Annotated in this window: 207 protein-coding genes and 3 pseudogenes (2 of these 210 cut by a window edge); 102 read left to right on the top strand and 108 right to left on the bottom strand. The window is 67.6% G+C overall.

Going from position 1 to position 224,750, the window contains the following annotated elements; all coding sequences use genetic code 11:
* Both ACPTTF_RS18435 and ACPTTF_RS18430 read right to left on the bottom strand, forming a co-directional pair.
* On the bottom strand, positions 1-996 hold the 5' portion of the coding sequence (locus tag ACPTTF_RS18435; protein ID WP_423367670.1) for a succinylglutamate desuccinylase/aspartoacylase family protein. 120 nt of this gene lie to the left of the window's left edge; the window shows 996 of its 1,116 coding nt (coding positions 1-996); it begins with the start codon at positions 994-996; its stop codon lies off the left edge, out of view.
* Between the two features lie 59 nt (positions 997-1,055).
* A complete protein-coding gene (locus ACPTTF_RS18430; protein WP_423367669.1) occupies positions 1,056-1,829 on the bottom strand; it encodes a transporter substrate-binding domain-containing protein in 774 nt (257 codons plus the stop codon).
* Between the two features lie 137 nt (positions 1,830-1,966).
* On the opposite strand from ACPTTF_RS18430, the gene ACPTTF_RS18425 reads away from it, so the two are divergent.
* Positions 1,967-2,887 (top strand): LysR family transcriptional regulator, encoded by a 921-nt coding sequence (locus ACPTTF_RS18425; RefSeq protein WP_166956392.1) that lies wholly within the window; start codon positions 1,967-1,969, stop codon positions 2,885-2,887.
* 53 nt (positions 2,888-2,940) lie between these two features.
* Here ACPTTF_RS18425 and ACPTTF_RS18420 read toward each other — a convergent pair whose 3' ends face one another.
* Positions 2,941-4,272, bottom strand: a complete 1,332-nt coding sequence (locus ACPTTF_RS18420; RefSeq protein WP_166956389.1) for an MFS transporter — start codon at positions 4,270-4,272, stop codon at positions 2,941-2,943.
* 58 nt (positions 4,273-4,330) lie between these two features.
* Positions 4,331-5,521: a M20 aminoacylase family protein gene (locus tag ACPTTF_RS18415; protein ID WP_423367667.1), complete on the bottom strand. Its 1,191-nt coding sequence runs from the start codon at positions 5,519-5,521 to the stop codon at positions 4,331-4,333.
* Positions 5,522-5,740: 219 nt separating this feature from the next.
* Here ACPTTF_RS18415 and ACPTTF_RS18410 point away from each other — a divergent pair, with 219 nt between their 5' ends.
* From ACPTTF_RS18410 to ACPTTF_RS18400, 3 genes are all read left to right on the top strand, one after another.
* Positions 5,741-6,379 (top strand): TetR/AcrR family transcriptional regulator, encoded by a 639-nt coding sequence (locus ACPTTF_RS18410; RefSeq protein WP_423367666.1) that lies wholly within the window; start codon positions 5,741-5,743, stop codon positions 6,377-6,379.
* A gap of 45 nt (positions 6,380-6,424) precedes the next feature.
* Positions 6,425-7,408: an MDR family oxidoreductase gene (locus ACPTTF_RS18405; RefSeq protein ID WP_423367664.1), complete on the top strand. Its 984-nt coding sequence runs from the start codon at positions 6,425-6,427 to the stop codon at positions 7,406-7,408.
* An 85-nt stretch (positions 7,409-7,493) separates the two neighbouring features.
* Positions 7,494-8,072, top strand: a complete 579-nt coding sequence (locus ACPTTF_RS18400; protein ID WP_166956377.1) for a peroxidase-related enzyme — start codon at positions 7,494-7,496, stop codon at positions 8,070-8,072.
* A gap of 116 nt (positions 8,073-8,188) precedes the next feature.
* On the opposite strand, the gene gcvA is transcribed toward ACPTTF_RS18400, so the two are convergent.
* Positions 8,189-9,097: a transcriptional regulator GcvA gene (gene gcvA / locus ACPTTF_RS18395; protein ID WP_423367663.1), complete on the bottom strand. Its 909-nt coding sequence runs from the start codon at positions 9,095-9,097 to the stop codon at positions 8,189-8,191.
* Between the two features lie 253 nt (positions 9,098-9,350).
* Between gcvA and ACPTTF_RS18390 the strand changes: the two genes are divergently transcribed.
* Together ACPTTF_RS18390 and zwf are read left to right on the top strand one after the other, a co-directional pair.
* Entirely contained in the window at positions 9,351-10,127 is a 777-nt protein-coding gene (locus ACPTTF_RS18390) for a hypothetical protein (protein WP_423367662.1), read from the top strand.
* 259 nt (positions 10,128-10,386) lie between these two features.
* Positions 10,387-11,862 carry a glucose-6-phosphate dehydrogenase gene (zwf, locus tag ACPTTF_RS18385; protein WP_166956368.1) on the top strand — a complete coding sequence of 492 codons (1,476 nt, stop codon included), beginning with the start codon at positions 10,387-10,389 and terminating at the stop codon, positions 11,860-11,862.
* A 66-nt stretch (positions 11,863-11,928) separates the two neighbouring features.
* On the opposite strand, the gene ACPTTF_RS18380 is transcribed toward zwf, so the two are convergent.
* A complete protein-coding gene (locus tag ACPTTF_RS18380) occupies positions 11,929-12,870 on the bottom strand; it encodes a LysR substrate-binding domain-containing protein (RefSeq protein ID WP_423367660.1) in 942 nt (313 codons plus the stop codon).
* A 101-nt stretch (positions 12,871-12,971) separates the two neighbouring features.
* Between ACPTTF_RS18380 and ACPTTF_RS18375 the strand changes: the two genes are divergently transcribed.
* From ACPTTF_RS18375 to ACPTTF_RS18310, 14 genes and pseudogenes are all read left to right on the top strand, one after another.
* Positions 12,972-14,174 carry an MFS transporter gene (locus tag ACPTTF_RS18375; protein WP_423367659.1) on the top strand — a complete coding sequence of 401 codons (1,203 nt, stop codon included), beginning with the start codon at positions 12,972-12,974 and terminating at the stop codon, positions 14,172-14,174.
* Between the two features lie 28 nt (positions 14,175-14,202).
* On the top strand, positions 14,203-14,526 hold the full coding sequence (locus ACPTTF_RS18370; protein ID WP_423367658.1) for a MoaF-related domain-containing protein: 324 nt from the start codon (positions 14,203-14,205) through the stop codon (positions 14,524-14,526).
* Positions 14,527-14,538: 12 nt separating this feature from the next.
* Positions 14,539-15,519: an LLM class oxidoreductase gene (locus ACPTTF_RS18365; RefSeq protein WP_423367657.1), complete on the top strand. Its 981-nt coding sequence runs from the start codon at positions 14,539-14,541 to the stop codon at positions 15,517-15,519.
* A gap of 149 nt (positions 15,520-15,668) precedes the next feature.
* Positions 15,669-16,475, top strand: coding sequence for a 2,5-didehydrogluconate reductase DkgB (gene dkgB, locus ACPTTF_RS18360; protein WP_423367655.1), 807 nt, complete (start codon positions 15,669-15,671; stop codon positions 16,473-16,475).
* 64 nt (positions 16,476-16,539) lie between these two features.
* Positions 16,540-17,655 (top strand): alkene reductase, encoded by a 1,116-nt coding sequence (locus ACPTTF_RS18355; RefSeq protein WP_423367654.1) that lies wholly within the window; start codon positions 16,540-16,542, stop codon positions 17,653-17,655.
* 20 nt (positions 17,656-17,675) lie between these two features.
* Positions 17,676-18,680 carry an aldo/keto reductase gene (locus ACPTTF_RS18350; RefSeq protein ID WP_423367653.1) on the top strand — a complete coding sequence of 335 codons (1,005 nt, stop codon included), beginning with the start codon at positions 17,676-17,678 and terminating at the stop codon, positions 18,678-18,680.
* 163 nt (positions 18,681-18,843) lie between these two features.
* Positions 18,844-19,362, top strand: a complete 519-nt coding sequence (locus tag ACPTTF_RS18345; protein ID WP_423367652.1) for a DUF3455 domain-containing protein — start codon at positions 18,844-18,846, stop codon at positions 19,360-19,362.
* A 134-nt stretch (positions 19,363-19,496) separates the two neighbouring features.
* Positions 19,497-19,778 (top strand): annotated as a pseudogene (locus ACPTTF_RS18340) (TetR/AcrR family transcriptional regulator); the annotation flags it as partial.
* 544 nt (positions 19,779-20,322) lie between these two features.
* Positions 20,323-21,711 (top strand): NCS2 family permease, encoded by a 1,389-nt coding sequence (locus tag ACPTTF_RS18335; RefSeq protein ID WP_166956342.1) that lies wholly within the window; start codon positions 20,323-20,325, stop codon positions 21,709-21,711.
* Between the two features lie 213 nt (positions 21,712-21,924).
* On the top strand, positions 21,925-22,527 hold the full coding sequence (locus ACPTTF_RS18330) for a hypothetical protein (RefSeq protein ID WP_423369839.1): 603 nt from the start codon (positions 21,925-21,927) through the stop codon (positions 22,525-22,527).
* Position 22,528: 1 nt separating this feature from the next.
* A pseudogene (locus ACPTTF_RS18325) lies at positions 22,529-22,762 on the top strand (helix-turn-helix domain-containing protein); the annotation flags it as partial.
* 168 nt (positions 22,763-22,930) lie between these two features.
* Positions 22,931-23,851 (top strand): LysR substrate-binding domain-containing protein, encoded by a 921-nt coding sequence (locus ACPTTF_RS18320; RefSeq protein WP_423369838.1) that lies wholly within the window; start codon positions 22,931-22,933, stop codon positions 23,849-23,851.
* A gap of 226 nt (positions 23,852-24,077) precedes the next feature.
* Positions 24,078-24,860 carry a lysine/arginine/ornithine ABC transporter substrate-binding protein gene (locus tag ACPTTF_RS18315; protein ID WP_166956334.1) on the top strand — a complete coding sequence of 261 codons (783 nt, stop codon included), beginning with the start codon at positions 24,078-24,080 and terminating at the stop codon, positions 24,858-24,860.
* A gap of 224 nt (positions 24,861-25,084) precedes the next feature.
* A complete protein-coding gene (locus ACPTTF_RS18310; RefSeq protein WP_423367651.1) occupies positions 25,085-26,200 on the top strand; it encodes a succinylglutamate desuccinylase/aspartoacylase family protein in 1,116 nt (371 codons plus the stop codon).
* Positions 26,201-26,350: 150 nt separating this feature from the next.
* Here ACPTTF_RS18310 and ACPTTF_RS18305 read toward each other — a convergent pair whose 3' ends face one another.
* The gene (locus ACPTTF_RS18305) at positions 26,351-27,157 is read right to left on the bottom strand and encodes a MetQ/NlpA family ABC transporter substrate-binding protein (RefSeq protein WP_166956328.1); all 807 of its coding nucleotides are present in this window, start codon (positions 27,155-27,157) and stop codon (positions 26,351-26,353) included.
* Between the two features lie 309 nt (positions 27,158-27,466).
* Here ACPTTF_RS18305 and ACPTTF_RS18300 point away from each other — a divergent pair, with 309 nt between their 5' ends.
* The 10 genes from ACPTTF_RS18300 to ACPTTF_RS18255 all read left to right on the top strand — a co-directional run bounded on the left by ACPTTF_RS18300 (position 27,467) and on the right by ACPTTF_RS18255 (position 37,057).
* Positions 27,467-28,633: a porin gene (locus ACPTTF_RS18300; RefSeq protein ID WP_423367649.1), complete on the top strand. Its 1,167-nt coding sequence runs from the start codon at positions 27,467-27,469 to the stop codon at positions 28,631-28,633.
* 206 nt (positions 28,634-28,839) lie between these two features.
* Positions 28,840-29,100, top strand: coding sequence for a DUF2866 domain-containing protein (locus ACPTTF_RS18295; protein ID WP_011353838.1), 261 nt, complete (start codon positions 28,840-28,842; stop codon positions 29,098-29,100).
* Positions 29,101-29,224: 124 nt separating this feature from the next.
* On the top strand, positions 29,225-29,608 hold the full coding sequence (locus ACPTTF_RS18290; protein WP_423367647.1) for a DUF6232 family protein: 384 nt from the start codon (positions 29,225-29,227) through the stop codon (positions 29,606-29,608).
* A 187-nt stretch (positions 29,609-29,795) separates the two neighbouring features.
* Positions 29,796-30,023: a hypothetical protein gene (locus tag ACPTTF_RS18285; protein ID WP_059523273.1), complete on the top strand. Its 228-nt coding sequence runs from the start codon at positions 29,796-29,798 to the stop codon at positions 30,021-30,023.
* Positions 30,024-30,291: 268 nt separating this feature from the next.
* Positions 30,292-32,559, top strand: a complete 2,268-nt coding sequence (locus tag ACPTTF_RS18280; RefSeq protein ID WP_166956319.1) for a TonB-dependent hemoglobin/transferrin/lactoferrin family receptor — start codon at positions 30,292-30,294, stop codon at positions 32,557-32,559.
* A gap of 49 nt (positions 32,560-32,608) precedes the next feature.
* A complete protein-coding gene (locus ACPTTF_RS18275; protein ID WP_423367646.1) occupies positions 32,609-33,700 on the top strand; it encodes a hemin-degrading factor in 1,092 nt (363 codons plus the stop codon).
* Positions 33,697-34,614: a heme/hemin ABC transporter substrate-binding protein gene (locus tag ACPTTF_RS18270; RefSeq protein ID WP_423367645.1), complete on the top strand. Its 918-nt coding sequence runs from the start codon at positions 33,697-33,699 to the stop codon at positions 34,612-34,614. Before ACPTTF_RS18275 ends, ACPTTF_RS18270 begins: the two co-directional genes overlap by 4 nt.
* A 15-nt stretch (positions 34,615-34,629) precedes the next feature.
* The gene (locus ACPTTF_RS18265) at positions 34,630-35,718 is read left to right on the top strand and encodes a FecCD family ABC transporter permease (protein WP_423367643.1); all 1,089 of its coding nucleotides are present in this window, start codon (positions 34,630-34,632) and stop codon (positions 35,716-35,718) included.
* Positions 35,719-35,737: 19 nt separating this feature from the next.
* Complete coding sequence (locus ACPTTF_RS18260; RefSeq protein ID WP_423367642.1) at positions 35,738-36,559, top strand: heme ABC transporter ATP-binding protein; 822 nt, start codon at positions 35,738-35,740, stop codon at positions 36,557-36,559.
* A gap of 111 nt (positions 36,560-36,670) precedes the next feature.
* The gene (locus tag ACPTTF_RS18255) at positions 36,671-37,057 is read left to right on the top strand and encodes a VOC family protein (RefSeq protein WP_423367641.1); all 387 of its coding nucleotides are present in this window, start codon (positions 36,671-36,673) and stop codon (positions 37,055-37,057) included.
* An 87-nt stretch (positions 37,058-37,144) separates the two neighbouring features.
* Here ACPTTF_RS18255 and ACPTTF_RS18250 read toward each other — a convergent pair whose 3' ends face one another.
* Positions 37,145-37,756 (bottom strand): trimeric intracellular cation channel family protein, encoded by a 612-nt coding sequence (locus tag ACPTTF_RS18250; RefSeq protein ID WP_423367640.1) that lies wholly within the window; start codon positions 37,754-37,756, stop codon positions 37,145-37,147.
* Positions 37,757-37,764: 8 nt separating this feature from the next.
* Positions 37,765-39,885, bottom strand: a complete 2,121-nt coding sequence (locus ACPTTF_RS18245; RefSeq protein ID WP_423367639.1) for a penicillin-binding protein 1A — start codon at positions 39,883-39,885, stop codon at positions 37,765-37,767.
* Between the two features lie 237 nt (positions 39,886-40,122).
* Here ACPTTF_RS18245 and ACPTTF_RS18240 point away from each other — a divergent pair, with 237 nt between their 5' ends.
* On the top strand, positions 40,123-40,917 hold the full coding sequence (locus ACPTTF_RS18240; protein ID WP_423367638.1) for an aminoglycoside phosphotransferase family protein: 795 nt from the start codon (positions 40,123-40,125) through the stop codon (positions 40,915-40,917).
* 526 nt (positions 40,918-41,443) lie between these two features.
* Here the strand turns inward: ACPTTF_RS18240 and ACPTTF_RS18235 are convergent.
* Positions 41,444-42,877 (bottom strand): aldehyde dehydrogenase family protein, encoded by a 1,434-nt coding sequence (locus ACPTTF_RS18235; RefSeq protein WP_423367637.1) that lies wholly within the window; start codon positions 42,875-42,877, stop codon positions 41,444-41,446.
* 118 nt (positions 42,878-42,995) lie between these two features.
* On the opposite strand from ACPTTF_RS18235, the gene ACPTTF_RS18230 reads away from it, so the two are divergent.
* On the top strand, positions 42,996-43,922 hold the full coding sequence (locus tag ACPTTF_RS18230) for a LysR family transcriptional regulator (protein WP_423367636.1): 927 nt from the start codon (positions 42,996-42,998) through the stop codon (positions 43,920-43,922).
* A 156-nt stretch (positions 43,923-44,078) separates the two neighbouring features.
* Here ACPTTF_RS18230 and ACPTTF_RS18225 read toward each other — a convergent pair whose 3' ends face one another.
* The 5 genes from ACPTTF_RS18225 to ACPTTF_RS18205 all read right to left on the bottom strand — a co-directional run bounded on the left by ACPTTF_RS18225 (position 44,079) and on the right by ACPTTF_RS18205 (position 48,261).
* Positions 44,079-44,915: a bifunctional allantoicase/(S)-ureidoglycine aminohydrolase gene (locus ACPTTF_RS18225; protein WP_126226180.1), complete on the bottom strand. Its 837-nt coding sequence runs from the start codon at positions 44,913-44,915 to the stop codon at positions 44,079-44,081.
* Positions 44,916-45,784: 869 nt separating this feature from the next.
* Positions 45,785-46,222: a hypothetical protein gene (locus tag ACPTTF_RS18220; RefSeq protein WP_423367635.1), complete on the bottom strand. Its 438-nt coding sequence runs from the start codon at positions 46,220-46,222 to the stop codon at positions 45,785-45,787.
* A gap of 378 nt (positions 46,223-46,600) precedes the next feature.
* Positions 46,601-47,260 (bottom strand): methyltransferase family protein, encoded by a 660-nt coding sequence (locus ACPTTF_RS18215; RefSeq protein ID WP_166956286.1) that lies wholly within the window; start codon positions 47,258-47,260, stop codon positions 46,601-46,603.
* A gap of 156 nt (positions 47,261-47,416) precedes the next feature.
* The gene (locus tag ACPTTF_RS18210) at positions 47,417-47,581 is read right to left on the bottom strand and encodes a hypothetical protein (RefSeq protein WP_166956283.1); all 165 of its coding nucleotides are present in this window, start codon (positions 47,579-47,581) and stop codon (positions 47,417-47,419) included.
* A 260-nt stretch (positions 47,582-47,841) separates the two neighbouring features.
* The gene (locus tag ACPTTF_RS18205) at positions 47,842-48,261 is read right to left on the bottom strand and encodes an HIT family protein (protein WP_089484860.1); all 420 of its coding nucleotides are present in this window, start codon (positions 48,259-48,261) and stop codon (positions 47,842-47,844) included.
* A 296-nt stretch (positions 48,262-48,557) separates the two neighbouring features.
* On the opposite strand from ACPTTF_RS18205, the gene ACPTTF_RS18200 reads away from it, so the two are divergent.
* Together ACPTTF_RS18200 and ACPTTF_RS18195 are read left to right on the top strand one after the other, a co-directional pair.
* Complete coding sequence (locus ACPTTF_RS18200; protein ID WP_423367634.1) at positions 48,558-49,733, top strand: hypothetical protein; 1,176 nt, start codon at positions 48,558-48,560, stop codon at positions 49,731-49,733.
* 192 nt (positions 49,734-49,925) lie between these two features.
* On the top strand, positions 49,926-51,323 hold the full coding sequence (locus ACPTTF_RS18195; RefSeq protein WP_423367633.1) for a serine hydrolase domain-containing protein: 1,398 nt from the start codon (positions 49,926-49,928) through the stop codon (positions 51,321-51,323).
* 81 nt (positions 51,324-51,404) lie between these two features.
* On the opposite strand, the gene ACPTTF_RS18190 is transcribed toward ACPTTF_RS18195, so the two are convergent.
* Positions 51,405-52,028 carry a glutathione S-transferase family protein gene (locus tag ACPTTF_RS18190; RefSeq protein WP_423367632.1) on the bottom strand — a complete coding sequence of 208 codons (624 nt, stop codon included), beginning with the start codon at positions 52,026-52,028 and terminating at the stop codon, positions 51,405-51,407.
* Positions 52,029-52,049: 21 nt separating this feature from the next.
* On the opposite strand from ACPTTF_RS18190, the gene ACPTTF_RS18185 reads away from it, so the two are divergent.
* The gene (locus ACPTTF_RS18185) at positions 52,050-52,331 is read left to right on the top strand and encodes a zinc ribbon domain-containing protein (RefSeq protein WP_423367631.1); all 282 of its coding nucleotides are present in this window, start codon (positions 52,050-52,052) and stop codon (positions 52,329-52,331) included.
* A 58-nt stretch (positions 52,332-52,389) separates the two neighbouring features.
* Here the strand turns inward: ACPTTF_RS18185 and ACPTTF_RS18180 are convergent, their stop codons facing one another.
* The 5 genes from ACPTTF_RS18180 to ACPTTF_RS18160 all read right to left on the bottom strand — a co-directional run bounded on the left by ACPTTF_RS18180 (position 52,390) and on the right by ACPTTF_RS18160 (position 57,258).
* Entirely contained in the window at positions 52,390-53,889 is a 1,500-nt protein-coding gene (locus ACPTTF_RS18180; RefSeq protein WP_423367630.1) for a TIGR01777 family oxidoreductase, read from the bottom strand.
* On the bottom strand, positions 53,886-54,752 hold the full coding sequence (locus ACPTTF_RS18175) for a thiol-disulfide oxidoreductase DCC family protein (protein WP_423367629.1): 867 nt from the start codon (positions 54,750-54,752) through the stop codon (positions 53,886-53,888). The genes ACPTTF_RS18180 and ACPTTF_RS18175 overlap by 4 nt, the downstream gene beginning before the upstream one ends.
* Before the next feature lie 97 nt (positions 54,753-54,849).
* The gene (locus ACPTTF_RS18170) at positions 54,850-55,320 is read right to left on the bottom strand and encodes a DUF2269 family protein (protein WP_166956268.1); all 471 of its coding nucleotides are present in this window, start codon (positions 55,318-55,320) and stop codon (positions 54,850-54,852) included.
* On the bottom strand, positions 55,317-56,636 hold the full coding sequence (locus ACPTTF_RS18165; protein WP_423367628.1) for an SDR family oxidoreductase: 1,320 nt from the start codon (positions 56,634-56,636) through the stop codon (positions 55,317-55,319). The genes ACPTTF_RS18170 and ACPTTF_RS18165 overlap by 4 nt, the downstream gene beginning before the upstream one ends.
* An 88-nt stretch (positions 56,637-56,724) precedes the next feature.
* Complete coding sequence (locus tag ACPTTF_RS18160; protein ID WP_011353812.1) at positions 56,725-57,258, bottom strand: GbsR/MarR family transcriptional regulator; 534 nt, start codon at positions 57,256-57,258, stop codon at positions 56,725-56,727.
* A gap of 160 nt (positions 57,259-57,418) precedes the next feature.
* Here ACPTTF_RS18160 and fabV point away from each other — a divergent pair, with 160 nt between their 5' ends.
* A complete protein-coding gene (gene fabV, locus ACPTTF_RS18155) occupies positions 57,419-58,621 on the top strand; it encodes an enoyl-ACP reductase FabV (RefSeq protein ID WP_423367627.1) in 1,203 nt (400 codons plus the stop codon).
* A gap of 64 nt (positions 58,622-58,685) precedes the next feature.
* Here the strand turns inward: fabV and ACPTTF_RS18150 are convergent, their stop codons facing one another.
* On the bottom strand, positions 58,686-59,390 hold the full coding sequence (locus tag ACPTTF_RS18150) for an SDR family oxidoreductase (RefSeq protein ID WP_423367626.1): 705 nt from the start codon (positions 59,388-59,390) through the stop codon (positions 58,686-58,688).
* Positions 59,391-59,744: 354 nt separating this feature from the next.
* On the opposite strand from ACPTTF_RS18150, the gene ACPTTF_RS18145 reads away from it, so the two are divergent.
* Complete coding sequence (locus tag ACPTTF_RS18145) at positions 59,745-60,329, top strand: TetR/AcrR family transcriptional regulator (protein WP_423367625.1); 585 nt, start codon at positions 59,745-59,747, stop codon at positions 60,327-60,329.
* Positions 60,330-60,413: 84 nt separating this feature from the next.
* On the opposite strand, the gene ACPTTF_RS18140 is transcribed toward ACPTTF_RS18145, so the two are convergent.
* Complete coding sequence (locus ACPTTF_RS18140) at positions 60,414-60,992, bottom strand: hypothetical protein (RefSeq protein ID WP_423367624.1); 579 nt, start codon at positions 60,990-60,992, stop codon at positions 60,414-60,416.
* Positions 60,993-61,274: 282 nt separating this feature from the next.
* On the opposite strand from ACPTTF_RS18140, the gene ACPTTF_RS18135 reads away from it, so the two are divergent.
* Positions 61,275-62,192, top strand: a complete 918-nt coding sequence (locus ACPTTF_RS18135) for a DMT family transporter (RefSeq protein ID WP_423367623.1) — start codon at positions 61,275-61,277, stop codon at positions 62,190-62,192.
* Between the two features lie 15 nt (positions 62,193-62,207).
* Here ACPTTF_RS18135 and ACPTTF_RS18130 read toward each other — a convergent pair whose 3' ends face one another.
* Both ACPTTF_RS18130 and ACPTTF_RS18125 read right to left on the bottom strand, forming a co-directional pair.
* The gene (locus tag ACPTTF_RS18130) at positions 62,208-62,993 is read right to left on the bottom strand and encodes a YhfC family intramembrane metalloprotease (RefSeq protein ID WP_423367622.1); all 786 of its coding nucleotides are present in this window, start codon (positions 62,991-62,993) and stop codon (positions 62,208-62,210) included.
* 11 nt (positions 62,994-63,004) lie between these two features.
* On the bottom strand, positions 63,005-63,535 hold the full coding sequence (locus ACPTTF_RS18125) for a GNAT family N-acetyltransferase (RefSeq protein WP_166956244.1): 531 nt from the start codon (positions 63,533-63,535) through the stop codon (positions 63,005-63,007).
* Between the two features lie 203 nt (positions 63,536-63,738).
* On the opposite strand from ACPTTF_RS18125, the gene ACPTTF_RS18120 reads away from it, so the two are divergent.
* From ACPTTF_RS18120 to ACPTTF_RS18105, 4 genes are all read left to right on the top strand, one after another.
* Entirely contained in the window at positions 63,739-64,104 is a 366-nt protein-coding gene (locus tag ACPTTF_RS18120; RefSeq protein WP_166956241.1) for an ArsR/SmtB family transcription factor, read from the top strand.
* Positions 64,076-64,561, top strand: a complete 486-nt coding sequence (locus ACPTTF_RS18115; RefSeq protein WP_423367621.1) for an SRPBCC family protein — start codon at positions 64,076-64,078, stop codon at positions 64,559-64,561. The genes ACPTTF_RS18120 and ACPTTF_RS18115 overlap by 29 nt, the downstream gene beginning before the upstream one ends.
* Before the next feature lie 119 nt (positions 64,562-64,680).
* Positions 64,681-65,157, top strand: a complete 477-nt coding sequence (locus tag ACPTTF_RS18110; RefSeq protein ID WP_166956235.1) for an SRPBCC family protein — start codon at positions 64,681-64,683, stop codon at positions 65,155-65,157.
* Between the two features lie 109 nt (positions 65,158-65,266).
* Positions 65,267-65,905, top strand: coding sequence for a 2-hydroxychromene-2-carboxylate isomerase (locus ACPTTF_RS18105; protein ID WP_423367620.1), 639 nt, complete (start codon positions 65,267-65,269; stop codon positions 65,903-65,905).
* Positions 65,906-65,975: 70 nt separating this feature from the next.
* On the opposite strand, the pseudogene ACPTTF_RS18100 reads toward ACPTTF_RS18105, so the two are convergent.
* Positions 65,976-66,140, bottom strand: a pseudogene (locus tag ACPTTF_RS18100) (LysR family transcriptional regulator); the annotation flags it as partial.
* Between the two features lie 438 nt (positions 66,141-66,578).
* Here ACPTTF_RS18100 and ACPTTF_RS18095 point away from each other — a divergent pair.
* Positions 66,579-67,271 (top strand): phosphatase PAP2 family protein, encoded by a 693-nt coding sequence (locus tag ACPTTF_RS18095; protein ID WP_166956227.1) that lies wholly within the window; start codon positions 66,579-66,581, stop codon positions 67,269-67,271.
* 100 nt (positions 67,272-67,371) lie between these two features.
* On the opposite strand, the gene ACPTTF_RS18090 is transcribed toward ACPTTF_RS18095, so the two are convergent.
* The 3 genes from ACPTTF_RS18090 to ACPTTF_RS18080 form a co-directional block, all read right to left on the bottom strand.
* The gene (locus ACPTTF_RS18090) at positions 67,372-68,031 is read right to left on the bottom strand and encodes a glutathione S-transferase family protein (protein ID WP_423367619.1); all 660 of its coding nucleotides are present in this window, start codon (positions 68,029-68,031) and stop codon (positions 67,372-67,374) included.
* 125 nt (positions 68,032-68,156) lie between these two features.
* Complete coding sequence (locus ACPTTF_RS18085; RefSeq protein WP_423367618.1) at positions 68,157-69,227, bottom strand: MBL fold metallo-hydrolase; 1,071 nt, start codon at positions 69,225-69,227, stop codon at positions 68,157-68,159.
* Between the two features lie 121 nt (positions 69,228-69,348).
* On the bottom strand, positions 69,349-70,002 hold the full coding sequence (locus ACPTTF_RS18080; RefSeq protein ID WP_166956216.1) for a peroxiredoxin: 654 nt from the start codon (positions 70,000-70,002) through the stop codon (positions 69,349-69,351).
* Positions 70,003-70,294: 292 nt separating this feature from the next.
* Here ACPTTF_RS18080 and ACPTTF_RS18075 point away from each other — a divergent pair, with 292 nt between their 5' ends.
* Both ACPTTF_RS18075 and ACPTTF_RS18070 read left to right on the top strand, forming a co-directional pair.
* Positions 70,295-71,200 (top strand): HTH-type transcriptional regulator ArgP, encoded by a 906-nt coding sequence (locus ACPTTF_RS18075; RefSeq protein ID WP_059487548.1) that lies wholly within the window; start codon positions 70,295-70,297, stop codon positions 71,198-71,200.
* 271 nt (positions 71,201-71,471) lie between these two features.
* Positions 71,472-71,684: a DUF1059 domain-containing protein gene (locus tag ACPTTF_RS18070; protein WP_166956213.1), complete on the top strand. Its 213-nt coding sequence runs from the start codon at positions 71,472-71,474 to the stop codon at positions 71,682-71,684.
* 115 nt (positions 71,685-71,799) lie between these two features.
* Here ACPTTF_RS18070 and ltaE read toward each other — a convergent pair whose 3' ends face one another.
* The 3 genes from ltaE to ACPTTF_RS18055 form a co-directional block, all read right to left on the bottom strand.
* Positions 71,800-72,813 (bottom strand): low-specificity L-threonine aldolase, encoded by a 1,014-nt coding sequence (ltaE, locus tag ACPTTF_RS18065; protein WP_423367617.1) that lies wholly within the window; start codon positions 72,811-72,813, stop codon positions 71,800-71,802.
* A gap of 156 nt (positions 72,814-72,969) precedes the next feature.
* Positions 72,970-73,530 carry a YMGG-like glycine zipper-containing protein gene (locus ACPTTF_RS18060; RefSeq protein ID WP_226216897.1) on the bottom strand — a complete coding sequence of 187 codons (561 nt, stop codon included), beginning with the start codon at positions 73,528-73,530 and terminating at the stop codon, positions 72,970-72,972.
* A gap of 13 nt (positions 73,531-73,543) precedes the next feature.
* Positions 73,544-73,870: a hypothetical protein gene (locus ACPTTF_RS18055; protein WP_021163569.1), complete on the bottom strand. Its 327-nt coding sequence runs from the start codon at positions 73,868-73,870 to the stop codon at positions 73,544-73,546.
* Between the two features lie 512 nt (positions 73,871-74,382).
* Here ACPTTF_RS18055 and ACPTTF_RS18050 point away from each other — a divergent pair.
* Genes ACPTTF_RS18050 through ACPTTF_RS18040 form a run of 3 tightly spaced genes read left to right on the top strand, consistent with a single transcriptional unit; the run spans position 74,383 to position 76,983 of the window.
* Complete coding sequence (locus ACPTTF_RS18050; RefSeq protein WP_166956201.1) at positions 74,383-75,795, top strand: cytochrome ubiquinol oxidase subunit I; 1,413 nt, start codon at positions 74,383-74,385, stop codon at positions 75,793-75,795.
* Between the two features lie 29 nt (positions 75,796-75,824).
* Positions 75,825-76,832 (top strand): cytochrome d ubiquinol oxidase subunit II, encoded by a 1,008-nt coding sequence (gene cydB, locus ACPTTF_RS18045; protein WP_166956198.1) that lies wholly within the window; start codon positions 75,825-75,827, stop codon positions 76,830-76,832.
* Entirely contained in the window at positions 76,804-76,983 is a 180-nt protein-coding gene (locus tag ACPTTF_RS18040; protein ID WP_166956194.1) for a hypothetical protein, read from the top strand. Before cydB ends, ACPTTF_RS18040 begins: the two co-directional genes overlap by 29 nt.
* Before the next feature lie 152 nt (positions 76,984-77,135).
* Here the strand turns inward: ACPTTF_RS18040 and ACPTTF_RS18035 are convergent, their stop codons facing one another.
* A complete protein-coding gene (locus tag ACPTTF_RS18035; protein WP_423367616.1) occupies positions 77,136-77,831 on the bottom strand; it encodes a hypothetical protein in 696 nt (231 codons plus the stop codon).
* A 100-nt stretch (positions 77,832-77,931) separates the two neighbouring features.
* Between ACPTTF_RS18035 and ACPTTF_RS18030 the strand changes: the two genes are divergently transcribed.
* Positions 77,932-78,837 (top strand): LysR substrate-binding domain-containing protein, encoded by a 906-nt coding sequence (locus tag ACPTTF_RS18030; protein ID WP_243771618.1) that lies wholly within the window; start codon positions 77,932-77,934, stop codon positions 78,835-78,837.
* 167 nt (positions 78,838-79,004) lie between these two features.
* Here the strand turns inward: ACPTTF_RS18030 and ACPTTF_RS18025 are convergent, their stop codons facing one another.
* The gene (locus tag ACPTTF_RS18025; protein WP_059684201.1) at positions 79,005-79,199 is read right to left on the bottom strand and encodes a YqaE/Pmp3 family membrane protein; all 195 of its coding nucleotides are present in this window, start codon (positions 79,197-79,199) and stop codon (positions 79,005-79,007) included.
* Positions 79,200-79,353: 154 nt separating this feature from the next.
* Here ACPTTF_RS18025 and ACPTTF_RS18020 point away from each other — a divergent pair, with 154 nt between their 5' ends.
* Positions 79,354-80,490 (top strand): hypothetical protein, encoded by a 1,137-nt coding sequence (locus tag ACPTTF_RS18020; RefSeq protein ID WP_423367615.1) that lies wholly within the window; start codon positions 79,354-79,356, stop codon positions 80,488-80,490.
* Between the two features lie 90 nt (positions 80,491-80,580).
* On the opposite strand, the gene ACPTTF_RS18015 is transcribed toward ACPTTF_RS18020, so the two are convergent.
* Positions 80,581-82,254 (bottom strand): alkaline phosphatase family protein, encoded by a 1,674-nt coding sequence (locus ACPTTF_RS18015; RefSeq protein ID WP_423367614.1) that lies wholly within the window; start codon positions 82,252-82,254, stop codon positions 80,581-80,583.
* A 316-nt stretch (positions 82,255-82,570) separates the two neighbouring features.
* On the opposite strand from ACPTTF_RS18015, the gene ACPTTF_RS18010 reads away from it, so the two are divergent.
* On the top strand, positions 82,571-82,795 hold the full coding sequence (locus ACPTTF_RS18010) for a hypothetical protein (protein WP_166956178.1): 225 nt from the start codon (positions 82,571-82,573) through the stop codon (positions 82,793-82,795).
* A gap of 59 nt (positions 82,796-82,854) precedes the next feature.
* Here ACPTTF_RS18010 and ACPTTF_RS18005 read toward each other — a convergent pair whose 3' ends face one another.
* Together ACPTTF_RS18005 and ACPTTF_RS18000 are read right to left on the bottom strand one after the other, a co-directional pair.
* Positions 82,855-86,661, bottom strand: a complete 3,807-nt coding sequence (locus tag ACPTTF_RS18005) for a DUF748 domain-containing protein (protein ID WP_423367613.1) — start codon at positions 86,659-86,661, stop codon at positions 82,855-82,857.
* 148 nt (positions 86,662-86,809) lie between these two features.
* The gene (locus ACPTTF_RS18000; protein ID WP_423367612.1) at positions 86,810-88,246 is read right to left on the bottom strand and encodes a DUF1254 domain-containing protein; all 1,437 of its coding nucleotides are present in this window, start codon (positions 88,244-88,246) and stop codon (positions 86,810-86,812) included.
* A gap of 320 nt (positions 88,247-88,566) precedes the next feature.
* Between ACPTTF_RS18000 and ACPTTF_RS17995 the strand changes: the two genes are divergently transcribed.
* The 3 genes from ACPTTF_RS17995 (at position 88,567) to ACPTTF_RS17985 (ending at position 92,424) form a co-directional block, all read left to right on the top strand.
* Positions 88,567-88,833 (top strand): toxin HicA, encoded by a 267-nt coding sequence (locus ACPTTF_RS17995; RefSeq protein ID WP_423367611.1) that lies wholly within the window; start codon positions 88,567-88,569, stop codon positions 88,831-88,833.
* Positions 88,830-89,153, top strand: coding sequence for a type II toxin-antitoxin system HicB family antitoxin (locus tag ACPTTF_RS17990; protein ID WP_059699854.1), 324 nt, complete (start codon positions 88,830-88,832; stop codon positions 89,151-89,153). The genes ACPTTF_RS17995 and ACPTTF_RS17990 overlap by 4 nt, the downstream gene beginning before the upstream one ends.
* A 184-nt stretch (positions 89,154-89,337) precedes the next feature.
* On the top strand, positions 89,338-92,424 hold the full coding sequence (locus tag ACPTTF_RS17985; RefSeq protein WP_423367610.1) for a heavy metal translocating P-type ATPase: 3,087 nt from the start codon (positions 89,338-89,340) through the stop codon (positions 92,422-92,424).
* Positions 92,425-92,664: 240 nt separating this feature from the next.
* On the opposite strand, the gene ACPTTF_RS17980 is transcribed toward ACPTTF_RS17985, so the two are convergent.
* The 4 genes from ACPTTF_RS17980 to ACPTTF_RS17965 form a co-directional block, all read right to left on the bottom strand.
* Positions 92,665-93,144 carry a GNAT family N-acetyltransferase gene (locus tag ACPTTF_RS17980; RefSeq protein WP_166956160.1) on the bottom strand — a complete coding sequence of 160 codons (480 nt, stop codon included), beginning with the start codon at positions 93,142-93,144 and terminating at the stop codon, positions 92,665-92,667.
* A gap of 125 nt (positions 93,145-93,269) precedes the next feature.
* A complete protein-coding gene (locus ACPTTF_RS17975) occupies positions 93,270-93,425 on the bottom strand; it encodes a hypothetical protein (protein ID WP_006481665.1) in 156 nt (51 codons plus the stop codon).
* 175 nt (positions 93,426-93,600) lie between these two features.
* Positions 93,601-95,544 carry a hypothetical protein gene (locus tag ACPTTF_RS17970; RefSeq protein ID WP_423367609.1) on the bottom strand — a complete coding sequence of 648 codons (1,944 nt, stop codon included), beginning with the start codon at positions 95,542-95,544 and terminating at the stop codon, positions 93,601-93,603.
* 92 nt (positions 95,545-95,636) lie between these two features.
* Complete coding sequence (locus tag ACPTTF_RS17965; RefSeq protein WP_423367608.1) at positions 95,637-96,335, bottom strand: MgtC/SapB family protein; 699 nt, start codon at positions 96,333-96,335, stop codon at positions 95,637-95,639.
* A 114-nt stretch (positions 96,336-96,449) separates the two neighbouring features.
* Here ACPTTF_RS17965 and ACPTTF_RS17960 point away from each other — a divergent pair, with 114 nt between their 5' ends.
* Positions 96,450-97,559 (top strand): AGE family epimerase/isomerase, encoded by a 1,110-nt coding sequence (locus ACPTTF_RS17960; RefSeq protein WP_423367607.1) that lies wholly within the window; start codon positions 96,450-96,452, stop codon positions 97,557-97,559.
* Here ACPTTF_RS17960 and ACPTTF_RS17955 read toward each other — a convergent pair.
* Positions 97,532-99,151, bottom strand: coding sequence for a methyl-accepting chemotaxis protein (locus ACPTTF_RS17955; protein ID WP_423367606.1), 1,620 nt, complete (start codon positions 99,149-99,151; stop codon positions 97,532-97,534). The genes ACPTTF_RS17960 and ACPTTF_RS17955 overlap by 28 nt on opposite strands.
* A gap of 271 nt (positions 99,152-99,422) precedes the next feature.
* Here ACPTTF_RS17955 and ACPTTF_RS17950 point away from each other — a divergent pair, with 271 nt between their 5' ends.
* Positions 99,423-99,866 carry a PaaI family thioesterase gene (locus tag ACPTTF_RS17950; protein ID WP_034181638.1) on the top strand — a complete coding sequence of 148 codons (444 nt, stop codon included), beginning with the start codon at positions 99,423-99,425 and terminating at the stop codon, positions 99,864-99,866.
* A gap of 46 nt (positions 99,867-99,912) precedes the next feature.
* Here ACPTTF_RS17950 and ACPTTF_RS17945 read toward each other — a convergent pair whose 3' ends face one another.
* The gene (locus tag ACPTTF_RS17945) at positions 99,913-100,965 is read right to left on the bottom strand and encodes a CaiB/BaiF CoA transferase family protein (RefSeq protein WP_423367605.1); all 1,053 of its coding nucleotides are present in this window, start codon (positions 100,963-100,965) and stop codon (positions 99,913-99,915) included.
* An 86-nt stretch (positions 100,966-101,051) separates the two neighbouring features.
* Positions 101,052-101,819 (bottom strand): IclR family transcriptional regulator, encoded by a 768-nt coding sequence (locus ACPTTF_RS17940; RefSeq protein ID WP_423367604.1) that lies wholly within the window; start codon positions 101,817-101,819, stop codon positions 101,052-101,054.
* Positions 101,820-101,953: 134 nt separating this feature from the next.
* Between ACPTTF_RS17940 and ACPTTF_RS17935 the strand changes: the two genes are divergently transcribed.
* From ACPTTF_RS17935 to ACPTTF_RS17905, 7 genes are all read left to right on the top strand, one after another.
* The gene (locus ACPTTF_RS17935) at positions 101,954-102,736 is read left to right on the top strand and encodes a crotonase/enoyl-CoA hydratase family protein (protein ID WP_423367603.1); all 783 of its coding nucleotides are present in this window, start codon (positions 101,954-101,956) and stop codon (positions 102,734-102,736) included.
* Positions 102,737-102,816: 80 nt separating this feature from the next.
* Complete coding sequence (locus ACPTTF_RS17930) at positions 102,817-104,037, top strand: CaiB/BaiF CoA transferase family protein (protein ID WP_423367602.1); 1,221 nt, start codon at positions 102,817-102,819, stop codon at positions 104,035-104,037.
* The gene (locus ACPTTF_RS17925; protein WP_423367601.1) at positions 104,034-104,834 is read left to right on the top strand and encodes an enoyl-CoA hydratase/isomerase family protein; all 801 of its coding nucleotides are present in this window, start codon (positions 104,034-104,036) and stop codon (positions 104,832-104,834) included. Before ACPTTF_RS17930 ends, ACPTTF_RS17925 begins: the two co-directional genes overlap by 4 nt.
* Positions 104,835-104,920: 86 nt before the next feature.
* Positions 104,921-105,973, top strand: a complete 1,053-nt coding sequence (locus ACPTTF_RS17920; RefSeq protein WP_423367600.1) for a porin — start codon at positions 104,921-104,923, stop codon at positions 105,971-105,973.
* A 10-nt stretch (positions 105,974-105,983) separates the two neighbouring features.
* Positions 105,984-107,306, top strand: a complete 1,323-nt coding sequence (locus ACPTTF_RS17915; protein ID WP_423367599.1) for an MFS transporter — start codon at positions 105,984-105,986, stop codon at positions 107,304-107,306.
* Positions 107,307-107,344: 38 nt separating this feature from the next.
* Positions 107,345-108,499, top strand: a complete 1,155-nt coding sequence (locus ACPTTF_RS17910; RefSeq protein ID WP_423367598.1) for an acyl-CoA dehydrogenase family protein — start codon at positions 107,345-107,347, stop codon at positions 108,497-108,499.
* 38 nt (positions 108,500-108,537) lie between these two features.
* A complete protein-coding gene (locus ACPTTF_RS17905) occupies positions 108,538-109,476 on the top strand; it encodes an alpha/beta hydrolase (RefSeq protein WP_423367597.1) in 939 nt (312 codons plus the stop codon).
* 58 nt (positions 109,477-109,534) lie between these two features.
* Here the strand turns inward: ACPTTF_RS17905 and prpF are convergent, their stop codons facing one another.
* From prpF to prpB, 4 genes are all read right to left on the bottom strand, one after another.
* Positions 109,535-110,728 (bottom strand): 2-methylaconitate cis-trans isomerase PrpF, encoded by a 1,194-nt coding sequence (gene prpF / locus ACPTTF_RS17900; RefSeq protein WP_423367596.1) that lies wholly within the window; start codon positions 110,726-110,728, stop codon positions 109,535-109,537.
* A 24-nt stretch (positions 110,729-110,752) separates the two neighbouring features.
* Positions 110,753-113,350, bottom strand: a complete 2,598-nt coding sequence (acnD, locus tag ACPTTF_RS17895) for a Fe/S-dependent 2-methylisocitrate dehydratase AcnD (protein ID WP_423367595.1) — start codon at positions 113,348-113,350, stop codon at positions 110,753-110,755.
* Positions 113,351-113,431: 81 nt separating this feature from the next.
* Positions 113,432-114,604, bottom strand: coding sequence for a bifunctional 2-methylcitrate synthase/citrate synthase (gene prpC / locus ACPTTF_RS17890; protein ID WP_423367594.1), 1,173 nt, complete (start codon positions 114,602-114,604; stop codon positions 113,432-113,434).
* Between the two features lie 115 nt (positions 114,605-114,719).
* Positions 114,720-115,613 (bottom strand): methylisocitrate lyase, encoded by an 894-nt coding sequence (gene prpB, locus ACPTTF_RS17885; protein ID WP_166956116.1) that lies wholly within the window; start codon positions 115,611-115,613, stop codon positions 114,720-114,722.
* Between the two features lie 170 nt (positions 115,614-115,783).
* Between prpB and prpR the strand changes: the two genes are divergently transcribed.
* The gene (gene prpR, locus ACPTTF_RS17880; RefSeq protein WP_423367593.1) at positions 115,784-117,766 is read left to right on the top strand and encodes a propionate catabolism operon regulatory protein PrpR; all 1,983 of its coding nucleotides are present in this window, start codon (positions 115,784-115,786) and stop codon (positions 117,764-117,766) included.
* A gap of 47 nt (positions 117,767-117,813) precedes the next feature.
* On the opposite strand, the gene ACPTTF_RS17875 is transcribed toward prpR, so the two are convergent.
* Positions 117,814-118,455: a CGNR zinc finger domain-containing protein gene (locus ACPTTF_RS17875; protein WP_423367592.1), complete on the bottom strand. Its 642-nt coding sequence runs from the start codon at positions 118,453-118,455 to the stop codon at positions 117,814-117,816.
* A 251-nt stretch (positions 118,456-118,706) separates the two neighbouring features.
* On the opposite strand from ACPTTF_RS17875, the gene ACPTTF_RS17870 reads away from it, so the two are divergent.
* A complete protein-coding gene (locus tag ACPTTF_RS17870) occupies positions 118,707-119,090 on the top strand; it encodes a VOC family protein (protein WP_166956113.1) in 384 nt (127 codons plus the stop codon).
* Between the two features lie 193 nt (positions 119,091-119,283).
* Here ACPTTF_RS17870 and ACPTTF_RS17865 read toward each other — a convergent pair whose 3' ends face one another.
* Positions 119,284-120,132 carry an ureidoglycolate lyase gene (locus ACPTTF_RS17865; protein WP_166956111.1) on the bottom strand — a complete coding sequence of 283 codons (849 nt, stop codon included), beginning with the start codon at positions 120,130-120,132 and terminating at the stop codon, positions 119,284-119,286.
* 664 nt (positions 120,133-120,796) lie between these two features.
* Between ACPTTF_RS17865 and ACPTTF_RS17860 the strand changes: the two genes are divergently transcribed.
* Both ACPTTF_RS17860 and ACPTTF_RS17855 read left to right on the top strand, forming a co-directional pair.
* Entirely contained in the window at positions 120,797-121,618 is an 822-nt protein-coding gene (locus ACPTTF_RS17860; RefSeq protein ID WP_166956109.1) for an IclR family transcriptional regulator, read from the top strand.
* Positions 121,619-121,803: 185 nt separating this feature from the next.
* Positions 121,804-122,355, top strand: a complete 552-nt coding sequence (locus ACPTTF_RS17855) for a hypothetical protein (protein WP_089475847.1) — start codon at positions 121,804-121,806, stop codon at positions 122,353-122,355.
* 654 nt (positions 122,356-123,009) lie between these two features.
* On the opposite strand, the gene ACPTTF_RS17850 is transcribed toward ACPTTF_RS17855, so the two are convergent.
* From ACPTTF_RS17850 to ACPTTF_RS17830, 5 genes are all read right to left on the bottom strand, one after another.
* Entirely contained in the window at positions 123,010-125,367 is a 2,358-nt protein-coding gene (locus ACPTTF_RS17850; protein WP_423367591.1) for a GNAT family N-acetyltransferase, read from the bottom strand.
* A gap of 605 nt (positions 125,368-125,972) precedes the next feature.
* Positions 125,973-126,272 (bottom strand): H-NS family nucleoid-associated regulatory protein, encoded by a 300-nt coding sequence (locus ACPTTF_RS17845; protein ID WP_166956105.1) that lies wholly within the window; start codon positions 126,270-126,272, stop codon positions 125,973-125,975.
* Positions 126,273-126,375: 103 nt separating this feature from the next.
* Positions 126,376-126,648: a hypothetical protein gene (locus tag ACPTTF_RS17840; protein WP_166956103.1), complete on the bottom strand. Its 273-nt coding sequence runs from the start codon at positions 126,646-126,648 to the stop codon at positions 126,376-126,378.
* A gap of 61 nt (positions 126,649-126,709) precedes the next feature.
* The gene (locus tag ACPTTF_RS17835) at positions 126,710-127,237 is read right to left on the bottom strand and encodes a BON domain-containing protein (RefSeq protein ID WP_166956102.1); all 528 of its coding nucleotides are present in this window, start codon (positions 127,235-127,237) and stop codon (positions 126,710-126,712) included.
* Between the two features lie 54 nt (positions 127,238-127,291).
* Entirely contained in the window at positions 127,292-128,770 is a 1,479-nt protein-coding gene (locus ACPTTF_RS17830) for a sigma-54 interaction domain-containing protein (protein WP_423367590.1), read from the bottom strand.
* A gap of 316 nt (positions 128,771-129,086) precedes the next feature.
* Here ACPTTF_RS17830 and ACPTTF_RS17825 point away from each other — a divergent pair, with 316 nt between their 5' ends.
* A complete protein-coding gene (locus ACPTTF_RS17825) occupies positions 129,087-130,490 on the top strand; it encodes a GntP family permease (RefSeq protein ID WP_423367589.1) in 1,404 nt (467 codons plus the stop codon).
* Positions 130,491-130,739: 249 nt separating this feature from the next.
* A complete protein-coding gene (locus ACPTTF_RS17820; protein ID WP_423367588.1) occupies positions 130,740-131,003 on the top strand; it encodes a DUF4148 domain-containing protein in 264 nt (87 codons plus the stop codon).
* A 77-nt stretch (positions 131,004-131,080) separates the two neighbouring features.
* On the opposite strand, the gene ACPTTF_RS17815 is transcribed toward ACPTTF_RS17820, so the two are convergent.
* Together ACPTTF_RS17815 and ACPTTF_RS17810 are read right to left on the bottom strand one after the other, a co-directional pair.
* On the bottom strand, positions 131,081-131,446 hold the full coding sequence (locus ACPTTF_RS17815) for a 5-carboxymethyl-2-hydroxymuconate Delta-isomerase (protein ID WP_423367587.1): 366 nt from the start codon (positions 131,444-131,446) through the stop codon (positions 131,081-131,083).
* Between the two features lie 73 nt (positions 131,447-131,519).
* Positions 131,520-133,115: a thioredoxin family protein gene (locus ACPTTF_RS17810; RefSeq protein ID WP_423367586.1), complete on the bottom strand. Its 1,596-nt coding sequence runs from the start codon at positions 133,113-133,115 to the stop codon at positions 131,520-131,522.
* A gap of 94 nt (positions 133,116-133,209) precedes the next feature.
* Here ACPTTF_RS17810 and ACPTTF_RS17805 point away from each other — a divergent pair, with 94 nt between their 5' ends.
* A complete protein-coding gene (locus tag ACPTTF_RS17805) occupies positions 133,210-133,413 on the top strand; it encodes a hypothetical protein (protein ID WP_166956086.1) in 204 nt (67 codons plus the stop codon).
* Here ACPTTF_RS17805 and ACPTTF_RS17800 read toward each other — a convergent pair.
* A complete protein-coding gene (locus ACPTTF_RS17800; protein WP_423367585.1) occupies positions 133,397-133,897 on the bottom strand; it encodes a GNAT family N-acetyltransferase in 501 nt (166 codons plus the stop codon). The two genes, ACPTTF_RS17805 and ACPTTF_RS17800, sit on opposite strands and share 17 nt — an antisense overlap.
* Positions 133,898-134,453: 556 nt before the next feature.
* On the opposite strand from ACPTTF_RS17800, the gene ACPTTF_RS17795 reads away from it, so the two are divergent.
* The 3 genes from ACPTTF_RS17795 (at position 134,454) to ACPTTF_RS17785 (ending at position 138,479) form a co-directional block, all read left to right on the top strand.
* Positions 134,454-136,793, top strand: a complete 2,340-nt coding sequence (locus ACPTTF_RS17795) for a phosphocholine-specific phospholipase C (RefSeq protein WP_423367584.1) — start codon at positions 134,454-134,456, stop codon at positions 136,791-136,793.
* Positions 136,794-137,062: 269 nt separating this feature from the next.
* Positions 137,063-137,332: a hypothetical protein gene (locus ACPTTF_RS17790; protein WP_011353737.1), complete on the top strand. Its 270-nt coding sequence runs from the start codon at positions 137,063-137,065 to the stop codon at positions 137,330-137,332.
* Positions 137,333-137,486: 154 nt separating this feature from the next.
* Positions 137,487-138,479: a DedA family protein/thiosulfate sulfurtransferase GlpE gene (locus ACPTTF_RS17785; RefSeq protein ID WP_423367583.1), complete on the top strand. Its 993-nt coding sequence runs from the start codon at positions 137,487-137,489 to the stop codon at positions 138,477-138,479.
* Between the two features lie 54 nt (positions 138,480-138,533).
* Here ACPTTF_RS17785 and ACPTTF_RS17780 read toward each other — a convergent pair whose 3' ends face one another.
* The 7 genes from ACPTTF_RS17780 to ACPTTF_RS17750 form a co-directional block, all read right to left on the bottom strand.
* Positions 138,534-139,994 (bottom strand): OprD family porin, encoded by a 1,461-nt coding sequence (locus ACPTTF_RS17780; protein ID WP_423367582.1) that lies wholly within the window; start codon positions 139,992-139,994, stop codon positions 138,534-138,536.
* 160 nt (positions 139,995-140,154) lie between these two features.
* The gene (locus ACPTTF_RS17775) at positions 140,155-141,174 is read right to left on the bottom strand and encodes an ABC transporter ATP-binding protein (protein WP_423367581.1); all 1,020 of its coding nucleotides are present in this window, start codon (positions 141,172-141,174) and stop codon (positions 140,155-140,157) included.
* On the bottom strand, positions 141,171-142,163 hold the full coding sequence (locus tag ACPTTF_RS17770; RefSeq protein ID WP_423367580.1) for an ABC transporter ATP-binding protein: 993 nt from the start codon (positions 142,161-142,163) through the stop codon (positions 141,171-141,173). The genes ACPTTF_RS17775 and ACPTTF_RS17770 overlap by 4 nt, the downstream gene beginning before the upstream one ends.
* A 105-nt stretch (positions 142,164-142,268) precedes the next feature.
* The gene (locus ACPTTF_RS17765; RefSeq protein WP_423367579.1) at positions 142,269-143,171 is read right to left on the bottom strand and encodes an ABC transporter permease; all 903 of its coding nucleotides are present in this window, start codon (positions 143,169-143,171) and stop codon (positions 142,269-142,271) included.
* 13 nt (positions 143,172-143,184) lie between these two features.
* Positions 143,185-144,123: an ABC transporter permease subunit gene (locus tag ACPTTF_RS17760; protein WP_027790317.1), complete on the bottom strand. Its 939-nt coding sequence runs from the start codon at positions 144,121-144,123 to the stop codon at positions 143,185-143,187.
* 11 nt (positions 144,124-144,134) lie between these two features.
* Positions 144,135-145,745, bottom strand: a complete 1,611-nt coding sequence (locus ACPTTF_RS17755) for a peptide ABC transporter substrate-binding protein (RefSeq protein ID WP_423367578.1) — start codon at positions 145,743-145,745, stop codon at positions 144,135-144,137.
* Between the two features lie 179 nt (positions 145,746-145,924).
* The gene (locus tag ACPTTF_RS17750) at positions 145,925-146,506 is read right to left on the bottom strand and encodes a cupin domain-containing protein (protein WP_166956782.1); all 582 of its coding nucleotides are present in this window, start codon (positions 146,504-146,506) and stop codon (positions 145,925-145,927) included.
* A gap of 500 nt (positions 146,507-147,006) precedes the next feature.
* Between ACPTTF_RS17750 and ACPTTF_RS17745 the strand changes: the two genes are divergently transcribed.
* Positions 147,007-148,527 carry a peptide MFS transporter gene (locus ACPTTF_RS17745; RefSeq protein WP_166956060.1) on the top strand — a complete coding sequence of 507 codons (1,521 nt, stop codon included), beginning with the start codon at positions 147,007-147,009 and terminating at the stop codon, positions 148,525-148,527.
* A 116-nt stretch (positions 148,528-148,643) separates the two neighbouring features.
* A complete protein-coding gene (locus tag ACPTTF_RS17740) occupies positions 148,644-148,850 on the top strand; it encodes a hypothetical protein (protein WP_423367577.1) in 207 nt (68 codons plus the stop codon).
* 35 nt (positions 148,851-148,885) lie between these two features.
* Here ACPTTF_RS17740 and ACPTTF_RS17735 read toward each other — a convergent pair whose 3' ends face one another.
* The 3 genes from ACPTTF_RS17735 to ACPTTF_RS17725 all read right to left on the bottom strand — a co-directional run bounded on the left by ACPTTF_RS17735 (position 148,886) and on the right by ACPTTF_RS17725 (position 151,614).
* Positions 148,886-150,007, bottom strand: coding sequence for an OpgC domain-containing protein (locus tag ACPTTF_RS17735; RefSeq protein ID WP_423367576.1), 1,122 nt, complete (start codon positions 150,005-150,007; stop codon positions 148,886-148,888).
* Positions 150,008-150,402: 395 nt separating this feature from the next.
* A complete protein-coding gene (gene rarD / locus ACPTTF_RS17730) occupies positions 150,403-151,302 on the bottom strand; it encodes an EamA family transporter RarD (protein ID WP_423367575.1) in 900 nt (299 codons plus the stop codon).
* A gap of 15 nt (positions 151,303-151,317) precedes the next feature.
* Positions 151,318-151,614, bottom strand: a complete 297-nt coding sequence (locus ACPTTF_RS17725) for an acylphosphatase (protein ID WP_166956050.1) — start codon at positions 151,612-151,614, stop codon at positions 151,318-151,320.
* Positions 151,615-151,790: 176 nt separating this feature from the next.
* Between ACPTTF_RS17725 and hpnA the strand changes: the two genes are divergently transcribed.
* Entirely contained in the window at positions 151,791-152,798 is a 1,008-nt protein-coding gene (hpnA, locus tag ACPTTF_RS17720) for a hopanoid-associated sugar epimerase (RefSeq protein ID WP_423367574.1), read from the top strand.
* A 108-nt stretch (positions 152,799-152,906) separates the two neighbouring features.
* Positions 152,907-154,373, top strand: a complete 1,467-nt coding sequence (locus tag ACPTTF_RS17715) for a phage tail protein (protein ID WP_423367573.1) — start codon at positions 152,907-152,909, stop codon at positions 154,371-154,373.
* 109 nt (positions 154,374-154,482) lie between these two features.
* Here the strand turns inward: ACPTTF_RS17715 and ACPTTF_RS17710 are convergent, their stop codons facing one another.
* Complete coding sequence (locus ACPTTF_RS17710; protein ID WP_423367572.1) at positions 154,483-155,670, bottom strand: glycosyltransferase; 1,188 nt, start codon at positions 155,668-155,670, stop codon at positions 154,483-154,485.
* 402 nt (positions 155,671-156,072) lie between these two features.
* Between ACPTTF_RS17710 and ispH the strand changes: the two genes are divergently transcribed.
* Positions 156,073-157,014 (top strand): 4-hydroxy-3-methylbut-2-enyl diphosphate reductase, encoded by a 942-nt coding sequence (gene ispH, locus ACPTTF_RS17705; protein ID WP_166956044.1) that lies wholly within the window; start codon positions 156,073-156,075, stop codon positions 157,012-157,014.
* A gap of 12 nt (positions 157,015-157,026) precedes the next feature.
* Positions 157,027-158,187, top strand: a complete 1,161-nt coding sequence (gene hpnH, locus ACPTTF_RS17700; protein ID WP_166956042.1) for an adenosyl-hopene transferase HpnH — start codon at positions 157,027-157,029, stop codon at positions 158,185-158,187.
* A 224-nt stretch (positions 158,188-158,411) separates the two neighbouring features.
* Here the strand turns inward: hpnH and ACPTTF_RS17695 are convergent, their stop codons facing one another.
* Positions 158,412-158,900: a hypothetical protein gene (locus ACPTTF_RS17695; protein WP_423367571.1), complete on the bottom strand. Its 489-nt coding sequence runs from the start codon at positions 158,898-158,900 to the stop codon at positions 158,412-158,414.
* Between the two features lie 223 nt (positions 158,901-159,123).
* The gene (locus ACPTTF_RS17690) at positions 159,124-159,501 is read right to left on the bottom strand and encodes a hypothetical protein (protein ID WP_423367570.1); all 378 of its coding nucleotides are present in this window, start codon (positions 159,499-159,501) and stop codon (positions 159,124-159,126) included.
* Between the two features lie 501 nt (positions 159,502-160,002).
* On the opposite strand from ACPTTF_RS17690, the gene ACPTTF_RS17685 reads away from it, so the two are divergent.
* The 3 genes from ACPTTF_RS17685 (at position 160,003) to ACPTTF_RS17675 (ending at position 162,313) form a co-directional block, all read left to right on the top strand.
* Positions 160,003-160,356, top strand: a complete 354-nt coding sequence (locus ACPTTF_RS17685) for a DOPA 4,5-dioxygenase family protein (RefSeq protein WP_423367569.1) — start codon at positions 160,003-160,005, stop codon at positions 160,354-160,356.
* 116 nt (positions 160,357-160,472) lie between these two features.
* Complete coding sequence (locus tag ACPTTF_RS17680; RefSeq protein WP_423367568.1) at positions 160,473-160,904, top strand: nuclear transport factor 2 family protein; 432 nt, start codon at positions 160,473-160,475, stop codon at positions 160,902-160,904.
* Positions 160,901-162,313, top strand: coding sequence for an MFS transporter (locus tag ACPTTF_RS17675; RefSeq protein ID WP_423367567.1), 1,413 nt, complete (start codon positions 160,901-160,903; stop codon positions 162,311-162,313). The genes ACPTTF_RS17680 and ACPTTF_RS17675 overlap by 4 nt, the downstream gene beginning before the upstream one ends.
* Positions 162,314-162,490: 177 nt before the next feature.
* Here the strand turns inward: ACPTTF_RS17675 and trhA are convergent, their stop codons facing one another.
* Both trhA and ACPTTF_RS17665 read right to left on the bottom strand, forming a co-directional pair.
* Positions 162,491-163,111: a PAQR family membrane homeostasis protein TrhA gene (trhA, locus tag ACPTTF_RS17670; RefSeq protein ID WP_166956022.1), complete on the bottom strand. Its 621-nt coding sequence runs from the start codon at positions 163,109-163,111 to the stop codon at positions 162,491-162,493.
* Positions 163,112-163,301: 190 nt separating this feature from the next.
* Complete coding sequence (locus tag ACPTTF_RS17665; RefSeq protein ID WP_166956019.1) at positions 163,302-163,688, bottom strand: ArsR/SmtB family transcription factor; 387 nt, start codon at positions 163,686-163,688, stop codon at positions 163,302-163,304.
* A 78-nt stretch (positions 163,689-163,766) separates the two neighbouring features.
* Between ACPTTF_RS17665 and ACPTTF_RS17660 the strand changes: the two genes are divergently transcribed.
* On the top strand, positions 163,767-164,981 hold the full coding sequence (locus ACPTTF_RS17660; protein ID WP_423367566.1) for an MFS transporter: 1,215 nt from the start codon (positions 163,767-163,769) through the stop codon (positions 164,979-164,981).
* A gap of 19 nt (positions 164,982-165,000) precedes the next feature.
* Positions 165,001-165,129: a hypothetical protein gene (locus ACPTTF_RS17655; protein WP_423367565.1), complete on the top strand. Its 129-nt coding sequence runs from the start codon at positions 165,001-165,003 to the stop codon at positions 165,127-165,129.
* Between the two features lie 117 nt (positions 165,130-165,246).
* Here the strand turns inward: ACPTTF_RS17655 and ACPTTF_RS17650 are convergent, their stop codons facing one another.
* Positions 165,247-165,453 (bottom strand): YbdD/YjiX family protein, encoded by a 207-nt coding sequence (locus ACPTTF_RS17650; RefSeq protein WP_166956013.1) that lies wholly within the window; start codon positions 165,451-165,453, stop codon positions 165,247-165,249.
* Positions 165,454-165,465: 12 nt separating this feature from the next.
* Complete coding sequence (locus ACPTTF_RS17645) at positions 165,466-167,544, bottom strand: carbon starvation CstA family protein (RefSeq protein ID WP_423367564.1); 2,079 nt, start codon at positions 167,542-167,544, stop codon at positions 165,466-165,468.
* A 272-nt stretch (positions 167,545-167,816) separates the two neighbouring features.
* Between ACPTTF_RS17645 and dapF the strand changes: the two genes are divergently transcribed.
* Positions 167,817-168,647, top strand: coding sequence for a diaminopimelate epimerase (gene dapF / locus ACPTTF_RS17640; RefSeq protein ID WP_423367563.1), 831 nt, complete (start codon positions 167,817-167,819; stop codon positions 168,645-168,647).
* A 219-nt stretch (positions 168,648-168,866) separates the two neighbouring features.
* Here dapF and ACPTTF_RS17635 read toward each other — a convergent pair whose 3' ends face one another.
* The 4 genes from ACPTTF_RS17635 to ACPTTF_RS17620 form a co-directional block, all read right to left on the bottom strand.
* Entirely contained in the window at positions 168,867-169,295 is a 429-nt protein-coding gene (locus tag ACPTTF_RS17635) for a PRC-barrel domain-containing protein (RefSeq protein ID WP_423367562.1), read from the bottom strand.
* A 188-nt stretch (positions 169,296-169,483) separates the two neighbouring features.
* Positions 169,484-170,440 (bottom strand): hypothetical protein, encoded by a 957-nt coding sequence (locus tag ACPTTF_RS17630; RefSeq protein WP_423367561.1) that lies wholly within the window; start codon positions 170,438-170,440, stop codon positions 169,484-169,486.
* A 16-nt stretch (positions 170,441-170,456) separates the two neighbouring features.
* Positions 170,457-171,587 (bottom strand): 3-deoxy-7-phosphoheptulonate synthase, encoded by a 1,131-nt coding sequence (locus ACPTTF_RS17625; RefSeq protein ID WP_423367560.1) that lies wholly within the window; start codon positions 171,585-171,587, stop codon positions 170,457-170,459.
* 245 nt (positions 171,588-171,832) lie between these two features.
* Positions 171,833-173,149, bottom strand: a complete 1,317-nt coding sequence (locus ACPTTF_RS17620) for a lipase family protein (RefSeq protein ID WP_423367559.1) — start codon at positions 173,147-173,149, stop codon at positions 171,833-171,835.
* A 386-nt stretch (positions 173,150-173,535) separates the two neighbouring features.
* Between ACPTTF_RS17620 and ACPTTF_RS17615 the strand changes: the two genes are divergently transcribed.
* Genes ACPTTF_RS17615 through ACPTTF_RS17605 form a run of 3 tightly spaced genes read left to right on the top strand, consistent with a single transcriptional unit; the run spans position 173,536 to position 175,806 of the window.
* Positions 173,536-174,090 (top strand): hypothetical protein, encoded by a 555-nt coding sequence (locus ACPTTF_RS17615; RefSeq protein ID WP_423367558.1) that lies wholly within the window; start codon positions 173,536-173,538, stop codon positions 174,088-174,090.
* A 28-nt stretch (positions 174,091-174,118) separates the two neighbouring features.
* Positions 174,119-174,541 carry a hypothetical protein gene (locus tag ACPTTF_RS17610; RefSeq protein WP_166955951.1) on the top strand — a complete coding sequence of 141 codons (423 nt, stop codon included), beginning with the start codon at positions 174,119-174,121 and terminating at the stop codon, positions 174,539-174,541.
* Positions 174,541-175,806, top strand: coding sequence for a hypothetical protein (locus ACPTTF_RS17605; protein WP_423369837.1), 1,266 nt, complete (start codon positions 174,541-174,543; stop codon positions 175,804-175,806). The genes ACPTTF_RS17610 and ACPTTF_RS17605 overlap by 1 nt, the downstream gene beginning before the upstream one ends.
* Before the next feature lie 90 nt (positions 175,807-175,896).
* On the opposite strand, the gene ACPTTF_RS17600 is transcribed toward ACPTTF_RS17605, so the two are convergent.
* The gene (locus ACPTTF_RS17600; protein ID WP_423367557.1) at positions 175,897-176,604 is read right to left on the bottom strand and encodes a YceH family protein; all 708 of its coding nucleotides are present in this window, start codon (positions 176,602-176,604) and stop codon (positions 175,897-175,899) included.
* Between the two features lie 402 nt (positions 176,605-177,006).
* Here ACPTTF_RS17600 and ACPTTF_RS17595 point away from each other — a divergent pair, with 402 nt between their 5' ends.
* Complete coding sequence (locus ACPTTF_RS17595) at positions 177,007-177,771, top strand: SDR family oxidoreductase (protein ID WP_423367556.1); 765 nt, start codon at positions 177,007-177,009, stop codon at positions 177,769-177,771.
* Between the two features lie 13 nt (positions 177,772-177,784).
* Here the strand turns inward: ACPTTF_RS17595 and ACPTTF_RS17590 are convergent, their stop codons facing one another.
* Genes ACPTTF_RS17590 through ACPTTF_RS17580 form a run of 3 tightly spaced genes read right to left on the bottom strand, consistent with a single transcriptional unit; the run spans position 177,785 to position 180,218 of the window.
* Positions 177,785-178,492, bottom strand: a complete 708-nt coding sequence (locus ACPTTF_RS17590; RefSeq protein ID WP_423367555.1) for an MOSC domain-containing protein — start codon at positions 178,490-178,492, stop codon at positions 177,785-177,787.
* Entirely contained in the window at positions 178,489-179,385 is an 897-nt protein-coding gene (locus tag ACPTTF_RS17585; RefSeq protein ID WP_423367554.1) for a dihydrodipicolinate synthase family protein, read from the bottom strand. The genes ACPTTF_RS17590 and ACPTTF_RS17585 overlap by 4 nt, the downstream gene beginning before the upstream one ends.
* 50 nt (positions 179,386-179,435) lie before the next feature.
* Positions 179,436-180,218: an aldolase gene (locus ACPTTF_RS17580; protein ID WP_166955938.1), complete on the bottom strand. Its 783-nt coding sequence runs from the start codon at positions 180,216-180,218 to the stop codon at positions 179,436-179,438.
* Between the two features lie 134 nt (positions 180,219-180,352).
* On the opposite strand from ACPTTF_RS17580, the gene ACPTTF_RS17575 reads away from it, so the two are divergent.
* Together ACPTTF_RS17575 and hutC are read left to right on the top strand one after the other, a co-directional pair.
* On the top strand, positions 180,353-180,895 hold the full coding sequence (locus tag ACPTTF_RS17575) for a helix-turn-helix domain-containing protein (RefSeq protein WP_166955936.1): 543 nt from the start codon (positions 180,353-180,355) through the stop codon (positions 180,893-180,895).
* A 30-nt stretch (positions 180,896-180,925) separates the two neighbouring features.
* The gene (hutC, locus tag ACPTTF_RS17570; RefSeq protein WP_166955934.1) at positions 180,926-181,663 is read left to right on the top strand and encodes a histidine utilization repressor; all 738 of its coding nucleotides are present in this window, start codon (positions 180,926-180,928) and stop codon (positions 181,661-181,663) included.
* Between the two features lie 96 nt (positions 181,664-181,759).
* On the opposite strand, the gene ACPTTF_RS17565 is transcribed toward hutC, so the two are convergent.
* Both ACPTTF_RS17565 and ACPTTF_RS17560 read right to left on the bottom strand, forming a co-directional pair.
* Positions 181,760-182,608 (bottom strand): phytanoyl-CoA dioxygenase family protein, encoded by an 849-nt coding sequence (locus ACPTTF_RS17565; protein WP_423367553.1) that lies wholly within the window; start codon positions 182,606-182,608, stop codon positions 181,760-181,762.
* A gap of 39 nt (positions 182,609-182,647) precedes the next feature.
* Positions 182,648-183,451 (bottom strand): ABC transporter substrate-binding protein, encoded by an 804-nt coding sequence (locus ACPTTF_RS17560; RefSeq protein ID WP_166955929.1) that lies wholly within the window; start codon positions 183,449-183,451, stop codon positions 182,648-182,650.
* Between the two features lie 492 nt (positions 183,452-183,943).
* On the opposite strand from ACPTTF_RS17560, the gene ACPTTF_RS17555 reads away from it, so the two are divergent.
* Positions 183,944-184,423 carry a helix-turn-helix transcriptional regulator gene (locus ACPTTF_RS17555; protein WP_423367552.1) on the top strand — a complete coding sequence of 160 codons (480 nt, stop codon included), beginning with the start codon at positions 183,944-183,946 and terminating at the stop codon, positions 184,421-184,423.
* Positions 184,424-184,451: 28 nt separating this feature from the next.
* Here ACPTTF_RS17555 and ACPTTF_RS17550 read toward each other — a convergent pair whose 3' ends face one another.
* Positions 184,452-185,126: an ankyrin repeat domain-containing protein gene (locus tag ACPTTF_RS17550; protein ID WP_423367551.1), complete on the bottom strand. Its 675-nt coding sequence runs from the start codon at positions 185,124-185,126 to the stop codon at positions 184,452-184,454.
* A gap of 219 nt (positions 185,127-185,345) precedes the next feature.
* Between ACPTTF_RS17550 and ACPTTF_RS17545 the strand changes: the two genes are divergently transcribed.
* Positions 185,346-186,206: a LysR family transcriptional regulator gene (locus tag ACPTTF_RS17545; RefSeq protein WP_166955921.1), complete on the top strand. Its 861-nt coding sequence runs from the start codon at positions 185,346-185,348 to the stop codon at positions 186,204-186,206.
* A 152-nt stretch (positions 186,207-186,358) separates the two neighbouring features.
* On the opposite strand, the gene ACPTTF_RS17540 is transcribed toward ACPTTF_RS17545, so the two are convergent.
* The 3 genes from ACPTTF_RS17540 to ACPTTF_RS17530 form a co-directional block, all read right to left on the bottom strand.
* Positions 186,359-186,832, bottom strand: a complete 474-nt coding sequence (locus tag ACPTTF_RS17540; protein ID WP_060342270.1) for a nuclear transport factor 2 family protein — start codon at positions 186,830-186,832, stop codon at positions 186,359-186,361.
* A 67-nt stretch (positions 186,833-186,899) separates the two neighbouring features.
* The gene (locus tag ACPTTF_RS17535) at positions 186,900-188,084 is read right to left on the bottom strand and encodes an amidohydrolase family protein (RefSeq protein ID WP_423367550.1); all 1,185 of its coding nucleotides are present in this window, start codon (positions 188,082-188,084) and stop codon (positions 186,900-186,902) included.
* A gap of 84 nt (positions 188,085-188,168) precedes the next feature.
* The gene (locus tag ACPTTF_RS17530) at positions 188,169-189,368 is read right to left on the bottom strand and encodes an amidohydrolase family protein (protein WP_423367549.1); all 1,200 of its coding nucleotides are present in this window, start codon (positions 189,366-189,368) and stop codon (positions 188,169-188,171) included.
* A gap of 539 nt (positions 189,369-189,907) precedes the next feature.
* Here ACPTTF_RS17530 and ACPTTF_RS17525 point away from each other — a divergent pair.
* Positions 189,908-190,540 carry a glycine zipper 2TM domain-containing protein gene (locus ACPTTF_RS17525; protein ID WP_166955915.1) on the top strand — a complete coding sequence of 211 codons (633 nt, stop codon included), beginning with the start codon at positions 189,908-189,910 and terminating at the stop codon, positions 190,538-190,540.
* 219 nt (positions 190,541-190,759) lie between these two features.
* On the opposite strand, the gene ACPTTF_RS17520 is transcribed toward ACPTTF_RS17525, so the two are convergent.
* The 3 genes from ACPTTF_RS17520 to ACPTTF_RS17510 all read right to left on the bottom strand — a co-directional run bounded on the left by ACPTTF_RS17520 (position 190,760) and on the right by ACPTTF_RS17510 (position 193,897).
* Positions 190,760-192,151 (bottom strand): amino acid permease, encoded by a 1,392-nt coding sequence (locus ACPTTF_RS17520; protein WP_423367548.1) that lies wholly within the window; start codon positions 192,149-192,151, stop codon positions 190,760-190,762.
* Positions 192,152-192,257: 106 nt separating this feature from the next.
* On the bottom strand, positions 192,258-193,508 hold the full coding sequence (locus ACPTTF_RS17515) for an NAD(P)/FAD-dependent oxidoreductase (RefSeq protein WP_423367547.1): 1,251 nt from the start codon (positions 193,506-193,508) through the stop codon (positions 192,258-192,260).
* Positions 193,509-193,543: 35 nt separating this feature from the next.
* A complete protein-coding gene (locus ACPTTF_RS17510; protein WP_042974203.1) occupies positions 193,544-193,897 on the bottom strand; it encodes a RidA family protein in 354 nt (117 codons plus the stop codon).
* 346 nt (positions 193,898-194,243) lie between these two features.
* Here ACPTTF_RS17510 and ACPTTF_RS17505 point away from each other — a divergent pair, with 346 nt between their 5' ends.
* Together ACPTTF_RS17505 and ACPTTF_RS17500 are read left to right on the top strand one after the other, a co-directional pair.
* Positions 194,244-194,879: a helix-turn-helix domain-containing protein gene (locus ACPTTF_RS17505; RefSeq protein WP_423367546.1), complete on the top strand. Its 636-nt coding sequence runs from the start codon at positions 194,244-194,246 to the stop codon at positions 194,877-194,879.
* Positions 194,880-195,018: 139 nt separating this feature from the next.
* Positions 195,019-195,528, top strand: a complete 510-nt coding sequence (locus ACPTTF_RS17500) for a GNAT family N-acetyltransferase (protein ID WP_423367545.1) — start codon at positions 195,019-195,021, stop codon at positions 195,526-195,528.
* 251 nt (positions 195,529-195,779) lie between these two features.
* On the opposite strand, the gene ACPTTF_RS17495 is transcribed toward ACPTTF_RS17500, so the two are convergent.
* Complete coding sequence (locus ACPTTF_RS17495; RefSeq protein WP_423367544.1) at positions 195,780-196,349, bottom strand: hypothetical protein; 570 nt, start codon at positions 196,347-196,349, stop codon at positions 195,780-195,782.
* A gap of 451 nt (positions 196,350-196,800) precedes the next feature.
* Between ACPTTF_RS17495 and ACPTTF_RS17490 the strand changes: the two genes are divergently transcribed.
* Both ACPTTF_RS17490 and ACPTTF_RS17485 read left to right on the top strand, forming a co-directional pair.
* Positions 196,801-198,159, top strand: coding sequence for an aspartate aminotransferase family protein (locus ACPTTF_RS17490; protein WP_423367543.1), 1,359 nt, complete (start codon positions 196,801-196,803; stop codon positions 198,157-198,159).
* A 644-nt stretch (positions 198,160-198,803) separates the two neighbouring features.
* Positions 198,804-200,630: an amidohydrolase gene (locus ACPTTF_RS17485; protein WP_423367542.1), complete on the top strand. Its 1,827-nt coding sequence runs from the start codon at positions 198,804-198,806 to the stop codon at positions 200,628-200,630.
* 73 nt (positions 200,631-200,703) lie between these two features.
* Here the strand turns inward: ACPTTF_RS17485 and ACPTTF_RS17480 are convergent, their stop codons facing one another.
* Both ACPTTF_RS17480 and ACPTTF_RS17475 read right to left on the bottom strand, forming a co-directional pair.
* Positions 200,704-201,891, bottom strand: coding sequence for a M20 aminoacylase family protein (locus ACPTTF_RS17480; protein WP_423367541.1), 1,188 nt, complete (start codon positions 201,889-201,891; stop codon positions 200,704-200,706).
* A gap of 79 nt (positions 201,892-201,970) precedes the next feature.
* The gene (locus ACPTTF_RS17475) at positions 201,971-203,203 is read right to left on the bottom strand and encodes a diaminopropionate ammonia-lyase (protein WP_423367540.1); all 1,233 of its coding nucleotides are present in this window, start codon (positions 203,201-203,203) and stop codon (positions 201,971-201,973) included.
* Between the two features lie 178 nt (positions 203,204-203,381).
* Between ACPTTF_RS17475 and ACPTTF_RS17470 the strand changes: the two genes are divergently transcribed.
* Positions 203,382-203,858: an Lrp/AsnC family transcriptional regulator gene (locus ACPTTF_RS17470; protein ID WP_423367539.1), complete on the top strand. Its 477-nt coding sequence runs from the start codon at positions 203,382-203,384 to the stop codon at positions 203,856-203,858.
* Positions 203,859-203,929: 71 nt separating this feature from the next.
* Here the strand turns inward: ACPTTF_RS17470 and ACPTTF_RS17465 are convergent, their stop codons facing one another.
* The 7 genes from ACPTTF_RS17465 to ACPTTF_RS17435 form a co-directional block, all read right to left on the bottom strand.
* On the bottom strand, positions 203,930-205,654 hold the full coding sequence (locus ACPTTF_RS17465; RefSeq protein ID WP_423367538.1) for a tannase/feruloyl esterase family alpha/beta hydrolase: 1,725 nt from the start codon (positions 205,652-205,654) through the stop codon (positions 203,930-203,932).
* Between the two features lie 28 nt (positions 205,655-205,682).
* On the bottom strand, positions 205,683-206,831 hold the full coding sequence (locus tag ACPTTF_RS17460; RefSeq protein WP_166955889.1) for a porin: 1,149 nt from the start codon (positions 206,829-206,831) through the stop codon (positions 205,683-205,685).
* A 67-nt stretch (positions 206,832-206,898) separates the two neighbouring features.
* Positions 206,899-208,104: a 3-(3-hydroxy-phenyl)propionate transporter MhpT gene (gene mhpT, locus ACPTTF_RS17455; RefSeq protein WP_423367537.1), complete on the bottom strand. Its 1,206-nt coding sequence runs from the start codon at positions 208,102-208,104 to the stop codon at positions 206,899-206,901.
* Positions 208,105-208,451: 347 nt separating this feature from the next.
* Positions 208,452-210,365 carry a feruloyl-CoA synthase gene (locus ACPTTF_RS17450; RefSeq protein WP_423367536.1) on the bottom strand — a complete coding sequence of 638 codons (1,914 nt, stop codon included), beginning with the start codon at positions 210,363-210,365 and terminating at the stop codon, positions 208,452-208,454.
* Complete coding sequence (locus tag ACPTTF_RS17445; RefSeq protein ID WP_423367535.1) at positions 210,362-211,810, bottom strand: aldehyde dehydrogenase; 1,449 nt, start codon at positions 211,808-211,810, stop codon at positions 210,362-210,364. The genes ACPTTF_RS17450 and ACPTTF_RS17445 overlap by 4 nt, the downstream gene beginning before the upstream one ends.
* A 58-nt stretch (positions 211,811-211,868) precedes the next feature.
* Positions 211,869-212,699, bottom strand: a complete 831-nt coding sequence (locus ACPTTF_RS17440) for a p-hydroxycinnamoyl CoA hydratase/lyase (RefSeq protein WP_423367534.1) — start codon at positions 212,697-212,699, stop codon at positions 211,869-211,871.
* A 232-nt stretch (positions 212,700-212,931) separates the two neighbouring features.
* Entirely contained in the window at positions 212,932-213,435 is a 504-nt protein-coding gene (locus ACPTTF_RS17435) for a MarR family winged helix-turn-helix transcriptional regulator (RefSeq protein ID WP_423367533.1), read from the bottom strand.
* Positions 213,436-213,668: 233 nt separating this feature from the next.
* On the opposite strand from ACPTTF_RS17435, the gene ACPTTF_RS17430 reads away from it, so the two are divergent.
* Genes ACPTTF_RS17430 through ACPTTF_RS17420 form a run of 3 tightly spaced genes read left to right on the top strand, consistent with a single transcriptional unit; the run spans position 213,669 to position 218,634 of the window.
* Positions 213,669-213,938: a PAAR domain-containing protein gene (locus ACPTTF_RS17430; protein ID WP_423367532.1), complete on the top strand. Its 270-nt coding sequence runs from the start codon at positions 213,669-213,671 to the stop codon at positions 213,936-213,938.
* A complete protein-coding gene (locus ACPTTF_RS17425) occupies positions 213,939-217,793 on the top strand; it encodes a type VI secretion system Vgr family protein (RefSeq protein WP_423367531.1) in 3,855 nt (1,284 codons plus the stop codon).
* 1 nt (position 217,794) lies between these two features.
* Entirely contained in the window at positions 217,795-218,634 is an 840-nt protein-coding gene (locus ACPTTF_RS17420; protein ID WP_423367530.1) for a hypothetical protein, read from the top strand.
* Between the two features lie 72 nt (positions 218,635-218,706).
* On the opposite strand, the gene ACPTTF_RS17415 is transcribed toward ACPTTF_RS17420, so the two are convergent.
* From ACPTTF_RS17415 to ACPTTF_RS17390, 6 genes are all read right to left on the bottom strand, one after another.
* Complete coding sequence (locus tag ACPTTF_RS17415) at positions 218,707-219,606, bottom strand: SMP-30/gluconolactonase/LRE family protein (protein WP_423367529.1); 900 nt, start codon at positions 219,604-219,606, stop codon at positions 218,707-218,709.
* A gap of 51 nt (positions 219,607-219,657) precedes the next feature.
* Positions 219,658-220,677, bottom strand: coding sequence for an L-arabinose ABC transporter permease AraH (gene araH / locus ACPTTF_RS17410; RefSeq protein ID WP_423367528.1), 1,020 nt, complete (start codon positions 220,675-220,677; stop codon positions 219,658-219,660).
* Positions 220,678-220,709: 32 nt separating this feature from the next.
* Entirely contained in the window at positions 220,710-222,266 is a 1,557-nt protein-coding gene (gene araG, locus ACPTTF_RS17405) for an L-arabinose ABC transporter ATP-binding protein AraG (RefSeq protein ID WP_423367527.1), read from the bottom strand.
* A gap of 20 nt (positions 222,267-222,286) precedes the next feature.
* Positions 222,287-223,300 carry an arabinose ABC transporter substrate-binding protein gene (locus ACPTTF_RS17400; RefSeq protein WP_423367526.1) on the bottom strand — a complete coding sequence of 338 codons (1,014 nt, stop codon included), beginning with the start codon at positions 223,298-223,300 and terminating at the stop codon, positions 222,287-222,289.
* Between the two features lie 72 nt (positions 223,301-223,372).
* Positions 223,373-224,302 carry a Gfo/Idh/MocA family protein gene (locus ACPTTF_RS17395; RefSeq protein ID WP_423367525.1) on the bottom strand — a complete coding sequence of 310 codons (930 nt, stop codon included), beginning with the start codon at positions 224,300-224,302 and terminating at the stop codon, positions 223,373-223,375.
* Positions 224,303-224,338: 36 nt separating this feature from the next.
* Positions 224,339-224,750, bottom strand: partial view of a dihydrodipicolinate synthase family protein gene (locus ACPTTF_RS17390; RefSeq protein ID WP_423367524.1) — the 3' end only. It continues 518 nt past the right edge of the window; the window shows 412 of its 930 coding nt (coding positions 519-930); its start codon lies beyond the right edge, outside the window; its stop codon occupies positions 224,339-224,341.

The following is a 224,750-nucleotide window of genomic DNA, read 5'->3' as shown; positions in this document are numbered from 1 at the left end:
CGTGATCGTCGTGATCGCATCCGTCAGCGGATCGACGATGTCGAACAGCGGATCGCCGGCACGGATCGTCGCTCCGATTGCCGCGCGATGCACGAGGATCCCGCTCACCGGCGCGTAGAACTGCTCGCTGCCCGCGAGCGGCGTGGCCGGCGCGGCGAGCGGCGGCAGCGGCGTGCGTTCGCCGTGCACCGCACCGCGCCAGACGAGATAGTCGACGAGCGCGCCGGCATCGCGTTCAGCGTATTCATATGTCACGTCGCGCTGGCCACGGCACTCGACCGTCACGGCCACCGTGCCGGCCGCCATCGGCGTGCCTGCCGGCAAGTGCTGCCGCAACTGCGACCACAGCAGGTGATGCGCATCGTCGAACGCATGTCCGCCCGAATCCTCGGCGAGCAGCGACACCTCCGCACCGAGATAACGCGCAAGCGGCTCGACGTCCGGCCATGCGGTATCGCTCGTGTACACGTGCATCACTGCTTCGAGCGAGCAATGCAGGTCGATCACGACGTCCGCGTCGTGCGACACCTTCAGCAGTGCCAGCTGCAGCGCTTCGAATTCGGTGCGCGGCGCGATGTCGTCGAGCGCCGCGCCGACACATTCGCGCACGATCGCGCGATTGCGTTCGCCGTCGTCGCCGAGCCGGTCGCGCGCACGCGCGGCGATATCCGCGAGCGGCAGGAAGCCGCGATTGAAGTTGCGACCGCTCGCGAGGTCGAAACGGCCGATAAACTGCCCGAGCAGATGATGATTGAGGCCGACCGGGTTCGCGACCGGCACGAGCACGATCTCGGCCGCGAGCCGGCCTTCGGCATCGAGCTGCGCGAGACGCTGCTTCAGCACGAACGCCGCGAGCATCGCGGGCGTCTCATCCGCGTGCAGCGCGGCCTGCAGGTAGATCTTGCGGCCGGTGCCGGTCGGCCCGAAATGAAAGCTCGTCAGCGTGCGCTGCGTGCCGATCGACGGCGACAGGAGTGGCGTGGTGCGAATCTGCATCGATGGTCTCGAACGGATGAAAACGGGGCCGCGGGCGAAACGGCAAGGAGGCTTGGCGCTCAGTCGCCGTACGGGTTGAAGTCGAAATACTGCTTCGCGATCCGGTCGTACGTGCCGTCCTTCAGCATCGACGCGATCGCGCCGTCAATCGATGCCTTGAGCGCTGTATCGGACTGCCGCATGCCGATGCCGACGCCGCGATCGCCCATGTCGAGCGGCGCGCCGACGAACGCGAAACCCTTGCCCTTCGGCGTGCGCAGGAAGCCGTAGTCGGCTTCCACGGTGCCGAGCAGCGCCGCGTCGAGGCGGCCGTTGACGAGATCGGCGAACACGTCGTCCTGGCTCTTGTACGGCACCACGCTCACGCCGGCCGGCGCCCAGTGCGCGAGCGCCCACGATTCGAACTGCGTGCCCGACTGCACGCCGACGCGCTTGCCGGCCAGCGACGCGGTCGTGCTGCCGAGGCCGCTCTCCGGCCGCGCAACGAGCCGCGACTTGAATCGGAACAGCTTCGACGAGAACAGGATCTGCTTCTCACGCTTCTCGGTGATCGCCATCGACGACAGGATCGCGTCGATCTTGCGCGCCTGCAGCGCGGGAATCATCCCGGAGAATTCGAGCTCGACCCACTGGCAGCGCAACTGCGCGCGGCGGCAGATCTCGTTGCCAAGATCGACGTCGAAGCCCTTCAGGCTGCCGTCGGGCGCCTTCGAATCCATCGGCGGATAAGTCGGATCGATGCCGAGGCGCACGGGGCGCGCATCGAACGCAAACGCGGACGTGGCAGCCAGGCCAAGGCACAGGGAAACGAGCGGGACGAGGAAACGTTTCATGGTCGACGGAGGGCAGGAAGAAAAGCAAACGGCATCAGCCGGACTGCCTGCGATCGTAGGCGGCACGGGCCGCCGCTGGAACCATCGACTGCCTTATCATGATCGGTATTTCCGATCACCGGCCTCGTCGCGCGCCCATGGCGTTCACGCTCTCCCAGCTCCGCATCTTCCAGGCCGTCGTCGAGCACGGCAGCCTGCGCGCCGCCGCACGCGCGCTCGATCTCGCGCAGAGCGGCGTCACGCAGCAGTTGCAGAGCCTCGAGGCGACGCTCGGCGCGACGCTGTTCACGCGCACCAATCGCGGGATCGTGCCGACGGCCGTCGGCCAGCGGCTGCTCGCGCGCTCCGGTTCGATCCTCGGCGAATGCGAGCAGGTCGAGCGGGAGATCCGGCAGTTGAGCGGTGCATACGAAGGCACCGTCACGCTCGGCCTCGTGGCCGAACCGCTGATCGACGCGTTCGCGCCCGTGCTGAGCGCGTTCCGCGCGCGCTTCGACAAGGTCGACGTGCACCTGCGCACCGGCACGTCGCGAATGATGATCGGCTGGCTGCGCGAAAGCGCGGTCGATTTCGCGATCGCACTCGTCGCGAAGCAGACCGACACGACCGATCTCGCAGTCACGCCGTTGCGGGCTTCCGCGCCGGTGGTCGTGTGCCGCAACGGGCATCCGGCGATGCACGCGCAATCGCTCGCCGAACTGGCCGGCTACGCGTGGGTGTCGACGCGCTCGCCGAACCTCAGCGCCGACCCGGTCGTGAACCGGCTGCTCGCGTACTTCGACGCGCACGGCCAGCCGCCGCCGAAGATTCTCGCGACCGTCGAAGGCATGTTCGAGACGCTGCAGATCGTCACGCAGACCGATTCGCTGGCGCTCGAAACCGAAGCCATCACGCGGCACGGGCCGTTCGCCGGCGCGCTCGCGAAGGTGCCCGTGCGCGAGCAGGCCGAATCGCAGGATATCTGCCTGCTGCAGCGCGCGGCCGTGCCGCTGACGCCGGCCGCGCAGGAACTCGCGACGATGCTCGCGTCGTACCTGCGGATGGTGCGCGGGCGGTAAGCGCGTATTGCCGCCTGCTGCCTGCTGCCCGCCGCGCCGCGCCGCGCCGCGCGTCAGTCGATCGAATCCCGCGCCGTCTCGCGCAGCATCGCGACCGCGATCAGCGACAGCACCACGCACGCGGCCACGTAGCCGGCCGGCGCGAGCTTGCTGCCGGTCGTCTTCACGAGCCAGGTCGCGATCAGCTGCGCGGTGCCGCCGAAGATCGTCACCGCGAGCGCATACGCGATCGAGATGCCGGTCGCCCGTACGTGGCGCGGCAGCGACTCGCACATCAGCGCCATTTCCGACGCCGAGCCGAGCGAATAGAACAGCAGCATCAGCGCGGTCAGCGGCAGGATCACCGACAGCGTCGGGTGGTGGTTCATCAGCCAGAACGCCGGGAACAGCAGCAGGACCAGCACGCCGCGACCGACGAAGATCGGCAGGCGCCGGCTGCCGAGCCGGTCCGACAGCCAGCCGAACAGCGGGCACGTGAGCAGCATCACGCAGCCCGATGCGACGCCGACGAACATCGACAGCTTCATCGGCAGGCCAAGCGTGTGGATCGCGTAGGTCGGCATGTAGAACGTCAGGATGTAGGTCGACACCGTGCCGCCCATCACCGTGAGCATCAGCAGCAGCACCGTGCGCGTGTGCTTCGAGAACAGCTCGTGCAGCACGCCGCGCTCGATGCCGTGATGGCTGTCGCCGGGCGCATCGTCGGCGAGCCGGCGGCGCAGATACATGCCGACCGGTGCGATCAGCACGCCGACGAGGAACGGCAGCCGCCAGCCCCAGCTTTCCAGCGCGTCCTTCGTCATCGTGTTCGACAGCAGCGCCGCGAAGCCCGAGCCCATCAGCGCGGCGCCGCCCTGCGTCGCAAGCTGCCAGCTTGCACGGAACGCACGACGCGACGTGCCGCCCTGTTCGAGCAGCGTCGACGTCGCCGCGCCGAATTCACCGCCCTGCGAGAAGCCCTGCAGCAGCCGCGCGAACACGACCAGCAGCGGTGCGGCCACGCCGACCTGCGCATACGTCGGCGCGATCGCGATCAGGCCCGTGCCGAGCGCCATCAGCATGATCGTCAGGTTCAGCGCGGCCTTGCGTCCCTTGCGGTCCGCGTAGACGCCGAGCACGACGCTGCCGAGCGGCCGCGTGAAGAAGCCGGCGGCGAACGTCGCGACCGACAGCAGCAGCGACGTGGTCGGGTCGCTCGACGGGAAGAACAGCTTGCCGATCAGCACCGCGAAGAAGCCGTACACGGTGAAATCGAAGAATTCCAGCCAGTTGCCGATCACGGCCGCGGCGATCGCACCGCGCCGCGTGACGGCCGGTGCGCCTGGCGTGCCGACTTCGGCCGCCCCCGTCGATGCGGGGTGCAGCGCGAGATGGTCTTTCTGCATCGTTGTCGTCTCCTCTCAATGCGGCCGGAAGCGCCGGCCGCCCGCCCCGCTGCCGGCATCACCGCCCGAGATAACGCTCCACGAGACGCGTCCAGTACGCCGCGCCGATCGGCAGGTTGCGATCGTTGAAGTCGTATTTCGGGTTGTGCACCATGCAGCCATCCTCGCCTTCGCCGTTGCCGAGCCGCACGAACGAGCCCGGCCGCTGCTGCAGCATGAACGCGAAATCCTCGCTGCCCATCAGCAGGTCGGTCTGCTCGACCACGTGCGCGTCGCCGACGAGCTCGCGCGCCACCTGCGCGGCAAAATCCGTTTCGGCGTCCGAATTGACGACGACCGGATAGCCTTCGATGTACTCGACGTTCGCGCTCGCGCCGTAGCTCGCGGCCTGCGTCTCGGCCAGCTCGGTGATGCGGCGCTTGAGCAGCGCGCGCACGTCGGGGCTGAACGAGCGCACGCTGAGTTCGAGGCGCGCGCCGTTCGGGATCACGTTGTTCGCGGTGCCCGCGTGCATCGAGCCGACCGTAACGACCGCCGGCTGTGCGGGGTCGACGTTGCGCGCGACGATCGTCTGCAACGCCATCACGATGCTCGCCGCGACGACCACCGGGTCGACCGTCAGGTGCGGCCGTGCCGCGTGGCCGCCGACGCCCTCGATCGTGATGATCGCCTTGTCGCCGGCCGACATGAACGGGCCGCGCCGCGTGAGGAACACGCCGGGCGCTGCGCCAGGATGGTTGTGCATGCCGAACACGGCGTCACACGGGAAGCGTTCGAACAGGCCGTCATCGATCATCTTCTTCGCGCCGCTGTCGACGCCATGCTCTTCCGCCGGCTGGAAATACAGGTGCACGGTGCCGGAGAAATTGCGTGTCTTCGCGAGCTGCTGCGCGGCGCCGAGCAGCATCGTCGTGTGGCCGTCGTGGCCGCATGCGTGCATCTTGCCGTGCGTGCCGCTCGCGTAGGGCAGCCCGGTCGCCTCGATGATCGGCAACGCGTCCATGTCGGCGCGAATGCCGATGCTGCGCGTGCCGTCGCCCACGCGCAGCGTGCCGACCACACCCGTCTTGCCGACCCCGCGCGTCACCTGCCAACCCCACTGTTCGAGCTTGTCGGCGACGAGTGCGGCCGTGTCGTGCTCTTCGTAAGCAAGTTCGGGATGGTGGTGGATGTGGTGACGGATCTCGCGCAACCCGCCGGCGGCGGGCATCAGATCCTCGATTTCGGTGAATCGGGTATCGGTGGTCATCAAGGGGCTCCTGCTGTTTGTCTGCGCACGCAACGCGTGCGTGCGGGAAAGCGAGCCACTATATCGAGCCGATATCGGTTCAATAAGATGCGGAATTTTTCACCGCGATAAGATTTTTTAATCAGGGTTAATACGAGCGCCGCTCGTTGTCTCGACCTCATCGGACGTGATCGACACGCGACCGGTTGATTTTTGAGACGAACGGTCTATTATTCGCGCATGGACGTTCGAACTGATCCGCCTCGCCGTCGCGGCAGGCCACCGAAGCAGCATGAAGACCTCGTCGCCACGCGGGACATGCTGTTGCGCACCGGGCTGGAAGTGCTCACCGAGAAGGGCTTTTCGGCCACCGGGCTGGACGAGATCCTCGGGCGCGCCGGTGTGCCCAAGGGCTCCTTCTATCACTACTTCGACAGCAAGGAAGCGTTCGGCCTCGAACTGATCGACCGCTATGCGGACTTCTTCGCGCGCAAGCTGGACCGTCATTTCAGCGACCCGACGCACTCGCCGCTGCAGCGCGTGCGCGCATTCGTCGACGATGCCCGGGACGGCATGGCCCGCTACGACTACAGCCGCGGCTGCCTGATCGGCAACCTCGGGCAGGAAATGGGCGCGCTGCCGGAAAGTTTCCGCGCACGCCTGCGCACCACGTTCGAGGACTGGCAACGCCGCCTCGCCGATTGCCTGGTCGCCGCGCAGCAAGCCGGTGAACTGGCCGGTTCGGCCGAGCCTGCCGAACTCGCCGCATGCTTCTGGATCGGCTGGGAAGGCGCCGTGCTGCGCGCGAAGCTGGAGCGCAGCGACCAGCCGTTGGCCCTGTTCGCGCAGTTCTTCTTCAATGGACTGCCTCGCCGCTGAATTTTTTTGCCATTAACTAGACGATCGGTCTAGAAAGGAGGACACATGTTTCAAGGCATCGTGATCGACAGGCAGGAAACCGGCCAGCAAGCCCGGCTCCAGACGCTGGACGACGCGCAGTTGCCCGCGGGCAACGTGACGGTACGCGTGGGCTATTCGACGCTGAACTACAAGGACGGGCTGGCGATCACCGGCAAGAGCCCGGTGGTCCGCAAGTTCCCGATGGTGCCCGGCATCGATCTGGTCGGGGAAGTCGAAGACAGCACGCACCCGGACTACCGCCCCGGCGACCAGGTCGTACTCAACGGCTGGGGCGTCGGCGAAACGCACTGGGGCGGCCTGGCGCAGAAAGCCCGTGTCGATGGCGACTGGCTGGTGCCGCTGCCGTCCGCCTTTTCGCCGCAACAGGCGATGGCCATCGGCACGGCGGGCTACACCGCGATGCTGTGCGTGATGGCGCTGGAGCGGCATGGCGTGCGCCCGGACGACGGCGAGATCGTGGTGACCGGCGCGGCCGGCGGGGTAGGCAGCGTCGCCACGGCCCTCCTCGCGCGGCTGGGATACCGCGTCGTCGCCGTCACCGGCCGCCCCGCCGATGCCGACTACCTGCGGCAGCTCGGCGCGGCGGAGATCCTGGAACGGTCGCAATTCAGCGAGCCCGGCAGGCCGCTGGGCAAGGAACGATGGGCCGGCGCGGTCGACGTGGCGGGCAGCCACGTCCTCGCCAACGTGTGCGCGACCACGCGCTACCGCGGCGTCGTGACGGCCTGCGGCCTGGCTGCCGGCATGGATTTCCCCGCGACCGTCATGCCGTTCATCCTGCGCGGCGTCACGCTCGTCGGCATCGACAGCGTCATGTGCCCGCGCGCCGACCGCCTGGAGGCGTGGCGCCGGCTCGCGTCCGACCTCGACGTCGAGAAGCTGGGCGCGATCAGCCACGAGGTCGGTCTGGGCGACGTCATCCCGCTTGCCGGGGCATTGATCGACGGCAAGGTTCGCGGCCGTATCGTCGTCGACGTCAACGCGTAACGCCGCTGACGACCACCGGCGTTTCTTTGTTCGAACGGCGGCTCGCGCAACGAGAGCGGCCGTGCCACTTTATCCAGGAGACCTCATGACCGCCGCAAACACCGCCCCCGTCAGCCGCTTTCCCGTGCCCGCGCTCGAAGACTTGCCCGAGGACATTCGCGAACGCATCGCGGCCGTCCAGGAAAAGTCGGGCTTCATCCCGAACGTATTCCTGACCCTCGCGCATCGCCCGGACGAGTTTCGCGCGTTCATGGCTTACCACGACGCGCTGATGGACAAGCCGGGCAACCTGAGCAAGGCCGAACGGGAAATGATCGTCGTGGCCACCAGCAGCGTGAACCAGTGCCAGTACTGCGTGATCGCGCACGGTGCGATCCTGCGCATTCGCGCGAAGGATCCGCTGATTGCCGACCAGGTCGCCACCAACTACCGCAAGGCCGACATCACCGACCGGCAGAAGGCAATGCTCGACTTCGCGATGAAGGTGTCACAGGCCGCGCACCTGGTGGGCGAAGCGGATTTCGACACGCTCAAGTCGCAGGGATTCGTCGAAGAGGACATCTGGGACATCATGGCGATCTCGGCATTCTTCGGGATGTCCAACCGCATCGCGAACGTGACGAACATGCGGCCGAACGCGGAGTTCTACGCGCTGGGGCGCTGAGCGCTGAGCGGGCAGTCGGGCGGTCACGCGGGCGGGACGCGGCGGCCGCTTGATCGTTGGCGGATGCGAGCGCAGGTGCACGCCGCGCTCGCCTGAGCCGCCGAGGCCACCGTCGTTCAGTTCGTCCCGCTCAGAAACACGCGAATCTCGTCCGCGAGCCAGTCGCGCAACGCGCACACCTTCGGATCGTCCTTGCTGCCGATCCGGTAAATCAGATCGTGCCCGCGCTCGGCGCGCAGCGCGTGCTGCGGAAACGGTGCGACGAGACGCCCGGCCGCGATATCGTCCGCGACGATCACGCTGCGCCCCAGCGCAACGCCTTCGCCGCGCATCGCCGCTTCGATCGCGAGACTCCCGTGGCTGTATGCCGGCCCGCGATCGCTGCGCGCGCCGCGGATGCCGGCCAGCGCGAACCACTGCTCCCAGTTGGCCAGCATCCGGTCCTCGTGCAGCAACGTGCAGCCAACGATGCGCTCGACGGACGCAAGCCCGCCCATCTTCGCTCGATACGCAGGACTGCAGACGGGTGTCACCGTCTCCTCGAGAATCCGCTCGGCGAGCACGCGCGGATAACGCCCGCTGCCGTAGCGAATCGCCACGTCGGCCTCGCCTTCGTTCAGGTCGACATGCGTGTCAGTCACGTCGAGATGGATGTCGAGTTCCGGATGAAGCGCCTTGAACCGATGCAATCGCGGCGCGAGCCACTTGTTCGCGAACGACACGCTGGCGTTGATCTTCAGCCGCGTGACGCTGTCGTGCGCACGCAGCCGTTCGGCCGCCTTCGTCAGGTCGCCCAGCGTACGGCTCACGTCGAGCAGGAAGGCCGCGCCGGCCTCGGTCAATACGATGCGTCGCGTCAGGCGCTGGAACAGCGTGACGCCGAGATGGGCTTCGAGGTTCTTGATGTGCCGGCTGACGGCGCCGTGCGTGACGTGCAGCTCCTCGGCCGCCAGCGTCATGCTCAACAGCCGGCCGGTCGCCTCGAAAGCGCGCAGCGTTTGCAAAGGAGGAAGCCGGTCGAACACGATGACGTTACGCGTGAGTTGTACTCACGCATTGTATGTCGATAAATGGTTTGTCAGGGCCCGCGGCGGCTCGCAATATCGACGGCAAGCGCTGAGGTCGACGGCCGTGCCGGCCGATGTCCCGATTGCGTCCGTGCGCCGCCTTTCCGTCATGCATCACGACCGGAATCGCGGCTGCGCTTCATGCCTGAAGCCGCGACACCCGGCGCGCGCTTCGTCCGGGGCACGTGTATGCCGGGTCGTGCCGCTCATCATGGATCATCTTCTTTTCAAGCTCGTCGCCACCCCGCTGCTGCTGGCCGCCGCCACGTTCGCCGCGCGCCGCTGGGGTGAGGCGATCGGCGGGCTGCTGGTGGGGTTGCCGCTCACGTCGGGGCCGGTTTCGGTGTTTCTCGCACTCGAGCACGGCCCCGCCTTCGCCGCGCATGCGACGGCGGGTTCGCTCGTCGCGACCGCCGGGCAGGCAGCCTTCTGTATCGCGTATTGCAGGCTGGCGAAACGCGGCTGGCCCATCGCACTGGCCGGTGCGGCCGCCGCGTTTTCCGTCGTCGCGCTGCTGCTGAAGGCCAGCGCGTTGCCGGAAACCGGCCTGTTCCTGATCGCGATCCTCGCGGTCGCGCTCGTGCTGAGCGTCGTGCCCGCCGCCCCGGTCAGGGCCGCGCGGCTCGATTCGCCGCGCTGGGACCTGCCGCTGCGCATGGCGTTGATCGCGGGCCTCGTGGTGGGCGTGACGATGATCGCGCCGTATGTCGGGCCGGAAACGAGCGGCGTACTGGCTTCGTTCCCGTTCATGGTGATCATCCTCGCGGTGTTCGCGCATCGCATGAGCGGGCCGGCGGCCGCGCAGCAACTGATGCGCGGGATGGCGACCGGGCTGCTCGGCTTCGCCGCGTTCTTTCATGTGTTGAGCCTGACGCTCACGCGGCTTGACCTGGTGCCGGCCTACGGGTTCGCGATCGCCTGTACGCTCGCGATCCAGGCCGTGTCGCTGTACCGGATGCGCGTGCCGGTCGTCGTGCCGATCGAGTAAGGCCACGCGACCGGCCGGCGGCGCCACACCCGGACGGCGAGCCGGCCGCCGGATGGCCGTCCGGGCCGCTCACCCGCTCCTGCGGCGGCCCGGCCCCTTCAACGCCTGCAGCCCGCCTGCAACCCCTCCGCCAGCTTCGCGACAGGAAACGGACACACACGCGATCCATCAAATGCGTGCACTATTAGGGTTTTGCCGTACCGGCGCCCGGCGCCTTCGACGTTCGTTCCACGCTCACCGTTTCAGACGCGAACCTCCCATGACGAATCAGCCTACCCCGACCGCGGCCGACCGGCCCGTCGACATGATCATCTTCGGCGGCGGCGGCGACCTGGCCGCCCGCAAGCTGTTGCCCGCGCTGTACATGGCGCACCTGCACTGCAACCTTCCGCCCGAGACGCGCATCATCGCGGTCGGCCGCCGCGACTGGGGCATCGACGGCTATCGCAAGTTCATGGACGAGCAGTCGCGCCCGTTCATCGACGAAAAGGCATTCGATCCCGCCGCCTGGAGCCGTTTCCTCGATCTCTTCAAGTACGTGCTGATCGACGTGAACGCGCCGGACGACTACCTGCGGCTCGCGGAAGCGGCGCGCGGCGATGCGATCCGCGTGTTCTACCTGTCGACGTCGCCGGAGCTGTTCACCACCATCTGCGACAACCTGTCGGCCGCGCATCTCGTCGACCGGCACTCGCGCGTCGTCCTCGAAAAGCCGCTCGGCCACGATCTCGCGTCCGCGAAGGCGATCAACGATGCGGTCGGCAAGCACTTCGAGGAATCGCAGATCTATCGAATCGACCACTATCTCGGCAAGGAAACCGTGCAGAACCTGATGGTGCTGCGCTTCGGCAACCCGATCTTCGGGCCGCTGTGGCAGGCGCCGAGCATCCGCAGCGTGCAGATCACGGTGGCGGAATCGGTGGGCGTCGGTAGCCGCGCGGGCTTCTACGACCATACCGGCGCGCTGCGCGACATGGTGCAGAACCACCTGTTGCAACTGCTGTGCATCGTCGCGATGGAACCGCCCGTGTCGCTCGACCCGGACGCGGTGCGCGACGAGAAGCTGAAGGTGCTGCGCTCGCTGCGGCCGATGGCGGTCGCCGACGTCGCGCGCGACACGGTGCGCGGCCAGTACACGGCCGGTGCGGTCGACGGCCAGCCGGTGAAGGGCTATCTCGAGGAAGACAACGTGCCGGCGGACAGCCGCGCGGAAACCTTCGTCGCGCTGCGTGCACACATCAACAACTGGCGCTGGGCGAACGTGCCGTTCTTCCTGCGCACCGGCAAGCGGCTGCAGCGCCGCCAGTCGGAAATCGTGATCGAGTTCGCGGACATGCCGTTCTCGATCATCCCGACCGGCCCACGCCACTACAGCAACCGTCTCGTGATCCAGCTCCAGCCGGAAGAGTCGATCCAGCTGCAGATGCTGGCGAAGGAACCGGGCAGCGGGATGAACATGGTGCCCGTAAGCCTGAACCTCGACCTGCAGCAGGCGATTCCGGAGCGGCGCGCGGAAGCGTACGAGCGCCTGCTGATCGACGTGATCCGCGGCCGCCTCACGCACTTCATGCGCCGCGACGAGCTCGAAGCCGCATGGTCGTGGGTCGAGCCGATCCTCGACGGCTGGAAGCAGCTCGGCGACCGGCCGCGCCTGTACACAGCCGGCACGTTCGGGCCCGCGGCTTCGTCGGCGCTGCTCGCGCGCGACGGGATGTCCTGGTCCGAAGAAGCGTAACCGCCGCACGACGGCGTGCCGCCCGCGCGGCACGCCGGCTCACCCCGCTTCCCCGCGAACCCGCTGCTACTGCGGTTCCATCCACGCGGCCTTGCGCCGCGTCGGCGCATCGCCGCCGCTGCTGCCGCCCAGTACCTCGATCATGTAGTCGACGAACGACGCAATCCGCGACGAGATCGCGGTGTTCCGGTAGTACACCGCATGGATCGGCTGCTGGACCTCGAGCGTCTGGCGCGCGAGCACCTGCACGAGCCGGCCCGCGTCGCGATCCTGCGCGGTCATGAAATCCGACAGACAGACGACACCCGCGCCTTCCAGCGCGAGCTGCCGCAGCGTCTCGCCGCTCGACGAGCAGATGTCCGGCTCGATGCGGCACGCTTCGCCGTCCGCGCCGAGGATCGGCCACACGTTCAGCGATTCGGGCTGCGTGAAGCCGAGCAGCGTGTGTTTGTCGAGATCCTCGACCTTGCGCGGCTGGCCGTGCGCGTCGAGATACGCGGGGCTCGCGAAGATGCGCAGCCGGCTGTTGCCGATGCGCCGGCTGTGCAGCGTCGAATCCTTCAGCCGCCCGATCCGGATCGCGACGTCGGTGCGCCGCTCCAGCAGGTCGATGATGCCCTCGTTGCTGTTCAGCTCCAGCTCGACTTTCGGGAAGCGTTCGCGATAGCCGCGCACGAGCGGCACGATCACATGCAGCATGAACGGCGTCGCCGCGTCGACGCGCAGCCGCCCCGACGGCATTTCGCGCCGCGCGAGCATCTGCTCTTCCGCGGTCTCGACCGATTCGATGATCGCGCGCGCGTCCTGCAGGAACGCGCGCCCTTCCTCGGTCAGTTCGAGCCGGCGCGTGGTCCGGCGCAGCAGCGTGGTCTTCAGCTTCTCCTCGAGCCGCGCGAGCGTGCGGCTCGTGGCCGACACGGTGAGGTCGAGCTGCTGGGCCGCGGCGGTGATCGAACCGGTGTCGACCACGGCGGCAAAGGCCTGGAGTTCGTCGAGCGTGATCTTCATTGTTGATTTGAAATCAAAACAATTTGGTTTATAGACCAGTTTTTCCGCAAAAGTAAAGTCGGCACACTGCGATCCATCCTTACTGGAACCAGGATCCCCTCATGCCACTCGCCCTGCTTGCGCTGACTATCAGCGCCTTTGCCATCGGCACGACCGAATTCGTGATCGTCGGGCTGATCCCGACGATCGGCGCCGATCTCGGCGTCAGCCTGCCGTCGGCCGGCCTGCTCGTCAGCCTCTATGCGCTGAGCGTCGCCATCGGCGCGCCGCTGCTCACCGCGCTCACCGGCCGCGTGCCGCGCAAGACGCTGCTCGCCGGGCTGATGGCGCTCTTCACCGTCGGCAACCTCGTCGCGTGGCAGGCGCCGGGCTACGAATCGCTGATCGTCGCGCGCGTCCTCACCGGCCTCGCGCACGGCGTGTTCTTCTCGGTCGGCTCGATCATCGCGACCACACTCGTGCCGAAGGACAAGGCCGCCAGCGCGATCGCGACGATGTTCAGCGGGATGACCGTCGCATTCGTCGCCGGGATTCCGCTCGGCACCTTCATCGGCCAGCACTTCGGCTGGCGTGCGACGTTCCTGATCGTCGCGCTGTTCGGCCTCGTCGCGTTCCTCGGCGCCGTGGCATTCGTGCCGCGCGGGCTGCCGCGGACGCCGCCGGCGCCGCTCGCCCGCCAGCTGCGCGTGCTCACCCAGCCGCGCCTGCTGCTCGTCTTCGCGATGACGGCCGTCGGCTACGGCGGCTCGCTGATCGCGTTCACGTACATGGCGCCGCTGCTCGAACAGATCGCCGGCTTCACGCCGTCGCAGGTCAGCCTCGTGCTCGTCGGCTACGGCGTGTCGGTTGCGTTCGGCAACGTGTGGGGCGGCAAGCTCGCGGACGCCGTCGGCCCCGTGAAGGCGCTCAAGCGGATCTTCCTGCTGCTCGCAATCGTGCTGCTCGCGCTGACCTTCACGATCCACGTGAAATGGCTCGCGGTGCTGACGATGCTCGCGTGGGGCGCGGTTGCGTTCGGCAACGTGCCGGGGCTGCAGGTGTACGTCGTCAAGCAGGCGCGCCACGTCGCGCCGGACGCCGCCGACGTCGCATCGGGCTTCAACATCGCCGCCTTCAACCTCGGCGTGGCCGGCGGCTCGTCGCTCGGCGGCCTGATCGTCGCGCACGTCGGCCTCGGCCACACGCCGTGGATCGCCGCCGTCGTCACGCTCGGCGCATTCGCGCTCACCGCACTGAGCGGCCGTCTCGACCGCCGCCACGGGCTGCCGGAACGCACGGCCGAACCCGTCGAACTCGCCCATTGAACGGCACTTGTTGCAGGAGCCATTCAGCATGAACGCATCGACCCAACGTCCGCCGTTCGCCGGCAAGACTTTCGAAGTCCGTTACGACGGCCTCACCGCGCTCAACGCGTACGACGAGGACGGCCTCCACATGCGCTACGAGATCACCGAAGGCCCGTACGCGGGCGCGAAGGGCGAAGTCGAATACACGTGGCAGCGCGTCGCCGGCGACACCTACGCGATCTCGTGGCAGGAAGCCGACCGCGCGACGGTCGTGCACATCGACGATTTCGCCGCCGGCACGTCGCGCTCGTTCTTCACCGCGTCGTCGCTCGATTTCTACCGCCTCGAAGGCAGCCTGCGCGCGGTCTGAACGGAGCCCGACATGTCCACTTCACTCGACAAGCTCGCCGACGGCGGCTTCAGCGTCGGCATCGAACTGCCGCTCGACAACGACTGGTCGCCGGCCGGCGACGCGAAGCGCCAGCAGCAGGGCCGCCGCCCCGGCGTGCCCGACCTGGAGATCCACGCGGCGCTCGCGCAGCTGGCCGACACGCTCGGCTTCCGCGCGCTCTGGGTGCGCGACGTGCCGGTGTACGACCCGTCGTTCGGCGACGCCGCACAGGTGTTCGAAACGTTCTCGTATCTCGGCTACCTCGCCGGCATCACGAACGACATCCTGCTCGGCACGGCGGCCGTCGTGCTGCCGCTGCGCGAGCCACTGCTGACGCTGAAATCGGCTGCGACGATCCAGGAACTGAGCGGCGGCCGCCTGATGCTCGGGGTCGCGAGCGGCGACCGGCCGGTCGAATATCCGCTGTTCGGCCGCGACTTCGCGTCGCGCGGCGCGAATTTCCGCGACCAGGTCGCGCTGCTGCGCGACGGCGCGCGCGGCCACCTGCCGCCGGGCCTCGAAGTGCTGCCCGCCGCGCGTTCGCCAGTACCGCTGCTCGTCGCGGGTCTCGCGCAGCAGACGCCCGCGTGGATCGGCGAACACATGGATGGCTGCCTCGCGTACCCGGGCACGCCGGCCGACCACGCGCAGCGCGCCGCGAACTGGCGCGCGGTGGCCGGCGACAAGCCGTACGTGAGCTTCATCCACCTCGACCTCGCGGAAGACCCACACGAGCCGCTGCAGCGGCACCGCTTCGGCGCCCGCGCGGGCCGCCTCGCGCTGACGGAAGAACTCGCGGCGATGCGCGACGCGGGCGTACGGCACATCGGCCTGCATTTCCGCCGCAACCGCCGCCCGCTCGACGAGACGATGGCCGAGATCGCGTCGGACGTGCTGCCGGCATTCCATGCGAATGCAAATGCCGACGCTGCTGCCGCTGCCGACACGAACGCACGGACGGGCACCGCCTGACGCCGGCACGCCGGCAGCCGCCCCGACTCACGATCAATATTTGACTTTAAATCAAATATTTTTGACCTCTAAAGGCGTTTATCTCATCAGTCTCAAGCGCCAGAATGACCTCCATACCGCAACCGTTCCCCCCCTTTCAGGAGCACATGATGAGCAACATTCCCGCATTCGGCCTCGGTACGTTCCGCCTGCAAGGCCAGGTTGTCATCGATTCGGTCCGCAACGGCCTCGACGTCGGCTACCGCGCGATCGACACCGCGCAGATCTACGGCAATGAAGCCGAAGTCGGCGAAGCGATCGCCGCGTCGGGCGTGCGCCGCGAGGACCTGTTCCTGACGACGAAGGTCTGGGTCGACAACTACGCACCGGAAAAGCTGGTCGCCAGCCTCGAGGAAAGCCTGCGCAAGCTGCGCACCGACACCGTCGACCTGACGCTGATCCACTGGCCCGCCCCGGGCAACGGCGTGTCCATCCAGGCGTTCATGACCGCGCTGGCCGAAGCGAAGGCGAAGGGCCTCACGCGCCAGATCGGCATCTCGAACTTCAACATCGAACTGACGAAGGAAGCCATCGCGGCCGTCGGCAAGGAAGCGATCGCGACGAACCAGATCGAACTGAGCCCGTACCTGCAGAACCGCACGCTCGTCGAATTCCTGAACGCCGAAGGCATCCACGTGACGTCGTACATGACGCTCGCGTACGGCAAGGTGCTCGGCGACCCGGTGATCGGCGCGATCGCCCAGCGTCACGACGCGACGCCGGCACAAGTCGCACTGGCCTGGGCGCTGCAGCTCGGCTACTCGGTGATCCCGTCGTCGACGAAGCGCGAGAACCTCGCGAGCAACCTGCTCGCGCAGACGCTGCGCCTGACCGACGAGGACATGGCGCAGATCGCCGCGCTCGAGCGCAACGGCCGCGAAGTCGACCCGGCCGGCCTCGCGCCGAAGTGGGACTAAGCGCGCCGCACCTTCAATCGACCCGCACGCGGCCAGCCGGCCGCGGCACCGACAGGACACCACCATGACCCAGGACCCGCTTTTCCAACCGCTGCAATTCGGCGCGCTGACGCTGCCGAACCGCATCGTGATGCCGCCGATGACGCGTTCGCGCGCCAGCCAGCCCGGCGACGAAGCCAACGAACTGATGGCCGCGTATTACGCCCAGCGCGCAAGCGCGGGCCTGATCGTCAGCGAAGGCACCTACGTCGCGCCGCTCGGCAAGGGCTACGCGTGGACGCCCGGCATTCACACGCCGTCGCAGGTCGCCGGCTGGCGCAAGGTGACGGACGCCGTGCATGCCGCGCACGGCCGCATCTTCGCGCAGCTGTGGCACGTCGGCCGGTTGAGCCACACGAGCCTGCTCGGCGGTGCGCAACCCGTATCGTCGTCGCCGATCCAGGCGAAGGGCGTGAACGTGTTCGTCGCCGGTGAAGACGGCAGCACGCCGGGCTTCGTGCAGGCGTCCGAGCCGCGCGCACTGTCGATCGACGAGATCGGCGAAATCGTCGGCCAGTACCGCGCCGCCGCACGTCACGCGATCGAAGCCGGCTTCGACGGCGTCGAGCTGCACGGCGCGAACGGCTATCTCGTGAACCAGTTCATCGATTCAAACGCGAACACACGCACCGACGCATACGGCGGCTCGCTGGAAAACCGGCTGCGCTTCCTGCGCGAAGTGACGCAGGCGCTGATCGACGGCACCGGCGACGCATCGCGTGTCGGCATCCGCCTCGCGCCGCTGACCACGCTGAACGGCTGCGTCGACGACGATCCGGAAACGACCTACCTCGCGGCTGCGAAGCTGCTCGGCGAACTCGGCGTCGGTTACCTGCACATCGCGGAAGCCGACTGGGACGACGCGCCGCTGATGCCGGTCGCATTCAAGCAGCAGCTGCGTGCCGCGTACCCGGGCGTGCTGATCTACGCCGGCGCGTACACCGCCGAGCGTGCGCGCGAAGCGATCGCGGCCGGCTGGGCCGACCTCGTCGCATTCGGCCGCCCGTTCGTCGCGAACCCCGACCTGCCCGAGCGCCTGCGCACCGGCGCCGCGCTCGCGCCGCACGACCGCAACACGCTGTTCGGCGGCGGCGCACCGGGCCTGACCGACTATCCGACGCTCGCGCAAGCCGCGGCGTGAACGACCCACAGGATTTCAACATGAGAATCACGCTCCCTTCCCGCCTGGGTTTCGGCACTGCGCCGCTGGGCAACATGTATCGCGACATCCCGAACGAGGAAGCGCTGGCCACGGTCGACGCGGCCTGGGAAAGCGGTATCCGCTACTTCGACGCGGCACCGCTGTACGGCGCCGGCCTCGCCGAACTGCGCCTCGGCGAAGCACTCGCCGGCCGGCCGCGCGACGCGTATTCGCTCGGCACCAAGGTCGGCCGGCTGGTCCTCGACGAACACGAGGACGCGTCACAACGCGATCTCGGCGAAAAGGGCGGCTTGTTCCGCCATGGCCTGCCGAACAAGATCGTCTACGACTACACCGAGGACGGCACGCTGCGCTCGATCGACGCGAGCCTGAAGCGGCTGCGCACCGACCGGCTCGACACCGTGTGGATCCACGATCCGGCGATCGACTTTCACGGCGAACGCTGGCTCGACGTGTTCGACGTCGCGATGTCGGGCGCGGCGAAGGCGCTCACGCGCCTGCGCGACGAGAAGGTCATCAAGGGCTGGGGGCTCGGCGTGAACCGGATCGAACCGTGCGAGCTCGCGCTCGAACGCTCGGATCCCGACGGCTTCCTGCTGGCCGGCCGCTACACGCTGCTCGACCATGCGGGCGCGCTCGAACGGCTGATGCCGGAAAGCGCCGCACGCGGTCTCGGCATCATCGTCGGTGGTCCTTACAACTCCGGCGTGCTCGCCGGCGGCACCCACTTCGAGTATCAGCCGGCGACGCAGGAGATGCTCGATCGCGTCGCGCGCATCCGCCGGATCAGCGAACGGTTCGGTGTCGACGTCCGCGCGGTGGCGCTGCAGTTCTCGCTCGCGCACCCGGCCGTGGCAGCCGTGATCCCCGGCGCGAGCCGGCCCGATCGCATCGACGAGAACCTGCGGCTTGCCGCGGCGCCGATTCCGTCCGCACTGTGGGACACGCTGAAGGCCGAGCGCCTGATCGCCGAACACGCGCCGACGCCGGCCGGCGCTGCCTGAGCCGCTTGCGCGCGGCCGCTGCAACGCGCGGCCGCGCGCATCCGCTCCATCGCAATCGCGGCGACTATCGCCGCGATTGGCATTTCCGGGTTGCAGCCTGCGCAATCGGCGTCTAGTGTTGACGGGATCGACTCCACCCGACGACCTGAAAGGACGCCCCTCCATGCCAAGCCGCTCCCCGACACGCGACATGCTGCTGGCCCTTGCGGCCGGTCTTTCCTTTGCTGCGCTCACCGCGCCCGCGCATGCCGACGAGGCTGCCGGCCTCGCGCCGCCCGAGCCGGCCACGCCGGTGCTGTCGACCACCGCGAGCGGCATGCAGGTCTATGCGTGCGAATACGATGCCGGGCACCAGCTCGCGTGGACGTTCAAGTACCCCGAAGCGCTGCTGTTCGATGCAGGAGGCACACTCGTCATCCGGCACGGCGCAGGGCCGTCGTGGGAAGCACTCGACGGCAGCCGCATCACCGGCAAGAAGCTCGCGGAAGCCCCGAGCGAGCGCCCGGGCAGCATTCCCCAGCTGCTGCTCGCCGCGACGCCGGCCGCAACGGGCACGCTCGCCGGCGTGCGCTTCGTGCAGCGGCTCGACACGGCAGGCGGCACGCCGCCGGCCGCGACGTGCACGACCGAGCATGCGATCGGACGCTTTCCTTACTTCGCGCGCTATGTGTTCCTGAAGTGAAATGAAGTGCCCGGCGCCGCCAGCACCGGGCATCATCCCGGTTTCTTTCGCCAAGGCATCATTTATTCAGCCTTCCTATCTCTCATGCGTGGAAGCGTGAAATCGTCGCCCCCCTCGTTGCGCCTGCTCAGCGTATCCGCATCGCACTCGACGACGCCGCGCCCCTCTATCGCGACGCGCCCGAGGCCCGGGAAGTGAAGGCCGACGGCAACCGGATCTTCGGCGCGCTCATGCGCGAAGCGCTGCCCGACGTGTCCGACACCACGCATGCGCCGGCCTGCGAACTGGTCATGACGACGCTCACGACGGGCGGCAAGGCGTTCTCCGAAACCGAACGCACGCTGGCAGAAATCGACGCCTATTCGACCGCGACGGCCGACATGATCTGCGCGTACCTCGCGCATCTCGCGCGCGACGCGACGAGGGCCAGAACGTGCGCGAGCGCAAGCGGCGCGCGGCACCGGTATCATCCGGGTGCCGCTTGCGCACGGCCGCGCATCGCGTCACACGCCGCCGCTTTCGTCCGCATGCGCGTGCATCGCCTCAATGAAAGATATTCGTAAGACTTCATGCCTCACCCGCTCCCGCCCTGCCCGCCGACCCCGCATTCAAATAGTCGCCTTAACGGATTCGAACTAGGCGTATACACGCGTGTCGTCGCGACGGAGCCCGGTTGCACGCCGATATAAGCGCTGCGACATGCGCTGCATGCTCTTCCCCCGATGGGACGTGATGGGCGCCTCGCCTAACCTTCGCTACGGCAAAGCACACGTGACGGGGTCGACCACACCACGCGTCGTCCGACGCGACACCCTCGCGATCGTTTCGATTCTCACGTAACGACACGAATCACGCGTCATTCGTCCCCACGACGTTGCCGACAAATCCCAACTAGATACGAGACACCCTGACGACGGTTCGCTACGGGCCGTTTCAGCATGCTGATAAAGGAGCAAGCTCATGAGTGATACCCCGGTGCAGCCGACGGTCGACGTCGGCTCGGCAGAAACTGACTTTGGCACCAAGGGAGTCATCGACCGGTACTTCGGCATTTCGTCGCGCGGCAGCACGCAACGCACCGAAATCGTTGCCGGTGTCACCACCTTCCTCGCGATGGTCTATTCCGTGTTCGTCGTGCCCGGCATGTTCGGCAAGGCCGGCTTCGACACGAGCGCCGTGTTCGTCGCGGTCTGCCTCACCACCGCGTTCGGCTCGCTGCTGATGGGCCTGTGGGCGAAGCTGCCGATCGCGATCGGCTGCGCGATCTCGCTGACCGCGTTCACCGCGTTCGGCCTCGTCCTCGGCAAGGGCCTGCATCCGACGGTCGCGCTCGGCGCCGTGTTCCTGATGGGCCTCGTGTTCACGGGCATCTCGGTCACCGGCGTGCGTTCGTGGATCCTGCGCAACCTGCCCGCGGGCGTCGCGCACGGCACGGGCATCGGCATCGGCCTGTTCCTGCTGCTGATCGCGTCGAACGACGTCGGCCTCGTGATCAAGAACCCGGGCGCCGGCCTGCCGGTCTCGCTCGGCCAGATCACCTCGCTCCCGGTCATCATGTCGGTCGTCGGCCTCGCCGCGATCTTCGGCCTCGAGAAGCGTCGCGTGCCGGGCGGCATCCTGCTCGTCGTGATCGCGATCTCGATCTTCGGGCTGATCTTCGATCCGGCCGTGAAGTACCACGGCATCTTCGCGCTGCCGTCGCTGAGCGCACCGGGCCACGCCTCGCTGATCGGCGCGATGGACATCAAGGGCGCCCTGTCGATGGCCGTGCTGCCGAGCGTGCTGGCGCTGGTGATGACCGCCGTGTTCGACGCGACCGGCACGATCCGCGCGGTTGCCGGGCAAGCCGGCCAGCTCGACGAGAACGGCCGCATCATCAACGGCGGCCGTGCGCTGACCGCCGATTCGCTCAGCTCGATCTTCTCCGGCTTCCTCGGCGGCGCGCCGGCAGCGGCCTACATCGAGTCGAGCGTCGGCGTGGCCGCCGGCGCGAAGACGGGCCTCGCGGCCGCCGTCGTCGGCCTGCTGTTCCTCGTCGTGATGTTCTTCTCGCCGCTCGCTGGCCTCGTGCCGTCGTACGCCACCGCACCGGCGCTGATGTACGTCGGCCTGCTGATGCTCGGCAGCGTGAGCAAGCTGCACATGGACGACATGGTCGACGCGATGTCGGGCCTCGTGTGCGCGGTGTTCATCGTGCTGACCGCGAACATCGTGACGGGCATCATGCTCGGCTTCTCGACGCTCGTGATCGGCCGCATCGCCAGCGGCGAATTCCGCAAGCTCAACGTCGGCACCGTGCTGATCGCAGCCGTGCTCGTCACGTTCTATCTCGGCGGCTGGGCGATCTGACCGCGACACATGCGCGACGTCGCCGGCAGAAGGACGGCGCGCATCGGGACGACATCGTCTCCTCCACCATCATCGCTGATGGTCTCCAGGCCTGGAAACGCAAGTTTCCAGGCTTTTTTTGTCGATGCGCCACGGCGCGGCGTGCAGCAGGCACGAGACGCGACACGAATCCACGCCCGGTGCTACGATCGCACTTTGCCTTCAGGAGCCCCCATGAACGCGCTCGGCATCGTCTCCGAATCCAGCACCCGGACTTCGGCGTGCAAGCCGCCGTTCATTCCGTCGTTCGGCTTCCACGAAGTGCACGAATCGAAGCCGATCGACGCCGCTCCGGCACGCATCATCGACGCGGTCACCGCGCTCGACATGCGCACGGATCCGGTCGTCGATACGCTCCTCAACGTCCGCGAATTCCCGGCCGCCCTGGCCGCGTCGCTGCGTGCCGGCACCACGGACACCGCGCGAGGCGAACGCGAACGCTTCGGCCTCCATGCGTTCACGCCGCTGCATCGCGACGAGATGTCGCTGTCGCTCGGCCTCGTCGGCCGCTTCTGGCGCCCGGACCTCGGCGTGCGAACGATCGCCGACGCGGCGGCCTTCGTGCGGCACGACGACCCGCGCGACGCGAAACTGGTGCTCCGCTTCGAAGTCGTCGGGCTCGCGTCGGGTGCGCACATGCTGCGCACCGAAACCTTCGTGCATTGCCCGACCGCCCGCACACGGCTGCTGTTCATGCCGTACTGGCTCACGATCCGGATGGCGAGCGGCTGGATCCGGCGCCGCACGCTGGCGGCCGTCGAGATGGCGCTGGCATAGGGCCCGCCAGGCGGCGACGAAGGTGCGTACCCTGACGCAGCGCGTCCAGGAGCAGACGGCACATCGCCGCGGCAACGGCTGCAGACCACACACGCCAGCCATGCGCAGCAGTCGCTGGAGGTCACGGCGCCGTCGATCGAGCATGTCGCGGCGGAGGCCGGGTTCGGTCACCGCGTTTCGCGAATGGTTCGCGCACCTCGTCGGCACCTCGCCGCAGCGGTATCGTCAGGCGTTCGCGCGCGATCCGGCGCATGATGGCCGCTGCGTCTCCACGCACCGCGCCTCGGCTCGCGATGCTTCGCCCCGACGGCGCAAAACCATGCGCACGCAACCATCAGGATCGCTACCGAATGCCGCCACACCCCGTCGCCCGCCACCATATCGCGCCAACCTGACCCGATCGATGACCCGCATCCGCAACCCCCTGAACATCGCGCAGCTGCAGGCGTTCGTCTCCGCCGCGCATCACAAGAGCCTGCGCGCCGCCGCGCGCGAACTCGGCGTCACGCAGCCCGCGATCACGCATACGATCCGCGAGCTCGAAACGGCGCTCAACGCGGAGCTGCTCGCGCGCAGCGTGCGCGGCGTCGAGCTGACCGCGTGCGGTCAGGCGCTGCTGCCGCGCGCCGAGCAACTGCTCGGCGATATCCGCCGCACGGTCGAGGCCGTCGAACAGGTGAAGGGCGAGATGTCGGGGCGCGTCGCGGTCGGCACGATGCCGTCGATCGCGCTGACCGCGCTGCCGCATGCGGTCACGGCCTTCCGCCAGTCGATGCCGAACGTGAGCCTGCATCTCGAGGAAGTGACGGTGCCCGACGCACTCGCGCAGTTGCGCAACGGCACGCTCGACATCGCTGCGATGCACCATGTGCCCGCGCTCGATCGCGATTTCACGCAGTCGCCGCTGCTGTCGACCGAATTCACCGTCGTGATGCGCGAAGGCCACCCGCTCGCGCACGCACGCCGGTTAGAGGAATTGCTCGATGCCGAGTGGATCGTCACCGTCGGCGCCGAGCAGTTTCCGCACAGCGTGATGGTCGGGATGTTCGAGGCGCGCGGGCTGCCGCTGCCGAAGCGCCTGCTGCGCTCGCCGATGTCGTTCGCGGTGACGCTCGGGCTCGTCGCACGCTCGGACGTGATCGGCTGCTTCACGCGCCCGCTCGCCGCGATGGTCGCGCCGCTCGGCATCCGCACGGCCGAACTCGACGAAAGCATGCCGCGCTTCGACCTGTCGATCATCGCGCGGCGCGACCTGCTGCCCACGCCCGCTGTCTCGCAATTCGTCACGTGCCTGCAGCGTGCGGTCAACGAAACGCTCGGCTGAATCGTTCCTGTGTCTGAAACGGCGGCGCATGCAGCGCGCCGCCGCCGGGCCCGGTATCGGGGCTTGTCCTAGGCGCCCTGCCGGTATTTTGTCTTGATAATCTTGCGCACGTCGCGCGCCCGCATCGGGTGGGCGAAACGGACAGCCCGACGCGAAGCCGCGGCGGGCCGAAGGCTTACGGCGCGGCACAACCGCGCACCCATCGAACAAAACGAGGAGTCACCGAGTGAAAAAGATTCTTGCGGCTGTGACCGTAGCCCTGCTCGCCGTATCGGCCGGCAGCGCGTATGCGAAGGACTGGACGACCGTGCGGTTCGGCGTCGACGCAAGCTACCCGCCTTTCGAATCGAAAGGCGCTGACGGCAAGGTGGTCGGGTTCGACGTCGACCTCGGCAACGAAATCTGCCGCCGCATGAACGCGAAGTGCGTGTGGATCGAAAACGACTTCGACGGGATGATTCCGGCACTGAAGGCCCGCAAGTTCGACGGCGTGCTGTCGTCGATGTCGATGACGCCGGCGCGTCAGGAACAGATCGCCTTCTCGGCGAAGCTGTTCAACACGCCGACGCGCCTCGTCACGAAGAAGGGTGCCGGCCTGATGCCGACGGCCGAATCGCTGAAGGGCAAGTCGGTCGGCGTCGAGCAGGGCACGATCCAGGAAACCTATGCGAAGACGTACTGGGCCGCGAAGGGCGTGAACGTCGTGCCTTACCAGAACCAGGACCAGGTCTACGCCGACCTGATCTCCGGCCGTCTGGACGGCGCGCTGCAGGACGCGGTGCAAGCTGAAATCGGCTTCCTGAAGACCCCGCGCGGCGCAAGCTTCGATTTCGCCGGCAAGGATATCGACGATCCGAAGACGCTCGGCGAAGGCGCCGGCATCGGCCTGCGCAAGGAAGACACCGACCTGAAGACGAAGATCGACGGCGCGATCGCCGGCATGCGCAAGGACGGCACGTACGCGAAGATCGCGAAGAAGTACTTCGATTTCGACGTCTACGGCAAGTAATCCGCCAGGCAAGCGCACGCTTCGCTTCGGCACGAACGGGCTCCGCAAGGAGCCCGTTTTTTTTCGTGCGCCGCGGCCGCAGCGTTATTTTTTCCGCACCAAGCTGATGATTCTCAACGAGAATCGCGGTGCTCTGGCGCCGGTTTGATGGCGGCGAGGAAGGCAACGTACAATCGATCTTCCACGCACACCGGATCATTCGCGGCTGCGCCGCACTCCCCATCATGCAAACGCAGACCCATCCGCTGATTTCCCCCGCCGTCGGTACCGAACGCCAGATCACGAGCTTTCACTACGGCCCGCGCGGCGGCAAGAAGGTCTACATCCAGTCGTCGCTGCACGCGGACGAACTGCCCGGCATGCTGGTCGCCACGCTGCTGCGCCGCAAGATTGCCGCGCTCGAAACGGCCGGCAAGCTGCGCGGCGAAGTCGTCATCGTGCCTGTACCGAACCCGATCGGCCTGTCGCAGCACGTGTTCGGCGATCACCTCGGCCGCTTCGAGCTCGGCTCGATGCAGAATTTCAACCGCAATTTCTACGATCTCGCGGCGCTCGTGCTGCCGCGCGTCGAACACCGCCTCACGCACGACGCGCAGCACAACCTCGTCGCCGTGCGCGCCGCGATGCGCGAAGCGCTCGACGAGCAGAAGCCGCGCACCGAGCTCGACTCGCAGCGCCTCGCGCTGCAGAAGCTGTCGTTCGACGCCGATATCGTGCTCGACCTGCACTGCGACAGCGATGCGGTGATGCACCTCTACACGAATCCCGATCTGTGGCCCGAGGTCGAGCCGCTGTCGCGCTATCTCGACGCGCAGGCGTCGCTGCTCGCGCTGAATTCGGTCGGCAACCCGTTCGACGAGATCCACAGCTTCTGCTGGTCGGACCTGCGCAACCGTTTCGGCGACCGCTTCCCGATCCCGAACGGCGCGATTTCCGTCACGGTCGAACTGCGCAGCGAGCGCGACGTGTCGTACGAGCTCGCCGAAAAGGACGCGCAGGCGATCGTCGAATACCTGACCGAGCGCGGTGTCGTCGAAGGCACGCCGGCGCCGCTGCCGCCGCTCGCGCATCCGGCCACGCCGCTCGCGGGCACCGATCCGCTCGTCGCGCCCGTGTCGGGCGTGATCGTGTTCCGCACGCCGGTCGGCGCGATGATCGAGGCCGGCCAGGCCGTGGCCGACATCGTCGATCCGCTGACCGATCGCGTCGTCACGCTGAAGAGCAGCGTGTCGGGTGTGCTGTACGCGCGCCAGATCGTGCGCTTCGCGACGGCCGGCATGGAAGTCGCGCGCATCGCAGGCGCGACCGCGATCCGCACGGGTTCACTGCTGTCGGCCTGAGCGGCCGGCCTGCGCGCCGGGTCACGGCGCGTAGTGTGCACACCCTGCGCACACCCCGCGCTCACCAACGAAATCGCCCGCTTGCGCGGGCGATTTGCTTTCCGGAATGCCCGGCCATCCCTCCGGCCGGGCGGCGGCACACGTGGGCGTTCAGAACGCCGGCACGATCGCGCCACCGAACTTCTGGTCGATGAACTTGCGCACGTCGTCCGATTCATAGGCCGCGACGAGCTTCTTCACCCACGGCTTGTCCTTGTCCTGCGCGCGCACGGCGATCAGGTTTGCGTACGGCCCGCGCAGGTCCTCGATCGCGATCGCATCCTTCACCGGCGTGAGCCCGGCCTTCACCGCGTAGTCGGTGTTGATCGACGCGGCATCGACATCGGGCAGCGCGCGCGGCAGTTGCGCGGCGTCGAGTTCGACGATCTTGATCTTCTTCGGGTTCTCGGCGACGTCGAGCGGCGTCGCGTTCACGCCGTTGGTGCCGACGCCCGCCTTCAGCTTGATCACGCCGTATTTCTGCAGCAGCAGCAGCGCGCGGTTGCCGTTCGACGGATCGTTCTGGATCCCGACCTTCGCGCCCACCGGCAAATCCTTCAGCGACTTGAGCTTCTTCGAATAAAAGCCCATCGGCGACGTGTACGTGAGCCCGACGTTGACGATCTTGTAGCCGCGCTGCTTGATCTGGCTGTCGAGGAACGGCTGGTGCTGGAAGCCGTTCGCGTCCAGGTCGCCGGAATCGAGCGCCGCGTTCGGCTGCACGTAGTCGTTGAACTCGATGACCTTGATCGCGAGGCCTTCGCGCGCGGCGACCTTCGTCACCTCGGTCCAGATCTGCGCGTCGGGGCCGCTCATCGTGCCGATCTTCAGCGTTTGCGGGTCGGCGTGCGCGCCAGGCGCCGCGAATGCCAGTGCGGCTGCGAGCGCGCCGAGGCCGGTCAGGAATGAACGTCGCATGGTGTCCTCTTGTCCCGTGTCGTTTGTTGGAGCACGGATCGTGGCATGGGGCCGGAACGCCACCAACCAAGCTTATTTCATGTGCATATTCCTGATCCGGATCGATTCTCAGCCGAATTCGGTATAACCCCGGATAGCGCAACCGGGCAGAATTCAGTGTCGCATCGGCGCCACACATTCTTCATATGACAGTCGCTGTCATATTCATTACGTGGCCCCTCGATAAAGTTGCCGCCGGTACGTGAAAGCGCCCACAGAGAGCGCCGAAACCGCAACTGGACACGCCATTTATTTCGCTCGGAGAATCCTTTGAACAAGAAACTGTTGACCATCGCCGTCCTGGCAGCAACGGCCGGCACGGCGCACGCACAAAGCAGCGTGACCCTGTACGGCATCATCGATGCCGGTATCAGCTACGTGAACCACAGCAAGACCGCCAACGGCGGCACGGGCAAGCTGTTCAAGTATGACGACGGCGTTGCCCAGGGCAGCCGTTGGGGCCTGCGCGGCACCGAAGACCTCGGTGGCGGCCTGAAGGCGATCTTCGTGCTCGAAAGCGGCTTCAGCAGCGGCACCGGCGCACTGGGTCAGGGCGGCGCAATCTTCGGTCGTCAGGCTTACGTCGGCCTGAGCCAGTCGCAATACGGCACGGTCACGTTCGGCCGCCAGTACTCGTTCTCGACCGACATCCTCGGCTCGAACTACTCGACGGGTGGCAACACGGTCGCAGGTAACTACGCGTACCACGTGAACGACATCGACCAGCTCACGTCGAGCCGCATCAACAACGCCGTGAAGTTCCAGAGCGCGAACTACTCGGGCTTCACGTTCGGCGCGTTGTACGGCTTCTCGAACTCGACGGACTTCGCCGGCGCACCGGGTTCGGGCACCGCGAACACGGGCGGCTCGTCGCGCGCATACAGCTTCGGCCTGAACTACGCGAACGGCCCGGTCTCGGTCGGCGCTGCGTACACGGACATCCGCTACCCGAGCCAGTCGCTGACGCCGGCGGGCGGTTCCAACTACTCGACCAACATCGCGAACCTGAGCACGGGCAACGTCCGCGACCTGCGCACCTACGGCGTGGGCGGCCGCTACGTCTGGGGCCCGGCAACGGCATGGCTGCTGTGGACGCGTACGCAGTTCTCGACCGTGTCGGGCGCGGGCGGCACGTTCTACAACGCGTATGAAGCAGGCGCGAAGTACGCGTTCACGCCGGCTCTGTCGGGTGGCCTCGGCTACACGTACACGAACGCGACGCAGAGCGGCAATTCGTGGCACTGGAACCAGGTCAACGGTATCGCCGACTACGCACTCAGCAAGCGTACGGACGTGTACGGCCTGGTCGTGTACCAGCAGGCATCGGGCAAGGGCGTGCAAGCGCAGATCGGCTCGAGCACCAGCTACTTCAACACGTCGGGCACGGGTTCGAAGAACCAGATCGCCGCACGTATCGGTATCCGTCACAAGTTCTAAAGCATCCGCTTAACTCGCGGATCACGACGGCAAGAAGCGCCCCGCTCCACGCGGGGCGCTTTTTTATGTGCTTTTAAGTTTCGCTTAATTCTGGGCTGAGAGGATGCTCTCACCCCCCCTGTTGGCCGCCTGAGCATCGGCGGCTTTTTTTTTACATGCCGACGGCGCCGCCATCGATTGCCCACAAGACAGGATCGGAGGCCATGATGATCGAAGATACCGTTTTCAGCCATCTGCACGCGATTCTGACGTGCCAACACTCGATGCCGGTCCAGAGCTGCCGCGTATCGGTCGAAATGCAGCGCCCGTGGGGCCGCCCGTACCGGCTCGTCGAATGGACGATGCATCTCGACGCGCCCGCGCGGCGCCAGATCGTGCCGGCTGAATCGACCGACGAAGAGATCGCCGAGGTCGTCGCCTCGCACGTGCCGGGCCGGCTTTACGGCGACGGCCGGCTGCAGTTCTGAACGCCTTCCTGTTCCACCCGCTGCCCGTCTTTCGGCCGCGCCGCACGCATCGTGCGGCAGTCGGTCTCGTTTGATGCAGCACCGAAACCTGCTACGCTGCGCGTTTTCGTCCACGCAACACACGATGGAAAACGCATTCAACGAACGCGGCGTGATGATCACGCGCAACGGCCTGTCGGCCGCCGGTCAGGTATTCGCGCTGCGTGACATCCGCCAGGTCGATGTCGTCAAGATTCCGAAGAACCGCCTCGTACCGTCGCTGATCTCGCTGATCGGCGCGGCCATCGCCGTCGCAGGCGGCATCGCCGCATCGAGCGCCGCGCTCGTCGTCGGCGTGATGCTCGCCGTCGTCGGCTATCTCGCGTGGGCCACGCAGGACGTCACGTATCGCCTGATGGTCGAGATGCCCGACGGCAAGCGCGAAGCGCTGTCGAGCGTCGACGTCGAATTCGTCGAACGCGTCGCGCAGGTCGTGCGCGATGCGCAGGCCGCAACGACGGCCGGCTGATTCCGTTCGCATCCCTGCACGCTTCCATGCGCGGTGCCCGGCCGCGCATGGCGCGTTTCGCGTCGCGCAACGGCACGCTCGATTGCGCCGTCGAATCAGGTTCCACCACCACCTCGCCTGCGCTGCGTACGCCGACCGCCTAGTATGGAAAGAGCGGCTCGCCGCCGCATCGTCCGAGGAGGCCAGCATGAACGTCCAGACGCTGTCCGGCACGCTTCGCGCGCAGGAACTGCTGATCGTTTCGATGATCCGCGCGCTTCCCCCTGACGCACGCCGTGCGCTCGTCGATCTCTACACCGAACAGATCGCGTTCGCCGAACAGGCCGGCCTCGAAGGCCACGGCGATCGCGCGACGCACGACGCGTTCATCGCGCATGCGCGCAACCTGCTGATCCGTATCGAAGCACTCGCGTAGGGCCTGTTCACGCGAATAACGGGCTTGCGCCAGGGCTCGCGTTTCTCCCTTGTTTCCCGCCGCGGCTCGCCCGAGCCGCGCAGGTGAGCGCTCACCCACGCGAGCCGCTTTCCGTTCTTGTATTGATAATAATTCTCATTTACACTGGCAAAATTATCAGTTGCCTTTCAATTCGCCGCTCGCCGCATTCCGCGCGCGGGCGGGCCAGCCAGGTGAACGCGTCACCCAGCCAGCCTTCGGGCTTGTTTTCGTCAATGGGAGACCACCTGTGCATTGCTATACGCTGGCGCGGCGGCCGATCTGTGCCGCGCTGTTCGGCGCGTTCGGCCTGTCCGCCGCCCCGGCTCACGCCGATTCGTCGCCGCAAGGCGCCACCCTGCCTTCCACCCTCCTCGTCGCCGCGTCCACGCGCGGCGATGCGGCGCTGCTCGACCCCGTTACCGTCACGGCCAACCGCACCGCTACGGCCGCGAGCCGCACGGCTGCGTCCGTCTCGGTGATCACCGACGAGGATCTGGAGGAACAGCAGGCCACCAACATCAAGGACGCACTGCGCTACGAGCCGGGCATCACGGTGCGCCGCACCGCGTACCGGCCCGGCAGCGCCGCCCTCGGCGGCGGCCGCGACGGCGATTCGAGCATCAACATCCGTGGCCTCGAAGGCAATCGCGTGCTGCTGATGGAAGACGGCATCCGCCTGCCCAACGCGTTTTCATTCGGCCCGCTGGAAGCGGGGCGCGGCGACTACGCCGATCTCGACACGCTCAAGCGCATCGAGATCCTGCGCGGGCCGGCCTCGGCGCTGTACGGCAGCGACGGCCTGACCGGTGCGGTGAATTTCATCACGAAGGATCCGCGCGACCTGCTGTCGATCTACAACAAGCCCTACTACTTCTCGTTCCGGCCGAGCTACGACTCGGCCGACCGCAGCATCGGCGCGACCGTGTCGGCCGCGGGCGGCAACGATCGCATCCAGGGGATGATCATCGCCGACGGCCGGCGCGGCCACGAGGTCGACACGCGCGGCAGCAACAACTCGGCGAGCACGCTACGCACCACGTCGAACCCGCAGGACGTCTATTCGGAATCGCTGCTCGGCAAGCTCGTGCTGACGCCGACCACGCGCGACACGATCAAGTTCACCGCCGAAACGGTGCAACGCCGCGTGAGCACCGACGTGCTGTCGGCGATCAGCCCGCCGACCACGCTCGGCCTCACGACCTACGACCGGCTCGAGCGCAACCGCTTCAGCGTCGACTACGATTTCCGCGACGATGCGTTCCGCTGGTTCCAGACCGCACACGTGCAGTTCTACTACCAGGACGCGAAGCAGGACCAGTACGCGTTCGAGACACGCGGCAAGCAGCCTTCGCGCTCGCGCGACAACCAGTACAAGGAACGCACGTTCGGCGGCTCCGCGTTCGCCGAAAGCGGCTTCGCGACCGGCCCGTTCGCGCACAAGCTGCTGTATGGCGTCGACGGCAGCGTGTCGCGCGTGACAAACCTGCGCGACGGCACGGTGCCGGGCGTCGGCGAGGCGTTCCCGAACAAGGCGTTCCCCGACACCGACTACACGCTGTTCGGCGCGTTCGTGCAGGATCAGATCGGCTACGGCCGCCTGCTCGTCACGCCGGGCCTGCGCTTCGACACGTACCGGCTGAGCCCGACCGAAAACGATCCGCTGTTCACCGGCAAGGCCGTGTCGACGAGCGCGAACGAACTGTCGCCGCGCGTCGCCGTGCTCTACGAGATCACGCCCGCAGTGATTCCGTACGTGCAGTACGCGCACGGTTTCCGCGCACCGACGCCCGACCAGGTAAACAGCAGCTTCTCGAACCCGGTGTATGGCTACACGTCGATCGGCAACCCGAACCTGAAGCCCGAGACGAGCGACACGTTCGAAGCCGGCCTGCGCGGCAAGGCCGGCACCGGCTACGGCGTCGTGCGCTACAGCGCGGCCGCGTTCACGGGCCGCTACCGCAACTTCATCTCGCGCACGACGATCGCCGGCAGCGGCCGGCCGGCCGACCCGTTCGTGTTCCAGTACGTGAACTTCGCCGACGCGCGCATTCACGGCCTCGAAGGCCGCGCCGAATGGGTGATGCCGAACGGCATCACGCTGAAGACGGCGATGGCGTTCACGAAGGGCTCGACTCAGAACGACGGCGCGGCCAGCCAGCCGCTCAACACCGTCAACCCGTTCTCCGCCGTGTTCGGCGTGCGCTACGAGCCGACCGACCGCTGGTTCGTGCAGACCGACCTGCTGTTCCAGGCGGCGAAACGCGACAAGGACATCGACAAGTCCGACTGTTCGAACAAGGCGTGCTTCTCGCCGCCGTCGTCGTTCGTCGTCGACCTGCGCGGCGGCTACCGCTTCAACAAGCACGTGAGCGCGACGATCGGCATCCGCAACCTGTTCGACCGCAAGTACTGGAACTGGTCGGACGTGCGCGGCATCGCAGCCGATTCGCAGGTGCTCGATGCCTATACGTCGTCCGGACGCACGGTCGCCGTCAGCATGAAAGTGGATTTCTGATGCGCGCCGCGCGCGCTGCCACCCCAACCGTTACTTGAAGGAGTCCGACATGATGCAATCCGCCCTTCCCGGTCAACCGGCCACGCCGGCCCGCGCGGCCGCCGCGCTGCGCGACGCGTTCATCAAGCTCAAGACCGAGCGCCAGCTGCGCAACCGCGACGTCGCACAGGCGCTCGGCGTCAGCGAAGGCGAGGCGCTCGCCGCGTTCGTCGGCGAGCACGTCGTGCGGCTCGACGCACGCTTTCCGGCGATGTTCGAGGAAATGCCGCGCCTCGGCCGCGTGATGGCGCTCACGCGCAACGACACGGCCGTCCACGAAAAGGACGGCGAATATGCGCAGATGAGCCATGACGGGCCCGTCGGCCTCGCGCTCGGCGACATCGACCTGCGCATCTTCTACCGCCATTGGGTGTCGGCGTTCGCGGTGCGCGACGAGACCGCGCACGGCCCGCTGAAGAGCCTGCAGTTCTTCGATGCGCAAGGCCATGCGATCCACAAGGTCTACCTGCGCGCGCACAGCAACCACGCCGCGTACGACGCATTCGTCGAACGCTGGCGCGCGCCGTCGCAGGAGGCGGGCCTCGCGGTCGCGCCCGCCGCGCCGAAGACACCCGAGCGTGCCGACACCGAGATCGACGTCGCGGGCTTCCGCGCCGCGTGGGGCGCGATGACCGACACGCATCAGTTCTTCGGCATCACGCAGCGTTTCGGCGTGAGCCGCATGCAGGCGCTGCGCCTCGCCGATCCGCAATACGCGTATCCGGTCGAGACCGCGCATGCGCTGCGCCACGTGCTCGAACGGGCCGCGCAAAGCGGCCAGCCGATCATGGTGTTCGTCGGCAATGCGGGGATGATCCAGATTCATACGGGCCCCGTCGCGAACGTGCGCGAGGTCGGCGCATGGATCAACGTGCTCGACCCGGGTTTCAACCTGCACGTGCGCGAGGATCTGATCGCCGCCGCGTGGGTCGTGAAGAAGCCGACGAGCGACGGCATCGTCACGTCGCTCGAGCTGTTCGACCGGCAGGGCGACCATGTCGCGCTGCTGTTCGGCGAGCGCAAGCCCGGAAAGGTCGAACGCGACGACTGGCGCGCGCTCGTCGCGACGCTGCCGCCTGCGGCACGTGGAGACGCGCGGTGAGCGCGCGACCGTTCGATCCGCGCCGCCGCGCCGTACTGGCGAGCGCGGCGGCCGGCGCGCTCGCCGGCGCGCTGCCCGGCAGCGTACTCGCCCAGGTTGCACCGGCCGCGCCGAAACGCGTGGTCGTGATCGGCGGCGCACTCGCGGAAACCGCGTTCGCGCTCGGCGGCGCGGAGACGCGCAGCTACCGGCTGGTCGGCGCCGACACGACCTGCACGTATCCCGATGCCGCGAAGCGTTTGCCGAAAGTCGGCTACCAGCGCGCACTGTCGGCCGAGGGGCTGCTGTCGCTGCGGCCCGATCTCGTGCTCGCATCGGCGGAAGCCGGCCCGCCCACGGCGATCGCGCAGGTGAAAAGCGCCGGCGTCGCGGTGACGACGTTCGACGAACGCCACGACGTCGAATCGGTGCGCGCGAAGATCACCGGCGTCGCGCAGGCGCTCGACGTGCGCGACGCCGGCGCCGCGCTACTGCAACGCTTCGACCGTGACTGGCAGGCCGCGCGCGACGTGGTCGCTACCCGCTCGCCCGGCGGCGCACAACCGCCGCGCGTGCTGTTCGTGCTGAACCATACTGGCAACCAGGCGCTCGTCGCCGGCCAGCGCACGGCCGCCGACGCGATGATCCGCTACGCGGGCGCGCGCAACGCGATGCAGGGCTTCGATCACTACAAGCCGCTGACGACCGAGGCGCTCGCCGCCGCCGCGCCCGATGTCGTGCTGATCTCCGACGAAGGGCTCGCGGCCGTCGGCGGACGCGCAGCGCTGCTCGCCACGCCCGGCTTCGGCGCGACGCCGGCCGGCCGCGCGCAACGCGTCGTGTCGCTCGATGCGCTGTTCCTGCTCGGCTTCGGCCCGCGCCTGCCGCTCGCCGTCACGACCCTGCACCGACGGCTGTCGGATGCGCTCGCCTGATTCCGGATCGACCCGATGCCCGCTCATGCTTCGCCTTTTCCCGCGTCGTCGCACGCATCGCGCGCAGGCGCGGCGCGCATCGGCACGTCACGCCGCTTTGCGCCGTGCGCGCTGGCCGCACTCGCCGGCCTCGTATGCGCGATGTCCGTCGCCGCGCTGTGCGTCGGCGCGTATCGCATTCCGCTCGCGGAAGCCTGGGCCGCGCTGACCGGCGATGCGGCCGCGCAGCAGGCGCGCGCGGTGCTGTTCGACATCCGCGCGCCGCGCGTTGCGCTGGCGCTGCTGGTCGGTGGCGGCTTCGGTGCGACCGGTGCCGCGATGCAGGCGCTGTTCCGCAATCCGCTCGCCGATCCGGGGCTCGTCGGCGTATCGAGCGGCGCGGCGCTCGGCGCGACGACGATGATCGTGCTCGGCCCCGCCCTCTTTGCTTCGCACGTGAGCGCAGCCGCACTGCCCGTCGCCGCATTCGCGGGCGCGCTCGCGGTCGCGGCGCTCGTCTACCGGCTCGCCGCGTCGCGCGGCCGGCTGGCGCTGCCGCTGCTGCTGCTCGCCGGCATCGCGATCAACGCGCTGGTCGGCGCGGCGATCGGGCTGCTCACGTTCGTCGCCGACGATGCGCAACTGCGCTCGCTGACCTTCTGGAGCCTCGGCAGCCTCGGCGGCGCGCAATGGTCCGCGCTGGCGGCCGTCGCGCCATGCGTCGCGATCGGCTGCGTGCTGCTCGCACGCGAACGCGACGCGCTGAATGCGCTGCAGCTCGGCGAAACCGAAGCGCTGCACCTCGGCGTGCCGGTGCAGCGGCTGAAGCGGCGCGTGCTCGTCGCGGTCGCGCTCGCGGTCGGCGCGCTCGTGTCGTGCGCCGGCATCATCGGCTTCATCGGGCTCGTCGCGCCGCATTGCGTGCGCCTCGCGTGCGGCCCCGACCAGCGCGTCGTGCTGCCCGGCGCCGCGTTGCTCGGCGCGTTGCTGACGCTCGCCGCCGATCTCGCCGCGCGCACGGTCGCGGCACCGGCCGAAATTCCGCTCGGCGTGCTGACCGCGCTGCTCGGCGCGCCGTTCTTTCTCGCGCTGCTGTGGAAAAGCCGCGGCGCGCTCGGCGGGTAACCCTTTCTTCACGACGACCATGCTGACCGCTCATCACCTCGACGTCGCGCGCCGACACAACGCCATCCTCCGCGACCTGTCGCTGTCGATCGAACCCGGCCGCGTGACCGCGCTGCTCGGCCGCAATGGCGCGGGCAAGAGCACGCTGCTGAAGACCTTCGCGGGCGAGCTGACCGGCAGCGTCGCGCCGACCGGCGTGCGCGTGACCGGCGACATCACGCTGAACGGCGAGCCGCTCGCGCGCATCGACGCGCCGCGCCTTGCGTGCCTGCGCGCGGTGCTGCCGCAGGCTGCGCAGCCGGCCTTTCCGTTCAGCGTCGACGAAATCGTGCTGCTCGGCCGCTATCCGCATGCGCGGCGCAGCGGTGCGACGTCGCACCGCGATCGCGACATCGCGTGGCGTGCACTCGAACGCGCGGGCGCCGATGCACTCGTCGGCCGTGACGTCACGACGCTGTCGGGCGGCGAACTTGCGCGCGTGCAGTTCGCGCGCGTACTCGCGCAGCTATGGCCCGACGACGACGCCACGGAAAGCGGCCCGCGCTACCTGCTGCTCGACGAGCCGACCGCCGCGCTCGATCTCGCGCACCAGCACCGCTTGCTCGATACCGTGCGCTCGGTCGCGCGCGAATGGCAGCTCGGCGTGCTCGCGATCGTCCACGATCCGAACCTCGCCGCGCGCCACGCCGATTCGATCGCGATGCTCGCCGACGGCACGATCGTCGCGCACGGCGCGCCGCGCGACGTGATGACGCCCGCGCATATCGCGCAGTGCTACGGGTTTTCGGTGAAGATGGTGGAAACCGGCGACGGTGCGCCGCCGGTCATGGTGCCCGCGTAGCGCGGGCGCGTGCCGCATGGGCATGGCGTCGCGCGACGTCATGCATGATCGACAGCAACGATTTTTACAACGCATCATTCGCGCTTCGCGCATCCCGTCAAGGAGACCCACGTGCCGCTTCCGATGACCCGCATCATCCTGTACGTCCAGGACGTCGCGTTGCTCAAGACGTTCTACCAACGGTATTTCGATCTGCCCGTCATCGAGGAAATCGAAAACGAGTGGGTCGTGCTCGGCGCAGGCACCATCGAGCTCGCGCTGCATCTCGCCGGCCCGGCGTTCCGCCACGCAGTCCCTGCCGATGCGAAAGCGCACGCGGAAACCAGTCACGTGAAGTTCGTGTTCTCGATCGGCCAGGACATCCGCGTGCATCGCAACCGGCTGGCCGGCGACGGCGTGACGGTGCGCGATCTCAAGCGCTATGACGGGTTCGCGTACACGCTGTACGACGGCATCGATCCGGAAGGCAACGTCTTCCAGGTGATGCAGGCCGACTGACGTTCCGGTCGGCCCGGGCGCTCACCCGAACGCCCGAGCCGGCGCCGCTCGCGCCGTCACCCGCCGCGCGGGTGGCGAGCCCCCTTCTCAATGCTCGAGGTCCGCCGCGCCGTACGTCCGCATCTTCCAGCCGAGCCGCACGGCGAGCATCCGCATCGAGAACCCTGCCGCCAGTGCGACAACCGTCGCGATGCCCGCATCGATACCGAGGTGCTGCATCCCGACATACAGCGCGCCCGTGACGAACGCGACGCTCGCATAGAGTTCCTCGCGCAGGATCAGCGGCATCTCGTTGCACAGCAGATCGCGCAGCATCCCGCCGCAGACACCCGTAATCGCACCGGCCAGCACGACGATGATGGGCGCGGTGCCCGTCGATGCGCCGACGTCGCAGCCGATGATCGTGAAGGCGGCGAGGCCGATCGCATCGACGGTGACGAACAGCGTCTTCATTCGCGCGACATGCCGGGCGACCCATGATGCGACGGTTGCCGCGACGAGCGTGATCACCAGATATTCGGGATGCGCGATCCAGCCGAGCGGATAGTGGCCGAGCAGCACGTCGCGCACGGTGCCGCCACCAAGCGCCGTCACCGCGCCGACGAGCGCGAGCCCGAAGCGGTCCATCCCGCGCCGCATGCCCATCAGCGCCCCCGACATCGCTTCCGCGACGATCGCAATCAGATAAAGCGTATGCATGGTGCGCGTCAGTCGTCGGTACGGAACAGGTCGAGCACGCGTTCGCGCTCGGCCGCGTCGACGGCCGCGGGCATCGGCTCGTCGGGCTTGCCGGTGCCGGCCGGCGCATCGGAAGCGTCCGGCGCAGCCGCGCCGCCGCACGCGAAGCGGCTGCGGATGTACGACGGCACGTCGGCCGTGCACGTGCCGCGCGTGTATTCGGCGTAGACGAAATCGCCGTCGACGAGCGCGACGTCCTGCGGCGGCGTCGCGTCCACAGGTGTACGCCCATCGACGGCCGTCTTCATGTAGTCGAGCCAGACCGGCAGCGCCAGCGTCGCGCCGGTCGCACGCCCCATCGGACGCGGCGTGTCGTAGCCGAGCCACGCAACCGCGACGATGCCCGACGAGTAGCCGGCGAACCACACATCCTTCGACCCGTTCGACGTGCCCGTCTTGCCGGCCGCGTCGTCGCGGCGCAGTGCGAGCGCACCGCGCGCGGTGCCGGCCTTCACGACGTCGCGCAGCATGCTGTCCATCATGAACGCGTTGCGCGCCGACACGACGCGCGCGCCTTCAGGCATCGTCGCCTCGTACATCGCGCCGCCGTGACGCTGCTTCACCGACAGGATCAGGCGCGGCTCCATCCGCGTCCCGCCGTTCGCGAACACGCTGTACGCGCTCGCGAGTTCGAGCGGCGTCACCGCGCCCGCGCCGAGCGCGAGCGGCAGCGACGCCGGATTGCGCTGCGCGTCGAAGCCGAAATGCACCGCGTGCTGCTGCACGTAGCGCGCGTCGGTGGCCTGCATCAGGCTGACCGCGACCAGGTTCTTCGAGCGCACGAGCCCGCGCCGCACCGGGATGAAACCCTCGTAGTTGTTGGCGAAATTGCGCGGACGCCACGGGCGCGCGCCGGTTTCCTCATGGGTGAGCGTGCGCTGCGTATCGTCGACGAGCACGCCCGGGAAGTAGCCCTTCTCCAGCGCGGCCGAATAGACGAACGGCTTGAAGCTCGAACCCGGCTGGCGATACGCCTGCAGCGCATGGTCGAACACGTTGCGGTTGAAATCCGCGCCGCCGACGAGCGCGAGCATGTCGCCGGTGGCCGCGTCGAGCGATACGAGCGCGCCTTCGAGCCCGTTGCGCGCGTCGCGCTTCGCGGCCGGCTGCCGGCTCAGCGTGCGCTGGAGCGCGGCTTCGGCCGCGCGCTGGTCGCGCATCGAGATCGTCGTCGTCACGTCGAGGCCGAGCGTATAGGCGTCGTCGTGAAAGCGCTCGACCATCATGCGGCGCGCGCGTTCGGCGACGTACGGCGCGGCGACGATCCCCGGCGGCGGCGTGGTCGCGAGCGCGATCGGCGCGTCGACGGCCGCGCGGTACGTCGCGTCGTCGAGCTGGCCGAGCGCATGCATCCGCCCGAGCACGTAGTTGCGCCGCGCGGTCGCGCGCGCCGGATTGACGACCGGGTTGAACGCGGACGGCGCCTTCGGCAGCCCCGCGAGCACGGCCGCCTCGCCCGCGTTCAGCGCGTCGAGCGGCTTGCCGAAATACACGTTCGCGGCCGCTGCAAAACCGTACGCGCGCTCGCCCAGATAGATCTCGTTCATGTACAGCTCGAGCAGTTTGTCCTTGCTGTATTCGCGTTCGAGCTTGGTCGCCATCAGGATCTCGGCGAGCTTGCGGCTCAGCACCTTGTCGCGCGTCAGGTAGAAGTTGCGTGCGACCTGCATCGTGATCGTGCTGCCGCCCTGCCCCGGCTGCCCCGTTACGACGTTCGCGAACGTCGCGCGCGCGAGGCCGCCGACATCCACCGCGCCGTGCTGGTAGAACTTCGCGTCCTCGGCCGCGAGCAGCGCCTGCCGCATCAGCGGCGGGATGCGTTCGAGCGGCACGAACTCGCGACGCTCGACGCCGTATTCGGCGAGCAGATCGCCGTCGCGCGAGAAGATCCGCAGCGGCAGCGCGGGACGATAGACGGCGAGGTGCTCGACGGACGGCAGTTGCGTCCAGATGCGCTGGATCGTCCATGCGCCGATGCCCGCGCACGCGAACGTCAGGCCGAGCAACACGCCCGCGAGCGTGCGCCATACGCGACGGCGGCGCGGCGGCGGCGCGGGTGGCGGCGGAGGGGATGCGGTGTGGTCGGTCATACGGGCTCCTTCTTCGATGCTGCGACGGCCGGCACGCAATAGGCGCCGACCGGTCACGAAAGGCGCGCATTGTCGAAGGGATCGCGCGAAACCGGAACATTCTTTAGCTAAAGTTTGGCTGGCTAAATTTTATTTAGGAAAGCGTGCCGCGGCCGTTCACGCCACACCTGCGACCGCGTGACGCACCGTCGGGCAAACCGCGCTGCACGCGATCCGGTTCGCCTGTAGCATCGTGTGATGTTCGATCGATACCTCGGCCTGTGGGGCCTCGTACCCGACGGCGGCCCAATCCTGACCGCGAGCGGCGGCCTGCTGCCTGTCGTCTGGCAAGCACGGCCCGCGATGCTGAAGGTCGCCACCTGCGACGAAGAGCGTCGCGGCAACGCGCTGATGACCTGGTGGAACGGGCATGGCGCCGCGCACGTGTGGCGGCACGACGGCGACGCAGTCCTGCTCGAACGCGCGCAACCGGCACCGACGCTGGCCGCCTTGTCGGCATCGGGCCACGACGACGACACGATGCGCATCGCATGCAGCGTCGTCGCGCGGCTGCATGCGCATCACGCGCCGGGGCCGGTTTCGGTCGTGCCGCTCGACGACTGGTTCCGTGCGCTGCTGTCGGACGACACCGGCAACGACGTGCTGCGCCGCTCGGCGGCGATCGCGCGTGAGCTGCTGGCCGGGCCTGGCGTCGACGAAGTCGTCCTGCACGGCGACATCCATCACGGCAACATTCTTCATTTCGGCGATCGCGGCTGGCTTGCGATCGACCCGAAAGCGCTGCGCGGCGATCGCGCGTTCGACTACGCGAACCTGTTCTGCAATCCCGCGCCGGACATCGCGGTCGATCCGGTGCGCTTCGCGCAACGCGTCGTGTGTGTGGCCGAAGCCGCACAACTCGATCGCCGCCGGCTGCTGCAATGGATTCTGGCGTGGGCGGGCCTGTCGGCCGTGTGGCTGAGGGAGGACGACCTGCCGCCGGATACGTCGCTGGCGGTCGCGCAACTCGCCGCACACGCACTGGGCTTGTAGGCGCGCAACGCAGCAACATTCGCCAGTGGCCGTGCATCGTCTGGACGCGCCACATGCGTCTGTTCCGCCTCCGAGGCTTGCCATCACCGGCAGCGCCTTTTCACCTGCGACACGTGTGTGATGCAGCCGCATGAGATGCGCAAACGCCACTGCGCAACGTATAGGGGCGTCGAATGCGAGTGCCTGCTCACGCGACCCGGCTTGCGCTCCCGATCACCGGCGATACATGTGTGATGCAGCAGCATGAGAGACGCAAACGCCCCTGCACGACGTATAGGGGCATCGATTGCGAGTGCCGGCTCACGCGACCCGGCTTGCGCTCCCGATCACCGGCGATACATGTGTGATGCAGCCATATGAGATACGCAAACGCCCCTGTACAACGTACAGGGGCGTCGAATGCGAGTGCCGGCTCACGCGACCCGGCTTGCGCTCCCGATCACCGGCGATCCATGTGTGACGCAGCAGCATGAGAGACGCAAACGCCCCTGCACGACGTACAGGGGCATCGATTGCGAGTGCCGGCTCACGCGACCCGGCTTGCGCTCCCGATCAGGGTCTTGGGCTCCAGATAAGCGCTGATGCCCCACCGGCCCATTTCCCGCCCCAGCCCCGAATGCTTGAAACCGCCGAACGGCGCAAGCGGCTCGTGAGCCAGCGTATTGACGAGCACGCGGCCGGAATCGATCTGCAGCGCCACGCGCTCACAACGTTCGGGGTCCTTGCCCAGCACGACCGCGCTCAGGCCGTAGCGCGTATCGTTGGCAATGGCGATCGCATCGGCATCGTCCTCGTAAGGGATGATGGTCAGCACCGGGCCGAAGATCTCTTCCTGCGCGATCCGCATCCGGTTGTTCGCCCGGGAAAAGACCGTGGGTTTCACGAACCACCCGGCGTGCAGACCTTCCGGCCGCCCTTCACCGCCCGCCAGCAGCACCGCGCCTTCTTCCTGCCCGATGCGGATGTAGTGCTGCACCCGCTCCCATTGCTTCGCGCTGACCATCGGCCCGATGTCGGTGCCGGCATCGCGCGGATCGCCGGAGCGCACGTGCGCCACCGCCTGCGTGATCACCGCTTCGAATTCCGCGAGCCGATGGCGCGGCACCAGCACGCGCGTACCCGCGATGCATGCCTGGCCGCTGTTCATGAATCCCGCCTGCAGCACGAGCGGGACGACGGCTGCGAAATCCGCATCGTCGAGCACCACCGTCGGCGACTTGCCGCCGAGCTCCAGCGTCACGCGCTTCATCGTGGCCGCGCCGGCGCTCACCAGATGCTGGCCCACCGCCGACGAGCCGGTGAACGAAATCTTCGCGACGTCGGGGCTGCGCGAAATCGCATCGCCGACCACGTCGCCGCGCCCGTTGACGATGTTGAACACGCCCTTGGGCAAACCCGCCGCATGCAGCGCCTCGGTGATGACCTGCGTCTGCATCGCACTCATCTCGCTGGGCTTGATGACCGCGGTGCAGCCTGCCGCCAGCGCGGTGGCCAGCTTGTTGCAGATGAACCCCGCATCGCTGTTCCAAGGCGTGATCAGGCCGGCCACGCCGACGGGCGTCATGATCACGCGGGCCGAGCCGGCCTGCTCCTCGAACTTGAACGTCTCCAGCGCGGCGATGGCCTGCCGGATGGTGTCGGCCGGATAGGTCGCCATCCAGCGGCCGCGCTCGACCGGCGCGCCGTATTCGGTCACGACCGCCTCCATCAGGTCGTCTTCCCGCGCGACGACGGCGTCGCGCATGCGCTCGAGCGCGGCGATCCGTTCTTCCCGCGTGGTGCGCGACCAGCCGGGAAACGCAGCCTTGGCCGCGGCGATCGCCCGCTCGGCATCCTGCGTGTCGCCGAGGCGGACCTGGCCGATCACCTGCTCGGTGCTCGGGTCGTGCAGGTCAAACCATTCGTCGCCGTGCGGCGTCACGAATTCGCCGTTGATGTAGATCTGTTCGATGCGTTGCATGGTGCGTACTCCTGTTCGCGTGTCCGACAAGCCGTCATGACACGCAGTCTAGGAAACCATTACTGTTCTGATAAGCTGCCTTATCGCTGATGACTCATCCCGAAAATCAGGACAATCGATGCACCGCACCGGAATGACCGAGCTGGAAGTGGTCCTGGCCGTCGCGCGCCGCGCAAGCTTTCGCGGCGCGGCGCTGGAGCTGGGCATGTCGACGACGGCGGTGAGCAGCGCCGTGGCCGGGCTGGAAGCGCGCCTGAAGGTGCGCCTGTTCAACCGCTCGACACGCAGCGTGTCGCTGACCGATGCGGGCCAGCGCTACGTGGAGCGCATCGCGCCCGCGCTCGCCGAGATCACGAGCGCCGGCGAGGAAGCCGCCACCGGGCCAGGCACGCCGAGCGGCACACTGCGCATCAACGCGCCGCAGGGAGCCGCGCATCTGTTGCTGGGGCCGCTGTTCCATCCGTACGCGCAGCGTTATCCCGAGGTCCGCATCGACATCGTGAGCGAATCGCGCCTGATCGACATCGTCGCCGAAGGGTTCGACGCCGGCATCCGTCTGGCCGAATCGGTGCCGCAGGACATGATTGCGGTGGCGCTGTCGCGCGATATCCGCATGCTGGTGGTCGCCACGCCCGAGTACCTGAAGCGCCACGGCTCGCCGCGCCATCCGCGCGACCTGCTCGAGCACCAGAGCATCGGCATGCGCATGTCCCACGGCGGCATCTATCACTGGGAGCTCGAACGCAACGGGCAGAAGCTGCAGATGGACCTGCCCGTGCGGTTCGCGCTCAATGAACTGGCCGCGATCAAGCAGGCGATCCTGTTCGGGCTGGGCATCGGTTTCATTTCCGAATGGTTCATCGACGAAGAGCTGAAGACCGGCGCGCTGGTGCCGGTGCTGAAGCCGTGGTGCCCGTCGTTCGGCGGGCTGCGGCTCTACTATTCGGGCCATCGCTTCGTGCCCGCGCGGTTGCGCGCGCTGATCGACCTGGCGCAGGAGCTGCGGCTGGTCGATGCACCGTTGCACGACGGGCGTGCGGGATGATGCACGGGATGGCCTGCGCCGCCGTCCGAGCGGCGGCACGGTAGCGGGCTTCGCAAGCGACATGCGCGCCCCGGCCCCCGGACAACCGCCGCGTCATGAAAAAAAGCCCGCCGGCATGCACCGGCGGGCTTTCACATTCGACTGCCGACGCGGCGTTTAACGCGCCGGGTTCAGCGTCAGGTTCATGTGACGGTTCACGTCTTTGTACAGCAGGTAGCGGAAGCGGCCAGGGCCACCCGAATAGCATGCCTGCGGGCAGAACGCGCGCAGCCACATGAAATCGCCCGCTTCGACCTCGACCCAGTCCTGGTTCAGTCGATACACAGCCTTGCCTTCCAGCACGTACAGCCCGTGCTCCATCACGTGCGTTTCAGCGAACGGAATCACGCCGCCCGGCTCGAACGTCACGATGTTCACGTGCATGTCGTGGCGCATGTCGCTCATGTCGACGAAGCGCGTCGTCACCCATGCGCCGTTGGTACCCGGCATCGGGATCGGCTCGACGTCCTGCTCGTTGGTCACGAAGGCTTCCGGCAACGCAATGCCGTCGACGGCCTGGTAATGCTTGCGCACCCAGTGGAAGCGCACCGCGGCATCGCTGACGTTGTGCAGCGTCCAGTCCGCGCCCGGCGGAATGAACGCGTAGCCGCCCGGCTTCAGCGTGTGCTTCGTGCCTTGCAGCGTCAGTTCGGCTTCACCTTCGACGACGAACAGCACGGCTTCGGCGTTCTTGTCCTGCTCCGGCTTGTCGCTACCGCCGCCCGGGTTCACTTCGACGATGTACTGCGAGAAGGTTTCGGCGAAACCCGACAGCGGGCGGGCGATCACCCACAGGCGCGTGTTCGTCCAGAACGGCAGCCAGCTCGTGACGATGTCGCGCATCACACCCTTCGGGATCACCGCGTACGCCTCGGTGAACATCGCGCGATCCGTCAGCAGATCGGTCTGCGGCGGGTGGCCGCCATGCGGCGCGTAATACGTTGTCTTAGACATAGTGCATCCAGGCAATGGGTTGGTCCGGCCCCGGGCTGCAACGGCATCGGGCGGCACGCACGCGCGTGGGGCGCGCAGGCGGCGGCGGGACATCGTTGCCGGGGTGGCTTGAAGGCGCACGCGCCTTCGTTCGGTCGGCCAGGCTTCGCGACGGGTTCGTCCGGTTCATCGGACGCAGCGGCCCATGCTTGTGGGGCCGGCGGCCGGGCCGTGGCGCTCGCGTTCATGCGACGAGGCGCGGCCAGCGGCACGGTTCGACGCCGTACGCGAGCACTGCCGACGATAGCGAAGTCGTTCGCAATCGACCAATTAAATGTTGCGATGGAATCCATTCGATTTCCCACTACCGGCCGGCACCCGCGATACGCGGTGAGGTAGCGCCGCGCGGCGGCCCGGCTATCCGGGAAAACCTGACGGGCGGGGCAATGCGCACGTTCGCCGGGACGCTGGAAGCGCAGGCGAATAACCGCCGCCGTTCCGGTCGCGCACGCGGGTCGCGATACATCTGGTTACGCAGATTGGAATGCAACGACGCGTGCGGGGCTGCAAAGCCGCTCCGCGCCGATCATGCGCCGCCGTCAGGCCGGAACGGGCCAACGAGGTCGAACGTAACGCGAATGGGGTCGACGCTGCCCGGACGCATTCGGTCGCGAGAGGTGGTGTAGTCGGGAAACGGGGAAATGCAACGAGGAGGGAAACTTGCCGGCCCGTCGATCGGGTATTTGGCCGCGGCTGATGAAGCCGGAAAGGGTTCGCCGGTCTGGCCGGCGATGGCGGCCCGGCGGGCCGCCGGGCCGAATCTCGCGTCGGATGCCGACGCCTTCGACGCGACAGTGCGCCGTTCGCGCACCGTGCCGCGTCAGCGGCGATCAGTCCCAGTCGCGGTGGTGACGATGCTTGCGGTGACGGTAGTAGCCGCCGCCGTGATCACGCTCGTACGAGCTGCGCGACATGTTGCCGCCGAGCGCCGCGCCGGCGCCGCCGCCGACAGCCGCACCCAGCAGGCCGCCCGTGCGGCCGCCCATCGCGTTGCCTGCCGCGGTGCCTGCGCCGCCGCCGAGGGCGCCGCCGATGATCGCGCCGGTGCGTTCGCGACGGTTCGACGTCACCGCGCCACCCGCGCCGCCGCCGATGGCGCCGCCGATCACCGAGCCCGTGCTGCCGCCGAGGGCACCGCCGACCGCTGCGCCGGCTACCCCGCCGAGCGCGCCGCCAAGCGCGTTGTTCATGTCACCAGCCAGGGCCGGCAGCGCAGTCGCGCCGGTCAGCGCGGCGACGACGAGAGCGGGGGCGATTTTCTTCCACATTCCCGTATTCTTCCTTGTTCGCAATCTGGTTATCGAAGGTCCGCTCGGTACGACGATCTGAATCGATCGACGTCGGGTCAGGCATTGTGCCGAACCGCGGACCAATTCATTTCAATGAGCTTGCGGCGAAGAATAGCACCGGTCCCACGTCCTTGCCGTGGACATTCTGGTAACAAGTTGTTTACGAATAAGCGACCTGGAACGCCTGCGCCAGAATGCCCGCAAACCCGCGCCGGCATTGGCTCCACGGACTATTCGACCCGGCGGAAAGACTGGCCGCCCACGCGCGGCGTCGCACGTTTGCGACACACGTGGCAACACATCGGGCACGTATCGTGAGCGGACCCCGAAACGACGGCCGGGGAGCAATGAAGAGGGTCAGTACACGCCGGGCAGCAACCGCCAGGTCCGCGCGCAATACGCGTCGTACTCGGCGCCGAATTGCGCACGCAGCAGCGCCTCTTCGGAGCGGATGCGCGCAACGAGCGGCACCAACATCGACACGACCAGCAGCACGCCGACGCCCGAACGGAACGCGAGCGCCCAACCGACCGAATTGACGAGCAGGCCGAGATAGCTCGGATTGCGAATGCGGCGGTAGATGCCGTCGGTCACGAGCGTATGGCCCGACTGGATCGCGACGAGCCCGCTGAAGCGCTTGCCGAGTACGAATACGGGCCAGATGCGCAGCCCGCCGCCCGCGATGTACAGCGCGACGCCGGTCCAGCGCACCGCATCGCCGCCGAAGGTCCAGAAATCGAGCCGGTCGGTCAGTGCGGGCAGGTACGCCAGCAGGAGCCCGCTCACCCCGAACGCCGCGAGCACCCAGCGGTTGTCGCGGTTCTCGCGCTCGCCGCTGCTCAGGTTGGCTTCGGTGAACATCGCCGCGACGACCATCGCGAGTGTCGCGACGGCGACGACGGTCAGCGGCGGATGCGAGAAGAAGGCAGCGAACCCGCCGCTGCCGAGCACCGCAAGCCCGAGATAGACGAGCGTGGAGATGCCCGACAGGGCGGCGACCTTGCGGGTGACTGTCATGGTTGCCTCGCCGGAATGCGCTTTCCTGTGAAGTATAGGAACCGCGCACACGTCGCGTAGCGCGCCGCCGTCATGCGGTGTGCGAATCCGCACGCATCGTCCGGCGCAACGCGGCGCACCTGACCGGTGAGGCCAGGGCCCGCGCCCGGTGCCGGATCAGCGGATACGGAAGTTGCCGCCGATCCCGACGCTGACGGGCGGCGCGTAATACGCCGGCGCATAGCCGTAGTAGGCCGGCGCGGGCGCGTAGCCGTACGGCGGCGCGATGTAGCAGCCGGACAGGCCGCCGATCAGGGCAAGCGTAATGAGAAGTCTGGACATGGCTCGATTCCCGGCGCGAAAGACGAATGGCACCTCGCGAAAGCCGCGCCGCCGCGGGATGCGCCGGCCGGCACGAAGAGGCAATCCGCCCTTCCTGTCGCTCGATGAAGCAATGCGCCGAGTCTAGCGCCGGGTGGGCCGGGCCGAGTTTCGCCGGCGGTTACACGTGTTACCTCGCATGACCGCCGAAACAGGCGATGGCGCGGCAGCCGGCGTGCCGTACCGCGCCATGCTGCGCCGCGCCGTGCGTAATCGATGCGTTACACGAAGCGCGCGCGAATGCGCTGCGCGAGCGCTTCGAGCGTCGCCGCGTCGGCGATCTCGCGCGCATGCATCCGCAACTCGGCACCTTCCCAGCGCGGGATTACGTGAAAGTGCACGTGCGGAACCGTCTGGCCGGCTGCCGCGCCGTTGAACTGGCCGATGAACACGCCGTCCGGCTCGAGCGCCGCGCGCACCGCCGCCGCGACGCGCTGCGTCATGCGGATGCCGGCCGCGGCTGCGTCGCCGGACAATTCGAAGATCTGCGCGGCCGGCTCCTTCGGGATCACGAGCACGTGGCCGTCGGCCTGCGGCATCAGATCCATGATCGCGAGCGTCGTGTCGTCTTCAGCGACCTTCACGCACGGCAGTTCGCCGCGCAGGATTTTGGCGAACGGGTTGTTGTTGTCGTAGGACATGGCGTATTCCGATGAGGGTTGGACCGGGAGAGCGGGAGAGCAATGCCGGACGATTATCGGCCGACGGCGGGTCGGATTTCAACTTGTCAGGCCGGGCCGCTCTTGCGGCGAACAATGAACGCCGGTGCGCACGCAACGTGCTGTAACAGATTGGAATATCCGGCCGTCGCCATCCGTTCATTTCAAGCGCGGGTTCGCGCGACAACCGTACGACCGCGAACCCGCGCCGGACACCCGTCGGCTGCGCAGGCCGGCAGCCGGGATGACTGATCGCTATCATCAACCGGAGTCATGCCATGGACCCTCTCCCCTCCTGTCGTTCACCCGCCGCGACTATGTTCGCGGTTGATCCGCCCGTGCTCGCGCGCGTGCGGCGCACGCTTGCGCACACGCTATGCCGCGCGGCTTGCGGCGCCGGGCTGGTCGCGTTGTCGTCGGCTTTCGCGTGGGCCGGCGGCAGCGACATCATCTTGCCGACGGCGTCGGTCACCGCTTCGACCGTGCCCGCCAACGGCGATGTCAATCCCTACGGCATCGCGTTCGTGCCGCGCGGCGTGCCGACCTGGAGCACGCTGAAACCCGGCGACGTCGTCGTGTCCAACTTCAACGCGGCGTCTAACACGCAAGGCACCGGCACGACGATCGTGAAGCTGTCGCCCGGCAAGACGCCGGCGACGTTCTTCCAGGGCAGCAATCTCGGCCTGACGACCGCGCTCGCGGTGCTGCGCAGCGGCTTCGTGCTGGTGGGCAACGTCCCGGCGCCGGACGGCAAGACCGTCGTCCCCCCGGGCTCGCTGCTCGTCATCGGCCCGCAAGGCAATCTCGTCAAGCAACTGGTCAGCTCGACGCTGCTCGACGGGCCGTGGGACATGACCGTGATCGATCGCGGCCAGCGCGTGACCGCGTTCGTCTCGAACGTCCTGAACGGGACGGTCTCACGCATCGAACTGGCGATCGGCGACGATGGCGTCACGATGCTGCCGGGCTCGCGCGTCATCGCGTCAGGCTACGTGAATCGAACCGATCCCAACGCACTCGTCGTCGGCCCGACCGGCCTCGCGTACGACCCGAACATCGACGTGCTGTATGTCGCCTCCACCGGCGACAACGCGGTGTTCGCGATCCAGAACGCCGCGTCGACGAATCGCAACGGCGGCGTCGGGCGGATGATCTACTTCGACGCTGTGCACCTGCACGGCCCGCTCGCGCTGGCGCTCGCCCCGAACGGCCATCTCGTGACCGCGAACGGCGACGCGGTCAACGCCGACCCGCTGCAGCCGAGCGAGATCGTCGAATTCACGGTGGACGGGCGCTTCGTCGCACAGATTCAGGTCGACTCCGTGGCGGGGGCCGCATTCGGCATTGCGTTCGGGCAAGGCAGCAAAGGCCAGCCACAATTCGCGGCCGTCGACGACAACACGAATACCGCGACGGTCTGGACCCTGCGCTCCGACAACAACAACGCGCAGTGACGCGCCACTTGAACGGGCCGCGCGGGGCCCGTTCGACATCGGCGATCGACACACACGATTCGCACACGCCGGGCAATCTGCGCGCTGTCGACGCCGCCCGGCATCGCAAGCCCTCGCGATTGCCACCGCCGGCCTGAACCTGCGACACTGCCGGTTCATGTTCTGCCTGCAGACAACCGAGGACGCTCGCGCATGACGATCCCCCTCAAGAAGCTGATCCTGCGCGGCGTCGCGCTCGCGGTCATCGCCGCGATCGGCTACACGGGCCACATGCTGTCCCGGCTCGCGCCGATCGCGACCGGCTATGCGGCGAAGGCGCTGTGTTCCGGCGTGTACGTATCGGGCCGCCCTGCCGCGTCCGTGATCGACGTCGACATCATGGCCGGCGTGCATCCGCTGCTGAAACTGGTACGCCCGTCGATCGATCCCGACCATCGTCGCGCCGTGGCGACCTTCGCCGGCTTCGCCGGGCGCGAGGCCGACTTCAGGCCCGGGCTCGGCTGCACGCTCGCGATCGGGCCGTCGCCCGGCGCGTTGCCGGCCGCGCTGCCGCCCCTCCCCGATCCACCCGCGCAGCCCGCGCCGGCCACGCCGCCGGCCGGCATCGACGCGCAGAAGCTGCAGACCGCGCTCGACCGCGCGTTCGACGAGCCCGATCCGGCACGGCCGCGGCGCACGCGCGCGGTCGTCGTGATGTGGCGCGGCCAGGTGATCGCCGAACGTTATGCGCCCGGCTTCACGGCCGACACGCCGCTGCCCGGCTGGTCGATGACGAAGACCGTGACGGCCGCGCTGGTCGGCATGCTCGTCGCACAGCACAAGCTGTCGCCCGACGCGGCGGCGCTGCTGCCCGAATGGCGCGGCAGCGGCGATCCGCGTGCGGCCATCACGCTCGACGAGCTGCTGCGGATGACGAGCGGCCTGCAATTCAACGAGGACTACGACGACCCGCTGTCCGACGTCGCGTTGATGCTGTTCACGCAGCCCGATACCGCGCGGTTCGCATCGGCGAAGCCGCTCGCCGCGACACCCGGCACGCAGTGGTCCTACTCGAGCGGCACGAGCGCAATCATCGCGCGCGTGATGCGCGAAGCGCTGGGCGGGAGCGAGGACGACTACCTCGCGTTTCCGCGCCGCTCACTGTTCGCGCCGCTCGGGATGCGCAGCGCGGTGTTCGAGCCCGACGCGTCCGGCACACTCGTCAGCCCGTCGTACATGTATGCGAGCGCGCGCGACTGGGCGCGCTTCGGGCAGCTTCTGCTGCAGGACGGCGTGTGGGACGGGCAGCGGCTGCTACCGGAAGGCTGGGTACGCTACCTGACGCGCGCGACACCGCAGTCGGAGCGCCAGGAGTACGGCGCACAGCTGTGGGTCAAGGTGCCGGAGCCGTTCAACGATCGCGATCCGCATGCGAACGCGATACCGGCCGACGCGTTTCATGCAGTCGGCCATGAAGGCCAGTTCGTGAGCGTGGTGCCGAGCCGTCAACTGGTAGTCGTGCGGCTCGGGCTGTCGCGGCCGGAAGCCGCGTGGAATCACGAGGCGTTTCTCGCGCGCGTGCTCGACGCGGTGCCGGCGCCCGGCGCGTGACGGCGGGTACGTGGATCGATGAATCAGGCGTGAAGCGGCAGCGATTGCAACATTGCCGCTTCACGCACTACCTGCCTGGTCTTACGGATTCGCGCTGCCCGCGTATTGCTTGAAGCCTTCGCGCGTTGCGAGACGTTCGATATAGCGCGACACCGCCGGGAAATCCGGATGCTCGAACGGCGTGCCGAACCAGCGGTTCACCGACAGGCCGATCGGAATGTCCGCGAGCGTGAACGTGTTGCCGGCCACGTACGCGCCCGTCTTTTCGAGCTGGGCGTTCAGCACGCGCATGTGCTTCGTCCAGCCGGCGATCGACTGCGCGATGCCGGCCGGATCCTGGTGATCGGGCGATTTGCGCACGAGGCCGAGGAACGCACCGACCCACGAGCGGTTCAGGTCCGCACCCTGCCAGTCGATCCATTGGTCGACCCGCGCACGCGCCTGCGGCTCGGCCGGATACAGCGCATCGCCGCCGTAACGGTTCGCGAGGTAGCGAATGATCGTGTTCGATTCCCAGAGCACGAAATCGTCGTCCTTGATGACCGGCACGAGACCGTTCGGATTCAGCGCGAGATAGGCCGGATCATTGGTCGTGCGGAAGCCCGCGCCCCAGTCTTCCTGTTCGAACGGCAGGTTCAGCTCGGTGCACAGCCACAGCACCTTGCGGACGTTGATGGACGGGATCTTGCCGAGGATGTGCAGCATGCAGTCTCCTTGTGAGGTCGGATGCGGAGCATCCGGGGCGCACGACACGCCCCGAACGCATTCACGTCGAATTTATCAGGTTTGCTCCGAGAACCCTCGTCCTTTTCCCCTGGGGAACGTCCTTCGGGGCGCGGGGCGGGGAGTGAAGGGACTGTGGCCGAACTGCCGCTGAAAGTGCGCGCGTGGGTTTGCCCCGAATGCGGGACGCCCCACGACCGCGACATCAACGCAGCGCGTCACATTTTGGCCGCCGGACCGGTGGCGCCAGCCCATGGAGAAAGCGTCAGTCCCATGTCTCTTTGAGGCGATGTCGGGTCGCATCCAGTGAAGTGGGAATCGCCTTCTCCCAGGGGGAGCGCCGTCAAACACGACCACGCGGCAAACGACATGCCGTACGCGGAAAATCCGCGTGCGGCCGATTCGTCAGGTCACGCAGCGCGTGCTCGGCCGTCGGAAACCGGAACATGAAGCCGTCCTGATGCAGCCGCGCCGGCATCACGCGCTGCCCGTCCAGCAGCAGCTCGGCCATCTCGCCCATCGCGATGCGCAGCGGCGTGGCCGGTACGTGCAGCCAGGCCGGACGATGCAACACCTTCGACACGACCTGCACGAACTCGCGCTGGGTCAACGGCGCGGGTGCGACCGCGTTGTAGACGCCGTGCATGCCCGAATTCGCCATCGCGCGCGCGATGATCCGCAGCACGTCGTCGCGGTGGATCCAGCTCATCACCTGCGTGCCGTCGCCGAACCGGCCGCCCATCCCGAAGTAATGCGGCAGCAGCATCGAACGCAACGCGCCGCCGGGCCCGAACACGAGGCCCAGCCGCAGCACCACCGAGCGAACGCCGTGGCGCTCGAGCGCCTGTGCGGACTGCTCCCACCGCCGGCACAGCTCGGACATGAAGCCGGTGCCGGCGCTGCTGCGCTCGTCGAGCCGCTCGTCGGAGGGACGCACGCCGTAGTAGCCGATCGCCGATGCCTGGATCCACGTGCGCGGCTTGATCTCGGCGGTCTCGACCCAGCGCATCAGCGATTCCGTGACGCCGACGCGGCTGGCGAGCAGCAACGCCTGCCGGCGCTTGCTCCAGCGCGCGCCCAGCACCGGCGCCCCCGCGAGGTTGATGATCGTGTCGAAACGCTCGTGCGGCTGCAGTTGCTCGACGGACGTCACGCTGCGCACGCGGCCATGAAACTGGTAGGCCGCGCGCAGCGGATCGCGCGCCAGCAACGTGACCACATGCCCCGCATCGAGCAGCCCGTTCACGAGGGTTTCGCCGATGAAGCCGGTCCCGCCGGTGACGAGCACGTTCCCCGGCGGCTGCCCCGCGAACGGATTGGCGGCCGGCGCGCGTTGCGCGATCCGGCAGGCCGCGATCCCGTCGCGGATGCCCGATACCGTCACGCCGACGGCAAACACGCTCAGCAACCCGCCGCGCCAGCCGAGATCGAGCGCCTGCAGCGCGGTCGGCTCGTGCGCCCAGACGGCCAGTTGCATCGCGATCATCCCGAACAGCGCGCCGCCGTTGACGGCCAGCAGCGTGTGCAGCACGCGCTCGGTCGCCGGCAGCTTGCGGCTCTGGTCCTCGACGACGAAATCCCACAACGTCAGACCCACCTCGACGACCACCACCACCGCGATGGCCGCGACCCAGGCGCCGTGAAAGGCGACGTTCGCGATCGACGCGAACACGAGACCGTAAAGCACGGAGCGCACCGCGTGAATCGCCAGCTCGAGCCGCGCGCGCGGGCTGTGCGGCAGATCCTGCGTGAGTTCGTGGTGATAAAGCGTATCGAATGCGCCCATCGCGCCCTGCACGATCAGCAGGTTGAGCGCCCAGTCGTAAGCAGCCAAGGTGTTCATACGGTGTCCCTCCTCCACAGCCAGACGAGTGGCGGCACCATCGCGACGAGTGCCGCCGCGTCGATCGCCACGTGGCCCGATACACGGGCCTGCAATGAAAACAGCATGTCCTGCGGCGCCCAGACCAACAGGCCGGCCAGCAGCCATCCCCACACTTCCCGCCGGCGCAGCCGGTTGCCGAGGTGGACGAGCGCCAGCATCCAGACCGACGCGCATTGCACCGTTGCACCGATCAGCGACATCCACCAGATCTGCTGCGCACGCGCCGGTTCGGGCGCCGTGCCCGCCCAGAAATGCAACTCGATGACGCGGTGATACGCGTCGAGCCATGGCGTGCCGGCAACCCATGGAACGGCAATGCCGACGAGCAGGTGTGCGATCGCCGCGCCGTACATCCAGGCCACTACGATGCGTCGCGCGTCATCACGTGCGGGACGATCCGCCGTATGTTCGGCGGCACGGTCGCCGCCGCACGCCGCCCCGTCGCACGGTGCTTTGGCGTGATAGCCGAGCCAGCGCGAGACGGCATACCGGTTGCGCGCGAAGCGGCGATACAGCGGCGCCAGCGCACTGCGCACGACCGGCACGCGAAGCAGCCGGACGAGCCAGCGGCGCCCGGTCAGCGCATGGGCGGCCAGGATGCTCTCCACACCGGTCAGCATGCGTCCGTCGGGCAGGCGCACGTGCAGCTCGCGATTCAGCGCGGGCAGGTCGACGCCCAGCGGCGACGGATCGAAGCCCGGCCCGGCGATATCGACGAAAGCCAGCCGCTGCCGCGTGTCGCGGGCCCCGAGACGTCGTATCTGCGCGGCGCATAACGGACATCGTCCGTCGAAGTACAGCACCAGTTCACTTGAGTCCATGATTCGCACTCCTTCTTGTTGTGGCTGGCATCATGAATCGATCCATTGACTGCATTCCGTTGCTTCGAACCGCCGCTCCCGCACGGCGGCGACACGCTTACATCGGCTTGACCACCATCAGGAAATAGATGGTCAGCATCGCGAAGAACGCCGGATAGCCGAGCAGTTCCCAGCGCTTCGCATAGCGCCAGTAGCGTTCCGGCAATGCGGCGGCGCCGTTCGCGTGAGCGAGCTTCGCCATCGCGGCCAGTTCGACCTGCAGCCACACGACTGGCAGCCAGCACGCGCCGGCGATCGCATACAGCACGATCGACGCGAGCAGCCACGGCGTATGCCAGGGCCAGCCGGCCGTGTGCGCGAGCCACAGCCCCGAGGCCGGCTGGAAGATCACGGCCGGCGTCGTGAACCACCAGTCCGCGCGCACCACGAGGCGCGACACGGCCGCGATCGCGGGCACCGATTGCGTGCGGTTTGCGAAGAACAGGTAGAACGCGGTGCCGAACCCCGTGCCGACCAGCAGCACCGAGGACAGGATGTGAAGCGCCTTGATGACGAGATAGGTATTCATGCTTGTTCTTCTTCTGAAAAAAGGATCAACAGGATCGCGAGAATCGGCACGTTCTTGAGCACGGGCCCGAACGGTTCGGCGAGCAGCCCCGGCATCGTGACCGCGATGACGGCCGAGTACGCGACGATCAGCGCCGCTTGCGCAACCCACAGGCGACGCGACGGCGCGGCGACGGTTGCGATGCCGAACGCGAAGTCCAGCGCGCTGGCCGCGTAGAGCGCGATCAGCGCAGGCAGCCCCGTCAGATGCGCAGGCGCGAGCAGCGCGAGGCTCGCGGACAGCGGATGGATGAACGCGCTGGCGATGGCCGTCCAGATCCACACGATCGCGAGCGCGCCGCGCAGCAACGGACGACGCCACATCGCGAGCGCGTCGCGACGCAGCGCGGCGGCTTCCGTGCCGATGAAGCCGTCGATCCCGCGCGGCGGCCGGCCGAGCATGGCCGTGGCGGCGGCCGGATCGCCGGTATTCCCGCCACGCAGCATCGTCCACGTGTCGCGCGTGAACATCGCGCCCGGCAGCACGCCGAGCAACGCGGCCGCCGCGCCGGCCAGCGGGCCCGGCAGCGTCACGCGGGCCGCCGGCGCAAACCCCAGCGCGGCGCGGTAGCGGGCCAGCATCTCGCGGTATTCGACTTCGTCGTTGCCGACCACGTCGATCACCGGGCGGCCGGCCGCCGGCGCATCGCCCGGTTGCACGACGCACCGCGCGACGACTTCGGCGAGATCGTCGACGTGCACCGGGCGCAGCCGCTGATGACCGCCCGCCGGCAGCACCTGCACGGGCAGGCTCGCGAGCATCCGGAAAAACCGCGCGGACGCGCCGGCCGTGCCATAGACGAGCGCGGGACGCACGATCCGGAAGTCGATCGGCAGCGTCTGCAGGAAACGGTCGGCGGCGTACTTGCTGGCGAAGTAGCGCGTGTCGCCGCGCTCGACACCGAGCGCCGAGATCTGGATCACGCGCCGCACGCCTGCGCGGCAGCACGCGGTAAAGAGTGCGCACGGCGCGGCGCGATGCACGGCGTCGAGCGTCGCGCCGCGCCGATCGGCGAGGATGCCGACCGCATTGATCACCACGTCGACGCCCGCGAGCCGCGCGAGCCACGCGTCGGGATCGATGTCCGTGGCGAAGTCGATCGCGACGTCGCTCGGGCCAACCGCATGACGCACACCGCGCAGCACGCGATGGCCGCCGGCTTCGAGCTGCGCGCACAGTGCCCGCCCGATGAACCCGTTCGCGCCGCACACGAGGACAGTCATGCTGCGCGCCCCGGTGCGGCCTTGCGGGCAAGTCGACGGCAAGACGGTGTTCATTTTCATCCTCTATTTACAGTTATTTCTGTACAGACAGAAATAACAGCCCCGAAAAAAGCGGGCTGCCTGCCCGCATTGCGCGTCACGCTTACTTCGACGGCTTGCGCCTGACCGTCTGGCTGATCTTCGCGCCGATGCCGAGCGCCTTCATCAGCGTATCGGGCTTGAGCCGCAGCATCTCGTCCGACCAGGTCGTGAGCGTCTCGACGAACTGCAGCGTGTCGCGGATGCGCTGTTCGGTCTCGCGGCTCTCGTTGGCGATCTCCGGGTTCGTGAGGCAATCGCGCAGCACCGTGAGCGTCGGCTCGATCTCGCGTTGCCGCCGCCCTTCGACGATCAGCTTGAACAGTTCCCAGATGTCGGTCGACGTCTCGAAATGGTCGCGGCGGTCGCCCAGCACGTGCACGACCTTCGCCAGCCGCCACGCCTGCAGCTCCTTCAGGCTCGTGCTGACGTTGGAGCGCGCGACGTTGAGCGTCTCGGCGATCTCGTCGGCTGCGATCGGCCTTCCGGCCAGGTAGAGCAGCGCGTGGATCTGCGAGACAGTGCGGTTGACGCCCCACCGCGAGCCCATTTCGCCCCAGTGGAGAATGAATCGTTCGGCAATCGGTGTGAGTTCCATGCCGTGAAATTTAGGCATTTCAGTTATTTCTGTCAAGAGAGAAATAACCGGACGATCCGCCGGGTTCCGGCCGCGCCCGCCCGCGATCCGCCGCTTCCATTACAATGCGCGGGATTTTTCCGATTTCAGGCCGTTGCCGCCTTTCTCACTAGAGGTTTCCATGATCATCAAACCGCGCGTGCGTGGCTTCATCTGCGTGACGACTCATCCGGTCGGCTGCGAAGCCAACGTCAAGGAACAGATCGACTACGTGACTTCGCACGGCACGATCGCCAACGGCCCGAAAAAGGTGCTCGTGATCGGCGCGTCGACCGGCTACGGCCTCGCCGCCCGGATCTCGGCCGCCTTCGGCTCGGACGCGGACACGCTCGGCGTGTTCTTCGAGCGCGCCGGCAGCGAAACGAAGCCGGGCACGGCCGGCTGGTACAACAGCGCCGCGTTCGAGAAATTCGCCGCCGAAAAGGGGCGCTATGCGCGCAGCATCAACGGCGACGCATTCTCCGACAAGGTCAAGCAGGTCACGATCGACACCATCAAGCAGGATCTCGGCAAGGTCGATCTCGTCGTCTACAGCCTCGCGGCACCGCGCCGCACGCATCCGAAGACGGGCGAAACCATCAGCTCAACGCTCAAGCCGATCGGCAAGACGGTCACGTTCCGCGGCCTCGACACCGACAAGGAAGTGATCCGCGAGGTCACGCTGGAACCGGCGACGCAGGAAGAGATCGACGGCACCGTCGCCGTGATGGGCGGCGAGGACTGGCAGATGTGGATCGACGCGCTCGATGAAGCCGGCGTGCTGGCCGACGGCGCGAAAACGACCGCGTTCACGTATCTCGGCGAGCAGATCACGCACGACATCTACTGGAACGGCTCGATCGGCGAAGCGAAGAAGGATCTCGACAAGAAAGTGCTGTCGATCCGCGACAAGCTGGCCGCGCACGGCGGCGATGCGCGCGTGTCGGTGCTGAAGGCCGTCGTCACGCAGGCGAGCTCGGCGATCCCGATGATGCCGCTGTACCTGTCGCTGCTGTTCAAGACGATGAAGGAAACCGGCACGCACGAAGGCTGCATCGAGCAGGTGTACGGCCTGTTCAAGGACAGCCTGTACGGCGCGACGCCGCACATCGACGAAGAAGGCCGCCTGCGCGCGGACTACAAGGAGCTTGACCCGCAGGTGCAGGCGAAGGTCGTCGCGCAGTGGAACCACGTGACGAACGACAACCTGTACGAGCTGACCGACTTCGCCGGCTACAAGACCGAATTCCTGCGCCTGTTCGGCTTCGAGATCGCCGGCGTCGACTACGACGCGGACGTGAACCCGGACGTGAAGATCCCGGGCATCATCGACACCACGGTCTGACGCCCCGGCCCGCCGCCCACGCCGCGCGCGCAGCGCGGGTGGCGGGTTCGAGGTTCCGGCGGCGTCAACGCGGCGCCGGTTCTTCCAGATAGACGCCCGACGACAGCGCGGCCTTCACCTGCCGCGTGAACTCGTCGGTCGACACCTCTTCCTCCCCCGCTTCGATCGCTTCGTACGCCTGGCGCACGACGTCGGCCGGCGTCGCCTTCGGCACGTCGAGGCCGGCCGTCAGGTCGGTATCGATGAAGCCGGCATGCAGCCCGACGACCTGCGTGCGCTGCTCGCGCAGTGAATGGCGCAGCCCGTTGGTCAGCGCCCATGCGGCCGATTTCGACACACCGTAGCCCGACAGGATCGGCCGGTTCACCCAGCTCGCGACGGACAGGATGTTCAGGATCGCGCCGCCGCCATGGCCGGCGAGGATGCCCGCAAATGCGCGCGACATCGCCAGCATCCCGAACACGTTGGTTTCGAAGTGATCGCGCAATGCGTCGGCCGCACCGTCATCCGTCAGGCTGCCGAGCCGCGCGATGCCCGCGTTGTTGATCAGCAGCGTGACGTCGCGCGCCGCGTCGGCGGCCGCCGCGACGGCCGCCGGATCGGTCACGTCGAGCTTCACCGGCACGACGCCCGGCAGCGTCACGGTGGCCGGATCGCGCGCCGCCGCATAGACCTTGCGCGCCCCTCTCGCGAGCGCCTGCTTCGCGAACTCGAGCCCGAGCCCGCGATTCGCGCCCGTGACGAACACCACTGCACCTTCGATCTTCATGATCCGTTCCTTTCGCATGATGAATCGCATGCGCGCCGGCTCGCAGCGCGCGTGAGATCCGGTGGAAAACCAGGCTGCCATTACGTACCGAACCGGTGCACCGCCGGCAGGCGGCAAATCTCCTGCTGCCCGTGGCCCGGCGGCGCCAAAGACGCCGATCGATTGCCGTCCGATGTTCCGGCCGTGGCTTTGCACCCTCCGCCAAGTCGGCTACACTCGATGTCAATGTCGATCGCCATTGTCTTTGCAGTGCATTGTGTTCACGCAACCCGCCCATGTCAATGGTGATCGACATTGTGTTTTCCAATCGACGCGATCGGCAAGACGCGATCTACAAAAATCAGGGAGGGATCGATGGGCGTTTCAAGACAGCAGGCTGCCGAGAACCGGAGCGCGATCGTCGCGGCCGCCGAGCGGCTGTTCCGCGCGCGCGGCGTCGACGCGGTAGGACTCACGGAGCTGATGAAGGAAGCCGGCTTCACGCAGGGCGGCTTCTACAACCACTTCAAGTCGAAAGACGCGCTGGTTGCCGAGGTGATGGAAAAGGCCATGCAGGACCGCGCGGATTCGCCGAACGCCGGCAGTCTCGACGCGCAGGTGGCGTTGTATCTGTCTGCCGCGCATCGAGACAACGTCGAGGCCGGGTGCCCGCTGTCCGGTTTCGCGGGCGATGCGCCGCGACTGACCGATGCGGCGCGTGCGTGCTATGCGCACGGCCTCGCCACCTATCTCGATCGGCTGGAACGGATGGTGGCCGTGGAAGGCGGGACGCCGGCGCAGACGCGTCGCGATGCGATCGCGGTCTTCAGCCAGATGGTCGGCGCGCTCGTGCTGTCGCGCGCGATCGCCGGTACCGATCCCGCGCTGGCGGACGAGATCCTTGCGGCAGGGCGGGACACGCTCACCGTAGAGCGCGATGATTCGGGCGCGCCGGCTTAGGCGCTTGGGCGCTTGGGCGCTTGGGCGCTTGGGCGCGTAATGGCGTGTCGGCTTGAGGGACTGCGTTTCAGCGCCATGCCCGCGCTATTCGACCGCCCGCGCGGCCTCCCACAGCGGCTGCCCGCGCAGCGCCGCATGCCACGCATCGAAACGCGTGCGCCACGCTTCGAACGGCTCCGCCAGCGGATGACGCGGATCGTCACTGAGCGAATACGCCATCCCCTCGATCAGCCAGCGCGGCTTGGTCGCGACCGCCAGGTTGCCGAGCACTTCCGCCTGGCGGTGATGGATCAACTCGTGCGCGAGAAAGTAGGTCTGCCAGCCGCGCGGTGCGACGACCACGCCGAAATTCCCGAGCGTCAGCGCCGCGCGTTGGCCGAGGCCGAATGCATCGGCGCACGCGCGGGTCGAACAGAACACAACGCGCGGCGTTCCCTGAAATGCACCCACGGCTGCCGCCGCGCGCGCATAGCCGCCGCGATAGAGCTGCCGCGCATCGCCGAGCTTCGCGACATCGTCCGTGCAGATATCGGCGCTCGGGCACGATACGCCGGGGACCAGCGCGGGCGCGACGACGCGCAGCGGCTTGACGAGCGCATACGCGGCAATCGGCAGCGCGACGAGCAGGCCCGTGAGGGCGAAAGCGACATGGGAGCGTTTCATCGAGGCGGGGGTTCCGGGGCGTTCTGCAGAAATCTTCCTTCATGAATATATCGGACTGGCGACGTCTCCGGCCCTGCCGGATTCCCGGACGGCGCCCGGCCGCCAGCCTGCGCTCGCCGCGAACGGGGGCGCCCCCGCGCTTGCCATTGCGATCGGCCAATTTGTTGCAATAAAGACTTTTTGCGACCTAATTCCGCCCAAATAATATATTGGACGCATTACCGGGCGCACCGCATCCTTGCCCTCTGCCGGCTCGCAACGGCCGCACGACAAGGACAGGACATGAACGGAAACGAACGGCTCGCCGGTATCGGCTACGGATTGCTCGCGGCGCTCATCTGGGGCGGCTTTCCGGTCGTCACGCGCATCGGCGTCACGCACTCGGCCCTCGACGCCTACGACGTCGCGTTCATCCGCTTCATCGTATCCGGCACGCTGCTGCTGCCCGTCCTGCTGCGCCGCGGCCTCGGCACGCTGCGCCCGGCGTCGGTCGCGCTGATGGTGACGGGTGCGGGCGCGCCCTACATCCTGACCGTCGCGGCAGCGTTGAGCCGCGCGCCGGTCGGCTACTTCGCGCTGACGCCCGGCAGCATGATCGCGTTCACGGCGATCCTCGGCCGGCAGGTCGCGCATGAGCGGCTGAGCGCCGCGCAGGTCGCCGGCATCGTCACGATCCTGGCCGGCATCGCACTGGCCGCGTCCGATGCGCTGCGCGGCGCGATCGGGCTACCGGCCCTCGTGCTGTTCATCCTCGGCGGCCTGCTGTGGGCCGTCTACAACGTGACGACGAAACGCGCCGCCGCCGGTGCGCTGCACGCGACGGCCGTCGTGTCGGTCGGCTCCGCGGTGCTCTACTGCCCGCTCTATCTGGCCATGCGCGGCGGCGCCGTGCTGCATGCTCCGGTCGCAGCCATCGCCACGCAGGCGATCTACCAGGGCGTGCTGATGTCGGTGCTGGCGCTCTACTGCTTCAGCCGGGCCGTCGTCGCGCTCGGCCCGGCGATCGGCGCGACTTTCGCCGCGCTGATGCCGCTCCTCGCCACGCTCGAGGCCATGCTGCTGCTCGGCGAACGGCCACACGCGCCGGCACTGGCCGGCATCGCCATCGTCACGGCCGGCATGGCCCTGAGCCTCGCCAGCCGGTGGCGATCGGCAGATGCGCGAGCCATCCGGCGGCCGAACCCTGCTGCAAACGGCTGAAACGAGCGCGGCCCATCAGGCGATATGCTCAGTGCTCGCGCCTCCGGCACCCGTCGTCCAGCGGCTCCAGCGAATGCCCAGCAACAGGAGCACGGCGCTGCACGCGAACAGGGTCGCCTCGACCAGCACCGTATCGACATGCCAGCGCCGCGTCAGCAGCACGACGACGAGGTCGAACACGAAATGAAGCGCAATCGCGTACGCCAGCCAGCGTTTCGTTCCGCGCACGAACGTCTGCAGCACGATCAGCGACAGCCCGACATGCGCGGCCAGCGCGCTCGTGCGTTCAAGCAGCGCGAGCAACGGCGACGCGAGCGTCATGCCGGAGAACTGCGACCCGACCAGCGACTGCATGCCCTCGGGCACCACGACACCCGCGTGCGCGAGCAGATAGGCCGTGCCGAGCGCAAGAAACCCGACGCCGACCAGCAGCATCGCCTCCAATCCGCCGTGCCCGAGCCCGAGCATCACGGCAGTCGGCGCATCATGCCGCTTCGGCAGCAGATAGCGGAAGGCGACCCAGCGCCCGCATTCCTCGAAGAGCCCGGCCGTCAACGCCGCGAACACGAGCATCGGCAGGTGCCAGCGCGGGTCGTGAGCGAGCCAGCGGTACAACGGAATCTGCCACGACATGCGCAATACCGGCTGGAACACGAAGAAGGTCAGCATGCCGTAGAAAAACACGCGAAGCGGCACCTGCGTGCGGCGCCGCCACGCGGCTGCGAGCCACGCGGGCGCGAGCAGCGCGACCAGACCGGCCGCGAGCGTGAGGAACAGGAGCGCCGGGGCGACGGGATGCATCACGCACCCTGCTATGCGAGTTGCTTGTGGAAATACGTCGTCGCGCAGAGCGCGCCGTCGGGCATCAACGCAAAGTTCGGCACGACGCCGACGCGCTGCCAGCCGGCCCGCTCGTACAGTCGCTCGGCGTCGCCGCCCGTCACGGTGTCGAGCACGAGCACGGTCTTGCCGGCGTCGCGCGCGGCCGCGTCGGCCGCCGCCATCAGCCGCGCGGCGACGCCCTGCCGGCGCGCGTGCCGCGACACGAGCATCTTCGCGATATCCGCACGATGCGGCTGGTTCTCGGGCTGCGCGGTGACGACCTGCACGGTGCCGACGATCCGGCCGGCTGCGTCCTCGGCGACGAGCAGGATGCGCTCGCCGTTCGCAACGCCGTTGGCGACGCGGGTCCAGAACGCGACGGCGGTCGGCCGCTCGATCGGCAACATGAAGCTGACGGACGCGCCGCCCTCGACGCAATCGATCAGCACGTCGGACAGCGCATCGACGCAGGTCATCGCTTCGCCCGCGTCGACGCGGCGGACGGTAACAGATTCGGTCATGCCATCTCCGGTAACAGGTGGACCGCCCGCGCGGGTTCGGCGTGCGTCCGGATCGGAAAGAACACCGGCCGATCGTCGCGGCTCGCGCAACGGCAGCAGGCGCGCGGCAACGCCGCACCCGGTCGGCACGTGTTACCGCCCCATCATCCTACGCGACGAAAATTTCCGTTGCATCGCCGTTCGCTTCTCCTACACCTAGCCACATGGCTAACTTTCAACCCGGCATCAGCGACGTCTTCCACGCCCTCGCCGATCCGACGCGCTGCGCGATCGTCGGTGCGCTCGGCCAGGGCGAGCGGACCGTCTCCGCACTGGCCGAGCCGTTCGACATGGCACTGCCGTCGTTCATGAAGCATGTTGCGGTGCTCGAGCGCAGCGGCCTCGTGCAGACCCGGAAAACCGGCCGCTCGCGCACCTGCGCGCTGGTCGGCAGCCGGCTCGCCGAGGCCGAGGCATGGCTCGCCGCGCAACGCGCGCTGTGGGAAGCACGATCCGATCGTCTCGTCGAATTCGTCGAACGCCGTCATCAGGAGGAGCAAGATGTCAGCCAGCCCCGTCGACCCCGCTGAAGCCCACGATCTCGTCATCACGCGCACGCTGCGCGCGCCGCGCCACGCGCTGTGGCGTGCGTGGACCGACCCCGAACTGCTCAAGGAATGGTGGTGCCCGAAACCGTGGACCACCGAAGTGCGCGCGTTCGAGCTGCGTCCGGGCGGCGCCTTCCACACGTACATGCGCGGCCCCGACGGCGGCACGAGCGACAATCCCGGCTGCTTCCTCGAAATCGTGCCCGAATCGCGCATCGCGTTCACGTCGATGCTCACGGGCGGCTGGCGGCCGCAGGCGCCGTGGATGGGTTTCACGGCGATCATCACGATGGCCGACGACGATGCGGGCAGCCGCTACGAAGCGCGCGTGATGCATCCGGACGCCGCCACGCGCGATCGCCATGAAGCGCTCGGTTTCTTCGAGGGCTGGAACACCTGCATCACGCAGCTCGACGCATTCGCGGCCGCGCTGCGCTGAGCGCGGCCGGGTGCACGGTCATTGCATGCCGCCTCGCACGCGCCTAGGATTCCTGAAGGAAGCATGACGACACGCCGGCCTCCGGCGTGCACCGTCGCGCGCGCTCCGCGGGAGGCAACATGTTGCACATGCACACGCATTCGACCCGGGTCAGCCGGCATCTGAACGCCCCGCGCGGTCGCGTCTATCGCGCGCTGCTCGATCCGCACGCCGTCGAGCAATGGAAGGTGCCCGACGGCATGACGTGCCGCGTGTATGCGTACGACGCGCGCGAAGGCGGCGCGCTGCGCGTGTCGCTGAGCTACGACGCGCCGTCGGCCGGCACCGGCAAGACCTCCGCGCGCACCGATACCTATCACGGCCGCTTCGTCACGCTCGTGCCGGACGAGCAGATCGTCGAGATCGACGTGTTCGAGACCGACGATCCGATGCTGCGCGGCGCAATGACGATCACGATCACGCTGTCCGACGAAGCGGGCGGCACGCGCGTGGACGCCGTGCACGACGGGGTGCCGCCCGGCGTGCCGGCCGCCGACAACGAGACCGGCTGGCAAATGGCGCTGGCGAGGCTGGCGGCGCTGGTGGAGGCCGGGTAGCGGCCGTTCGCGCCGGCGGCGGGAATGCGGTGCGGCGGCGCGAAACGCCGGCGCGTGCGACACTGCTCCGCACCCGATCCATCCGGACCCGCAAGAGGAGACACTCCCGATGAACGCCGCGCGCACCGCCACCTGGTATTTCGATTTCGTATCGCCGTTCGCCTACCTGCAGCAGGAACGGTTCGACCGGTTGCCGGCCGCCGCCGTGTTCGAGCCGCGGCCCATCGTGCTCGGCGCGCTGCTCGCACACTGGGGCCAGAAAGCGCCGGCCGAGATCGCGGCGAAACGCGTCTTCACCTATCGCCACGCGCAATATCGCGCGGACAAACTCGGCATCGCGTTCCGGATGCCGCCCGCGCACCCGTTCAATCCGATCAAGCCGCTGCGCCTCGCGATCGCGATGGGCAGTTCACCCGACGCGATCCGCCGGATCTTCCGGCATATCTGGCGCGACGGCCAGGACGTGTCGACGCCGGAAGGCTTCGCCGCACTGTGCGAAGCCGTCGGCTTTCCGGAAGGCGTGACGGCCGTCGAAGCCCAGCCGGTCAAGGACGCGCTGCGCGCGAACACCGACGATGCGATCGCGCACGGCGTATTCGGCGTGCCGACCTTCGAACTCGACGGCGACCTGTTCTGGGGCGAGGATGCGACCGACATGTTCGCCGACTGCGCGACGTCGCGCGCGTGGCTCGATTCGCCCGAGGTGCGCCGCATCAGCGCGCTGCCCGAAGGGATCCGGCGCGGCTGACGGCGCGGCAGCAGCCGGGCGGCGCTCGCGACGCGTCCTGCGTCTCGCGTTGCGCAACGCGCAACAGGTGTCAGGCGTCGCGCCCTTCGACGAGCCCCGGCACGGCCTCGCGTATCAACGCGACGAACCGCAAGAGCCGCGACGGAGAGAACTGCGCATGCGGGTAGGTCAGGTAGACGGGCAGCGGCGCGGCCTGCCACTCGGCAGCGAGGTGGACGCGCTCACCGTGCGGATCCGGTGCCACTGAACCTCCGCACCACACACATGGCGGGCAGGCCCACAGGGCTTGCCCGCCTTTTCTTTTATTTTCGATCGGCGCATGCGTGACGCTGCGCGGCCCGGCAGATTCGCGCGCATCCTGCGCGAAAGCCGCGCATCCCGTGCAAGGTCCGCAGCGGCCCGCACGATTGTCCAGTTCTACGCATTATTTTTCCGGCGGCCATGCGCATCGATGCAGAAACATCGGACGAATCGCATGCCCCCCGCCGCGCGGCGCTCGCCCATCCGGCCCCACTGCACAGCCCCGTTTTATCAGGGGATTCCCGGTATTTTTTCGCATTTTCTTCGAAATAACGGGTGACATACTTGCCCCCCGTTGCGCTCCGGTACGAGCGCGCTTCCAGATCCTGTCGGCCGCGCGTCATGCATCGGGCGTCCGCCGGGGTCGCACGACATGAACAATTTCGACACCACGATCCAGATATTCCTCACTCACATCACGTTCGGACCGCTGATGAATCACGCGATCCGCGTGATCGCGGGCCTGTACACGTTCAAGGGCTTCGTACTCATTCCCGTGCTGTGCTGGCTGTGGTTCCAGCCGGGCCCGAACCGCGAGCGGCAGCGCGAGCTGGTCGTCGCGACGATCGCGAGCGGACTCATCGCGCTCGCGTTCGGCCGGCTGCTCGCCCAGGTGCTGCCGTTCCGCGTGCGGCCGATCTACAACCCCGAGCTGCACCTGCACTTCCCGTCGGCAGGGCTGCGCGCGGCCACGCTGCAGGCATGGAGTTCGTTCCCGAGCGATCACGCAATGCTGTGGATGGCGATCGCAACCGGCATCTTCATCATCGCGCGCCGCATCGGCATCGTCGCGTTGCTGTATTCGGTCGTCTTCATCTGCCTGCCGCGCGCCTATCTCGGCTTTCACTACCCGACCGACCTGATCGCGGGCGCCGCGATCGGCATCGCGATCGCGTGGCTGCTGACGCGCGACGCGGTCCGCTCGCGCTTCGCGCCGCAGGTGCTGGCGATGATCCGGCGCTTCCCCGCGCCAGCCTATACGCTCGCGTTCCTGCTGTGCTTCGAGCTGATCACGCAGTTCGACGAACTGCTGACGCTCGCGCAGTCGGCCACCCACACGATGTAAGGGGGAGACGCCGCGATGCTGCCGCAGTTTTCGTTTCGTCACCCCGGCACGCGATGCCGGCCGTGCGCGGTTGCGGCGCGCCGCGCCACACCTGCGCCGCTCAGTCGCGATCGGGCGCACCCAGCGGAAAGAACGAGCGATACGGCCGCGCCTCGTCGACCGCGCGCGCAAACGACGGCCGCGCCAGCAGACGCTTGCGGTACGCGATCACGTTCGCGAACGACGGATCGATCCGGTGCGTCCAGTCCGCATAGAACAGGAACGGCGCCGCGCCGCAGTCGGCGAGGCTGAAGCGGTCGCCGGCCGCCCATTCTCGATCCGCCATCTTCCTGTCCAGCCACGCATACGACGTGTCGAGCATCGCGCGCGCGTCGGCGACACCGCGCGCATCACGCTCGGCTTCCCGACGCAACGCGTCGTGCACGACCTTCTGCTGCGGCGTCGACACGTAGTTGTCGAAGAAACGATCCATCATCCGCACCTCGAGCGCGGCGTGCGGATCGTCGGGCAGCAGCCGCACGGGCCCCGGATGGTTCAGGCCGAGATACTCGATGATGATCGACGCCTCGATCACGGTGCGGCCGGCATCGACCAGCACCGGAAAGCGCTTCAGCGGCCACAGCGCGGTCAGCTCCTGCATCGGCTTCGGATCGTCGTGCGCGAGCACGCGATACTCGAACGGCGTGCCGTTCTCGTACAGCGCGGTCAGCACCTTCTGGCAGTAGGACGAAAAGGGATGGGCGTAAAGGGTCGGCATCATCGTGCGGTCTCTCAGGGTTTCGGCGCCGCGTCATGCGGCGCCGCGTGATCGGATACCTTGACGACGAACGGCACCCGGCCGTTTCGACAGCGGTCCGGAAATTTTTTGTCGTGCGACTCGGGCCGTTACGACCGGCCGTCCATCACGACGCGCCCCTCGGCACGCCAGCGCAGCATCCCGCCGCCGAGATTCGCCACCGTATCGAAGCCGGCCTTCAGCAGGATCACGGTCGCCTGCGCGGATCGCCCGCCGGCCCGGCACACGGTCACGACCGGCCGGTCGCGCGCGATCTCGCCGGCACGCGCGGCCAGTTCGCCGAGCGGAATCGGCGTCGCGCCGGGCAGGTGGCCGAGCGGGCCCGTGAATTCGTCCGGCTCGCGCACGTCGACGACTTGCACCGCCGGCAGATGATCCTCGAGCCATTGCGGATCGATTTCCCAGAACCCGGCGAACGTATAGACGAGCGGCGCCCAGTCGGGCGCCGCCTGCACGTCGGGCGCGTTCGCGGCGACGCCGCACTGCAGGTTGGCCGGCACCGCCACGTCGATCTGGCGCGGGTGCGCGAGCCCGAGGTTGCGCATGTAGCCCGCGAAATCGTCTTCGCTCAGATCGCCGCCGAGGCGCGGGTTGAAGCGCCGCTCCTCGCCGACGCTCGTCACCGTGAGCCCGCGGTAGTCGTGCGCCGGATACAGCAGGCACGCGGCCGGCAGCGTGAAGAGCCGGCCGTGCACCGCGCGATACAGCGCGCGCGGGTCGCCCTGCTGAAAATCGGTGCGGCCCGTGCCGCGGATCAGCAGGCAATCGCCGGTGAACGCCATCGATTCGTCGTCGAGCACGAGGCTGATGCAGCCGCTCGTATGGCCGGGCGTTGCGCGTACGGTCAGGTAGCGTGTGCCGAACGCGCAACGATCGCCGTCGTTCAGGTAACGATCGGCGCCCAGCGCGCCGCTCGCGGCCGAGATCGCGATCGTGCTGCCCGTGCGCTGCTTCAGCAGCCACGCGCCCGTCACGTGATCGGCATGCACGTGCGTGTCGACGGTCGCGACGAGCTGCAGCCCGAGCTCGTCGAGCAGCGCCGCGTCGCGGCGCACCTGCTCGAACACGGGATCGATCAGCAGCGCTTCGCGCGACGCGCGGTCGGCGAGCAGATACGTGTACGTCGACGATTGCGGGTCGAAGAGTTGCCGGAAGATCATCGCGAAGTCGCTCCGTCGCTGGTTGATGTGTATTGTCCGGCCCGCGCCGCCGTCACTGCGGCTGCCGCGCGGGCCACCCCGTCGTGGTCCTGCCCTGCCGGCATCCGGCCGGCACGGTGCGTCAGCCCGGCTGCTTCACGTAGCGCAGGTACGGCTTCAGCGTCCGGAAGCCCTGCGGATACTTCTGCTTCGCCGCATCGTCCGACACCGACGTCGGAATGATGACATCGTCGCCGGGCCGCCAGTTGACCGGCGTCGCCACCGTATGCTGCGCGTTGAGCTGCAACGCGTCGAGCAGGCGCAGCACCTCGTCGAAATTGCGTCCCGCGCTCATCGGATAGACGAGCATCGCCTTGACCTTCTTGTCCGGCCCGACGATGAACACCGAGCGCACGGTCGCGTTGTCGACCGCCGTGCGCGCGCCGCCGCTCGCATTCGGATGAATCATGTCGTACAGCTTCGCGACCTTCAGCTCGTCGTCGCCGATCAGCGGATAGTTGACCGCGTGACCCTGCGTCTCGGCGATATCCGCCACCCACTTCCGGTGATCGCTGACCGGATCGATCGACAGCCCGATGATCTTGGTGTTGCGCTTGTCGAATTCCGGTTTGAGCCCGGCCATGTAGCCGAGTTCGGTCGTGCATACCGGCGTGAAATCCTTCGGATGGGAAAACAGGATCGCCCAGTGGTCACCGATCCATTCATGAAAGCGGATCGTTCCCTCCGTGGTCTCCGCGGTGAAATCGGGCGCGTCCTCGCCTAGTCGAATCGACATGTTCGTCTCCGTCAAATGGGAATCGTCACGACGCCCGCGCCACGGCTTACGCGCGACGCGCGATCGTCCACGCGCGAAGGGCAGGCATGGCACATGCCGGGTTCCGCGCGTTCATATAGCCTAGTTCAAAATGCGCGCACCACTGGCATGCGGCGCGGGGCATGCGTCATGCCCTGGCCGATTCCAACGACGAATGCGGCACGGCAGCACGATGTGTCGCAACCGGTCGCTGGCGCGGGCTGCCTTACACTACCGGCTGTTCTCGTCTTACGTTCACAGGAATGCCACCGACATGTCGATGACGATCGATCCGAAGCAAGCCGCCGCGCTGCTGGCCGTCGCCGACACGGGCAGCTTCGAGCAGGCGGCCGTGCGCCTGCACGTGACCGCTTCCGCCGTCACGCAGCGGGTCCGCGCGCTGGAAGCGAGCCTCGGCACGCCGCTCGTGCTGCGCACGCGGCCGTGCCGCCCGACGGTGGCCGGGCAGCGCGTCCTGCAGCACCTGCGCCGCGTCGCACTGCTGCAGGCCGACCTGCAAAGCACGCTCGCGACCGAGCGCGAATCGCCGATCTCGGTCACGATCGCGCTCAATTCCGACAGCCTCGGCACGTGGTTTCTCCCGGCGCTGACCTCCGTGCTCGCGGGCGAGCGCATCCTGTTCGAGCTGATCGTCGAAGATCAGGACCATACGTTCGCGCTGCTCGAAAGCGGGATGGCGGTGGGCTGCGTGACGACCGAGCCGAAGCCGATGCGCGGCTGCCTCGCGACGCCGCTCGGCACGATGCGCTACCGGCTGCTCGCGGCCGCCGCGTTCGCGGTGCGCTGGTTTCCGCGCGGGCTGAACCGCACGAGCGCGCGCAAGGCGCCCGTCGTCGCGTATTCGCGGCGCGATACGCTGCAGTCGTCGTTCCTGAAAGAGAAGTTCGGGTTGCCCGAGGGCGCCTACCCGTGTCACTACGTGCCGGGCACCCATTCGCACTTCGCCGCGGTGCGGCACGGGCTCGGCTATGCGATGGTGCCGGAGCCGCTGATCGGCACCGCGCCGCTCGACGCACAGGGGCTCGTCGATCTCGCGCCCGCGCATCCGACCGACGTCACGCTGTACTGGCACGCGTGGACCGTGCAGTCGCCGACGATGGCGTCACTGTCCGAACGCGTCGTCGAAGCGGCGCGCCGGTTGCTCGCGCCGCTGCCGTGACGCGCGGGTGATCGACACCGCCGACGCGGTGGGCGGTGGGCGGTGGGCGGTGGGCGGTGGGCGGTGGGCGGTGGGCGGTGGGCGGTGGGCGGTGGGCGGTGGGCGGTGGGCGGCACGCGGTCTGCGGTCTGCGGTCTGCGGCACGCGGTGTGGTACGCCCGGTGGCGAGAAACCCTGCCGCGCCGCCTATACTTTTTCCATCGGCCTCGCGAACGCGCCGCGCGGCCGATCACGCCAATCCGGCCGTTCCCTTTCCCGCAAGGAGAACATCATGTCCCGCCGCTATATCGATTGCCGCGAGTTTCCCAGCGCGACGCATTGCTCGGTCGCGATTTCCGCCGACTCCGACAACGAACTGCTGGAGGCCGCCGTGCAACACGCGGTGCTGGTGCACCAGCACACCGACAGCGCCGAACTGCGCACGCAACTGAAAGCACTGTTCCGCGACGGCACGCCACCCGCCGACGCACCGCGGCCAGCGTAATCCGCCGGCTCGCCCGATATCGACAGACGGGTCGCCACGTCGCCCCCGTCGCCTCGTCGCTCCCTGCTTCGCGCCACATCGCGCCGGCGCCTCCCGCCGGCCGGCGCACTCCACCTTACGCGCGGCGCTGCGCGAAATACGCGCCGACCGCGTCGATGAAGGTATCGATGTCCGCGCGCGACACGTCGCAGTGCGTGACGAAGCGCGACGCGTACAGCATCTGCGTGAGGATCCCGCGCTCCTTGAGCCACGCCTCGAGCGGCGCGCAATCGGCTTCGGGGAATTGCGCGAACACCATGTTCGTCGCGTGCGACAGCACCTTCACGGTGTCGATGCGCGCGAGACCGGCCGCGAGATGCGCGGCGTTCGCGTGATCGTCCGCGAGCCGCTCGACGTTGTGGTCGAGCGCATACAGGCACGCCGCCGCGAGAATGCCCGACTGCCGCATCCCGCCGCCGAGCACCTTGCGCCAACGCGCCGCGCGCTCGATCAGCGCACGGTTGCCGACCAGCACCGAGCCGACCGGTGCGCCGAGCCCTTTCGAGAAGCAGATCGACACGCTGTCGAACGGCGTGCACAGCTCGGCGATCGACCGGCCCGACGCGACGGCCGCGTTGCACACGCGCGCGCCGTCGAGGTGCAGCGACAACCCGCGGCTGCGTGCGAACGCGGTGGCTTCCTGCACATAGCCTTCCGGCAAGACCTGGCCGCCGATCGTGTTTTCGAGCGCGAGCAGGCGCGTACGGGCAAAGTGATTGTCGATCGGCTTGATCGCCGCGGCGATCTTCGCGAGCGGCAGCGTGCCGTCCGGCGCGTTCTCGATCGGCTGCGGCTGGATGCTGCCCAGCACGGCCGCACCGCCGCCTTCGTACTTGTAGGTGTGCGCAAGCTGGCCGACGATGTATTCGTCGCCGCGCTCGCAATGGGCCATCAGTGCGGCCAGGTTGCTCTGCGTGCCGCTCGGGAAGAACAGGCCGGCTTCCTTGCCGGCCCGCTCGGCCGTCACCGCCTGCAGGCGCAGCACGGTCGGGTCGTCACCCCATACGTCGTCGCCGACTTCGGCGGCAGTCATCGCGGCCAGCATTGCCTGGCTCGGACGTGTCACGGTATCGCTGCGTAAATCGATCATCGCTGAGTCCTGGGTAAACGCGGACCGGAACCGATGCGCCCGGCCCTGCCGAAACGAGACTCAGAGTGTACGCAATTCACGCAGCGTGTGTGTGCCGACGGTCGTGCCGCATCGCGCACTTGCACGCCATGCGGCACGACGCCGCCCAGGCCGCCGTCAGTAGCGCGGCGGCGGCGGCTGGACGCCCGCCGGCGGCATCGGCGGCGCCGCGCGCGGTGCGCCGCCGTATCCGCCACCGCCATATCCACCGCCACCTCCCCCCCCTCCGCCGCTCATCCCGCCCGGCACCGGCACGCGGTTGCCGGTCGCGTACATGCATTGCAGGTAACCGTAGTCGTAGCGGCGCTGGATGTCGTAGGCCGAGCCTTGCGCGGCGCCGGCCCCGACCACGCTGCCCGCGAGCAGCCCCGCGCCTGCGCCGACGGCCGCACCCGTGCCGCCGTTGAACGCCGCACCGGCTGCCGCCCCGAGCGCGGTGCCGACGGCCGCGCTGCCGACCGCGCTCGCGGTCGATGCCTGCCCGGCGCTCACGCCGCCCGATTGCTCGAACGCGTATTGACGGCAGTTCGCATCGTCGGCGCGGAACTGGTCGAACGACTTGCCGGTGCCGGGCAGCGCCATCACGCTCGGCCCGGTCGGCATGTACGCGCATGCGCCGAGCAGGCCGGCCAGCGCCAGCGCGGCCGGCACGCGCAGCGGTCGAAATAGGGATTTCATCGTCGCGCCTCCGTCACTGCGGCCGTGCCGGCACCGATCGCCAGCCCGACTTGCAGGTCTTCACATGCGGGTAGTAATGCTTCGACGCGTCGCAGTAGTACCAGACGTTCGCGTCGCCGTCGTCCTGCGGCTGTCCCTTCTCGACGTACTCTGGCGGCGGCCCCGGGTCGACGGGCACCGCGACGACGGGCGGCGGATAGTAGTAGGGCGCAGGGACGACGGGGTAGTAATACGGGTAGCCGGGGCCGATATAGACCCCGACCCGGGCAGCATGCGCCACGCCGCCCGTCGCGATCGCCACTGCGGCCACCGCGCCCAGTGCGAGCTTCAATCCATTCACGTCACGTTCTCCGGCTGGCGGTTCGTCGATGCGAACCCGACACACCGAACGCTACGCCGCGTGCGATCCGTCATCCATTACGGGCGGGCGCGCCAATGTTGCGCGGCGTTACCAATGTGACAGACCCCATCGGCAGCGGGCCGCCGGCACGACCGCGCCCGTTACGCGATAACGCATCGCAACGGTTCGGCCGCGCGCGGGCGCCGCGTCGCGCGATGTCGCGCGGTTTCACACAGCATTTGCGTCCGCATCGAACCGTTCCGATGACGCGACGCGCCATATTGACGCACGTGCGTCAGACCGCCACGCCACGGCTGCGCGCGCGGCAAACAGTCTTCTTGATACGAATCAACGATTTACCCCGGAATCGAGCGCGGCGGGCTGGACATCTGCGACGAGTTGGCGCATTTCGCGGTGCAACATCGCGGCCCATACTCCAGCCAACCCCGACGCCCGTCCGCCGGGGTCCGCCGGCACCCGTCGGCGGGTATCGTCAGCCTCGGTCAACTGGTATGGACACCGCTCTTTCGGCCCTCGATCTGGCCCGCCTGCAATTCGCGTTCACCGTCTCCTTTCACATCGTCTTTCCGGCGCTGAGCATCGGCCTCGCCAGCTTCATCGCCGTCCTCGAATATCGCTGGCTGAAAACCGGCAAGCAGTACTACAAAACCCTCTGCCTGTTCTGGTCGAAGATCTTCGCGGTCGCGTTCGGGATGGGCGTCGTCTCCGGCGTCGTGATGAGCTACCAGTTCGGCACGAACTGGTCGGGCTTCTCGAGCTTCGCCGGCGCCGTCACCGGCCCGCTGCTGATGTACGAGGTCATGACCGCGTTCTTCCTCGAGGCTGGCTTCCTCGGCATCATGCTGTTCGGCTGGAACCGCGTGAGCCCGCGCGCGCACTTCGGCGCGACGCTGATGGTCGCGATCGGCACGCTGATCTCGACGTTCTGGATCCTCGCGTCGAACAGCTGGATGCAGACGCCGCAGGGCTTCGAGATCGTCGACGGCCGCGTCGTGCCGACCGACTGGTTCGCGATCATCTTCAACCCGTCGTTCCCGTACCGCCTGTTCCACATGGCGATCGCCGCATTCATCGTCGCCGCGCTGGTGGTGGCCGCGACGGGCGCCTGGCACCTGCTGAAGGGCCGCCGCGACAAGGGCGTGAAGAAGATGTTCTCGATGGCGCTGTGGCTGCTGCTCGTGCTCGCACCTTTGCAGGCCGTGATCGGCGACCAGCACGGCATCAACACGCTGAAGCACCAGCCCGCGAAGATCGCCGCGATCGAAGGGCTGTGGGAAACCGAGAAGGGCGGCACGCCGCTCAACCTGTTCGGCATCCCGGACATGAAGGCGGAAACGACCCGCTACGCGGTGAAGGTGCCGCACCTCGGCAGCCTGATCCTCACGCACAGCTGGGACGGCGAGATCCGCGGGCTGAAGGACTTCCCGCCGGAAGACCGCCCGAACTCGACGGTCGTGTTCTGGAGCTTCCGGATCATGGTCGGCCTCGGCTTCGCGATGATCGGCCTCGCGGCACTCGCATGGTTCCTGCGCCGCCGCGGCCGCCTGTATGAATCGAAGTGGTTCCAGCGCTTCGCGATCGTGATGGGTCCGACCGGCTTCGTGTCGCTGCTCGCGGGCTGGGTGACGACCGAAGCGGGCCGCCAGCCGTGGGTCGTGTACGGCGTGATGCGTACCGCGCATGCCGTGTCGCCGCTGTCGGTGCAGCAGGTCAGCTTGTCGATGATGACGTTCGTGATCGTGTACTTCCTCGTGTTCGGCACCGGCGTGTACTACATGCTGAAGCTGATGAAGGCCGGCCCCGCGCTGCCCGACGTGAAGCACGACGACACGCCCGACACGCGCCCCGACCACACCGCGCGCCGCCCGATGTCGGCCGTCGACGAACCGCTCGAGACCGTCTGAGCCTACCCTATCCGCACACGAGAAACCCTATGGACGTCACCGTAATCTGGGCCGCGATCATCGCATTGGGGCTCTTCATGTACGTCGTGCTCGACGGCTTCGACCTCGGCATCGGCATCGTCTTCCCGTTCTTCCCGGACGAGAAGGAACGCGACCTGATGATGAACACGGTCGCACCCGTGTGGGACGGCAACGAGACCTGGCTCGTGCTCGGCGGCGCCGGGCTGTTCGCGGTGTTCCCGATCGTCTATTCGACCGTGCTGTCGGCGCTGTACCTGCCGCTGATCTTCATGCTGGTGTGCCTGATCTTCCGCGGCGTGTCGTTCGAGATCCGCGCGAAGGCGCGGCGCACGAAGCAGCTGTGGGACCTCGCGTTCATCGGCGGCTCGGCCGGCGCGACGCTGTTCCAGGGGATCGCGCTCGGCGCGTTCCTGCAGGGCATCAACGTGAAGGATGGCGTGTTCGCGGGCGATGCCTTCGACTGGCTGACGCCGTTCAGCCTGCTGACCGGCCTCGGCCTGCTCGTGACCTATGCGCTGCTCGGCTGCTGCTGGCTCGTCGCGAAGACGGAAGGCGACCTGCAGCGGCGCCTCCATCGCGTCGTGTGGCCGCTGACGGTCGTGCTGCTCGGCTTCATCGCGGTCGTCAGCCTGTGGACGCCGCTGCAGGATCCGGCCATCGCGCAGCGCTGGTTCGATTCGGGGCTGTTCTGGCGCCTGCTGCCGGTGCCGTTCCTGGTCGCCGGGTGCGCGGTATGGATGCGGCGCGCGGTGCGCGCCCGGCATGACATGACGCCGTTCGTGCTCGCGCTGGCGCTCGTGCTGCTCGGCTATGTCGGCCTGCTCGTCACGCTGTTCCCGTATGCGATTCCTCAGACGATGACGATCTGGGAAGCGGCGGCGCCGCGTTCGAGCCAGACCTTCACGTTGGTCGGCGCAGCGGTTATCCTCCCGATCATCATCGCCTACACGACGATGGGTTACTGGGTATTCCGAGGCAAGGTGCGCCATGAAGACCAGCATTACTACCACCACTGATTCCACCGATCGCCAGCCCGATGCGCCGAAGCCGCGCATGCGCGGCTGGATGTGGTTCGTCGTCCTGTGGGCGGGCGGCGTGATCGGCGCCGTCACGCTCGGCTATGCGTTCAAGATCTTCATGAACCTGACGCTGTTCGCGGTGAAGTAGGCACCCACTGCGTTGCACGCCGGAGCGCATGCCGGATCCATTCCGCGCATCCCGCCTCCGGCGCACCCGCCTTCGCTGCCGGCGCGCTGCCGTGGCGATCGCCCTCCCCGGCAGTCACGCGCAGTGTCACAAGCCGGCGCGCACCCTCCCGCTCACCGTTCGCACTTCGCCGTGCACATCGCCTTGTCCACTTCCGTGAAGAACGCCTGGTAGTACTCGGGCTCCATGACGGTCTTGGTACGCGAATCGCCGGCGCTGTCCCACACCGTGCGATCGAATCGTGCACGCACGATCGCGACGTGCGCGTCCTGCCCCGCCCGAACCGTCACGATCGCGGCCACGCGTTCATGATCGGGCTTCGTCGGCAGCATCCCGATGCGCGCCTTCAACGCGCCGCGCAACAGCTGACGCCACTTCGGGATCAGCGCGTCGCTGCGCCCCGCTTCCACCAGCCCCGAATCGCGCTCGACCGTCACCGGCGCGTAACCCTGCGCGCGCAACGCGCCGGCCACCGCGTCGAGCATGCGCGCCTGCGTCGCATCCGCATAGCGGCGGTCGCTGAGCATGCGCAGCGTCTGCTGCTCGGTATCGGTCAGGTCGACTTCGGTCTGGCTCGAGCTGTAGCGCACCAGCGATCCACCGTTGCCGATCTGCCGCTCGTTGGCGGGTTTCGTCGCGCAGCCGGTCAGCGCCGCGAACAGTCCGGCACAGGCGAGCGCCAGCGCGCCGCGGCCGCGCGCGGGCGGCACCATGGCCGGGCGGCGCGTCGCCTGCCGCGCCGCGCGCCGCAAGCGAAGACGGTGGCGAATTCCGGTTGCCCGGGCGTCGGGTGGCGATATGATCGTCATTGGGGCGTTCTCTCCTGTCGGCGCCATGATAGGGAGGCGCCCCGGCCGCCACAAACGACATTTTTTGACCCACCGTGTAGCTTTTCTTCGCGATCTCACGATGCGCCGATTGCCTCCCCTGAACGCGCTGCGCAGCTTCGAAGCTGCCGGCCGCCTGCAGAGCCTCACCCTCGCCGCCGACGAGCTGAACGTGACCCAGAGCGCGGTCGCGCAACAGATCCGCGTGCTCGAATCGTTCTTCGGGCAGAAGCTGTTCGAACGCGACGGACGCTCGTTGCGGCTCACGCCGCGCGCGCGGCATTACCTCGTCGACGTCGCGAGTTGCCTCGGCCGGCTCGCGCAGGCGACCGGGCAGATGTTCGAACCGGTCGACGGCCATCCGGTGCGGATCAACGCGTCGGTATCGTTCGCGCACGGATGGTTGCTCACGCAACTGGCCGCGTTCCAGGCCGAGCATCCGGACATCGACGTACAACTCGTCACGACGCCCGACAACGAGCGCGACCAGATCGACGAAACCTGCGACATCGTGGTCCGCCGTTATACGCCGGAGCTGCGCCGCAAGGGGTTCGTGTCGCGGCCGCTGCTCGCGACCGTCGCGGTGCCGGTGTGCGCGCCCGGCCACCCGGTGCTCGAACAGGCGCGTACGCCGGCCGACTTGCGCAACGCGCCGCTACTGCATTACGCGGGCTTGCCGCAGGCGTGGCAATACTGGTTCCACCAGGCCGGCTCGGTCGTCACCGAGACGCTGCGCGGGCCGTTCTATCGTGAGTTCTTCCTGATGACCAAGGCTGCCGCGAGCGGGCTCGGCGTGTGCCTCGCGCCGCGTGCGGTCGTGCGCGACGACCTCGAGCACGGGCGGCTCGTCGCGCTGTTTCCGGAAGTCCACCTGGAAGGGCCGCCGTTTCATTGCCTGTATCGCGACGACGACGATGCGTCGCTGCGCACGTTCGTCGACTGGCTGTTCGCGCGGGCGGAGGCGCTGGAGGGGGTGCCGCCGGGATAGCCTGCGAGGCGCAAGGAAGCGGCAACCAGCGACGCAGCCTGACTCGGATGCGGATGCGCTGCCGTCGACCGGACAGATGCGCCGTCACGTCCTGCTACCTGTTCAGGCTCACCACACCGGGCTTCAATCCCGGTGTGCCGAATCTGCGGTTCGTCGCCCCGGGGAACCTACTTTTGCCCGCGCAGCGCCGCTTCGATCTTGCGATCGGTCTTGTACTGGCTCAGCGCATACACCGACCAGATCGCGGCCGGCAGCCAGCCGATGATCGTGATTTGCAGAATCAGGCAGATGATCCCGGCGATCGGGCGGCCGATCGTGAAGAACTGGAACCACGGCAGCAGCAGGGCAAGCAGAAGGCGCATGAACAAACCTCTCGGTGCGTCGTTGAACGGGTGATGCGTGGCGAATATGCCGGTACCGGCGACAGAATTCAAGCCGTCCGTCGCGATACCCGCCTGCTACACTCGCGCGTCTTCAAGCGAAGCATGACCAGAACAACAACGGAGAAAGAGGGCAATGAACACCCCGTCGTCACACCACGGCCACACGCGGCCCGCCATCACGCACCCGAAGAAAACCTGGCACCGCTGCGCGGCCGTCGCGCTCGCCGCCTTCACCGCCGTCGGCATCGCGCACGCCGAAACGAAGCCGACGACGCGCTACGCGATCAACCTGACCGGCGACAGCGGCAGCGAAATACCGCTGAGCAACGAGCCCTACAGCTGGACCACGCACGACGGCAAGGTGCTGGCCGAAGGCGTGACCGATGACAAGGGACGTGCCGCCGTGGCACGGCAGGCAGGCGAGACGCACTATGTGCTGGAGACCGTCAACACCCGCTGGATCTACACGGTCGACAACGCGTGCTGGGCGCGCCGCGACGCCGCCTTCGCCCGCTGCGCGAAGCTGACCGACGCCGTCAACCTGGTCGCGCAGCGCATGGCCGACGACGCGCGCGACGAACAGGCCGCGACTGCGCGGCGCCGTGATGCCGCGCTCGCCCGTTACCGCGCGGCCGCGGCTGCCCATGACGACGAACTCGTGTGGCTGGGCCCGCTGCCGGCCGAATGGTCGAGGGACGACGTCCAGAAACAGCTCGACGACGTGTACGGCAAGATCAAGCACGAGCTCGACAATCTCGGCGATGCCGACATCGACGTGTCCCGCTTCGTGTGCAGGTCGCCCGACCAGATCGGCCCGGCACCGGACCAGCAGGCCGTGATCGACTACATGGGCAGCCTGCGCGAACCGGGCTCGACGACGCCCGCGCAGTGGACGGCGCTCGTCGAGGCCGCGCGCAAGGGCAACTGGCTCGCGCGGCTGCAGATCTTCGTCGCGCTCGGCTCGCGCCCGAAAGACGACCTCGTGTCGGTCTACCGGCGTATCCAGCTGATGGCGTGGCTGCAGGCGAACCACGTCGGTGCGCTGTACACCTACTACCTGGGCGAACTCGCCGCAACCGGCTATTTCGAAGGGCCCAGCCCCGGCGCCACGTCGCCGATTCCGTTGTATGCGGCGATGCGCGGCAGCTATGCGGCGATGAAACGCGCGGGCGATTCGCTCATGGCGCGGGACGAGCCGGACGTGCAGGCGATCGGCAAGCGCATGCACGATTGCGCGCTGCAGATGATGCCGGTGCTGTTCGCGAAGTAGACGCGGATAGCACCTCAGGCAACACCTCACGCAGCACACAGGCAGCCCGCCGCGCGGCCGGCGGCGGGCAGTCCTACGGCGTCGCGTGGTTCAGCGACCGATACCGAGCCCCGGCAGCACGCCGGTATTCTCGGCTACCACCGCATGCAGCAGGCGCGGGTCGGCACCGAGAAGCCCGAGGATCGTCGGCGCGACCTGCTTCGTGCCGACGACGTCGGTCACGGTGCGCGCGCGATGGACGCCCGGATACGACACGAGCAGGCCGAGATGGCTGTCGTCCGGCGCGTTGCCGCCGTGCTCTTCGTCCTTCTTCGTGCTCGACGTGTAGATCACGCCCGGATTCGGCTGGACGATGATGTCCGGCGTGCGGCCGTTGGCCGGATCGCCGAAGCGCTCGGCGAGCGCCGCGCCGTACAGGATGTACGCCTGCGAGCCGTCCGCGCAGATCCCCGGCGCGTTGCAGCTCAGGTTCGCCTTCAGCGTCTGGACCACGGCCGTACGCTGGTTGCGGTCGCGCAGCCAGATCAGGCCGACGTCGTCGGTCTGCACGAAGCCCGTGTCGACCAGGCCCGAACCGTCGTTCAGGTTGCCCGTCTTCGTGTTGTTCTGGCCGAAGTTGCCGTTCGGGTCGAGATAGTTGTTCGCTTCGAGCAGCTTCGTCAGCGTGTCGCCGTTCTTCACGAGCTTCGTGTGATCGGTCGGTGACTGGCCATGCTTCGACGTGACGATCACGGCCGTCGACGAATACAGGTTCGCCTGCTTCAGCGCCGCGACGATATGGCCGATCGAGTTGTCGACGTACGTGATCGCGTTCGCGACCTGCCCGTTCGGCGTGAAATTCGCGTCGAGATAGCCGCCGCCCGTCGCGACCGTCGCCTTCTGCGCGACGCTGAGCGTCTGGAAGTCGGCGCCGAACAGCGTCGGCACCGGCGCGCTCTTCGTGCCCGTCGAGTCACGGCCGTTGATCTGGTTGATCAGCGCCTGCACGTGCAGGTTGTCGAAGCGCGCGGTGTGCGAATAGACGTCCGTGTAGTTCGTGCCCGTAGCCGGATCGATCGAGTTGATCTCGGTGCGCGCGAGATCGTCGACGCCGGTGCCCGACGGCCCGTTCAGCCAGTCGTAGCCCCATGCGTGCTTGTCGGCCCACGCGGTGGTCGCGTTCGGGATGCCTGCCTTCACGGCCTCGAACACCGTGTTGGTCTTCACGTAGTTGTGCGGATAGACCGGCACGCACTTGCCGTTGACCTTCGCGTTCGGGATCGCCTGCGGATTGAATGCGCCGCCGCCGTTCAGATGGACCAGCGCGCCGCCGTTCTCGGCGTCGATGCCGGTCGTCTCGTCGAACACGACGTTCCAGCCCTGCTTGCCCGAGCAGCTCGTGTCGCCCGGCGCGTACAGGTTGCGGTCGTACGACACGTCGTAGAACAGGCCGGCCGCCTTCGGCGAGCCGCCGGTCACGAGCGCGGCGAGGCCCGGAAACGAATCCGACAGGCCGGGCGTATAGGCATTCGTGTACGTCACGCCGCTCTTCGCGAGCACCGCGATGTTCGGGCACGTGTTCGCGCCGACGCAGCGCGCGAGATCCTGCTCGTGCAGGCCGTCGACGCTGATCAGCAGCACGTGCTTCACGACACGGCTCGCGTGGCCGCGGTCCTCGCCCTGACTGTTGCCGTCCTGCTGCGCCGCGTGCGCGCCTGCGCCTGCGAGCGCCAGCGCGCCCGCCACCATCGCCACCAACTTCCGCTGCTTACCAAGGAAAGACATGATTACCCCACCTCATCGATTGATGTTGAACTGCGTGACTTGCCATCAGGCGCGCAAAATATCGCCGGATCGTGGGGCGCTCGGATGAAGCGGGGCTTTCTGTTTTCTGTCAAACGTAACCAATCGCAAGTGACACGAGCCGGTCGCAATGCACGGTGGCCTGGCGCACGTTGCGACGGGCGCGCTCACCTGCGGGCACCGCGCCGGTGCATCGGTCAATTCGTCCGCGGCGTCACCCGCCGCGCGATTTTTTTTCCGGCTTGGCGCGCGACTATTGGCGTGTGATAAAGGGTTTTCCCTGACCCGGAGCACGAGTATGTCGACCCTGGAAGCCCTCCGGTTCGTGCTGGACGATGCACGCACCCCCGAAATCATTCGCCACCACGTCGTCGACGCGTTGCAGTACGCGTTGCGCAACTACGGACAGGTGTTCACGGCGAAGGAACTCGAATGGCTGGCGCAGTGGGACGACGCGCGTCTGCCGCTGGCCGCGAAGAAGGAATTGGGCAAGCGCGAAGAACCGGCGATCGCCGCGCGCTGAAGGAAGCACGCCGCCGCGCCCGAACGGAGGAACGGACGCAGCGGCGGCGGATGGCCTGCTTACTGCAGGCCGAAGTCGACGCGGGTGGTCGCGCCCTTGTCGTCGATGCCCTTCGCATCGAGCTTCGGCGCGACGACGAACACGCGGCTCGAATCGATCTTCCCGTCGAGGTACTGGCGCACGGCCTGCGCGCGCTGCTGCGCGAGCGCACGCAGCGCGTTGTCGTCGGCCGGCGCATGGTCGGCGAGCGCCTTCTTCATGTCGGCATCGGGCAGCGTCTTCTGCAGGCCGATCATGTTGCGCGGCTTCTTGAAGTCGGCGGCCTTGTACGCGCGCGTCAGGTACTTGCTGTACTCGGCCGGCTCGACCTTCACCGACATCGGGTCGATGCTCTCGCCCTGCCCGACCACGTCCTTCAGCTTCTGCTGGCGCACCAGCCGCTCGACGTACGCGTCGCCGAGGCCCGACGTGTCCTTCGCCGGGTCGACGCGGCCGATCAGGTCGAGACGGATCGACGGCTTCTCGGTCAGCATCTTCACGACGGTGTCGAGCTTCTTCTGCTGCGCATCGTCGAGCTGGTACGAGCCCGGCGCGAATTCGACGTAGCCGAGATCCTCGCCGCCGCTGCCGAACGCATGCGCGAGCAGCGAGAACGGCGACGTGACGGCCTTCGCGATCAGGTTCAGCACCGCGCGCCAGATCAGCCCGCCGACACTGAACTCGGGATTCGACAGCGAACCCGACACCGGCAGGTTCACGTCGATCTGGCCGCGCGTGTTCTTCAGCAGCGAAATCGCGAGCTTCACCGGCAGCTTGGTCGCCGTGTCGTTCTCCACCCGGTCGCCGAACGTGAGCTGGTCGATGAAGATGTGGTTGTTCGCCTTCAGCTGGTCGTTCGCGAGCTCGTAGTGCAGGTCGACGTTGAGCTTGCCCTTCGTGATCGGGTAGCCCGCGTACTTCGCCGAATACGGCGTCAGGTTGGTCAGCTCGATGTCGTGTGCGGTCGCGGTGAGGTCGAGCGCCGGCTTCTCGATCAGCGGGTTCACCGAACCCTTGATCGAGATCGGCCCGTTGCCCGCGAGGTTCGCGGCGACGTCGACCGGCGCGGACGTCGTCGAATCCGTGCCGAACGCGCCGACCGTGCCCTTGATCGCGACGAGGTTCGCCGTGTAGTTCGGCTTGATGAAGTTGTCGGTGTACGTAACGCGACCGTTCTGCAGCAGCAACTCGCCGAAGTGCATCCGCACCGGGTTCTGCGGCGGCGTCGCGGCCTTCACGACGACCGTCGCCGATGCGGCGGCCGGCGCGGACGCCTGCTGTGCGGCCTGGGCGGCCTGGGCGGCCTGGGCGGCAGCCGGCGGCGTCATGCCCGGCGACAGCGGCACCGGCTCGCCCTTGCTCGCGTCACGCGTGAGCGACTGTGCGGGACCCGATTGCTTCGCGACCACGTCCTTCAGGTTCAGGCGCCCCTGCGCGTCGAGCAGCACGCGGCCGTAGAAGTTCGAGAACGTCACGCGCGCGGCGTCGACGTCGGTGCCCTTCTCGTCGTAGTTCGCCTTCAGGTTCGTCAACGCAAGCGAGCGCCAGCCCGCGAACGGGTCGGAGGTCGCCTTGTCGAGCATCCGCACGTCGACGAGCGCGACGTCGCCGCGATAGGTCGCGCGCGGCGCGTCCTTCACCTGCGCGAACGTCAGGTTGCCCTGCGCGTTGAGCAGCGCGCTGGCGATCGTCGCGTTCAGCGCGCTGCCGAAGTACGGCTCGAACGCGGCCGCGTCGAGGCGGTTGCCGTTGATCTTCAGGCCGAGCTTCAGCGGCTGTGCGGTCACGTCGCCCGTCACGTTCAGCGAACCCTTGCGGTTCAGCGTCGCCTTCAACTGCACGGGCAGCGGCTTGGTCATGTCGTCGCTGATCTTCTGCACCGACAGGTCCAGCGGCTTGATCGCCAGCTTCACCGGGCGCGGCGTCGACAGGTCGGTGAAGTTCGCGGATGAATCCTTCACGTTCAGCGCATCGATCCGGTAATGCCACGACGGTGCGGCGGCCTCGGCCTTGCGCGCGACCGTGCGCTTCGGCACCGACGCCTGTGCCGGTTCGGCCAGGGCCGCGAGGTCGATCTTGCCGTCCTTCAGGCGCTGCACGTCGAGCGCGAGCCCGCTGACGTCGACGCTCGCGATCTCCGCGATGCGTGTCGCCACGTCGACCTTCGCGATCTTCGCGCTTGCGTCGGGCAGCACGATCGCGGGCGCCTTCGCGTCGGGCGTCGCGATCTTCAGCGATTTCAGGCTGACCGTGCTGTCGGCGACCTGCGCGGCGAGCGGCGTCTTGCCCCAGTCGGCCGTCGCGTTGACGGTGGCGCCGAGCGTGCCGTCGAGCACACGTGCACGCGTGGCCTCGCCGAGGTACGGCTGCAGCGCCGGCAGCGCGAGGGCAGCGACCGTCAGCTTGCTGTCGGCCTGCTTCTCCGCGAGATTGAACGTGCCTTCGGCCGTCACGTCGCCGCCGCGCGACAGCGACGTCGACAGCGTGTATTTCGCGGGCGTCTTGCCCTGCATCGAGAAGCCGTCGAGCGTCGCGGCGAGCTTCGTGAGCGACAGCGCGGTCGGCGTTGCCGGCACGCGATCGTCGACGTTGACCGTGCCGCCGTCGATCGCGAAATGACGGATCGTCAAGTCGAGCGGCGGCGCCTCCTTCGCGTCGGCTTCGACCTTTGCGCCGCTGGCGGTGGCTTCTGCAGCGGCAGAAGCGGCTGCGGCGCCCGACGCCGCCGGCTTGCCCTCGGCGGCGTTCGATGCGGCCGGCGGCTGCGCGGCGAGCTTCTCGACGTTCAGCACGCCCTGCTTGTCGCGCGACAGGTCGACCACCGGCTGGTCGATCCGGATCTCGTCGAAGTGCATCGCGTTGCGCAGCGGCTCGAGGCTGGCCGCCGCGACATGCACGCCGCGCGCGGCGAACAGCGGCGCGGACGCGTGGTCCGTCACCTTCGCGTCGTTCAGGTCGACGGTGCCCGATACGCGCAGCGCGGGCGTCTCGCCGCTCATCACGAAATTGACCTTGAGGTCGCTGCTCAGCAGGCCGCTCGTCACAGCCACCGGCAGCTTCGCCGGCACGTACGAGATCAGCTTCGGCACGTCGAGGCGGTCGAACTTCAGCGCGATCTCCGATTCGCGCGACTGCGCGAACGGCTTGGTCTTGCCGTCGATCGAGATCGGGCTGCCGTCGAAGCGCGCACGCAACTTCGGCTCGACGAAGATGTCGGTCTTCGATGCCAGCGTCGCGATGTACGGAATGCCCAGCGTCCAGTTGTCGACGACGTGCTTTTCGTTCAGCAGACGATCGTCGAAATCGATCCGGCCGTTGTTGACCTGGATGTTCGACACCGAGAACTGCGTCGGCTTGCTTTCGGGCTTGGGCGACGGTGTCGAGAATTTCTCGATCAGGTCGGTGAAATTGAAGCGCTGCGCATCGTAGCGGACGATATGGAAGCGCGGCGAGTCGAGGCGGACTTCATTGACGATCGGCGCGCCGCGGAACAGCGACGACCACGACGGCCGCACGATGAGCTTCGCGATGTCGATGAAGTCGCCCTGCCCGCCTTTGTCGCCGAGATGGATGCCGTCAGCCTCGAGGTTCAGCGTGTAAGGATTCAGCGCGATGCGCTGGATCGTCGCGGGCCGGTCGAGCTGCTGGCTCAACTGCTGTTCTGCGATATGGCGGATCAGCGGCGGCGCCGCGAAGAATCCGAGCAGTCCGAAAAGAACGAGGAAGATCAGCAGGCCGATGCCGATGCGCCGGGTCCGGCGCGAGCGTGCAACGCCACCGAGGGCATGGAGGGTCGAGGATACGGTTTCTTTGTCTGCGCTTGCCATGCTTGAATGCCTCGGGAATGGATGCCGGGCCGCACCGGAGAACCGGGCGGCCACGCACGCTATCCCGAAAGTATAGGCTCAGGAGGTGACGGTACGGGATTCGGGCGCCGTCGCGCCCGCCGGTCGGACAACGCCGCCGGTCATCCGTTCATTTCCGGACGACGACGGGCGGCATCCACGACCCGTCGCTCGCCTGCGGCTTCGGTGCGTACAGGCGCAACGCGAGTGCGAAATCGGCGCGCGGCGCCGGCAGCCAGTTGCCCGCATGCGCGCCGCCCGGCGACGCCGATACGACAACGTCGATCGAGCCGTCGTGGTTGCGGCGCAGGCGGTCGCGATCGCCGAACGAGCGGCGCGCCGACCCGACGTCAGGCAGCGCGCCGTTCGTCGTATAGGGCGTAAGCGTCCAGAACGCGCGAACCGGCGGCAGCGCGCCCGGCGCGAAATGCAGCACATAGCGGTTCGCACCGTTCAGCGGATGGCCGTCGCTGTCGACACGCACGACCGCGAGCGTTTCGTCGTCGCGCGTCGCGGTGCCGAATTGCGTGTAGGCCGCGTACGCACGCAGCGTGTAGTCCTGACCGTACTTGCCGGCCGTATCGCCGATCCAGCTCCACCCGTTCGCGTTCAGCAGGTTCGAAGGCGGTGTCGCGAGGCGCGCGCGCGCCTCGGCGACGCCGGCCGTCGCGGCCGCGAGGCGGTCGCCCGTCCACAGCACCGGATAGCCGGCCGACACGCCGATGTCGCCGAGCAACGCCTGCGCGTGCGCGTCGTCGGCCGGCGCCGGGTTGTCCTGCAGCGCCTGCGCGAAGCGCGCGAAGAACGCCTTCGGGTCGAGTGCGGCCACCTGCTCGGCCGGCGTGCCGCCGCTTACCGCCTCGGACGGCGCGCTGCCCGCATGGACCGCGACCGACGCGCCGCGCGCCGCGCCCGTGTAGACGGACAGCGGCACCACGCGGATCGCGCGCTGCAGTTTCTTCACGTTCGTCAGGTCGCGCCCGCCGCTCGTCTGCAGCCGGACTTCGAGCCACGCGTTGGCCGACGGGACATCGATCCGGACCGCGCCCTTCGGCAGCGTGCCCTGCCAGTCCTTCGCGACGAAGGCAATCGTTTGCGATCGCGCGCCGCCGCGGGCGCCGCGTGCGGCCACGCTCGACGACGACCACAGCACGTTCGTCCACATGTCGAGCGCACGTGCGTCCCAATAGCGGCCGCGCGTGTCGGGCAACGTGACGATCACGGGTTCGGTGGCGACGTCGAGCCAGCCGGTCGAGTCGAGCGTGTCGACGCCCGGCAGCGGCGGATTGACCGCGCCGACGGGCGGCAGCGCCTGCGCGTGGCGCAGCGTGTTGAGCGGCGCCTGCCCCGGTTGCGCGCCGTCGCCGCCCGTCGCCGCTTCCTTCGCGACGTCCATCAGCACGAGCGGATACGCGTATACATAGGAGTCGGCGACTTCCGCGCGCATCCAGCCGGTTTTCCGCTGGATGGCATCCGGTTGCGACGCGCACCCCGCAAGCAACGCCGCCATGGCCAGCGACGCGCACGCGCGCCGCAGAGAAACTGATTCCTGCTGGTTTTCAATCATCGATTACTGGCCGAATATCGTTCTTTTCAGTCAACGCCTTGTTCGACTCGCGAATGGCGAAATCAAGGCACCCCAGCCTGCCCGGATAACCGTTTTGCTACGGTCCATAACGGCGGGCGCTGATGTCAGGCCGGTATCATAGCGCCTACGGGCATCCCCTAATATGCCGAATAGCCGACCGAACGGTAGTGAATTGTCGACAGATTCGAAATAGTTCTGGCGATTCGCAACAAAACCAGAGATGCCCGGGCGACACACGCTCAAGCCGAAACAATCTCGAACGCAGGGGCCGGTTGGTCGATTGACGAATGGTGTCACTAATGACACCATTCGATATGGCTAGCGTATGGAAGGTCCTCGAACTCATGAGGCGCGAGCCCGCGAACGTGCGATTCAACGACCTGTACAAGGTATGCGAGATGCATTTCGGAGCGGCCCGCCAATCCGGTTCGAGCCATGCCATTTTCAAGACACCGTGGCAAGGCGATCCTCGCGTGAATATCCAGAATGATCGCGGGAAAGCAAAGGCCTATCAGGTGCGACAGGTTCTCGACGCGATCGATCGACTGAAGGAACAGAAATCATGACTCAAGACCACTTTACGTACCGCGTAACGTGGTCCCCGGAGGACGGGGAGCACGTTGGCCTGTGCGCGGAGTTCCCGTCTCTTTCGTGGCTCGACGCAACGCCGGAAGGTGCGCTGGCCGGTATTCGCCGGCTCGTCGCCGATGTCATTCGCGACATGACCGCAAACGGAGAAAAGGTGCCCGAGCCGATCGCCGACCGCACCTACAGCGGTGAATTCAAGGTTCGCATCCCGCCGCAGGCACACCGCGCGCTGGTGATCCAGGCCGCCGAGCAGGGCGTCAGCCTGAATCGTCTCGCGAGCGCGAAGCTCTGCGCCTGATCGCGCGGTCGAGCGCAACGGCACGACCCGCCCGGATGTCGGTCTGACATCCGGGCGATTGTTTTTTCCGCGTTGTGACAACCTGTGTGTATCGGCATGCGCTGCCACCGCTTGACCTTCCCATTATGGGAATGTTGATACTGGATCCATTCGCGGCATGAGCCGCGCATTCAGGGAATCCGACATGACTGAATCACTTGCCTCCGCAGCGCTGCACACGATCGAGCTGAGCGTCGACGGCATGCATTGCGGCGGCTGCACAGGCCGTGTGCAACGGGCGCTGGCCGCGGTGCCGGGCGTCGTCGACGCCGCGGTCGACCTCGACGCGCACGCGGCGACGGTGACGGCGCAGGAAGCGGTCGACGCCGCACAACTCGTCGAGGCGGTCGGCGCAGCCGGCTACCGCGCCGCCGTGCGCGCACCGGTGCTCGAAGTCGCCGCGGCCGCGCATGCGCATCCTGCCGAAGCGTCGCCCGCGCCGATGGCCGCAGCCGCTTCGACTGCCGGCCACCCGCTTCCAGCCAACAGCACCGTCGAACTCGATATCGACGGGATGACCTGCGCGTCCTGTGTGTCGCGCGTCGAGAAAGCGCTGGCAAAGGTGCCGGGCGTCACCCGCGCGTCGGTCAATCTCGCGACCGAACGGGCTACCGTCGATGTCACGGCCGGCGTTTCCGCCACCCAACTGGTGGAAACCGTGAAACAGGCCGGCTATGGCGCGACGCCGACCGTAACGGATGCAGGCTTCACCGCGTTCGCACCTTCCTCGCCTGCCGCGCCCGCCAGCATCGAACTCGACATCGACGGCATGACCTGCGCGTCGTGCGTGTCGCGCGTCGAGAAGGCGCTGGCGAAGGTGCCAGGCGTCACGCGCGCGTCGGTCAATCTCGCGACCGAACGGGCTACCGTGGACGCCGCGCCTGACGTTACCGCCGCCCGGCTCGCCGAAGCCGTGAAACAAGCGGGCTACGGCGCGACGCCGGTTGCGGGCGCGACGATCCAGCCGGCAGCGTCCACCGCCCCCGCCGATCTCGAATTCGACATCGACGGCATGACCTGCGCGTCCTGCGTCGGCCGCGTCGAAAAGGCGCTGGCCGCCGTGCCGGGCGTCGCGCGCGTTTCCGTCAACCTCGCGACCGAGCGCGCATCGGTGCACGGCGCAGGCGCCCTCGACGCCGCCACGCTGATCGCGGCCGTCACCACCGCCGGCTACCGCGCGTCGCTCGCCGCCGCGTCGTCAGCCGGCACCACGGGCGGCGCTGACGCGCAACCGGCCAGCGCCGCGCAGGATCCCGAGACGCGCAAGCGCCTCGAAGCGATTCGCGAACGCGATCTGGTGATCTGGTCTGCGGTGCTGAGCGCGCCGCTTGTCGCGCCGATGCTCGTCGAGCCGTTCGGCATCCACCTGATGCCGAACGGCTGGCAACAGCTCGTGCTCGCATCGATCGTCCAGTTCGGCTTCGGCGCGCGCTTCTATCGCGCGGCCTGGCATGCGGTGAAGGCGCGCACCGGCAACATGGACCTGCTCGTCGCGCTCGGCACGTCGGCCGCGTACGGGCTGAGCCTGTGGATGCTGCTGCGCAACCCCACCGATCCCGGCCACCTGTATTTCGAGGCGTCGGCCGTCATCGTCACGCTGGTGCGCTTCGGCAAGTGGCTCGAATCGCGCGCGAAACGCCAGACCACCGACGCGATCCGCGCGCTGAACGCGTTGCGTCCCGACCGGGCCCGCGTCGTCGAGCACGGCGTCGAGCGCGACGTGCCGCTGGCGCAGGTGCGCGTCGGCACCCGCGTCGGCATCCGTCCCGGCGAGCGCGTGCCCGTCGACGGCCGGATCGTGTCGGGCCGCTCGCACATCGACGAATCGCTGATCACCGGCGAGAGCCTGCCGGTGCCGAAGGACGACGGCGACCCCGTCACGGCCGGCTCGATCAACGGCGAAGGCGCGCTCGTCGTCGAAACCACCGCGATCGGCGCGGAGACGACGCTGGCGCGCATCATCCGCCTCGTCGAATCCGCGCAGGCCGAGAAGGCGCCGATCCAGCGGCTCGTCGATCGCGTGAGCGAGGTGTTCGTGCCGGCCATCCTCGGCATCGCCGTGCTGACGCTGGTCGGCTGGCTGATCGCCGGCGCCGGGACGGAAACCGCGATCCTCAACGCGGTCGCGGTGCTCGTCATCGCATGCCCGTGCGCGCTCGGCCTCGCGACGCCCGCCGCGATCATGGCCGGCACGGGCGTCGCGGCCCGGCACGGCGTACTGATCAAGGATGCGCAGGCGCTCGAACTCGCGCAGCGCACCACCGTGATCGCGTTCGACAAGACCGGCACGCTGACCGAAGGCAAGCCGTCCGTGACGGCGTTCGAAGCCGTCGGCGTGCCGCATGACGAAGCGCTCGCGCTCGCGGCGGGGGTGCAGCGCCAGAGCGACCATCCGCTCGCGCGCGCCGTGGTCGCGGCGCACGACGCCGACGTTGCCGCGCGCGGCAGTGCGGTGCCGTCAGCAGTCGCGGCCGATGCGCGCGCGGTGGCCGGACGCGGCGTGGAGGCGCGCGTTGGCGGGCAGTTGCTTGCGCTTGGCAGCACACGCTGGCGCGACGAGCTCGGCATCGCGGTACCGCCCGCGCTCGACGCCCGCGCGGCGGAGCTCGAACGCGCGGGCAACACGATCTCGTGGCTGATGCGCGCCGATGCGCCGCGCACGTTGCTCGCGCTGATCGCCTTCGGCGACACCGTGAAGCCGGGCGCCCGCGACGCGATCGCGGCACTGTCGGCGCGCGGCATCGCGAGCGTGCTCGTGACAGGCGACAACCGCGGCAGCGCGGCGGCCGTCGCGGCGTCGCTCGGCATCGGCGAGGTGCATGCGCAGGTGCTGCCCGACGACAAGGCGCGTGTCGTCGCCGAGCTGAAGCGCACGCACGGCGGGATCGTCGCGATGGTCGGCGATGGCATCAACGATGCGCCCGCGCTTGCCGCGGCCGACGTCGGCATCGCGATGGCGACCGGCACGGACGTCGCGATGCACACGGCCGGCATCACGCTGATGCGGGGCGACCCGGCGCTCGTCGCCGACGCGATCGACATCTCCAGACGCACGTACCGGAAGATCCAGCAGAACCTGTTCTGGGCGTTCGTCTACAACCTGGTCGGCGTGCCCCTCGCGGCGCTCGGATTGCTGAACCCGGTGATCGCGGGCGCGGCGATGGCGTTTTCCAGCGTCAGCGTCGTGACCAACGCGTTGCTGCTGCGGAGATGGAAAGGACGCGCGCACTGAGGGGTGTGGGCGGCGCGCGCAGGGCGGCCGAATGGTCGGATGGCGATTCGGCTGTCGGTGTTTGACGGTCGATGCTGGGTGCTGGGTGCTGGGTGCTGGGTGCTGGGTGCTCGGTGCTCGGTGCTCGGTGCTCGGTGCTCGGTGCTCGGCGAGCAGGGAGGATCGGGAGCGTGGCTGGTGCAGGTCGTCGGCGGCGGACCCGGTTGACCGCAAGTGACAGCCGAGCGCCGGCCAGCTGATTCAGTCTTGAATAACCGGCTTGATCAAGGTCGTCGTGATCGGCGCGAAACCGCACGCACGATACAGCGCGCGGGCCGCAGCGTTGTGATTGAACACCGACAGCCCGATCTCGGTGACGCCGTACCGGCGCGCCTCGGCATCGAGCGCTTCGAGCGTGCGCGTGGCCCAGCCCTGACGGCGCCGGGATGGATCAATGTCGAGATCGTAGATGAACAGCGTGCGGTTCGGCCCTTCGGGCACGATCGCGTACCAGAGGTCACCCACCGCGTCGCCGGTGGCGCCGTCGACGAGCACGACGAGGATCTGGCCGGAGGTACGCAAGCCGTCCGGCAGCAGCGTGTCGAAACAGGCGCGCGCACGGCTGGCCGCGTCTTCGACAGCATTTTGTCCGGATGAGACGAGATCGCGCGCGTAGCCGTCGATGGCTCGCGTGCGGTACGCGTGGAATTCGCTGGCCGTCATCGGCCGCATCTGCAGCATGGTCCGGTCACCGTGAACGGATTCGGACTTCCAGTGTAGCGGGACGGTCGCGCCGGCGCGCGATGCGGCGGCGGAAAACGGGCGGGCCGGTACTGCGGGCGCCGCGCTGAAAGCGAATCAGCGAATCAGCGACGATACAGGACGATCGGCACGAGGTGCGCACGGCGCACGCGCTCGGCTTCGGCACGACGCGCAGCGTACGAGTATTCGGCGTCAAGCGGCAGGTGGGGCGACACGAACAGGTCGTCGATCTTTTGCAGCAGGGCGAGGATGAAGCTCATGTGAGACTCCTGACAGATGTATCTAGGGTTTTCCCTTAAACGGACTCCATTCTAAGGGTTTTCCCTGAATTCTGCCAGCGCACCGCATCAGTTTGCCGCATGCGCGCGACGACCGATCGCCGATGCAGAACGGCGATCCCCGCTGCGTCGGGCTCCCAGGATAGGGTCGAATCGATTAACGCGTGCGGCGGGGGCGCTTCGCGACGGCCGCCTCGCGATTCGCGTTGCGCTGAAGCCGGTCGACTTGCGACAGAAGCGCCTCGTGATGCTCCTCGAGCGTCATCAGCGTTGCCTGCTGCGTCGACAGATCGGCTGCAAGGCGATCGATCCGCTGCTGCTTCGCCGCCACGTCCTGCTTCAGGTGCGCGATCTGCCGCGTCTGCAGCACCAGCGCGACGAGCGCGGCCAGCACGACGACGGCCAACGCCAGCAGCAGGCGGTTGACGCGGCGCATCTCGCGATCGGCCGCGCCCGTCAGGCCGTCCACGTCGCCCTGCAGCGCGGCGAGCCGGTCGGTCAGCGGGCGCAGGTGCGTATCCGGATCGAAGGCCGGCGCAGCCGGTTGCGCGCGCTCCGCCGACGGCTTCGTGACAAAGGTTGCAGCGGAAGTCACTGGCTGCGTGACAGGGGATACGGTGGCGTCGGCCCGCGGCGCGACGTCTGGGGCCTTCGCGAGGTTCGCCGTGTTCGCCGTGTTCGCCGTGTTCGCCGTGTTCGCCGGGTTCGCCGGGTTCGCCGGGTTCGCCGGGTTCGCGGCGATTGACGGCTTGGCCGGCTGCGCCGACGTCTGCGGCTCGACCGTCGACACCGCGTCCGGTGCCGGACTCGGCCCGGCCGGCTCTGGCGCCGTGTCGACGCTCGTCACGACCGGCGCAGATTGCTCCGGTGTCGCGCCGCTTGCCCCGGCAGCCGCCCGGCGTTTGCCGCCCGACGACGCACGACGCTCCTTCACGGCGTCGCCGGAGGATCGCCCTTCGCGGGATTTGACGACGGCGGCGACACCCACCTTCTCGACTTCACCGCCAGTCGCTTGCGTTTCGGTCACCTTCGCCGCTGCACCATCGGCCGCTTGCAGCTTGGTCGCCACCAACGTGACCGCGTCGACCGCAGGCACATCGGCGGCCTTCGCTGCGACGCCACCGGCCACGGGAATATCGCCCGCCTTCGTTGCAACGCCATCGGCCACGGGAATATCGCCCACCTTCGTTGCAACGCCATCGGCCGGCGGAATGTCGACCGCCCTCGTTGCAATACCACCGGCCACGGGAATATCGCCCGCCTTCGCTGCAACACCATCGGCCACGGGAATATCGCCCGCCTTCGCTGCGACGCCATCGGCCACGGGAATATCGCCCGCCTTCGCTGCGACGCCACCGGCCACGGGAATATCGCCCGCCTTCGTTGCAACGCCATCGACCGGCGGAATATCGACCGCCCTCGTTGCAATACCACCGGCCACGGGAATATCGACCGCCTTCGCTGCAACGCCATCGGCCAGGGGAATATCGACCGTCTTCGCTGCAATACCACCGGCCACGGGAATATCGCCCGCCTTCGCTGCAACACCATCGGCCACGGGAATATCGACCACCTTCGCTGCAACACCATCGGCCACGGGAACATCAACCGCCTTCGCTGCAATACCACCGGCCGGCGGGACATCAACCGTCTTCGTTGCAATACCACCGGCCGGCGGAACATCAACCGCCTTCATCGCAACAGCACCAGAGGCTGGCACGACGTCGACGACTGCAACCTCCCCACCTTCCACGGCTTCCGCCTGTCCCGCCGCGGCCGCCCTCTCCGGCGCGCCGAACCCGACCAGCGGAGCCTGCCGCCCGGAGGCCACATCGTCCGCGATATCGACCGCTGCATCGGCCTGCGCACCCGTTTCGTCGCGCGCCGCAACCGGCGCGCGCTCGCCCGGCTCGAACACCGGATCGCCGAACAGGTCGAGCGTTCGCTCGTCCCGCGACGCGTCGCCGGCCGGCGCACTGCCGGACCGCGCCGTCGCCCTCGCGGACGTACTCCCCGCGGCAGCAGCCGAGCGCTGACGGGAACGGGCCGACGAACGATTGGAACGGGAACGGGAGCGAGGCGAGGAAACGGATTCGGTCATGGAGATCGGATAGCGGGGCCCGCGAACACGGAACCGGATGTCGAACGGAATCGGTGGTCGGCCATTGTCGCATGCCCCGTTGCCGATTCAGCCTATTCGTCGCCCGACAGCCCGTTGCCCTCTTCAAAGCGCGTCACGCCCTTCAGCACGCGCAGCTTGTCGCAGATCGCCCGGTATTCGAGTTCCGACACCCGCGCGAGCGCGATGCGCACCTCGTCGTGCTCGCCCGTGTCGTCGGCACGCTGCACAATGAACTGCTTCACGCGCGCGCTGTCGGGGCCGAGCGCCGCATGCAGCGAATCGAAGTTCAGCGTGCCGCTCACGACCGTCAACGCGAGCTGGCGGCGCTGCCGCACCGTGAAATAGCGGCGCTCGAGCGGTTTGATGCCGGCCAGGATGATCAGGATGATGATCGTCGCCGAAATCGACGCGACGTAGAGCCCGCCGCCCACCGCGAGGCCGATCGCGGCGACCGACCACAGGCTCGCGGCAGTCGTCAGCCCGCGCACGATCTCGCCGCGCAGCAGGATCGAGCCCGCGCCGAGGAAGCCGATGCCCGACACGACCTGCGCGGCGATCCGCGACGGATCGAGCACGATGTGCTCGCTGCTGCCGAGGACATCGGCAAACCCGAACGCCGATACGATCATGATCAGCGTCGAACCGACACAGACGAGCATGTGCGTGCGCAGGCCGGCCGCCCACGACAGACGCTCGCGCTCGAAGCCGATGACGCTGCCGAGCGCCGCCGCGAGAACGAGCCGCATCACGAGTTCCAGGTTGCTCAGCATGCGATTTATCTCCTTTTTTGGTGCCGGCCGCGCGGAATGTTTTATCCTTGGCCCCGGCCGCGCCGATCCTCCGGGCCGCGCCGACACGTTTCGAACCCAGCGCTCAACCCCGTCATGTCCGTTTCCGACTCCGCTTCCGCCCAGGCCGCCCAGCTGCGCCACCATTTCGCGCACGTCGTCTTGCCGATCTGGCGGGGTTCAGGGTTCGACCAGACATTGCAGTTGCCGTTCGAAGCCGTCGATCCGGCCACCCACGCGCCGCTGCCCGTGACCCGTTATCGCGCAATGGCCTGCGCACGGCAACTGTTCGTGTTCGCGCAGGCCGGCGACACCGCGCACGCGGCCACGCTGTTCGACGCGCTGGACCGGCGCTTTCGCGACACGCGCCACGGCGGCTGGATCTACAGCGTCGACGCGCAGGGCGCGCCGCTCGATACGAGCAAGGATCTCTATACGCACGCATTCATCGTGTTCGCGTGCGCCGCGTGGTATGCGGCGTCGGGCGACGCCGCCGCGCGCAAGGCGGCCGAGGAGACCGCCGCGCTCATCCGGGACCGTTTCGCGCCGCGCCCCGGCGACGCGCTGCTCGATGCGGCGCGCCATGCCGATTTCTCGTCATCCGGCAGCGGGGCGCTGCAGAATCCGTTGATGCACCTGACCGAAGCGTGGCTCGCGGCTGCCGATGCATTCGGCGATGCGGCGTTCGACGATGCGCTCGCGCACACCGCGCAGGCCGTCGAGCGCACGTTCGTCGACGCGGCGACCGGCTGCGTGGCCGAGTTGCCGCTCGGCTCGGCAGACAACCGTTTCGAGCCCGGCCATCAGTTCGAGTGGTTCTATCTGGTCGATGCGGCCGGCGCGCGGCTCGCGCAGACCGGGCTTCCCGCCGCGCTGGCACGCGCGTTTGCGTTTGCGGAGCAATACGGCGTGGATCCGCAGACAGGCGGCGTCTGCGCGGCGCTCGACGCGCAAGGCGCGTGCGTCGACGGCACGCAACGGATCTGGGCGCAGACCGAATACCTGCGCGCGCTCGCGACGCACGGCGGCACGCCGGCCTCCGCGCCGCTCGCGCGGCAGATCGAACGCTTCGCCGCGCGCTTCCTGCATCCGCGCGGCTGGTTCGAGTGCAAGACGGCTGACGGGCAGGTGTCGCGCGCCGACATGCCGTCGACGACGCCCTACCACCTCGCGACCGCCTACGCGGCGCTGCCGGCCGGTTCGTAACCCGTCCCGGCGAACGACGGCGCCGCACGCTCGCCGCGTGCGGCACGTCCGTCGCCCAGTTCGAACACCGACACCGCCTGCATCAGGTGCGCGGTCTGGTCGTTCAGCGACGCGGCCGCCGCCGCGACCTCCTCCACCAGCGCCGCGTTCTGCTGCGTGAGCTGATCCATCTGCGTGACGGCCTGGTTCACCTGCTCGATCCCGACGCTCTGCTCGACCGACGCCGCGGTGATCTCCGACATTGTCTGCACGACGCGCGTGATCGACGACGACACCTTCCGCATCGCGTCGCCGGCGCGCTCGACGAGCTCCGCGCCGCCGTTGATCTGTGCGACCGAATCCTCGATCAGCGCCTTGATCTCCTTCGCCGATTGCGCGCTGCGCTGCGCGAGCGAGCGCACTTCGCCCGCGACCACCGCGAAGCCGCGCCCCTGTTCGCCGGCCCGCGCCGCCTCGACGGCCGCGTTCAGCGCAAGGATGTTGGTCTGGAACGCGATGCCGTCGATCACCGAGATGATCTCCGCGATCCGCCCCGAGCTCTGCGCGATGCCGCGCATCCGGTCGATCACGCTGTCGACCACGCCGCCGCCGTGGCTCGTCGCCTCGAGCGCCGCGTCGGCCAGCGCGCTCGCCGCGCGCGCGCTGTCGGTGTTCTGCCGGACGGTTGCCGTCAGTTCCTCCATGCTCGCGGCCGTTTCCTCGAGCGACGCGGCCTGGGTGCCGGTACGTGCCGACAGGTCGGCGTTGCCGCCCGCGATCTCGCCCGCGCCGAGGTGGATCGCATCGGACGCGTGGCGCACCGTGCGCACGGTGCCCGCGATGCTCGTCTGCATCGTGGCGAGGCCGCGCAGCATCCGGTCGATCTCGAACACGCCGCCTGCCCGCACGACTTCATCGAGCCGGCCCTGCGCGATCCGCTCGAAATGGCGGCCGGCTTCTTCCAGCGGCGCGACGACCGCGCGCCGTGCGGCCGCGTAGATCGCCGCGCTCGCCACGAGCATCGCCACCAGCAGCACGATGCCGACCGACTTGAACCAGAGCATGCCGCCGTCGATCGTGTCGAGCGCCGTGCGGCTCGATGCGCCGCCATAGTCGGTGAAACGGTGCAGCTCGGCGATATAGGCGTCCTGGATGCTCTGCGTCGGCTGGTCGAGGAAGGCCTGAATGTTGTCGGCGTCGAGGAACTGCACGAGTTCGCCCAGCGCGCCGCGCAGCGCGCGATAGCGCTCGGTGAGCGCCACGACGCGCGCGCGGTTGGTTTCGTCGACCGGCTGCGCGGCCGTCAGCGCGGCGAATGCCTTGTCGGCTTCCGCGAGCGAAGCGCCGGCATGGCGGATGATGTCGTCCGGCTTCGGGCCGCCGCGCACCATCCGTGTGCCGGCGCGCGACAGGTTGATGCGCGCGTCGAGCAGCTGCTGGGTTGCCTGGCTCGCCGCACCGACCTGCGTGATCGCGACGTTCGACAGATCGTCGACGCCGCCGCGCGTCGACGTGAGCGCCCAGAAGCCGAGCGCCTCGATCGCGAACAGGAAGAGACAAAACACGGTCAACACGCCGAGCAGACCCGACGCGAGCTTGATTTTTCCGAACATGGGGGAGATTCCTGGAAAGCGGACGATGAGGCAATGCCCCGGCATTAGCGGCATTTCTTCGTCGGACTTTAGGAACAGAAGGCGGCAAAGTTCGCGTTGCCCGCGCATTCCCGCGGAATCGCCCGCAAACCGGGAGATCTTCGGTATTCGACGCAATAATCGCGTCGCATCGGGCCGGAATTCGCAGGAAACGCGGACGAATTTCCTTGCTTATCCGCAGCCCCCTTCCTAGAGTTCAGCGCAAGCGGGCACTCATTTCGAAGGAAGTTCGATGACCGACATCACGGATCACGCGCGCGGCGCATTGCGTGCGCAACCGTTCAGCATGCTGCTGGGCACGGAGTTGATGCATATCGGCGACAACGAAGTGTCGCTGTGCCTGCACGTGCGCGACGAACTGCGGCAGCAGCACGGTTTCGTGCACGGCGGTGTCATCAGCTATCTCGCCGACAACGCGCTGACGTTCGCCGGCGCGCTCGTGCTCGGCCCGCGCGTGATCACGGCGGAATACAAGATCAACTACCTGCGGCCGGCCGTGAACGGCACGCTCGTCGCGCGTGCGAAGCTCGTGTATGCGGGCCGGCACCAGGCAACCTGCCAGTGTCATGTGTTCGTCATCGACGGCGATCACGAGCGGCTCGTTGCGATCGCACAAGGCACGATCAACCGCGTCGGTGACGGCAAGATGCCGGATACGCCGGAAGAGACGGCCTGAACGGCCGGCACGCTATTTCCGGCGGTCTGGCGACTGAGTCGCGCCGCTAGACCGCCTCATCCCCCACCAGCGGCAAAAACCGCGGCGCCACCCGCGCCCGCACATTCCCGTTCTCGTCAGTTCGATAGATCCCGCGTGCCACGTTGTGCGGATGCGCGACCGCGTCGGCTACGCTCAGCAGCGGCGCGAAACACACGTCGGTGCCTTCGAGCAGCGCGCGCCAGTGCGCGGACGGCTGCTGCGCGAACACGTCGGCGAAACGCGCCTTCAGCGCCGGCCAGCGCGCGCGGTCGTACTGCGAGGCCGGATCGACGTCGGTCAGCCCGAGCCGTTCGACCAGCAACGCATAGAACGGCGGTTCGAGCGCGCCGATCGTCACGCATTCGCCATCCGCGCAGCGATACACGTCGTAGAACGGCGCATCGTGGAACAGGCTCGGCTGCGCGCCGTCGAGCTGCCCGTTCGCGCGTGCCCACAGCGCAAGCGAGCCGAGCATCGACACGATGTCGACGATCGCACCGTCGACCACGCGCCCCGGCCCGCCGCCGCGCACGTCGAACAGCGCGCAGACGATCCCGAACGCGAGCCCGAGCGCGCCGCCTGCATCGCCGACGACGGTCGGCGGCAGCCCCGGCCGGCCGTCGCGCGGCGCGGACAGTGACAGCAGCCCCGTCAGCGCGACGTAGTTCAGGTCGTGCCCGGCCGCGGCCGCGAGCGGGCCGTGCTGGCCCCAGCCGGTCATCCGACCGTACACGAGCTTCGGGTTGCGACGCGCGCAATCGTCAGGCCCGAGGCCGAGCCGTTCCATCACGCCGGGCCGCAAGCCCTCGATCAGCGCATCGGCCTGCGCGATCAGGTCGAGCGCGGCCTCGCGGCCGGCCGGCGACTTCAGGTCGAGTTCGACGATCGTCTTGCCTTCGCGCAGCAGGTCACCGTCGCGGGCCTTCAACGCGTCCGGCGCGCTGGTGCGGCCGGCCGGACGCGCGATCAGCGTGATGCGTGCGCCCATCCCGGCGAGCATCCAGCCCGCGAGCGGGCCGGGGCCGAGACCTTCGAATTCGACGATGTGGATGCCGGAAAGCGGCACGTTCAATGACATGGCGACCTCGCTGAAATACAGCCGGAACAGGAGCGGCGAAACCTCCCGATTCTATGCGAATGCCTGCGCGCACCGGCCTCGTCCGGCTAGCCGGCTGCCGCATCCGGGCGCTGCGCATCCAGCGCCTCCCGCATCGCCCGCACGATCGCGTCGCGACGCGCGTCGATCCGCTCGACGGGCCCGGCCACCCCCATCGCCAGCGGCAGGCCGTTCCAGCCGTCCGCGATCACCATCGAGATCATCGCGGCGCCCTGCGTGACCGTGTGCGCCGAATAGGAATAGCCGAGCCGGCGCGTCTGTTCGACCTTGTCGAGCACGACGTCCTCGTCGATCGTCCTGCCCGACTTCCCGATCCGGCGGATGCTGCGCGACACGAGCCGGCGGATCGTGCTGTCCGGCTGCAGGCTCAGCAGCGCCCAGCCGAGCCCCGACATGCACATCTCGCGACGCGTGCCGATCGGCGCATAAAACTGGATCGGAATCGTATGCGAGCCCTCGACCGCATCGATGTACTGCACGTACAGATCGCTCTGCACCGCGATCACGACCGCCTCGTGCGTGCGTAGCGCCAGCCGCTTCGCAACGGCATGCCAGTGCCGCCGGCTACCGGCGGCCGAATCGACCAGCGCTTCGCCGAGATTGACGAGCCGGGCGGTGGGCGCATACGCGTGGGTCGCGTCGTCGTACGCGAGATAGCCGAGCGCCTTCATGCTGGTCAGCAGCGCCGCCGCGCTCGACCCCGGATACCCACAGCGCGTGGCGATCTCGCGCACGCTCAGCGGCCGCTGCAATGCGCTGAAGAGTTCCAGCACCTCGAACACGCGCGCCGCGCTCTTGACCACGTTTCCGCTCATCCCGCCCTCTCCGCAGCTACCGGGACGGGCCTTCCACATACGTGGAACGGAATTTCCCGCCGCCAACCGTCGTGACGATACTAGGCTTCGGCCCGCGGCGTGAAGTCCCGCGGCACAGAACACACGGAGACACCATGGCAGCCTTTCTGATCCGTGAACGGCAGGGCCCGATCCTGACCGTCACGATGAACCGTCCCGAAACCCGCAACGCCATTTCGGACACCGATGCGATCGACGCGCTGACCGAATGCTGCGACGACGCGAACCGCGACGAATCGATCCGCGTGCTGGTCCTGACCGGCGCCGGCACGACGTTCTCGTCCGGCGGCAACGTGAAGGCGATGCGCGCGCTCATGGAATCGGACCCGCACGATCTTGCCGCGATCCGGACCCGCTACCGCCGCGGCATTCAGCGCCTTGCACAGGCGTTCCAGCAACTCGAAGTGCCGGCCATCGCGGCGGTCAACGGCCCGGCGATCGGCGCCGGCACCGATCTCGCGTGCATGTGCGACATCCGCATCGCGGCCGACCGCGCACGCTTCGCCGAGAGCTTCATCGCCCTCGGACTCGTGCCCGGCGACGGCGGCGCATGGTTCCTGCCGCAGATCGTCGGCGCCGCCGTCGCCGCGGAAATGTCGTTCACGGGCGATGCGCTGGACGCGCAAGCCGCGCTGCGCTGCGGGCTCGTGTCGCGCGTCGTGCCCGACGGCGACCTCCTGGCACACACACATGAACTGGCCGGCCGCATCGCCCGTCACTCGGGCACCGCGTTGCGCCTGACCAAGCGGCTGCTGCGCGAAGGCCGCCACGCGAGCCTCGACACGTTGCTCGACCTGTCGGCGTCGTACCAGGCGTTCGCGCACGCGACGCCCGAACATCGCGCGGCGGTAAACGCGCTGTTCGCCGCACGCGGCTGAACCCGCGACGCATCGCGGCCGTGCAGCCGGCGCGTACCGGCCTGCCGGCCCATCGAATCCACATCGAAGGAGACATCGTCATGACCAGCAGTAACGAAGGCGCGCTCGCAGGCGTGCGCGTGGTGGACCTGAGCCGCGTCTATGCGGGGCCGTTCTGCGCGCAGACGCTCGCGGACCACGGCGCGGACGTCATCAAGATCGAACCGCCGCAGGGCGACGAAACGCGCGACTGGGGGCCCGCGATGCCGAACGGCCTCTCCAGCTACTACTGGGGGCTCAACCGCAACAAGCGCAATCTCGCGCTCGACCTGTCGCATCCCGACGGACGCGACGTGCTGTTCCGCCTGCTCGAAACGGCCGACGTGCTGATCGATAACTTCAAGCAGGGCACGCTCGAACGCTGGGGCATCGGCTACGACGACTGCCTGCGCGAACGCTTCCCGCGCCTGGTTCATTGTTCGATCTCCGGATACGGCACCGACGGCCCGCTCGCGCGGTTTCCGGGCTACGACGCCGTCGCGCAAGGCCTCGCCGGCTTCATGTCGATCAACGGCGAGCCGGGCGGCATGCCGCTCAAGGTGCCGTTTCCGGTCGTCGATTTTGCGGCCGGCCTGAGCGCCGTGTCGAGCATCCTGCTCGCGCTGGTCGAACGGACGCGCTCCGGCCTCGGCCAGCACGTCGACATCGACCTGTTCAGCACGGCGCTGTCGATGCTGCATCCGGTCAGCACGAGCTGGATGGCGACCGGCGAGGTGCCCGTCGCGACCGGCAACGTGTACGGCGCCATCGCGCCGTACGGCGTCTATCCGTGCAAGGACAAGCCGGTCGCGACCGGCGCCGGCAACAACCGCACGTTCGCACGGCTCGTCGACGCGCTCGGCGTGCCCGAGCTGGCGCGCGATCCGCGATTCGCGACCAACGCGCAGCGCGTCGCGCATCGCGACGCGCTCGACACGCTGCTCGGCCAGCTGACCGCCGAGCTGCGCGCCGACGACGTCGTCGAACGGTTGCTGCAGGCCGGTGTCGCGACAGGACCGGTGAATACCGTCGCCGATGCATTCGGCCACCCGCAGGCCGCGCGCAACGCGATGTTCGTCGACACCGACACGTACACCGGCGCAGGCATCCCCGCCAAACTGTCGCGCACGCCCGGCTCGATACGCCGGCCGCCCCAACCGTTCGCCGCCGATACGGACGCCGTGCTCGGCGCTTTCGGCATCGACGCGGCGCGCCGGGACGCGTTGCGGCAGGCAGGCGTGCTCCACGACACGCGCGCCGACGCCACCGGGAGCACGTCATGACCGCATCCGGCTCGTTTTCCTCGCTGACGGGCGACGACGCGCCGTCGATCCTTCGCAACGACGACGACGGCATCGCGTGGCTGACGATCCATCGCCCGCACGTCGCCAACGCACTGTCCGCCGACGCGATCCGGCGCCTGTGCGACGAACTCGTCACGCTCGACGACGACCCGTCGATCCGCGTCATCGTGATCCGCGGCGCGGGCGAGCGCGCATTCAGCGCGGGCGTCGATCTCGGCGATCCCGAGATACGCGGGATGCAGCCGATGCGCGGGCTCGCCCGCAACGTGCACGAGCTGATCCTCGAACTGCGCAAGCCGACGATCGCGGCAGTCAACGGCCACGCCATCGGCGGCGGCTGTGAAATCGCGCTCGCCTGCGACCTGCGGATCGCCGCCGATCACGCGACCTTCGCGCTGCCCGAAGCGCGGGTCGGGATGGGCGCCAACTTCGCGAGCGTGCTGCTGCCGCGCATGCTGCCGCGCGCGATCGCGATGGAGCTGCTGTTCACGGGCCGCCGCTTCGACGCGGACGAGGCGCAGCGCGCCGGCTTGCTGAACCGCGTCGTCCCCGGCGCCGCGCTCGACGACACCGTGCGCGAACTCGCGCAGACGATCGCCGCGAACGCGCCGCTCACGATCCGCCGCATCAAGGAAACCGCGACGCGCAGCCAGGGGCTGCCGGTGGCCGCCGCGCTGCGGCTGGACGTCGGCCCCGACGTCTACGCGAGCGAGGACCGGATCGAGGGCGCCCGCGCGTTTCTCGAGAAGCGCAAGCCGGTGTTCAAGGGGCGCTGAACCCGGCACGGCAAGGCCGCACCACGCGCGCAACCGCTCCCAGAACGCGGCGCGCCACAAAAAAGACATGGAACGGAGACACCTTCATGCAACGAAAAGCACTCCTGATCGGCGCGTGCGTGCTGTGCGCCACATCGGCGCACGCGTCGTCAGTCACGCTGTACGGGATCGTCGACAGCTACGTCGAATTCGATCGCATCGGCAGCCTGTCGAGCGTGCGGCAAAGCGGCGGCGGCTCGTCGACGAGCCGGTTCGGACTGACGGGCGTCGAGGATCTCGGCGGCGGCACATCGACGAAGTTCGTGCTGGAAAGCGGCTTCTCGCCGGCCGACGGATCGTTCCAGGGCGGCACGCTGTTCTACCGGCAAGCCTACGTGTCGCTGCAGAACACACGCTACGGCGACCTCCGGCTCGGCCGGCAATACACGCCCGTGTTCTACATCGTCTATGACGGCGATCCGTTCGGGCTCAACGAACGGCTGTCCCCGCTCGCGCTGCTCGCGACGTCGACGGACACGATCACGAGCAACACGACGCCACCGATTCCGCGCTTCAACCAGGCCGCGTCGTATCTGAGCCCCGACTGGAACGGCCTGCGCGTGATGGCCACGTACGGCTTTCCGACACCGAATGCGCTATCCACGCAAGCCGGGCGCAACTACGGCGCCGGGCTTCAGTACCGGATCGGCGGGCTCTACCTCGGCGCCGGCTTCCAGGGCGACACGTCGGCCGGCAACCTGGCGCCTGTCGTCTCGCCGTCGACGACGCGCCACTACGTGTTCGCGGCCAACTACGCATTCGCACGCGTCAAGCTGTACGCCGCGTTTCTGTACGGCGTCGGCACGGCGCCGCACCTGCCCGCGTTCTCGACGGCGAGCGCCGGCGCGTCGATCAACGTCGGCGCGCTCGATCGCGTGCTCGTCTCGGTCGTGCGCCGCGACGTGAAAGGCTCGGCGAACGACGCGACCGCGCTCGGCGTCGGCTACGACCATCCGCTGTCGAAGCGCACGTCGCTCTACGCGCGCTACCTGTACATGAAGAACGGCGGCGACGCCCGCAACACGATCGTCGTCGGCCTGCAGCCGCAACCGGGCGGCACCGAGCAGGTGTTCGCGCTCGGCATCGTTCACCGCTTCTGACGGAGTGCCCATGACCCCGACCCTTTCCTCTCACCCGGCCGCCGTCGACGATCGCGCGACGCAGGCGCTCTACCGCCGGATCTCGCGCCGGCTGCTGCCGTTCCTGATCCTCTGCTACACGCTGTCGTTCATCGACCGGATCAACATCGGTTTCGCACACGCGCAGATGGCCGCCGAACTGCACTTCTCCGATGCCGTCTACGGGCTCGGCGCGGGCATCTTCTTCATCGGCTACATGGCGTTCGAGATTCCGAGCAATGCGCTGCTGGCGCGAATCGGCGCACGCAAGACGATTGCCCGGATCATGGTGCTGTGGGGGCTCGGCTCGGCCGCGACGATGTTCGTCACGACGCCCGCGCAGTTCTACGCGTGCCGCTTCCTGCTCGGCGTGTTCGAGGCCGGCTTCTTCCCCGGCATCCTGTTCTATCTCGGCGCGTGGTATCCGCCACGGCAGCGCGCGAAGGCGTTCGCGCTGTTCATGACCGCGCTGTACCTCGCGGGACTGATCGCCGGCCCCGTGTCGGGCGCCATCCTCTCTTACTTCGACGGCGCCGCCGGCCTGAGCGGCTGGCAATGGTTGTTCGTCGTCGAAGGGCTGCCGAGCAGCGTGCTCGGCCTCGTCGCGCTGCGCTTTCTCGACGACCGGCCGGACGACGCGCGCTGGCTGTCGGACGCCGACAAGGCCGCACTGCGCGCCGCGCACATCCACGCCGAAGCCGGCGCGCCGGACGCGAACACGGCACGGCCGCTGCTTGCGCACCGCGACTTCTGGCTGTTGTGCGCGGCCAATTTCGCGATCGCGGCAGCCGGCTACGCGCTCGTGTTCTGGATGCCCGTGATCTTGCATCGCGGCGGTCTGCACGGCGCGATGCAGATCGGGCTGCTATCCGCGCTGCCCTACCTGTGCGGCATCGTCGGCATGCTCGCGATGGGCTGGCGCACCGAGCGCCGGCGCGAATGGCGCGGGCACGGCGCAGTCGCGATGCTCGCGTGCGCGGTCACGCTCGCCGGGCTGGCGAGCACCACCGGCACATCGCACCTGATGATCGCGCTCTGCGTCGCGGTCGCCACGCACGCCGCGGCGTTGCCTGCGTTCTGGGTGCTGCCGGGGCTCGCGCTGCCGAAGCGCTCGATGGCGGTCGCGATCGCGGCGATCACGATGTCCGGTGCGATCGGCGGGTTCGCGAGCCCGTTCCTGATGGGCGTGCTCAACACGGCCACCGGGTCGATGCGCGGCGGCCTCTATTTCAACGCCGTGCTGCTTGCGGCCGGCGCCATCGCCTTGCTCGGCACGCTGCGCACCCGCGCGGTGTCGCGCACGAACGCCGGCTGACGGCATCGACCTCCCTTTTCTCACACACATCGACTCCCATGAATTTCGACCTTGAACTCGAACACCGGATGATCCGCGACCTCGTCGCACGTTTCGTGCAGGACGAGCTGATTCCGCTCGAAGCGGCGGTCATGGCCCGCGAGGCCGACGGCCAGCGCTTCGGGCTGCTCGACGAAGAACGCGCACACCTCGACGAGCGTTCCCGGCAGCTCGGCCTGTGGGGCCTCGACGCGCCGCTCGACGCCGGCGGCTCGGACCTGCCGGCCGTCGCGATGGTCGGCGTCAACGAAGCGATCGGTACAACCGTGACGCCGTACATCCTGCCGCCCGATTCACCGAACCTGCGGATGCTGTGCGAAGTGGCCGACGACGCACAGCGCGCGCGCTATCTCGAACCGTACGCACGCGGGCTCACGCGTGCCGCGATGGCGATCTCCGAGCCGGGCGCCGGCTCGGACCCGGGCGCGTTGTCGACGACGGCCGTGCGCGACGGTGACAGCTGGGTGCTGAACGGACGGAAGATCTGGATCAGCCACGCGCCCGAAGCCGACTGGACGATCGTGATGGCGCTCACCGATCGAAGCAAGGGCAAACGCGGCGGCATGTCGGCGTTCATCGTCGACCGCGATACGCCGGGCTTCGTCATCGAACGGCGGATTCCGATGATCGGCGGGCTGTCGACCTACGAAATCGTGCTGGACGACTGCCGCATTCCCGCCGCGCAACGGCTGGGCCAGGAAGGTGCCGGCTTCGCGCCGATGCAGGCACGGCTCGCGAACCGGCGGCTGGAGATGGCCGCATGGTGCATCGGCCGCGCCGAGCGCGCGGTCGCGATGCTGTGCGACCATGCGAAACAGCGCAAGACCTTCGGCGTGCCGCTCGCGGAACGCCAGGCGGTCCAGTGGTGGGTCGCCGACGCGCTCACGCAGATCCACGCATGCCGCCTCATGACCTACGAAGCGGCCGCGCGCGTGGATGCCGGGCAGGATGCACGCACGCAGATCTCGATGGTCAAGGTGTTCGCCACCGAAATGGCATCGAGCGTCATCGATCATGCGATGCAGACGCTCGGCGCGATGGGCATGACGAAGGAAATGCCGTTGCAGCAGATGGCCAGCGAAGCGCGGCTGATGCGCATCTTCGAAGGCCCGACCGAGGTCCATCGTTGGGTCATCGCGCGCAGCGTGCTCTGACCGCGGTGCACCGCCCACCTTCACGATGGAGCTACGCGTTGGACACCCTGCATCTCGTCGATCCTGAAATCCGCCCGCTGCTCGAAACCTGGCCGACCGTCACGCTCGGCCTCGACAACCTCGCACAGTCGCGCGAACGCGTGCTGCCGCTGCCGCCGCCCGACCTTGCCGGCAGCACGCTCGAGCGCCGCGCGGTGCCCGGCCCTGCCGGCGCGCCGGACGTCCCGGTCCTCGTCTACCTGCCCGACCATCACGCGCACCCGCTCCCGGCAATCGTTCACATGCACGGCGGCGGCTTCGTGCGCGGCAAGGCGAACGATCTCGAGGCGGTGCACCGGTCTCTCGTGACGCAGCTCGGCTGCGCGTTGATCTCGATCGACTACCGGCTCGCGCCGGAAACCGTGTTTCCCGGCGCGATCGAGGATTGCTACGCGGCGCTCGCATGGGTCTTCCGCCATGCCGATACGCTCGGCATCGACGCGGCCCGCATCGGCGTGGCAGGCGAGAGCGCGGGCGGCGGGCTCGCCGCCGCGCTGGCGCTGCTGGCCCGCGACCGCGGCGAATACCGGCTCGCGTTCCAGCATCTGGTCTATCCGATGCTCGACGACCGCACCTGCACGCGTACGCCGCATCCACATGCCGGCGAATTCGTCTGGCACGCGGCCAACAACCGGTTCGGCTGGACCTCGCTGCTCGGTCACGCGCCGGGCATCGACGGCGTGTCGCCATACGCCGCGGCCGCACGCGCCACGCGGCTCGACGGCCTGCCGCCCGCGTTCCTGTCGGTCGGCTCGCTCGACCTGTTCCTCGATGAAAATCTGGACTTTGCGCAGCGCCTGCTGCGCGCGGGCGTGCCGACCGAACTGCACGTGCTGCCCGGCGGCGTGCACGGTTTCGACATCGTTCCCGGCGCACGTGTGTCCGAAACGGCGCGCCGACTGAGCCACGACGCGCTGCGCCGTTTCCTGCACGGCTGACTGAAACGACGCGGGCGGCCGAAGCCGCCCGCATCTCCATCGATACCGCCCGCAGCGATCAGAACGCGTCGCCCGGCACCCGCACCCAGCCTTCCATCAGCACGCGCGCGCTGCGGCTCATGATCGCCTTCGTGACGGTCCACTCGCCGTTCTCCTGCTGCTGCGCTTCCGCGCCGACGCGCAGCGTGCCCGACGGATGGCCGAAGCGCACCGCGTTGCGTTCGCCGCCGCCCGCCGCCAGATTGACGAGCGTGCCGGGGATCGCCGCGGCCGTGCCGATCGCGACCGCCGCCGTGCCCATCATCGCGTGATGCAGCTTGCCCATCGACATCGCACGCACCAGCAGGTCGACGTCGCCCGCGTTCACGCGCTTGCCGCTCGACGCAACATAATCGGCCGGCTTCGCGACGAACGCGATCTTCGGCGTGTGCTGCCGCGTCGCGATTTCATCGAGCGTATCGATCAGGCCCATGCGCAGCGCGCCGTGCGCGCGGATCGTCTCGAACTTCTCGAGCGCCTTCGCATCGCCGTTGATCGCGTCCTGCAGCTCGGTGCCCGTATAGCCGATCGCTTCCGCCTCGACAAAGATCGTCGGGATGCCCGCGTTGATCATCGTCGCCTTCAGCGTGCCGACGCCCGGCACCGCGAGATCGTCGACGAGGTTGCCGGTCGGGAACATCGAGCCGCCCGCGCCTTCTTCCTCGGCGGCCGGGTCCATGAATTCGAGCTGCACTTCGGCAGCCGGGAACGTGACGCCGTCCAGCTCGAAGTCGCCCGTCTCCTGCACCGCGCCATTCGTGACCGGCACATGCGCGACGATCGTCTTGCCGATGTTCGCCTGCCAGATCCGCACGGTCGCGACGCCGTCGCGCGGCACGCGCGCCGGATCGACGAGCCCGCCGCTGATCGCGAACGGGCCAACGGCCGCCGACAGGTTGCCGCAGTTGCCGGTCCAGTCGACGAACGCCTTGTCGATCGCGACCTGGCCGAACAGGTAGTCGACGTCGTGGCCGGGCCGCGTGCTCTTCGACACAATCACCGTCTTGCTGGTGGACGACGTCGCGCCGCCCATCCCGTCGATCTGCTTGCCGTACGGATCGGGGCTGCCGATCACGCGCAGCAGCAGCGCGTCACGCGCGGCGCCCGGCGCCTGCGCGGCGTCCGGCAGGTCCTGCAGCCGGAAGAACACGCCCTTGCTGGTGCCGCCGCGGATATAGGTCGCGGGAATCCTGATTTGAGGAATATGAGCCATGTCTGTGTTCCCGTTGTGCGCCCGTCAGGCCGCCTGCGACGATTCGAGGAAGTCCTGCGCGAAACGCTGCAGCACGCCGCCCGCTTCGTAGATCGACACTTCCTCGGCCGTATCGAGCCGGCACGTCATCGGCACCTCGACGCGCTCGCCGTTCTTGCGGTGAATCACGAGCGTCAGGTCGGCGCGCGGCGTGCGCTCGCCGATCACGTCGAAGGTCTCGGTGCCGTCGATGCCGAGCGTCGTCCGGTTCGTGCCCGGCTTGAACTCGAGCGGCAGCACGCCCATCCCGATCAGGTTCGTGCGGTGGATCCGCTCGAAGCCTTCGGCGGCGATCGCCTCGACGCCCGCGAGCCGCACGCCCTTCGCGGCCCAGTCGCGCGACGAGCCCTGGCCGTAGTCGGCGCCGGCCACGACGATCAGCGGCTGCTTGCGATTCATGTACGTCTCGATCGCTTCCCACATCCGCATGACCTTGCCTTCCGGCTCGACGCGAGCGAGCGAGCCCTTCTTCACCGCGCCGTCGACGACCGCCATCTCGTTGATCAGCGTCGGGTTCGCGAAGGTCGCGCGCTGCGCGGTCAGGTGGTCTCCCCGGTGCGTCGCGTACGAGTTGAAGTCCTCTTCCGGCAGGCCCATCTTCGCGAGATATTCGCCGGCTGCGCTGTCGAGCAGGATCGCGTTCGAGGGCGACAGGTGGTCGGTCGTGATGTTGTCGCCGAGCACCGCGAGCGGGCGCATGCCCTGCAGCGTGCGCTCGCCGGCCAGCGCGCCTTCCCAGTACGGCGGACGGCGGATGTACGTGCTCTGCGCGCGCCAGTCGTACAGCGGCGCCGCGCGCTCGCCCGCATCGGCGCTACGCGCGAACATCGGCTCGTAGACCTTGCGGAACTGCTCGGGCTTCACGCTCGACGCGACGATCGCATCGATCTCCTCGTCGGTCGGCCAGATGTCCTTCAGCGTGACGGGCTTGCCGTCCTGATCGTGGCCGAGCACGTCCTTCTCGATGTCGAAGCGGATCGTGCCGGCGATCGCATACGCGACGACGAGCGGCGGCGACGCGAGGAACGCTTGCTTCGCATACGGGTGGATACGGCCGTCGAAGTTGCGGTTGCCGGACAGCACGGCCGTCGCGTACAGGTCGCGATCGACGATTTCCTGCTGGATCTTCGGGTCGAGCGCGCCCGACATCCCGTTGCAAGTCGTGCACGCGAACGCAACGATGCCGAAACCGAGCTTCTCGAGTTCGGGCAGCAGGTTCGCTTCTTCCAGGTACAGCTCGACCGCCTTCGAGCCCGGCGCGAGCGAGCTCTTCACCCACGGCTTGCGCACGAGGCCCTTCGCGTTCGCGTTGCGTGCGAGCAAGGCCGCGGCGATCACGTTGCGCGGGTTGCTGGTGTTCGTGCAGCTCGTGATCGCGGCGATGATCACCGCGCCGTCGGGCATCTCGCCCGCCTTCTCTTCCCACTGGCCGGCGATCCCGCGCGCGGCGAGGTCGGACGTCGGCAGCCGCTTGTGCGGGTTCGACGGGCCGGCCATGTTGCGCACGACGCTCGACAGGTCGAACGTGAGCGTGCGCTCGTATTGCGCGTTGTTCAGCGTATCGGCCCACAGGCCCGCCGCCTTCGCGTAGGTCTCGACCAGCTTCACCTGCTCGTCGCTGCGGCCGGTGAGGCGCAGGTAATCGGTCGTCTGGCCGTCGATGAAGAACATCGCAGCCGTCGCGCCGTATTCGGGCGCCATGTTCGAGATCGTCGCGCGATCGCCGAGCGTGAGGCTCGCCGCGCCAACGCCACGGAATTCCAGGTACGCGCCGACCACCTTTTCCTTGCGCAGAAACTCGGTCAGCGCGAGCACGACGTCGGTCGCAGTGATGCCGGGCTGGCGCTTGCCGGTCAGCTCGACGCCGACGATGTCAGGCAGGCGCATCCACGACGCGCGGCCGAGCATCACGTTCTCCGCTTCGAGGCCGCCGACGCCGATCGCGATCACGCCGAGCGCGTCGACGTGCGGCGTGTGGCTGTCGGTGCCGACGCAGGTGTCCGGGTATGCAACGCCGTCGCCGCTGACCTGGATCACCGGCGACATTTTCTCGAGGTTGATCTGGTGCATGATGCCGTTGCCCGGCGGGATCACGTCGACGTTCTCGAACGCCTTCTTCGTCCACTCGATGAAGTGGAAGCGATCCTCGTTGCGGCGATCCTCGATCGCGCGGTTCTTCGCGAACGCGTCCGGATCGAAGCCGCCGCATTCGACCGCGAGCGAGTGGTCGACGATCAGCTGCACGGGCACGACCGGGTTCACCTTCGCCGGGTCGCCGCCGCCGTCGGCGATCGCGTCACGCAGGCCCGCGAGGTCGACGAGCGCCGTCTGCCCGAGGATGTCGTGGCACACCACGCGCGCCGGGAACCACGGGAAGTCGCGTTCGCGCTTGCGCTCGATGATCTGCTTCAGCGAATCGGCGAGTGTCGCCGGATCGCAGCGGCGCACGAGGTTTTCGGCGAGCACGCGCGACGTGTACGGCAGCGTGTCGTAGGCGCCGGGCGCGATCGCGTCGACCGCGGCACGCGCGTCGAAATAGTCCAGCGACGTGCCGGGCAGGGGTTTGCGGTTGGCGGTATTCATGATGTGGGGCGGGAATCTGGGTATGACGTTCCGCGCGCGCCGGCGGCCCTTATCACGGGCGCCGGTGCGCGCGGCGGGCGATCAGCGCTTCTCGATCGGCACGAACTGCAGGTCTTCCGGACCGGTGTAGTTCGCGCTCGGGCGGATGATCTTGTTGTCGACGCGTTGCTCGATGATGTGCGCGCTCCAGCCCGACGTACGCGAGATCACGAACAGCGGCGTGAACATCGCGGTCGGCACGCCCATCATGTGATACGACACCGCGCTGAACCAGTCGAGGTTCGGGAACATCTTCTTCGCGTCCCACATCACCGATTCGAGGCGCTCGGCGATGTTGTACAGCTTCACGTCGCCCGCTTCCTTCGACAGCTTGTGCGCGACGCCCTTGATCACCTTGTTGCGCGGATCGGAGATCGTGTAGACCGGGTGGCCGAAGCCGATCACGACTTCCTTGTTCTCGACGCGGCGGCGGATGTCGGCTTCGGCGTCGTCCGGCGAGCTGTAGCGGCTCTGGATCTCATACGCGACTTCGTTCGCGCCGCCATGCTTCGGCCCGCGCAGCGCACCGATCGCGCCGGTGATCGCCGAGTAGATGTCCGAGCCCGTGCCCGCGATCACGCGGCCCGTGAACGTCGATGCGTTGAATTCGTGTTCCGCGTACAGGATCAGCGACGTATGCATCGCCTCGACCCACGACTTCGACGGCGTCTTGCCGTGCAGCAGGTGCAGGAAGTGGCCGCCGATCGAGTCGTCGTCGGTTTCCGTCTCGATGCGCTTGCCGTTGTGCGAGAAGTGATACCAGTACAGCAGCATCGAGCCGAGCGACGCCATCAGGCGGTCGGCGATGTCGCGCGCGCCCGGCAGGTTGTGGTCGTCCTTCTCCGGCAGCACGGTGCCGAGCACCGACACGCCCGTGCGCATCACGTCCATCGGGTGCGCGGACGCCGGGATCTGCTCGAGCGCCACCTTCAGCGCGCTCGGCAGGCCGCGCAGCGCGCGCAGCTTGGTCTTGTAGGCGGCCAGTTCGGTCAGGTTCGGCAGCGTGCCGTGCACGAGCAGATGCGCGATTTCCTCGAATTCGCACGATTCGGCGACGTCGAGAATGTCGTAGCCGCGGTAGTGCAGGTCGTTGCCGGTCTTGCCGACCGTGCACAGCGCCGTGTTGCCGGCCGCCACGCCCGACAGCGCCACCGACTTCTTCGGCTTGAATGCGCCTGCGGCGGCCGGTGCTGCTGCGTCTTTCGTCTCGCTCATGTTTCTGCTCTCCAATGTGTATCGGGGGTGTCATGTCCGCCGGGCGCGGCACGGGTGCGCGCGGCCCGGTTTCATGCAAAGCGTTCCGGGAACCGTGCCCGGCGCGCGGGCCGCGTTACTTCTTGCCCTGCGCGAACAGCTCGTCGAGCTTGCGCTCGTATTCGTGATAGCCGAGGAAGTCGTACAGCTCGGCGCGCGTCTGCATCGTCGGCACGGCCGCCTTCTGCGTGCCGTCGCGGCGCAGCGTCTCGTAGAAGTTCAGCGCGGCCTTGTTCATCGCGCGATACGCGCCGCAGCAGTACAGCGCGATGTCGACGTTCGCCTCGCGCAGCTCGTCGAGCGTGAACAGCGGCGTCGAGCCGAACTCGGTCAGGTTCGCGAGGATCGGCACCTTCACGGCCGCCTTGAAGCGGCGGTAGTCGTCGAGCGACTTCATCGCTTCCGGGAAGATCATGTCCGCGCCGGCTTCGACATAAGCGATCGCACGCTCGATCGCGGCGTCGATCCCTTCGGCGGCGGCGGCATCGGTACGCGCCATGATCACGAACTGGTCGTCGGTACGCGCATCGACCGCGGCCTTCACGCGATCGACCATTTCGTCGGTCGGCACGACTTCCTTGCCCGGACGGTGGCCGCAGCGCTTCTGGCCGACCTGGTCTTCGAGGTGCACGGCCGCGACGCCGGCCTTGATGAACGAGCGCACCGTGCGCGCGATGTTGAACGCGCCGCCCCAGCCCGTATCGATGTCGACCAGCAGCGGCAGGTCGGTCGCGTTGGTGATCCGGTTCGCGTCGATCAGCACGTCTTCCATCGTGCTGATGCCGAGGTCGGGGATCCCGAGCGAGTTCGCGGCGACGCCGCCACCCGACAGGTATACGGCCTTGAAGCCGACAGCCTGCGCCATCTTGGCCGCGTACGCGGTGATCGCGCCGACCACCTGCAGCGGCTGCTCGGCCGCGACTGCCGCGCGGAACTTCGCGCCGGCGCTCTGAAGATGCGTATTGCTCATGAACGGCCTCCTGATGGAATGCCCGATAACAGCAAGGACCGGGCCAGCTCGCGGAACGTCGCTAACCCACTGATTCTTAAGCAACCGGCACGGGCGATGCCATGCCCGGCGATTTCAATTCGGCAATCTCATGTTTCAAAAATGAAATCGCGCGCGCATAATCGACCGCCATGGACCTCTCCTCGACCAAGCCCGTCGGCCCGGCCGATCGCGCGGCGCGCCCGCGCATCTGGGCGATGGGCATCAGCCGCCTGCGCGATCTCTTTCGCGAGATCGCCGGCGAATTCGACGAACGCGCCGACGTGCGCATCGTGACGCGCGCCTATGAGGATGCGCTCAGCGCGATCGCCGAGGCCGGCACCGCGCGGCCCGACGTGATCGTCGCGGCCGGCTCGAACGGCGGCTTCCTGAAGACGCGTGCGCAGGTGCCGGTGGTGGTGGTATCGCCGACCGGTTTCGACGTGATGCAGGCGCTCGCGCGCGCCCGGCGCGACGCGTCGCGGATCGCGCTCGTCAGCGCCGGGGAAACGCCGCCGGAAGTGCGCCGCTTCGTCGCCGCATACGGCCTCGACGTGCAGTTTGCGTCATATCAGTCCGCGCAGGAAGCGGAAGCCTGCGTGCACGAGCTGCGCGACCGCGGCATCGAAACGATCGTCGGCCCCGGCCTCGTCACCGATCTCGCGGCCAGCGCCGGCATGGGCGCGGTGTTCCTGTATTCGCATGCGTCGGTGCGCAAGGCCGTCGATACGGCGCTCGAAGTCGCGTATGCGACGCATGCCGAGGCGTTCCGCCGTCAGCGGCTCGACAACCTGCTCCAGCACCTGCGCGACGGCGTGGTCGCGCTCGACGCGCGCGGCCGCGTGGAGGCGATCAACGAGCGGCTCGCGTCGGCGCTCGGGGTCGAACCCGCGGCGGCCGTCGGCCGCGCGCTCGTCGACCTGCGGCCCGAGCTGCGCACGCTGCGCGGCGAGGATGGCGACGCACTCGCGACCGTGCGCGGCGTGCGTTACGTCGTGCATCGCGGGCCGCTCGTCGATCGCGGCGTCACGTCGGGCAGCGTGCTGACGTTCCAGGAATCGCGCGCGGTCGAACGGCTCGACCGCGCACTGCGTTCGCAGCCCACCACACAGCAGTTTGCGGCGCGCTACGCGCTCGACGACGTGGTCGGCGCATCGGCGCCGATGGCGCGCGTGCGCGATCTCGTGCGCCGCTACGCGAAATCCGACGCGACCGTGCTCGTGCTCGGCGAAAGCGGCACCGGCAAGGAAATGATCGCGCAGAGCCTGCACGCGCTGTCCGCGCGGCGCAGCTACCCGTTCGTCGCGGTCAACTGCGGCGCGTTTCCGGAAGCGCTGCTCGAAAGCGAACTGTTCGGTTATGAGGAAGGCGCGTTCACCGGCGCGCGGCGCGGCGGCAAGACCGGCCTGTTCGAGGCCGCGCACCGCGGCACGCTGTTTCTCGACGAGATCGGCGAGATGCCGCCGTCGCTGCAGAGCCGGCTGCTGCGCGTACTGCAGGAGCGCGAGGTGATCCGCCTCGGCTCGACCGAGCCGATCCGCATCGACGTGCGCGTGATCGCCGCGACGCACCGTCCGCTGCTCGCGGCCGTCGAGGCCGGCACGTTCCGCGCGGATCTCTATTACCGGCTCAACATCCTGAACGTCGGCCTGCCGCCGCTGCGCGAGCGCGCAGCCGACATCCCGGCACTCGCAGCCACGCTGCTCGTGCAGGCTGCGCGCCGCGAATCGCGCCTCGCCGACCGCCTGCGCGATGCCGGCGATGCCGCGCGCGTGCTCGGCGCGACGCAGGCCGCGCTCGCGCGCTACCGGTGGCCCGGCAACGTGCGCGAACTGCAGAACGTGATCGAGCGGATCGCGGTGGAACTCGCCGAAGAAGCCGATGAAAACGATCCCACGGCCGCGTGCGGCGCGCTCGATCCCGACGCGCTGCAGGCGATCGCGCCCGAACTGTTCGCCGCGCCGCCCGACACGGCCGACACCGACGACGCGCAGACACTGCACGCACGCCGCCGTCGTGCGGAAGCCGACGAGATCCGCGCGGTACTCGACGCGTGCGGCGGCGACCGCGACCGCGCGTGCGCGATGCTCGGCATCAGCAAGACGACGCTGTGGCGGAAGTTGTCGGCGAAATAGGCAGGGTGGCTTCGACGCGCCGGCGCGCGCCTGGCTGAAGCGGCCCGTCACTCGGCCTTGTGATAGTGGCGGTACGCCTTCGCGCGATTACCGCACGACGACATCGAGCACCAGCGGCGGCTACCGTTCTTGCTGTCGTCGATGAACAGCCACTGGCAGGCGTCGTTCGCGCAACGCTTGACCTTCGCGAGCCGCGCACCGCCGAGCAGGTCGATCGCCGACCACAGGACCGGGCTCAGCAGCCCGGCCAACGTCGCGCGCCCCTCCCCGATCCGCCACGCATATCCGCCGTCGATGCGCGCCAGCGCGACGCGCGGCGCCGCTTCCGCGAGAAAGCCGCCGAGCAGCGCCAGATCGTCGGCCTGCGGCTCACGCTGCTCGGCCTGCGCATGAAAGAGCCGATACAGCGCCTCGCGCAGCGCGAGCGCACGCGCGAGCGTCGCCGGCTCGTCACCCTTCTCCCGAACGCGACACGCGTCGGCCAGGCCGGCCGGTACGCCCGCCTGCTCGCGGCACCACATGAACAGGTCGTCCAGCGTCCCGAAGGTCTCCGTCGGCGCGTCGGCACCGCGCCAGTACAGCGTGTTCGCGAAATCGATGCTCAGCGTTTCCGGCGGCGCCGGAATCAGGCAGTCCGTCGTGACGGAAGGTTGCGTTTTGGTCATGACGCGATCGTATCTAACCATCATGCCGGTTGACAAGCATCCGGACGCTTTCTAACATAACCAGCATGGTGGTTAAAAACAGATTCGCTGCACTGCGCCCTTTCAGCTCAAGGAGACACAGATGATCGATCGCCTTTCCTTCGGAGTTATCCACAACGACCGCAGCCGCGCGTTCCACGACAGCACGCTCGGCGCGCTTCGCTACAAGCGGCTGGCATGGTGCTTGTAGGCAGGTTGCCGTACTGACGTCCCCCTTCAGTTCAAGGAGCCCACAGATGATCGATCACCTTTCCTTCGGCGTCGCCCACATCGGCCGCAGCCGCACGTTCTACGACAGCACGCTCGGCGCGCTCGGCTACAAGCGTCTATATAGCGACGACGGCTCGATCGGCTACGGCGAGACCGAACCGGTACTGTGGCTGCAACACGCGGCTCGCCCCATCGCCGCCGACCTCGACTCGGGGCTGCACCTGTCGTTCAAGGCCGCGTCGCCCGTCGAGGTCGACGCGTTCTACCGCGCCGCGCTCGAGCACGGCGGCCAGGACAACGGCGGGCCCGGCAAGCGCGAGCACTACGGCCCCGGCTATTACGCCGCGTTCGTCGTCGATCCCGACGGATACCGGCTCGAAGCCCATTGCGAGCTCGACAACGTCGTCTGATCCGGTTCGTACGGACGCGAGTGAACGACAAGGGCCCGATTCCGCATCGCGCGGAATCGGGCCCTTGTCCTTGTCTTTGCTGCATCGATGCCTGGTTCGCGACGGCCGCCGCAGGCAAGCACGCCAGTGACCGGACGGCGCGGCCGGGTTGCGGTTGATTGCACCCGCGATCCGGCCCGCGCCGGGCACATGCTTATTGCGCGTTGCGCGTGCTTTGCAACTGCTCGCCGAGCCCTTCGACCCCGAGGCGCACCGTCTGGCCGGCCTTCAGGAACACCGGCGACGGCTTGATGCCCATCCCGACGCCCGGCGGCGTGCCGGTCGTGATCACGTCGCCCGGCTGCAGCGTCATGCAGCTCGACAGATAGGCGATCAGCTGCGCGACGGTGAATACCATCGTGCGCGTGTTGCCGTTCTGATAACGGTGGCCATCGATTTCGAGCCACAGGTCGAGACGCTGCGGATCGGGCACCTCGTCACGCGTGACGAGCCACGGACCGATCGGGCCGAACGTGTCGAAGCCCTTGCCCTTGTCCCACTGGCCGCCGCGCTCGATCTGCCATTCGCGCTCGGACACGTCGTTGACGACGCAGTAGCCCGCGACGTAATCGAGCGCGCGCGCTTCGTCGACGTCCTTGCAGGTCGCGCCGATCACGACACCCAGCTCGACTTCCCAGTCCGTCTTGACCGAACCCTTCGGGATGTCGATGCCGTCGTTCGGGCCGCAGATCGAACTCGTCCACTTGCCGAACACGACCGGCTCCTTCGGTACCGGCATGCCGGCTTCGGCCGCGTGATCGGCGTAGTTCAGGCCGATGCCGATGAACTTGCCGACCTGCCCGACGCACGCGCCGATACGCGGCTCGCCTGACACGAGCGGCAGCGTGGCCGGATCGATCGCGCGCAGCCGCGCGAGACCCGCGTCGGACAGCACGTCGCCGGACAGATCCGGCACATGCGCGGACAGGTCGCGAATCCGGCCGTCCGCGTCGAGAATGCCGGGCTTTTCCTGGCCGGACGGGCCATAGCGAAGCAGTTTCATCGTGCTCAACCTCTGTAGTCGAATGGGACAGGATACCGGCCGACGCGGCCCTTCACAGCCGCGCGCCGGACTGATTGTCGATCGTCGATTGCACGCGCCGGCGCCGCATCCGGCATGCCGTTCGACGTGCAAGGGTCGCGCGGGCGCAGCGATCGTGACACCGCACGGAAGTACGGTGCGCATCGAACGGGCGGCCGCCGGTCTGCGCATCGGCGACGACGGCCCGGCACCCGCGACATGGTCCGGCCCGTACCGGCCGGCTTCACGCGCGGCCGCACCGTCGCTGGCCCGCCAGTCTTTGTACCATCGGCCGCGCGCCATGAAATGACGCGCGACGGATACCGACTATTGGTGCGCCCGCGGACGCTGCGATGCAGCATCGCGGGCACCGCCGCCCCCGATTTCCTTTCGACAACCTTGAATCGGTGCCACCTGTCATGAATACCGGGTATTCGGAGCTTCCCTGTCATCCTGAAAGCGAATCGATCCGTTCTTGTCCGGTAACGATCGGTAAAAAGACGCTGCATTGCACACTAAATGTTTGTTGTTAAGCTCAAACGGATGGCGTTCGTCGCCACACGCGGGCCCGACACAAGCGAGTTGCAGAATCGGTCAGCGTGCGTCGCCAATCGATCAACGGCAATCCCCCAACCTCACACCAACAATGCAAACAACCAACGACCTGCTTCCCGGCTGCGACGCTCGGGAATCGATGGGCGCAATCGACCGCTATCGTGCACCCGCGCTCGACAAGGGTCTCGACATTCTCGAACTCCTGTCGGAGCAGAAAGAAGGCCTCACCCGCACCGAAATCACGAAGGAACTCGGCCGCAACGCGAGCGAGATCTACCGGATGCTCGAACGCCTCGTCGCGCGCCGCTACGTGATGCGCTCGACCGGCGGCGACCGCTACTCGCTCAGCCTCAAGCTGTTCTCGCTCGCGCACCGGCATCCGCCGATGAGCCGGCTGATCGCCGAGGCCTTGCCGCCGATGCAGCGCTTCGCCGACGCCTCCGAACAGTCGTGCCACCTGTCCGTCCTCGATCGCGGCAACCTGCTCGTGATCGCGCAGGTCGACGGGCCCGGCCCGTGGGGCGTGTCGGTCCGGCTCGGCTCGCGCGTCGGGCTCGCCGATACGGCATCGGGGCGCGTGATGCTGTCGTTCCAGGGCGCCGAACAGCGTGCACACATGCTCGCCGAGCACCGCAAGGTCAAGGGCGAAGCGCCGCTGAACGAGCAGGAACTCGCGTACGCGTGCCAGTCCATCCGGCAGGCCGGCTACCTGCGCCAGGACAGCCGCCAGGCGTACGGTGTGACCGACCTGACCGCGCCGATCCTCGGGCCGTCCGGCCATGCGATCGCGGTGCTGACCTGCCCGTACATGCGCCGGATCGATGCGCACATGGCGCCGTCGGTCGACGCGGTCGTTGAAGGGTTGCGCGACATCGCCGCCCATCTGTCGATGTGCCGCGCCGAAACCTGCTGACGCTGCTGACACGCAGGCGCGTCGGAACGCACCGGGTACGGCGCCATTGCGTCGATCCCGGTCGCACGCAACCACGCCGATGCGGGGCGCGACGCACGGTGCCATATCGTGCGTCCACGGCGCTACGCTAAAATAGCGGCCCTCTCAAAAACTACGGCGGCCGGTTGTCGCGGCCGTCGTGTCCGATGGATGTCATGGCCAAACTTCTGAACGATCAAGAATTCCAGCGTTTCTCCGAACTTCAGCAGAAGCAGGCAAGCTTCACGATCACGCCCGAGGAGGCGGACGAACTGCGCGATATCGTCGCGCGCGCGCAGAAGAAGCGCGACGATCGTACGGCCGCGATGCAGGCGATCGAGAGCTATATCGAGCAGTTCGACATCACGCCCGACGAGCTCTTCTCGCCCGAGCAGATCGGCGACGCGGCCCGCACCTACGGGCTCATCACGGCGACCAAGAAGGAACGCACGCTGCCGCCGTCGATCACGTTCAACGGCAAGCCGTACCAGTGGACCAAGACGCTTCCGGACGACGTGCGCGGCGCGCTGTTCGAGGCATTCACGTCCGGCGAATCGGTCAAGCGCTTCATCGCGATGCCGAAGGACACCGCGCGCTGTGCACTGACGATCGCCCGCCTCGAGCGCGAAACCGGCGCCATCTATGCCGATCCGCACCTCGAGGAACTCGCGATTTCGCGCGACCAGGTGAACGACGCGGCGTCGAAACTCGCTGCCTGAATGTAACCGCGGGCACGGTTCATGCGTGCCCGCCCCCTGCGTGACGCCGGCCCTGGCCGGCGCTGCGCTTGCGCGAGCCGTCCGTCCGGATGCTCCCGAAAAGCCTCACCTTGGCGTCCCGCAAGCCCTCACCCACGCCTCCCGAAAAAGCTCACCAAGGCTCCTGAAAACCCTCACCCAGGTCTCCCGGATGTCCTCACCGGCACTTCCCGTAGCCCCTCACCAATGCGCCCCGCAAAGGCTCACCGACGTGTCCCGCAGATACTCACCGGCGACTCCCGGGAAGGCTCACCAAGTGCTCCCGTATCGGCTCACCCCGCTCCTCCCGAAGAAGCTCACTGCCGGCTCCTGAAAAGTCTCACCTTTTGGGCAGGTTCGAATTTTCGAGGCTGGAATACGGCGGTAAATGCGTGTGGACACCTCGTGGAAAACTGCGACGCGGGTCGGATATCGCGGCCAGCGATACGCGTGTCGCGGGGCCATATGTGCGTCGATATTTCCGCCGCGAACGGGCACCGACACGTTCGCGGTCGCTTCGCTCGCGAGACCGGCTCGAATGCTCTGCATTCCTGACTTAAAACATCTGCAACATGCCGGAAGGCCGGGGACATCGACTGCATGCAACGTCTCCGGGCGTCGGGCCGCCGACGGACGCTACGGCTGCAGCTTCATCCTGAATCCCACGACGCCGGGCTCCTCCGTCGTCGACACGGCAAAACCGCACGACTTCGCAAGCGAGATCATCGCCGAGTTTTCGCGTAGCGCCTCGCCGATCATCCACGCCGTTCCGCGCGAGCGCGCATAGTCGATGATCCGGGCCATCATCAGCCGGCCAAGCCCCTTGCCCTTCTGATCGGGTCGTACCGCGATCGCGAACTCCGCCGTCTCGTTGTCGGGATCCGCCACCGCGCGCACCACCGCGAGCGTGTGGTCGCGCCCCGACACATCGGTGAACGACACGATGAAGGCCATCTCACGGTCGTAATCGATCTGCGTCATGCGCGCCACCTGCGAATGATCGAAGCTGCGCACCGCACCGAAGAATCGCATCCGCAGATCGTCCGGTGTCATCGCGCCGAGCAGCTCGTTGTGCGCGGCCTCGTCTTCCGGACGAATCGGGCGGATCGTCACCGTTTCGCCGCGCCACTCGAGCGTCTGCTCGAGGTGGCGCGGATACGGCATGATCGCGAGCCGGCTGCGCCCCGCGGCCAGCGTGATGCGCGGTGCAATCACTTGCGCACCGTCGGACCGCACGCGCAGCGTGACGGACATCGCGACGACTTCACGCACGTCGCAGACGACCTGCGACAGCGCCGTCAACGCGTCGAGCGTCGGCTCGACGGGTGTGCTGCGCGCATACGGCGAGCGTTCCATCACCGCGCGGGCGAGCACGGTGTTCAGCGGCGGCAGGCCATAGACGACGAACGGCGCCGATACGCCGTCCGCGGGCGGCACGGCATAGCGAAACACCGGGCCGAAGTTCGAGTCGTCGTACATGTCGACCGTGACATCGACGACTTTCGTACCGGCCGGCTCGATGGCCTGCTCGCCCTGCAGGCCGAAATGGGACAGCCAGCGCAGCGCGGCTTCGCCGGTCAGCTCATGCTGGCCGGCTTCGACCATCCGGCGCGCGTCGGCCTGTGCGGACGCAACGCACTCGGCCGGCTGCGACGGCGTGCCCTCGGGCGTTTGCATCAGCAGTTGCCGCCCGAGGTTGTAGTCGACGAGACGCGCATACGCGCGTGCGAGCCGCTGCGGCGTGGTGTGCACGGGAATGCCGTTCGCATGCAATGCATCGCGCGTCGCCGCGTCGACCGCGCCGAAGAAACACGCGAGGATGCCGCGATGCGCGTACTGCCGCGCTTCGATCAACGTGTGCGCAACCGCATCGGCTGGCGCGCTGTGCGAAGTCGAATGGACGACGAACAGTGGGCCTGTTTGCGGGAACGGCGCGAGCGCCTTGACCGCCGCGGCAAAATGCTCGGGGCGCGCATCGTCGCCCAGCGTCAGCGGATTGCCGGGCGATGCGAGATGCGGCAGCGCGGCCGACACGGCCGACGTGGCGGCGGGCGACCAGTCGGCCAGCATGACGCGCACTTCGGCCACCGCATCGACCGCGAGTTTCGCGACGCCCGCATCGCTCGTCACGAGCGTGGCCGCGCCGCGCGCCGTGACGCGGCCGACGCCGAGCGTCTCGATCTCGTCGAGCAGATCGTCGAGCGCATCGACACGCACCATCCCCGCGCGCTGGAACGCTGCCGTATAGAGCGCGTCGCCGGGATCGGCGCGACCGGTGCGCAATGCGAGCACCGGCTTGTTGCGCGCGGCCGCGCGTGCGGCCGACATGAACTTGCGCGCCGCGCGCACGGTATCGAGTTCGAGCAGGATCGCGCGCGTGCCGGGGTCGCTCGCGAGATAGTCGAGCACGTCGCCCGCATCGACGTCGGACTCGCTGCCGAGCGCGACGACATGCGAAAAACCGAGGCCCCGCGCATCGGCCCAGCCGAGCACCGCGTTCGTCAGCGCATTCGATTGCGACACCCACGCGACGCCGCCCGATCGCGCCGTATAGGCCGGCGCGCCGAAATGGGCATGCCGTGCGGGCGACAGCACGCCGAGGCTGCCCGGCCCGACGATACGCAGCACAAACGGCTTCGCCGCCTTCAGCGTGCGATCGAGCGCGGCGCGATCGGCATCCGTGCGCGCCTCGCCGACGATCACCGCCACGCGCGTGCCGAGCTCGCCGAGCTTGCGCACGATACCGGCCCAGGTCGCGGGCGGCGTGCAGATCACCGCAACCGACGGCGGCGCGGGCAACCGGTCGACATCGGCAACGACTGCATGCCCGTGCAGGTCACGATACTTCGGATTGACGGGCCACACGGGCCCCTGGAATGCTCCGTCGAGCACGCGCGACCACACCATCGCGCCGATACTGCCCGCGCGCGACGACGCGCCGACGACCGCAACGGACTTGGGCTGGAACAAAGCATCGAGATGGCGAACGGTCACATCGGCTCCCTGCGATAACGAAAGACGACCCGATCGGCAGGCGGCACGGACAGTGCCATACACCGATCGACGCGAACCCCAAGCATAGGCGAAGCGCATGCGGCTGCCTATATGCCGAACGGCCGACTATTCGACACACGTCAACGCTCGCACCATGGTGCCTGTAACACGAGCACGGAAGCCATCGCCACGCGCCGGGCGTACACATTCGCTCGGCACGCGCGGTGCACGCATGCGGTGCGGTGCTGCGTCCGCTTCGTCAAAGGTGAGGATTTACGGGAGCCATGGTGAGTATCTTCGGGAATTGCACGACGCCACGCGCAAACACGCGAAAGGTGATCGGAATTCGCGGCACACGTGCACCGCGAGAATGGCGCGAACCAATGCGCCCGTGCGGTGCCATTGCAGCGCTGTTTACCGGAATTCGCCGCGATATCCCGCCGAATCGCTGCGAATTCGCAAAACGGGATCCGTTAATTGCGCGGCGTCGCTGTTCAATACGCGGTCGGGAATCGCGCCGGGAATGCACAAAAACAAAACGGTGCGACGGCCGCAGGGCCGTTCGCACCGTCAGTCGGCACGCGAAAGGTGAGAATTTTCGGGAGTCAGTCCTTGATCAGGAAACGCTCGCGATTCTTGCCGAGCCACGTCGGCGAGCGCCCACGGCCACTCCACGTTTCGCCCGTCTTCGGGTTCAGGTATTTCGGCGGCGACGTACGCTTCGGCTTCGCGGCGGCAGCGGCCGCCCCTGCCGGACGAAACCCGAGCTCTTCCGGCGTAATGTCGTATTCCTCGATTTTCGCGCGGATATCGGCAATCGCGTCGGCAATCGCCTTTTCGCGTTCCTTGTCGATCTTTTGCTGAAGCCGTTCGAGCTGCGCGGTCAGTTGCCTGTAGGTCGCCATATGGATGGGACTCCGTGAGTGTTATTCGTGAAAAATAGATGACTCTCAGCAAACAGAAAAGCGCTTCGCCCGATCGTGGTCTCCTCAGCCGGTTATCTCGAGATCAATAACCGCTCTTCTTCTTGCACGCGAAGAGAAGATTTCGCGTGGCGTCATCGGTCGATTGCTGAAGCACTTCGAAATCCCCGTTGCAGATCGCCCGGGCATTGTCCGTGCAATTGCTCCAGTCGTTGCCGGTGCATTGCACCTGGGTAGTCGGACGCCCGTCCGAAGTGAACAGCGGCGCGCTACCGCCACACCCGCCGAGCCCTGCAACGAGAGCCAACACGACGGCCGCCCGAGGCCACCGACAGACCGACGCAAGCATGTGTTTCATTGTTCTTCCCGTCAACCTTTTTTTGAATGTCGCGAGTATGCCATGCGCGGCCCTTCCGCCGTCAGTTCGGCATACGGCCGGGTTGTCCGCGCGCCTTGTACGGCAAGCGCTTGCGCGGATCGTCGGTGATGCGAACGAAAACCTGCTCGACGTCCGGAAGCGCCTCGAGTTCGCGTTGCAACGCCTGCCGATCGAACGCCGTATCGGCACATCCTTCGACGTAAATGAAACGCCGCTGCACGGTGATCCACAGGCTCGTGCCATGCAGCCGATCGGAGCCGGCGAAGTGCGCCTTCACGGCGTCGGCGATCGGTGCGTCGTACATGTAGGAGTTCGGCTTCGTGCAGCGGTGCGCGAGCCAGCAGGTGGTGCCGCGTTCGGCACGGTAATGGGCATCGTCCGTCATCTCGGCACGGGTCATCCACGGGCCGAGCGGCAACGGGCATTCGGCCACGTCCTGCGACAGCGCGATGAACGGATCGTTGTACCAGTTGCGCCGCGCCTCGGGCGCGTCGGCGTCGCCGGACTGCGCGAGCGCGGAGGTCGCCAGCACCATGGCCAGCCACCCTGCGATGCCGATCCGTTTCATTGTGATCTCCTGTTCGATGCCTCACGTCCGGCCGCATCGGCTTTGCCGATCGGCCTACCGGTCAATGCCCAGCGCGGCCAGCTTCTTGTACAGCGTCGCGCGGCCGATCCCGATGCGCGCGGCCGCTTCCACCACCTTCCCGTCGCAGGCCGCCAGCGCATCGGTCAGGAACTGGCGCTCCCACGCCGCCAATGCATCGGCATACGATGCGGCCGGCGCAGCAGGCGCTTCGCCCGCGCGCCGCCCGACCGGCGACACGGCCACCGGCTGCGCCGGTGCTGCGCCGTCCGTCGATACGCGCACCGGCCCAAGGAACTGCGCGAGCGCACACGCATCGATCACCGAGCGGTCCGACAGCATCAGCGCGCGTTCGAGCGTATTGCGCAACTCGCGCACGTTGCCCGGCCACGGATACGCACACAGCATCTGCAACGCATCGTCGGTCAGCTCGCAATGGGCAGCGCGCCCGTGCTGCGCGGCCAGTTCCTCGAGCGTTGCGTAGACGAGCGCCGCGATGTCGGATGCGCGCTCACGCAGCGGCGGCGCGTGGATCGTCAGCACGTTCAGCCGGTAATAGAGATCCGCGCGGAAACGCCCGGCCGCGACCAGCGCCGGCAGGTCGGCGCTCGTGGCAGCGATGATCCGGACGTCCGCGCGCACGATCCGGTTCGAGCCGACCGGCTCGAATTCCTTGTCCTGCAGCACGCGCAACAGCTTGCCCTGCAGCGGCAGCGGCATGTCGCCGATCTCGTCGAGAAACAGCGTCCCGCGATCGGCCAGCTCGAACTTGCCGATGCGCCCCTTGCGGTCGGCGCCCGTGTACGCACCGGGCGCCGCGCCGAAGAATTCGGTTTCGAGCAGCGTGTCGGGAATCGCGGCAACGTTGACGGTCACGAGCGGCTGGAGTGCGCGCGCCGACGCCGCGTGGATCGCGTGCGCGAGCAGTTCCTTGCCGGTGCCCGTCTCGCCGAGCAGCAGCACCGGCGAATCGACCTGCGCGGCGCGGCGCGCCTGACGCTTGGTTTCGAGACTCGCGGCGCTCGTGCCGACGAAACTCGCGAACGTGTATTTCGCGCGGCGCGCCTGCGCGAGCGAACGCTGCGTCGCGATCAGTTGCTGCTGAAGCTGTGCATAGCGGGAAAAGATCGGCGTGAGCGTCTTCAACTGGTCGAACAGCGCGAAGCCGATCGCACCGACCGTCTCGCCCGCCTCGTTCTTCAGCGGCAGGCGCGTGACGACGAGCGGCTCGCGGCCCGTCTCCATGATGTCGAGCAGGATCGGCTGCCCGGTCGACACGACCTCGCGCATCAGGCTGTTCGGGATCACGGCTTCGCAGTCGAGGCCGACGGCCTGCTGCGGATCGGCGAAACCGAAGCGCGCCGCATACCGCTCGTTCATCCACACGACGCGTGCATCGCGATCGACGACCACCGTGCCCGCGCTCGAATCCTCGAAGGTCCGGAACAGCGACTCGGCGGCGCGCCGCAGCACGTCGCCGTAGTTGACGGGCAGGCGGGCCCAGTCGTTCATCATCGTGTCTTCGTCTCCGTGTATTTTCGACCGGCTGTCTCCGGAACGAGACGGATTATCTCACTCTGGAGACACGCCGCAATGCGTTGCCCGGGAAAGCCCTGCCCGATTCCACGGGCTGGCCGGACGGCCATTTCGTCTCCAGATGGAGACGTTTTATGTAGAATCGTCAGACAACGACCGGCGCGGGCCCGCCGGTTTCCGGCGGACCCATGTCCGGCGGCGCAATCCGGCCGATGGCACGAAACCTGCACGAACCTGAGCTGGTCCGCGGCGCGCCGCGCGATCGAACAACAACCAAAGCCATTAGGAGACTCCCTTGTCTTTCGTGATCGTCCTCGCCGCGCTGGCGTTCCTGATGTTTGCCGCGTATCGCGGCTACAGCGTGATCCTGTTCGCGCCGATCGCCGCGCTCGGCGCGGTGCTCCTGACCGAACCCGCCGCCGTCGCACCGGTCTTCTCCGGCATCTTCATGGAGAAGATGGTCGGATTCGTCAAACTGTATTTCCCGGTGTTCATGCTCGGCGCGGTGTTCGGCAAGGTGATCGAACTCTCCGGGTTCTCCGAGTCGATCGTCCACGCGGCGATCCGCTACATCGGCCGCTCACGCGCGAATGCGGTGATCGTCGCGGTGTGCGCACTGCTCACCTATGGCGGTGTGTCGCTGTTCGTCGTGGTGTTCGCGGTCTATCCGTTCGCGGCCGAACTCTATCGCCAGAGCAACATCCCGAAACGGCTGATGCCCGGCGCGATCGCGCTCGGTGCGTTCTCGTTCACGATGGATTCGCTGCCGGGCACGCCGCAGATCCAGAACATCATCCCGACCACGTTCTTCAAGACAACCGCCTGGGCCGCGCCCGCGCTCGGCACGATCGGCTCGCTGTTCATCATCGTCGTCGGCCTCACGTATCTCGAATGGCGCCGCCGTTCGGCGATGGCAAAGGGTGAAGGTTACGGCACGTCGCTCGTCAACGAACCGGAGCGCGTCGAGACGCAGTCGCTGCCGCACCCCGCGCTCGCGATCCTGCCGCTGATCCTCGTCGGGGTTTCGAACTTCGCGTTCACGAAGCTGATTCCGCAGTGGTACGGCGCCGCGTCTTACACGGTCGCGCCGGAAGTGCTGCCCGGCGTGCATGCGCCGGTCACGACGTCGATCAAGACCGTCGTCGCGATCTGGTCGGTCGAGGCTGCGCTGCTGCTCGGCATCGTGCTGGTCCTGCTGACCGCGTTCAAACGCGTCAGCGGGCGCTTCGCGACCGGCTCGAAGGCTGCCGTCGCCGGTGCGCTGCTCGCCGCGATGAACACCGCGTCGGAATACGGCTTCGGCGGCGTGATCGCCGCGCTGCCGGGCTTCCTCGTCGTCAGCGATGCACTGAAGAGCATCCCGAACCCGCTCGTCAACGCAGCCGTGTCGGTCAGCTCGCTCGCCGGTATCACGGGCTCGGCGTCGGGCGGCATGAGTATCGCGCTCGCCGCGATGTCGGATCTGTTCATCAAGGGTGCGCAGGCCGCCAATATCCCACTGGACGTGCTGCACCGGGTCGTCGCGATGGCGAGCGGCGGCATGGACACGCTGCCGCACAACGGCGCGGTGATCACGCTGCTCGCGGTCACGGGCCTCACGCACCGCGAATCGTATCGCGACATCTTTGCGGTCACGATCATCAAGACGCTCGCGGTGTTCTTCGTGATCGCCGTGTACTACACGACGGGTCTCGTGTAATCCCCCGCGCGGCGGCCCGTCTCCGGGCCGCTGCCCGCCGGCCGCCGGCCACGTCGCTGCGGCCGGCTTCTCTCCCGCCCCCCCTTTGCCGGGCGCCTTCCAGGGGCTCGCGCCCGCCGCTCATTGTTGTCTTCGGCAGAACACTAAGTTGGGCGCAGCGGCATTTTTCGCGCGTCGGGCGAGGCCTACACTGCTTTCGACGGTCACCGCATGCGATCGGTACCGTCGAAAACATGGAGGTACCCGCTCATGAACCCGCTGATCCGCACAATCGCCCTCGCGGCCGCATTCGCCGCCCCCGTCGCCGCGCAGGCGCAAGCCAGCCCGCCGCTCACGCGCGCCGAAGTTCATTCCGAAGTGGTTGCACTGAGAAAAGCCGGCTTCCAGCCGAGCGACTGGTTCTACCCTGCCAGCATCCAGGCCGCCGAGGCGAAGATCGCCCGGCAGCAAGGCGCGCCGCAGGCCGCGGGCGCCGGCTACGGCAATCGCGGCGCGTACTCCACGGGCCAATAGCCGGGTTTCGAACTTGCGGGCGGCGCTCGCGTCAGCGCCACGTTCCCGGCCCGCGCAGCGCACACCGCGCTGCCCGGTCAGCGCGGCTCGATGCTCGCTTTCGCGTAGGACTCGCGCTCCAGCTCAAGTATTTCCGCGCACAGTTGCAGGTGCGTGCCGGGCGGCGCGACGACGTGCCGCTTCAGTTCCGCCAGCACCTGCTCCGAGAATTCGCGCTTGACGTCAGTCGACCGGCCGCTCAGCACCGCGAGCTTCGCGTGGACAAACGCGCGCGGCGCCGGCGACGTGCCGACCGCGAACGTATCGAACCGCAGCGCGCGGCTCTTGATATCGAGCTCGTCGAAATGGCCGGACGCGGCAAGCGCGGCATTGAGCGCGCGCAGTGTCGCGCCGGCGTCGAACCCGTCGAGGTTCGCGGAATATTCGAGCGTCAGGTGGGGCATGGTGTCGGTGGCCTCGTTGGTATCGGGAAAAGCGCCGGCCGGCATCCCGAAAGCCCACGCAGCGCCACCGGATCTATGCCTTGACTGGCTGGATCAGGCGCTCGCAGGCGCTTGCCTGCGGATCGCCGGCAGGCAGTTTCCCACAGATGCCGTCGAACTGCTTCGCGATCGACCTGACCGATGCATCGTGCGCGCCGCTGCCACGCCAGCGGTTCAACTGCGTGACGACCTTGGTCAACGCGCGCAGGTTCGCGCCGTAGAACGCGTCCCGCGTCTTGTCGGCCTGCGCGAGCACGCTCGCGGCGATCCCTTCGATGCGCGCCGAATCGTCCGGTGCCAGTTCGACCGCATTCGCAAAATAGGTCGCGCCCCAGCGCAGCTTCGTCGCCGGCCCGCTCGCCGCGTCGTATGCCTTGCGGTACCAGTCGAGCGCCGCGGCCTTGTCGCCGCGCGCCTTCGCATTCGCGGCCAGCCCGGACATGAAGTAGTACGGCGTGGATGAACGCGGCAACTCGGCCTTCAGCAACGCCTCCGACTCGTCGTACAGCCCCGCGTCGGTCAGCGTGTCCGCGCCTTCGCTGACGAGTGCCTGCCGCTCGTATGCATTCGCGGCGCCCTGCACCGACGCGGCGATCTGTTTGCGCGCCGTGTCGGCCAGCGCCGGCGCGGCAAGCGGTGCCCCCTTGCGTGCATCGCCGCGCGCGAGCAGCACGCGGCCGTGCAGCGCCATCAGCCGGTCGATCGAAGACAGCGTGGTGTCGGTCGACAGGCGCGCAAGCGCCGTGTCGTACGCGCCGCGCAATTTCGCGCGCGGCGCGTCGCCGCCACCGAGATACGCGACCACACGCGCAGGCGCTGCGACCAGCACGTCCGAATCGGCGCGCGACCATGCCGGGTCCTGCAACACCGTGCGCAGCGAATCGGCAAGCGCCGTCTTGTCCAGCGCGCCGGCCTGCGCCGGATCGTCGGACGCGGCGACCACGGCCGACTTCAGCGCGAAGCGCGCCGATTCGGCCTTCGCGCCGGCCGCCCGCGCGCGTTGCGCGAGCGACTGCAGCGTCTCGGCGACGCGATCGGCCGGCACCGGCAGCGCGCCATCGGTATCCCACGAATAGTCGGCCAGCAGGCGCCATTCGTCCGGCGTCAGCGACGCACCGCTCTTCAGCGCGGTCGCGAGCGTCTGCCGCACCGGATGCGCAGCCGTCATCCCGAGCGACAGCGCCTGCATGTAGCGATCGAGATCGGCTTCGCCCGGCAGCCGCGTCACTTCGGTGCCGTCCGGGCGGAACAGGATCATCGTCGGATAGCCGTGCACCTTGAAACGCTCGCCGAGCTTCTGCGCGCTTTCGGTATCGCCGTCGAGATACACGGGCACGAAGAACGACGAGCGGGTCTTGAATGCCTGCTGGCTGAAGATCGTCGACTTCACCTGGTTGCACGACGGGCACCACACCGCGCCCCAGTAGAGCAGCAGCGGCTTGCCGGTGCGCTTCGCCAACGCGAAAGCGGCGTCGACGTCGCCGTGCTGCCACGCGATGCCGGGCGGCAGGTGCGCGCCGTCGGGCGATGCGCTCGCCACCGGGGCGCCCGTGGGCGTGGCAGCGGCAAACGCCGCACCCGCGGCGGCGAACAGGCAGGCGGCAGTCAGATTCCGGAGAGCGGTTTTCATCGAAGCGGGTCCGTTGAAAGAGGCGGTTGCGGGAAGAGTTGTCGTGCGAAGCAACGACCTGAAGCGACGACCATGAAGCGAGGTTCATGAAGCGATGAAGCGCACCGACATGCGGCGTGGCGCAAGCCGGCGTGCGTCGATGCATGCCGCGCGCATCGACGCGGAAACCGCCAACGCCAGCCGAAGCAGCCGGCAAATCCTTCAACGATACGACCCGCGCAGCCGGCGGGAAACGAACGAATTCTTGAATGAATATGACGCGCGACATCGTCGCCGCGCGTTCACTCCCGGCCCTTGAGCCGCGCCATGTGATACACGGATGCATGCACGCCGTCACGCAATGCATAGCCCGGCGATTCGCCCTCGATCCGGAAGCCGTGCTTCTCGTAGAGCGCGATTGCCGCGCGGTTGTCGGTGAACACGGTCAGCTCGAGACGCGTGAGGTTCAGCCAGCCTTCCGCGAGATCGATCGCGGCCGCGAGCAGCCGGCTGCCGATGCCGCGCCCGTGACGGGTCGCGTCGACCATCATGCCGAGCCCCGCCGCATGGCGCCGGCGCGGATTCGGTTCGAACTCGAGGCCGAGATGGCCAACCACCTCGCCGTCGATTTCGGCGACGAGGCTCGCGCCACGCTCGTGCGCGTTTGCGAGCCGCTTCTGCCATTTCTCGAACGATGGAAACGGATACTGCAGCGTATACATGTACACCGCGGGATGCGCGGCGATCTGCCGGATCGCGTCGACGTCGTGTGTCTCGCTGTGCCGGATCTTGATGTCGGTCATGGGTGGGCCGGTTCCGAAAAGTCGCGCCAGCGGCGCGGGCTGCGCACATGCGCAGCAACGGATCGAGCTTATCCGATTTCACGCATTTGAAACATGGCCGTCATGCGATGCCGTTGCACCCGCAACGACAGGCGATCGCGCTACCGCGCCACGAGCAGGAAAAATCCGACCGGCCCCGCAAACGGAAATCGGTAAATCCTTACCGGTTTCCGTCACGCATTGCTTCCCGATCAATCGTTGCGCACGCAACGTCACGCACACGACATGCGATGTCATGTCTTCATCACGTCGACGTCACGTCGTCTCCCTAGACTGGGCGCCGCCCAACCCGGCATGCACCGGGCCGGTGTGTGCCGACGTCCTGGCCCGCGCATCACGAGCGCGCGTCGCGCAGGTTCGCGGCAACGGCCAACGCATCGCGCGCGACGCACGCACTTCCGACACGCACGGCCGATGCACCCGACCGCCCATGCCGCGCGAATCGTCCCAGGGGGCGACGCACGGGCGCCTCCAGTCGAAGTCACGAACGCTCCCATCATCACAGGATCCGAACGCCATGACATCACGCCGCAAATTCCTCCAGCAGACCGCCACTTCCGGCCTCGCCGCCGCCGCGCTTGCCGCGTTTCCGCCGAGCATCCGCCGCGCGCTCGCGATTCCCGCGTTTCACGAAACGGGAACCATCAAGGACGTGAAGCACGTCGTGCTGCTGATGATGGAGAACCGCGCATTCGACAGCTACTTCGGCACGTTCAAGGGCGTGCGCGGCTACGGCGACCGCTTTGCCGTGCCGTCGCCGAACGGCCGCAACGTGTTCTACCAGACGTACACGAAGCCGACGCCCGCCGCCACCGTCACGCCGTATCACCTCGACGCGAGCCAGGGCAACGCGCAGCGCGCCGGCGGCACGCCGCACACGTGGGCCGATGCGCAGGCCGCCTGGGACCATGGCCGGATGAATCGCTGGCCCGACGCGAAGACGCCGCTGTCGATGGGCTACTACGACGCGGCGGAAGTCACGTTCCAGCGCGCGCTCGCCGACGCGTTCACGCTGTGCGACCACTACCACTGCGGGATGCACACGGGCACGATCGCGAACCGCCTGTTCTACTGGAGCGGCACCAACGGCCCGAACGGCATCAGCCCGACCGACGGCAGCCGCGTGAAGATCGCCGCGCTGAACAACCAGTTCAACGGCGGCAACGACATCGGCCCGTCGAGCCAGGGCTGGACCTGGACCACCTACGCCGACCGGCTGCAGCAGGCCGGCGTGAACTGGAAGGTCTACCAGAGCCTGATCGACAACTTCGGCTGCAACGAGATGATGAGCTTCCGCCACTGGCGCGCGGCGATCGAGCAGATGCCGCCCGCGCGCCGGCCTTCCTACGTTGCATCGACCGACATCACGCAGCCGGTGACGGCGGCCGGCGCGTTCTACGATCCGGCGATCGACGATCCGCTGAGCCCGCTTGCGAAGGGGTTCGGCAACACGATGCCGTACGGCTTCCTCGAAACGTTGCGCGACGACATCCGCAACGGCACGCTGCCCGAAGTGTCGTGGATCATCCCGCCGTCCGTGTACAGCGAACACCCGGGGCCGTCGAGCCCCGCTCAGGGCGGCTGGTACGTGCAGGCGGTGCTCGATGCGCTGACGGCGAACCCGGAGGTGTGGAGCAAGACCGTGCTGCTGGTCAACTACGACGAGAACGACGGCTTCTTCGACCACATGCCGTCGCCGGCCGTGCCGTCGCGCAACGCCGACGGCACGCTCGCGGGCGGCCATACGCTGCGGGATGCCGACGTCGCCGCCGAGTACCACGACTTCACGCCGGCCACGTCGAGCCAGCCGGCGATCGACGGCCGCCCGTACGGCCCGGGCCCGCGCGTGCCGATGTGGATCGTGTCGCCGTGGAGCCGCGGCGGCTGGGTCAATTCGCAGGTGTTCGACCATACGTCGACGCTGCTCTTCCTCGAAAAGCGCTTCGGCGTCGCGGAGCCGCAGATCAGCGCGTACCGCCGCGCGGTGTGCGGCGACCTGACGAGCGCGTTCAACTTCCGCTCGCCGAACAACGAGCCGCTGCCGACGCTCGCGGGCCATACGACGAAAAGCCAGGTCGACGCGCTGAGCGCCGCGCAGCAAGCCGCGCCGAAGATCCTGCCGCCGGCCGCGCCGTCGCTGCCCGCGCAGGCGCCCGGCGTGCGCCCGTCGCGCGCGCTGCCTTACGAACTGCATGCGAGCGCGCGTGCCGATGCCGGCACCGGCACGCTCACGCTGAAGTTCGCGAATACGGGCCGCGCCGCCGCCGTGTTTCATGTCTATGACAAGCTGCACCTCGACCGCCTGCCGCAGCGCTACGTCGTCGAACCGGGCAAGGCGCTGCACGGCGACTGGGCTGCGCGCGCCGACAATGGCGGTAAATATGACCTGTGGGTGCTGGGCCCGAACGGCTATCACCGCCGCTTCACCGGCGACCTGAGCCGCCTGGCCGGCGCACGCGCGCCTCATCCGGAAGTTCGCGTCGGCTATGCGGGTGCGAGCGGCAACCTCCACCTGAAGCTGCGCAACCACGGCGGCGGCACGGTGCGCTTCACCGTGAAGTCGAACCAGGTCTACGGGCCGCTGTCGGGCCGCGGCACACACGACGATCGCGGTCATGGCCACGGCAACGACGACGGCAACAGCCAGGGTCACGGCACCGGTACCACGTGGACGGTCACGGTGCGCGCCGGCGACCAGGCCGAACTGCACTGGAAGCTCGACACGACCGGCCACTGGTACGACTTCATCGTCACGGCGGACAGCGACGCGAGTTTCTCGCGCCGCGTCGCCGGCCGCGTCGAAACCGGCCGCCACTCGGTCAGCGACCCGGCGATGGGGCTCGCCGACCGCTTCTGATGCCGCCGCGGCGACACGCGTTGCGCTACGTGTCGCCACCCGAGCTTACCCGGCCGCGAACGGCGTTCAGGCGCCGGCCGCGGCGGCGCCCGATCCGGCGCAAACGCCCGCCCCGCGCGGCTCAAACATCAGAAGGATCCCTGGTTCATCCCTCATTTCACCTCACGAAAATGCTCCGAATTGCGGCCCGTTCGCGTTAAACTGCGTCAAGCTGTATTCAACAAAGACATCTTCGCCACTACGGCATCCACGATACGAGGATACGTTCGATGCGCACTACCGGCTCATCCGGGGCAATGACCCTGCTCACCGAACACGACCCGGCCGACGGCCGCGAACTGCGCTCGCTCCGGCTCGAGGCAACCGGCGACGGCAAGAGCGTGCTGCTGATCGAGATCGACGAACGCAAGCCCGGCATCCATCGTGAAGTCCGCTACGAGATCACGCCGGCCGAACTGATCGCGGCGATCCGCTCGCACGGCGCCGAGCTGCCCGGCGAAAACCACGGCGCCGCATCGCTCGCCCGCACCTCCTCCTGATTCCGAACGGTGAGCCGCTCGCAGCGTGCCGGCTCACCAACATCCCCCTGCCGCCTTCAGGCGCTTTCCGTCATTCCCGCTGTTGTCTTGAAAAAGGCCGATAATCGGCCCATCTGCGTTTTCTGCCCACGCATGTCCTTTTCGGCCAGCCGTCATGCTCCGTGACCTCGTCGCCCAGTACGGGCCGCTTCTCGTCTTCGCCAACGTGCTCGCGGCGGCCATCGGCCTGCCGGTGCCCGCGATGCCGACGCTCGTGCTGTTCGGTGCGATGTCCGCGATGCATCCCGAGATGATCGGCTCGCAACTGGTGACGGTGGTGGCGCTGTCGGTGCTCGGCGCGCTGATCGGCGACACCGTCTGGTACGTCGCCGGGCGCCGTTACGGCGGCACGACGCTGAAGACGATCTGCCGGCTGTCGCTGTCGCGGGATACCTGCGTGAGAAAGACCGAACGCTTCTTCGGCCGCTACGGCGTGCGCGTGCTCGCGGTCGCGCGCTTCATTCCCGGGTTGTCGCTCGTGTCGGTGCCGATGGCCGGTGCGCTCGGCACACGCTACCGCACATTCGCCGGCTACGATGCACTCGGCGCCGCACTGTGGACGATCGTCGGCCTGGTGGCCGGGCTCGTGTTCTACCGGCAGATCGACTGGCTGTTCGCCGGCGCGAGCCACCTCGGCCGCGCGGTGCTGCTGGTCATCGTCGCGCTGCTGGCGATCTATGCGGCCATCCGCTGGATGCGCCGCCGCGCGCTGATCCGCCAGCTCGCCCATGCACGGATCAGCGTCGACGAACTCGACCTGCTGCTGCGCGACACCACCGCGCCGGTCGTGCTCGACGTGCGCTCGCCCGAGCACCGCAAGCTCGACCCGTTCACGATTCCCGGCGCGCAATTCGCCGACGATCGGCAGATCGGCGACATCGTCGCGCGCTATCCGCTCTCGCAGAAGTTCGTCGTGTACTGCTCGTGCCCGAATGAAGTGACGGCGGCCCTGATGGCGAAGCGCCTGCTCGACGCAGGCTTCACCGATGCGCTTGCGCTGCGCGGCGGCCTCGACGCATGGCGCGATACGGGCCGCCAGCTTACGTCGCTCGTGGAAGACATGCCGGCCGCGAACGATCCGGTCGCGGGGCTGCACAAGCCGGCCTGATCGTTTCGATCGCAGGCCGGCCGTGCGAAGCGGGGGCGCCTGCGCCCCCTTCGATCAGAACGCGTGCAGCGGCAGGTTCACGACCAGCCGGTACTCGGTGTTCGTCGCGTCCGAGTAGTGTGCCGATCCGGCGTGCCACATCGCGATGAATGTGACCTTCGTGTCCTTCAGCTTGCCGCTCTGGAACGTGTACGACGGGATGAAGCCGAACTCGTGGTGACGGCCCTGCACCGGCGAGCCGTTGCTCCAGTAGATGCTCGACTTGCTCGGGTCGAGCGCCGCGCTCGCGCTGCCGTCCGCGCCCCAGCCCGTCACGCCCCAGACCATCGCCTTGAAGCCCGGCAGGCCCGCTTCCTTGCCGTAGAACGTGTAACGCAGCTGCAGCGACTTTTCGTGCGGCGCGTTGTAGTCGACGTCCATCGAGTTGGTCAGGAAGATGCCGTTCGTTTCGTTCAGGTAGTCGAAGAACTGGTCGCCGAGCACCTGCTGGAAGCCGAGCAGCAGCTCGTGCGGGCCGTGCTGCGCGGCCAGCGACAGGCTGTACGCGTTGTTGTTGATCTTGCCTTGCAGCGCATCGCCCGTGTCGTGCGTCGAGTAGATGTTGCCGAAGCCCGTCCACTTGATCGTCTGCGGGCTGCCGATGCTGTGCTTCACCGACGCGTAGTACTGGTGCCACACGTCGTCGGCCTGGTTCGCGTACAGCGCGATTTCACCGTTCGGCGAGTAATCCCACGTGCCGCCGACGTACGACAGGCGATTGATCCGCGTGCCGCCGTATTGCGTCGTCAGGTTGGTGAGCGTCGTGTGACCGCGCGCGTCGGTCTTCGTGAAGCTGCCGGCCTCGAGCATCACGTTCTTGAATTCATTGCTGACGAGTGTCGCACCGAGGAACGTCGGCGGCAGCGCACGGTTGTCGTGCTGCTCCATGAACGGGTTGTCGACGGCCTGCAGACCGTACTTGACCACCGTGTTCGAGATGCGCGCCTTCACGTCGTAGATGCCGGGATAGGCCCATGCGAGCTGGTTGCCGCCACCGCCGCCCTTCGCGATGTGCACCATGCTGCCGGCGCCCTGGCCGCCGTCGAGCTTCAGCGCCGCATACAGCGACGCGTCGAAGCCGATACCGATCAGGCCCGTCGTATAGCCCGACTCGAAGTTCGCCATCGCGCCCTGGACCCATGCGTGGCGATGCGGGCCGCCCTTGGCGTCGAGCACGTCCGCATAGTTGCGGAACAGGAAGTTGAGATGGCTGTCGGCAATGAAGCCCTTCGACTGCGACTGGGCCGACGGCGTGTCGGGCGGCGTGACGGCCTGGTTTGCTTCGGCGTTGACAATGGCGTTCGGGGTCGTTGCCTGCGCAACGGTCGTGCCCGGTGCGGCCTGTGCGACCGTCAGCGGTGCGGGGGCCGCGTCGTCGGCGTGCGCGACGCCCGTCAGCGAGACACCGGCGAGTGCCGGCAGCCCCCATGCAAGCAGCATTTTCGATGCCGTCCCGATCGTCTTCTGTTTTTTCATCGTAATTCTCGTCTTGTGTTGATATCGTCCACGCCGGTTGCGATCCGCTCCCGGCCCCCCGGCGCGCCCGGTTAAGGACGCGCCTGTACCCGCGGCGCGAAGATCGTTCGCGCCGCACCTACCCCTGTTGACCTGCCTTGGTTATATTTGCTGCGTCACTTCACGCCACACCCGCGCGGATGCACGCGACACGCGCGGCCGACCCCTGCCGAACTTCCGGCAGCGGCACGTCCTGCGCGCACGCATCGATCGCAACCGGGCAGCGCGTGCGGAACGCACAGCCGGACGGCGGGTTGAGTGGCGAGGGCATCTCGCCCGCCAGCAGCATCGGGCGGCGAGCACGCTCGCGCGCCGGCTCCGGCGTCGGCGCCGCATCGAGCAGCGCCTTCGTGTACGGGTGTTGAGGCACGCCGTACACGTCATGCCGCGTGCCGAACTCCATCACGCGGCCGAGATACATCACGAGCACACGCTGGCTGATCGCCTTCACCACGGCGAGATCGTGTGCAACGAACAGATAGGACAACGACAGTTCGCGTTGAAGATCGCGCAGCAGGTTCACGATCTGCGCCTGGATCGACACGTCGAGCGCCGATACGGGCTCGTCGCAGATCACGAGCTTCGGCTCGCCGATCAGCGCGCGTGCGATGCCGACGCGCTGGCACTGCCCGCCGGAAAATTCGTGCGGATAACGCAGCAGGTGATGCGCGTTCAGGCCGACGCGCTCCAGCATCGTGACCACGCGGCGGCGCACCTCGGCGCGGCCGAGGCCGGCCTGGTGCGTGACGAGCGGCTCCGCGACGACCTGTTCGATCGTCATGCGCGGATCGAGCGACGCGAGCGGATCCTGGAAGATCATCTGCACTTCGCGCCGCATCGTGGAGCCGCGCAGGTGATCGGGCGCCACCGCTTCGCCGCGCCATTTCACGGCGCCGGCCGTCATCGGCACGAGGCCGATCAGCGCGCGCGCGAGCGTCGACTTCCCGCAGCCCGATTCGCCGACGAGCCCGACCGTCTCGCCGCGCTTCACGTCGAACGACACGCCGTCGACGGCGCGCAGCGTCCCCTTCGGCGACCACGGATAGCCGCCGAGCGGCACGCGGAAATGCACTTTCAGACCCTCGACGGACAGCAGCGTGTCGTCCGTCGCGCCGGCATTGCGGCGTTCATTGACGCTCATCGCAGACCTCCCGTCAGATCGGCCACGGGCCGGTGGCACGCGCGCACCGCGCCCACGGCGCCATAGGTTTCGAGCGCAGGGCGCGCCGCGCCGCAGCGTTCTTCCGCATACGTGCAGCGCTTCGCGAACGCGCAGCCGGCCGGCGCGCTGCCGGGCATCGGCGGATTACCGGGAATCGCGACGAGCGGCGCATCGTCCGCGTCCGTCAGGCGCGGCAGCGCGTTGAGCAGGCCGATCGTGTACGGATGCGACGGCGCCGCGAAAATCGATTCGGCCGGCGCGTATTCGACGGTGCGGCCCGCATACATGACCATCACGTCGTCCGCGAGGCCCGCGACCACGCCCATGTCGTGCGTGATCAGCACGATCGCCGTGCCGCGCTCGCGGTTCAGCTCGCGCAGCAGGTCGATGATCTGTGCCTGCACGGTCACGTCGAGCGCGGTGGTCGGCTCGTCGGCGATCAGGATTTCCGGCTCGGACAGCAGCGCCATCGCGATCATCACGCGCTGGCGCATGCCGCCCGAGAACTCGTGCGGATACATGCGGATGCGTCGCGCCGCGTCCGGGATACGCACCGATTCGAGCGCCTCGATTGCGCGCTTCGTGGCTTCCCGGCGCGACAGCTTGCGATGCAGCTGCAGCGTCTCGGTCATCTGCCGCTCGATCGTCAGGAACGGATTGAGCGACGTCATCGGATCCTGGAAGATCATCGCGATCCGGTCGCCGCGCACCTTGTTCAGCGCGCGCCCGTTCATCTCGAGCAGGTTGTCGCCGCGATAGCGCGCGGCGCCAGTCGTCGTGCCGTTGCCGGCCAGCAGGCCGAGCAGCGCCATCACGGTCTGGCTCTTGCCCGAGCCCGATTCGCCGACGATGCCGAGCGTCTTGCCGGCTTCGAGCGAGAACGACACGCCGCTCACGGCGTCGACCGGCGGCGCGTCCTTGCGCGTGAAGCGCACGCCGAGGTTGTCTACTTCTAGCAGTGCAGTCATGTCAGCCTCCGCCGGGCCGCCGTGCACTTCGACGGAAACGCCTGGGGGAGACGAGGGGGCTGCGCCCCCCCGAGCGAGCAAAGTGAGCGTGGGGGTCGTTTCATCTCAGCGATCCTTCGGGTCGAGCGCGTCACGCAGGCCATCGCCGACGAAGTTCACGCAGTAGAGCGTCACGCACAGCATGACGGCCGGGGCCAGCAGCAGCCACGGCATCGATTCCAGTTTCTGCGCGCCGTCCTGGATCAGCACGCCCCAGCTCGTCATCGGTTCCTGCACGCCGAGGCCGAGGAACGACAGCACCGATTCGGTCAGCACGATGCCCGGCACCGAGACCGTCGCGTACACGACGACCACGCCGAGCAGGTTCGGCACCACGTGGCGCAGCACGATCAGCGCCGGCGACACGCCGATCGCACGCGCCGCATCGACGAACTCGCGGCTGCGCAGCGACAGCGTCTGGCCGCGCACGACACGCGCCATGTCGATCCACGAGAACGCGCTGATGGTCAGCACGACCAGCATGAACGAGCGGCCGAACAGGGTCATCATCAGGATCGCGATCAGCAGGTACGGGATCGCGTACATCATGTCGACGACGCGCATCATCACGGCATCGGTGCGGCCGCCCGCGAAGCCCGCGGTCGCGCCCCACGCGACACCGAACAGGCCCGACACGAGCGTGCCGAGCACGCCGACCTCGATCGATACGCGCCCGCCGATCAGCGTGCGCACGAGCAGGTCGCGGCCGAGTTCGTCGGTGCCGAACCAGTGCTGGTTGGCCCAGGTCGGCGGCAGGCTGATCGCGCCCCAGTCGCTCGCGGCCGGGTCGGCGGTCAGCAGCCACGGGCCGACGAAGCACGCGATCGTGATCAGCGCCAGCAGGACGAGGCTGAACACGGCCGCGCGGTTGTGCAGGAAACGGGCGAACGCGAGCGAAAGCGGCGAGCGCGAACGCGGCGGCGTGTCGGTCTGCACGGGCAGGCCGACGACAGGAGTAGTCGGAGTCATCGCGGTGCCTCGCTCAATAACGGATGCGCGGATCGAGCCACGCATACGCGAGGTCGACCAGCAGGTTGAACAGCACGGCGCAGACGGTGGTCAGCACGACGAGACCGAGCACGAGCGTGTAGTCGCGGTTGATCGCACCGTTCACGACGAGTTGGCCAAGGCCCGGCAGCGCGAACACCGATTCGGTAACGACGGCCGCGGTGATCGACGAGATGCAGACCGTGCCGACCAGCGACACGACCGGCATCAGCGCGGGCTTCAGCGCGTGGCGCAGCACGATCGTCGAGCCCGGCAGGCCCTTCGCGCGCGCGGTGCGGATGTAGTTGCTCGACAGCGTCTCGATCATCGAGCCGCGCATCACGCGTGCGAGCAGCGACATGTTGATGAAGGTCAGCAGCACGATCGGCAGCAGCCGGTACTGCCAGCCGCCGTCGCCCCAGCCGCCCGCCGGCAGCCAGCCGTTCCCGGCCGACGTCTTCAGCAGGATCGCGAAGATCCACACCAGCACGGGGCCGAGCACGAACGGCGGCACGACGTTGCCGATGTTGCCGATCAGCATCACGATGCGGTCGATGAAGCTGTCGCGGCGCACGGCCGCGACGGTGCCGAGCAGCACGCCGAGCCCGATCGAGATCGGGATCGACAGGCCGCCCACGCCGAGACTCACCGGCAGCGCCTTGCGCACCAGGTCGTTCACCGACCAGTCGACGTAACGGAACGACGGACCGAGATCGCCGTGCAGCAGCGCGTTCAGGTACATCAGGTACTGCTTCCACAGCGGCTGGTCGAGGTGATACTTCGCGTTCAGGTTCGCGAGCGTCGCCGCGGACAACTGCTTTTCCGTATCGAACGGGCCACCGGGCGTCAGGTGCAGCAGCAGGTAGCAGACGGTGACGACCGCGAGGATCGTCGGCACCGCCCACAACGTGCGCCTCAATGCGTAGGCCAGCATGATCGCTCCGCTCAGTGCTTGATCACGTACATGTCCTGCGAAGCACGCATGTCGATCACGTTCTTCAGCGAGTAGCCACCGACGTACGGCTTCACGAGACGGTCGGCCGAGTACTGGAACAGCGGCACCATCGGCGTGTCTTTCAGCGCGAGGTCATGTGCCTGCGTGAGCAGCGCGGCGCGCGCCTTGTCGTCGAGCTTCTGGTTGCCTTCTTCGACGAGTGCGTCGGCCTGCTTGTTGCAGTAGCCGACGGTGTTCTGCGCGCTGCCGCAACGCAGCAGGTCGAAGAACGTCATCGCGTCGTTGTAGTCGGCGAACCAGCCGTCGCGCGCGATCTGCACCTTGCCGTCATGACGCTGCTTCATCAGCACCTTGAACTCGACGTTCTCGAGCTTCGTGTCGATGCCGAGCTTGGTGCGCCATTCGGACGCCGCGAACAGCGCGACCTTCTTGTGCAGGTCGTTGGTGTTGTAGGTCAGCGTGAACGACAGCGGCTTCGCGTCCGAATAGCCGGCCTGCTTCAGCAAGTCCTTCGCGGTCGCGACACGCTTGGCCATCGGCCACGACGCCCAGTCCGGCGTGAACGGCTGCACGCCCTTCGTGCCGTTCGGCATCAGGCCGTACATCGGCTTCTCGCCGGCCTGCGTGAGCTTCTGGGTCAGCACGTCGCGATCGAGCACCATCGACAGCGCCTGGCGCACGCGCTTGTCCTTCAGCGCCGGATCGCTGTTGTTCAGGTAGTAGTAGTAAGTCGCGAGCTGCAGGCCCTGGCGCAGTTCGCCGCCGAACTGCTTGCTGACCTGCTGGAAGATCCCCGACGGGATCGAGTAGCTGTAGTCGATCTGGCCAGCCTGGTACATGCGCATCGCCGTCTCGTCGCTCTCGATCGGCAGGTACGTGACCTTGTTGATCACGACCTTCGGCGCATTCCAGTATTTCGCATCCTTCGAGATCACGATGCGGTTGTTCGGCTGCCAGTCGACGAGCTGGTAGGCGCCGTTGCTGACGATGTTGCCCGGGCGCGTCCACGCGTCGCCGAGCTTCGTCACCGTGTCCTTGTTCACCGGCGCGAGCGGCACCATGGCCGTCAGCTCGGGGAAGAACGCGACCGGCACGTCGGTCGTCACTTCCAGCGTGTACGGATCGACGGCGCGCACGCCGAGCGTCGACGGCGCGGCCTTGCCCGCGATGATGTCCTTCGAGTTCTTCACGAACTCGACGAGGATCGTGTACTTCGAGCCCGTCTTCGGATCGACGAGGCGCTGCCATGCATAAACGAAATCGGCGGCCGTCACCGGCTGGCCATTGCTCCACTTCGCGTCATGGCGAAGCTTGAAGATCCACGTCGTCGGCGTCTTGCGTTCCCACGACAGCGCGACACCCGGCACGACCTGGCCGGCTGCGTCGATGCGCGCCAGCCCTTCGAACAGGTCGAGGCCGATCGTGTTGCCGGTCCACGACTCGATGTGCGCGGGGTCGAGCGACTCGACTTCGGCGGGCACCTGGCGCGTCAGGTCCTGTTGAGGAGCGAGCGCGACGTTCGACGGAACGGAAACGGCGTGGGCGACAGGCGTCAGGGCGAGCGCGGCCAGCACGGCCGACATGGCATGCAAGGATTTCATCGTGGCAGTCTTGAGAAGGGTTGTTCGGTGAGCGTCGCGCGGCGGATGCCGCGGCTTACGCGTGAGACGCTGACGGGTGCAGCGATTGAGGAGGCCCGTGATTCTCGTATTGCATTTTAGTATTCCTTACGTTTCTTTCGACAGGTATTCCGTCTTCGAAACGAAGGAATACCTGTGCGTTAGAACAGCCTCGGTGTACCGACCCAGACCACCACCGACTCGATCTTCGCGGTGTTGGCCCAGCTGTGCGGGACCGTCGACTGATAGTGCGAGCTGTCGCCGGCCTGCAGGACGAACGTCTTGCCTTCCAGCGTCAGCGACACTTCCCCTTCAATCACATACAGGAACTCCTCTCCTGCATGTGTCGTCACCTCCGACCGCTTCTGCCCCGGCGGCATCCTCACGAGGATCGCCTCCAGCTGGCGCCCTTCGGACACGTTCGTCAGCCTCGCGAACAGGTTCGCCGAATCGGCAAACCCGAAGAAGCGCAGCTGCTCGCCTCGGCAAACCGAGCGTTCCTCGCTCGGCGTATCCACAAAGTACTGCACCGTCACACCGAGCGCGTGCGCGATACCGGCCAACGATGTCAGCGACGGCGACGCGAGCCCGCGTTCGACTTGAGACAGAAACGGCTTCGAAATCCCCGCGGCGGTAGCGGTGTCGTCGAGCGTGCGCTTGAGTCGTTGGCGCAACGCGCGAATCTTGCTGCCCAGAGCGGCGGCAGCGTCTGCAGCCCGCGAGTTTTCAGTGGGGGGAACCATAGCAGGCCGAAAAGTGATCGTCAAAAAATGTTTGATGGAAAATAACTAAGTTAGAACGATATAGCTTAGTCTTCGGGTTCGCATACGTCTTCGATGTTGAGCCCGGTGCACTAAACGGGACACGAAGCGAGCGAAATGACGCGCTATCTTGCCAGACTCGCCGGCTTCACTGGCAAGCTGCAAGCGGCTCTCCGGGAATCTTCGGAGGGCCGGCACGAAAGCTTACAAATAGATGATGAGACGAATGTTCCTGAAAGCTACTGCCACATTGGGAGTTTCCCTAGGTGGCAGATACGTGACGCACCGGACCGGCAGCCGTTACCATGCGCGCGCCGGTCGGGGCCCCTCCCCGCCACACCAGGCAGAGACCGACCCCGGCCCGGGCTAACCGCCCGACTGATCCATCGCCAGCGCCAAGCCTACCCGGCCCCATTGTGCACCGGCACCAGTTCGACCCCAAGACGACGCGCGATCCGTGCCGTCCGTTTCAAACGAGATTGATGATGCAACCACCCGTTTCACAAACCCGATCGTTCACGACGGTCTTCCTCATCGAAATGTGGGAGCGCTTCGGCTACTACGGCATGGCCGCGCTCCTGGTCCTCTTCATGGTCGACCGGCTCGGTTTCACCGACAGCCATGCGAACCTGACCTGGGGTGCGTTTACCGCACTCGTCTATGCTGCGCCGTCGATCGGCGGCTGGATCGGCGACAAGGTGCTCGGCGCCCGTCGCACGATGATCATCGGCGCTGCCGTGCTGTGCACCGGCTACCTGATGCTGTCGGTACCGAACGACCAACTGACGTACATGTATGCGTCGCTCGGCGTGATCGTCGTCGGCAACGGCCTGTTCAAGGCCAACGCGGCGAACCTCGTGCGCCGCATCTATGAAGGCGACGACGCCCGCATCGACAGCGCGTTCACGATCTACTACATGGCGGTCAACATCGGCTCGACGGTGTCGATGCTCGCGACGCCGTGGATCAAGGATCACTGGGGCTGGCACGCTGCGTTCGCGGTCTGCTGCGGCGGCATGCTGCTCGCGATCTTCAACTTCATGCTGATGCATCGCACGCTCGCACACGTCGGCTCGCTGCCCGACGACCAGCCGATCCGCTGGAAACGCCTCGGCGCGGTCGCGCTGGGCGGCGTCGGGCTCGCGCTGGTCACGCTGTACGTGCTGCAGCACAAGCAGCTCGCAGTCGCCAGCGTGTGGACGGCAGCGTTCGCGATCCTCGCGATCTTCGCATACATGATCGCGAAGTCCGAGCGCTCGGAGCGCGCGGGCCTGATCGCGGCGCTCGTGCTGATCGGCCAGGTGATCCTGTTCTTCATCTTCTACGTGCAGATGTCGACGTCGCTGACGCTGTTCGCGCTGCGCAACGTCGATCCGCGCTTCATGCTGTTCGGCACGACGCTGTTCACGTGGAGCGCCGCGCAGTTCCAGGCGCTGAACCCGATCTGGATCATGCTGCTGAGCCCGGTGCTCGTGTGGGTCTACAACGCCGTCGCGAAGGGCGGCCGTGACCTGCCGGTCGCCGCGAAGTACGCACTTGGCTTCGGCGCAGTGGCCGCGGGCTACCTGGTGTTCACGATCAGCGGCCGCTACGCGGTCGACGGCCGCGTGTCGTCGTGGTTCATGGTGTGGGGCTACGGCCTCTACTCGCTCGGCGAACTGCTGGTGAGCGGCCTCGGCCTCGCGATGATCGCCCGCTACGTGCCGGCGCGCATGAGCGGCTTCATGATGGGTGCGTACTTCGTCGCGACGGGCGTGTCGCAGTATCTGGGCAGCGTCGTCGCGAACTTCGCGCAGATGCCGTCGCACGAACTGCCGGCCACCGAATCGCTGCCGCTCTACCTGTCGCTGTTCGAGAAGCTCGGCTGGCTCGCCGCGATCGGCATGCTGCTCGCGCTGCTGCTGCTGCCGCTGATGAACCGCCTGTCGCGCCAGCACCAGCGTTGTGCAGAAGAGCGCCGCGAGGAATCGCTGCAGGCGCAGGGCGTCGCCACGGCCCAGTAAGGGCTATCCCTCGGCGTGCGGCCTGCACGCCACATTCTCCCGCCAGCTGGGCAATTGCGTCCTACACTGGTTGCAAGCAGTGCATCCGCCGCGATGCGCACTGGCGGGAGAAGACCATGAAAAGCAAGACCACGAGGCTCCTGAGGATCCTCTCGGACATCCGGTACGCGCAGCGATGCACTGCGCTGCGCGCCGCCCGGGCGGCTGCCGAAGCCGACGCGGTACTCGCGGAACGCGACGATCCGGCGCCCGACGAATGCGACGACGCCGAATCCGACGACGCAACCACCGTTCCCCGCTCCCGTATCGGCTCACCTCACTGACGCTACGCGGCACGTTCCGTGCCCTCCCGCACCGCTCACGCGGCTGCGCTGCGCCACCGCGCGATCCACGTTCCCGAACCGGCCACGGCCATCATCAGCCCGAGCGCGCACGCGTCGGCCGCGAGGCCCACGCCGACATGCCGCAGGTCGGCACTGCGCACGACCGGATGCAAGAGCGAATCGATGACGAGCGAGATCGCCGCGCCCGCGACGAAGCAGATCAGCCCGCGCTGCCCCACGGCCACGACGGGCCGCACGCCCTGCGCGATCCGCGCGATCCAGCCGAAGCGCACGCAATCGGCCATCAGCCACGCGATGGCCGCGAAACTCACGACGCGCGGCAGCGCGAGATCGCGCTTGAACACGCCTTCCGGCAACGGCAGACCCGAGAACAGCTTGTAGCTCGCGCAACCGAGCACGACCGCGCATGCGAGCCCGGTCGCCGCGGCCCCCCAGCGGCCGAGCGCGATGCGCCGGTAGAACGGCTGGCAGCGCGCGAGCACGCCGGCGACGAACATCAGTTGCCACGCGAACGGATTGAAACTCCAGCGGAATCCGTCGGTATCCAGCAGCTCGGGGCCGAGCCAGCCCGCCGTGATCCACGACGCGATGCCGAGCGCGACGAGCAGCCACGGATGCCGGCGCGCGAACGGCACGAGCACCGGCGACGCGAGTGCGAACAGCACATACATCGGCAGCACCGACGCGAGATACGGCTGGCGCTGGAACGTCAGCAGCTCGGCTGCGCCCGTGAGCGGCGAGGCGAGCATCACGCTGACGTCGTCGAGCGCGAGGTTCGGCGCATCGATCCCGTAGTGGTCGAGCACGGCCGACACGACGAGCATCAGCGTCGACGTCGCGAGAAACGCGCGATAGATCTGCATCGCGCGACGCACGAAGCGCCGTTGCGCGGCACGCGCGCCGTGCCGTTCGGCGATCGCGCCATAGGCGCTCGCGGTCGCGAAGCCGCCGAGAAAGACGAAGACCTCGGCCGCGTCGCACAGCGCGAACGCGTGCAGCGTGACGCGCGACAGCACGCTCGCGCCGATGTGATCGACGACGATCATCAACAGCACGATGCCGCGGAAGAAATCGACTTCGATCAGGCGGCCGCTGCGTGACGGCTGAACCGTGGCGGGCGGCACGCTCAACGCCATGAGCGCACCTGCACGACAGCGGTGCGGCACGCACCGGGGAATGGATCGGGAAGGAGAAGGCGAGCGGGATCAGCCGCGATACGCGTATGCCCGCATCGCGCCAACCCGGCCGGCCAGGCACGGGGATGACCGTTCATTGAAAGGCTGCATACGAAGGGAAGTCGGTGAGGCCAGTCTAATGGCCGATCAGGAGCGACCCTAAGTAACAAAGTGCAACCGAATCTTCTGTTCGATTACACGCGCGAGCCTGGTGGTGCGAAGCAGGCAGCATCGCCAGACTCACGTCAGCACGACGCCAGTTTGCGGTCAGCATGAGGTGTTCGACCGCCGCGCGACTGCCATGCGATGCGCGATGCGCGGCACGTTCCGCGCCGCCGCCGCATCGCGATCGACGCTTATCCGCGTGCGGGCAGGCGCCGCATCAGCATGGCGCTGTGCCACGCGGTCAGCGCCACGGCGACCCAGATCGGCCCGTACGTCGCGAGCTTCGCGACGCTCAGCGTTTCGCCGAGCAGCAGCAGCGACACCGCGACGAGCAGCACGGGCTCGACGTAGCCGAGAATCCCGAACAGTGCCATCGGCAGCATCCGGCTCGCCTTCAGGTAGCTCGCGAGCGCGAGCGTGCTGAGCACGCCGAGCCCCGGCAGCAGCGCGGCCCACAGCACCGGATGATCCGCCACGCGCGTCGCGCTCGTCGCGACCATCGCGAACGCGATCGGGCACAGCAGCGCGATCTCGACCGCGAACGCGGCGAGCGAATCGGCGTTGATCCGCCGGCGCAGCACGAAATACGGCGGATAGCCGAGCGCGACGACGAGCGTCGGCCACGCGAACGCGCGCGTTGCCCACACCTCGTGCGCGACGCCAAGCGCGGCGCACGCGACCGCCGCCCATTGCAGCGGATCGAGCCGTTCGTGATAGTAGAAGCGGCCGACGAGCACCATCGTCAGCGGCAGCAAGAAATAGCCGAGCGACACTTCGAGCATGCGGCCGTGCAGCGGCGCCCACAGGAACAGCCACAGCTGCACGCCGAGCAGCGCTGCACTCACCGGCAATGCGATCAGCAGACGCCAGTCGCGCACACTGCGGCGCACGAGTTCGACGAGTGCCGGCCAGCGGCCGCGCAGCGCGATCAGCGCGAGCGCGCCCGGCGCGGTCCACAACACGCGCCACGCGAAGATGTCGAGCCCCGTGAGCGGCGCGAGCAGTTTCGCGTAGGCCGACATCAGCGCGAACAGCATCGACGCCATCACCGACAGCATGAGGCCGCGGCCGGCCTCCGGATATCCCGTCATGGGGTTCGCGCCGCCTTATTGCTGCTGGAAGCGCTCGAAGCGCCGTTCGGTCAGGCGCTCCTCGAACGTCACCTCGGTCACGCGCGCGGCCGGCGGCCCGTGACGCAGCCACGCGAGCATCCGGTCGATCTGCGCGCCGGGGCCCTGGATCATCGCTTCGACGGTGCCATCCTCGAGATTCGCGACCCAGCCGCGCAGCTTCAGCGCATGCGCCTCGCGCACCGTCGCATGACGGAAGCCGACGCCCTGCACGACGCCGCGCACCCGCACGTAGTAGGTCTCGATCCGTTCGTCCAGTTCATTGCGGCTCATCGCGTCGCCCTCCCGTTGCATTCAAGCCCGGCATTGTAGTCGCGTCGGCCGCTTCGCACACGGGCCAGGGCCTGCTCACACCCGTCACGGCCTTGCGTCGCCGCGCGCGCCGACCACGTACAATCTCGCCGACGCTCAACCGCCGCGCCGCTCGCGCGCGGCCCTGAAGGAAACGCATGACTGATACCTCCCGCGATCTCGTTCTCGTCACCGGTGCGTCCGGTTTCGTCGGCTCGGCCGTCGCGCGCATCGCGCAGCAGAAGGGCTATGCGGTGCGCGTGCTCGTGCGCCCGACCAGCCCGCGCACGAACGTCGCGGATCTCGACGCCGAGATCGTCACCGGCGACATGCGCGACGAGGCATCGATGCGCGCTGCCCTGCGCGGCGTGCGCTACCTGCTGCATGTCGCGGCCGACTACCGGCTGTGGGCGCCCGATCCCGACGAGATCGAGCGTGCGAACCTCGAGGGGGCGGTCGCGACGATGCGCGCGGCACGCGCGGAAGGCGTCGAGCGGATCGTCTACACGAGCAGCGTCGCGACGCTGAAGGTGACGAGTGCCGGCGATCCGTCCGATGAAAACCGGCCGCTCACGGCGGAGCAGGCGATCGGCGTCTACAAGCGCAGCAAGGTGCTCGCGGAACGTGCGGTCGAGCGGATGATCGCCGACGAAGGGCTGCCGGCCGTGATCGTCAATCCGTCGACGCCGATCGGCCCGCGCGACGTGAAGCCGACGCCGACCGGCCGCATCATCGTCGAGGCCGCGCTCGGCAAGATTCCCGCGTTCGTCGACACGGGGCTGAACCTCGTGCACGTCGACGACGTCGCGCACGGCCACTTCCTCGCGCTCGAGCGCGGCCGGATCGGCGAGCGCTACATCCTCGGCGGCGAGAACCTGCCGCTGCAGCAGATGCTCGCCGACATCGCGCAGATGACGGGCCGCAAGGCGCCGACGATCGCGCTGCCGCGCTGGCCGCTCTACCCGCTCGCGGTCGGTGCGGAAGCGGTCGCGAAGTTCACGAAGAAGGAGCCGTTCGTCACCGTGGACGGGCTGCGGATGTCGAAGAACAAGATGTATTTCACGTCCGCGAAGGCCGAGCGCGAGCTCGGCTATCATGCGCGCCCGTACCGCGAAGGGCTGCGCGATGCGCTCGACTGGTTCGGCTCCGCGGGCTACCTGAAGTAACACAAAGCGGCGTGCTTCACGCCGCTTTGCGCACTTTGTTACACGACCCGCGCGGCCCGGTACCGGCGCAGCGGGTAAAATCGCGGGTCTTACGCAGAGAAGACACGCATGAACCTGAACGATCAGATCGCTTCGCTCACCATGGGCGTCGATCAGCTGCTCCACGATCACCACGCCGCGCAGCAGGCGGCCCGTAGCGCGGAAGCCTTCGCGCGCGCCGCAGCGGCGGAAGCCCAGGCTGCGGCAGAACGTCACGCCGCCGCGGAAACCGAAGCGCAGAGCGCCGCGCAACGCCACACGGCTGCCGCCGCCGATGCCGAGGCCGCGCAGCAGCGCCACGCCAGCGCGACCGCCGCCGCCGAAGCCGCCGCCCAGCGTCATACCGATGCCACCGCGCAAGCCGAAGCCGCCGTGCAACGCCATGCGGAAGCCACCGCGCTGACCGAAGCACTCGCGCAGCGTCACGCGGATGCGGAGGCTGCCTCGCAGCGCCACGCGGCAGCGATCGCCGAAGCCGAGGCCGCCGCGCAGCGTCATCACGCGGCAGCCACCGAAGCCGATGCGGCTGCGCAGCGCCATGCGGCTGCGACCGTCGAAGCCGAGGCCGCTGCGAAGCGTCACGCGGAAGCGACCGCCGAAGCCGAAACGGCCACGCAGCGTCACGCGGCCGCCATCGCCGAAGCCGAAGCCGCCGCGCAGCGCCACACGGCTGCGATCGCCGAAGCAGAAGCGCTCGCGCAGCAGCACACGCAGGCCATCGCGGAAACGCAGGCCGCCGCGCAGCGTCATGCCGACGCCACCGCCGCGGCCGAAGCCGTCACGCAACGCCATACCGAAGCGATCGCGCAAGCCGAGGCGGCCGCGCAACGCCACGCCGATGCCACCGCGCAGGCCGAGGCCGTCACGCAACGCCATACCGAAGCGATCGCCCAAGCCGAAGCGGCTGCGCAGCATCACGCGCAGGCCATCGCCGACGCGGAGGCGCTGGTCGAGGCCGTCGTCAAGGAAGCCGCGACGGGCGCCGTTGCCGCCACGGCCGTTGCGGCGGAAGCCGTCGAACCTGCACCGGCCGATACGCCGGCGGCGGAACCGGCCGTGAACGCGCCGGTGCCCGCGCCGGCCGCAGCCGAAGCGGTGGAGGCAACGACCGACGCCGAAACGGCAATCGTCGCGACGGCGCAAGCCGAAACGCCGGTCGCTGGCGAAGTCGCAGCCGACGCCGACGCCGCCGACACCCCGGCCCCGTCCGACAAATCGACGCTGCACGTGTCGCGTCCGACGCAGAACGAACTTACGCTGACCGTCAACGGCGAATCGATCACGCTGCATCCGGAGCAACTGGGTCAGTTGATCGAGGAACTCGCGCATGCGCGCGCGTCGATGCAGCCGGAGCCGCCGTCCGGCATCCCGGCCGGCTGGCGCTTCGTGACGACGAAGAACCCGATGATGGCCGTGCAGAAGCAGTCGAACGGCGACCGCCTGCTGGTCGCCCGCCACACGGGCTACGGCTGGGTGCCGTTCACGTTCTCGCCGGACATCGTGGTCCAGATGTACATGATGCTGACCCAGCGCTAGGCACCGGCAAGCCGCACCGCCGAAAACGAAACAGCCCGACCGGTTTCCACCGATCGGGCTGTTCGTTTTGCGGCTGCCGGGGCCGGGAGGCACGCCTCCCGGGAAACGCTCAGCGATCCACCGGCGCCTGCACGCGCGCCTTCCACTGGCCGCCCTTGCCGCGCCAGTAGCGCCACGCGGACGCGAACGTCGCGCCCACATAGAACAGCGCGACGAGCGGCAGCGCGGGCGCCCACAGCGGCGAGCGCCGGTAGTAGCGCAGCATCGGCGCATACGCGGCGCACATCGACGCCCACGCGAGCCACGCCGGCCAGGCGCGCGCGCCGTACGCGAGTGCCGCGGCGGGCGGCACGAGATAGATGATCGTCATCCCGAGCAGCGTGCCGGCCAGCAGCAGCGGCGAATAGTGCAGCTGCGTGAACGCAGTGCGCGCGATCATGTTCCAGATGTCGCGCCAGCTGTCGTACGGGCGCAGCGACACGCTGCGGTCGGCCAGGTCGAGCCGGATCGGATGGCGGCCGCTGCCGCGGTGCTTGATCTGCGCGGCGAGGCTGCAGTCGTCGATCAGCGCGCCGCGGATCGACTCGATACCGCCCGCTTCCTCGAGCGCCGTGCGCTTCACCAGCATGCAGCCGCCCGCGGCGCCGGCCGTCCGGTTGCGCGGGTTGTTGATCCACGAGAACGGGTAGAGCTTCGCGAAGAAGAACACGAACGCCGGGATCAGCGCCTTTTCCCAGAACGAATCGCAGCGCAGCCGCACCATCAGCGACACGAGATCGCGGTTCTCGGCCTGCGCGCGCGTGACGAGCTGCGCGACGGCGTCGGGCGGATGGCCGATGTCGGCATCCGTCAGCAGCAGGTAGTCGGCCGGCAGGCCGAGCGTCTGCACCGCGGCGATCCCCTGCGACTGCGCCCACACCTTGCCCGACCAGCCAGCCGGCAGCGGCTTCGCGGCCAGCACCGTCAGCCGGTCGGCGCGGTTGACGGCGAGCGCGGCCGCGCGGGCCGCGTCGGCGGTACCGTCGTCGCTGTGGTCATCGACAATGATCAGATGAAAATTGCCCGGGTAATCCTGCTCGAGCAGCGAAGTCGCCGCACGGGCAATCACGTCGGCCTCGTTGCGTGCCGGCACGACCGCGACGACGGCCGGCCAGCCGGCCTCGGCAGCAGCCCCGCGCGCCTCGGGCGGCAGTAGCCGCGCGGGCTGTGCGCGCCAGAAGCCGCCGCGCGCGACGAGCAGCACGATCCAGATCATCAGCGACAGGCCGGACACCAGGAAAGCGAGAACCAGCATCATCGGCATGCCTCCTGCCGGGCGCCGGCCTCGGCAAAATCAATAGGGGTCAGGAACAAAGCACCCGAAACCGGACGGGCGGCCGGGTAATACGCGTAAGAATCGACGGTCATCGAATGGCCTTGAAATAAGCGCGACGCCGGGCAGCCGGAGCGGCTGTCCGCGAAACCGCATAGTTTACTGGGTTCCGCGCGCGCCAGCGCCGACGCGGTTCTCCCGCAAATGCAACACGGCAGACACAGCGCCAAAGCAAGGAAGGCCCGATAGAGTTAAAATGCGCGATTAATTCGGGGTTCCGGGGCCTGGCCGGCCGGTTCGTTCCTGCCTTCATAACATCAAGCCGGGGCGAGCGAGCGAGTGCCAGCTCCTTGAACCCCGGCGTCTGTCGTCGGAGTTCGCTCACCTATGCGAGTCATCCTTGCCCAGCCCCGTGGCTTTTGTGCGGGGGTTGTCCGTGCGATCGAGATCGTCGATCGCGCGCTGCAACAGCACGGTGCGCCGGTCTATGTGCGTCATGAGATCGTGCATAACCGGCATGTCGTCGAAAATCTGCGTAATAAAGGGGCGCGATTCGTTGAGGAGCTCGACGAGGTGCCCCACGGCGCTGTCGCGATCTTCAGCGCGCACGGTGTCGCCCAGACGGTCGAGCGCGACGCGGAAACGCGCGGGCTCGACGTGCTCGACGCCACCTGCCCGCTCGTCACGAAAGTGCACGTGCAGGGCCGCCAGTATGTCGCGGCGGGCCGCCGGCTGATCCTGATCGGCCATGCGGGCCACCCGGAAGTCGAGGGTACGATCGGCCAGATTCCGGCCGAGGTGATCCTCGTGCAAAGCGAAGCAGAAGTCGATACGCTGACGCTGCCCGTCGACACGCCGGTCGCGTACATCACGCAGACCACGCTGTCGGTCGACGATACGCGCGGCATCATCGAGGCGCTGCAGCGCCGGTTCACCGACATCGTCGGCCCGGACACGCGTGACATCTGCTACGCCACGCAGAATCGTCAGGCTGCCGTGCGCGAGCTGAGCGAACAGGTTGACGTGCTGCTCGTGGTCGGTGCGACGAACAGTTCGAACTCGAACCGCCTGCGCGAGATCGGCACCGAAAGCGGTGTGCCGAGCTACCTCGTCGCCGACGGTTCGGAAGTAAAGGCCGAATGGTTCGCGAATGCGAAGACCGTGGGCCTGACCGCCGGGGCGTCCGCGCCCGAGGAGATGGTCGAAGATGTAATCGGCGCGTTGCGCGCACTGGGTCCCGTCGACGTCACGACGATGGCGGGCCGTGAGGAAAAAGTCGAATTCAAGCTGCCGGCGAAGCTCACGCAAGCTGTCGCCCGCGAAGTTTAAGGAGGACATCTCTTGTCTATTCCGCTGCTCCAGCAAGTCCGCGTCGGCGCGTACATCACGCGCCAACACCTGTCCGGCAACAAACGCTATCCGCTCGCGCTGATGCTCGAGCCGCTGTTCCGCTGCAACCTCGCGTGCAACGGCTGCGGCAAGATCGATTACCCGGACCCCATCCTGAACCAGCGTCTGTCCGTCCAGGAATGCCTGGAAGCGGTCGACGAGTGCGGCGCACCGATCGTGTCGATCGCCGGCGGCGAGCCGCTGCTGCACAAGGAAATGCCGGAAATCGTCCGCGGCATCATGAAGCGCAAGAAGTTCGTCTACCTCTGCACGAACGCGCTGCTGATGGAAAAGAAGATGGACGACTACCAGCCGAGCCCGTACTTCGTCTGGTCGGTCCACCTCGACGGCGACCAGCAGGCACACGATCACTCGGTGTCGCAGGAAGGCGTGTACGACAAGGCGGTCGCGGCGATCAAGGAAGCGAAGCGCCGCGGCTTCCGCGTGAACATCAACTGCACGCTGTTCAACGATGCAGTGCCCGAGCGCGTCGCGAAGTTCTTCGATACGCTGGGGCCGATCGGCGTCGACGGCATCACCGTGTCGCCGGGCTACGCGTATGAGCGCGCACCGGATCAGCAGCACTTCCTGAACCGCGACAAGACGAAGAACCTGTTCCGCGAGATCCTGAAGCGCGGCGAAGGCGGCAAGCGCTGGTCGTTCAGCCAGTCGTCGCTGTTCCTCGACTTCCTGGCCGGCAACCAGACGTACAAGTGCACGCCTTGGGGCAACCCGGCGCGTACGGTGTTCGGCTGGCAGAAGCCGTGCTACCTGGTCGGCGAAGGTTACGTGAAGACCTTCAAGGAACTGATGGAAGACACGAACTGGGACAACTACGGCGTCGGCAACTACGAGAAGTGCGCGGACTGCATGGTCCACTGCGGCTTCGAAGCGACCGCCGTGATGGACACGATGGCGCATCCGCTGAAGGCGTTCGCCGTGAGCCGCAAGGGCATCAAGACCGACGGCCCGTTCGCACCGGACATTCCGATCGACAAGCAGCGTCCGGCCGAGTACGTGTTCTCGCGCCACGTCGAGATCAAGCTCGAGGAAATCCAGCGCGCCGGCAAGGGCAAGCTGCAGAAGCCGGCGAAGCCGGCAGCCGCCGCTTAAGCGCGTTTCGCCACGCGGGGGCCTTGCCTCCGCGCCGGCGGAAAAAATGAAGCGCCACGGAGCCTGCTCCGTGGCGCTTTTGTTTTGGGCCGCGGTGTCGAGTCGCGTTCCGCCGTCACCGTATGACCGCGACAGCCGCGCAATCGCTGCTTCGGCGATTGCGGCGGCCGCGCCGGTGCGACCGGCCCTGTCTCCTCCATCCTCCCTGCGAAACCGGTGCGACGCTACACGGCCAGCGAATCGGCCATATGCACGCGCATCTTCTCCGCCGCGCCCGCGACGAGCGCCGGCTGGCCGCTCGACGCGAACGTGCAGACGTGCTCCCACAGCTCGGCCAGCCGATGCCGCGTGAGCGTCGTGACGCACGTGTCGTTCGCCGCGAGCACGTGCTCGAGCACCGCGCATTCGTCGTCGTGCAGCGTCCATGTGCCGCCTTGCGCCGCGCGCGCCACGCCTGCATCGAGTGCACGCTCCGCGTCGACGCACAGGTCGATGTCGGCCTCTGCGCACACCGCATCGTCGAGCGCCAGGAACACCAGGTAGACGCTCGTGCGCAAGCGCATCAGCAGCGCCTCGTTGCCATGCCCGCCACGCAGCGCGACGAGCGCCATATGGCATTTCAGCGAGATGTCGCGTGCATGCACGGGCGGCAGCGGCAACAGCCACTCGCGGGTCAGCGGCACGTGGCGGCGGTGCTTCCGGGTACTTTTCATGATTGCCTCCCGCTTGCGGGCGCATCGCTCGCCGCGACGGCCGGGCATGCGATGCGGCACGCAACGGCATCACGGCGCGCTTGGCGGCGGTGCTTTGCACGACGCCGCGCGCCGTGCCCATCGTCCCGCCGCTGCGTCGCGCGCGCGGCCGGCAACCGGCGCGGCGCCGACGGACGCACGACGGCGGCAAATCGAATCGGGCAAGCCATGCTCGTCTCTTGCATCAGAACGTGTTCTCGCCCTTCAGGTAGTACGCGGTCTTCACGAAGAACGCCTTGATCGGATGGCCGCCCTGCACGTCGCGTGCGGCGCGCGCTTGCATCTCGGCCCGCTCTTCGCGCGACCGGTCCGGCACCGGATTGCGGACGCGTTCAAGCGCACGCTGCATCGCGAGCGGATAGTCCTGGTTGCCGGCCGACGTCGCGCGATAGCCGGCACGCGTCATCTGCATCAGTTGTGCGTCGGTTTCGGCACGTGCCGTCCACCAGCTCGACTGCGAGGCATTCGGTGCCCCGTCGGAAACTGCCGACTGTGCAAAGCTGACGGCGGGCAGCGCAACGAGTGCACAGGAAAGTACAGCAACGGGAACGAGGGATCGCATAGTGGCCTCCAGGTGGTTGTCCCCGCATCGATCGTGTTCGACGACGCGTTGAATGCATCGTATGTCGCGCTGCATTCCGCTTGAATAGCCGAATCCGCAATTGATTTTTTCGGCTTCGGAATTCGGTGCGCAAACCGCGTCGCGCGCGAATCCCGCCAAACCGGAATTTCTTTATTTCATTCAACGTCCTGATCGCATTTGTTCAGACGATCCGAAACCGTGCACCCAGCGCTTTTTCAATTTCCGAAATGACGTGTTGCCGATGCGATCGCGCCGGCGCACCTGCCAACAAGGCTTCCGGCGTGATATCGCGCGTGTGGATATCTCCGGATATCGCAAACCTCGGCCTTGTCCGATCGAACGGTTCTTGTGATTCAGGACAAGCCTTCGCATCCGGATTGCCGGATTGCGACACGACGCGTGCGGCAAGGACGCGCGATAATCACGCATCGGCCGTTTCGCGCGGCACTTCATGCATTCCCATTTTTATCGAGTCCTGCCATGGCTGCCCTCGACACCACCGCCATCCACAGTTGGCACGCGCATGTCTATTTCGATGCAGCCAGCCGCGACGCGGCCTGGGCGTTTCGCCAGGTCGTCGATGAACGGTTCGGCGCGGTCATCGAACTCGGCCGCTTTCACGAACGCCCCGTCGGCCCGCACCCGGCGTGGTCGTACCAGATCGCGTTCGACGCCGCGCGCTTCGACGACATCGTGCCGTGGCTCGTGCTGAACCACGGCGCGCTGGATATCTTCCTGCATCCGAATACGAGCGACGAACTGCGTGACCATCGCGATTGCGCGGTGTGGATCGGGAAGTCGTACGTGCTGAACCTCGACGCGCTGGCCGGATAACAGCCGGCACGCGCCGCCCTCGTCGCGACGACATCCACGTTTCGGGTCGACGTGAAACGTCTCGCGACGGCGCGCCCATACAGTGGGTTCCGTTATCGATACTTCCGGAACCCGTCATGACACACGCCGACGCCGATGCCCGGCACATTTATGAAGGCTGGCACGCGGCCGTCGTCGCGCGCGACCTCGATGCGTTGATGGCGCTGTATGCCGACGACGCGGTGCTCGAAACGCCGCTGATCGTCGTCACGCTGCCCGATCACGGCTCCGGCGTGCTGCACGGCAAGGCCGCGATCCGCGCATTCTTCGCGGCCGGCCTGCGCAATCCGGGCAACAGGCTCGGGCGCTGGTACCGCACCGGGCTGTTCTTCTCGAACGGCCGCCAGCTCACATGGGAATATCCGCGCGCGACGCCGGAAGGCGACCAGGTCGATCTCGTCGAGGTGATGGACTTGCGCGACGGGCTGATCGCACATCATCGCGTGTATTGGGGATGGGTCGGGTTTCTCGCGCTGCGGGCCGCCGCGCCGGCGCCCGCCCGCGCATGACGGCCGCCGCGCCGAACCGTGCCGCGGCCCGCCGCGTGCTCGCCGCGACCTGCCTGAGCTACACGCTCGTGCTGCTCGATGCGTCCATCGTCAACGTCGCACTCACCGACATCGCCCACACGTTCGGCAGCCGCGTAGCCGGCCTGCAATGGATAGTGAACGCTTACACGCTCGCGTTCGCGAGCCTGCTGCTGACGGGCGGCACGCTCGGCGACCGGCTCGGCGATCGCACCGTCTATGTCGCTGGGCTTGCGATATTCGTCGCCGCGTCCGCGCTATGCGGCGTCGCGCCGACCCTCCCGGCGCTCGCGATCGCTCGCGCGTTGCAAGGTGTCGGCAGCGCGATGCTCGTGCCCTGCTCGCTCGCGCTGCTCAACCGCGCATTCCCCGAGCCGGCCGCGCGCGCATCGGCGATCAGCCTGTGGATGGGCTGCGGCGGCATCGCGATGGCATCGGGCCCGCTGATCGGCGGCCTGCTGATCCATCTGTTCGGGTGGCGCAGCCTCTTCTTCGTGAACCTGCCGCTCGGGCTTGCCGGCATCTGGCTCGGCCGCACGGTCGCGCGCGCCGCCGGCGACGCATCGCGGCATTTCGACTGGGGCGGCCAGGCCGCGGCCATCGTCGCGATCGCAACGCTGATCGGCACGCTGATCGAAGGCCCGTCGCTCGGCTGGCGTTCGGCGCCGATCGTCGGCGGCGCGGCGACGAGCGCCGTCGCGTGGATCGCGTTCATCGCGATCGAAGCGCGGCGCCGCGAACCGATGCTGCCGCTCGCGTTCTTCCGCAACCGGCTGTTCGCCGGATCGACGTTCGTGTCGATGGCTTCGGCGTTCGTGTTCTACGGCTTGCTGTTCGTCCTCAGCCTGTTCTATCGGCAGATCCGCGGCGCGAGCCCGCTCGACACCGGGCTCGCATTCCTGCCGATGACCGCGATGGTTGCGCTCGGCGGACTGTGCTCGGGCAGGCTCGTTGCGCGCTTCGGTGCACGCGGCTCAATGTGCGCCGCGTTCGCGCTCTATGCGGCCGGCGCGCTCGGCATGTTGGGAATCGGTGCGATGACACCGGCGTGGCTCGCCGTCGCGCCGATGCTCGCGATCGGCTTTGCGTCGGGATTCATCTCGCCGGCCGCGACGTCGCCGGCGCTCGGGACGGTCGACCGCCGCCGCGCCGGCGTAGCGGCGGCCGCGCTGAACGCGGCGCGGCAGAGCGGATCGGCGCTCGGTGTGGCGATCTTCGGCGGGTGCATCGCGACGCTGCAGCCGTTTCCGGTGGCGATGCGGGTGGCGTTGCTGGCCGCCGTGGTGATATCAGCGTCTGCCGTGCCGGTGTGGTGGATCGCGACAAGGATAAGCAAAGCGCCGAAAGTCGGCGCTCACACGGCCGGGATTCGTGTCGCAGAAGGCGAGTAGTTCACTCGCCCGAAGCGACAGCGTGTCACGACGAACAGCGCCGCGCGCCGACGGATCTTCCTCGACACATCCGCAGGTTCATCGCGAACCGTCGACATCCGTCAAGCCGATGCCCGTGCGATCGTCGACCAGGGATCGGTCGACGCAGGGCCGGCGACGGCTGGCGCCGCCTTCCGCTCACGCCACGTACATCGCGACACTGACGAACTGGCACAGGCTCCCTGCCAGCACGAACAGATGCCAGATACCGTGCCCGTGACGGATACGTTCGTCGTTGATGAAGAAGTAGATCCCAGCACTGTAGATGAGGCCGCCGGCCACCAGCCACGCGGTGCCGACCGGCGGCAGCGCATGAATCAGCGGACGCACCGCGACGAGCGCCAGCCAGCCCATCGCCACGTACAGGATCATCGACAGCATCCGCGTGCGCCGCCCGAGCGTCAGTTCCTGCACGATGCCGAACACGGCGAGCCCCCAGCTCACGCCGAACAGCGACCAGCCCCACGGGCCGCGCAGCGTGACCAGCGTGAACGGCGTATAGCTACCGGCGATCAGCAGGTAGATCGCCGAATGGTCGCACTTCTGCAGGATGGCTTTCAGGCGCGGGCTACGCACGCTGTGATACAGCGTCGAGATCGCATAGAGCACGAAGAGCATCGCGCCGTAGACGCTGAAACTCACCACCTTGTAGGCGTCGCCTTCGAGCGCGCCCATCGTCACCAGTGTTGCCAGCCCTGCCACCGATAGCACCGCGCCGACGAGATGGGTAATGCTGTTGAAACGCTCACCGGCATGCACGACGGGTTCCTCCTGTGCGGGTTCATCGGGGTTGAATGGCTCACATGATACCGGCCGGGAAACGAAGCCGGGTTGCGGACAGATCAAGCCCTGTACCCGAACGGCTTCGCAGCGCTGCGTGCCCGGCACGTCACGCTCGCCGCCGAACGGCAAACCTGCCGGCCCCGCCGGGCGACCATCCCGGCAGCGGTCAGCGGTCGTTGTCTGCCGGCGGCGCCCACTCGGCCACGAGCTTCAGCAGGCCGGGAAAGCGCAGATCGAGATCTTCCGTGCGCACGCGGCTGCGCCGCTCGAGCCCGTATTGACGCTGGCGCAGCACGCCCGCGTCGCGCAGCGCCTTGAAATGATGGGTGAGCGACGATTTCGGGCGATCGAAGCCGAACCAGCCGCAAGGATGGTCGTAAGCCTCGGATTCCAGCATCAGCTTGCGCACGATCGTCAGCCGCAACGGATCGGCCAGCGCGCCAAGAATGGTTTCGAGGCGGAGCTCGGCAACGTCCGGCTCCGGCAGCGGGTCGGGCAAATCCGCAGGCGCCGGCGCGATGCCGGCCGCCCGTTCAGGGTGGACTCGTTTCATGCCCGCAAGCATATCACCCTGTACGAGTTTTTTCGAACTAGGCTATAGTTCGAAAAAACTCGTACAAGGAGTGCGTTCATGTCCGACACCGCCGTTCCCCAATCGCGACCCGCAGCCTCGCGTCCCGTGCCCCGCATGGCGCACGCCGCCTGGATGGTCACCGCCGTGTTCATGCTGTCCAACTCACCGACGCCGCTGTACGTTGACTGGCAGCGCGCACTCGGTTTCTCGTCCGGCACGCTGACCGTCATCTTCGCGCTCTATATCGCCGGCCTGCTGGGTACGCTGCTCGTCGCCGGCCAGCTTTCGGACCGTTACGGGCGCAAGCCGGTCCTGCTGCCCGGCCTCGCCGCAGCACTGATCGCGTGTGCGTTGTTCGCGACCGCGTCGTCCGTCGCCATGCTCGCGGTCGCCCGCTTGCTGACGGGCATCGCGGTCGGCGTGATCGTGTCGGCAGGCATGGCCGCGGTGGTCGATCTCGCGGGCACCGAGCGGCGCAAGGCCGCGCTGCTCGCATCGGTTGCCATGGTGCTCGGCGCGGGGCTCGGGCCGTTGCTCGCCGGGATTGCCGCGCAAACCGCCGCGCATCCGGTCGCCGTCGTCTTCGGTGTCGAGTTCGTGATCCTGCTGAGCGCATTGGCCGTCGCCCTGCGGCTGCCGCGCAACCGGCCCGCGCAGGCGCAAGGCGACACACCGCCGCTACGCCTGCCGTCCGTACCGGCCCGCAACCGGCGCCATGTCGCCAGCGGTATCGCCGTGTTCGGGCCGGGCATTACCGCGACCTCCTTCGTGCTTGCGTTGGGTCCGTCGTTGCTGGCACGCCTGCTTCACGTGCGCAGCCCGCTGCTCGCGGGCGGAATGGCCTGCGCGATGTTCATCGCCGCCACCGGTGTCCAGTTCGTCGCGCGGCGCGGATCGATCCGTACGACGTTCGTTGCTGGCACGGTCGCCACCATGCTGTCGATGGTGATGCTGTGCGTCGCCGTGCATGCGTCGTCGGCCGCCGTCCTCGTCGCCGCGGCGCTCTTCGCGGGCGCGGGACAGGGCCTCGGGCAGCTCGGCGGCCTGACGCTGATCGGCCTGCATGTGCCCGACGCACGGCGCGCCGAGGCGAACGCCGTCATGAACATCGGCGGCTACCTCCCGGCGGGACTGATGCCCGTGATGACCGGGTACGCGATCGATCGCGTCGGCTTCACGGCAGGCGCGACCGGCTTCGCCGTCGCATTGACCCTGATCGCGCTCGCCGCGGGCGCCGCTGCGGTGCTCACGCTCCGTCACGACAACGACTGACGGCTTCGCGCGAGCCGTGATGACCGGGTACGCGATCGATCGCGTCGGCTTCACCGCAGGCGCGACCGGTTTTGCCGTCGCATTGACCCTGATCGCGCTCGCCGCGGGGGCCGCTGCGGTTCTTGCGCTCCGTCACGACAACGACTGACGGCTTCGCGCGAGGAGAAGCGTTGCACGAGCCGATCGCCTTGCGACGGCATGAAAAAAAGCGTCATGACTCTCACGCCATGACGCCTTCTCTCGTCGTTCCTTCCGTTTCAACTGCTCAACAGCACTTCCCTGCGCCCGACCCGTACCGCGCATTCTGACGCTCGCGGAAAAACTCCTCGTACGTCATCGGCTCGCGGTCCGGATGAGTCTCACGCATGTGCGCGACGTAGGTGTCGTAGTCGGGCAGGCCGACCATCAGCCGCAACGCCTGCCCGAGGTAACGCCCCGCGGTGCGCAGGTCGCTGCCAAGATCGCTGAACATCGCGGCCTCCCCTTAACGTCCGCTGCCGAGCGCCTGCGCGGCCGGCATCGCTTCGTACGGCGTCTCGCGCACGGTCGGCTTCGACTCGCGGCGCGCGCGCAGCACGGCGATCACGCCGTACACCGCGATCGCCACGACGACGAAGATGAACAGGCCAGCCAGCGCCGCATCGATGTAGTCGTTGAAGATGATCCGCTGCATCTGCGCGATCGACTTCGCCGGAGCCAGCACCTTGCCTTCGTCCACTGCGGCCTGCAGCTTCGCGGCGTGCGCGAGGAAACTGACCTTCGGGTTCGCGTCGAAAATCTTCTGCCAGCCGGCGGTCAGCGTGCAGATCAGCAGCCACACGGTCGGCACGATCGTCACCCACGCATAGCGTTCGCGCTTCATCTTGAACAGCACGACGGTGCCGAGCACCAGCGCGATCGCGGCAAGCATCTGGTTCGAAATGCCGAACAGCGGCCACAGCGTGTTGATGCCGCCAAGCGGATCGACCACGCCCTGGTACAGGAAGTAACCCCACGCGGCCACGCACAGCGCGGTGGCGACCAGGTTCGCGGGCAGCGACTCGGTGCGCTTGAGCGCCGGGTGGAACGTGCCGAGCAGGTCCTGCAGCATGAAGCGGCCCGCACGCGTACCGGCGTCGACGGCCGTCAGGATGAACAGCGCTTCGAACAGGATCGCGAAGTGATACCAGAACGCCATCATCGCTTCGCCGCCGATCACCTGGTGCAGGATGTGCGCCATGCCGACGGCCAGCGTCGGTGCACCGCCCGCGCGCGCGATGATCGTCGTTTCACCGACGGCCTTCGCGGTCTGCGTCAGCATGTCGGGCGTCAGCACGAAGCCCCATTGCGTGACCGTGCTGGCCACCGCTTCCGGCGTCGAGCCGAGCACGGCGGCCGGCGCGTTCATCGCGAAGTAGATGCCCGGCTCGATCACGCAGGCAGCAACCAGCGCCATGATCGCGACGAACGATTCCATCAGCATCGCGCCGTAACCGATGAAGCGCGCGTTGGTTTCGTTGTCGATCAGCTTCGGCGTCGTACCCGACGAGATCAGCGCGTGGAAGCCCGAAACGGCACCGCACGCGATCGTGATGAACAGGAACGGGAACAGGCCGCCCGACCACACCGGGCCCGAGCCGTCGACGAACTTCGTCAGCGCGGGCATCTTCAGTTCCGGTGCGACGACCAGGATGCCGATCGCGAGACCGAGGATCGTGCCGATCTTCAGGAACGTCGACAGGTAGTCGCGCGGCGCGAGCAGCAGCCACACCGGCAGCACCGATGCGACGAAGCCGTAGCCGATCAGGATCCACGTGAGCTGCGTGCCGGTGAACGTGAACCATGCGGCGAGCGTCGGCGAATCGTGCACATGCTGGCCGAACGCGATCGACGCCATCAGCAGCACGAAGCCGATGATCGACACTTCGCCGATGCGGCCCGGACGGATGTAGCGCGTATAGACGCCCATGAACAGCGCGATCGGAATCGTCGCAGCGACGGTGAACGTGCCCCACGGCGAATTGGTCAGCGCCTTCACGACGATCAGCGCGAGCACCGCGAGGATGATCACCATGATCAGGAACGCGCCGAACAGCGCGATCACGCCGGGCACCGTGCCGAGCTCCATCTTGACGAGATCGCCGAGCGAGCGGCCGTCGCGACGCGTCGAGATGAACAGCACGATGAAGTCCTGCACCGCGCCGGCGAACACGACGCCGGCCAGGATCCACAGCATGCCGGGCGTATAGCCCATCTGCGCAGCGAGCACGGGCCCGACGAGCGGACCGGCGCCCGCGATCGCGGCGAAGTGATGGCCGAACAGCACGTACTTGTTGGTCGGCACGTAGTCGAGGCCGTCGTTGTACTTGACGGCCGGCGTCATCCGCAGCCCGTCGAGCTGCATGACCTTGCTGGCGATGAAACGGCTGTAGAAGCGATACGCGATCAGATACACGCAGACTGCGGCGATCACGATCCAGAGGGCACTCACGCGCTCGCCGTGTGCAAGTGCGATCGTTCCGAACGAGAACGCGCCGAGCAGCGCGACCGCGATCCAGAGCAGGGTACTGGAAGCCCGATTCATGGCGTCTCCTGGTCTCCAATATGGTTTTAGATGGCATGCGGCGAGGGTGCCGCATACGCGTGACGTCGATGCGTCGTGCCGGGGTCTCGCGGAGACCGCGGCGATGGGCCGTAGTATTCCGTGCGACGGGGGCAGCTTACAAGCGGTTAACTACGTATGTGGAGCTACGTAGAATTACGTAGATACTGGTTGCGTGTACATCGTCCGGCGCGCGATTGATCGTGAACGGCGAGCCACGTACAGTGTTCACCTGTCTCTCTGCCGGAACCGCCATGCCGATCGGATTTCAGAAAATGCACGCGAATGGCGACGACTTCGTCATCGTCGACCTGCGCGGCCAGGATCAGGATCGCGTGCACGCGATCGACCGCGACCTCGTACGGCGCATGGGCGACCGGCACAACGGCATCGGCTTCAACCAGCTCGCGGTCGTGTCGGATTGCGAGGACGCGGCGGCCCGCGTCGCGTTCTGGAACGCCGACGGCTCGCCGCTCGACACCTGCGGCAGCGCGACGCGCGGCGTCGCGTGGAAGCTGATGCGGGAAACCGGCATGGCGTCGCTCGTGCTGCGGACCCGCCGCGGGTATCTCGTGTGCTCGAGGGAGGCGAACGGCCTGATCACCGTCGGGATGGGCACGCCGCTCACCGGCTGGCGGGACGTGCCGGTCGCCGAGGCACTCGATACCCTCGCGCTGCCGTTACCCGGCGCGCCGGCCGCCTGCAACATGGGCAATCCGCATTGCACGTTCTTCGTCGACGACCTCCGCGCGATCGATGTCGCGTCGCTCGGCGCGGCCATCGAAACGCATCCGCTGTTTCCGCAGAAAACCAACGTGCATTTTGTTCAGGTCATCGATCGCACGCATATCCGCCTGCGCATCTGGGAGCGCGGCGGCGGCGTGCCGCTCGGTTCGGGATCGTGTTCGTGCGGTGCGGTCGTCAACGGCATCCGGCGCGGGCTGCTCGACGATACGGTGCGGGTGACCTGCGACGGCGGCGACGTCACCGTTCAATGGGACGGCACCGGCAGCGTGTTCCTGAGCGGGCCGGTCGCGTTCGGATTCGACGGGGTGTGGGTGGACGAAGAGAAGCCGGCGATCTGATCGCCGGTATATGCGGCATTCACGGCGTGTTGCGGATCACTGCGCCGAATCGCGCACGATGCGCAGCCGCATCGTCATCGATCGTCGAGGCAATTCGTCCGGCGCCATGATGCAACGCCATGCCTCCGCCGACTCGCGCAGACTCGCATGGCGATTGACGGCCTGTGATCGCCAGCCCGGGCGCATTGCACGCCGGGCTGCGATACATCGAATCGACGATCAGTGCTTGTCGTCGACCTTTTTCGGCTTCGGCGGCGTCGGCACCTTCGCGTACTGGAACGCCGGCGTTGCCTTCAGCGCTTCCTTCGTCGCGCCCGGCAGGTAGATGTTGCCCTTGCGCACGTCGAGCGACGCGATCGGCACCGCGACGTCATGCGCGGCCACGCCGAGGAAGCCACCGGCCGACACGATCGCCGCCGACACCGAGCCGTCCGGCGCGACGATCAGGTCGCGCACGGTGCCGACCTTCTGGTTGTCGTCGTTATAGACGGCCTTGCCGAGCACGCTCTTCTTCACGCTCCAGCCTTCGAGCAGCGCCTGCGATTGCTCGACGGTGACGCTGAGCGGCTGCGCACCCGCGATCTGTGCGTGCGCGCTGACGCTCGAGGCGAGGACGGTTGCTGCGATGAGGGTCTTGTAGAAAGCCATGCTGTTGTGTACTCCGGTGAATTGTTGTCGGTGTCGGCGGCCGGCCGAGCCGCCGCCATGCATGCGCCGCATGAAGCACGGCGGCTCGCGCACGACGCGTTGCACCGGCCCATGTTAGCGTCACTCGCGAATCGCTGCATCGGACGCGATGACGCAGCACCGGCCACGCGACCCGCGCGACGGCAACATTACGGACACCGCAGCGAATCGCGTACGCGGTCGAACTCCGGCAGATAACGCGCGTAGTTCTCCTCGCGCGCCGTGTAGATCAGCACGCAGGTCTTCGTGTCGCCGGACGTCAGCACGGCCGCCTGGTGCACGGTTTCGTCGTCGAGCGCTCCCTTGTGCTCGCACATCAGTGCGGGCCGGCCGGCTATCGTGCCGTTCGCCGCGTGCGACCACTCGATCGCGCTGCCGCCTTCCTTGACCGCATCGACCATCCCGTCGCAGAAGCTCGACAGCGTGTCGTCGCCCTTCTCGCCGATGACGAACTCGATCCCCGCCGACATCAGCCCGAACCTGAAACGCCGGATCCGGTAGGTCGCGTCGCCGCGATCCTCCGGCTGGTTCGCGACCCGCCATCCGGCGGGCAAGCGCAGCTCCGCGGGCGCCGGATAATCGCGCACGAGCCGCAGGTCGCTGTCGAAGTTCAGCACGCCCGCGACACCCAGCACCACGATCGCCACGGCGATCGACAGCCAGACACCGAGCAGCGTCAGCAAGCCGATGCCCGCCGCACGCCAGTTCGACTGCAGCGCACCGCCGGCGGCCCGATGAGCGTCTACGGCCGCGCCTTGCGCGTGCCGTGCATAGATGACCGTGCCGGCGAGGCCGGCAATGACGACCGCGTGCACGAGCGCGTGCGGCACCGCCGCGGTTTCCGGAATGTCCACCGCCGCGTAAAGCATGATCGACACGAGCGTGACGAGTGCCGTGACGAGAATCTGCCGCTGCGCGAGCGCGCGGTGGCCGAGGCGCCGCGCGTTCGCCGCGAGCAGGATACCGCCGGCGAGCGGCGAGCCGAGAAACGCCGCCCAGCCGACGCCCGCCATCGTGAACAGCTTGCCGGGCGGCACCGTTGCCGCCCTACCGGAAGCAGCGGGTTCGCCTGGGATAGCCGGTGCGTCGGACGGGAAATCGGTCATGTCGGCGTCGCCCCCGTCACGCATTTCGCGAATACACGCGCCGTTGCCGCACGGCGTCGGCCAGCACGTCGAGCACCGGCTCTGTCTGCGTCCAGCTCAAACACGCATCCGTGATCGACACCCCGTACTTCAACGGCACGCCCGGCTTCAGGTCCTGGCGTCCGGCTTCGAGATGGCTCTCGACCATCACCCCGACAATCCGCTGCTCGCCCTGCGACAGTTGCCGTGCGAGATCCTGCGCGACGCCCACCTGCCGGTCGTGCGACTTGTTCGAGTTCGCATGCGAGCAGTCGACCATCACCTGCTCGCGCAACCCGGCCTTGCGCAGCACCGCGCAGCACGCCTCGACATGCTCGGCGTCGTAGTTCGGGCCCGTCTTGCCGCCGCGCAGGATCACGTGCGCGTCGTCGTTGCCGCGCGTCTCGAAGATCGCGGCCATCCCCATCTTCGTCATCCCCATGAACGCATGGCTCGCGGCCGCGGCGACGATCGCGTCCGACGCGACCTGCACGCCGCCGTCGGTGCCGTTCTTGAAACCGATCGGGCAGCTCAGGCCCGACGCGAGCTGGCGGTGGCTCTGGCTCTCGGTCGTGCGCGCGCCGATCGCGCCCCACGCGATCAGGTCGGCGATGTACTGCGGGCTCAGCAGGTCGAGGAATTCGGTCGACGCCGGCAGGCCCAGCGCGTTGATGTCGAGGAGTAATTGCCGCGCGGCGCGCAGCCCTTCGTTGATGCGGAAGCTGCCGTCGAGGCGCGGATCGTTGATGTAGCCCTTCCAGCCGACCGTCGTGCGCGGCTTCTCGAAGTAGACGCGCATCGTGATCAGCAGGTCGTCCTTCAGCGCATCGGCGGCCACCTTCAGGCGGCGCGCGTAGTCGAGCGCCTGGTCGTGATCGTGGATCGAGCACGGGCCGACGACGAGCAGCAGCCGATCGTCGCGGCCGTGCAGGATGTCGCCGATCGCGCGGCGCGTATCTTCGACGAGCGTCTGCGTGGCGGCCGGCACCGGCAGCTCGTCGAGCAGCAGCGCAGGCGAAATCAGCGGGCGCACGGCGCCGATGCGGACGTCGTCGATGCGCGTGGTGTCCTGCGTCGCGTCGGCGCTGCCTACCTCGCGATCGTGGGAAGGATTGTCGAGGTTCTGCATGGTGATTCTCCGGGGGACGTCTGGAATGATGGGCAGGCTCGATTATGGCACCCGGGCGGGACGGCGAAGGGTTGCGGCGGGAGGAACGGGCGCGGCCCAGGCGGAGCAAACGTGACTGCGGTCAATCCCGGAATGAAAAAAAGCGACCCATGAAGGGTCGCCTGGTCATGCGCCGCGGGTGCGGTGCTGTTGGGTGCTGTCGTGCTGTGCCGTGCTGTGCAGTGCAGTGCTGCGGTGCGCTGCGGCTAGTGCAGCGTCTCGGGCGCCAGCGAATTGCTCGGCAGCAGCGACGTCAGCCAGCAATTGCTCGGCGCGGCTTTTCCGTTGAAACGGTCGTAGAGCCACGGCAGCATGCCGGCCACCCACGGCACGATCGCGCCCGCATGTTCGAGCGGATACTCGTTGTACGTGACCGGCGTGCCGCTGGCGCAGAACTTCTGCGCCAGCGCGCGCACGTCGTACGCCATCATCACGCCGTCGCCCACCTGGCTGCTGAAGGTGCCGTCCAGCGCGCCCGCCGTGCCCTGGCCGATGAACATCGGGATCGTCGGCGATGCGGCCAGCCCGGCATTCACCTTGTTTGCGTACGTCACATACACGGGAATGCTGTTGATGTCGTTCGCGTATTGCGGCTTGAACAGCGTGCTCCAATGCAGCCCCGTGTACTTCGGCAGGATGTACGCGAGCGACTGGTTCTGGATGTCCTGGAACACGGCGACGCCGGTATCGCTGAGATAGGGCGTCAGGTCGAAGCCGTAGCCGCGCGACAGCCCGGCCAGCGCGGCCGCCGCCACGCCGCCCCACACGATGCTGCCGTCGACATAGCGCAGGTTGTGCGCGGGGTCGACCAGCACACCGCCTTCCGCCGCGCCGACGAGCTGCCTGTTGATCTCGGGCGCATAGCTCGGCGCGAGCTGCGCGGCCCAGTTCGTCGCGATCGCGCCGCCGGAATAACCGATCATCGCGACCTTGCTCGACGGATTCAGGCCGGTCGACGGCGTATTGAGCGCCGCGCGGATCGAATCGAGCGTCGTCATCCCGTATTCGGGGCCGGCGGCGAAGTCGGCCGTCTGGCCTTCCGTATCGGGCACGATGACGTTGTAGCCGAGCAGCAGCAGGGTCGACAGCGGAATCGATTCCGCGCTGTAGAGCAACGTGCCGATATTGATGACCTTCGTGACGTCGCGATCGCCGGCGATCACCTGCGACGGCTCGTCGTACGGGTTCAGCGAATCGTAGGCCGACTGGTACGAGATGGCCTGGCCGTTGCTGACCTGGCTCCGGATCACGGACGTCACGTTGACGACCGGCTGGTTCAGCGCGTTATTGGTGCGATACAGCAACTGCTGCGCGGTCAGCGCGGTCGGGATGCCGGCCACGTGATAGGTGACGTTGCGCGTGTTGAGCACCGTGCCCGGTGGAATCGATGCCAGCGGCGTGGTGCCGGTGTACGTGTAGAACGGATCGGACACGGCCGGCGCGCCGGCGCTGGCCGGCGGTGCGGCGACAGCCAGCGCGACGGACACGGCGGCCGCGGCCAGCATGAAGCGTCTGGAGGACATGGTTGGAGCCCCTGGGATAACCTGCTTTCATCGAAGGAAGTTCGGCGGTGTTGCAGAGCATCGTGTGTGCCGCTTCAAAACCGTTTCCGTGCCATCGCACTGTCTCCTGTTAATGAATAATCCGGCCTGTTCTGAATCTGTAATTTTAGTAGGAGTACAAACCGGATTAATTGAAGCACATCGAGAACGCGCTCGATGGGCGTTTTCCATTGTTTGAAGGAAAACGTCTAAATCCGCCGCCGCACGATGCGGGTGCACCGGCCGTTTGGCCGACTGTCCGCGTTTTGCCGAAGTGCCGTACGATCACGGCTGTCCGGTACCGAAGCGGCCGCGCCGCACGCCGTCTGCCAGCAACCGATCGTTCCCTGCCCGACCGACACGCCACGATGACCGTCTCCGAACTGCTCCGCGCCATCCGCCAACCGTATGCCGACCTGCTCGCGAAAGCGGCTGCACGGCCGGCCGTGATCGTCGAGCCGGCCTACCGCCGTGCCGACGGCACGCTCGCCACCGAAGGGCCGCTCGCGCTGCCGTGCCGGGCCGACCTCATCGCGACCGAAGGCGAAGCGGCCGGCCAGCCCGCGATGGTCGATTCCGCCACGCAGCTGGATTTCGAGCCGTTCGCGTTCGACCTCGAAACGGCGGCCGTGTCGATCCGCCCGTTCGTGTGGGACTGGGCCGCGATCGAGGCCGACGGGCTCGACGAAAGCGCAGCAATCGATGCGTTCAAGACCTGGTTCTTCGCGTGGTTCGATGCCGACGACGAGAACACGCCGGCCGAAGACGGCCTGCACGGGATCGTTCACTACCTGTCGGAACCGGTTCGCACGGAACAGGGGTGGCGCGTCAATGTGGATCTCGGCTCCGCGCCCGAGACAGCCGTCGAGGATCTGCTGTTCCGGCTCGTCGATGCGGGCGCTTCGCGGATCAGCGTCGGTTGACGTGCCGCTTCATTACTCTCACGCCATCATGAAAAAAGTCCTCGCAGCCGTGCTGCTCTGCGTGTCGCTGCCGGCGCTCGCCAAGGTGTCCACCGAAGTGTTCTGCTTCCGGTCGGACGGCGACAAACCCGTGCGCTTCGAGATGCGCACCTACTATGACGATGCGGTTAAATGGTCGGGCGGCATGGTCCGGTATGCGCAATCGAAAACGGCCCTGCCGCTGGTGATCGAGCACGAGGAGGATGAAGTGCTCGACGAAAGCCGTCCGCACCAGTACACGACGACCTGGGCCGAAATGGTCGGCGGCAGGATCAACGGGCGCTACGAAATGATGACCCAGGGCGCGATGGTCTATTCGATGACCTACACCAATGCGCGCACCGGCAAGCAGACCGCGTTCGGCCGCGCGCTGGATGTCGACGCATCCGAACAGACCGGGTGCCGCTGGTGATGCGCCCGCTGATCCGGATCGCGTGGGTGCTGGCCGCGCTGCACGCAGGCTTCGCGCATGCCGCGCCGCGCACCGTCTACGAAGGCACGCTGCAGGGCGCAGGCACCGTCGTCATGGAGCTCGACGATCGCACGGCGGCTGACGGTTCGATCTCGGGTCGCTACTTCTATGCACAGCTCGGCGTCGATATTCCGCTGCACGGCACGCCTGCGCAACTGGTCGAACCGCTCGTGCGAACGCAGTTGCCGGACGACGCCCGCAGTCCATTGGGATTCCGCGAGCAAGCCGATTTCGATCATGCCGCGGCCACCTGGCAGGGCACGCGGGACAAAGCCGGCTATCGCGGCCGCTGGACCGATGCGCGCTCCGGCAAGACGCGCAGCTTCACGCTGCGGCGCATCGCTGAATACGATCCCGACGCGGTTGCGCCCGGCTCCGTCGAAGCCGTCACCAACAGCATCGCCGGCGGCGTCGGCAGCGGTATCGCAAGCGGCGTGGCCATCGACATGCGGCAGGCGCCTTATGCCACGCTGAAGCTTGACGGGCACGCGCAGCCGGCCGGCCCCGAGATCGGAGACGGCACCGTCGCGTACCGGATGTGGCGCGACCCGCGCACGAAGCTCATGTATCCGCGTCTGAGCCGCCATCCCGATCCAGCGGTCATGGCACGGGTCAACCGCCTGCTCGAACAGCAGCACTGGCAGATGAATCTCGCCGCGCTCGAATGCGCGTCGACCCGCTATTCCGACGACGGGCCGGCCGCCGGTTCGCTCGGCGGCTACGACGACGAACAGGTGACGGTCACGTGGCTGTCACCTGCGGCACTCGGCATCGTGGAATCGGGCAGTACGTACTGCGGCGGCGCTCATCCGAACAATCACTACGATCCGGTCACGTTCGACCTGCTGCGTGGTACGTACCTCGACTGGAATCGCGTGATCGACGCGGCTACGGCAGGCAAGGACGGCGACCCGGGAACGAGCCCCGCGCTGGTGAGTTTCATTACGCAGTTGCGCGACAAGGCAACACACGGTCAGCAAGTGTCGGACGGCGAAGGCGATTCGCTGTCGTGTGCCGACGTGTTCCCGCAGTATCTGGCGTTCGAGCTCGATGCGCCCGGCAAGCTGTCGTTCGTCGTATCCGGGATCGGCCACGCGATGGGCGCCTGTCTCGGGCCGCAACTCGACGTGCCGTTTGCGGCGCTCGCGCCGATCCTGAGACCGGACGGCGCACGCTATCTAGTACCGGGCGTCAAGCTGAAGTAACGCGGCGGCGCGGGCCGTATCCGCATCGCGCCCCGGCCCGGCCGCGTGGCGACGAGGCCGGGCGAGGCACGCGCATCGCCGCCATCTGTGTCAGGACGCGTCGCCTTGCGCGTCGACGTCGATGCCCAGCTCGCCGGCCATCCGCAGAACCAGCGCATTCAGTCGCGCCACTTCATCCGCGAGGCGCTTCTGTTCGGCCTTCAGCGCTTCGAATTCCGAAGGCGGCACGGAATCCGCGCCGCCGGCATCCGCGCTCGCGAAGTCGGCCATGTTCACTTCGCCGCACATCAGGTGCATCCAGCGGTTCTCGCGCGCGCCCGGCGCACGCGGCAACCGGACGACGAGCGGCTGCGCGCGCGCCGCGAGTTCGTCGAGGAACGCCTCGACCGACGAGATATCCGCGAAGCCATGCAGGCGCGCGCTGTTCAGGCGCAGCTCGGCGGCCGTCTGCGGGCCGCGCAGCAGCAGGATCGTCAGCAGCGCGATCGCCTGGCTCGGGATGCCGAGCACACGGTTCATGTTGTGCTCGAAACGCGGCACGCGGCTGCTGCTGCCTTCCATCACGATGCTCAGGTGCTTCAGCCCGTCGAGCGCGGTCGTGACTTCGTCCTCGCTGACGTTCATCACCGGCGCGCGCGCGGTTTTCTGGTTGCAGCCCGCGGTCAACGCATTCAGCGACAGCGGATAGGTGTCCGGCACCGTGTGCTGTTTCTCGACGAGCACACCGAGAATGCGGGCCTCGAGGGGCGTGAGTTCGCGAAGGGCGCGTGGCGTGGGCGTATCCGGCGTGGTGTTCATGAGTGGCGTCGCAGCGTGCAGCAGGTGAAGGGAAACGGTCGCGGCCCGTCCGGCATCGCGCACGGGCGAGCCATATGATAGCTCGCGTCGCGCGGCCCGGCGCCCCCCGCCGCGTCGGCGCGCGAACTTGCCGCAGCCGGCTTTCGTCCGACCTGTCGGCCGACCGGTGCCGCGCGGCGATGGACACGCGCCGCGCCGGCGATTCCGCCCCGTTGCACGCGGCGGTGTTTGCGCGACACGCATGCGGGCGCTACGATATGCGTCACCCTGAAGTCCACGGCGGCATGCGGCCGCCTTCGCACGCATCGCCACGCATCGGCTGTCCCGCAGGCCATGCCGCCACGCATGCGCGCCGCGCGTCGCCACCGCTCATCCGTTCACCCCTTCGACCCGCTCACCGCCATGAACGCATCCTCTTCCGCACCGCACGTGCGCGCCATCGTCACCGGACACACGCGCGGCCTCGGCGCCTCGCTCGCCGAACAACTGCTGCTTGAAGGCATCGCCGTGCTGGGCGTGTCGCGCAGCCGTCATCCGGCGCTCGCGTCGCAAGCCGGCGACCGATTCACCGAAATCGAACTCGACCTGTCGGACACGCCGGCCGTCGTGGCCTGGCTGGCCGGCGACACGCTGCGCCGCTTCGTCGACGGCGCGTCGATCGTGCTGCTGTTCAACAACGCGGGCATCGTCGATCCGATCGGCCCGCTCGCCGCGCAGGATCCGGCGATCGTCGCACGTGCGGTCGGCGTGAACGTCGCGGCGCCGCTGATGCTGTCGGCCGCGCTCGCGCAAGCGGCATCGGCCACGACCGAATGCCGGATCCTGCACGTGTCGAGCGGTGCGGCGCGCAACGCGTACGCGGGCTGGAGCGTCTACTGCGCGACCAAGGCCGCGCTCGATCACCATGCGCGCGCAGTCGCGCTCGACGCGAACCGCGCGTTGCGGATCTGCAGTGTCGCGCCGGGCGTCGTCGATACGGGCATGCAGGCGACGATCCGCTCGACCAGCGAAGACAACTTCCCGATGCGCGAGAAATTCGACCAGTTGAAGTCGAGCGGCGCGCTCGCGACGCCCGAGGCGGCCGCACGACAGTTGATCGCCTATGCATTGAGCGATGCGTTCGGCTCGGTGCCGACCGCCGACGTGCGGGAACTGCCGAGCCACTGAGCCACGCGGCCCGTCAACCTCCTTCGAGCCGCTTCGCCCAGTCTTCGACCTGCCGCTCCGTCCGGCGCTTGTCGAGCATCTTGCGCCATCCGGGCGGCAGTATGGGGACGTCGCACAGTGCCTCGAGCGCGACCATGTCGAGCGTGCGCCGGTACAGCACGTCGAGCACCGCCGACAGCGTCCATTGCGGACAGGTGCGTCGATGCAGCGCCAGCACGTCGCCCGGGGCCACCCAGCCCTCCTGCAGCACGCGGTAATACCACCCGGTCCGGCCGCTTTGCTGCACGAGCGCGGCCATCCGCGGATGATCGAAACGCGCGTTGAGCTTCCAGCACGGCTGTCGCGACTGCGACACCTGAAGCACGGCACCGCCCAGCGTGAACTCGTCGCCGAGACACACGTCGTGCTCGGTCACGCCGCGCGTCGACAGGTTCTCGCCGAACGCACCCGGTTGCGCAAGCACGTCGCGCGCGCCGATCTGCGCGGCCCACCATGCATAGTGATCGTGCGCATAGTGGTGCACCGCCTTGTCGGGGCCGCCGTGATGCCGCGCATCGGCCTGCTCGTCGCCGGCAAAACCGAGCGCGCCCAGCCACAGACGCGAGCCCACCGGCTGCTTGTCGATCGCGCTGGCGTGCGGCGTGCCGGCCAGCGGCCAGCTCTTACCGACCCGCACCGCGCCGATAGCGGCCGAGATCGCCGGCCGTGCCGCCTCGCTCATGTCGTCACACCGTCCGGCAGCGCCGCGAGCAGGCGTTCGAGTTCGCGCGTGCGCGCGTCGCCGAGCGGCATCAGCGGCTTCCTCGGTTCGCCGGCATCGAAGCCGCACAGGCGCAACCCGGCCTTCACGGTCACCGGCAACCCGCCGTTGACGATGAACTGCAGCAGCGGCAGCTGCGCATGAAAGACCGTCCTGGCGCGCGCCAGGTCGCCCGCGCGCATCGCGTCGAACAGCGCCAGCGGCAACGCCGCATTCAGGTTCGGCGCGGCCGTGCACCATCCGGCCGCGCCTGCCGCGAGCGCGGCGAGCGCCATCGGGTTGCTGCCGTTGTAGAACGGAATCGCGCCGTCGCTCAACTGCGCGAGCCGATGCATCCGGCCGATGTCGCCCGTGCTCTCCTTGACCATCGTCACGTTGTCGACGGTCCGGCAGATCGTCGCGATCAGGTCAGGCGACATGTCGACGCCGCTTGTCGCGGGGTTGTTGTACAGCATGATCGGGATGCCGATGGCGGCGCCGATCGCGCGGTAGTGCGCGACGATCTCGTCGTTACCGAGCTTCCAGTACGACACCGGCAGCACCATCACCGCATCGGCGCCGGCCTGTTCGGCGAAGCGCGCGCGGCGCACCGCGCCCGCCGTGGTGAGGTCGGAAATGCCGACGACGGTCGGCACGCGCCGGCGCACCGCGCGGATCGACGCGGTGGCGACCGCCTCCCATTCGGCGTCGGACAGGTATGCACTCTCACCCGTGCTACCCAGTGGGGCGATCGCGTGGACGCCATCGGCAATGAGCCGCTCGATCAGCGCATCGAGCGCTTTCAGGTCAACGCTGCCGTCGGCGGAGAACGGCGTGACCGGGTAGGCAATGATGCCTTGCAGCAGGATGGACACGATGTGTATTCCTCAATGATTGTCTGACGAGATGGAAACGACGCACGCGTTCATGCGACGCAGTCCTGATGGGTACGCAGCGCGCGCCGCGCGTAATAGTCGAACGTCACCGCATCGCGCTTCGGCTTCGAGATCCAGTCATGCGCTTCACGCGCCAGCGCCGGCGGCACCGGCCTGATCTCGCCGGCCGCCATCGCAAGCAGCTGCAGCTTCGCGGCCCGCTCGATCAGCAGCGCGAGGATGCACGCTTCCTCGATCGTCTTGCCGACCACGAGCTGACCGTGATGCGACAGCAGGATCGCGCGCTTGCTGCCGAGCGCCTTCGAGATGATCTCGCCCTCCTCGTTGCCGACCGGCACGCCGGGCCAGTCCTTCAGGAACGCGCAATCGTCGTACAGCGGGCAGGTATCCATGTGCGACACGACGAGCGGCTGCTCGAGCATCGACAGCGCCGCGACATGCGCGGGATGCGTGTGGATGATGCAATTCACGTCGGGGCGCTCGCGATAGATCCACGTGTGGAACCGGTTGGCCGGATTCGGGATGCCTTCTCCGTCGATCACGTCGAGATCCTCGTTGACGCGCAACAGGTTCGCGGCCGAGATCTCGTCGAAACCGAGCCCGAGCCGCTGCGTGTAGTACGTGCCGGCGTCGCCCGCTCGGCAGGTGATCTGCCCGGCGAGGCCGGAATCGTGGCCGGCGTCGAACAGGATCCGGCACGTGAGCGCGAGCTTTTGCCGCGCGGACCAGCCGCTGTCGCCCACCTCGTTGTCGAGACGCCGCTCCGCCAGCGCGACCAGCGCCTCCTTCGTCAGATTCAGCGTTTCCGCCATGTTCACCTCCTGAATGGATCGGGTCGGTCGCGCCGTCCGCGGCCGCTTTCCCGGAGAAACATGACACACAATACACCACAGGACACTTTGTGTCATGCGTTACAATCGGTTTTTCGAAGGACACCTGGCGCCCCATGACGATTCGCCTGAAGCTGCTCAGAAAACAGAAGGGCTGGACGCTCGACGTGCTGGCCGACGAAACGGGCCTCACCAAGAGCTACCTGTCGAAAGTCGAGCGCGGCCTGAGCGTGCCGTCGATCGCGGTCGCGCTGAAGCTGTCGAAGGCACTGAATGTCGACGTCGAGCAGTTGTTCTCGGAAAGTCACAACCGCGAGCTGATCACGGTCACGCGCGCCGGCGAGCGCACGGCGATGGGCGCGGCGGCCAACAGCCAGGCGCACCGCTTCGAGAGCATCGCGGCCGGCGTCGCGCCGAAGAAGATGCTGCCGTTCGTCGTGCATCCGCCGCACGAATTCGTCGCATCGACGTTCCGCGAGCACGAAGGCGAGGAATTCCTGTTCGTGCACAAGGGGCGCGTCGAAATCGAGTTTCCGAACGAGACGGTGCAACTCAAGACCGGCGATTCAGTCTATTTCAACGCACTCATCCCGCACCGCACGCGCAGCCTCGGCGCCGCGCAGGCGGAGATCCTGGTCATCGTCAGTCACGACGACTAGCCTCGCCACTTCTTCGCGCAAGGATCCCCGATGGTCACAAAGGCCACCGCACCGTTCCAGCAGATCAAGACGCTCGTTCGCCAGAACGTCGACTCGGGCGACTGGCGCCCCGGCGACCGCATTCCGTCCGAGCTCGATCTCGCCGCGCAGTTCGGCGTCGCGCGCATGACGGTCAACCGCGCGCTGCGCGAGCTGACCGAGGAAGGCGTGCTCAAGCGCATCGCGGGCGTCGGCACGTTCGTCGCCGAGGTGAAGCCGCAGTCGAACCTGCTGATGATCGCGCACATCCGCGACGAAATCCGCGCGCGCGGGCACGAATACCGCTGCCGCGTGCTGAGCCAGTCGAGCGAACCCGCGTCGTTCGACGTCGCGGCCGCGTTCGGCCTGCCGGTCAATACGCCGGTTTTTCACGTGGTCTGCGTGCACGAGGAAAACGGCCGCCCGATCCAGCTCGAGGATCGCTACGTGAACCCGGCCGCCGCACCCGGGTTCATCGACCAGGATTTCCAGGTCGAGCCGCCGTCCGAGTACCTGTTCAACAACGTGTCGCACTACGAACTGGAGATCGAGCACGTGGTCGATGCAGCGCTGCCAACCGGCGAACAGGCGCGGCTGCTCGACATGCGCGCCGACGAGCCGTGCCTCACGCTCACGCGCCGCACCTGGACGAACGGGCAGCCCGTCACGTTCGTGCACTTCCTGCATCCGGGCAACCGCTACCGGCTCGGCTCGCGCTTCAAGCCGGGCGCCGGACGCCACCCGACCTGATCCTTCGTCACACGCCCGCACGCACAAAAGCGCGCGGCGGCCGTTTCGTCAGGAAACGGCCGCCGCGTCCGTCATGCACGCGCGCCAGTGTCAGCGTCAGATCGCGCCGGCTTGCCCCGCTCCACGCGACCACACGACCGGAAACAGCGGGTGGTCGAGCGGCGCACCGTCGGGCAGTTGCTCCGCGAGCCCGGGAAATTCAGGCGACGTCTTCCAGTGGCGCGGCGCGTGACGGATATCGTCGCCGACGAAGCGGATCGAGAACGCACGCCGGCGGTTCTGCGTACCGCCCGACGCGTGCAGCGTGAGCATCCGGAAGCACACCATGTCGCCGGGCTCGAGCGCCCAGTGGCGGATCGGGAAAGCCGCACGGTCGCCTTCGATGTCCGGTAGATCCGCAAGGCTGCCTTCCGGAAACCACTTCGCTTCCTTGTCCATGAACGTGCGCGGCATCAGCCACGGCCCGAGATGCGAGCCCGCGACGAATTCCAGCGTCGATTCGAGCGGCACCGGATCGACCGGAATCCACATGCTGACGTTGTCGTCGCCCTCGATGTTGTAGTACGGCTGGTCCTGGTGCCACGGCGTGCGCTGCCGCGTGCCGGGCTCCTTCACGAGCAGGTGGTCGTGATGCAGCCGCACATGCTCGCTGCCCATCAGCGCGGCGGCCACCGACGGCGCGGGCGAGCGCACGATGAAGTCGCGATACGCGTCGTTGTGCTGCCAGTTGCAGAAATCCTCGAAGAACCAGCCCGGATCGTCGGGCCGGCTCGCGACTTTCGCGCGCGGGCTCGGCTGCGCGAGATTCGTGTCGATGCCGGCGCGCAGCGCGGCGACTTCGTCGGGCGAGAAAATGCCCTTGATGCAGACCGCGCCTTCCTCGCGGAACGCGGCGATCAGTTCGGGCGTCACGGCTTGCGCGACGCGATCCTGGATACTCGTCATGGTGTGCCTGTCGATTGAATGAATCACGGAGTCACGGAGTCACGGTGCCGAAGTCAGCTGCTGCTTCGCCCCGTAGATGTCGAAGTCGAAGTATTTCGCGGCGATCTTCTGGTACGTACCGTTCGCGCGGATCGCGACGATCGCGTCGTTCAGCCGCTTCTTCATCGCGTCGTCGCCCTTGCGCACGCCCATCGCCACGCCGTAGCCGGTGATCCGCACGTCGGTCACGTCGGGGCCCGCGAACGCGTAACCCTTGCCGCGCGGCGTCTTCAGGAACGAGTAGCCGGCCTGCGTCTTGTCCTGGAAGGTCGCGTCGAGGCGGCCGTTGACGAGATCCTGGTACACCTGGTCCTGGTTCTGGTACGAGACGATCGTCACGCCCTTGGTCGCCCATTCGGCCTTTGCGTACGCTTCCTGCGTCGTGCCCTGGTCGATCCCGATGCGCTTGCCCGCGAGCGACGCGGCGGTGGGCAGCAGCTTCGAGCCGACCGGCGCGACGAGCGCGCCCGGCGACGCATACAGCTTGTTCGAGAAGTCGATCTGCTTGAGCCGCTCGTCGGTGGCCGTCATCGCGGACATGATCACGTCGAACTTGCGCGCGCGCAGCGCCGGAATCATCCCGTCGAAGCCCTGCTCGACCCATACGCACTTCGCACGCAGTTGCTCGCAGATCGCATTGCGCAGGTCGATGTCGAAGCCGGCCAGCGAGCCGTCGGGCTGCTTCGCCTCGAACGGCGGATACGTGGGGTCGATGCCCCAGCGGATCGTCGACGTGTCCTGCGCGAACGACACGAGCGGCGCGAACGCCAGCGCGGTAACGAGAAGCTTTGCAGTGCGGTTCATGGCGTGTCCTTGAAGGTCTCGACGCGGCGGGCAAGCGCCGGCGTCCGGTGGGTGGCATTGCGCCGGAACGCCCGGCGCGGTGCGCGAAAGACAGGGACTTCGATGAAACTGCGATGCAGTCTAGACCGCTCAAATTTTGAGCGCAAGCGGGGAAACGCGAGGGGCAGGCGGATGGGAGGCGGGCAGGGGCGGGAATCGACGAGGATCGCGTCAGCGTGGGCCTCAACGCTACTATTTCGCCAGATTTTTCAATATTTTCATGTATTTACCCTGCGCAATGCACGCTCACCACAGCGCGTATTTTTCCGGATATTAGTCGAGCGGCGGTGTCTATGCGGGCTACCAGGATCCTATTTCCCTTGATCCGGATCCGATGGAATGGGTGACGCATCCTATACCGCCCTGAAAATCGTCCGGACACGACAGCATCGCCCAGCGATGCAAGCTATACCTTACATTCGAGAGTCGCTGAATCCGTGCCGAAAGGTCCATATGCAACTCCATGAAATCGGTCATGTCGTGGCGAAACGTCGGGCAGAGCTCGACCTGACGCAGGCCCAGCTCGCCAGACTCGCCGGACTGTCTCGTCTCACCGTGAATCAACTTGAAACCGGCAGGCTCAAGGATCTGGGCATCAGCAAGCTGATCCCGTTGCTCGGTTTGCTCGGCATTGAACTCGTGACGCAGACAAGGCCCGCACAAAGCGGTCTCTACAAGGCCGTCGTCAGCGCGAACGTCAGCTACAAGGGTGAACTGACCGAACGTCTGCTGATCGGCGCAATGGCTAGCGGACATATTCCAGCGGGATACGAATCGCAGTTCTCCGTCATCCTCGACGAGGTGCCGCTGCCTGTCGTGCTGAAGGCGGCCGAGGAAGCCGCCGAACGCTCGGGCACCCCGCTTCGGACCATCTGGAAAAACCTCGCCGCATGGTCGAAGGCGCTTCATCTCTATCGAGAAGTATGGTCCTGACTGCGGCACTGTCTCGCCCGGTTGAGACCTACCGCGCCCCCGCCCCCACCAGCACCCGCTCGATCGCCGCATATCCGCGCCGCCGCGCATGCTGCAGCGGCGACTCGCCGTTCGAATCCGCGAGATTGACGTTCGCGTGCCCGTCGACGAGCAACTGCACGATCCGCACATAACGCTCGCTGCCGTCGCCGAGCATGATCGCCTCCAGCAGCGCGGTCCAGCCGAGCCGGTTCACGTGGTCGACGTTCACGCCCGCGTCGATCAACGTGCGCACCGTATCCACATGGCCGCGCTCCGCGGCCGGAATCAGCGCGGTGCCGCGATACCGGTTCGTGCTGCACAGGTCCGCGCCGTGCACGAGCGTCATCCGCAGGATGTCGAGATAGCCGCGCGCACCGGCATACAAATACGGGCTGTCCTGGATCGCGTCCTTCGCGTTGACGTCCGCGCCCGCGTCGATCAGCACGCGCGCCGCCTCGACGTGATTGCCGTGCGTCGCGAGCAGCAGCGCCGTGCGGCCCTGCCCGTCGCGCGAATCGATCTGCGCGCCGCGTTCGAGCAGCGTGCGCACTTCGCCCGCGTCGCCCCGGTCGGCCGCGCTGCGCAGCCGGCTTTCGGGCGCGCCGCCGTCGGCGGCGGCCACGGCCGACGTGAGCGTGGTCAAGGCAAACGAGCCGATGATCGCGATCCGTTTGAAAAACATCCCGTTTCCTCCTTGCGTGCCGCGCCTGCCGATGTGCCTGCCGATGCACGGGTGATGCACCGCTGACACGCGGTTAATGCGATCCGTCAGGCGCCCCCGTGGCGCCACACGGCGCCGCACCGCATCCGGCGAAACCGCGATTGCCCACGGCGTCCGGCCATGTTAAAAGTCGTCGCACGCATTTGGAAATGAAATGTTCGAATCCGCAAAAGTGCAGAAATGAATAGACCCCTGTTCGACATCGACCTGCTGCGCGCGCTCGTGATGGTCGCCGACTGCGGCAGCTTCACGACGGCGTCCGCGCGCCTGCATTCGACGCAGTCGACGGTCAGCCAGAAGGTACGCCGGCTCGAGGAAATCGCCGGGCACCGCCTGCTCGACCGCGGCACGCGCGACGTCCGGCCGACCGACGCGGGCGTGACGGTGCTCAGCTATGCGCGGCGCATGCTCGCGCTGAACGACGAGATGCTGGAAGCATTGTCGGGCGCGACGGTCGCGCTGACGATCCGGCTCGGCGTGCCCGACGATTTCGCGGCGGGCCGCACGACCCACGCGCTCGCCGCGTTCAATCGCGAGCATCCGCAGGTCAAGCTCGAAGTGATGTGCGGGCTGAGCCGCGACATCAGCGCAGCGTACGATCGCGGCGAACTCGACCTCGTGCTGATCAAGCAGCGCCGCGACAGCCGCGAAGCCGTCGTGCGCTGGCCCGAGAAACTGCGCTGGATCGACAGCGCCGCGCATCCTTCGATCGATCTCGACCCGGTGCCGATCGTCGTGTTTCCGCCGCGCGGGCTCTATCGCGACGACATGATCAAGGCGATCGAGGAGCGCGGCCGCCGCTGGCGGATCAGCTTCACCACGTCGAGCCTGAGCGGCATCCAGGCCGCCGTCGCCGACGGGCTCGGCATCAGCGTGCTGCCCGCGCGCGTGGTGACGGACGAGCACACGGTGCTGACCGCGAAGCAGGGTTTCGCGCCAATCGAGCACATGGACATCGCCATCCTGCATCGGCCGACGGCCGACCCGATGGTCAGCGAGCTGACGAAGACGCTCGCGGCGATGCTGGAGCACGAGGAGTAGCAAGAAAGAGCAAGCCGGATACGGCAAAGAAAAGGACACCGTGGTGCCGCCGGCACGGCCGATGCGACGAGATCGCGGGCGCATCGTCACGCCCGCGCGCCCGATGCCCGATGCCCGATGCCCGATGCCCGATGCCCGATGCCCGATGCCCGTCAGAACATCGTGTTCCCGTTCGCGGCCTGCTCGGGCACGGGTTGATTGACGTCCCAGTGCTCGACGATCTTGCCGTTCTCGAGCCGGAAGATGTCCATGATCGCGCTGCCGCGCGTGCCGGGTTCACGCACCGCGTGCACGTGCAGGATCACGTAGTCGCCATCGACGAACGAGCGCTTGATCTCGCTGTGCGACTGCGGATACTTGTCGCGCAGGAATGCGACGAATTTGCGGAAGCCGTCGCGGCCGTCGGCCGCGTTCGGATTGTGCTGCACGTAGCGATCGCCGACGTACGCGAGCGCGGCGTCGGCATCTTTCTCGTTCAGGCCTTTTTCATAGAACGCGAGCACCGTGCGCCGGTTGGCTTCCTGCTGCGCGTCCGTCGGCCCCGCCGCCACCGCATGCGCGGCGCTCACGGCGAACAGGGCCGCCGCCATCCATCGTGCGGCCCGTGCCGCTGTCGTGCGTCGCATCGTCATCTCCCGGGAGGTTCGGCTGAAAACCGGATCATACCGGGGCGACGCTTCACTCAGTCTTCACTCAGGCCAGCGCGCCATTGCGCGCAACGATCTTCCCCGACGACACGACGAGGCGCCGCACCGGCCGCGCAACGACGGCCTCGGCAAACGTCAGCGCGTCGACCAGCACGACGTCCGCGCGGCTGCCCGGCTGCAGCCCGTAGCCGTCGAAGCCGCAACCGCGCGCCGCGCTGTGCGTCACGCAGTCGAGCGCGACCTCGAGCGCATCGTCGCGGCGGAAATCGTTGCGCATGCCGATCAGCATCGCGCGTTCGAGCATGTCGGGCGACCCGTACGGCGTCCACGTATCGCGCACGCCGTCATTGCCGCCGATGACCGTCACGCCTGCCGCACGGCACGCGGCCACCGGCGGCACGGGCACCGCGGCCGGCGCTGTCGTGACGAGCCCGACGCCGAGTTCCGCCATCCGGGCGAGCAGCACGTCGCGCTCGCGTTCGGCGATATCGCCCAGACAGAACCCGTGGCTGATCGTCACCTTGCCCTGCATGCCGTGCGCAGCGGTACGCTGCAGGATCAGGTCGAGCGAGTACGCGCCCATCGATCCGCGCTCGTGCAGGTGGAGGTCGAGCCCGCGGCCGTGGCGTTCGGCGATCGCGAACAGCACGTCCACCGCCTCGACCGGATCGCCTTCGATCGCGCACGGGTCGAGCCCGCCGAGCAGATCGGCGCCGGCGGCGAGCGCGTCGGACAGCAGTGCGTCGGTGCCCGGCCGCTTGAGCACGCCCGATTGCGGAAACGCGACGATCTGGATTTCGACCTGCCCGCGCAGCGTCTCGCGGGTCGCGAGCACGCCGTGCAGATGCCGCAGCCCGGCTTCGGTATCGATGTCGACGTGCGTGCGGATGCGCGTCGTGCCGGCCGCGAGGAAGGCGCGCGCCAGCGCGAGCGACGCGGCGCCGGCGTCATGGCCGCTCGTCGCGCGATAGTGGCGTTCGTTCTCGATCCGGTCGACGAGGCGCGGCCCGACCTGGTTGCGATACCACGGCATCCCCCAGTGCGTCTTGTCGAGGTGCGTGTGGCCTTCGACGAGGCCGGGCAGCGCGAGCGCCCCCGCGCCGTCCTCGATCGCGCAGCCGGCGGGCGCGTCGAGCGACGGGCCGATGCGCGCGATGCGATCGCCTTCGATCAGGATGTCGAGCGCAGCGTCGGCGCTCGGGCGGACGTTGCGGATCAGCAGGTTCGTCATGTCGGTTCCGGTGGGGTCGGTCAGTGCAGTAAGTGCAGTCAGTACGAACGGGGCACGGCGCGCGCCGTGCCGCCGGTCACTTAATCAGCGCGTGAAGCGCAGCGCAGGGGCGAATGGCGCGCTCGTATCGCTTTCGCCGCGGCGGAACACCCAGCGCTCGGCCGGCACGCCCGCGACGGCCGCCGCCGCATTCGGCGCACGCACCGCGACGAACGTCGCATCACAGCCGACCGCGATTCCATAGTTATCCTTGCCGATCACGCGCGCGCCGGCGTGCGTCGCCATGTCCAGCGCGATACCGAGCGCCTCGTCGGTGTAGAAGCCCGACCGGTAGCCGACCATCATCGCCCGCTGCAGCATGTCGCCGTTGCCGTACGGCCACCATGCGTCGCGGATGTTGTCGTTGCCCGCGAACACGTGCACGCCCGCGTCGCGCAGCAGCTGCACCGGCGGAAACGCGCAGTCGCCCGGCGCATTCGTCAGGATCGACACACCGGCTTCGGCCAGTGCCGCGGCGGTGCGCTGCACGTCGTCATCGCTCACCTGGCCGAGCGCATACGCATGGCTCACGTTCACGCGACCGCCGAGCCCCGCCGCGCGCGTGCGCGCCGCGATCCGCAGCAGTTGCGCGATGCCCGTTTCGCCCGGCTCGTGCAGGTGGATGTCGATCTTCGCGCCGCGCTTCTCGGCGATGCCGAACACGATGTCGAGCTGGCCGTCCGCATCGCCGTCGAGCGTCGTCGGGTCGATCCCGCCGACCACGTCCGCACCTTCGCGCACGGCTGCGTCGAGGATCTCGGCGGTGCCCGGGCACGTCACGACGCCGGCCTGCGGGAACGCGACGAGTTCGATATCGACGATTCCGCGCCACTGCTCGCGCGCGGCCATCACGGCCTGCAGGTTCGACAGGCCCGTCGTCGCGTCGACGTCGACGTGGCTGCGCATCGCGACCGTGCCGAACGCGGCGGCCTGCTCGATCAGCGCGTTCGCGCGCTCGACGATCGGCGGTGCGGCCGCGAGCTGGCGCTTCTCGACCGCGAGCCGCTCGCGCAGCGTGCCGACCGGTTCGTGCGGCACCCAGCGATCGCCGACGAAACTCTTGTCGAGGTGGATGTGGCCATCGACGAAGCCGGGCAGCACGACGCGGCCGTCGAGGTCGATCGTTTCCGCGTCGGGCGCGGCAGCACAATCGGCGCCGATCGCGGTAAAACGGCCGTCACGGACGACGAGGTTGATGGGCTGGCCGCCGGCGTCGACGGCGTTGATGAAGATACGATCGGTCATGACTCGGAATGTGGGGCGGTCGCGGCACGTCACCGGCGCGGGCAGGGGAAGGAACCGCAGCCGGCACGGCGCGACCGTTGGCAGGGAATCCGGCCACGATATCGGACGCCGCCACCCGAGGCCAATTAAATGTCGCGATGCCGCGCATTCGATTTCGCGATGCGCGACGCAAACGCCACGCCAGCAAGGTGCGGCGGCGGGGTCCGATCTCGTCGGAGACGGCTTGCATGCCAATGGCCCGTCGGGCGACGTCGCGCAAGCCGACGTTTCGGGCACCGGCACCGAGGGGCTGACCGCCTCGCCAGACACGCTGCCGGACCGCAATCGATGCGTGTCATCGAAGCTGCCGACCGGGCGCCGCCGCCCTTGCCGGGCGTTGCGCGACCACCCCGCGCAAGCCGCGATTTACGCGGCAACAGACTTTACACGTTGTTACCCGGCCGCACCGGACGCGCCACCAGCCATTCCTTATACTCACGCCGAGTTCGCCACCCGTCCCGGAATTCGTCGGCGAACCCGTTGCCGATGCAGGAATCATCATGATGCGCATGCCTTCCACGAAGACCGTTCTGTTCGCCTCGCTCGTCGCCGTCGCGGCGCTTCCGCTGACCGCGTGCGTCGCGCCGGGTTACTACGGCGCGCAGCCGGGGTATCCGCAGCAACAGCAATACGCGACGCCCGCGTATTCACAACCGGGCTACGTGCAGCAGCAACAGCCGTATCCGAACCAGGCGCCGCAACCGTACGATCAGTACGGCAACCAGCAGCAATACGGGTCGCAGCCGTATGACCAGTACGGCAATCAGCAGCAATACGGCAACGGCTACGGCACGCAGTACGGCACGGTCTCGAACATCCAGCCGGTCAACGGTTCGGTCGGCCCGTCGGGCGTGGCCGGCACCGTCGTCGGTGCGCTGGTCGGCGGCCTGGTGGGCAACCAGTTCGGCCGCGGTCACGGCCGCGATGCGGCGACCGTGATCGGTGCGCTCGGCGGCGCGGTGGCCGGCAACCAGATCGGCCAGCAGATGGGCGCCGCGCAAGGCCCGAGCAGCTACCGGATCGACGTGCAGGTCAGCGACGGCACGATGCGCTCGTTCGACGTGCAGTCGCCGGGCAACCTGCGCCCGGGTGATCGCGTGCAGATCAACGGCAATCAGCTGGCTCGGTATTGATTCGGATGCGGTGCGCCTGACCTGATCGGGCGCATCATCGCGCGTGTTACGTCGGGGCCGGTTCGGCCCGACGACGTACCTGCTTCACCCCACCCTCATCCTTCGTGCCGGCGCGGCGCACATGACGCGCCGCCGACATTGCCGCGACACCCTCGCGCTCAACGCCCCCGTCGCGCGACCGCTCACCCGCATCAACGCCCGCGCCCCGGCGCATGGCCGTCACACGCGCTCGGTACCGAGCCCGACCCGCGTCGACCGCGCCGCCGCCTGCAGGTGTCGCGACCGCCGGTAGATGATCGCCATCAACGCCATCACCGCCGCACCGGCATACAGCGACCCGCGCGTCGACGGATCGACGCCGAGCATCACGAACACGAACGCGACGAACACGAGACAGATCCACGACGTGACCGATGCGTACGGCATGCGGAACGCCACCGTCTCGCCACGTGCGGCCAGCACGCGCCGGAACCGCATGTGCGTCAGCACGATCATCGCCCAGATCACGGCCACGTCGAACGACAGGAACGACATCAGCCAGCCGAACACGCGCGCGGGAATCACGTAGTTCAGCACCACGCCGACCGACATGAACAGCACGGTCGCACGCACCGCGCGCGACGGCGAGCCGCTTGCGCTCAGCGCCGCGAACGGCGCGGGCGCGAGGCCGTTGCCGGCCATGCTCGACAGCATGCGCGCGCCGCTGAACACGATGCAGTTGAAGCTCGACAGCGCGGCCGTCACGACCACGAAGTTGACGATGCCGGCCGCCTGCCGCAGCCCGAGCGATTCGAACGTCGTCACGAACGGGCTGCCGTGCTCGCCGAGCTCGTGCCACGGATACAGCGCCATGATGATGAACAGCGCGCCGACGTAGAAGATCAGGATGCGCCACAGCACCGAATTGATCGCGCGCGGGATCATCTTCTGCGGCTCGCGCGCCTCGCCGGCCGTCAGGCCGATCATCTCGACGCCCGCGAACGAATACGCGACGATCGGCAGCGCGCTCACGACCCCGAGCACGCCGTGCGGGAACACGCCGCCGTGCCGCCACAGGTTCGACAGCCCGACCGGCTCGCCGTGATGGCCGATCCCGGTGAACACGATCAGCGCGCCGCCCGCGATCATCAGCACGATCGTCACGACCTTCACGATCGCGAACCAGAACTCCAGCTCGCCGTACACCTTCACGTTGAGCAGGTTGAAGCCCGAGATCGCGGCGATCGCCGCCACGACCCACAGCCACTGCGGCACCTCCGGAAACCAGAAGCCCATGTAGATGCCGATGGCGGTCGTCTCCGCGACGCCGACGCCGACCATCAGCAGCCAGTAGCTCCAGCCGACCACGTAGCCGGCGAACGGCCCGAGGTATTCGAACGCATACGCGCCGAACGAACCCGATACCGGCCGGTGCACGGCCATCTCGCCGAGCGCGCGCATGATCAGGAAGATCATCGCGCCGCCGATCAGGTAGGCGACGAGCGCACCGGGCCCGGCCGCCTTGATCGCGGATGCCGAGCCGAGGAACAGGCCGACGCCGATGGCCATGCCGAGCGCCATGAACGAAATCTGGCGCGCGCCGAGCTCGCGCCGCATCGTGTGCTGTTGCATGTTGTCTCCAGTCGTTGATCGTTGCGGCGAGCCGGATGGGCCGGCCGCTGGACGGAGCGGCCGGCGTCGTGTGCCGGCCGCCCTGCTGCAGCGCACGGACGCCGGTTCAGCGGCCGTGAAGGAAGCGTTCGACGCGAAACGGCGCCGGGTCGACGAACGGTTGCGTGCCGGTCATCAGGTCGGCGATCAGGCGGCCGGTCACGGGGCCGAGCGTGAAGCCGTGATGCGCATGCCCGAACGCGAACCACAGATCGCGGTGACGCGGCGCGGCGCCGATCACGGGCAGCATGTCGGGCGTGCACGGCCGGCGGCCGAGCCACGGCGTGCCGTCGACACGTGCGCCGAGCGGAAACAGCTCGCGCGCGACCGGTTCGACGGCGGCGAGCTGGGTGGGCGTCGGCGGCGTATCGCGATAGCCGAGTTCGACGCCGGTCGTCAGGCGGATGCCGCGCGTCATCGGCGTGATCAGGAAGCCGCTGTCGGCGTCGAGCACGGGCCGGTTCAGCCGTGCGCCCGGCTGCGGCGCGTAGTGCATGTGATAGCCGCGCTTGACCGCGAGCGGCAGTGTGTAGCCGAGCCGCTCGCACAGGAGATCCGACCAGGGCCCGAGCGCGACGACCGCCGCACGCGCGTCGACCGGGCCTTGCGCGGTGTCGACGCGCCAGCCGTTCGCGGCCGACAGCGTCAGTGCGTCGCCGGTCAGGATGCGGCCGCCGAGTTGCTCGAAGTGTCGTGCGTACGCCGTGACGAGCGCATTCGGATCGCTGATCGAATCGGAGCCCGTGTAGCGCAGCGCGCCGATCAGCGCGCGGCTCAGGTTCGGCTCCGCGTCGCGCAGCGCGGCCGCATCGAGCACGTCGAAGGTCACGCCGTATTCGGCGCGCCAGCGCTCGGCGTCGCGCGTTTCGGCGTCGCGCGTCGCGGTCGTGCGGAACACCTTCAGCCAGCCGCCTTCGCGCAGCAACGCGCCGGCACCGGACGCTTCGATCAGCGCGCGATGCTCGGTCACGCAGTGTTCGATCAGCGGCGCATACGCGCGCGCGATCTCGGCATGGCGCGCCGGATGCGAATTGCGCCAGTAGCGGTACAGGAACGGGATCAGCTTCGGCAGCGCGCCGGCGTGATAGCGGACGTCCGGCGAGCGGTTGCACGCGTATTTCAGCAGCGTGCCGAAGCCGCGCGGAAACGCATACGGGTACACGCCTTCGCGCTGGATCAGCCCGGCATTGCCGAGCGACGTCTCGTTGCCGGGCGCCTTGCGATCGACGAGCGCGACCGACAGGCCGCGCTGTTGCAGATGAACGGCGACGGATACGCCGATCATGCCGCCGCCCAGGACGAGCGTGTCGAATGTCATCGGGTGTGCCTCGGGGCGGGCGAGCGGCGCCGGGCTCAGGCGAGCGCGGTCACGGCGATCTCGACGTCGAGACCGGGCTTCATCAGCAATGCCTGCACACATGCGCGGGTCGGCGCGTGGCCGGCCGGCACCCAGGCGTCCCACACCGCGTTGAACGCGTCGAAGTGCGCGGCGTCGCTGAGCCACACGTTGGCCGTGAGCACGCGCGTCTTGTCGACGCCGGCCGACGCGAGCAGCGCGTCGATGCGCGTGAGGATTTCGGTCGCCTGCACGGCGATCGGCGCGCCGGCCGTATCGGGCACCTGGCCGGCCAGGTGGACGATGCCGTTCGCGATCACGACCTGGCTCATGCGTGCGCCGGTCTGCAGACGTTTGATTTCACTGGACATGGATTGCACCTTCACGGGCCCGGCCACGACCGGCCGGGGAAATGACTGGGAAAGACCGCTGGCGTGCGGGCGGTCGCGGATCACCGCGCGAGCCGCCATACCGGCCGGTCCGGGCCTACCTTGCGCAAGATCGGGCCGCCGCCGTACAAGCGAACGCGCAGCGCCGATTCGTACACGTGTCGTTCACGGCGGCCGCACCGGTCGCGCGAGTTTCGCGTCGTCCGATGCTAGAGTGGCCGTCACGCCCACCATCGGCGGTTTCGACGAAAATTATCATATACGATAAAATTTATTCTCGTATACGACAAAACCCGTATTTACGCCGCGCGTCGCGCCCCGTCTCCGCATGCCCAAATCCACCGTTCCCGTTCCGCCGCCCACCGACACCGCGCCGCAGCTCGACCACCAGACGGTCGGCGCGCGGCTGCGCGACGCGCGCAAGTCACGCGGCCTGACGCTCGCGCAACTGTCCGAGCGTTCCGGTATCGCGGTGTCGACGATTTCGAAGGCCGAGCGCGGCGACATTGCGCTCACCTACGACAAGTTCGCGGCGCTCACGCATGCGCTCGCGCTCGACTTCGACACGATGTTCGGCCGGCCCGCGCCCGCCGGCGCGATGACGCCGTCGTTCACGCCGGCCGGCCAGCAGATGGTCTACGACACGCCGAACTATGCGTACGGGATGCTCGCGAACGACCTGACCGGCAAGCGGATGGTGCCCGTGCGCGGGCGGATCCATGCGCGCAAGCTGTCCGATTTCGCCGACTACATCAGGCACAGCGGCGAGGAGTTCGTGTTCGTGCTGAGCGGCGAGCTGGAGCTGCGCTTCGAGAGCGGCCACGCGTACCGGCTCGGCGCCGGCGACAGCCTGTATTTCGACAGCGCGGTCGGACACGTGTACCTGAGCCTCGGCGACACCGATGCCGAGGTGCTCGCGTGCTGCGTCGACGGCGATGCGCGGCGGCCGCGCGACGCAATCTGAACGCAACGGTACGGCCAGCGCGCGCGATGCGCAGAATGCCGACACGCGCCATCTGAATTCCTATTAGGATTAGTACGATGCATCCCGCGGCCAAAGCGGCTCGCGCCGGCATGCACGACCCTCAACCGGAATCCCCTCGATGACGATCACGACTCGCCTGCTCGACGCGGCCGACGCCGCCCGTTACCAGACCGTTCGCCTGCGTGCGGTCGACACCGCGCCCACCTCTTTCCTGCCGACGCTCGACGAAGAGTCGCAGGTGCCGGTCGACGAATTCGCGATACGCATCACGCCGACCAACGAACGCGCCGTGTTCGGCGCATTCGACGGCGATACGCTCGTCGGCATCACCGGCGTGCGCCGCGACGCGCGCACGAAGATCGCGCACAAGGCGACGATCTGGGGCGTGTTCGTCGATTCCGCGTATCGCGGGCAAGGCATCGCGCAGACGCTGCTCGAAAGCGCGACCGCGCACGCGGCGCAGGTGTGGGACTGCAAGCAACTGATGCTGTGCGTGAACGAAGTCAATGCCAATGCCGAGCGGCTGTATGCGTCGCAAGGGTTCGTGCGGTTCGGTACGGAACCGCGCTCCATGTTCTTCGACGGGCGGTTCTACGACGAGCACCACATGATCAAGACGCTGGCGTAACGCATCCGGGTTGGCGATCGCGTTGGCGTGCGCGTGCGCCGGCCGCTCCCGCACGCCAACGCTCGTCCCCGTCTCGCCCCGGCGCCTGCCGATGGCCGTCATGCCGACGGCCTGCCCGGCGATCGTCGCGATCGTCGCGTTCGTCGGCGCCCACCGCTGGCGGCGCCTCCCCGGAGAGAGGTTGTCGAATGTTTATGCGCAAAAACTTTTATTGAAAATACGCGCCCGGCGACGTCCACCGGGGCGACCGCTCACTCGCCAGCCGCCGCGATCGCTCCCGTCGCCGGCTCGCGCCCTGCGGAAGCAGCCGGCTCGAATATCAGCACCATGTCTCCACGATAACTTCCATGGGCTGGCACCGCCTCGCTGGCGGCGGGCGCGCTGATCTTCACTTGACGGGTTTCGTCATAACCGTCGAAGCCGTCGCGCCCGCGCTTTGCCAGCGTGAGCACGCGAGCGGCATCGGCAGCAATTTCAGCATCGCCCGCACTGCCCGTCAGCACGACCTTCGCGTTGGCCAGATCGTCGCGCCCGTTCGACAGCCGCAGCGGCTGCAACAGCGTGACGTTGATATCGGGATTCGTCGTGCGTACGCGGATCGGCAGCGTCGCGGCAAGGGCCTGCTGGCTGCCATCCGTCGCGGTCAGTTCGACCACGCCGTACGCGGAGTTGTCCGGCATCGAAACGAACAGGCTGTCGCCGATGTGCGCGGTCAGCGTGATCGTCTTGACGACGGCTTGCGGCGACGCCGGGCCTGCATGGGCGATGCCGGCCAATGCACCCCACGCGACGAGTGCAGCGAGACGGGTTCCGATCTTCATCGTATTGCTCCGCATTCCGGATGGTTGTCATTCGGGCACCCGATCCCGTCATCGCAGGAGAATCCGGGATTTTTTTATCCCGAAATTAGCCGGCAATATCCCCGTGGAATTCGATATGCCCAGCCGCATGCGCGAACGGTCGAGTTGGCCGGATGCCACCTCGATCGCCGCCAGGATGCGATCGCCCGCCTTTACCGGCCGGCTCTGATGCCTCCCTCCCGCCACGGCATGCAATAACGATAGGTGACGAAAAGCCCATTAAAAATCCATGGAAACCTGCACGATTCTTTTCGGACTCCATTCACCTGTGCCATCTCGAAATCAAATAGGACACACGCGTCGATCGCACGAATATCCGCCTGCCGCCAATCCGCCTCGGTAATTCCGCCTCTGTTCAGCCCCCCGCCGCCCGCGCTATCGTTTCCGTCACCTTCACAGTCAGGAGCCCCACTTGCCTTCCCGCCACGGAGTCGACCTCATCCGCGCCCGCGCGCTGTTCGATCGCGAGCGTCGTGCCTTCACCGAAGCCATGCCGATCTCCCGCGCGCTCTCCGCGGAAGCATCCGAGCATCTGCTGTTCGGCGTGCCGTTGCACTGGATGCAGGACTGGTCGACACCGTTCTCGCTGTACGTGAAGGAAGCGCGCGGCGCGACGTTCACCGACGTCGACGGCCATCGCTACGTCGATTTCTGTCTCGGCGATACGGGTGCGATGTTCGGCCATGCGCCCGAACCGGTCGCGCGCGCGCTCGTCGAACAGGCGACGCGCGGCTACACGACGATGCTGCCGAGCGAGGACGCCGCGTGGGTGTCGCGCGAACTCGCGCGCCGCTTCAAGCTGCCGGTCTGGCAGTTCGCGCTGAGCGCGAGCGACGCGAACCGCTTCGTGCTGCGCTGGGCGCGCGCGGCCACCGGCCGCAACACGATCGTCGTGTTCAACGGCTGCTATCACGGCACGGTCGACGACGTTTTCGTCGATCTCGTCGACGGCCGCCCGGTGCAGCGCGACAGCCTGCTCGGGCAGTCGTACGACTTGCTCGCGAACACGCGTGTCGTCGAATTCAACGACCTGGCCGCGCTCGAAGCGGCGCTGAAGGATGGCGACGTGGCATGCGTGCTGGCCGAGCCCGCGATGACGAACATCGGGATGGTGCTGCCCGACCCGGGCTTCTGGGAGGCGGCACGCGAACTGACGCGCCGCTACGGTACGCTGCTCGTGATCGACGAGACGCACACAATCAGCAGCGGCCCGGGCGGCTACGCCGTCGCGCACGATCTCGAAGCGGACATGCTGGTGGTCGGCAAGCCGATCGCGGGCGGTGTGCCGTGCGCGGTGTACGGATTCAGCGCCGAATTCGCGGAACGCGCGAAGCAAGCGAAGCTGAACGCGCCGCCCGGCCATTCGGGCATCGGCACGACGCTCACCGCGAACATGCTCGCGATGCACGCGATGCGCGCGACGCTGGCCGAGGTCGCGACCGACGCCGCGTATGCGCACATGTTCGAAGGTGCCGCGCGGCTGGCGACGGGCCTCGAACACGCGATCGCGAAACACGGGCTGCCGTGGTGCGTGACGCGCATCGGCGCGCGCACCGAATTTCAGTTCGCACCCGAGCCGCCGCGCAACGGCACGATCGCCGGCGCACAGCTCGACAGCGAACTCGAACACATCGTGCACCTGTACCTGCTGAATCGCGGCGTGCTGATCACGCCGTTCCACAACATGATGCTCGTGTGTCCGCAGACGACGGCCGAGGACGTCGATCGGCTGGTCGCGCAGTTCGATGCGTGTCTCGGCGAATTGATGTAACGCCGTGACGCAACGGGCGCGTGCTCGTTGCGTCACGCCGGTCGGCGGTCGGCGGTCGGCGGTCGGCGGTTGCCGATCGTGGGTCGCGGGTCGCGGGTCGCGGGTCGCGGGTCGCCGGTCGCCGGTCGCCGGTCGCGGGTCTTCGGCTCGGGGCCCGCTTGCAACCCCGCTCGGCATGTCGCCGCCCGACGCCGCAGCAAGCACGAACCGCATCACAAGATCGCCGCCATCGCCCCGGTTTCGGGGCCGCGCGCCCGCGCGGCGCTACAGGGTACCCGAATCGTCGAAGCCGCCGCGGCAAACCTGTCCCAAGCGATCTGCCGAGCCGAAGCGAGCCGTGCCCTGCCCGCCGGCGCGACCTTCGGGCCGATCGTCACGCATCCCGCAGGATGGCGTTATGCGTACGGATTTTGATCTTGATCCATGCGCAGGCGGTGTTTATACATACGATTCAGCATTGACGCCGCACCATCGCGTCGCATGCTGCATCCGCGTCATTCGCCCGCGGAGTTCCTGAAGCAAGTCGCACCGATGTCACATGGCTACACGCTGCATTCGTTTCTTCAAATTGATTCGCATTGCGAAACTATACGTAGTGGACAATAAACCAATCCAATGCATTAGAAACCAAAAAGGATCCAATCATGTTTCATCGACACCAGCTCGGATGTGCATGCTGCAGCCCTCATTTGGTCGCAACCGCCCTTGGCCAGGGTGAACACGAATGGCAGGATCTACTCGAGGAATTGAGCCGGACGGAAGCACAGCGGGCACCCGAAGCCGTGATCTTTCATGGTGGGCGCATCTATCCGGACCCTGAAGACACCAGCAAGCTGGTCGAGGCACTCGGCATCGCCGATCACAAGGTCATCGCCGCCGGGACGCTGGATGACGTGCGTCGGCGCGTACGGGAGAAATACCCCGAAGCGCGCGAGCAGACGCTCGATGACGGTCAGACCTTGCTGCCGGGCCTGATCGACCCGCACATGCATATCCTGCCCAGCGCGGTTTTCCAGATCGACCCGTGGGTGGACCTGTCGCCTTTCGAAGATCAAAAGTTGCGCCTCAACTACGGCGAAACGTTTATCCGCTCGCGGCTCAAGGATGCCGTCGACCGAGCGAAGCAACGACAGGAAAAGTGGGTGGGCGGCATTGGCGTCGATCCGTCGCTGATGAGCGAATGGCTGAATATCGACCGTGACTGGCTGAACAATGTCAGCACGGACGTGTGCCTGTTCCTCGTCAATGCGTCCGGGCATCTCGCCTACGCCAACAGCCCCGCGTTGCGAGCCGCCGGGCTCGAGGACAGAGAGCACGACGGCGTGTTGACCGAATCGCAAGTCGGCGAGGTAATGAAATGCATGCCGCAGCCGAAGCCGGCCGATCTGCTTGGCAGCATTCGCAAGGTGTTGCATGACGCGAACAGCCGCGGCATCACCACCCTGTTCGATGCCGGCCTCGGGATGGGAATGGGATATTTCGAAGTGGTCGTGATGAAGGCGCTGGCGAAAACGCCATGGATGACGGTGCGCCTGGGCGCGGCCCTGTTCGGCAACAACGATCTCTGGTCGATGTGGCTGAAGCACTTCAAGCCTCAACTGGACAGCGGGCCCGAGGCCTTGTTTTCGATCCGGGCCATGAAGCTGATTGCCGACGGCTCCAACCAGGGGTTGACCGGCCTGCAACGCCAGCCCTACAAGTGTTGCGATGAACACAGTGTTCCCCACGTGGGACCGAACGGCCTGTTCAACTTCGACCCGATCGAATCACTGGCGCAAATCATGCAAGAAGTCGTCGCTGCCGAATGGCCGATCATGACGCATGCCAATGGCGACGAAGCTATCTCCAACGTCCTGGCGGCCTACCAGCTCGTGCTGAGCAAGGTGCCTCCCGCGCCGTCGATTCCCCCCCAACCCGTGAAACCACCGATCGAGCTGCGCCATCGGATCGAGCATGCGTCGCTGCTCAGCGACGACGACCTGCGCACGATGAAGCGGCTGTCCGTCTCGCCCAGCTTCCTGATCGGCCATGTCGGCTACTGGGGGCGTGCATTCCAGAAGACCATCCTGGGTGAAGAACGCGCGCAGAAGCTCGATCGATGCAAGTCGGCGTTGCGCGAGGGTCTTCGCATCAGCCTGCACAGCGATCGCTTCGTCTCGCCGCTGGGGCCGTTGCGTTATATGGACCAGGCAATCGGGCGGGTCATGGAAGCCGACCCGGAGCAGGCAGTGTTGAATGCAGCCGAATGCCTGAGCCCGCCCGAAGCGCTGCGGGCGGTGACCATCGACGCAGCCTGGCAATGCCACCTGGACGACCAGATCGGCTCCTTGAAAGAAGGGAAGCAGGCCGACCTCGTGATCCTGGAACAGGATCCCCTGCAGGCCAAGCCGGGGCCGTATCAACTGCGCGACATCAAGGTGATGGAGACCTGGGTCAGCGGGCGCAAGGTTTACGACGTGTCAACCCAATAGACCGTCGCGATCCGACACAGTGCGGTTCGGATCGCCGATCATGCGCTTCGTTTCGAAAGACGGCGATCGTCTTTTACCGCGCATGGCGCGGCTCGCGCAACGCGAGCCGCGCCACCGCCTCGAAATACCGCGCGCCGATCGGCAGGATCGCGTCGTTGAAGTCGTACGTCGCGTTATGCAGCGGCACGCCGCCGCAACCACCTGCCTCGCCGTTGCCGATGAACACGAAATTGCCGGGCACGGCCTGCAGGAACGCGCCGAAATCCTCCGAGATCATCATCGGCTGCACGTCGTCATTCACCGCATCCGCGCCCGCGACCTGCGCCGCGGCCTGCACGGCCGTGTCGACCCACTCCGGGGAATTCACCGTCGGCGCGAACTCGTGCGTGTACTCGAACGTGCAGGTCGCACCGTGCGTGCGGCAGATCCCTTCGCTGACCTCGCGCATCCGCGTTTCCAGCAGCGCCTGCACGTCACGCGAATAGCTGCGCGTGTCGCCCTTGATCGTCACGGTCGACGGCAGCACGTTGCGCAGCCCGTCGGTGATGAATTCCGTGCACGAGATCACGGCCTGCTGGCCCGGATCGAGATTGCGCGACACGATCGTCTGCAGCGCGAGCACGACCTGCGCACCGATCACGATCGGATCGATGCCCATGTGCGGGCGCGCCGCATGCGTGCCGCGCCCGTCAATCCGGATCACGAAGTTGTCCTCGCTCGCCATGATGCCGCCCGCGCGCGTCGAGAAGGTCCCCGCGCGCATGCCCGGCATGTTGTGCGCGCCGAAGATCGCGTCGACCGGAAAACGCTCGAACAGCCCGTCGGCCATCATCGCCTTCGCGCCGCGGCCATGTTCTTCAGCCGGCTGGAAAATGAAACGCACCGTACCGTCGAAATCCTTGCGCTCGGCCAGCAGTTGCGCGGCGCCGAGCACCATCGACATGTGGCCGTCGTGCCCGCACGCATGCATCTTGCCGGGCGTGCGCGACGCATGTTCGCGGCCCGGTGCGTGCTCGGCGATGTTCAGCGCGTCCATGTCCGCGCGGATGCCGATCGCGCGCTTGCCGGTGCCGACCGTCAGGTTCGCGACGAGCCCCGTGCCGCCGATCCCCCGATGCACGTCGAGCCCGAGTGTCGTCAGGATGCGCGCGACGTAGTCCGACGTGTTCACTTCTTCGAATCCCGTCTCCGGATGCTGGTGCAGGTGGCGGCGCCAGGTCTTCAGTTGCCCCTGCAGCGTGCTTTCTTCGATTGCGTCCATTGCGTTTGCCTCGTCGGTCGTAGTCGGTCGTAGTCGGTCGTAGTCGGTCGTAGTCGGTCGTAGTCGGTCGTGATGCCGGTCAGGCCGCGACCGCCGCGCGGTCCAGCCAGTCGCGCTGCCGCGCGAGCACAGCGTCGGCCGTCTCGCCGACGCAGCTCCGGTACACGGACGGCGCCGTCGCGCCTTCCGTATTGATCGCCAGCACGCGCGAATGCGCGTCGAGCCCCACCTGCCGCGCGAGCACCGGGTCGCGCATCAGCACCTCGAGCCCCGCGACGCCCGCCGCGCCCGATTCGCCCGCCACGAGCGGCACGTCGCGTTCGCTGCCGGCCGCGAGGCCGCGCATCGCCTGCACCGCGTCTTCGTCGTCGATCAGCATGAAGTGGTCGATGCACATCTCGAGGAAATCCCACGCAAGCGGCGACGCCTCGCCGCACGCGAGCCCGGCCATCACCGAATCGACGTTGCCGGTTGCCCTGGTCGCCCGCCCTGCCAGTGCGCTCTGGTACAGGCAATCGGCCTGGCGCGGCTCGACGACGATGAAATGCGGCCGCTGCACGCCGTCGCGCTCCCACAGATAACTCGCGACGCCCGCGGCGAGACCGCCCACGCCGCCCTGCAGCAACACATGCGTAAAAGGCCGCCCGTCGTCCTGCGCCGCCTGCGCGGCGGCCTCGGCGGCGATCACGCCGTAACCCTGCATCACGTCGCGCGGAATCGCTTCGTAGCCGTCGTACGACGTATCCGACACGACATACCAGCCGTTCGCCTGCGCGAGCTGCGCCGCGCAGACCACCGACTCGTCGTAGTTCCCCGCGATGCGCACGATCCGCGCGCCGTACGCAGAGATCGCGCGCTCGCGCTCGGCGTCGACGTTCGCGTGCAGCACGATCACGCACCCGCAGCCGATCGCGCGCGCGGCGGCGGCCAGCGCACGGCCGTGATTGCCGTCGGTCGCGCTGATCACCGTCAGGTCGGCGAGCTGCGCCGCATAGCGGCCGGTGACGAGCCCTTGCGGATCGAGATCCTGCGTACGGCGCAGCCGCTTCACGAGCCGCACCAGCGCGATCGGCGCGCCGAGCGCCTTGAAGCTGCCGAGCGGCGAGCGGCACGACTCGTCCTTCACGCTGACGCTCGCGACGCCAAGCCGCGCGGCGAGATCGGGCAGCGCGCGCAGCGGCGTGCGCGCGTTGCCGACGAGCGGCCAGTGCGACAGCCATGCGCCGCTTTCGTCGGCCGATGCGATGTTCATCACGCGGCGCAGCGCGTGGGGATAGGCGGCGCGCGATGCGCGGGGGTTGGCGATCAGCATGGCGAAAGGCTCCGGAACAGGACCGCGCCGGCGGCCCGTCAGGTGAGTCGGATCGGGCAAGCGCGGGTTGCGTTCGCCGTCGGTACGAAAATAATATTGCGCATGCCGGTCAATAAAATCGCCGAATCGACCGTCCAGACGCAAAAATTTCTCATTTTTCGAGGCTTCACGCGCCATCATGACCACCCCACTCGATACGTTCGATCGCAAGCTGCTGATGGAAATCCAGCGCGACGCGCAGACGCCGCAAGCCGAGCTCGGCGCGCGCGTCAACCTGTCGACCGCGGCTGTGAACCGGCGTCTGAAACGTCTCGCGGACGACGGCGTGATCGAGCGCTACACGGCCATCGTCGCGCCGGACAAGGTCGATCATCCGCTGACGATCGTCGTCAACGTCGAGGTCGAAAGCGAGCAGATCGACCAGCTCGACGCGATGAAGCACGCGTTCGAGCGCTGCCCGCAGATCCAGCAGTGCTACTACGTGACGGGGGAATGGGATTTCGTGCTGATCCTGGCCGTGCGCAACATGGATCAGTACAACGCGCTCACGCGCGAGCTGTTCTTCGCGAACAACAACGTGAAGCGGTTCAAGACGCTCGTGAGCATGAGCCGCGTGAAGGTCGGGCTCGAGGTGCCGGTCGATCTCGGCGAGTGAGTGAGCGGTTGCACACATGAAGCGGCCGGCACGCAATCGCAAGCGCCGGCCGCTTCCCATCGACGGCTACCTCAACGGCAACTGAAACTCGCGCCCGAATTCAGGTCGCCCGAGCCGTTGTAGCGCGCCACCTGCGGATACGGGCACAGCGGCCGCGTGCGTCCGGCGCCCCACGACGCCGGCACATCCGCATTCGGCACCTCGTTGGTCGCATCGCGCGCGGCGGCCACCACCGCGCCGGGCGCCTGCCCCTGCTCGACCCACGCGACGAGCGGCGTCAGCAGGTCGAACTGGTCGGCCGCCGGCCCGCCCGAGCAGTGGTTCATCCCCGGCACCGGGTAAAAGCGCGCGAAATCCGACGCGTCGCCGCCGTTCGCCTGGGCAACCCGCGCGTACCAGTCGCGCGTGTCGTCGGACGAGAACACCGGGTCGCCCGTGCCGTGATAGACGAGCAGCTTCGCACCGCGCGCCTTCAGCGCGGACAGGTTCGTCTCGTCGGGCGGCGTCATGAACGTCCACGCGGATTGCGCGTATGTGCCGTTCGTCGCGAAGATCGCCGGCGCATCGTTGTCCATGTCGAAGCCGAGCGCGAAACCGGGCAGGTTCGCGAGCGTCGCGGCGGTCTTCGGCGGCGTCATGAACGTGAACGCCATCGCGGCCGGATCGAGCGTGATCGAATTCGACTGCTTCCACGCGGCCCAGCCACTGCCGGCAATGCCCGGATCGTACGGAAAGCCCGCGTAGAGTGCCGTGCCCGCGCTGTTGCGTGCGCCCGTGAATACGTTCTCGAGCGCGGTCTTCTGTGCAGGCGTCAGACAGGCGCCGGTGCGCGTGCCGTTCGCGCAGGTCGGAATATCGGCATCGACGCTGAAGTGCGCCTGGCACGCGGCCACGTCCTGCACCATTCCGTCGGCCGCGCCGTCGAGCGCATCGCATTTCTCGAGGATCTTCGCGCCGACGAACTGCCGCTCGGAATCGGTGAAGCCGCTGCGGATGTCCGGCAGCCCGTTCGATCCGGTCGCCGATGCGATCTTCGCGAACTGCTGCGCGCCGTACATCTCGCCGATCGCCGCCTTCGGCAGATGAAAGCCCGGATCGCCCGCGATGATGCCGTCGTAGTCGGCCGGGTTGCGCACCGCCGTGACCATCGCGTGACGGCCGCCGTTCGAGCAGCCGTCGAAATAGCTGCGGTCGGGCGCCTTGCCGTACGCGAGCCGGATCACCTGCTTCGCCATCGGCGTGAGCGCGTCGACCGCGCCGTAGCCGTAGTCGATGCGAGCCTGCGGATCGACGCCGAACAGCGGATTCTGCGTGGCACTGTGCCCGGAATCCGAACTGATCACCGCGAAACCCAGGTTCAGCGCGTCGTTCAGCGGCCCGCCGCCGCCGATCTCGCCGGTCGCGGTCACGACGTTGCCGTCGAGCCCGCCGTTCGCCTGGTAGAAGAAGCGGCCATTCCACGCCTTCGGCAAGCGCATTTCGAAGCCGATTGCATAGGTCTGGCCGTCGACCGCGCTCACGCGCTCGTTCATCTTCCCTTCGATCACGCAGTGCTCGGCGATCGGTTTGCCGGCTACCGTGAGCGCGCCTGCGGCTGCGGTCGTCACTGACGTGAACGACGTGTTCGCATACGCGAGCTTCGCGGCAAGCGCGTCGCAGGTCTGGGTCATGGCGGCCGGTGTCGCGGCGCTCAGGTGTGTCGGCGTGGCGCTGACCGAATCGTCGCCGCCGCAACCGGCGAGCATGGCCGCCGCGGACAGCGGCGCGATACAAAGGAATGCAGATTTTCTGTTCAAAGTATCTCCCGTTCGTCAGGCTGCCGGATCAGAACATGTGCCGCACGCCAACCATCGCGCCGAGCTGCCCCATCCCTTCGCCGGGTGTCGTACCGGCCCCACCGCCGCTGACCGCGTAGCGCGCATGCGCGCTGTTCCACAGATACGACGATTGCGCATAGACGGCCGTGCGCTTGGTCAGCAGATAGGTCGCGCGCAACGTGGCCATCGTCGCGCGCGTGTCGTGCGCGCTGTTGACGATCCGGTAGCCTTCGCCGTCGACGACGAAATCGGGCTTGACCGCATACGACGCCCCGATGAAGAAGAGATCGGAATGTGCGCCGGCCTCAGCCGGCGAACCCGTCGACACGCGCCGCCCGATCCAGCCCGCGCCGATCCGCGCGCCCGCTGCCTGCGCGTAGGCGCTCACGTGCGTGCGCGCGTCCTTGCCGCCGCTGCTCGTGAAGGCGACCGGCGCGATGCCGTCGAAGAAGTTCGCGGCCGCGCCGGTGCCGCCGCGTTGCTCCTCGTACGACGCCGCCGCACCGAAATACGCGCTGTCGTACTTGAGCATCACCGACCAGTCGCGACACTGCGTGGCGTCGCCCGGCACCTGCCCCGCGCACGTGCCCTGCCCCGGCGAGTTGCCGGTGCCCGCGCTGTCGCGGCCGAACGAATACGCTGCGCCGAGCGTCACGCCGCGATAGGTGCCGACGTAGGTCACCGCATTGTCGGCGCGGCCGTTCGGCACGTAGGCATCGAGCGAACCGAGCCCGTAGATGTCGGGGCCGATGATGTCCGCGCCCTGCAGCGCGAGGTAGGTCATCGTGTACTGGCGGCCGAACGCGAGCGTGCCGAAGCCGCCCTTCAGCCCGACGAATGCCTGCCGTCCGAACAGCCGGCCGCCCTGCCCGAGATCGCCGCCGCGCACGTTGAAGCCGCTTTCGAGCGTGAACACAGCCTGATAGCCGCCGCCGAGGTCCTCCGCGCCGCGCAGCCCCCAGCGTGACGGCAGCTCGCCCGTCACGCCCGGCATGCGCACCACGTGGTCGCCGGCCGCGTTCGCGTGCGACACGAACTCGATGCCTGTGTCGATGATCCCGTACAGCGTCACGCTCGACTGCGCGTGCGCCGCCGGGGCGGCGAGCGCGCAGCATGCGCCCGCGGCCAGCAGGCCGTTCCTGGTGTTCTTTTTCATGTCGTTGTGTCTCCAGACCTCGAGTAATCGCGCGCTCTGACGGCACGCATTGAAGAAACGGGAAATGTCAGTCGTCGGCTTGCGGGCGGCGAATCAGCACCAGCGCGGCGACGGCCGCGACGAGCGTGACGGGGATGCTCGCGCCGATCACGACCGGCGCGCTGCGGCCGGCGGCGAGCAGCGTCGCGGCCGCGAGCGGCCCGACGACGGAGCCGAGCCGGCCAACGGCCACCGCCGCGCCGACACCCGTGCCGCGCATCGCGGTCGGGTAGTAGATCGCCGCAAGCGCATACAGCACCGACTGCCCGCCGACCACGAACATCCCGGCCGCGAACGCGGCCGCCGCGAGCGACGCGAAGCCGGGCGCGGCCGCGAGCGCGGCGAGCGACAGCACGATCCCCACATACATGCCGCCGACCACGCGCGACGCGCGCATCCGGTCAAGCGCCGCGCCGATGCCGAGCGCGCCGAGCCCCGCGCCGACGTTGAACGCGATCTGCACGAGGCCGACGTGCTCGCGATCGAGCCCGCGCGCGGCCATCAGCGACGGCAGCCAGTTCAGCAGGAAGTAGAGGACGATCAACGTGCAGAAGTAGCTGACCCACAGCGCGATCGTCGACGTCGTGCGGCCGTCGCCGAACAGCGTCCGTCCGACGCTCGCGCGCGCGGCCTGCGTGCCGGCGACGTCGAGATACGCGCGCGACTCCGGCAGGCACCACACCAGCAGCGGCACGAGCAGCAGCGGCCCCGCGCCGCCGACGTAGAAGATGTGCCGCCATTCGGTGTCGCCGGCGAGCAGCACGCCGATCAGCGACGCGATCACGCCGCCGAACGGGATGCCGCAGTACATCGTCGCCACCGCGCTGCTGCGCGAGCGCGGCTCGACCGCTTCGGACGAAAGCGCGATCAGGTTCGGCATCGCGCCGCCGAGGCCGATGCCGGTCAGCACGCGCACGACGACCAGCATCGCGAAGCTCGACGCCTGTGCGGTGGCGATCGACAACAACCCGAACAGCGCGACCGACGCGATCAGCACGCGCTTGCGGCCGATGCGGTCGGCGAGCCGACCGCCGAGCATCGCGCCCGGCAGCAGCCCGAAGGTGCCCGCGCTGAACGCGATGCCCATCTGCGATACGGTGAGCCCGAATTCGCGCGCCATGCGCGGTGCGGCGACGCCGACCGATTGCAGGTCGAGCCCTTCGAGGAGGGCGATCGCGAAACACAACGCGAGCGTGGTCGCGACCGCGGGTTTTTCAGCAACGTAAGTGTTCATCCTGTCTCCTGTCTCCGGTCGGCTGGAGTGAGTGCTTCAGCACTTGTGTCGGCTGGAGTCGGTGCTTCAGCACTTACTCCGGCCCCATGCTTTGCATCCAGCCCCTTGCTTTGCATCCGGCGCCATGCACCGCGATCCGATGTCTTGTCTTGTAGTCGTTCGGCCCTGCAACGGCCGCCGCGCGCCGCCGCCGGCCAATGGCGAAGCGGCGCGCGAGGTGTCGTCCGAACGACCGCCTTTATCAGGTAGCCTGATTAACTGGCCGCAAGCATGCCTGCCGGCCCCGTGGCCGGCCGGTCGTTACGCCTGCTCGTAGCTGCTTGTACCTGCTCGTGCCCGCTGACTGCTTACGCGTAAATCACGTCGGGATCGCGCCGCGCCGGGTCGTACAGCGCGTCGATCGTCGCCGCGCGATGCTTCTGCACGGCCGCCTGGTTCAGCGAACCCTTGTCGGTCGCTTCGCCGAGATCGAGTGACGGCGGCGTGTCGATCAACCGGATGCGCGCGACGAACGTCGAGCCACCGCTCGCATGCCGGTTCAGCGCGGCAAGCCAGGTCCCGAATGCCGCGCGCACGGCCGGTGCGCGCAGCACGTCGGCGACCGGTGCGTCGGCAGCAAGCCCCGCCAGCGCACGACACGCATCGACACGCGGAAACACCAGCAAGCCGATGTCGTCGCGATTGATCCCGGTGACGACCACGTCCTGCACGTACGGCGCCCCGCTCGACACCGCGTTCGCACGCAATGGCCCGACACTCACGAACGTGCCGCTGCTCAGCTTGAAATCCTCGGTCAACCGGCCGTCGAACAGCAGCCCGAGTTCCGGCCGATCAGGATCGGCAAACACGCCCGCGTCGCCGCTGCGGTAATAGCCTTCGTCGTCGAACACGTCGCGCGGATCGACGTCCGCGTGCCAGTAGCCGCGCATCACGTTCGGCCCCTTGAAACGCAGTTCGAGCTTGCCGCCGCACGGCACGAGCTTCGCGTCGCAGCCGGGCGCGGGCAGCCCGATATAGCCGGCGCGCATCAGCGGCCCCGTCGTGAACAGGCACGACGGCGACGCCTCCGTCATCCCGAGGCCGGCCATGATCCGGATGCGTTCACCGCAATGCCCGTGGGTCACGCGGTCGAGCCGGTCCCACGCGGCCTGCGACAGCCCCGCGCCACCGAAGAAATACAGCTTCACGCGCGAGAAGAACGTGTCGCGCAGCGCGGCATCGCGTTCGAGCGCGGCGGTCAGCTCTTCCCAGCCCTTCGGCACGTTGAAGTAGATCGTCGGCGCGATCTCGCGCAGGTTGCGCACGGTTTCGTCGAAGCGACCGGGTACCGGACGGCCGTCGTCGATGTACAGCGTGCCGCCGTTGTACAGCGCGATGCCGAGGTTGTGACTGCCGCCGAACGTGTGATTCCACGGCAGCCAGTCGACCAGCACCGGTGGTTCGCGTGTCAGCTCGGGCATCGTCTGGCGCAGCATCTGCTGGTTGCTGCACAGCATCCGGTGCGTGGTCGGCACGGCCTTCGGCTGCTTCGTCGAACCGGACGTGAACAGGATCTTCGCGAGATGGTCGGGGCCGACAGCCGCATGGATTTCGTCGATCGTGCGCGGGACGGTGGCGAGCAGGCGTGACAGCGGCACCGCGCGGCCCTCGGCATCGGCATCGGCATCGGCGTCGGCATCGTGCGCGACGATCAGCGCCGCATCGGCCGGCAGCGTCGCGTCGAGCGCGCGCGTGAACGGCGCGCGTTCGGCGACGAACACCGCGCCCGGACGCAGCACGCCGAGCGTGTGACGCAACTTGCCGTAGTCGGTCGACACCAGCGAATACGCGGGAGAAATCGGTGAGTACGGTACGCCGGCCAGCATCGCCGCGAACATCAGTTGCAGATGCTCGAGATCGTTGCCGGACAGCACCGCGAGCGGACGCTCGGCCGACAGGCCGAGATCGACGAGACCCTGGCCGATCGCGCGAGCGCGTTTGAGCATCTGCGCGTAGGTGATCTCGATCCAGTGGCCGTCGGCACCGCGCCGCGCGGCCAGCACGCGGTCGGGATGCGCTTGCGCGCCGCGCACGAGGCAATCCGTCAGGCGCGTCGGGTAATCGTCGAGCGGTTCGCGCGAGCGCAGGTACCACGCGCCGTTGTCCGCGCGACGAATCTCGGCCGCGCCGACGGCGACGGCCGCCGCGCGATAGCGTACGCCGCCCGTGTCGTTCACCGGCCCGCTCGCGGGCGTCGCAACATTCATCGTCGGCTCGCTCATAACGGGTAGTGACGCGGCGTGGTCTGCACGGTGATCCAGCGCAGCTCGGTGAATTCGGCGATCGACGCGCGGCTGCCGAAGCGGCCATAGCCGCTCGCCTTCGTGCCGCCGAACGGCATCTGCGCCTCGTCGTGCACGGTAGGGCCGTTGATGTGGCAGATCCCCGATTCGATCCGGCGCGCCACCGCCATCGCGCGCGCGACATCGCGGCTGAACACGCTCGCCGACAGCCCGAACTCGCTGTCGTTCGCGAGCGCGACCGCTTCGTCGTCGCTGTCCGCGCGCAGGATCGCGACCACCGGCGCGAACGATTCCTCGCGATACAGCCGCATGTCGCGCGTGACGCCATCGACGATCGCGGGTTGCATCGTCGCGCCTTCGACGCGGCAGCCGAGCGGCAGCTGCGCGCCATGCGCACGCGCGTCCTCGACGAGCGAGGCTGCGCGCGCGGCGGCCGACGCATCGACCATCGTGCCGAGCGGATGGCCTGCGAGCGGATCGCCCGCGACCAGCGTGCGCGCCTTCGCGGCGAGGCGTGCGACGAGCGCATCGGCAATCGGCCGCGCGGCGATCACACGCTCGGTCGACATGCAGATCTGCCCCTGGTTGAAGAACGCACCGAACGCGATCGCATCGACGGCCGCGTCGAGATCGGCATCGTCGAGCACGAGCACGGGCGCCTTGCCGCCCAGTTCGAGCAGCACGGGTTTCAGGTGTCCGGCCGCGTGGCGCGCGATGATGCGCCCGACGTGCGTCGACCCGGTGAAGTTGATCCGCTTCACGTGCGGATGCGCGATCATCCGTTCGACGAGTTCGGGTGCATCGGCCGCCGCATGTGTGATCACGTTGACGACGCCCGCACCGAGCCCCGCTTCGCCCAGCACCGCGCCGATCAGCGCGTGCACGCCGGGGCATGCTTCGGATGCCTTCAGCACCACCGTGTTGCCGCACGCGAGCGGCATCGCCAGCGCACGCGTGCCGAGGATCACCGGCGCGTTCCACGGCGCGATACCGAGCACCACGCCGCACGGCACGCGCATCGCGAGTGCGAGATTGCCGGGCACGTCGGACGGGATCACGTCGCCCGCGATCTGCGTCGTCATCGACGCGGCCTCGCGCAGCATGTTCGCCGCGAGCGTCACGTTGAAGCCGAGCCAGCCCGGCGTCGCGCCCGTCTCGGCGACGCCCGTCGCGATGATCTCGTCGATGCGCGCGTCCATCAGGTCGGCCGCCTTCAGCAGCCGTCGGCGCCGCTCGGTCGGCGCGAGCGCCGCCCACGCGGGGAACGCGCGGTGCGCGGCGTCGATCGCCGCGTCGGCGTCGGCCAAGCCGGCCGCCGGCGCACGCGACGCGAGCGCGCCGGTCGCGGGGTTGAATCGGTCGAAGGTTCTGCCGTCGCGGGCGGTGCACCACTCACCGGCGATCAGCATTCGTCTGTCGGTCATGTCGTCTCCTGCCTTGCCTGTCTCTTGCGGTTGCGTGGGCGGTTCGTCTGCGCTCGTATCAGCGCTTGTATGCCTGCAGGCCGGGCTTGATCGTCTTGTCGTCGAGGAACTGCTTCAGCCCCTGCTCGCGGCCGCGCTCCGGATCGCGCAGTTGCGCCTGGTCGAGCTTCGCATACAGGTAATCCTCGCACTGCTCCCACGTGAATTCACGCGAACGCTTGAAGCCATGCTTCGCCGCGCGCAGCACGACCGGGTTCTTGTCCATCAGCCGCGCGGCGAGCGCGACCGTCGCGTCGCGTAGGCCGGCCAGCGGCACGCTGCTGTTCACGAGGCCCATTTCCGCCGCGTCCACGCCGGTGAACGTGTCGCCGGTCATGATGTAGTGCAGCGCGCGGCGATGCCCGACCGTGTCCGCCATCGCCTTGCTGACGAGGTTGCCCGGCGGGATGCCCCAGTTGATCTCCGACAGCCCGAACACCGCTTCGTCCGCGGCGATCGCGAGGTCGCACGCGACGAGCGGCGAGAACCCGCCGCCGAAGCACCAGCCGTTCACCATCGCGATCGTCGGCTTGTTGTACATCCGCAGGCGGCGCCACTGCCATTCCGACGCGTCGCGGCGCACCTTTTCCTGCAGCGCGTCGGAGCCGCCGTCGATCTCGCGGAAGTATTCCTTCAGGTCCATGCCGGCCGTCCACGCGGCGCCCGCGCCGGTCAGCACCAGCACCTTCGCTTCGTCGTCGAACTCGACCGCGTCGAGGACTTCCAGCATCTCCCGGTTCAGCGTCGGGCTCATTGCATTGCGCTTGTCCGGACGGTTCAGCGTGACCCATGCGATGCCGGCCTCCACGTTCACTTCCACGGTCTGCCAGCGGTTGTCGTACTTGCTCATATCTGTTCCTGTCGTTCGTTCCTGTGCGATTCGGTGCGCAGCATTCCTGCTGCGGACGGCTTCATTTAATATCAGGCTACCTGATATTGCAAGCGGCACGAGTGGCGGTGTAAACCCGGAGCGGAAGGCGAGAGGAAACGACGGAATCAGGGATCGGTCAGGCGACCGGCGATGGCGCGTACGGAGCGAACGCGGGCCCGACGGGCCCGCGTCGTAGAGATTCGGTAAGCGATCAGCCGCGCAGGTTGCGCGAGAACAGTTCGAGCGCGCGTTGCACGTGCGCGGCGTCGTCGGCGGAGACGTCGCCAAGCATCCGCGTTTCGAGCGGGCGCAGGACGGCTTCACATTCACGCAGCATCGCCGCGCCTTCGTCGGTCAGCGTCAGCAGGATGATGCGGCCGTGCGACGGGTCGGCTTCACGCGTGACGAAACCGCGGGCGGCCATCACGCTCATCACTTCGTTCGCCGATTGCGGCGTGATCCACGAGCGCTCGGCCAGTTGCGCGTTCGACGACGCGCCGCGCGCCTCGAGCACCGACAGCGCCGTGTATTGCGCGAGCGTGATGCCGAGCGGTGCGAGCGCGTCGGTCATGTGGCGGCGCAGCAGCCGGTCGAGACCACCGATCACGTAGGTCAGGCGCTGCTGTACACGCGCCTTCGGCTTGTCGCCCGTCGCGCGGGCGGTGTTCTTTGCGGCGCTTTTCGGGTTCGCGGACTTGGTCGGGGTGGAGCTCATGGCGCGGGCAGGATGGGATTGCGGGCCATCTTACCAGCAGGTCGGGGCTGTGAATCGCATCGTCGCGACATCGACCTCAACGCGCATCCTGTTCAATATGGGCTCGTATCTGTACGACTTTATCAGTCGATTTATTAATTAAATTATCAAAAACGGTCGACTTTCATCTTGAAAATTGTGCAGCGTTTCGATGCGAGGTAAAAGAACGATTTCATTCCTCGCGCGAGTCGTCGATGAAAAACGAGCAAGGCATTGAAATGGTCCGCCTGGGTGACCAAACCGACCACGGTGGCGAAGTCATCGAATGCACGGATGACCTGAAACATCTCGGTATCGGCGTGGCGCTTGAAGGTCATGGCGTTCGTTGTCCGAAATGTGATGGCGTCTTCCCGTTGCTTGCAAGCGGACCGCGCACGCATCGCGGCCGGCGCGTCGGCTATCACGGCGACAAGACCGGTTGCGGCGCGACCGTCATCGGTCAGCGAACAACGGGGGCAGCGTAAATGACGATGATTTCTCAAGCTCGCACGCTGTCACTCGCCGGCGCAGCACTGCCGACCTATGGGATGGATGCGCTACCGGTCTTTGTTCCGGTGCGATTGCAAGGCACCGAAACCATCGGCCGTCTCGATGAATGCCGCTACCTCGTCACGTTGCGAACCGACGACGCCTATGCGGTCTCCCCCAGTCGCACGGCCGATCTCGACCTGGACAAGATGGTCGGCACCGAAGTGACCGTATCGATCCAGCTCGAAGGCAAAGGGCATTTCATTCCCGGGTTGGCGGGGAACGCAGGACTCGGCAATGTCGGCGCGGGCACGCGCGAGATCACCGGATTGGTCGAGGCGGCACGGCTCGCCGGTCAGGATCGCAACGCGATCCTGTATGAACTCGAGTTGCGTCCATGGCTCTATCGCGCGACGCTGACGCAGGATTGCCGCCTGTTTCAGGATATGACCGTCGTCGACATTACCGACGCTGTGCTCTCGAAATATCCTTACCCTGTCGACAAGCGCCTCGGCGCATTCCGGGGTGTCTATCCGAAACGCGACGTGCAGCGGCAAGCATCCGAGACTGATTGGGCGTTCCTGCAACGTCTGTGGGAGGAATGGGGAATCTGGTGGTGGTTCGAGCACGACGATGGTCATCACCGCCTGGTCTTGTGCGACGCGATGGGCGGTCACCGGCCGCATGGCGAAGCCTACGAGACGTTGCGCTATCTGCCGCCCGGCGGTCAGCGCATCGACGAGGAACACATTCGCACGCTGTCCGTAACAAGTCGCCTCACGCCGGGCCGTGTGAACGTGACTGATTACGACTACACGCGCCCGCGTGCGAGGTTGGGCGCGACCGTGGAGAACCCGCGCCCGACTGCCAGCGCCGACGGGGAGATTTACGGCTGGGGGGATTACAGTCAACCGCTGGCAGGCGCTCAGGGGCTGGCAGGCGCCCCGAACGACGTGGATCGCGAAGCCCATCATTTCGCGCGCGTCCAGCTTGAGGCCAAGCTTTGCAAAGGACGACGCACGAACGGCAACGGGCATCTGCGCGGCCTCACGGTCGGCCATACCTTTACGCTTGCCGGTCATCCCCAACGGGCGGCGAACCGTGAATACCTCGTTGTGTCCTGCACGCTCGATATCGAGGAGATCGCAGAGCGAACCGGCGGCGCGCAAACCTATCGCGCAGATGCGCAGTTCGAACTGCTGCCGACTAACGAACCGTTCCGACTGGAGCGCAGCGTCCGCAAGCCCGTCCTGAGCGGACCCGAGAAAGCTATCGTCGTTGGTCCGGCCGGGCAGGAAATCTGGACGGACCAATACGGTCGAGTGAAGGTGCAGTTCGAATGGGATCGCCAGGGCAAGCGCGACGAGCATTCGGGCATCTGGCTGCGCGTGTTGTCCTCATGGCAAGGCATCGACATGGGTGCGACGTTCATCCCGCGTATCGGTCATGAGGTGGCGGTGTCGCACTACCATGGCGACCCGGATTTGCCGGTGATTATCGGCAGTGCCGTCAACGCGTTCCGCCAGCCTGCGCTGGAGCAGCCACACAATCACGCGGTATCGGTCATTCGCGGCAGGGAATTCCAGGGCACGGCATCCGGCCATCTGGCGATCGACGATACGCGTGAGCAAATCCAGACGCAGCTGGCCAGCGACGCGGGGACGTCGCAATTGAGTCTCGGCAATCTCCGACGCATCACCCGAAAGAAGGGGCGCGCCGATGCGCGCGGCAAGGGCTTTGACCTGAGAACCGACGATTGGGGCGTCGTTCGGGCGTTGAAGGGTTTGCTCGTGTCGACGGACGGTCAACCAGGCGGCCCCGGTCATGCGAAGGACGCCGGGGAGGCAATCGGCAGGCTCACGCGGGCGCGTGAACTACAGGAAAGCCTCACGGGCCTGGCGCAGCGGCATCAGGCGCAACAGCACGACGCCGATCAGAGCGACGTCATCCGGGCGATCAAGGCACGCAACGATGCGATTCGGGGAACCCCGACTGGCACGGCGGACGAATTCCCGGAGCTGACGGAGCGCGACCTGGCCGTGTCGGCATCATCGGGGATCAGTCTGGCAGCGGAGCGCACCACACATATCGCGAGCGGCGAGGATGTCGCGGTGACGAGCGGTCGGCATGTCGGAATTGCCGTCGGGCGTTCGCTGTTCGCGAGTGTGTCGAACGCGTTCTCGCTGTTCGTGCACAAGGCGGGCATGGCGCTTGTCGCCGCAGCGGGGAAAGTGCGTATCGAAGCGCGGACCGATGGTGTCGACCTCACCGCGAAGAAAACGGTCACCGTCACGAGTACGACCGACAGCATCCACCTGCATGCGGCAAAGGAAATCGTGCTGCATGCAGGCAGCACCGAAGTGCGTATCAGCGAGCAGGGGTACGTGGTGCGAACGGCCGGCGAGCACACGATCCATGCAGGCAGTCATCAGACGGACGCCGCACAGGTGCGGCCGATGCGCCTGCCGGTCACGCCCGAACATCCGGGGCAGTATGCCGCGCACTTCGTGCTGCTGGAGCATGACAGCGGGTTTGCACTGCCGAACCAGCCGTACCGGGTCACGCTCGATAACGGCCGCGTGATCGAGGGTGTGAGTAATGAGCTGGGCGAAACGGATGTGGTGACAAGTCACGATATTGCGTTCGGCACGGTGGAACTGCTGGCGGCGAGCGACCCGGACAAGGTGATTGCCATCAACCGAGCCGCTATCGTGCGCGATAACACGACGCCCTACACCGCCAAGGCACCGAACGCCGACAAGCGTACCGCAAACATCAAGGGCAAGAAGGTCGGCACCCCGGAGCAGGGGGCCACCTCAGAGAATCAGCCGGCTGCGTTCGCGACCTGCGATCCGCTCAACTTCGGGTTGCGCTTCCATCACTTCATCGACGGGGCCAAGCAAGACGATGTGAAGGCAGATATGCCCGTGCGCCGCGATGTCGAGTATCCGGTGACGAAGAGCTATACGGCGGCGGTCAAGACTGCGCTTCACGGGATTCAGTGGGGCAAGTTTTATACGTTAAGCGGCGAGGTACCAAGCGAGCTAAAGAGCAATATCGCGCTTACAGTTGGCAATATACTGAATGCTGCTCTCCGCACCGGGCCTTTCGGTTTGCCACAAACCAGCACTGGCGACATTTCGACATCAAGCAGCGCACTCCCAAAAATAGACATTATTGACTCCCAAACCGGCCTATTGCGATACAGCATGCGCGTAGACGTTAGTGCATCGTTCGTCGCAAGGGAATGGATTTTGGCTATCCAAGAAAAGGAGATCGCAAAGATAATTTCAGCGATCGGCGACGCAAAGGCACTGGACGGGGCTTTGAAGGCATTTGCCGACCTCCTTTATCATGAAGCACGGCATTGTCAGCAGATGTTCTGGATGATGGCATTATTTAGGCAGCATCCCACCGATTACGCAATATTCTCGCATGCCACAAAAATTTACAGAAACAACACACCTGATGATGTTTTCAAAGAAGCCCTGAAAGCAAAGATTCCCGACGACGCACGGGTGATGGCAGGGCTGCATCGGATGCTGATCTTTCACTACTATTGGACGATTTCCTATATGCAAGACCAAGCAGGCGGAGGCTATGTGAGGTCCGATGTGCCGATTGCACATACTGAAGTCTGCAAGCTATTGAGGGTGTCGCCAGATACGGCGGAGAAGATGGTGAGTTTCGATAAAGGCTATAGGAGCCAGTTACATGAAGAAGATGCCTATGCGTGTGCGGGAGTGGTGCAGGATTATTGGAATATGCCTAATCGCACTTTTGTGCTCAACCCCGGCACATGCACAGGAGGCTATAGCGAATCACTTCGAACCTTTGGGGGAGGGATTTAAAGTGCAGACAACAGCCGACGAACAGCGAACTGCGGTGCTAAGCATTCTCAAAACAGCAATGGCAATCCTACGTGATGATCAGCCATTCGATCCAAGGGATATGCCCTTTGGGAAACTCTTCTCGACATGGACGCAGCAGTCCGCAAGAGGTGCGCTTTATCACTATGCCAATCGCACCCTAGCGTCGACGACGATTGAACTTCTCACCCGCACTGACCCGGAGGATTACAGTGACGATCGATCAAAGGTAAAAATCGTGCCTGCCCAAATAAGAATTCGCCTGAGCCCAATGATCGCCGGCTTACCTGATACAGAAATCAAAGCCCAGCTGCAACTGGAAGACTATTGGGTTGACATAGATGGGAATCGCGAATATGGCAACGAGATAATACCCCGCCACCCGAGCACGCCAAATGCACAGGACTTTCGTTACCGATCAAAAGAAACTTCAAGCAGTAGGTTTCCGGTCGATGTCAATCTTGGTTATGCAAATCCGCTGGATGGTTCGCTTCCTCAGAAGCTTGCAATAATTCAGATAAAACGCGCCTACACGATTCTGACGCCCGAGGAACGCAAGCAGCACCGCCTGGAAGAACAACAAGCGAAGCGCCACAAATACGGGCTGATGAATTTGTGCACCGGCATGCTGTGCCCCGAAACGGGGATATGGCAGGGATATACCAAGACTTCCGATTCGGATATCCATCTGATCCGAAAAGGGCAAAAATTTCCCGACGTTCGCAAGCTGACTCCGCGGGAGCAGGCGGAACGAGGCCAGTACACGAACCTCTTTGAGGCTGGCCAGTGGATGTGGTTGGAAGAATATCAGGAGCGGTCGTAAGCAAGGTGTGACCTGAACCAGCTGGGATTGCTGTCCGCCTGCTAATGGACTTTTCCCGTCAATATCCGCCATTCAGGTCGCGGGCGCACCCGCAAACCGCGCGGTCGGCAACCCCGCGTAGCGCGTCCGGGCGACGAACACGCCGCCGGCATCGGCATCGCTCGCCAGCGCATCATCGCTCAACCCGACGCGCGCACTCGTCACGTACAACCGGCCTTCGCCGTCGAGCGTCACGCAGCTCGGCTGTGCAGTGGGCACCGCGATGCGATCCGTTTCGACACCGTCCGGGCCGTAACGCACCACCCGCCGGCCGCCCCACTGCGCGTTCCACAGCCCGCCGTCGCGATCCATCGTCGAGCCGTCCGGGTCGCCGTCCGCGTCAGTCAGTCGCGCGAACGGCCGCACGTTGGCCACGTCGCCGCCCGCGCGGTAATCGCAGACAAAAATTTCACGCACGAGCGAATCGCAGAAATACATCTTCGAACCATCGGGGGAAAACGCGATGCTGTTCGCGATCGCCGCCGGCGGCAACGCGAGCCGCTCAAGCGTGAGGTCGGCATTGAGCCGGTAAAACCCGCCAACCGCTTGCGGCGGCTCGCTGCCCTCGTCCTTCATCCCGAACACGAACGCCCCAAATGGATCGCAGCGCCCGTCGTTCAGCCGCGTCGGCCGCTCGGGCTCGACGTCGACGATCCGCGTGAACGCACCGCTGCGCAGGTCGAAGAACGCGAGATGCGTGGCAAGCCCGACGAGCAGCAAATCCGGTTCATCGGTCAGCGCGAAGCACGCGAGCCGTTCCGGCATCGGCCACTGCACGACGTCCGAGCCATCCGCGCGGCAGCGCCACAAGCACGCGCCTTCGATGTCCGTCCAGTACAGCGCGTGCGTCGCGTCGCACCACGTCGCGCCTTCGCCGAGCGTATTGCGGCTGTCCACGAGCAGCGCCGCCGCGCCCGGATGAATCTGTTGCATGCCGTCTCCCGATGTCTGTCGCCTTCGCCGGCGGCCGCGCGTTCGCCTGGGTCAGATCTTCATCGCGCGCCGCTGGTTGCGACGATACTGGTCGAACAGCACCGCGAGCAACAGAATTCCGCCGCGTATCAGATATTGGTAAAAGGTCGGCACGTTCAGCAGGCTCATCGCGTCCTGAACGGAGCCCATGATCAGCACGCCGACCAGCACGCCGGAAATCGTCGCGACGCCGCCCGTCAGCGACACGCCGCCGAGCACGCAGGCGGAAATCACGCCGAGCTCAAGGCCGACCGACGTCTTCGGATCGCCGAGGCTCATCCGCGACGCGAGCATCACGCCGGCGAAGCCCGTCACGAGCCCCTGCAGCACGAACACCGTGATCTTGATGCGCATCACCGGCAGCCCCGCGAGCAGCGCGGCCTCGCCGTTGCCGCCCACGGCCAGCACGTTCTTGCCGAACACGGTCCGGCGCAAGATGAAGCCGAACACGACGAAGCCGACGATGTTGCTCCAGATCGGATACGAGATGCCGAGGAACGACCCGCCGCCAAGATCGAAGAAGCGCTCCTCGGAGATCATCACCGCGTCGCCGTTCGACGTGATGAACGCGAGCCCTCGCACGACCTCCATCATCGCGAGCGTGACGATCAGCGAGTTGATCCGCCAGCGCGCGATCAGCACGCCGTTCACGAGCCCGACCGCACCGCCCGCGAGCACACCGGCCGCGATGCCGAGCACGACGCTGTGCGTCGCGGTGATCAGCGTCGATGCAACGACGCCCGAGAACGCGACGATCGACGCGACCGACAGGTCGACCTCGCCGAGCGCGAGCACGAACATCATCGTCACCGCGATCGAGCCGATCAGCGTGACCGACAGCAGCAGGCCCTGGATGTTGCGCGGCGTAAGGAAGTCCGGCACCGTCAGCGACAGCGTCGCGAACAGCACGACAAACACCATCACGATGCCGGAGCGGTTGATCAGCTGCCACACGCCGCCGCGCGCGCGTGCGGGCGCGGCAGCGGCATCGGAGGACGGGGAAGTGCGTTGGGGTTGCATGGCCTGGCTCATGTCGTATGCGTTCCGGTTGTTGCAGTACGCCGCTAGCGCGGCAGCGCGAGCTTGATCAGCGCGTCGGGCGTCGCGTGCGCCTTCGCCACTTCGCCCGCGATCCGCCCTTCCTTCATCACGATGATCCGGTCCGACACGCCGATCACCTCGGCCAGGTCGCTCGACACGAGGATCACCGTGCGGCCCGCTTCCGCGAGTTCGTAGAACAGGTTGTAGATTTCCGCGCGCGCGCCGACGTCGATGCCGCGCGTCGGCTCGTCCATCAGGAACACGTCGATGCGCTCGGCCAGCCAGCGCGCGAGCACGACCTTCTGCTGGTTGCCGCCGGACAGCGCGCCGATCGGCGTATCGCCGTCGCGGGTCTTGATTGCAAGCCGCTCGATGTAGCGTTGCGCGAGTTCACGTTCACGCCGCCCATCGAGCAGCACGCGCGCCGGGCTGAAGTGCCGGCGCGCGCTGATGTTCAGGTTGTCGGCCACCGACGCGATCGCGACGATGCCTTCCTGCTTGCGGTCCTCCGGGCACAGCGCGAGGCCGGCGCGCACCGCGTCGCGCGGGCTCCCGAATGCAACGCGTTTCCCGTTCAGCTCGACGTGCCCGGCGCTCGGGCGCACCGCGCCGTACAGCAGCTTCATCAGCTCCGAGCGGCCCGCGCCGACGAGCCCGAAGAAGCCGACGATCTCGCCGCGCCGTGCGGTGAACGACACGGGCTCGGATAACCCGGGCCCCGCCAGCCCCTTCGCCTCGATCAGCACGTCGCCGGCCGCGCGCGGCCGGTAGCCGTACACGTCCTCGATCGAGCGGCCGACCATGCAGCCGATCAGCCGGTCGCGGTCGAGATCGGTCACGGAATCGAACGTGTCGATGCGACGACCGTCGCGAAACACGGTCACGCGGTCGCACAGTTCATACACCTCCTCCATCCGGTGCGTGACGTAGATGATCGCGCGGCCTTCCGCGCGCAGTGCACGGATGATCCGGAACAGCTGCGTGGTTTCCCGCGCGGACAGCGAACTCGTCGGCTCGTCGAACGCGATCACGCGCGCGTCGCGCATCAGCGCCTTGCCGATCTCGATCATCTGGCGCTGGCCGATCGACAGGTACTTCACCGGAATGCCCGGATCGATGTGCTCGCCGAGCCGCTCCAGCGCATCGAGCGCACGCGCGGCAAGCGCGCGTTCGTCGACCACGCCGAGCCGGCTCGGCAATTGCCCGAGCATCAGGTTCTCGGCGACCGTCAGCTCGGGCACCAGATGCAGCTCCTGGTAGATGATCGCGACGCCGGCCTCGAGCGCCGCGCGCGTCGACGCGAAGCGCTGCTCGGTGCCGTTCAGCGTCAGCGTGCCTGCCTGCGGCTGGTTCACACCGGACAGCACCTTCAGCAGCGTCGACTTCCCCGCGCCGTTCTCGCCCATCAGCCCATGCACTTCGCCCGCGCGCACCGACAGCGACACGGCGTCGAGCGCGCGCACGCCCGGGAACGTCACCGTGATGCCGTCGAGTGCGAGCAGCGGGCCGCCCGGCGGCGATAGGCCGGCATCGCCACCGCCGTCGCTGCCGGATACGGCCGTCATCGTCTGCGTCGTCATCGCGTTCTCGCCTCGCGCACTCAGATGCCGAGCTCGGCGCGCACGGCCTGCCAGTTCGCGCGCGTCATCAGCTTGCCGCTCGTCTGCGTGTCGGCCGGCGGCGTCTTGCCGTCGCGGATCCAGTCGACGAGGTTCTGCGTGCTGTCCTTGCCGTGGTTCGTCGAGCTGACCGCGATCGTCCCGTAGAAGCCGGTCGGCTCCTTTTTCTGGAATTCGGCGAACGCCTCGCCCGCGCCGTTGATGCCGACGCCGATCACGTCGGCGGCCGGGATGTGCAGTTGCTCGGTCGCACGCACCGCGCCGAGCACGGTTTCCTCGTTCAACGCGTAGACCACCCACTTCTTGATGTTCGGATGACGCGCGAGCACCGGCGCGGCCGCGCTGAAACCGCCTTCGTCATCGGTCGTCTTCTGCGGCGCGTCGAAGATGTTCTCCTTGCGGAAACCGTTCGCGAGCAACGCCTGCGTCGCGCCGTCGGTGCGCAGCTTCGCGGTCGGCAGCTCGTAGTTGGTGATCCGCAGCGCGCCGACTTCCTCGGGCTTCCACCCACGCCGCTTCATCTCGTCGGAAATGGCCTGGCCGACCTGGTTGCCGATCTTGGTCGCCGACATCCCGAGGTGCGGCACGTTCGGCAGCGGCTTGCCGGTCGAATCGACGAGCTGGTCGTCGACGGTCACGAACTTCATGTTGTAGCGCTTCGCCCGCGACGCGATCGCCGGGCCGAGTCGCACGTCCGGCGCGCAGATCACGAAGCCCTGTGCGCCCTGCGAGCCGAGGTTGTCGATCGCGGCCAGCACCTTCTCGCCATCGGGCGTGCCGATCTTCACGACCGAGAAATTCTCCTTCTGGCCGAGCGCGGACGCCGCGTTCTGCTCGTTGATGAACCATGCCTGCTCGGGCATCTTCACCAGGAAGCCGATCTTCAGCGGCGCATCGGCGCGCGCGACGCCCTGCATGCCGAGCGGCGCGATGCAGAGCGCGGCCAGCAGCGCGCGTAACGTGTGACGGCGAATCGTGTGGGTCGTGCGGTTCATGCGGTGTCTCCTTGATGTCGGCTTGTGCCGTAATGATTCGTCGTGCGCGACCGCGCCGCAGCGCGCGCGTGGTCAGCGGCCGAACGCGTCGGTCTGCACGCGCCGCCCGAACAGGAACGCGTCGGCGACGAGCCGCAGCGGCCGCACGTCGACGTCGCTTTCGCCACGCGCGATCAGCGCATGGAAGTGCGCGTACAGCGCCGGATACTCGCGTTCGGGCCCGATCTCGACCGGCTCGCCCGCAATTGACAACTGCGCGCCGCCGCGGCTGATCGCGAGCACGCCGTCGGCCGTGTCGACCGCGATCTCCCATTGCTCGACCGGGCCGTGCCGCCAGTCGAATTCCGCGCGCACGGGCACGCCGTCGGTATCGGTGCAGTCGAGTTCGGCGGCGATCGGCGTCTGCACGTCGCTCGGCACGATGAGCGTCGCCTCGCGCAGCACGAGCTCGCGCGGCAGGATCCGCGTGACGATCGACAGCGCGTTGATGCCCGGATCGAACACGCCGAGGCCGCCCGGCTCCCAGATCCATTGCTGCCCCGGGTGCCAGCGCCGCACGTCCTCCTTCCAGCGCACCTGCACTGCGCGGATCGTGCGTGTCGCGAGCCACGCGCGGGCGGGCTCCACCGCGCTCGCGCAGCGCGAATGCCAGGTTGCGAACAACGTGAGGCCGCGTTCGCGCGCGAGCGCCTCCAGCACGGCCACTTCGCCGAGCGTCGCGCCCGGCGGCTTCTCGAGCATCACGTGCTTGCCGGCTTCGAGCGCGGCGCGCGCCTGCGCGTAGCGCACCTGCGGCGGCGCACACAGCGACACGGCGTCGAGCTCGCGCTCGGCGGCCAGCAGCGCGCGCAGATCGCGGTAATTGCGCACGCCGGTGACTTCCGCGTGGCGGCTCGCGCACGCGGTCAGCTTGAAACCCGGTTCGGCGTCGATCGCCGGTAGATGCTGGTCGCGCGCGATCTTGCCGATTCCGACGACACCCAGCGAAACCTGATCACTCATCGTGCATGCCTCCTTCGCGTATCGTTCGGTGGTCGCTCAGTGCGCCCAGCGCAGCACGAGCGGATCGAGCCGGCGCGCGATCGCGAGCAGTTCCGCGCGCGTGTCCGGATGCAGTTCCGGCATCGGATGCCGTGGCCGCTCGCACGCGATCACGCCGCCTTCGCGCATCAGCGCCTTCGCGGTGAGGATCCCGGACTGGCGGTTCTCGTGGTTGATCAGCGGCAGCCACGTCTGGTAGCGCGCGAAAGCGTCGTCGTGGCGCCCTTCGCGCCAGGCTTCGAGGATCGGCCGGATACCGTCCGGATACGCGCCGCCCGTCATCGCGCCGGTCGCGCCCGCATGGAGATCGGCGAGCAGCGTGATCGCCTCCTCGCCGTCCCACGGCCCCTCGATCGCATCGCCGCCAAGCCGGACCAGCTCGCGCAGCTTGTTCGCGGCACCCGGCGTC

Origin of the sequence: Burkholderia crassaminum (assembly GCF_964265005.1) — a bacterium.
Classification (GTDB): Bacteria; Pseudomonadota; Gammaproteobacteria; order Burkholderiales; family Burkholderiaceae; genus Burkholderia.
Note: the sequence above shows the minus strand (reverse complement) of the source record. Positions and strands in the feature narration are given on the sequence as shown.

Excerpts from the sequence above, each read along its gene's own strand:
- ACPTTF_RS17845 (WP_166956105.1), bottom strand. The coding sequence starts at position 126,272 with ATGGCGACCTACAGGCAACTGACCGCGCAGCTCGAACGGCTTCAGCAA.
- ACPTTF_RS17920 (WP_423367600.1), top strand. The coding sequence starts at position 104,921 with ATGCAACGAAAAGCACTCCTGATCGGCGCGTGCGTGCTGTGCGCCACA.
- ACPTTF_RS17435 (WP_423367533.1), bottom strand. The coding sequence starts at position 213,435 with ATGAGCTCCACCCCGACCAAGTCCGCGAACCCGAAAAGCGCCGCAAAG.
- ACPTTF_RS17595 (WP_423367556.1), top strand. The coding sequence starts at position 177,007 with ATGAACGCATCCTCTTCCGCACCGCACGTGCGCGCCATCGTCACCGGA.
- ACPTTF_RS18050 (WP_166956201.1), top strand. The coding sequence starts at position 74,383 with ATGGACACCGCTCTTTCGGCCCTCGATCTGGCCCGCCTGCAATTCGCG.
- ACPTTF_RS17755 (WP_423367578.1), bottom strand. The coding sequence starts at position 145,745 with ATGAAATCCTTGCATGCCATGTCGGCCGTGCTGGCCGCGCTCGCCCTG.
- ACPTTF_RS18180 (WP_423367630.1), bottom strand. The coding sequence starts at position 53,889 with ATGAACACCTTGGCTGCTTACGACTGGGCGCTCAACCTGCTGATCGTG.
- ACPTTF_RS17645 (WP_423367564.1), bottom strand. The coding sequence starts at position 167,544 with ATGAATCGGGCTTCCAGTACCCTGCTCTGGATCGCGGTCGCGCTGCTC.
- ACPTTF_RS17530 (WP_423367549.1), bottom strand. The coding sequence starts at position 189,368 with ATGACCGATCGTATCTTCATCAACGCCGTCGACGCCGGCGGCCAGCCC.
- ACPTTF_RS17965 (WP_423367608.1), bottom strand. The coding sequence starts at position 96,335 with ATGCTGAGCAACCTGGAACTCGTGATGCGGCTCGTTCTCGCGGCGGCG.
- ACPTTF_RS17540 (WP_060342270.1), bottom strand. The coding sequence starts at position 186,832 with ATGCGACGCACGACAGCGGCACGGGCCGCACGATGGATGGCGGCGGCC.
- ACPTTF_RS17575 (WP_166955936.1), top strand. The coding sequence starts at position 180,353 with ATGACGATTCGCCTGAAGCTGCTCAGAAAACAGAAGGGCTGGACGCTC.
- ACPTTF_RS17995 (WP_423367611.1), top strand. The coding sequence starts at position 88,567 with ATGACACCATTCGATATGGCTAGCGTATGGAAGGTCCTCGAACTCATG.
- ACPTTF_RS17940 (WP_423367604.1), bottom strand. The coding sequence starts at position 101,819 with ATGAGCGGAAACGTGGTCAAGAGCGCGGCGCGCGTGTTCGAGGTGCTG.
- ACPTTF_RS18350 (WP_423367653.1), top strand. The coding sequence starts at position 17,676 with ATGAGAATCACGCTCCCTTCCCGCCTGGGTTTCGGCACTGCGCCGCTG.
- ACPTTF_RS17450 (WP_423367536.1), bottom strand. The coding sequence starts at position 210,365 with ATGAGCGAGCCGACGATGAATGTTGCGACGCCCGCGAGCGGGCCGGTG.
- ACPTTF_RS18365 (WP_423367657.1), top strand. The coding sequence starts at position 14,539 with ATGTCCACTTCACTCGACAAGCTCGCCGACGGCGGCTTCAGCGTCGGC.
- ACPTTF_RS18380 (WP_423367660.1), bottom strand. The coding sequence starts at position 12,870 with ATGAAGATCACGCTCGACGAACTCCAGGCCTTTGCCGCCGTGGTCGAC.
- prpC (WP_423367594.1), bottom strand. The coding sequence starts at position 114,604 with ATGAGCGAGACGAAAGACGCAGCAGCACCGGCCGCCGCAGGCGCATTC.
- ACPTTF_RS18090 (WP_423367619.1), bottom strand. The coding sequence starts at position 68,031 with ATGATGCCGACCCTTTACGCCCATCCCTTTTCGTCCTACTGCCAGAAG.
- ACPTTF_RS18235 (WP_423367637.1), bottom strand. The coding sequence starts at position 42,877 with ATGCAACGCATCGAACAGATCTACATCAACGGCGAATTCGTGACGCCG.
- ACPTTF_RS17505 (WP_423367546.1), top strand. The coding sequence starts at position 194,244 with ATGCCCAAATCCACCGTTCCCGTTCCGCCGCCCACCGACACCGCGCCG.
- ACPTTF_RS17800 (WP_423367585.1), bottom strand. The coding sequence starts at position 133,897 with ATGACCGACATCAAGATCCGGCACAGCGAGACACACGACGTCGACGCG.
- ACPTTF_RS17715 (WP_423367573.1), top strand. The coding sequence starts at position 152,907 with ATGAACCTGAACGATCAGATCGCTTCGCTCACCATGGGCGTCGATCAG.
- hpnA (WP_423367574.1), top strand. The coding sequence starts at position 151,791 with ATGACTGATACCTCCCGCGATCTCGTTCTCGTCACCGGTGCGTCCGGT.
- ACPTTF_RS17680 (WP_423367568.1), top strand. The coding sequence starts at position 160,473 with ATGACACACGCCGACGCCGATGCCCGGCACATTTATGAAGGCTGGCAC.
- ACPTTF_RS18370 (WP_423367658.1), top strand. The coding sequence starts at position 14,203 with ATGAACGCATCGACCCAACGTCCGCCGTTCGCCGGCAAGACTTTCGAA.
- ACPTTF_RS17430 (WP_423367532.1), top strand. The coding sequence starts at position 213,669 with ATGAAAAACGAGCAAGGCATTGAAATGGTCCGCCTGGGTGACCAAACC.
- ACPTTF_RS18175 (WP_423367629.1), bottom strand. The coding sequence starts at position 54,752 with ATGGACTCAAGTGAACTGGTGCTGTACTTCGACGGACGATGTCCGTTA.
- hutC (WP_166955934.1), top strand. The coding sequence starts at position 180,926 with ATGGTCACAAAGGCCACCGCACCGTTCCAGCAGATCAAGACGCTCGTT.
- ACPTTF_RS18330 (WP_423369839.1), top strand. The coding sequence starts at position 21,925 with ATGAACGCGCTCGGCATCGTCTCCGAATCCAGCACCCGGACTTCGGCG.
- ACPTTF_RS17525 (WP_166955915.1), top strand. The coding sequence starts at position 189,908 with ATGATGCGCATGCCTTCCACGAAGACCGTTCTGTTCGCCTCGCTCGTC.
- ACPTTF_RS17630 (WP_423367561.1), bottom strand. The coding sequence starts at position 170,440 with ATGACCGATTTCCCGTCCGACGCACCGGCTATCCCAGGCGAACCCGCT.
- ACPTTF_RS18215 (WP_166956286.1), bottom strand. The coding sequence starts at position 47,260 with ATGACAGTCACCCGCAAGGTCGCCGCCCTGTCGGGCATCTCCACGCTC.
- ACPTTF_RS17655 (WP_423367565.1), top strand. The coding sequence starts at position 165,001 with ATGACCGGGTACGCGATCGATCGCGTCGGCTTCACCGCAGGCGCGACC.
- ACPTTF_RS17460 (WP_166955889.1), bottom strand. The coding sequence starts at position 206,831 with ATGAAAAAGAACACCAGGAACGGCCTGCTGGCCGCGGGCGCATGCTGC.
- ACPTTF_RS18375 (WP_423367659.1), top strand. The coding sequence starts at position 12,972 with ATGCCACTCGCCCTGCTTGCGCTGACTATCAGCGCCTTTGCCATCGGC.
- ACPTTF_RS18220 (WP_423367635.1), bottom strand. The coding sequence starts at position 46,222 with ATGTGGAAGAAAATCGCCCCCGCTCTCGTCGTCGCCGCGCTGACCGGC.
- ACPTTF_RS18025 (WP_059684201.1), bottom strand. The coding sequence starts at position 79,199 with ATGCGCCTTCTGCTTGCCCTGCTGCTGCCGTGGTTCCAGTTCTTCACG.
- ACPTTF_RS17560 (WP_166955929.1), bottom strand. The coding sequence starts at position 183,451 with ATGAACCGCACTGCAAAGCTTCTCGTTACCGCGCTGGCGTTCGCGCCG.
- ltaE (WP_423367617.1), bottom strand. The coding sequence starts at position 72,813 with ATGATCGATTTACGCAGCGATACCGTGACACGTCCGAGCCAGGCAATG.
- ACPTTF_RS17815 (WP_423367587.1), bottom strand. The coding sequence starts at position 131,446 with ATGCCCCACCTGACGCTCGAATATTCCGCGAACCTCGACGGGTTCGAC.
- ACPTTF_RS18420 (WP_166956389.1), bottom strand. The coding sequence starts at position 4,272 with ATGCAGAAAGACCATCTCGCGCTGCACCCCGCATCGACGGGGGCGGCC.
- ACPTTF_RS18335 (WP_166956342.1), top strand. The coding sequence starts at position 20,323 with ATGAGTGATACCCCGGTGCAGCCGACGGTCGACGTCGGCTCGGCAGAA.
- ACPTTF_RS17950 (WP_034181638.1), top strand. The coding sequence starts at position 99,423 with ATGACCGACATCACGGATCACGCGCGCGGCGCATTGCGTGCGCAACCG.
- ACPTTF_RS18030 (WP_243771618.1), top strand. The coding sequence starts at position 77,932 with ATGCGCCGATTGCCTCCCCTGAACGCGCTGCGCAGCTTCGAAGCTGCC.
- ACPTTF_RS18005 (WP_423367613.1), bottom strand. The coding sequence starts at position 86,661 with ATGGCAAGCGCAGACAAAGAAACCGTATCCTCGACCCTCCATGCCCTC.
- ACPTTF_RS18040 (WP_166956194.1), top strand. The coding sequence starts at position 76,804 with ATGAAGACCAGCATTACTACCACCACTGATTCCACCGATCGCCAGCCC.
- ACPTTF_RS17760 (WP_027790317.1), bottom strand. The coding sequence starts at position 144,123 with ATGCTGGCCTACGCATTGAGGCGCACGTTGTGGGCGGTGCCGACGATC.
- ACPTTF_RS17625 (WP_423367560.1), bottom strand. The coding sequence starts at position 171,587 with ATGCAGAACCTCGACAATCCTTCCCACGATCGCGAGGTAGGCAGCGCC.
- ACPTTF_RS17695 (WP_423367571.1), bottom strand. The coding sequence starts at position 158,900 with ATGAAAAGTACCCGGAAGCACCGCCGCCACGTGCCGCTGACCCGCGAG.
- ACPTTF_RS17750 (WP_166956782.1), bottom strand. The coding sequence starts at position 146,506 with ATGGTTCCCCCCACTGAAAACTCGCGGGCTGCAGACGCTGCCGCCGCT.
- ACPTTF_RS18095 (WP_166956227.1), top strand. The coding sequence starts at position 66,579 with ATGAACAATTTCGACACCACGATCCAGATATTCCTCACTCACATCACG.
- ACPTTF_RS18230 (WP_423367636.1), top strand. The coding sequence starts at position 42,996 with ATGCACCGCACCGGAATGACCGAGCTGGAAGTGGTCCTGGCCGTCGCG.
- zwf (WP_166956368.1), top strand. The coding sequence starts at position 10,387 with ATGACGAATCAGCCTACCCCGACCGCGGCCGACCGGCCCGTCGACATG.
- ACPTTF_RS18240 (WP_423367638.1), top strand. The coding sequence starts at position 40,123 with ATGTTCGATCGATACCTCGGCCTGTGGGGCCTCGTACCCGACGGCGGC.
- ACPTTF_RS17415 (WP_423367529.1), bottom strand. The coding sequence starts at position 219,606 with ATGCAACAGATTCATCCGGGCGCGGCGGCGCTGCTCGTGGACAGCCGC.
- ACPTTF_RS18345 (WP_423367652.1), top strand. The coding sequence starts at position 18,844 with ATGCCAAGCCGCTCCCCGACACGCGACATGCTGCTGGCCCTTGCGGCC.
- ACPTTF_RS17870 (WP_166956113.1), top strand. The coding sequence starts at position 118,707 with ATGATCGATCACCTTTCCTTCGGCGTCGCCCACATCGGCCGCAGCCGC.
- prpR (WP_423367593.1), top strand. The coding sequence starts at position 115,784 with ATGGACCTCTCCTCGACCAAGCCCGTCGGCCCGGCCGATCGCGCGGCG.
- ACPTTF_RS17830 (WP_423367590.1), bottom strand. The coding sequence starts at position 128,770 with ATGATGAACGACTGGGCCCGCCTGCCCGTCAACTACGGCGACGTGCTG.
- ACPTTF_RS18130 (WP_423367622.1), bottom strand. The coding sequence starts at position 62,993 with ATGCATCCCGTCGCCCCGGCGCTCCTGTTCCTCACGCTCGCGGCCGGT.
- ACPTTF_RS17780 (WP_423367582.1), bottom strand. The coding sequence starts at position 139,994 with ATGAAAAAACAGAAGACGATCGGGACGGCATCGAAAATGCTGCTTGCA.
- ACPTTF_RS17985 (WP_423367610.1), top strand. The coding sequence starts at position 89,338 with ATGACTGAATCACTTGCCTCCGCAGCGCTGCACACGATCGAGCTGAGC.
- ACPTTF_RS18275 (WP_423367646.1), top strand. The coding sequence starts at position 32,609 with ATGATGCAATCCGCCCTTCCCGGTCAACCGGCCACGCCGGCCCGCGCG.
- ACPTTF_RS17770 (WP_423367580.1), bottom strand. The coding sequence starts at position 142,163 with ATGACTGCACTGCTAGAAGTAGACAACCTCGGCGTGCGCTTCACGCGC.
- prpB (WP_166956116.1), bottom strand. The coding sequence starts at position 115,613 with ATGAGCAATACGCATCTTCAGAGCGCCGGCGCGAAGTTCCGCGCGGCA.
- ACPTTF_RS18320 (WP_423369838.1), top strand. The coding sequence starts at position 22,931 with ATGACCCGCATCCGCAACCCCCTGAACATCGCGCAGCTGCAGGCGTTC.
- ispH (WP_166956044.1), top strand. The coding sequence starts at position 156,073 with ATGCGAGTCATCCTTGCCCAGCCCCGTGGCTTTTGTGCGGGGGTTGTC.
- ACPTTF_RS17620 (WP_423367559.1), bottom strand. The coding sequence starts at position 173,149 with ATGTCCTCCAGACGCTTCATGCTGGCCGCGGCCGCCGTGTCCGTCGCG.
- ACPTTF_RS17865 (WP_166956111.1), bottom strand. The coding sequence starts at position 120,132 with ATGAAACTGCTTCGCTATGGCCCGTCCGGCCAGGAAAAGCCCGGCATT.
- ACPTTF_RS18105 (WP_423367620.1), top strand. The coding sequence starts at position 65,267 with ATGAACGCCGCGCGCACCGCCACCTGGTATTTCGATTTCGTATCGCCG.
- ACPTTF_RS18080 (WP_166956216.1), bottom strand. The coding sequence starts at position 70,002 with ATGTCGATTCGACTAGGCGAGGACGCGCCCGATTTCACCGCGGAGACC.
- ACPTTF_RS17395 (WP_423367525.1), bottom strand. The coding sequence starts at position 224,302 with ATGAGTGATCAGGTTTCGCTGGGTGTCGTCGGAATCGGCAAGATCGCG.
- ACPTTF_RS17565 (WP_423367553.1), bottom strand. The coding sequence starts at position 182,608 with ATGACGAGTATCCAGGATCGCGTCGCGCAAGCCGTGACGCCCGAACTG.
- dkgB (WP_423367655.1), top strand. The coding sequence starts at position 15,669 with ATGAGCAACATTCCCGCATTCGGCCTCGGTACGTTCCGCCTGCAAGGC.
- ACPTTF_RS17820 (WP_423367588.1), top strand. The coding sequence starts at position 130,740 with ATGAACCCGCTGATCCGCACAATCGCCCTCGCGGCCGCATTCGCCGCC.
- ACPTTF_RS18115 (WP_423367621.1), top strand. The coding sequence starts at position 64,076 with ATGTCAGCCAGCCCCGTCGACCCCGCTGAAGCCCACGATCTCGTCATC.
- acnD (WP_423367595.1), bottom strand. The coding sequence starts at position 113,350 with ATGAATACCGCCAACCGCAAACCCCTGCCCGGCACGTCGCTGGACTAT.
- ACPTTF_RS18135 (WP_423367623.1), top strand. The coding sequence starts at position 61,275 with ATGAACGGAAACGAACGGCTCGCCGGTATCGGCTACGGATTGCTCGCG.
- ACPTTF_RS18225 (WP_126226180.1), bottom strand. The coding sequence starts at position 44,915 with ATGTCTAAGACAACGTATTACGCGCCGCATGGCGGCCACCCGCCGCAG.
- ACPTTF_RS17810 (WP_423367586.1), bottom strand. The coding sequence starts at position 133,115 with ATGAAAACCGCTCTCCGGAATCTGACTGCCGCCTGCCTGTTCGCCGCC.
- ACPTTF_RS18190 (WP_423367632.1), bottom strand. The coding sequence starts at position 52,028 with ATGCTGCACATCCTCGGCAAGATCCCGTCCATCAACGTCCGCAAGGTG.
- ACPTTF_RS18145 (WP_423367625.1), top strand. The coding sequence starts at position 59,745 with ATGGGCGTTTCAAGACAGCAGGCTGCCGAGAACCGGAGCGCGATCGTC.
- ACPTTF_RS17960 (WP_423367607.1), top strand. The coding sequence starts at position 96,450 with ATGTCCGTTTCCGACTCCGCTTCCGCCCAGGCCGCCCAGCTGCGCCAC.
- ACPTTF_RS17915 (WP_423367599.1), top strand. The coding sequence starts at position 105,984 with ATGACCCCGACCCTTTCCTCTCACCCGGCCGCCGTCGACGATCGCGCG.
- ACPTTF_RS18400 (WP_166956377.1), top strand. The coding sequence starts at position 7,494 with ATGACCGCCGCAAACACCGCCCCCGTCAGCCGCTTTCCCGTGCCCGCG.
- ACPTTF_RS17615 (WP_423367558.1), top strand. The coding sequence starts at position 173,536 with ATGACCGTCTCCGAACTGCTCCGCGCCATCCGCCAACCGTATGCCGAC.
- fabV (WP_423367627.1), top strand. The coding sequence starts at position 57,419 with ATGATCATCAAACCGCGCGTGCGTGGCTTCATCTGCGTGACGACTCAT.
- ACPTTF_RS18430 (WP_423367669.1), bottom strand. The coding sequence starts at position 1,829 with ATGAAACGTTTCCTCGTCCCGCTCGTTTCCCTGTGCCTTGGCCTGGCT.
- ACPTTF_RS17775 (WP_423367581.1), bottom strand. The coding sequence starts at position 141,174 with ATGAGCGTCAATGAACGCCGCAATGCCGGCGCGACGGACGACACGCTG.
- ACPTTF_RS17745 (WP_166956060.1), top strand. The coding sequence starts at position 147,007 with ATGATGCAACCACCCGTTTCACAAACCCGATCGTTCACGACGGTCTTC.
- ACPTTF_RS17740 (WP_423367577.1), top strand. The coding sequence starts at position 148,644 with ATGAAAAGCAAGACCACGAGGCTCCTGAGGATCCTCTCGGACATCCGG.
- ACPTTF_RS17475 (WP_423367540.1), bottom strand. The coding sequence starts at position 203,203 with ATGCTGATCGCCAACCCCCGCGCATCGCGCGCCGCCTATCCCCACGCG.
- ACPTTF_RS17635 (WP_423367562.1), bottom strand. The coding sequence starts at position 169,295 with ATGGCTTTCTACAAGACCCTCATCGCAGCAACCGTCCTCGCCTCGAGC.
- ACPTTF_RS18245 (WP_423367639.1), bottom strand. The coding sequence starts at position 39,885 with ATGACCGACCACACCGCATCCCCTCCGCCGCCACCCGCGCCGCCGCCG.
- ACPTTF_RS17690 (WP_423367570.1), bottom strand. The coding sequence starts at position 159,501 with ATGCGATCCCTCGTTCCCGTTGCTGTACTTTCCTGTGCACTCGTTGCG.
- ACPTTF_RS17590 (WP_423367555.1), bottom strand. The coding sequence starts at position 178,492 with ATGAGCGAGGCGGCACGGCCGGCGATCTCGGCCGCTATCGGCGCGGTG.
- ACPTTF_RS17710 (WP_423367572.1), bottom strand. The coding sequence starts at position 155,670 with ATGATGCTGGTTCTCGCTTTCCTGGTGTCCGGCCTGTCGCTGATGATC.
- ACPTTF_RS17480 (WP_423367541.1), bottom strand. The coding sequence starts at position 201,891 with ATGGACGCAATCGAAGAAAGCACGCTGCAGGGGCAACTGAAGACCTGG.
- rarD (WP_423367575.1), bottom strand. The coding sequence starts at position 151,302 with ATGACGGGATATCCGGAGGCCGGCCGCGGCCTCATGCTGTCGGTGATG.
- ACPTTF_RS17660 (WP_423367566.1), top strand. The coding sequence starts at position 163,767 with ATGTCCGACACCGCCGTTCCCCAATCGCGACCCGCAGCCTCGCGTCCC.
- ACPTTF_RS18410 (WP_423367666.1), top strand. The coding sequence starts at position 5,741 with ATGGACGTTCGAACTGATCCGCCTCGCCGTCGCGGCAGGCCACCGAAG.
- ACPTTF_RS17550 (WP_423367551.1), bottom strand. The coding sequence starts at position 185,126 with ATGTTTTTCAAACGGATCGCGATCATCGGCTCGTTTGCCTTGACCACG.
- ACPTTF_RS17725 (WP_166956050.1), bottom strand. The coding sequence starts at position 151,614 with ATGAGCCGCAATGAACTGGACGAACGGATCGAGACCTACTACGTGCGG.
- ACPTTF_RS17470 (WP_423367539.1), top strand. The coding sequence starts at position 203,382 with ATGACCACCCCACTCGATACGTTCGATCGCAAGCTGCTGATGGAAATC.
- ACPTTF_RS18085 (WP_423367618.1), bottom strand. The coding sequence starts at position 69,227 with ATGATCTTCCGGCAACTCTTCGACCCGCAATCGTCGACGTACACGTAT.
- ACPTTF_RS18405 (WP_423367664.1), top strand. The coding sequence starts at position 6,425 with ATGTTTCAAGGCATCGTGATCGACAGGCAGGAAACCGGCCAGCAAGCC.
- ACPTTF_RS17440 (WP_423367534.1), bottom strand. The coding sequence starts at position 212,699 with ATGAGCAAGTACGACAACCGCTGGCAGACCGTGGAAGTGAACGTGGAG.
- ACPTTF_RS17605 (WP_423369837.1), top strand. The coding sequence starts at position 174,541 with ATGCGCCCGCTGATCCGGATCGCGTGGGTGCTGGCCGCGCTGCACGCA.
- ACPTTF_RS18200 (WP_423367634.1), top strand. The coding sequence starts at position 48,558 with ATGGACCCTCTCCCCTCCTGTCGTTCACCCGCCGCGACTATGTTCGCG.
- ACPTTF_RS17790 (WP_011353737.1), top strand. The coding sequence starts at position 137,063 with ATGCGCACTACCGGCTCATCCGGGGCAATGACCCTGCTCACCGAACAC.
- ACPTTF_RS17945 (WP_423367605.1), bottom strand. The coding sequence starts at position 100,965 with ATGTCATTGAACGTGCCGCTTTCCGGCATCCACATCGTCGAATTCGAA.
- ACPTTF_RS17500 (WP_423367545.1), top strand. The coding sequence starts at position 195,019 with ATGACGATCACGACTCGCCTGCTCGACGCGGCCGACGCCGCCCGTTAC.
- ACPTTF_RS17935 (WP_423367603.1), top strand. The coding sequence starts at position 101,954 with ATGGCAGCCTTTCTGATCCGTGAACGGCAGGGCCCGATCCTGACCGTC.
- ACPTTF_RS18015 (WP_423367614.1), bottom strand. The coding sequence starts at position 82,254 with ATGTCTTTCCTTGGTAAGCAGCGGAAGTTGGTGGCGATGGTGGCGGGC.
- ACPTTF_RS18265 (WP_423367643.1), top strand. The coding sequence starts at position 34,630 with ATGCCCGCTCATGCTTCGCCTTTTCCCGCGTCGTCGCACGCATCGCGC.
- ACPTTF_RS18185 (WP_423367631.1), top strand. The coding sequence starts at position 52,050 with ATGCGGAGCATCCGGGGCGCACGACACGCCCCGAACGCATTCACGTCG.
- ACPTTF_RS17515 (WP_423367547.1), bottom strand. The coding sequence starts at position 193,508 with ATGACATTCGACACGCTCGTCCTGGGCGGCGGCATGATCGGCGTATCC.
- ACPTTF_RS18010 (WP_166956178.1), top strand. The coding sequence starts at position 82,571 with ATGTCGACCCTGGAAGCCCTCCGGTTCGTGCTGGACGATGCACGCACC.
- ACPTTF_RS17835 (WP_166956102.1), bottom strand. The coding sequence starts at position 127,237 with ATGAAACGGATCGGCATCGCAGGGTGGCTGGCCATGGTGCTGGCGACC.
- ACPTTF_RS17840 (WP_166956103.1), bottom strand. The coding sequence starts at position 126,648 with ATGAAACACATGCTTGCGTCGGTCTGTCGGTGGCCTCGGGCGGCCGTC.
- ACPTTF_RS18165 (WP_423367628.1), bottom strand. The coding sequence starts at position 56,636 with ATGAACACCGTCTTGCCGTCGACTTGCCCGCAAGGCCGCACCGGGGCG.
- ACPTTF_RS17425 (WP_423367531.1), top strand. The coding sequence starts at position 213,939 with ATGACGATGATTTCTCAAGCTCGCACGCTGTCACTCGCCGGCGCAGCA.
- ACPTTF_RS17650 (WP_166956013.1), bottom strand. The coding sequence starts at position 165,453 with ATGTTCAGCGATCTTGGCAGCGACCTGCGCACCGCGGGGCGTTACCTC.
- ACPTTF_RS18160 (WP_011353812.1), bottom strand. The coding sequence starts at position 57,258 with ATGGAACTCACACCGATTGCCGAACGATTCATTCTCCACTGGGGCGAA.
- ACPTTF_RS17610 (WP_166955951.1), top strand. The coding sequence starts at position 174,119 with ATGAAAAAAGTCCTCGCAGCCGTGCTGCTCTGCGTGTCGCTGCCGGCG.
- ACPTTF_RS18170 (WP_166956268.1), bottom strand. The coding sequence starts at position 55,320 with ATGAATACCTATCTCGTCATCAAGGCGCTTCACATCCTGTCCTCGGTG.
- ACPTTF_RS17735 (WP_423367576.1), bottom strand. The coding sequence starts at position 150,007 with ATGGCGTTGAGCGTGCCGCCCGCCACGGTTCAGCCGTCACGCAGCGGC.
- ACPTTF_RS17875 (WP_423367592.1), bottom strand. The coding sequence starts at position 118,455 with ATGATGGTTAGATACGATCGCGTCATGACCAAAACGCAACCTTCCGTC.
- ACPTTF_RS18310 (WP_423367651.1), top strand. The coding sequence starts at position 25,085 with ATGCAAACGCAGACCCATCCGCTGATTTCCCCCGCCGTCGGTACCGAA.
- ACPTTF_RS18210 (WP_166956283.1), bottom strand. The coding sequence starts at position 47,581 with ATGTCCAGACTTCTCATTACGCTTGCCCTGATCGGCGGCCTGTCCGGC.
- dapF (WP_423367563.1), top strand. The coding sequence starts at position 167,817 with ATGCCGATCGGATTTCAGAAAATGCACGCGAATGGCGACGACTTCGTC.
- ACPTTF_RS18390 (WP_423367662.1), top strand. The coding sequence starts at position 9,351 with ATGGATCATCTTCTTTTCAAGCTCGTCGCCACCCCGCTGCTGCTGGCC.
- ACPTTF_RS17555 (WP_423367552.1), top strand. The coding sequence starts at position 183,944 with ATGCAACTCCATGAAATCGGTCATGTCGTGGCGAAACGTCGGGCAGAG.
- ACPTTF_RS17400 (WP_423367526.1), bottom strand. The coding sequence starts at position 223,300 with ATGAACCGCACGACCCACACGATTCGCCGTCACACGTTACGCGCGCTG.
- ACPTTF_RS18205 (WP_089484860.1), bottom strand. The coding sequence starts at position 48,261 with ATGTCCTACGACAACAACAACCCGTTCGCCAAAATCCTGCGCGGCGAA.
- ACPTTF_RS17495 (WP_423367544.1), bottom strand. The coding sequence starts at position 196,349 with ATGAAGATCGGAACCCGTCTCGCTGCACTCGTCGCGTGGGGTGCATTG.
- ACPTTF_RS17970 (WP_423367609.1), bottom strand. The coding sequence starts at position 95,544 with ATGACCGAATCCGTTTCCTCGCCTCGCTCCCGTTCCCGTTCCAATCGT.
- ACPTTF_RS18110 (WP_166956235.1), top strand. The coding sequence starts at position 64,681 with ATGTTGCACATGCACACGCATTCGACCCGGGTCAGCCGGCATCTGAAC.
- ACPTTF_RS17910 (WP_423367598.1), top strand. The coding sequence starts at position 107,345 with ATGAATTTCGACCTTGAACTCGAACACCGGATGATCCGCGACCTCGTC.
- ACPTTF_RS17445 (WP_423367535.1), bottom strand. The coding sequence starts at position 211,810 with ATGACCGACAGACGAATGCTGATCGCCGGTGAGTGGTGCACCGCCCGC.
- ACPTTF_RS17955 (WP_423367606.1), bottom strand. The coding sequence starts at position 99,151 with ATGTTCGGAAAAATCAAGCTCGCGTCGGGTCTGCTCGGCGTGTTGACC.
- ACPTTF_RS17580 (WP_166955938.1), bottom strand. The coding sequence starts at position 180,218 with ATGGCGGAAACGCTGAATCTGACGAAGGAGGCGCTGGTCGCGCTGGCG.
- ACPTTF_RS18250 (WP_423367640.1), bottom strand. The coding sequence starts at position 37,756 with ATGCATACGCTTTATCTGATTGCGATCGTCGCGGAAGCGATGTCGGGG.
- prpF (WP_423367596.1), bottom strand. The coding sequence starts at position 110,728 with ATGGCTCATATTCCTCAAATCAGGATTCCCGCGACCTATATCCGCGGC.
- ACPTTF_RS17980 (WP_166956160.1), bottom strand. The coding sequence starts at position 93,144 with ATGCTGCAGATGCGGCCGATGACGGCCAGCGAATTCCACGCGTACCGC.
- ACPTTF_RS17485 (WP_423367542.1), top strand. The coding sequence starts at position 198,804 with ATGTTTCATCGACACCAGCTCGGATGTGCATGCTGCAGCCCTCATTTG.
- ACPTTF_RS18260 (WP_423367642.1), top strand. The coding sequence starts at position 35,738 with ATGCTGACCGCTCATCACCTCGACGTCGCGCGCCGACACAACGCCATC.
- ACPTTF_RS18295 (WP_011353838.1), top strand. The coding sequence starts at position 28,840 with ATGATCGAAGATACCGTTTTCAGCCATCTGCACGCGATTCTGACGTGC.
- ACPTTF_RS18070 (WP_166956213.1), top strand. The coding sequence starts at position 71,472 with ATGTCCCGCCGCTATATCGATTGCCGCGAGTTTCCCAGCGCGACGCAT.
- ACPTTF_RS18425 (WP_166956392.1), top strand. The coding sequence starts at position 1,967 with ATGGCGTTCACGCTCTCCCAGCTCCGCATCTTCCAGGCCGTCGTCGAG.
- ACPTTF_RS18150 (WP_423367626.1), bottom strand. The coding sequence starts at position 59,390 with ATGAAGATCGAAGGTGCAGTGGTGTTCGTCACGGGCGCGAATCGCGGG.
- ACPTTF_RS17520 (WP_423367548.1), bottom strand. The coding sequence starts at position 192,151 with ATGCAACAGCACACGATGCGGCGCGAGCTCGGCGCGCGCCAGATTTCG.
- ACPTTF_RS18290 (WP_423367647.1), top strand. The coding sequence starts at position 29,225 with ATGGAAAACGCATTCAACGAACGCGGCGTGATGATCACGCGCAACGGC.
- ACPTTF_RS17990 (WP_059699854.1), top strand. The coding sequence starts at position 88,830 with ATGACTCAAGACCACTTTACGTACCGCGTAACGTGGTCCCCGGAGGAC.
- ACPTTF_RS17795 (WP_423367584.1), top strand. The coding sequence starts at position 134,454 with ATGACATCACGCCGCAAATTCCTCCAGCAGACCGCCACTTCCGGCCTC.
- ACPTTF_RS17765 (WP_423367579.1), bottom strand. The coding sequence starts at position 143,171 with ATGACTCCGACTACTCCTGTCGTCGGCCTGCCCGTGCAGACCGACACG.
- ACPTTF_RS17785 (WP_423367583.1), top strand. The coding sequence starts at position 137,487 with ATGCTCCGTGACCTCGTCGCCCAGTACGGGCCGCTTCTCGTCTTCGCC.
- ACPTTF_RS18000 (WP_423367612.1), bottom strand. The coding sequence starts at position 88,246 with ATGATTGAAAACCAGCAGGAATCAGTTTCTCTGCGGCGCGCGTGCGCG.
- ACPTTF_RS18140 (WP_423367624.1), bottom strand. The coding sequence starts at position 60,992 with ATGAAACGCTCCCATGTCGCTTTCGCCCTCACGGGCCTGCTCGTCGCG.
- ACPTTF_RS18020 (WP_423367615.1), top strand. The coding sequence starts at position 79,354 with ATGAACACCCCGTCGTCACACCACGGCCACACGCGGCCCGCCATCACG.
- ACPTTF_RS18125 (WP_166956244.1), bottom strand. The coding sequence starts at position 63,535 with ATGACCGAATCTGTTACCGTCCGCCGCGTCGACGCGGGCGAAGCGATG.
- ACPTTF_RS17860 (WP_166956109.1), top strand. The coding sequence starts at position 120,797 with ATGCAAACAACCAACGACCTGCTTCCCGGCTGCGACGCTCGGGAATCG.
- ACPTTF_RS17975 (WP_006481665.1), bottom strand. The coding sequence starts at position 93,425 with ATGAGCTTCATCCTCGCCCTGCTGCAAAAGATCGACGACCTGTTCGTG.
- ACPTTF_RS17805 (WP_166956086.1), top strand. The coding sequence starts at position 133,210 with ATGAAGCGCACCGACATGCGGCGTGGCGCAAGCCGGCGTGCGTCGATG.
- mhpT (WP_423367537.1), bottom strand. The coding sequence starts at position 208,104 with ATGAACACTTACGTTGCTGAAAAACCCGCGGTCGCGACCACGCTCGCG.
- ACPTTF_RS17510 (WP_042974203.1), bottom strand. The coding sequence starts at position 193,897 with ATGTCCAGTGAAATCAAACGTCTGCAGACCGGCGCACGCATGAGCCAG.
- ACPTTF_RS18035 (WP_423367616.1), bottom strand. The coding sequence starts at position 77,831 with ATGACGATCATATCGCCACCCGACGCCCGGGCAACCGGAATTCGCCAC.
- ACPTTF_RS17925 (WP_423367601.1), top strand. The coding sequence starts at position 104,034 with ATGACCGCATCCGGCTCGTTTTCCTCGCTGACGGGCGACGACGCGCCG.
- ACPTTF_RS18415 (WP_423367667.1), bottom strand. The coding sequence starts at position 5,521 with ATGACCACCGATACCCGATTCACCGAAATCGAGGATCTGATGCCCGCC.
- ACPTTF_RS18355 (WP_423367654.1), top strand. The coding sequence starts at position 16,540 with ATGACCCAGGACCCGCTTTTCCAACCGCTGCAATTCGGCGCGCTGACG.
- ACPTTF_RS17535 (WP_423367550.1), bottom strand. The coding sequence starts at position 188,084 with ATGACGAACCTGCTGATCCGCAACGTCCGCCCGAGCGCCGACGCTGCG.
- araG (WP_423367527.1), bottom strand. The coding sequence starts at position 222,266 with ATGACGACGCAGACGATGACGGCCGTATCCGGCAGCGACGGCGGTGGC.
- ACPTTF_RS17545 (WP_166955921.1), top strand. The coding sequence starts at position 185,346 with ATGAATAGACCCCTGTTCGACATCGACCTGCTGCGCGCGCTCGTGATG.
- ACPTTF_RS17600 (WP_423367557.1), bottom strand. The coding sequence starts at position 176,604 with ATGAACACCACGCCGGATACGCCCACGCCACGCGCCCTTCGCGAACTC.
- ACPTTF_RS18120 (WP_166956241.1), top strand. The coding sequence starts at position 63,739 with ATGGCTAACTTTCAACCCGGCATCAGCGACGTCTTCCACGCCCTCGCC.
- ACPTTF_RS17855 (WP_089475847.1), top strand. The coding sequence starts at position 121,804 with ATGGATGTCATGGCCAAACTTCTGAACGATCAAGAATTCCAGCGTTTC.
- ACPTTF_RS17685 (WP_423367569.1), top strand. The coding sequence starts at position 160,003 with ATGGCTGCCCTCGACACCACCGCCATCCACAGTTGGCACGCGCATGTC.
- ACPTTF_RS17665 (WP_166956019.1), bottom strand. The coding sequence starts at position 163,688 with ATGAAACGAGTCCACCCTGAACGGGCGGCCGGCATCGCGCCGGCGCCT.
- ACPTTF_RS17675 (WP_423367567.1), top strand. The coding sequence starts at position 160,901 with ATGACGGCCGCCGCGCCGAACCGTGCCGCGGCCCGCCGCGTGCTCGCC.
- ACPTTF_RS18285 (WP_059523273.1), top strand. The coding sequence starts at position 29,796 with ATGAACGTCCAGACGCTGTCCGGCACGCTTCGCGCGCAGGAACTGCTG.
- araH (WP_423367528.1), bottom strand. The coding sequence starts at position 220,677 with ATGAGCCAGGCCATGCAACCCCAACGCACTTCCCCGTCCTCCGATGCC.
- ACPTTF_RS18060 (WP_226216897.1), bottom strand. The coding sequence starts at position 73,530 with ATGAAATCCCTATTTCGACCGCTGCGCGTGCCGGCCGCGCTGGCGCTG.
- ACPTTF_RS18195 (WP_423367633.1), top strand. The coding sequence starts at position 49,926 with ATGACGATCCCCCTCAAGAAGCTGATCCTGCGCGGCGTCGCGCTCGCG.
- cydB (WP_166956198.1), top strand. The coding sequence starts at position 75,825 with ATGGACGTCACCGTAATCTGGGCCGCGATCATCGCATTGGGGCTCTTC.
- ACPTTF_RS18075 (WP_059487548.1), top strand. The coding sequence starts at position 70,295 with ATGTCGATGACGATCGATCCGAAGCAAGCCGCCGCGCTGCTGGCCGTC.
- ACPTTF_RS17930 (WP_423367602.1), top strand. The coding sequence starts at position 102,817 with ATGACCAGCAGTAACGAAGGCGCGCTCGCAGGCGTGCGCGTGGTGGAC.
- ACPTTF_RS18305 (WP_166956328.1), bottom strand. The coding sequence starts at position 27,157 with ATGCGACGTTCATTCCTGACCGGCCTCGGCGCGCTCGCAGCCGCACTG.